The sequence below is a fragment of the Rhizobium sp. 768_B6_N1_8 genome (assembly GCF_051811225.1).
GTDB lineage: Bacteria > Pseudomonadota > Alphaproteobacteria > Rhizobiales > Rhizobiaceae > Rhizobium.
Genome location: NZ_JBPWPV010000001.1, coordinates 506,867 through 727,730, shown reverse-complemented (window position 1 = coordinate 727,730; position 220,864 = coordinate 506,867). Strand labels below are relative to the sequence as shown.

At 60.8% G+C, this 220,864-nt stretch carries 233 protein-coding genes and 2 tRNA genes (2 of these 235 cut by a window edge); 114 read left to right on the top strand and 121 right to left on the bottom strand.

The genetic code is table 11. From position 1 onward, the window contains the following. Positions 1-359 carry the end of a class I SAM-dependent methyltransferase gene (locus AB8B33_RS03625; RefSeq protein ID WP_439014392.1) on the top strand. 388 nt of this gene lie to the left of the window's left edge, so the window shows 359 of its 747 coding nt (coding positions 389-747); its start codon lies off the left edge, out of view; its stop codon occupies positions 357-359. 66 nt (positions 360-425) lie between these two features. Here AB8B33_RS03625 and AB8B33_RS03620 read toward each other — a convergent pair whose 3' ends face one another. The 5 genes from AB8B33_RS03620 to AB8B33_RS03600 all read right to left on the bottom strand — a co-directional run bounded on the left by AB8B33_RS03620 (position 426) and on the right by AB8B33_RS03600 (position 3,340). Continuing rightward, entirely contained in the window at positions 426-1,124 is a 699-nt protein-coding gene (locus AB8B33_RS03620; RefSeq protein ID WP_113322563.1) for a pentapeptide repeat-containing protein, read from the bottom strand. A 104-nt stretch (positions 1,125-1,228) separates the two neighbouring features. After that, positions 1,229-1,777 carry a GNAT family N-acetyltransferase gene (locus AB8B33_RS03615; RefSeq protein WP_439014391.1) on the bottom strand — a complete coding sequence of 183 codons (549 nt, stop codon included), beginning with the start codon at positions 1,775-1,777 and terminating at the stop codon, positions 1,229-1,231. A gap of 33 nt (positions 1,778-1,810) precedes the next feature. Further along, positions 1,811-2,479 (bottom strand): PAQR family membrane homeostasis protein TrhA, encoded by a 669-nt coding sequence (gene trhA / locus AB8B33_RS03610; protein ID WP_113322562.1) that lies wholly within the window; start codon positions 2,477-2,479, stop codon positions 1,811-1,813. A gap of 118 nt (positions 2,480-2,597) precedes the next feature. After that, entirely contained in the window at positions 2,598-2,918 is a 321-nt protein-coding gene (locus AB8B33_RS03605; RefSeq protein ID WP_113322561.1) for a TraR/DksA family transcriptional regulator, read from the bottom strand. 11 nt (positions 2,919-2,929) lie between these two features. Further along, a complete protein-coding gene (locus AB8B33_RS03600) occupies positions 2,930-3,340 on the bottom strand; it encodes a universal stress protein (RefSeq protein WP_007821491.1) in 411 nt (136 codons plus the stop codon). Between the two features lie 198 nt (positions 3,341-3,538). Here AB8B33_RS03600 and AB8B33_RS03595 point away from each other — a divergent pair, with 198 nt between their 5' ends. Both AB8B33_RS03595 and AB8B33_RS03590 read left to right on the top strand, forming a co-directional pair. Then, on the top strand, positions 3,539-4,495 hold the full coding sequence (locus tag AB8B33_RS03595; RefSeq protein WP_439014390.1) for a VOC family protein: 957 nt from the start codon (positions 3,539-3,541) through the stop codon (positions 4,493-4,495). 271 nt (positions 4,496-4,766) lie between these two features. Next, positions 4,767-7,586, top strand: a complete 2,820-nt coding sequence (locus AB8B33_RS03590; RefSeq protein ID WP_439014389.1) for a phospholipase D-like domain-containing protein — start codon at positions 4,767-4,769, stop codon at positions 7,584-7,586. Between the two features lie 111 nt (positions 7,587-7,697). Here AB8B33_RS03590 and AB8B33_RS03585 read toward each other — a convergent pair whose 3' ends face one another. Beyond that, a complete protein-coding gene (locus tag AB8B33_RS03585; RefSeq protein WP_439014388.1) occupies positions 7,698-8,771 on the bottom strand; it encodes an aldo/keto reductase in 1,074 nt (357 codons plus the stop codon). Between the two features lie 95 nt (positions 8,772-8,866). Here AB8B33_RS03585 and AB8B33_RS03580 point away from each other — a divergent pair, with 95 nt between their 5' ends. From AB8B33_RS03580 to AB8B33_RS03570, 3 genes are all read left to right on the top strand, one after another. Further along, the gene (locus tag AB8B33_RS03580; RefSeq protein ID WP_439014387.1) at positions 8,867-9,766 is read left to right on the top strand and encodes a LysR family transcriptional regulator; all 900 of its coding nucleotides are present in this window, start codon (positions 8,867-8,869) and stop codon (positions 9,764-9,766) included. Positions 9,767-9,847: 81 nt separating this feature from the next. Next, entirely contained in the window at positions 9,848-11,017 is a 1,170-nt protein-coding gene (locus tag AB8B33_RS03575; protein WP_439014386.1) for an AI-2E family transporter, read from the top strand. A 22-nt stretch (positions 11,018-11,039) separates the two neighbouring features. Further along, positions 11,040-12,332: an NAD(P)/FAD-dependent oxidoreductase gene (locus AB8B33_RS03570; protein ID WP_439014385.1), complete on the top strand. Its 1,293-nt coding sequence runs from the start codon at positions 11,040-11,042 to the stop codon at positions 12,330-12,332. Positions 12,333-12,459: 127 nt separating this feature from the next. On the opposite strand, the gene AB8B33_RS03565 is transcribed toward AB8B33_RS03570, so the two are convergent. Beyond that, positions 12,460-13,242 carry a polysaccharide deacetylase family protein gene (locus AB8B33_RS03565; protein WP_439014384.1) on the bottom strand — a complete coding sequence of 261 codons (783 nt, stop codon included), beginning with the start codon at positions 13,240-13,242 and terminating at the stop codon, positions 12,460-12,462. A gap of 161 nt (positions 13,243-13,403) precedes the next feature. Next, positions 13,404-13,796, bottom strand: coding sequence for a DUF930 domain-containing protein (locus tag AB8B33_RS03560; protein WP_113322554.1), 393 nt, complete (start codon positions 13,794-13,796; stop codon positions 13,404-13,406). A gap of 231 nt (positions 13,797-14,027) precedes the next feature. On the opposite strand from AB8B33_RS03560, the gene AB8B33_RS03555 reads away from it, so the two are divergent. Both AB8B33_RS03555 and AB8B33_RS03550 read left to right on the top strand, forming a co-directional pair. After that, positions 14,028-16,136, top strand: a complete 2,109-nt coding sequence (locus AB8B33_RS03555) for a S9 family peptidase (RefSeq protein ID WP_439014383.1) — start codon at positions 14,028-14,030, stop codon at positions 16,134-16,136. A 51-nt stretch (positions 16,137-16,187) separates the two neighbouring features. Next, the gene (locus AB8B33_RS03550) at positions 16,188-16,715 is read left to right on the top strand and encodes a DUF1697 domain-containing protein (RefSeq protein WP_439014382.1); all 528 of its coding nucleotides are present in this window, start codon (positions 16,188-16,190) and stop codon (positions 16,713-16,715) included. Here the strand turns inward: AB8B33_RS03550 and AB8B33_RS03545 are convergent. Next, positions 16,712-17,389: a TetR/AcrR family transcriptional regulator gene (locus AB8B33_RS03545; protein ID WP_113323227.1), complete on the bottom strand. Its 678-nt coding sequence runs from the start codon at positions 17,387-17,389 to the stop codon at positions 16,712-16,714. The genes AB8B33_RS03550 and AB8B33_RS03545 overlap by 4 nt on opposite strands. Before the next feature lie 219 nt (positions 17,390-17,608). Here AB8B33_RS03545 and AB8B33_RS03540 point away from each other — a divergent pair, with 219 nt between their 5' ends. Next, positions 17,609-18,556 carry a homocysteine S-methyltransferase family protein gene (locus AB8B33_RS03540; RefSeq protein ID WP_439014381.1) on the top strand — a complete coding sequence of 316 codons (948 nt, stop codon included), beginning with the start codon at positions 17,609-17,611 and terminating at the stop codon, positions 18,554-18,556. An 18-nt stretch (positions 18,557-18,574) separates the two neighbouring features. Further along, complete coding sequence (locus AB8B33_RS03535; protein WP_439014380.1) at positions 18,575-18,814, top strand: hypothetical protein; 240 nt, start codon at positions 18,575-18,577, stop codon at positions 18,812-18,814. Positions 18,815-18,830: 16 nt separating this feature from the next. Here the strand turns inward: AB8B33_RS03535 and AB8B33_RS03530 are convergent, their stop codons facing one another. Continuing rightward, on the bottom strand, positions 18,831-20,285 hold the full coding sequence (locus AB8B33_RS03530) for an MDR family MFS transporter (RefSeq protein WP_439014379.1): 1,455 nt from the start codon (positions 20,283-20,285) through the stop codon (positions 18,831-18,833). 261 nt (positions 20,286-20,546) lie between these two features. Here AB8B33_RS03530 and AB8B33_RS03525 point away from each other — a divergent pair, with 261 nt between their 5' ends. The 3 genes from AB8B33_RS03525 (at position 20,547) to AB8B33_RS03515 (ending at position 25,094) form a co-directional block, all read left to right on the top strand. Next, positions 20,547-22,049: a protein adenylyltransferase SelO gene (locus AB8B33_RS03525; RefSeq protein WP_439014378.1), complete on the top strand. Its 1,503-nt coding sequence runs from the start codon at positions 20,547-20,549 to the stop codon at positions 22,047-22,049. Positions 22,050-22,093: 44 nt separating this feature from the next. Then, positions 22,094-22,639: a glutathione peroxidase gene (locus AB8B33_RS03520; RefSeq protein WP_439014377.1), complete on the top strand. Its 546-nt coding sequence runs from the start codon at positions 22,094-22,096 to the stop codon at positions 22,637-22,639. Positions 22,640-22,754: 115 nt separating this feature from the next. Next, entirely contained in the window at positions 22,755-25,094 is a 2,340-nt protein-coding gene (locus AB8B33_RS03515; RefSeq protein ID WP_439014376.1) for a glucose/quinate/shikimate family membrane-bound PQQ-dependent dehydrogenase, read from the top strand. Positions 25,095-25,139: 45 nt separating this feature from the next. Here the strand turns inward: AB8B33_RS03515 and AB8B33_RS03510 are convergent, their stop codons facing one another. After that, on the bottom strand, positions 25,140-25,823 hold the full coding sequence (locus AB8B33_RS03510; RefSeq protein ID WP_439014375.1) for a type 1 glutamine amidotransferase domain-containing protein: 684 nt from the start codon (positions 25,821-25,823) through the stop codon (positions 25,140-25,142). 127 nt (positions 25,824-25,950) lie between these two features. Here AB8B33_RS03510 and AB8B33_RS03505 point away from each other — a divergent pair, with 127 nt between their 5' ends. Further along, a complete protein-coding gene (locus AB8B33_RS03505; RefSeq protein ID WP_310377985.1) occupies positions 25,951-26,841 on the top strand; it encodes a LysR family transcriptional regulator in 891 nt (296 codons plus the stop codon). A gap of 96 nt (positions 26,842-26,937) precedes the next feature. Continuing rightward, positions 26,938-27,426, top strand: a complete 489-nt coding sequence (locus AB8B33_RS03500; protein WP_439014374.1) for a hypothetical protein — start codon at positions 26,938-26,940, stop codon at positions 27,424-27,426. Between the two features lie 115 nt (positions 27,427-27,541). Here AB8B33_RS03500 and bla read toward each other — a convergent pair whose 3' ends face one another. From bla to dmeR, 3 genes are all read right to left on the bottom strand, one after another. Beyond that, a complete protein-coding gene (gene bla / locus AB8B33_RS03495; RefSeq protein WP_439014373.1) occupies positions 27,542-28,426 on the bottom strand; it encodes a class A beta-lactamase in 885 nt (294 codons plus the stop codon). A gap of 71 nt (positions 28,427-28,497) precedes the next feature. Continuing rightward, a complete protein-coding gene (dmeF, locus tag AB8B33_RS03490; RefSeq protein WP_439014372.1) occupies positions 28,498-29,457 on the bottom strand; it encodes a CDF family Co(II)/Ni(II) efflux transporter DmeF in 960 nt (319 codons plus the stop codon). Between the two features lie 23 nt (positions 29,458-29,480). Next, positions 29,481-29,753 carry a Ni(II)/Co(II)-sensing transcriptional repressor DmeR gene (gene dmeR / locus AB8B33_RS03485; RefSeq protein ID WP_007816163.1) on the bottom strand — a complete coding sequence of 91 codons (273 nt, stop codon included), beginning with the start codon at positions 29,751-29,753 and terminating at the stop codon, positions 29,481-29,483. Between the two features lie 114 nt (positions 29,754-29,867). Between dmeR and AB8B33_RS03480 the strand changes: the two genes are divergently transcribed. From AB8B33_RS03480 to AB8B33_RS03465, 4 genes are all read left to right on the top strand, one after another. Then, positions 29,868-30,509, top strand: a complete 642-nt coding sequence (locus AB8B33_RS03480; protein ID WP_439014371.1) for a MarR family winged helix-turn-helix transcriptional regulator — start codon at positions 29,868-29,870, stop codon at positions 30,507-30,509. A gap of 41 nt (positions 30,510-30,550) precedes the next feature. Next, positions 30,551-31,417: a hypothetical protein gene (locus AB8B33_RS03475; RefSeq protein ID WP_439014370.1), complete on the top strand. Its 867-nt coding sequence runs from the start codon at positions 30,551-30,553 to the stop codon at positions 31,415-31,417. A 205-nt stretch (positions 31,418-31,622) separates the two neighbouring features. Continuing rightward, on the top strand, positions 31,623-32,117 hold the full coding sequence (locus tag AB8B33_RS03470; protein ID WP_310378008.1) for a GNAT family N-acetyltransferase: 495 nt from the start codon (positions 31,623-31,625) through the stop codon (positions 32,115-32,117). A 40-nt stretch (positions 32,118-32,157) separates the two neighbouring features. Then, positions 32,158-32,736, top strand: a complete 579-nt coding sequence (locus tag AB8B33_RS03465) for a type 1 glutamine amidotransferase family protein (RefSeq protein WP_113323213.1) — start codon at positions 32,158-32,160, stop codon at positions 32,734-32,736. 19 nt (positions 32,737-32,755) lie between these two features. On the opposite strand, the gene AB8B33_RS03460 is transcribed toward AB8B33_RS03465, so the two are convergent. From AB8B33_RS03460 to AB8B33_RS03445, 4 genes are all read right to left on the bottom strand, one after another. Then, positions 32,756-33,034, bottom strand: a complete 279-nt coding sequence (locus tag AB8B33_RS03460) for a hypothetical protein (RefSeq protein WP_113323212.1) — start codon at positions 33,032-33,034, stop codon at positions 32,756-32,758. Between the two features lie 39 nt (positions 33,035-33,073). Next, on the bottom strand, positions 33,074-33,988 hold the full coding sequence (locus AB8B33_RS03455) for a cytochrome c (protein ID WP_113323211.1): 915 nt from the start codon (positions 33,986-33,988) through the stop codon (positions 33,074-33,076). Between the two features lie 143 nt (positions 33,989-34,131). Continuing rightward, on the bottom strand, positions 34,132-34,575 hold the full coding sequence (locus tag AB8B33_RS03450; RefSeq protein ID WP_439014369.1) for a c-type cytochrome: 444 nt from the start codon (positions 34,573-34,575) through the stop codon (positions 34,132-34,134). Between the two features lie 134 nt (positions 34,576-34,709). After that, positions 34,710-35,345 (bottom strand): LysE family translocator, encoded by a 636-nt coding sequence (locus AB8B33_RS03445; RefSeq protein ID WP_439014368.1) that lies wholly within the window; start codon positions 35,343-35,345, stop codon positions 34,710-34,712. 127 nt (positions 35,346-35,472) lie between these two features. Here AB8B33_RS03445 and AB8B33_RS03440 point away from each other — a divergent pair, with 127 nt between their 5' ends. Continuing rightward, entirely contained in the window at positions 35,473-36,174 is a 702-nt protein-coding gene (locus tag AB8B33_RS03440) for a helix-turn-helix transcriptional regulator (RefSeq protein ID WP_439014367.1), read from the top strand. A gap of 33 nt (positions 36,175-36,207) precedes the next feature. On the opposite strand, the gene AB8B33_RS03435 is transcribed toward AB8B33_RS03440, so the two are convergent. Further along, positions 36,208-36,978 carry an SDR family NAD(P)-dependent oxidoreductase gene (locus AB8B33_RS03435; RefSeq protein ID WP_439014366.1) on the bottom strand — a complete coding sequence of 257 codons (771 nt, stop codon included), beginning with the start codon at positions 36,976-36,978 and terminating at the stop codon, positions 36,208-36,210. Between the two features lie 159 nt (positions 36,979-37,137). Here AB8B33_RS03435 and AB8B33_RS03430 point away from each other — a divergent pair, with 159 nt between their 5' ends. Further along, complete coding sequence (locus AB8B33_RS03430; protein ID WP_439014365.1) at positions 37,138-38,052, top strand: AraC family transcriptional regulator N-terminal domain-containing protein; 915 nt, start codon at positions 37,138-37,140, stop codon at positions 38,050-38,052. Here AB8B33_RS03430 and AB8B33_RS03425 read toward each other — a convergent pair. Then, on the bottom strand, positions 38,049-38,894 hold the full coding sequence (locus AB8B33_RS03425; protein WP_439017181.1) for a metallophosphoesterase: 846 nt from the start codon (positions 38,892-38,894) through the stop codon (positions 38,049-38,051). The genes AB8B33_RS03430 and AB8B33_RS03425 overlap by 4 nt on opposite strands. 135 nt (positions 38,895-39,029) lie before the next feature. Here AB8B33_RS03425 and AB8B33_RS03420 point away from each other — a divergent pair, with 135 nt between their 5' ends. Further along, positions 39,030-39,467 carry an NUDIX domain-containing protein gene (locus tag AB8B33_RS03420; RefSeq protein WP_439014364.1) on the top strand — a complete coding sequence of 146 codons (438 nt, stop codon included), beginning with the start codon at positions 39,030-39,032 and terminating at the stop codon, positions 39,465-39,467. Positions 39,468-39,540: 73 nt separating this feature from the next. Here the strand turns inward: AB8B33_RS03420 and AB8B33_RS03415 are convergent, their stop codons facing one another. From AB8B33_RS03415 to AB8B33_RS03400, 4 genes are all read right to left on the bottom strand, one after another. After that, positions 39,541-39,762, bottom strand: a complete 222-nt coding sequence (locus tag AB8B33_RS03415; protein ID WP_310378027.1) for a hypothetical protein — start codon at positions 39,760-39,762, stop codon at positions 39,541-39,543. Between the two features lie 41 nt (positions 39,763-39,803). After that, a complete protein-coding gene (locus tag AB8B33_RS03410; protein ID WP_439014363.1) occupies positions 39,804-40,214 on the bottom strand; it encodes an SRPBCC family protein in 411 nt (136 codons plus the stop codon). Next, a complete protein-coding gene (locus AB8B33_RS03405; protein ID WP_310378030.1) occupies positions 40,211-40,534 on the bottom strand; it encodes an ArsR/SmtB family transcription factor in 324 nt (107 codons plus the stop codon). Before AB8B33_RS03405 ends, AB8B33_RS03410 begins: the two co-directional genes overlap by 4 nt. 159 nt (positions 40,535-40,693) lie before the next feature. Beyond that, a complete protein-coding gene (locus AB8B33_RS03400) occupies positions 40,694-41,296 on the bottom strand; it encodes a superoxide dismutase (RefSeq protein WP_007827154.1) in 603 nt (200 codons plus the stop codon). A gap of 503 nt (positions 41,297-41,799) precedes the next feature. Between AB8B33_RS03400 and AB8B33_RS03395 the strand changes: the two genes are divergently transcribed. The 3 genes from AB8B33_RS03395 to AB8B33_RS03385 all read left to right on the top strand — a co-directional run bounded on the left by AB8B33_RS03395 (position 41,800) and on the right by AB8B33_RS03385 (position 45,041). Further along, positions 41,800-43,341, top strand: a complete 1,542-nt coding sequence (locus tag AB8B33_RS03395; protein WP_439014362.1) for a hypothetical protein — start codon at positions 41,800-41,802, stop codon at positions 43,339-43,341. 135 nt (positions 43,342-43,476) lie between these two features. Continuing rightward, entirely contained in the window at positions 43,477-44,145 is a 669-nt protein-coding gene (locus AB8B33_RS03390; protein WP_439014361.1) for a class I SAM-dependent methyltransferase, read from the top strand. 164 nt (positions 44,146-44,309) lie between these two features. Beyond that, positions 44,310-45,041, top strand: coding sequence for a sulfite exporter TauE/SafE family protein (locus tag AB8B33_RS03385; protein ID WP_439014360.1), 732 nt, complete (start codon positions 44,310-44,312; stop codon positions 45,039-45,041). Here the strand turns inward: AB8B33_RS03385 and AB8B33_RS03380 are convergent. Further along, positions 45,038-45,385, bottom strand: coding sequence for a nuclear transport factor 2 family protein (locus AB8B33_RS03380; protein ID WP_439014359.1), 348 nt, complete (start codon positions 45,383-45,385; stop codon positions 45,038-45,040). The two genes, AB8B33_RS03385 and AB8B33_RS03380, sit on opposite strands and share 4 nt — an antisense overlap. Before the next feature lie 193 nt (positions 45,386-45,578). On the opposite strand from AB8B33_RS03380, the gene AB8B33_RS03375 reads away from it, so the two are divergent. Further along, a complete protein-coding gene (locus AB8B33_RS03375; protein ID WP_439014358.1) occupies positions 45,579-46,808 on the top strand; it encodes an MFS transporter in 1,230 nt (409 codons plus the stop codon). 3 nt (positions 46,809-46,811) lie between these two features. Here the strand turns inward: AB8B33_RS03375 and AB8B33_RS03370 are convergent, their stop codons facing one another. After that, positions 46,812-47,420 carry a TetR/AcrR family transcriptional regulator gene (locus AB8B33_RS03370; protein WP_439014357.1) on the bottom strand — a complete coding sequence of 203 codons (609 nt, stop codon included), beginning with the start codon at positions 47,418-47,420 and terminating at the stop codon, positions 46,812-46,814. Positions 47,421-47,530: 110 nt separating this feature from the next. Between AB8B33_RS03370 and AB8B33_RS03365 the strand changes: the two genes are divergently transcribed. Together AB8B33_RS03365 and AB8B33_RS03360 are read left to right on the top strand one after the other, a co-directional pair. Continuing rightward, the gene (locus AB8B33_RS03365; RefSeq protein WP_439014356.1) at positions 47,531-48,214 is read left to right on the top strand and encodes a glutathione binding-like protein; all 684 of its coding nucleotides are present in this window, start codon (positions 47,531-47,533) and stop codon (positions 48,212-48,214) included. A 153-nt stretch (positions 48,215-48,367) separates the two neighbouring features. Next, complete coding sequence (locus AB8B33_RS03360) at positions 48,368-49,333, top strand: NADP-dependent oxidoreductase (protein ID WP_439014355.1); 966 nt, start codon at positions 48,368-48,370, stop codon at positions 49,331-49,333. A 50-nt stretch (positions 49,334-49,383) separates the two neighbouring features. Here AB8B33_RS03360 and AB8B33_RS03355 read toward each other — a convergent pair whose 3' ends face one another. Then, the gene (locus AB8B33_RS03355; RefSeq protein WP_439014354.1) at positions 49,384-50,286 is read right to left on the bottom strand and encodes a LysR family transcriptional regulator; all 903 of its coding nucleotides are present in this window, start codon (positions 50,284-50,286) and stop codon (positions 49,384-49,386) included. A gap of 137 nt (positions 50,287-50,423) precedes the next feature. Here AB8B33_RS03355 and AB8B33_RS03350 point away from each other — a divergent pair, with 137 nt between their 5' ends. From AB8B33_RS03350 to AB8B33_RS03340, 3 genes are all read left to right on the top strand, one after another. Beyond that, a complete protein-coding gene (locus tag AB8B33_RS03350; RefSeq protein ID WP_439014353.1) occupies positions 50,424-51,641 on the top strand; it encodes an HlyD family secretion protein in 1,218 nt (405 codons plus the stop codon). Positions 51,642-51,718: 77 nt separating this feature from the next. Continuing rightward, on the top strand, positions 51,719-53,341 hold the full coding sequence (locus AB8B33_RS03345; RefSeq protein ID WP_439014352.1) for an MDR family MFS transporter: 1,623 nt from the start codon (positions 51,719-51,721) through the stop codon (positions 53,339-53,341). 47 nt (positions 53,342-53,388) lie between these two features. Next, positions 53,389-54,570: an adenylate/guanylate cyclase domain-containing protein gene (locus AB8B33_RS03340; protein WP_439017180.1), complete on the top strand. Its 1,182-nt coding sequence runs from the start codon at positions 53,389-53,391 to the stop codon at positions 54,568-54,570. A 12-nt stretch (positions 54,571-54,582) separates the two neighbouring features. Here AB8B33_RS03340 and AB8B33_RS03335 read toward each other — a convergent pair whose 3' ends face one another. After that, a complete protein-coding gene (locus tag AB8B33_RS03335; RefSeq protein WP_439014351.1) occupies positions 54,583-55,470 on the bottom strand; it encodes a branched-chain amino acid aminotransferase in 888 nt (295 codons plus the stop codon). Positions 55,471-55,720: 250 nt separating this feature from the next. Between AB8B33_RS03335 and AB8B33_RS03330 the strand changes: the two genes are divergently transcribed. Beyond that, on the top strand, positions 55,721-56,761 hold the full coding sequence (locus tag AB8B33_RS03330) for a zinc-dependent alcohol dehydrogenase family protein (RefSeq protein ID WP_439014350.1): 1,041 nt from the start codon (positions 55,721-55,723) through the stop codon (positions 56,759-56,761). 105 nt (positions 56,762-56,866) lie between these two features. Next, positions 56,867-57,781: an adenylate/guanylate cyclase domain-containing protein gene (locus tag AB8B33_RS03325; RefSeq protein ID WP_439014349.1), complete on the top strand. Its 915-nt coding sequence runs from the start codon at positions 56,867-56,869 to the stop codon at positions 57,779-57,781. Positions 57,782-57,784: 3 nt separating this feature from the next. Here the strand turns inward: AB8B33_RS03325 and tetR are convergent, their stop codons facing one another. Beyond that, complete coding sequence (tetR, locus tag AB8B33_RS03320) at positions 57,785-58,420, bottom strand: tetracycline resistance transcriptional repressor TetR (protein ID WP_439014348.1); 636 nt, start codon at positions 58,418-58,420, stop codon at positions 57,785-57,787. A gap of 53 nt (positions 58,421-58,473) precedes the next feature. Here tetR and tet point away from each other — a divergent pair, with 53 nt between their 5' ends. After that, positions 58,474-59,652, top strand: coding sequence for a Tet(A)/Tet(B)/Tet(C) family tetracycline efflux MFS transporter (tet, locus tag AB8B33_RS03315; protein ID WP_439014347.1), 1,179 nt, complete (start codon positions 58,474-58,476; stop codon positions 59,650-59,652). A gap of 55 nt (positions 59,653-59,707) precedes the next feature. Here tet and AB8B33_RS03310 read toward each other — a convergent pair whose 3' ends face one another. Further along, positions 59,708-60,526 (bottom strand): sugar phosphate isomerase/epimerase family protein, encoded by an 819-nt coding sequence (locus AB8B33_RS03310; RefSeq protein WP_439014346.1) that lies wholly within the window; start codon positions 60,524-60,526, stop codon positions 59,708-59,710. Positions 60,527-60,810: 284 nt separating this feature from the next. Between AB8B33_RS03310 and AB8B33_RS03305 the strand changes: the two genes are divergently transcribed. The 3 genes from AB8B33_RS03305 to AB8B33_RS03295 all read left to right on the top strand — a co-directional run bounded on the left by AB8B33_RS03305 (position 60,811) and on the right by AB8B33_RS03295 (position 63,252). Then, positions 60,811-61,275, top strand: a complete 465-nt coding sequence (locus tag AB8B33_RS03305; RefSeq protein ID WP_439014345.1) for a cupin domain-containing protein — start codon at positions 60,811-60,813, stop codon at positions 61,273-61,275. A 331-nt stretch (positions 61,276-61,606) separates the two neighbouring features. Beyond that, entirely contained in the window at positions 61,607-62,377 is a 771-nt protein-coding gene (tam, locus tag AB8B33_RS03300; protein ID WP_439014344.1) for a trans-aconitate 2-methyltransferase, read from the top strand. Positions 62,378-62,595: 218 nt separating this feature from the next. Continuing rightward, positions 62,596-63,252 (top strand): hypothetical protein, encoded by a 657-nt coding sequence (locus tag AB8B33_RS03295; RefSeq protein WP_439014343.1) that lies wholly within the window; start codon positions 62,596-62,598, stop codon positions 63,250-63,252. A gap of 13 nt (positions 63,253-63,265) precedes the next feature. On the opposite strand, the gene AB8B33_RS03290 is transcribed toward AB8B33_RS03295, so the two are convergent. Further along, on the bottom strand, positions 63,266-63,928 hold the full coding sequence (locus AB8B33_RS03290; RefSeq protein WP_439014342.1) for a LysE family translocator: 663 nt from the start codon (positions 63,926-63,928) through the stop codon (positions 63,266-63,268). Between the two features lie 149 nt (positions 63,929-64,077). Here AB8B33_RS03290 and zwf point away from each other — a divergent pair, with 149 nt between their 5' ends. Then, a complete protein-coding gene (zwf, locus tag AB8B33_RS03285) occupies positions 64,078-65,586 on the top strand; it encodes a glucose-6-phosphate dehydrogenase (RefSeq protein WP_439014341.1) in 1,509 nt (502 codons plus the stop codon). Between the two features lie 23 nt (positions 65,587-65,609). Here the strand turns inward: zwf and AB8B33_RS03280 are convergent, their stop codons facing one another. The 5 genes from AB8B33_RS03280 to AB8B33_RS03260 form a co-directional block, all read right to left on the bottom strand. Continuing rightward, positions 65,610-65,903, bottom strand: a complete 294-nt coding sequence (locus tag AB8B33_RS03280; protein ID WP_439014340.1) for a hypothetical protein — start codon at positions 65,901-65,903, stop codon at positions 65,610-65,612. A gap of 252 nt (positions 65,904-66,155) precedes the next feature. After that, the gene (locus tag AB8B33_RS03275; protein ID WP_439014339.1) at positions 66,156-68,324 is read right to left on the bottom strand and encodes a TonB-dependent receptor family protein; all 2,169 of its coding nucleotides are present in this window, start codon (positions 68,322-68,324) and stop codon (positions 66,156-66,158) included. A gap of 348 nt (positions 68,325-68,672) precedes the next feature. Beyond that, the gene (locus AB8B33_RS03270) at positions 68,673-69,551 is read right to left on the bottom strand and encodes a MurR/RpiR family transcriptional regulator (protein ID WP_113323184.1); all 879 of its coding nucleotides are present in this window, start codon (positions 69,549-69,551) and stop codon (positions 68,673-68,675) included. Between the two features lie 81 nt (positions 69,552-69,632). After that, positions 69,633-70,994: a metallophosphoesterase family protein gene (locus AB8B33_RS03265; RefSeq protein ID WP_439014338.1), complete on the bottom strand. Its 1,362-nt coding sequence runs from the start codon at positions 70,992-70,994 to the stop codon at positions 69,633-69,635. An 84-nt stretch (positions 70,995-71,078) separates the two neighbouring features. After that, a complete protein-coding gene (locus tag AB8B33_RS03260) occupies positions 71,079-71,474 on the bottom strand; it encodes a hypothetical protein (RefSeq protein ID WP_439014337.1) in 396 nt (131 codons plus the stop codon). Between the two features lie 228 nt (positions 71,475-71,702). Between AB8B33_RS03260 and AB8B33_RS03255 the strand changes: the two genes are divergently transcribed. Continuing rightward, positions 71,703-73,256: a helicase HerA-like C-terminal domain-containing protein gene (locus AB8B33_RS03255; protein ID WP_439014336.1), complete on the top strand. Its 1,554-nt coding sequence runs from the start codon at positions 71,703-71,705 to the stop codon at positions 73,254-73,256. A 104-nt stretch (positions 73,257-73,360) separates the two neighbouring features. Here the strand turns inward: AB8B33_RS03255 and AB8B33_RS03250 are convergent, their stop codons facing one another. From AB8B33_RS03250 to AB8B33_RS03240, 3 genes are all read right to left on the bottom strand, one after another. Then, positions 73,361-73,663, bottom strand: coding sequence for an alkylphosphonate utilization protein (locus AB8B33_RS03250; RefSeq protein WP_183735631.1), 303 nt, complete (start codon positions 73,661-73,663; stop codon positions 73,361-73,363). A gap of 173 nt (positions 73,664-73,836) precedes the next feature. Then, the gene (locus tag AB8B33_RS03245) at positions 73,837-74,337 is read right to left on the bottom strand and encodes a metal-dependent hydrolase (RefSeq protein ID WP_439014335.1); all 501 of its coding nucleotides are present in this window, start codon (positions 74,335-74,337) and stop codon (positions 73,837-73,839) included. A 141-nt stretch (positions 74,338-74,478) separates the two neighbouring features. Then, positions 74,479-74,892, bottom strand: coding sequence for a GNAT family N-acetyltransferase (locus AB8B33_RS03240; RefSeq protein WP_439014334.1), 414 nt, complete (start codon positions 74,890-74,892; stop codon positions 74,479-74,481). 381 nt (positions 74,893-75,273) lie between these two features. Here AB8B33_RS03240 and AB8B33_RS03235 point away from each other — a divergent pair, with 381 nt between their 5' ends. Further along, positions 75,274-76,791: an ABC-F family ATP-binding cassette domain-containing protein gene (locus AB8B33_RS03235; protein ID WP_439014333.1), complete on the top strand. Its 1,518-nt coding sequence runs from the start codon at positions 75,274-75,276 to the stop codon at positions 76,789-76,791. Between the two features lie 49 nt (positions 76,792-76,840). On the opposite strand, the gene AB8B33_RS03230 is transcribed toward AB8B33_RS03235, so the two are convergent. The 3 genes from AB8B33_RS03230 to AB8B33_RS03220 all read right to left on the bottom strand — a co-directional run bounded on the left by AB8B33_RS03230 (position 76,841) and on the right by AB8B33_RS03220 (position 78,971). Beyond that, on the bottom strand, positions 76,841-77,617 hold the full coding sequence (locus AB8B33_RS03230) for a VOC family protein (RefSeq protein WP_439014332.1): 777 nt from the start codon (positions 77,615-77,617) through the stop codon (positions 76,841-76,843). Between the two features lie 112 nt (positions 77,618-77,729). Then, a complete protein-coding gene (locus AB8B33_RS03225; RefSeq protein WP_439014331.1) occupies positions 77,730-78,194 on the bottom strand; it encodes a DUF1579 domain-containing protein in 465 nt (154 codons plus the stop codon). 33 nt (positions 78,195-78,227) lie between these two features. Continuing rightward, the gene (locus tag AB8B33_RS03220; RefSeq protein ID WP_439014330.1) at positions 78,228-78,971 is read right to left on the bottom strand and encodes a DUF899 domain-containing protein; all 744 of its coding nucleotides are present in this window, start codon (positions 78,969-78,971) and stop codon (positions 78,228-78,230) included. Between the two features lie 90 nt (positions 78,972-79,061). Between AB8B33_RS03220 and AB8B33_RS03215 the strand changes: the two genes are divergently transcribed. The 3 genes from AB8B33_RS03215 (at position 79,062) to AB8B33_RS03205 (ending at position 80,990) form a co-directional block, all read left to right on the top strand. After that, on the top strand, positions 79,062-79,508 hold the full coding sequence (locus tag AB8B33_RS03215) for a MarR family winged helix-turn-helix transcriptional regulator (RefSeq protein WP_439014329.1): 447 nt from the start codon (positions 79,062-79,064) through the stop codon (positions 79,506-79,508). A gap of 110 nt (positions 79,509-79,618) precedes the next feature. Beyond that, positions 79,619-80,026, top strand: a complete 408-nt coding sequence (locus tag AB8B33_RS03210; protein WP_007818807.1) for a MerR family transcriptional regulator — start codon at positions 79,619-79,621, stop codon at positions 80,024-80,026. Further along, the gene (locus tag AB8B33_RS03205) at positions 79,995-80,990 is read left to right on the top strand and encodes an aldo/keto reductase (RefSeq protein ID WP_439017179.1); all 996 of its coding nucleotides are present in this window, start codon (positions 79,995-79,997) and stop codon (positions 80,988-80,990) included. Before AB8B33_RS03210 ends, AB8B33_RS03205 begins: the two co-directional genes overlap by 32 nt. A gap of 63 nt (positions 80,991-81,053) precedes the next feature. Here AB8B33_RS03205 and AB8B33_RS03200 read toward each other — a convergent pair whose 3' ends face one another. Continuing rightward, positions 81,054-82,598 (bottom strand): acid phosphatase, encoded by a 1,545-nt coding sequence (locus AB8B33_RS03200; protein ID WP_439014328.1) that lies wholly within the window; start codon positions 82,596-82,598, stop codon positions 81,054-81,056. A gap of 211 nt (positions 82,599-82,809) precedes the next feature. Between AB8B33_RS03200 and AB8B33_RS03195 the strand changes: the two genes are divergently transcribed. Next, positions 82,810-84,108, top strand: coding sequence for a cytochrome-c peroxidase (locus AB8B33_RS03195; protein ID WP_439014327.1), 1,299 nt, complete (start codon positions 82,810-82,812; stop codon positions 84,106-84,108). A 57-nt stretch (positions 84,109-84,165) separates the two neighbouring features. Here the strand turns inward: AB8B33_RS03195 and AB8B33_RS03190 are convergent, their stop codons facing one another. Beyond that, positions 84,166-84,588, bottom strand: coding sequence for an organic hydroperoxide resistance protein (locus AB8B33_RS03190; RefSeq protein ID WP_007818814.1), 423 nt, complete (start codon positions 84,586-84,588; stop codon positions 84,166-84,168). Between the two features lie 128 nt (positions 84,589-84,716). On the opposite strand from AB8B33_RS03190, the gene AB8B33_RS03185 reads away from it, so the two are divergent. After that, positions 84,717-85,193, top strand: a complete 477-nt coding sequence (locus AB8B33_RS03185; protein ID WP_310378109.1) for a MarR family winged helix-turn-helix transcriptional regulator — start codon at positions 84,717-84,719, stop codon at positions 85,191-85,193. Between the two features lie 62 nt (positions 85,194-85,255). Here AB8B33_RS03185 and AB8B33_RS03180 read toward each other — a convergent pair whose 3' ends face one another. Then, on the bottom strand, positions 85,256-86,656 hold the full coding sequence (locus AB8B33_RS03180; protein WP_439014326.1) for an MFS transporter: 1,401 nt from the start codon (positions 86,654-86,656) through the stop codon (positions 85,256-85,258). A 123-nt stretch (positions 86,657-86,779) separates the two neighbouring features. On the opposite strand from AB8B33_RS03180, the gene AB8B33_RS03175 reads away from it, so the two are divergent. Next, positions 86,780-87,742: a LysR substrate-binding domain-containing protein gene (locus tag AB8B33_RS03175; protein ID WP_439014325.1), complete on the top strand. Its 963-nt coding sequence runs from the start codon at positions 86,780-86,782 to the stop codon at positions 87,740-87,742. Between the two features lie 143 nt (positions 87,743-87,885). Here AB8B33_RS03175 and AB8B33_RS03170 read toward each other — a convergent pair whose 3' ends face one another. The 5 genes from AB8B33_RS03170 to AB8B33_RS03150 form a co-directional block, all read right to left on the bottom strand. After that, positions 87,886-88,611 carry a L,D-transpeptidase gene (locus AB8B33_RS03170; protein ID WP_113323165.1) on the bottom strand — a complete coding sequence of 242 codons (726 nt, stop codon included), beginning with the start codon at positions 88,609-88,611 and terminating at the stop codon, positions 87,886-87,888. Between the two features lie 176 nt (positions 88,612-88,787). Then, a complete protein-coding gene (locus tag AB8B33_RS03165; protein WP_439014324.1) occupies positions 88,788-89,600 on the bottom strand; it encodes a L,D-transpeptidase in 813 nt (270 codons plus the stop codon). Positions 89,601-89,747: 147 nt separating this feature from the next. Continuing rightward, entirely contained in the window at positions 89,748-90,671 is a 924-nt protein-coding gene (locus tag AB8B33_RS03160; protein ID WP_439014323.1) for an alpha/beta hydrolase family protein, read from the bottom strand. Positions 90,672-90,786: 115 nt separating this feature from the next. Beyond that, complete coding sequence (locus tag AB8B33_RS03155) at positions 90,787-92,412, bottom strand: cisplatin damage response ATP-dependent DNA ligase (RefSeq protein ID WP_439014322.1); 1,626 nt, start codon at positions 92,410-92,412, stop codon at positions 90,787-90,789. Between the two features lie 3 nt (positions 92,413-92,415). Next, complete coding sequence (locus tag AB8B33_RS03150; protein ID WP_439014321.1) at positions 92,416-93,426, bottom strand: ligase-associated DNA damage response exonuclease; 1,011 nt, start codon at positions 93,424-93,426, stop codon at positions 92,416-92,418. 157 nt (positions 93,427-93,583) lie between these two features. Here AB8B33_RS03150 and AB8B33_RS03145 point away from each other — a divergent pair, with 157 nt between their 5' ends. Further along, positions 93,584-94,180: a DUF922 domain-containing Zn-dependent protease gene (locus tag AB8B33_RS03145; RefSeq protein ID WP_439014320.1), complete on the top strand. Its 597-nt coding sequence runs from the start codon at positions 93,584-93,586 to the stop codon at positions 94,178-94,180. A 5-nt stretch (positions 94,181-94,185) separates the two neighbouring features. On the opposite strand, the gene AB8B33_RS03140 is transcribed toward AB8B33_RS03145, so the two are convergent. After that, positions 94,186-94,782, bottom strand: a complete 597-nt coding sequence (locus tag AB8B33_RS03140) for a dienelactone hydrolase family protein (protein WP_439014319.1) — start codon at positions 94,780-94,782, stop codon at positions 94,186-94,188. A 110-nt stretch (positions 94,783-94,892) separates the two neighbouring features. Between AB8B33_RS03140 and AB8B33_RS03135 the strand changes: the two genes are divergently transcribed. After that, complete coding sequence (locus AB8B33_RS03135) at positions 94,893-95,864, top strand: glycerophosphodiester phosphodiesterase family protein (protein WP_439014318.1); 972 nt, start codon at positions 94,893-94,895, stop codon at positions 95,862-95,864. Here AB8B33_RS03135 and AB8B33_RS03130 read toward each other — a convergent pair whose 3' ends face one another. Further along, the gene (locus tag AB8B33_RS03130; RefSeq protein ID WP_439014317.1) at positions 95,865-98,162 is read right to left on the bottom strand and encodes a putative bifunctional diguanylate cyclase/phosphodiesterase; all 2,298 of its coding nucleotides are present in this window, start codon (positions 98,160-98,162) and stop codon (positions 95,865-95,867) included. It lies immediately after the preceding gene. A gap of 225 nt (positions 98,163-98,387) precedes the next feature. On the opposite strand from AB8B33_RS03130, the gene AB8B33_RS03125 reads away from it, so the two are divergent. Together AB8B33_RS03125 and AB8B33_RS03120 are read left to right on the top strand one after the other, a co-directional pair. Further along, positions 98,388-99,770, top strand: a complete 1,383-nt coding sequence (locus AB8B33_RS03125; protein WP_439014316.1) for a TIGR03808 family TAT-translocated repetitive protein — start codon at positions 98,388-98,390, stop codon at positions 99,768-99,770. 96 nt (positions 99,771-99,866) lie between these two features. Further along, the gene (locus tag AB8B33_RS03120; protein ID WP_439014315.1) at positions 99,867-100,532 is read left to right on the top strand and encodes a glutathione S-transferase family protein; all 666 of its coding nucleotides are present in this window, start codon (positions 99,867-99,869) and stop codon (positions 100,530-100,532) included. Between the two features lie 3 nt (positions 100,533-100,535). Here the strand turns inward: AB8B33_RS03120 and AB8B33_RS03115 are convergent, their stop codons facing one another. Next, positions 100,536-101,432: a LysR substrate-binding domain-containing protein gene (locus AB8B33_RS03115; protein ID WP_113323155.1), complete on the bottom strand. Its 897-nt coding sequence runs from the start codon at positions 101,430-101,432 to the stop codon at positions 100,536-100,538. Between the two features lie 171 nt (positions 101,433-101,603). Here AB8B33_RS03115 and AB8B33_RS03110 point away from each other — a divergent pair, with 171 nt between their 5' ends. Next, positions 101,604-101,798 carry a hypothetical protein gene (locus tag AB8B33_RS03110; RefSeq protein WP_113323154.1) on the top strand — a complete coding sequence of 65 codons (195 nt, stop codon included), beginning with the start codon at positions 101,604-101,606 and terminating at the stop codon, positions 101,796-101,798. Positions 101,799-101,840: 42 nt separating this feature from the next. Next, entirely contained in the window at positions 101,841-102,194 is a 354-nt protein-coding gene (locus AB8B33_RS03105; RefSeq protein WP_439014314.1) for an MmcQ/YjbR family DNA-binding protein, read from the top strand. Here AB8B33_RS03105 and AB8B33_RS03100 read toward each other — a convergent pair. After that, on the bottom strand, positions 102,191-102,811 hold the full coding sequence (locus tag AB8B33_RS03100; protein ID WP_439014313.1) for a glutathione S-transferase family protein: 621 nt from the start codon (positions 102,809-102,811) through the stop codon (positions 102,191-102,193). The genes AB8B33_RS03105 and AB8B33_RS03100 overlap by 4 nt on opposite strands. A 102-nt stretch (positions 102,812-102,913) precedes the next feature. Beyond that, positions 102,914-103,270, bottom strand: coding sequence for a DUF4406 domain-containing protein (locus AB8B33_RS03095; RefSeq protein WP_439014312.1), 357 nt, complete (start codon positions 103,268-103,270; stop codon positions 102,914-102,916). Between the two features lie 123 nt (positions 103,271-103,393). Here AB8B33_RS03095 and AB8B33_RS03090 point away from each other — a divergent pair, with 123 nt between their 5' ends. Further along, on the top strand, positions 103,394-104,149 hold the full coding sequence (locus tag AB8B33_RS03090; RefSeq protein WP_439014311.1) for a DeoR/GlpR family DNA-binding transcription regulator: 756 nt from the start codon (positions 103,394-103,396) through the stop codon (positions 104,147-104,149). Here the strand turns inward: AB8B33_RS03090 and AB8B33_RS03085 are convergent. Both AB8B33_RS03085 and AB8B33_RS03080 read right to left on the bottom strand, forming a co-directional pair. Next, positions 104,124-104,921 (bottom strand): hypothetical protein, encoded by a 798-nt coding sequence (locus AB8B33_RS03085; protein WP_439014310.1) that lies wholly within the window; start codon positions 104,919-104,921, stop codon positions 104,124-104,126. The genes AB8B33_RS03090 and AB8B33_RS03085 overlap by 26 nt on opposite strands. 91 nt (positions 104,922-105,012) lie before the next feature. After that, entirely contained in the window at positions 105,013-106,017 is a 1,005-nt protein-coding gene (locus AB8B33_RS03080) for an asparaginase (RefSeq protein WP_439014309.1), read from the bottom strand. 197 nt (positions 106,018-106,214) lie between these two features. Here AB8B33_RS03080 and AB8B33_RS03075 point away from each other — a divergent pair, with 197 nt between their 5' ends. After that, complete coding sequence (locus tag AB8B33_RS03075) at positions 106,215-107,441, top strand: MFS transporter (RefSeq protein ID WP_439014308.1); 1,227 nt, start codon at positions 106,215-106,217, stop codon at positions 107,439-107,441. On the opposite strand, the gene AB8B33_RS03070 is transcribed toward AB8B33_RS03075, so the two are convergent. Continuing rightward, positions 107,428-108,051, bottom strand: a complete 624-nt coding sequence (locus AB8B33_RS03070; protein WP_439017178.1) for a helix-turn-helix transcriptional regulator — start codon at positions 108,049-108,051, stop codon at positions 107,428-107,430. The genes AB8B33_RS03075 and AB8B33_RS03070 overlap by 14 nt on opposite strands. Positions 108,052-108,157: 106 nt before the next feature. Here AB8B33_RS03070 and AB8B33_RS03065 point away from each other — a divergent pair, with 106 nt between their 5' ends. Then, positions 108,158-109,615 (top strand): MFS transporter, encoded by a 1,458-nt coding sequence (locus tag AB8B33_RS03065; RefSeq protein ID WP_439014307.1) that lies wholly within the window; start codon positions 108,158-108,160, stop codon positions 109,613-109,615. A gap of 50 nt (positions 109,616-109,665) precedes the next feature. Here the strand turns inward: AB8B33_RS03065 and AB8B33_RS03060 are convergent, their stop codons facing one another. The 4 genes from AB8B33_RS03060 to AB8B33_RS03045 form a co-directional block, all read right to left on the bottom strand. After that, positions 109,666-110,664: an NAD(P)H-quinone oxidoreductase gene (locus AB8B33_RS03060; RefSeq protein ID WP_439014306.1), complete on the bottom strand. Its 999-nt coding sequence runs from the start codon at positions 110,662-110,664 to the stop codon at positions 109,666-109,668. 78 nt (positions 110,665-110,742) lie between these two features. Beyond that, complete coding sequence (locus AB8B33_RS03055) at positions 110,743-112,548, bottom strand: GGDEF domain-containing protein (protein WP_439014305.1); 1,806 nt, start codon at positions 112,546-112,548, stop codon at positions 110,743-110,745. Between the two features lie 153 nt (positions 112,549-112,701). Next, complete coding sequence (locus tag AB8B33_RS03050) at positions 112,702-112,944, bottom strand: ribbon-helix-helix domain-containing protein (protein WP_037105511.1); 243 nt, start codon at positions 112,942-112,944, stop codon at positions 112,702-112,704. A 211-nt stretch (positions 112,945-113,155) separates the two neighbouring features. Continuing rightward, positions 113,156-113,704, bottom strand: coding sequence for an HdeD family acid-resistance protein (locus tag AB8B33_RS03045; protein WP_113323144.1), 549 nt, complete (start codon positions 113,702-113,704; stop codon positions 113,156-113,158). 141 nt (positions 113,705-113,845) lie between these two features. Here AB8B33_RS03045 and betI point away from each other — a divergent pair, with 141 nt between their 5' ends. From betI to betA, 3 genes are read left to right on the top strand one after another with little or no spacing between them, the layout of a single operon-like run. After that, entirely contained in the window at positions 113,846-114,433 is a 588-nt protein-coding gene (betI, locus tag AB8B33_RS03040) for a transcriptional regulator BetI (RefSeq protein WP_113323230.1), read from the top strand. Positions 114,434-114,467: 34 nt separating this feature from the next. Continuing rightward, positions 114,468-115,931, top strand: coding sequence for a betaine-aldehyde dehydrogenase (gene betB / locus AB8B33_RS03035; RefSeq protein WP_439014304.1), 1,464 nt, complete (start codon positions 114,468-114,470; stop codon positions 115,929-115,931). 52 nt (positions 115,932-115,983) lie between these two features. Further along, positions 115,984-117,636: a choline dehydrogenase gene (betA, locus tag AB8B33_RS03030; RefSeq protein ID WP_439014303.1), complete on the top strand. Its 1,653-nt coding sequence runs from the start codon at positions 115,984-115,986 to the stop codon at positions 117,634-117,636. Here betA and AB8B33_RS03025 read toward each other — a convergent pair whose 3' ends face one another. Further along, positions 117,637-117,936 (bottom strand): type II toxin-antitoxin system RelE/ParE family toxin, encoded by a 300-nt coding sequence (locus AB8B33_RS03025; RefSeq protein ID WP_439014302.1) that lies wholly within the window; start codon positions 117,934-117,936, stop codon positions 117,637-117,639. Then, the gene (locus AB8B33_RS03020; protein ID WP_439017177.1) at positions 117,933-118,214 is read right to left on the bottom strand and encodes a YlcI/YnfO family protein; all 282 of its coding nucleotides are present in this window, start codon (positions 118,212-118,214) and stop codon (positions 117,933-117,935) included. Before AB8B33_RS03020 ends, AB8B33_RS03025 begins: the two co-directional genes overlap by 4 nt. Before the next feature lie 202 nt (positions 118,215-118,416). On the opposite strand from AB8B33_RS03020, the gene AB8B33_RS03015 reads away from it, so the two are divergent. Beyond that, complete coding sequence (locus AB8B33_RS03015) at positions 118,417-119,295, top strand: sigma-70 family RNA polymerase sigma factor (RefSeq protein ID WP_439014301.1); 879 nt, start codon at positions 118,417-118,419, stop codon at positions 119,293-119,295. 91 nt (positions 119,296-119,386) lie between these two features. Further along, a complete protein-coding gene (locus AB8B33_RS03010) occupies positions 119,387-119,974 on the top strand; it encodes a flavodoxin family protein (RefSeq protein WP_439014300.1) in 588 nt (195 codons plus the stop codon). A 23-nt stretch (positions 119,975-119,997) separates the two neighbouring features. On the opposite strand, the gene AB8B33_RS03005 is transcribed toward AB8B33_RS03010, so the two are convergent. The 3 genes from AB8B33_RS03005 to AB8B33_RS02995 all read right to left on the bottom strand — a co-directional run bounded on the left by AB8B33_RS03005 (position 119,998) and on the right by AB8B33_RS02995 (position 121,404). After that, complete coding sequence (locus AB8B33_RS03005) at positions 119,998-120,468, bottom strand: DUF6644 family protein (protein WP_439014299.1); 471 nt, start codon at positions 120,466-120,468, stop codon at positions 119,998-120,000. 9 nt (positions 120,469-120,477) lie between these two features. After that, a complete protein-coding gene (locus tag AB8B33_RS03000) occupies positions 120,478-120,864 on the bottom strand; it encodes a DUF6152 family protein (protein WP_113323136.1) in 387 nt (128 codons plus the stop codon). 93 nt (positions 120,865-120,957) lie between these two features. Then, complete coding sequence (locus AB8B33_RS02995; protein WP_007818882.1) at positions 120,958-121,404, bottom strand: RrF2 family transcriptional regulator; 447 nt, start codon at positions 121,402-121,404, stop codon at positions 120,958-120,960. A gap of 419 nt (positions 121,405-121,823) precedes the next feature. On the opposite strand from AB8B33_RS02995, the gene AB8B33_RS02990 reads away from it, so the two are divergent. From AB8B33_RS02990 to cysN, 3 genes are read left to right on the top strand one after another with little or no spacing between them, the layout of a single operon-like run. Then, positions 121,824-122,567, top strand: coding sequence for a phosphoadenylyl-sulfate reductase (locus AB8B33_RS02990; RefSeq protein WP_439014298.1), 744 nt, complete (start codon positions 121,824-121,826; stop codon positions 122,565-122,567). A 17-nt stretch (positions 122,568-122,584) separates the two neighbouring features. Then, positions 122,585-123,538, top strand: a complete 954-nt coding sequence (gene cysD / locus AB8B33_RS02985; protein WP_113323134.1) for a sulfate adenylyltransferase subunit CysD — start codon at positions 122,585-122,587, stop codon at positions 123,536-123,538. A 1-nt stretch (position 123,539) separates the two neighbouring features. Further along, positions 123,540-125,024: a sulfate adenylyltransferase subunit CysN gene (gene cysN, locus AB8B33_RS02980; protein ID WP_439014297.1), complete on the top strand. Its 1,485-nt coding sequence runs from the start codon at positions 123,540-123,542 to the stop codon at positions 125,022-125,024. Between the two features lie 26 nt (positions 125,025-125,050). Here the strand turns inward: cysN and AB8B33_RS02975 are convergent, their stop codons facing one another. Beyond that, positions 125,051-126,103 carry a LacI family DNA-binding transcriptional regulator gene (locus AB8B33_RS02975; protein WP_439014296.1) on the bottom strand — a complete coding sequence of 351 codons (1,053 nt, stop codon included), beginning with the start codon at positions 126,101-126,103 and terminating at the stop codon, positions 125,051-125,053. Positions 126,104-126,625: 522 nt separating this feature from the next. Between AB8B33_RS02975 and AB8B33_RS02970 the strand changes: the two genes are divergently transcribed. Beyond that, the gene (locus AB8B33_RS02970; protein ID WP_439014295.1) at positions 126,626-128,131 is read left to right on the top strand and encodes a DegQ family serine endoprotease; all 1,506 of its coding nucleotides are present in this window, start codon (positions 126,626-126,628) and stop codon (positions 128,129-128,131) included. A 51-nt stretch (positions 128,132-128,182) separates the two neighbouring features. Here AB8B33_RS02970 and AB8B33_RS02965 read toward each other — a convergent pair whose 3' ends face one another. After that, entirely contained in the window at positions 128,183-129,589 is a 1,407-nt protein-coding gene (locus tag AB8B33_RS02965; protein WP_439014294.1) for a PLP-dependent aminotransferase family protein, read from the bottom strand. 106 nt (positions 129,590-129,695) lie between these two features. On the opposite strand from AB8B33_RS02965, the gene AB8B33_RS02960 reads away from it, so the two are divergent. After that, positions 129,696-130,361: a GNAT family N-acetyltransferase gene (locus AB8B33_RS02960; RefSeq protein ID WP_113323131.1), complete on the top strand. Its 666-nt coding sequence runs from the start codon at positions 129,696-129,698 to the stop codon at positions 130,359-130,361. 243 nt (positions 130,362-130,604) lie between these two features. After that, entirely contained in the window at positions 130,605-131,483 is an 879-nt protein-coding gene (yghU, locus tag AB8B33_RS02955) for a glutathione-dependent disulfide-bond oxidoreductase (RefSeq protein ID WP_439014293.1), read from the top strand. A gap of 330 nt (positions 131,484-131,813) precedes the next feature. Here the strand turns inward: yghU and AB8B33_RS02950 are convergent, their stop codons facing one another. Further along, positions 131,814-131,999, bottom strand: coding sequence for a hypothetical protein (locus tag AB8B33_RS02950; RefSeq protein WP_310378195.1), 186 nt, complete (start codon positions 131,997-131,999; stop codon positions 131,814-131,816). 372 nt (positions 132,000-132,371) lie between these two features. Further along, positions 132,372-133,085: a class I SAM-dependent methyltransferase gene (locus AB8B33_RS02945; RefSeq protein WP_113323122.1), complete on the bottom strand. Its 714-nt coding sequence runs from the start codon at positions 133,083-133,085 to the stop codon at positions 132,372-132,374. 699 nt (positions 133,086-133,784) lie between these two features. On the opposite strand from AB8B33_RS02945, the gene AB8B33_RS02940 reads away from it, so the two are divergent. Next, complete coding sequence (locus AB8B33_RS02940; protein WP_439014292.1) at positions 133,785-134,168, top strand: hypothetical protein; 384 nt, start codon at positions 133,785-133,787, stop codon at positions 134,166-134,168. On the opposite strand, the gene AB8B33_RS02935 is transcribed toward AB8B33_RS02940, so the two are convergent. Next, positions 134,152-134,228: transfer RNA gene (locus AB8B33_RS02935), tRNA-Pro, on the bottom strand. The two genes, AB8B33_RS02940 and AB8B33_RS02935, sit on opposite strands and share 17 nt — an antisense overlap. A gap of 261 nt (positions 134,229-134,489) precedes the next feature. Between AB8B33_RS02935 and AB8B33_RS02930 the strand changes: the two genes are divergently transcribed. Further along, complete coding sequence (locus AB8B33_RS02930) at positions 134,490-134,900, top strand: hypothetical protein (protein ID WP_439014291.1); 411 nt, start codon at positions 134,490-134,492, stop codon at positions 134,898-134,900. Between the two features lie 95 nt (positions 134,901-134,995). Here AB8B33_RS02930 and AB8B33_RS02925 read toward each other — a convergent pair whose 3' ends face one another. The 3 genes from AB8B33_RS02925 to AB8B33_RS02915 all read right to left on the bottom strand — a co-directional run bounded on the left by AB8B33_RS02925 (position 134,996) and on the right by AB8B33_RS02915 (position 139,487). Next, complete coding sequence (locus tag AB8B33_RS02925; protein ID WP_439014290.1) at positions 134,996-138,391, bottom strand: acyl-[ACP]--phospholipid O-acyltransferase; 3,396 nt, start codon at positions 138,389-138,391, stop codon at positions 134,996-134,998. Between the two features lie 93 nt (positions 138,392-138,484). Then, positions 138,485-138,766 (bottom strand): YiaA/YiaB family inner membrane protein, encoded by a 282-nt coding sequence (locus AB8B33_RS02920; RefSeq protein ID WP_008529123.1) that lies wholly within the window; start codon positions 138,764-138,766, stop codon positions 138,485-138,487. A 34-nt stretch (positions 138,767-138,800) separates the two neighbouring features. After that, complete coding sequence (locus AB8B33_RS02915) at positions 138,801-139,487, bottom strand: PspA/IM30 family protein (RefSeq protein WP_439014289.1); 687 nt, start codon at positions 139,485-139,487, stop codon at positions 138,801-138,803. 111 nt (positions 139,488-139,598) lie between these two features. On the opposite strand from AB8B33_RS02915, the gene AB8B33_RS02910 reads away from it, so the two are divergent. Then, on the top strand, positions 139,599-140,201 hold the full coding sequence (locus tag AB8B33_RS02910) for a TetR/AcrR family transcriptional regulator (RefSeq protein ID WP_439014288.1): 603 nt from the start codon (positions 139,599-139,601) through the stop codon (positions 140,199-140,201). Between the two features lie 19 nt (positions 140,202-140,220). Here AB8B33_RS02910 and AB8B33_RS02905 read toward each other — a convergent pair. Then, positions 140,221-140,295 (bottom strand) — tRNA-Gln (locus AB8B33_RS02905). Between the two features lie 158 nt (positions 140,296-140,453). On the opposite strand from AB8B33_RS02905, the gene AB8B33_RS02900 reads away from it, so the two are divergent. The 3 genes from AB8B33_RS02900 to AB8B33_RS02890 are packed head-to-tail and all read left to right on the top strand — an operon-like array spanning position 140,454 to position 142,125. After that, positions 140,454-140,750: a cupin domain-containing protein gene (locus AB8B33_RS02900; protein ID WP_037105544.1), complete on the top strand. Its 297-nt coding sequence runs from the start codon at positions 140,454-140,456 to the stop codon at positions 140,748-140,750. Positions 140,751-140,752: 2 nt separating this feature from the next. Continuing rightward, positions 140,753-141,667 carry an MBL fold metallo-hydrolase gene (locus AB8B33_RS02895; protein WP_439014287.1) on the top strand — a complete coding sequence of 305 codons (915 nt, stop codon included), beginning with the start codon at positions 140,753-140,755 and terminating at the stop codon, positions 141,665-141,667. Between the two features lie 2 nt (positions 141,668-141,669). Continuing rightward, positions 141,670-142,125, top strand: a complete 456-nt coding sequence (locus tag AB8B33_RS02890; RefSeq protein WP_439014286.1) for a thiol-disulfide oxidoreductase DCC family protein — start codon at positions 141,670-141,672, stop codon at positions 142,123-142,125. 156 nt (positions 142,126-142,281) lie between these two features. On the opposite strand, the gene AB8B33_RS02885 is transcribed toward AB8B33_RS02890, so the two are convergent. Continuing rightward, a complete protein-coding gene (locus AB8B33_RS02885) occupies positions 142,282-143,187 on the bottom strand; it encodes a DUF1499 domain-containing protein (protein ID WP_439014285.1) in 906 nt (301 codons plus the stop codon). 226 nt (positions 143,188-143,413) lie between these two features. On the opposite strand from AB8B33_RS02885, the gene AB8B33_RS02880 reads away from it, so the two are divergent. After that, positions 143,414-143,803 carry a hypothetical protein gene (locus AB8B33_RS02880; protein ID WP_113323114.1) on the top strand — a complete coding sequence of 130 codons (390 nt, stop codon included), beginning with the start codon at positions 143,414-143,416 and terminating at the stop codon, positions 143,801-143,803. Positions 143,804-143,909: 106 nt separating this feature from the next. Here the strand turns inward: AB8B33_RS02880 and AB8B33_RS02875 are convergent, their stop codons facing one another. Further along, a complete protein-coding gene (locus AB8B33_RS02875; RefSeq protein ID WP_025669523.1) occupies positions 143,910-144,155 on the bottom strand; it encodes a hypothetical protein in 246 nt (81 codons plus the stop codon). 109 nt (positions 144,156-144,264) lie between these two features. Here AB8B33_RS02875 and AB8B33_RS02870 point away from each other — a divergent pair, with 109 nt between their 5' ends. Together AB8B33_RS02870 and AB8B33_RS02865 are read left to right on the top strand one after the other, a co-directional pair. Continuing rightward, the gene (locus AB8B33_RS02870; RefSeq protein WP_439014284.1) at positions 144,265-144,462 is read left to right on the top strand and encodes a hypothetical protein; all 198 of its coding nucleotides are present in this window, start codon (positions 144,265-144,267) and stop codon (positions 144,460-144,462) included. Between the two features lie 73 nt (positions 144,463-144,535). Next, the gene (locus AB8B33_RS02865) at positions 144,536-144,811 is read left to right on the top strand and encodes a hypothetical protein (RefSeq protein ID WP_037105558.1); all 276 of its coding nucleotides are present in this window, start codon (positions 144,536-144,538) and stop codon (positions 144,809-144,811) included. On the opposite strand, the gene ppdK is transcribed toward AB8B33_RS02865, so the two are convergent. The 6 genes from ppdK to AB8B33_RS02835 all read right to left on the bottom strand — a co-directional run bounded on the left by ppdK (position 144,805) and on the right by AB8B33_RS02835 (position 153,408). Next, positions 144,805-147,471 (bottom strand): pyruvate, phosphate dikinase, encoded by a 2,667-nt coding sequence (gene ppdK / locus AB8B33_RS02860; protein ID WP_113323112.1) that lies wholly within the window; start codon positions 147,469-147,471, stop codon positions 144,805-144,807. The two genes, AB8B33_RS02865 and ppdK, sit on opposite strands and share 7 nt — an antisense overlap. Before the next feature lie 441 nt (positions 147,472-147,912). Then, positions 147,913-151,371, bottom strand: a complete 3,459-nt coding sequence (locus AB8B33_RS02855) for a chromosome segregation SMC family protein (RefSeq protein WP_439014283.1) — start codon at positions 151,369-151,371, stop codon at positions 147,913-147,915. Positions 151,372-151,449: 78 nt separating this feature from the next. Next, positions 151,450-152,148, bottom strand: coding sequence for a DsbA family protein (locus tag AB8B33_RS02850; RefSeq protein ID WP_439014282.1), 699 nt, complete (start codon positions 152,146-152,148; stop codon positions 151,450-151,452). Positions 152,149-152,285: 137 nt separating this feature from the next. Then, positions 152,286-152,612 carry a type II toxin-antitoxin system RelE/ParE family toxin gene (locus AB8B33_RS02845; protein WP_439014281.1) on the bottom strand — a complete coding sequence of 109 codons (327 nt, stop codon included), beginning with the start codon at positions 152,610-152,612 and terminating at the stop codon, positions 152,286-152,288. After that, a complete protein-coding gene (locus AB8B33_RS02840; RefSeq protein WP_439014280.1) occupies positions 152,575-152,850 on the bottom strand; it encodes a type II toxin-antitoxin system ParD family antitoxin in 276 nt (91 codons plus the stop codon). Before AB8B33_RS02840 ends, AB8B33_RS02845 begins: the two co-directional genes overlap by 38 nt. 69 nt (positions 152,851-152,919) lie before the next feature. Next, entirely contained in the window at positions 152,920-153,408 is a 489-nt protein-coding gene (locus tag AB8B33_RS02835; RefSeq protein WP_007818063.1) for a DUF721 domain-containing protein, read from the bottom strand. A 97-nt stretch (positions 153,409-153,505) separates the two neighbouring features. Between AB8B33_RS02835 and mutY the strand changes: the two genes are divergently transcribed. The 3 genes from mutY to AB8B33_RS02820 are packed head-to-tail and all read left to right on the top strand — an operon-like array spanning position 153,506 to position 155,583. Beyond that, complete coding sequence (mutY, locus tag AB8B33_RS02830; RefSeq protein WP_439014279.1) at positions 153,506-154,597, top strand: A/G-specific adenine glycosylase; 1,092 nt, start codon at positions 153,506-153,508, stop codon at positions 154,595-154,597. A gap of 2 nt (positions 154,598-154,599) precedes the next feature. Beyond that, entirely contained in the window at positions 154,600-155,214 is a 615-nt protein-coding gene (locus AB8B33_RS02825) for an HAD family hydrolase (protein WP_439014278.1), read from the top strand. Positions 155,215-155,217: 3 nt separating this feature from the next. Then, the gene (locus AB8B33_RS02820) at positions 155,218-155,583 is read left to right on the top strand and encodes a nuclear transport factor 2 family protein (RefSeq protein ID WP_007818057.1); all 366 of its coding nucleotides are present in this window, start codon (positions 155,218-155,220) and stop codon (positions 155,581-155,583) included. Positions 155,584-155,707: 124 nt separating this feature from the next. Here AB8B33_RS02820 and AB8B33_RS02815 read toward each other — a convergent pair whose 3' ends face one another. The 3 genes from AB8B33_RS02815 to AB8B33_RS02805 all read right to left on the bottom strand — a co-directional run bounded on the left by AB8B33_RS02815 (position 155,708) and on the right by AB8B33_RS02805 (position 157,673). Beyond that, positions 155,708-156,838 carry a site-specific DNA-methyltransferase gene (locus tag AB8B33_RS02815; RefSeq protein WP_439014276.1) on the bottom strand — a complete coding sequence of 377 codons (1,131 nt, stop codon included), beginning with the start codon at positions 156,836-156,838 and terminating at the stop codon, positions 155,708-155,710. Positions 156,839-156,987: 149 nt separating this feature from the next. Beyond that, complete coding sequence (locus AB8B33_RS02810) at positions 156,988-157,347, bottom strand: antibiotic biosynthesis monooxygenase family protein (RefSeq protein WP_113323104.1); 360 nt, start codon at positions 157,345-157,347, stop codon at positions 156,988-156,990. Next, entirely contained in the window at positions 157,344-157,673 is a 330-nt protein-coding gene (locus tag AB8B33_RS02805) for an NIPSNAP family protein (RefSeq protein ID WP_113323103.1), read from the bottom strand. Before AB8B33_RS02805 ends, AB8B33_RS02810 begins: the two co-directional genes overlap by 4 nt. Before the next feature lie 72 nt (positions 157,674-157,745). On the opposite strand from AB8B33_RS02805, the gene AB8B33_RS02800 reads away from it, so the two are divergent. Next, entirely contained in the window at positions 157,746-158,432 is a 687-nt protein-coding gene (locus AB8B33_RS02800) for an ArsR/SmtB family transcription factor (protein WP_113323102.1), read from the top strand. Here AB8B33_RS02800 and AB8B33_RS02795 read toward each other — a convergent pair. From AB8B33_RS02795 to AB8B33_RS02785, 3 genes are all read right to left on the bottom strand, one after another. Beyond that, positions 158,429-158,854 carry a DUF1284 domain-containing protein gene (locus AB8B33_RS02795; RefSeq protein WP_439014275.1) on the bottom strand — a complete coding sequence of 142 codons (426 nt, stop codon included), beginning with the start codon at positions 158,852-158,854 and terminating at the stop codon, positions 158,429-158,431. The genes AB8B33_RS02800 and AB8B33_RS02795 overlap by 4 nt on opposite strands. Then, the gene (locus AB8B33_RS02790; RefSeq protein ID WP_439014274.1) at positions 158,851-159,441 is read right to left on the bottom strand and encodes a biotin transporter BioY; all 591 of its coding nucleotides are present in this window, start codon (positions 159,439-159,441) and stop codon (positions 158,851-158,853) included. Before AB8B33_RS02790 ends, AB8B33_RS02795 begins: the two co-directional genes overlap by 4 nt. A gap of 191 nt (positions 159,442-159,632) precedes the next feature. Next, on the bottom strand, positions 159,633-160,301 hold the full coding sequence (locus AB8B33_RS02785; RefSeq protein WP_113323099.1) for a GntR family transcriptional regulator: 669 nt from the start codon (positions 160,299-160,301) through the stop codon (positions 159,633-159,635). A 159-nt stretch (positions 160,302-160,460) separates the two neighbouring features. On the opposite strand from AB8B33_RS02785, the gene AB8B33_RS02780 reads away from it, so the two are divergent. Beyond that, entirely contained in the window at positions 160,461-161,150 is a 690-nt protein-coding gene (locus tag AB8B33_RS02780; protein WP_113323098.1) for an HAD-IA family hydrolase, read from the top strand. A 131-nt stretch (positions 161,151-161,281) separates the two neighbouring features. Here the strand turns inward: AB8B33_RS02780 and AB8B33_RS02775 are convergent, their stop codons facing one another. Continuing rightward, a complete protein-coding gene (locus AB8B33_RS02775; RefSeq protein ID WP_439017176.1) occupies positions 161,282-161,968 on the bottom strand; it encodes a hypothetical protein in 687 nt (228 codons plus the stop codon). A gap of 264 nt (positions 161,969-162,232) precedes the next feature. Between AB8B33_RS02775 and thrC the strand changes: the two genes are divergently transcribed. From thrC to AB8B33_RS02745, 6 genes are all read left to right on the top strand, one after another. Then, positions 162,233-163,633 carry a threonine synthase gene (thrC, locus tag AB8B33_RS02770; RefSeq protein ID WP_439014273.1) on the top strand — a complete coding sequence of 467 codons (1,401 nt, stop codon included), beginning with the start codon at positions 162,233-162,235 and terminating at the stop codon, positions 163,631-163,633. 27 nt (positions 163,634-163,660) lie between these two features. Further along, positions 163,661-164,959, top strand: coding sequence for a M16 family metallopeptidase (locus AB8B33_RS02765; protein ID WP_113323095.1), 1,299 nt, complete (start codon positions 163,661-163,663; stop codon positions 164,957-164,959). Between the two features lie 30 nt (positions 164,960-164,989). Further along, positions 164,990-165,604 (top strand): GNAT family N-acetyltransferase, encoded by a 615-nt coding sequence (locus AB8B33_RS02760; protein ID WP_113323094.1) that lies wholly within the window; start codon positions 164,990-164,992, stop codon positions 165,602-165,604. Continuing rightward, entirely contained in the window at positions 165,601-168,513 is a 2,913-nt protein-coding gene (locus AB8B33_RS02755) for an EAL domain-containing protein (protein WP_439014272.1), read from the top strand. The genes AB8B33_RS02760 and AB8B33_RS02755 overlap by 4 nt, the downstream gene beginning before the upstream one ends. A 134-nt stretch (positions 168,514-168,647) precedes the next feature. Next, positions 168,648-169,073 (top strand): hypothetical protein, encoded by a 426-nt coding sequence (locus AB8B33_RS02750; protein WP_113323092.1) that lies wholly within the window; start codon positions 168,648-168,650, stop codon positions 169,071-169,073. Between the two features lie 104 nt (positions 169,074-169,177). Continuing rightward, positions 169,178-169,486: a Dabb family protein gene (locus tag AB8B33_RS02745; protein WP_113323091.1), complete on the top strand. Its 309-nt coding sequence runs from the start codon at positions 169,178-169,180 to the stop codon at positions 169,484-169,486. A 12-nt stretch (positions 169,487-169,498) separates the two neighbouring features. Here the strand turns inward: AB8B33_RS02745 and AB8B33_RS02740 are convergent, their stop codons facing one another. The 6 genes from AB8B33_RS02740 to AB8B33_RS02715 form a co-directional block, all read right to left on the bottom strand. After that, positions 169,499-170,398: a metal ABC transporter solute-binding protein, Zn/Mn family gene (locus tag AB8B33_RS02740; RefSeq protein ID WP_439014271.1), complete on the bottom strand. Its 900-nt coding sequence runs from the start codon at positions 170,396-170,398 to the stop codon at positions 169,499-169,501. A gap of 15 nt (positions 170,399-170,413) precedes the next feature. After that, entirely contained in the window at positions 170,414-171,286 is an 873-nt protein-coding gene (locus AB8B33_RS02735; RefSeq protein ID WP_439014270.1) for a metal ABC transporter permease, read from the bottom strand. After that, positions 171,283-172,023: a metal ABC transporter ATP-binding protein gene (locus AB8B33_RS02730; RefSeq protein ID WP_439014269.1), complete on the bottom strand. Its 741-nt coding sequence runs from the start codon at positions 172,021-172,023 to the stop codon at positions 171,283-171,285. Before AB8B33_RS02730 ends, AB8B33_RS02735 begins: the two co-directional genes overlap by 4 nt. After that, the gene (locus AB8B33_RS02725) at positions 172,020-172,148 is read right to left on the bottom strand and encodes a hypothetical protein (RefSeq protein WP_439014268.1); all 129 of its coding nucleotides are present in this window, start codon (positions 172,146-172,148) and stop codon (positions 172,020-172,022) included. The genes AB8B33_RS02730 and AB8B33_RS02725 overlap by 4 nt, the downstream gene beginning before the upstream one ends. 181 nt (positions 172,149-172,329) lie before the next feature. Beyond that, complete coding sequence (locus tag AB8B33_RS02720) at positions 172,330-172,815, bottom strand: peroxiredoxin (protein WP_439014267.1); 486 nt, start codon at positions 172,813-172,815, stop codon at positions 172,330-172,332. Positions 172,816-172,885: 70 nt separating this feature from the next. Next, complete coding sequence (locus AB8B33_RS02715; RefSeq protein ID WP_439014266.1) at positions 172,886-173,725, bottom strand: protein-disulfide reductase DsbD domain-containing protein; 840 nt, start codon at positions 173,723-173,725, stop codon at positions 172,886-172,888. A gap of 141 nt (positions 173,726-173,866) precedes the next feature. On the opposite strand from AB8B33_RS02715, the gene AB8B33_RS02710 reads away from it, so the two are divergent. The 3 genes from AB8B33_RS02710 to AB8B33_RS02700 all read left to right on the top strand — a co-directional run bounded on the left by AB8B33_RS02710 (position 173,867) and on the right by AB8B33_RS02700 (position 175,916). Beyond that, positions 173,867-174,472: a YqgE/AlgH family protein gene (locus tag AB8B33_RS02710; RefSeq protein ID WP_007818010.1), complete on the top strand. Its 606-nt coding sequence runs from the start codon at positions 173,867-173,869 to the stop codon at positions 174,470-174,472. An 89-nt stretch (positions 174,473-174,561) separates the two neighbouring features. Beyond that, the gene (locus tag AB8B33_RS02705) at positions 174,562-174,753 is read left to right on the top strand and encodes a CsbD family protein (RefSeq protein ID WP_037105617.1); all 192 of its coding nucleotides are present in this window, start codon (positions 174,562-174,564) and stop codon (positions 174,751-174,753) included. A gap of 86 nt (positions 174,754-174,839) precedes the next feature. Continuing rightward, complete coding sequence (locus tag AB8B33_RS02700) at positions 174,840-175,916, top strand: zinc-binding metallopeptidase family protein (RefSeq protein WP_439014265.1); 1,077 nt, start codon at positions 174,840-174,842, stop codon at positions 175,914-175,916. Here the strand turns inward: AB8B33_RS02700 and rnhA are convergent, their stop codons facing one another. The 5 genes from rnhA to AB8B33_RS02675 form a co-directional block, all read right to left on the bottom strand. Then, positions 175,917-176,369: a ribonuclease HI gene (gene rnhA, locus AB8B33_RS02695; RefSeq protein ID WP_113323084.1), complete on the bottom strand. Its 453-nt coding sequence runs from the start codon at positions 176,367-176,369 to the stop codon at positions 175,917-175,919. It abuts the gene before it with no gap. Continuing rightward, a complete protein-coding gene (locus AB8B33_RS02690) occupies positions 176,366-177,331 on the bottom strand; it encodes a homoserine kinase (RefSeq protein WP_113323083.1) in 966 nt (321 codons plus the stop codon). The genes rnhA and AB8B33_RS02690 overlap by 4 nt, the downstream gene beginning before the upstream one ends. 64 nt (positions 177,332-177,395) lie before the next feature. Beyond that, entirely contained in the window at positions 177,396-178,400 is a 1,005-nt protein-coding gene (ispH, locus tag AB8B33_RS02685) for a 4-hydroxy-3-methylbut-2-enyl diphosphate reductase (RefSeq protein WP_113323082.1), read from the bottom strand. A gap of 61 nt (positions 178,401-178,461) precedes the next feature. Then, a complete protein-coding gene (locus AB8B33_RS02680) occupies positions 178,462-179,214 on the bottom strand; it encodes an SURF1 family protein (RefSeq protein WP_113323081.1) in 753 nt (250 codons plus the stop codon). After that, positions 179,207-179,587: a DUF983 domain-containing protein gene (locus AB8B33_RS02675; protein WP_007817996.1), complete on the bottom strand. Its 381-nt coding sequence runs from the start codon at positions 179,585-179,587 to the stop codon at positions 179,207-179,209. Before AB8B33_RS02675 ends, AB8B33_RS02680 begins: the two co-directional genes overlap by 8 nt. A gap of 126 nt (positions 179,588-179,713) precedes the next feature. Between AB8B33_RS02675 and AB8B33_RS02670 the strand changes: the two genes are divergently transcribed. Together AB8B33_RS02670 and AB8B33_RS02665 are read left to right on the top strand one after the other, a co-directional pair. Then, positions 179,714-180,355 carry a chloramphenicol phosphotransferase CPT family protein gene (locus AB8B33_RS02670; protein ID WP_439014264.1) on the top strand — a complete coding sequence of 214 codons (642 nt, stop codon included), beginning with the start codon at positions 179,714-179,716 and terminating at the stop codon, positions 180,353-180,355. A gap of 205 nt (positions 180,356-180,560) precedes the next feature. Then, positions 180,561-181,172, top strand: a complete 612-nt coding sequence (locus AB8B33_RS02665) for a GNAT family N-acetyltransferase (RefSeq protein WP_439014263.1) — start codon at positions 180,561-180,563, stop codon at positions 181,170-181,172. A 127-nt stretch (positions 181,173-181,299) separates the two neighbouring features. Here AB8B33_RS02665 and AB8B33_RS02660 read toward each other — a convergent pair whose 3' ends face one another. The 6 genes from AB8B33_RS02660 to coxB form a co-directional block, all read right to left on the bottom strand. Next, positions 181,300-182,178 (bottom strand): cytochrome c oxidase subunit 3, encoded by an 879-nt coding sequence (locus tag AB8B33_RS02660; RefSeq protein ID WP_113323078.1) that lies wholly within the window; start codon positions 182,176-182,178, stop codon positions 181,300-181,302. 57 nt (positions 182,179-182,235) lie between these two features. Next, complete coding sequence (locus tag AB8B33_RS02655) at positions 182,236-182,841, bottom strand: cytochrome c oxidase assembly protein (protein ID WP_113323077.1); 606 nt, start codon at positions 182,839-182,841, stop codon at positions 182,236-182,238. Positions 182,842-182,845: 4 nt separating this feature from the next. After that, positions 182,846-182,983, bottom strand: a complete 138-nt coding sequence (locus AB8B33_RS02650) for a hypothetical protein (protein WP_007817987.1) — start codon at positions 182,981-182,983, stop codon at positions 182,846-182,848. Continuing rightward, positions 182,983-183,939: a heme o synthase gene (locus AB8B33_RS02645; RefSeq protein WP_037105949.1), complete on the bottom strand. Its 957-nt coding sequence runs from the start codon at positions 183,937-183,939 to the stop codon at positions 182,983-182,985. The genes AB8B33_RS02650 and AB8B33_RS02645 overlap by 1 nt, the downstream gene beginning before the upstream one ends. A 65-nt stretch (positions 183,940-184,004) precedes the next feature. After that, positions 184,005-185,708, bottom strand: a complete 1,704-nt coding sequence (ctaD, locus tag AB8B33_RS02640; RefSeq protein ID WP_007817983.1) for a cytochrome c oxidase subunit I — start codon at positions 185,706-185,708, stop codon at positions 184,005-184,007. A gap of 16 nt (positions 185,709-185,724) precedes the next feature. Next, positions 185,725-186,618 carry a cytochrome c oxidase subunit II gene (gene coxB, locus AB8B33_RS02635; protein ID WP_113323075.1) on the bottom strand — a complete coding sequence of 298 codons (894 nt, stop codon included), beginning with the start codon at positions 186,616-186,618 and terminating at the stop codon, positions 185,725-185,727. A 314-nt stretch (positions 186,619-186,932) separates the two neighbouring features. Between coxB and AB8B33_RS02630 the strand changes: the two genes are divergently transcribed. From AB8B33_RS02630 to AB8B33_RS02615, 4 genes are all read left to right on the top strand, one after another. Continuing rightward, positions 186,933-187,595, top strand: a complete 663-nt coding sequence (locus AB8B33_RS02630; RefSeq protein ID WP_439014262.1) for an invasion associated locus B family protein — start codon at positions 186,933-186,935, stop codon at positions 187,593-187,595. Positions 187,596-187,676: 81 nt separating this feature from the next. Continuing rightward, positions 187,677-189,092, top strand: coding sequence for a metalloprotease TldD (gene tldD / locus AB8B33_RS02625; protein ID WP_439014261.1), 1,416 nt, complete (start codon positions 187,677-187,679; stop codon positions 189,090-189,092). A 12-nt stretch (positions 189,093-189,104) separates the two neighbouring features. Then, positions 189,105-189,593, top strand: a complete 489-nt coding sequence (locus AB8B33_RS02620; RefSeq protein ID WP_439014260.1) for a GNAT family N-acetyltransferase — start codon at positions 189,105-189,107, stop codon at positions 189,591-189,593. Between the two features lie 42 nt (positions 189,594-189,635). Beyond that, positions 189,636-190,262, top strand: a complete 627-nt coding sequence (locus AB8B33_RS02615; RefSeq protein ID WP_439014259.1) for a hypothetical protein — start codon at positions 189,636-189,638, stop codon at positions 190,260-190,262. On the opposite strand, the gene AB8B33_RS02610 is transcribed toward AB8B33_RS02615, so the two are convergent. Together AB8B33_RS02610 and AB8B33_RS02605 are read right to left on the bottom strand one after the other, a co-directional pair. Continuing rightward, positions 190,243-190,551 (bottom strand): pyrophosphatase, encoded by a 309-nt coding sequence (locus tag AB8B33_RS02610; protein WP_439014258.1) that lies wholly within the window; start codon positions 190,549-190,551, stop codon positions 190,243-190,245. The two genes, AB8B33_RS02615 and AB8B33_RS02610, sit on opposite strands and share 20 nt — an antisense overlap. A gap of 62 nt (positions 190,552-190,613) precedes the next feature. Continuing rightward, positions 190,614-191,900, bottom strand: coding sequence for a serine hydrolase (locus AB8B33_RS02605; RefSeq protein ID WP_439014257.1), 1,287 nt, complete (start codon positions 191,898-191,900; stop codon positions 190,614-190,616). Positions 191,901-192,132: 232 nt separating this feature from the next. On the opposite strand from AB8B33_RS02605, the gene AB8B33_RS02600 reads away from it, so the two are divergent. Next, positions 192,133-193,167 (top strand): polysaccharide deacetylase family protein, encoded by a 1,035-nt coding sequence (locus tag AB8B33_RS02600; RefSeq protein ID WP_439014256.1) that lies wholly within the window; start codon positions 192,133-192,135, stop codon positions 193,165-193,167. Positions 193,168-193,172: 5 nt separating this feature from the next. Here the strand turns inward: AB8B33_RS02600 and pdxH are convergent, their stop codons facing one another. Beyond that, positions 193,173-193,793 (bottom strand): pyridoxamine 5'-phosphate oxidase, encoded by a 621-nt coding sequence (gene pdxH / locus AB8B33_RS02595; RefSeq protein ID WP_113323067.1) that lies wholly within the window; start codon positions 193,791-193,793, stop codon positions 193,173-193,175. 64 nt (positions 193,794-193,857) lie between these two features. Here pdxH and AB8B33_RS02590 point away from each other — a divergent pair, with 64 nt between their 5' ends. From AB8B33_RS02590 to AB8B33_RS02575, 4 genes are all read left to right on the top strand, one after another. Then, the gene (locus AB8B33_RS02590; RefSeq protein ID WP_007817961.1) at positions 193,858-194,316 is read left to right on the top strand and encodes an RT0821/Lpp0805 family surface protein; all 459 of its coding nucleotides are present in this window, start codon (positions 193,858-193,860) and stop codon (positions 194,314-194,316) included. Between the two features lie 287 nt (positions 194,317-194,603). Continuing rightward, entirely contained in the window at positions 194,604-195,773 is a 1,170-nt protein-coding gene (locus AB8B33_RS02585; protein WP_439014255.1) for a DnaJ C-terminal domain-containing protein, read from the top strand. Between the two features lie 122 nt (positions 195,774-195,895). Next, on the top strand, positions 195,896-196,714 hold the full coding sequence (gene fabI, locus AB8B33_RS02580; protein ID WP_007817957.1) for an enoyl-ACP reductase FabI: 819 nt from the start codon (positions 195,896-195,898) through the stop codon (positions 196,712-196,714). 30 nt (positions 196,715-196,744) lie between these two features. Then, a complete protein-coding gene (locus AB8B33_RS02575; RefSeq protein ID WP_007817956.1) occupies positions 196,745-197,335 on the top strand; it encodes a histidine phosphatase family protein in 591 nt (196 codons plus the stop codon). A 16-nt stretch (positions 197,336-197,351) separates the two neighbouring features. Here AB8B33_RS02575 and AB8B33_RS02570 read toward each other — a convergent pair whose 3' ends face one another. Further along, on the bottom strand, positions 197,352-197,612 hold the full coding sequence (locus AB8B33_RS02570) for a DUF1344 domain-containing protein (RefSeq protein ID WP_439014254.1): 261 nt from the start codon (positions 197,610-197,612) through the stop codon (positions 197,352-197,354). 246 nt (positions 197,613-197,858) lie between these two features. Here AB8B33_RS02570 and AB8B33_RS02565 point away from each other — a divergent pair, with 246 nt between their 5' ends. The 3 genes from AB8B33_RS02565 (at position 197,859) to ribB (ending at position 203,420) form a co-directional block, all read left to right on the top strand. After that, on the top strand, positions 197,859-201,032 hold the full coding sequence (locus AB8B33_RS02565) for an EAL domain-containing protein (protein ID WP_439014253.1): 3,174 nt from the start codon (positions 197,859-197,861) through the stop codon (positions 201,030-201,032). A 175-nt stretch (positions 201,033-201,207) separates the two neighbouring features. After that, entirely contained in the window at positions 201,208-202,305 is a 1,098-nt protein-coding gene (aroC, locus tag AB8B33_RS02560; RefSeq protein WP_439014252.1) for a chorismate synthase, read from the top strand. Positions 202,306-202,316: 11 nt separating this feature from the next. Then, positions 202,317-203,420: a 3,4-dihydroxy-2-butanone-4-phosphate synthase gene (ribB, locus tag AB8B33_RS02555; RefSeq protein WP_439014251.1), complete on the top strand. Its 1,104-nt coding sequence runs from the start codon at positions 202,317-202,319 to the stop codon at positions 203,418-203,420. A 33-nt stretch (positions 203,421-203,453) separates the two neighbouring features. On the opposite strand, the gene AB8B33_RS02550 is transcribed toward ribB, so the two are convergent. Further along, positions 203,454-204,644, bottom strand: a complete 1,191-nt coding sequence (locus AB8B33_RS02550) for a winged helix-turn-helix domain-containing protein (RefSeq protein ID WP_439014250.1) — start codon at positions 204,642-204,644, stop codon at positions 203,454-203,456. A 125-nt stretch (positions 204,645-204,769) separates the two neighbouring features. On the opposite strand from AB8B33_RS02550, the gene AB8B33_RS02545 reads away from it, so the two are divergent. From AB8B33_RS02545 to AB8B33_RS02535, 3 genes are read left to right on the top strand one after another with little or no spacing between them, the layout of a single operon-like run. Then, the gene (locus tag AB8B33_RS02545) at positions 204,770-205,444 is read left to right on the top strand and encodes an energy-coupling factor ABC transporter ATP-binding protein (RefSeq protein ID WP_439014249.1); all 675 of its coding nucleotides are present in this window, start codon (positions 204,770-204,772) and stop codon (positions 205,442-205,444) included. Further along, entirely contained in the window at positions 205,444-206,052 is a 609-nt protein-coding gene (locus tag AB8B33_RS02540; RefSeq protein ID WP_439014248.1) for a CbiQ family ECF transporter T component, read from the top strand. The genes AB8B33_RS02545 and AB8B33_RS02540 overlap by 1 nt, the downstream gene beginning before the upstream one ends. A gap of 23 nt (positions 206,053-206,075) precedes the next feature. Next, positions 206,076-206,639 (top strand): biotin transporter BioY, encoded by a 564-nt coding sequence (locus AB8B33_RS02535; RefSeq protein WP_439014247.1) that lies wholly within the window; start codon positions 206,076-206,078, stop codon positions 206,637-206,639. On the opposite strand, the gene AB8B33_RS02530 is transcribed toward AB8B33_RS02535, so the two are convergent. Beyond that, positions 206,636-207,037, bottom strand: a complete 402-nt coding sequence (locus AB8B33_RS02530) for an acyl-CoA thioesterase (protein WP_113323057.1) — start codon at positions 207,035-207,037, stop codon at positions 206,636-206,638. The genes AB8B33_RS02535 and AB8B33_RS02530 overlap by 4 nt on opposite strands. A 186-nt stretch (positions 207,038-207,223) precedes the next feature. Here AB8B33_RS02530 and AB8B33_RS02525 point away from each other — a divergent pair, with 186 nt between their 5' ends. The 5 genes from AB8B33_RS02525 to dxs all read left to right on the top strand — a co-directional run bounded on the left by AB8B33_RS02525 (position 207,224) and on the right by dxs (position 212,302). Next, a complete protein-coding gene (locus AB8B33_RS02525) occupies positions 207,224-208,159 on the top strand; it encodes a histone deacetylase family protein (protein ID WP_439014246.1) in 936 nt (311 codons plus the stop codon). Between the two features lie 2 nt (positions 208,160-208,161). Continuing rightward, positions 208,162-208,413, top strand: coding sequence for an exodeoxyribonuclease VII small subunit (locus AB8B33_RS02520; protein WP_047613900.1), 252 nt, complete (start codon positions 208,162-208,164; stop codon positions 208,411-208,413). Between the two features lie 89 nt (positions 208,414-208,502). After that, a complete protein-coding gene (locus AB8B33_RS02515) occupies positions 208,503-209,270 on the top strand; it encodes an SDR family NAD(P)-dependent oxidoreductase (protein WP_439014245.1) in 768 nt (255 codons plus the stop codon). Positions 209,271-209,359: 89 nt separating this feature from the next. Then, on the top strand, positions 209,360-210,283 hold the full coding sequence (locus AB8B33_RS02510; RefSeq protein WP_439014244.1) for a pirin family protein: 924 nt from the start codon (positions 209,360-209,362) through the stop codon (positions 210,281-210,283). A gap of 102 nt (positions 210,284-210,385) precedes the next feature. Beyond that, a complete protein-coding gene (gene dxs / locus AB8B33_RS02505) occupies positions 210,386-212,302 on the top strand; it encodes a 1-deoxy-D-xylulose-5-phosphate synthase (protein WP_113323054.1) in 1,917 nt (638 codons plus the stop codon). A gap of 23 nt (positions 212,303-212,325) precedes the next feature. On the opposite strand, the gene AB8B33_RS02500 is transcribed toward dxs, so the two are convergent. Beyond that, positions 212,326-212,589, bottom strand: coding sequence for an Atu4866 domain-containing protein (locus AB8B33_RS02500; protein ID WP_405049676.1), 264 nt, complete (start codon positions 212,587-212,589; stop codon positions 212,326-212,328). Positions 212,590-212,666: 77 nt separating this feature from the next. Continuing rightward, positions 212,667-213,404 carry an SDR family oxidoreductase gene (locus AB8B33_RS02495; RefSeq protein ID WP_439014243.1) on the bottom strand — a complete coding sequence of 246 codons (738 nt, stop codon included), beginning with the start codon at positions 213,402-213,404 and terminating at the stop codon, positions 212,667-212,669. 175 nt (positions 213,405-213,579) lie between these two features. Between AB8B33_RS02495 and AB8B33_RS02490 the strand changes: the two genes are divergently transcribed. Further along, the gene (locus AB8B33_RS02490; protein ID WP_439014242.1) at positions 213,580-214,455 is read left to right on the top strand and encodes an AraC family transcriptional regulator N-terminal domain-containing protein; all 876 of its coding nucleotides are present in this window, start codon (positions 213,580-213,582) and stop codon (positions 214,453-214,455) included. A 63-nt stretch (positions 214,456-214,518) separates the two neighbouring features. Here the strand turns inward: AB8B33_RS02490 and AB8B33_RS02485 are convergent, their stop codons facing one another. Continuing rightward, a complete protein-coding gene (locus AB8B33_RS02485) occupies positions 214,519-216,465 on the bottom strand; it encodes a methyl-accepting chemotaxis protein (protein ID WP_439014241.1) in 1,947 nt (648 codons plus the stop codon). Positions 216,466-216,778: 313 nt separating this feature from the next. Between AB8B33_RS02485 and AB8B33_RS02480 the strand changes: the two genes are divergently transcribed. After that, positions 216,779-217,525, top strand: a complete 747-nt coding sequence (locus tag AB8B33_RS02480; protein ID WP_439014240.1) for a TlyA family RNA methyltransferase — start codon at positions 216,779-216,781, stop codon at positions 217,523-217,525. Beyond that, the gene (locus tag AB8B33_RS02475; protein ID WP_439014239.1) at positions 217,522-218,772 is read left to right on the top strand and encodes a class I SAM-dependent RNA methyltransferase; all 1,251 of its coding nucleotides are present in this window, start codon (positions 217,522-217,524) and stop codon (positions 218,770-218,772) included. Before AB8B33_RS02480 ends, AB8B33_RS02475 begins: the two co-directional genes overlap by 4 nt. A gap of 7 nt (positions 218,773-218,779) precedes the next feature. On the opposite strand, the gene AB8B33_RS02470 is transcribed toward AB8B33_RS02475, so the two are convergent. The 4 genes from AB8B33_RS02470 to AB8B33_RS02455 form a co-directional block, all read right to left on the bottom strand. After that, on the bottom strand, positions 218,780-219,253 hold the full coding sequence (locus AB8B33_RS02470; RefSeq protein WP_439014238.1) for an SRPBCC family protein: 474 nt from the start codon (positions 219,251-219,253) through the stop codon (positions 218,780-218,782). Positions 219,254-219,257: 4 nt separating this feature from the next. Next, a complete protein-coding gene (locus AB8B33_RS02465; protein ID WP_113323047.1) occupies positions 219,258-219,623 on the bottom strand; it encodes an ArsR/SmtB family transcription factor in 366 nt (121 codons plus the stop codon). Between the two features lie 292 nt (positions 219,624-219,915). Then, positions 219,916-220,668: a crotonase/enoyl-CoA hydratase family protein gene (locus AB8B33_RS02460; protein WP_439014237.1), complete on the bottom strand. Its 753-nt coding sequence runs from the start codon at positions 220,666-220,668 to the stop codon at positions 219,916-219,918. A 10-nt stretch (positions 220,669-220,678) separates the two neighbouring features. Next, positions 220,679-220,864, bottom strand: partial view of an acyl-CoA dehydrogenase gene (locus tag AB8B33_RS02455; RefSeq protein ID WP_439014236.1) — the final stretch only. 1,593 nt of this gene lie beyond the right edge of the window; 186 of the gene's 1,779 nt are visible here — the last part of the coding sequence; its start codon lies off the right edge, out of view — the gene reads right to left on this strand; the stop codon is at positions 220,679-220,681.

Below are 220,864 nucleotides of genomic sequence, written 5' to 3'. Positions count from 1 at the left end.
TCAGCCCTGCCGGCCGGTTCGTGTTCGATACGCGCAATCCCGGTTTTTACGGGGAGCGCGACGTACGCCATAGCAGCGTGCGCCAGCTCGAGCATGCGGAACTCGGTGCGATAGAGGCCTCGGACGAGTCTCATTACGATGAGACGACCGGCATTCTTTCCTATGAGAACGGCTATCGGGTGCTCTCGACCGGCGAGCACTTCGCCGGGCGCTCGCAAATCCTCTACACGCCGCGCGACAAGCTTGCGAGAATGATCAGCGACGCCGGGCTCACCATCGATGCCTGGTATGGCGACTGGGAAGGCAACCCCTTCCATGCGCGGTCGCGCGAGATCATTCCGGTTGGTCGTCTCGCCTGAACCAAAGGGCCCTGTTTCCACGCAATTCCGGACGCAAAGCCGCTGCAAACTTTTGCTGGAAAGGCGCTAGTCCTGCTCCTGCGGGCAGGGCCAGCCTGAGGGAACAGAAAGCCCCGAAGGCAGCTTCGTCGAGGAATCGCCGCAGGCGAGGTCGATCTGCGCCTGCTGCAGGCCAGTAGCGGCGGACAGATCCAGCCCCTCGATGCGGGTCAGAAACATGAAGGCTCGGTCGAAGGTGATCGGACCTTCAAAGCTTGCGCCCGTCAGATCGGCGCGGGAGAGATTGGCGAGTGCGAAGCTGACGCCTGTCAGCACCGCCTTGTCGAAATTGGCCCGACCCAGCTCGGCCTTCTCGAAGTTGGCCTTCGTCAGCTGCGCCCCGGTGAAATCGGCCCGCTGCAACTCCGCACCGGCAAAGCTTGCACCATCGGCGATGGCCCTGGCAAAAGTCGATCGATAGGCTTCGATTTTTCCGAAGTTCGCGCCCTGCACGGTAGCGCCTTCAAGCGAGGCGCGCACGAGGGTCGCCTTTTCGGCATTGGCGGATTTGAGGTTGGCGCCGCCGAGATCGGTCAGCGAAAAATCCGTGCCGGCCAGATTGGCGCCCTGGAGGTCACTGCCCTGAAGCATCAGATTCTTCTTGTTGCACTCCTGCCAGTCGAGCTCCGGCGAAGCCGTGCTGCCGCAACTGGCCGCCATTACCGGCAGCGAATAGGCTGCCATGGCCAGAAAAGCCGAAAGACCGAGCACCGAGCGTCCAAACATCAACCTCTCCTCCGCGAGTCGCGCCATCAGAGATTTCTACAAGGCGCAGACTACGATAAAAATATGGTTAGTCCCCGCCAGCAATCAATCTGGAGATGGCCCTGTCAGGCTTTCGGTATGCGCAATTCCATGCAGGTGAGATCCAGCCAGCGGCCGAATTTGATGCCAACTTCGGAAAATGTGCCGGCGATGCGAAAGCCAAGCTTCGCGTGCAATTTGATGGAGGCGGTATTTTCGGCCTCGATGCCGGCGATCATGACGTGGATATTGCCGGCGCTCGCACGTTCGATCAATGCGCGCATCAGCTTTTCGCCAATGCCGGCACCGCGGCAATCCTTGTCGACATAGACAGAATGTTCGACCGTGTGGCGGTAGCCATCGAAGGCGCGCCAATCGCCATAGGAGGCGTAGCCGGCGACCTTGCCGTCCATTTCGGCGACGATGACCGGAAAGCCCCTGCCCTTGCGCGCCTTGAACCATTCCAGCCGGTTGTCGAGATCGACGAGCGTTTCGTTCCAGATTGCCGTGGTGTGCTCGACAGCGTGATTGTAGATATCTCTGATAGCAGGAAGATCGGCTTCGGCGGCGTCTCGGATGAGAACGGTATCGGTCATTTGGCAGGCCCGGTTCGAAATGGTCTTCTGCCGGGGCATACGCCGGGCGCGGGCCGATGTAAACGCCAGATATCAGAAGGCGGGAACCGAGAGGCTGAAGCAGGTCAGCACGGCCGAATAATGCACGGCGGCGGCGGCCACCACGAAGCCATGCCAGATGGCGTTCTGGAAGCGCAGCCTCTCCCAGACATGGAAGATGACGCCCAGCGAATAGATGATACCGCCGATGACGATCAGCAGCATGGAAGCATAGGGAATGCGCGAGGCGACGGGCTCGGCCACCAAGACGCCGCTCCAGCCCATGGCGAGATAAAGCAGGATCGCCAGGCGGTCATATTTGCCCGGAAAGACACATTTGACGAAGATGCCGAAGGCGGCAATCAGCCAGATGACGACCAGCATGCCAGACAGCAGCGGATCGTCGGCGCCGCGCTCCAGAAAGGGTGTATAGGTGGCGGCGATCAGGATGAAGATCGCCGAATGATCAAGCCGGCGCAGATACCATTTGGTGCGCGAAACCGGCCAGATATTATAGGAAAAGGAAATGCCGAGGGTCAGCACCAGCCCGACGCCGTAAACCCAGGCGGCAACCAGCGCACCGGCGGGGCTCCAGAGGGTGGCGTAGAAGATCAGCACAGTCACGCCGATCAGGGCAAAGAACAGTCCGACGCCGTGGACGATGCCGTCGGCGATCAGCTCATATCTGTCGTAGGCCCAGCGAATGCCGTTAATTTCGCCCATGCGCGCACCCCTACTCAGCGGAGGGGATCGTCGCATTGAATTCGCAAAGGCGCAACCGGACGCCCGGTGGCGTCAGGTTAAATCTTTGTGACGAGCCATGCTCGTTTTGATGACGCGCTTACTTGCCTGCCGCGCAATCCTCGCAGAGCGGCGTCTGCGGCAGCACTGCAAGGCGGGCCTCGGAGATCGCAGCACCGCAGCGGGCGCAGGTGCCGTAGGTGCCCCTGGCGATACGTTCGAGGGCGGCGTCGATGGCGCGCAGCTCATCCTCTCCGGCCTGGCCGAGACCTTCCAGCACTTCGTCATTCTCGTTCTCGATGGCGCGGTCGTCGTCATCGGTCGCCTTGGTGCGGCCGAGGTCCGTGTCGATCTTGCGCAGGCGCGCTGTCAGTTCGTGCCAGCGGTCGCGCAGGATCTTTTCCTGAAGTTTCATATCCATAGCTTCACGTCCTACCGATCCACCAGCACCGAGCACTTGGCGTGGCGCACCACGCGGTCGGCGGTGGCACCGATGAAATAATTGTAGATATCAGGAATGTGAGAGGCGATCATGACGAGATCGGCACCATGGCTTTCCGCTGCGGCAAGAATGCCGTTGGCGGGCGGGCCATTGCGGACTTCGACGGTGGCCGGAATGCCGGTCTTGGCGACGAGTTCATTCAGCCGGTCGCGGCCTTCCTTCATGGCATCCTCGACGACATTTCCCGGCAATTCAATGGCGACATAGGTTGGAATATCCTCGACGACATTGAGGAGGATGATCTCACCGCCATTGTCGAGCAGCTTTGCCGCCTTGCGGAAAATCTTCTCGCCTTTTTCGATGCCGCCGATTTCAACTGGAACGATGATCTTCTTGTACATGCTATCCTCCTTGAGGTGTTGATCTTCGTCATCAACCTCCTCCCTGGATAGATAAAGCGCATTGACTGATATCAAGTGGGGCGCGAGCCATCGTCAACGTTTGCAGAACGCTTCATCGTCAAAAACGAGCCTTCTGTGAACAATGAGAATGCGCCATATTGGGATCAAGTACAGCAGCCGAGGGGAGCTTACAGGCGAATGGACCGGCGAAAATTCCTCGCGCTCGCTACGGGCGGCACATTTGCCGCCACCGCCGGTACGCCTTTCAATTCCAGGGCAGGAGATCATTCCATGACGGCATCAGAACCATCTTACGCGCTGACGCGCCCTGCCTATATCGACCAGTCGCATCTGGTCGTGAAAGACTTGGCCGCGGTCTCCGGTTTCTATCAGAAGATGCTTGGCCTTTCGGTGCTCGAAAAGACCGCAAGCGGCGAAGTTCTGGGGGTTGCCGGCCTGCCGCTGCTGACGCTGACAACGGATAGCAATGCGCGCGAGGCCCCCCGCAATGCCGCCGGCCTCTTCCACACCGCTTTCCTGATGCCAAACCGCACCGAACTTGTCCGCTGGCTGCGCCATGCCGCGGACAACAATGTCACCCTCGAGGGCGCGTCCGACCATCTGGTCAGCGAGGCGATTTACCTTTCCGATCCTGAAGGCAACGGCATCGAAATCTATGCAGACCGTCCGCATGAAAGCTGGAAGTTCCATCCGGACGGCATGGTAGAAATGGCCACGCTGCGGCTCGACCTGCAGGCGCTCTACAACAGTGCGCCTGAGAATGCCTGGACCGGCATGGCTGACGGCACCGCGATCGGTCACATCCATCTGCAGGTCGGCGACATTCCGCAGGCAGATGCCTTCTATCGCGACGTGCTTGGCCTGAAGGTAATGGCGCGTTATCCGAGCGCAAGCTTCTTTGCGAGCGGCGGCTATCACCACCATCTCGCCGCCAATATCTGGAACAGCCGCGGCGCTGGCACCCGCGCCGACCACATGACCGGCCTTTCCGACTACAAGATCCGTTTCAATGACAAGGAAACGCTAGACAAAGCCGTTTCCAAGCTCGACGAGCTTGAGATCAAGAGCGAGAAGCGCGACGGCGGCGTCTTCCTGAAAGACCCGTGGGGCATCGGGCTTACACTCTCGGCCTGAAGGAATATCTTTTAAGGCACTCGGAAAGGATCGTTTTGGTATTTCACCGAAACGGTCCTTTCTGTTTTCAAGGAACTCCCAAAACAGTCGCGGCATATTCTCGATATTTGCTTTCAGGACGACCGAACGGTCGCGCAGGCGCTGGGCTCGACGCCATCATGCGGCTGTAATAAACTGGACGTATCTTCCCAGTTTACAACCCTCAATAGATTTCGCAGCCAATCCCCATCGTACACCGACGAAATGTCCGCCATCGGACGGAGGAGGCAGAATGACAGTGGAGGATTCCCAGCGCGTCCGGCAGGTGGCGGAGCAGGTTGTGGCCGCCAGCTCGGCGGGTGTGCAGGAGGACATCAACGCGCTGATGAGCAGCGCGCAAAGACCTGGCTGGCTTGATGAAGCCGGCCGCGCGATGAACGTCCGTTACGGCGGCGTGCGCGCATTGATGAACCGAGATCAGCCCGTCGAAGAAGGGGTCGATATCGGCCCACCTCCGGTCGGCGACTTGGAGACGATCGTCTTTGCCGTGGGTACGCCGGTTTTCCTTGTCAGGAACAATGCCGTCGACATCGACAGCGCCCGAGAGGAAGCGAAGGCCTGGCGCCGCATCCTGACGGACAACGCTGCGAACGTGGACCGGGCGATGGTTTCGATCGGCCGCGTCGACGTCACCAATGCCGACCGCGACTATGCCGGAACGGCATGGGTGATCGATGACGGCCTTGTCATCACCAACCGCCATGTGGCCAACCTTTTTGCGGAAGCAAGCGGCACCGGCTTCAAGTTCAAGATCGGCTTTGACGCGCGCCGCGAGATCGGCGTCAATATCGACTTCCTGGAGGAATTCGGTAACGCCACCAGCGACGAGGTGAAGATCGAACGTGTCGTCTGGGTGGCGCCTGAAAACGGACCCGATGTTGCCTTCCTGAAGCTGGAACAGAAATCCTCGCCGGTCGGCCGTCTGAAGCTCGACCTTGCCTCCGAGGTGCCGGTGCGCAACCTGCCGGTTGCTGCAATCGGCTATCCCGCCAGCGATTCCCGCTTCTCCGATCAGAGACTTGCCGAAAAGATTTTTGGCGGCGTCTTCACCAAGAAGCGGCTTGCAGTTGGCAACCTGCTGGCCGCCGACGAGAACCGTGTCACCCATTCCTGCTCTACCCTCGGCGGCAATTCCGGCTCTCCGTTGCTCGACATCGGCACTGGCAGGGTGATGGGGCTTCACTACAGCGGAACCGAATTCATCGAGAATGACGCGGTGCCGGCAGCCGTTCTGCGGCGTTGCCTGCAGCGCGCCCGAGGACTGCTCCAGCCATTGAACGGGGAGGTCATTGTGAGCAATAATGAGGAAAGCGGCACGGGCAGCGGCGGCGGCGGCAAGGTGACATTCACGATACCGCTGAAGATTACCGTCGAACTGGACACTGCAGCGTTGCAATCTTCGCTCGCAGGCGGACCAGCGGGCTCTCCTTCGGGGCCGTCCATTGTGATGAGTGCGACCGGTTCCGGTCCCAATCCGCCGTCCCCCTCGCCGATCGCAATGCCGACCAAGGAGCAGGTACTTGCTGCGGTCCGCAGCGCGCGATCTCAGTTTGCCAACCGTGACGACGTCGTTGCCATCAAGCCGGGCTATCGCTTCGAGAATGGCGAGATCACCGATCAGCGCGCCGTCGTGATCGCGGTCAATCGCAAGCTCGAACTGGGCGCCCTGGAATCGCGCGGCCGCACGAAGCTGCCGGACTACATCGATGGCGTTCGCACTGACGTCACTGTCGCCTCGGCGCAGGATCTCTTCGGCATTGACATGGATGAAGCCGCGAAGCCGAGCTGGCATACGAATTACAAGAAGCGCGACGACCTGCCGCTGACCCGTCGCCCGGTCAATGGCAAATTCGTCATCCATACCGGACCTGACGCGAGCTGGCCGCAGCTCGGTCCATTCCTGGCGAAGACCCGCAAGTCGCTGGTCGTTGCCATGTACGATTTCGGCGCGACGAATGTCGCCAATGGCGTGCTCGATGCGGTCAAGGGCCAGGCCGAAACCATCTCCATGGTGCTGCAGATGGGCGGCAAGGTGCATGATGGCGATCTGACGGATGCCGAAGCGGTCGCGCAGATCCGCGATGCGAAGGGTAACAAGTTCGATTTCGCGCCGGCGAGCGTCGGCAGGGACGGCATCTTCGATTCCGCCTACCATATCAAGGTCGCCGTGCGCGACCACAATGCCATGTGGCTTTCGAGCGGCAACTGGCAGAGTTCCAACCAGCCCAACGTCGCGCCTTTGACAAACAAGGATGACGCTCCATCGGCTCTCCGGCTCTACAATCGCGAATGGCATGCCATCCTTGAAAACGCCGAGCTCAGCAAACTCTACGAGGATCATATTCTGCGCGATCTGGAAGAGGCCAAGACGGTAACGGAGGCCGGCATCGTGTCGGAACAACTGGTCTTCCTGCCCGCCAACGTCGCCATGGACACGCTCGAAGCGCCCGAGAAGCCGCACTATTTCCAGCCGCTGACCGGCGAGCGCACAATCGACGTGCAGCCGATCCTGACGCCCGACAACTATCTCGATGTGGTATTGCCGTTCATTCAATCGGCCAAGAGCCGGATCTATTTCCAGAACCAGAGCTTCAATACCAAGACGGTGGGCGACAACTATCGCCGTCTGCTGGATGCGCTGCTCGAAAAGCAGAAGGGCGGGCTCGACGTGCGCATCATCTTCCGCAGCTTCGGCTCCGAGGACCGCGACGTCATCAGCAATGCCAAGGATTACGGCTTCGATACCAGTAAGATCCGCAAGCAGAAGAACTGCCATACCAAGGGAATCATCATCGACAGCGAAGCCGTGCTGATGGGCAGCCACAACTGGACGACAGCCGGCACCGGCTTCAACCGGGATGCGAGCCTGATCTTCTATGATGCCGAGATCGCCAAATTCTACGAGGAGATCTTCCTCTACGACTGGAACCGCATCGGCCCGGCGAAAATAGATGAAAATCTGCCGCCGCCGGTACTCGCACCATCAGGAGGGGAGACAGCACCGCCGTCAGGCTACATTGCCGTCCCGCTTTCGATCGCGCTTGGGCGGTGACTTCGGAGCGGCACAAACGGCGATTGGAACGCGCGGGGGCTGCGCTTTCGGAACAAAACTTCCAGACGACAAATGGCGCCGTTTCCGGCGCCATTTTCAGGTTTGCATGTTTCAATGACGGGGCTCGATGGTCACCTCGCCGAACATGACGCCGCGCGTCAATGGTTTAGCGAGGAAATCATGCGGGAAGCCGAGAACGATGGCGCTTGCTTCGGCCAGCCGAGTGCGATGCTCATCCGACAGGACCACATCAAGCGCACCGAGATTGTCTTCGAGCTGCGCCATCGTCTTTACGCCCATGATCGGCGAAGTTACGGCCGGGTTGGTGAGCGTCCAGGCGATCGCCACCTGCGCCGGCGTCTTGCCGATCTCGGCAGCGATTGCCTTTACGACCTCTGCGATGCCGAGGCTGCGCTCGGTCAGCGAACCGTTGCCGGCAGCGACATTCTTGCGGGTGCCGACGGCACTTGCGGTGCCACCGCCGATATCGAGGTCGGCACGACTATATTTGCCGGTGAGGACACCCATGCCGAGCGGCGACCAGGGAATGACGCCGAGACCGAGTTCAGCGGCCATCGGGATCAGTTCGCGCTCCACCGTGCGTTCGATCAGGCTGTATTCGATCTGGAGAGCCACCAGCGGCGCCCAACCACGAAGGTCTGCCAGCGTCTGCATGCGCGCGACCTGCCAGGCCGGTGTATCGGAAATGCCCGCATAGACGATCTTGCCGGCACGGACGAGATCGTCCAGTCCGCGCATCACCTCCTCGACCGAGGTCGTGAAATCCCAGGCGTGCAGGTAGAAGAGATCGATGTAATCGGTGTTCAGCCGCTTCAGGCTGTCTTCCACCGAACGGACCATGCTGCGGCGGTGATTGCCGCCGGAGTTCGGATCCCTGGGGCGCGAAGTGATCGTGTATTTGGTGGCAATCACCAGTTCGTCGCGGCGGCCTTCGGCAAAGCGGCCGACGAGGGTTTCGGACGTGCCGCCCGTATATTGATTGGCGGTATCGATGAAATTGCCGCCGCGATCGACATAGGCGTCGAACATGCGGCGGGACTCCTGCTCATCTGCTCCCCAGCCCCAATCTGTTCCGAAGGTCATGGCGCCGAGCGACAGCGGCGAAACGCGCAGGCCGGAACGGCCGAGGAGACGGTAGCGGTCAAGGGACAATGTATCAGTCATGGATAATCTCCTGTGTTGCAGAAAGAGGATGCGCCTTGCCGATACTGACAACAATGCTACATTATCGGCATGACTTCTTTAGAAACGAGAGCATAATGCGCGGCAGCGACTATGCCGAACTCAGGGCTTTTGCTGCGGTCGCCGAGCACGGCAATTTTGCCCGTGCGGCCGCCCGGCTCGGCATATCGGCCTCCGCGCTCAGCCAGACGATCCGCACGCTCGAGGAACGGATGGGCATCCGGCTGCTCAACCGCACGACGCGCAGCGTGGCGCCGAGCGAGGCGGGCCAACGGCTGCTTTCAAGGCTGCTGCCGGCGCTTGCCGATCTCGACCAGGCGGTGGCGGATGTTTCGGCGCTGCGCGATACGCCGGCCGGGTTGTTGCGCATCAACGCGCCGCGGGTTGCGATCGCGCACGGGCTGGCGCCGCTGATTGCGCCCTTCCATGCTGCCTTTCCCGATATCGTCATGGACATTATCGTGGATGACAAACTCTCCGATATCGTCGCCGATCGTTTCGATGCCGGCATCCGGCTGGGCGAGATGGTGGAAAAAGACATGGTGAGCGTAAAACTCGGCGGCGAGATGCGGCTCGTCGTGGTCGCCTCGCCCGACTACATCGCGCGCCACGGCATGCCGGACACACCGCGCGACCTGCGCGACCACTCTTGCGTCGTCTCCCGCTGGCCGACGGATGGCAGCCTCTATCATTGGGAATTCGAGCGCGGCGACGAGAAGCTCGAAGTGGCCGTCTCGGGGCCACTCAGCACCACAGACAACGACCTGATGCTGCGGGCCGTGCTTGATGGCATAGGCATCGGCTATCTCTTCGACTATCACGTGGCGGAAGATCTTACCGCCGGCAGGCTGGTGAGCATGCTGGATGACTGGACACCGCCCTTCCCCGGTTTCCACCTCTATTATCCGAGCCGGCGCCAGATGCCGCCGCCGCTGCGCGCCTTCGTGGATTTCGTCGGGCGGCGGCGGACGGCCTAGACGCCTCGATACCAGGGGGGAACCTGTAGCAAGCCTGCGCGTTGATTGGCGGAGCAATGGGGCTTCGGGGACACATCGCACATGGGAATCGCCAACGGCATCCGGAAACAGGCAAACAAGATCCGCCTCGGCGAACGCCACACCAGCGCATGGGCACGAACGCTTCAGGAAGAAGCTGCTGAAGAACTTCCACCGGCACCGATGCGGCGCGTCGAGAAGGACGGGCTCGATGTCAGCATGGCCTGGGCCATCATCGGCATCTTCGGCATCCTTGGGCTTGCCGCAGTCTATATGATGTCGCTGATTCTGATCCCCATCACGCTCGCGGTGGTCGTCGGCATGATCCTCGGCATGGCGGCAGAAAAGCTTTCGAAGATGGGCGTGCCGCGGCTTGCCAATGCGGCGATCCTTTCCTCCGCTGTCGCGCTGGTCATCGTCCTGCTGGCCAATTCGCTTGCCGGTCCCTTGGCGATGCTTGCCAATGAAGCGCCTGATTTCATCGAGCGCACGACCCAGCGCGTCATGCCCTATCTGGAGCGGATCGAATGGCTGCACATCACGCCTGCGACCTTCCAGAGCGGGCCGATGTCCATCGATGCGCTGCTCGAAAACACCGGAAACGTGCTGCATGTCGTGACAACAAACCTGACGCCGGCGCTGGTGCAGGGGCTGATCTTCTTTGCGGCGTTGCTGCTCTTTCTGGCAAGCCGCGTGAGCCTGCGCAAGACGATCATCATGACCTTTCGCGAACGGGCGCAGCGGCTGGCAGCGATCCGCGTCATCAATGCTGTGGAACAGGCGCTTGGCTTCTATTTCGCCACGGCCTCGCTGATCTATGTGGCGCTCGGCGTCGTGATGACTGTTATCGCCTATGCGGGCGGGCTGTCCATGCCAGTGCTCTGGGGTTTCTTTGCTTTTCTTTCGAGCTTCATTCCCTATCTCGGCATCACGATGATGACCGTTGCGGTCGCCATTGCCGGCGTTATCGCCCATGACGGCATCATTATCGGTCTTATACCTGCTGCAGCCTTCTTCACTGTTCACCTTGTGATGGAAAACCTGATCTTCCCCGCTGTCATGGGCCGGCGGCTGGAGATCAACCCGTTCGTCATCTTCCTGGCGATCATCTTCTGGACATGGATGTGGGGCGCGGTCGGCGCGATGCTGGCACTGCCGCTCTCGCTCATCGCCATGACCATCATGGAGGAACTGGTGATCGAGGAAAGACCGCAGCCGCAGCTGCCGAAGTAACGACACCGACTGGAGGCAAGCCATGGCATCCGACCTGCATCTCAACGAAGCCAGCCACGCTGAACTCGTAGGCGGCTGCTCGCTCTGGGGCAGGAACGGCGTGCGGCCGGCCTATCAGCCGCTCGAACTGAGCTTCAAGACCGATATCGCCATCATCGGCGGGGGGATAACCGGTGCGCTTGCCGCCGAACATCTGACGGCGCGAGGCTTTTCGGTCGTCGTCATCGACCGCGAGCAGCCGGGGTTCGGCAGTACCGCGGCAAGCACGGCCATGCTGCAATGGGAGATCGACCGCACACTCGGTGAGCTGGAAACCCTTTACGGCTTCGAGCGGGCAGCCGGCATTTATCGCCGCAGTGCTGCCTGTGTCGCAGGGCTTGCCAAGCTGATTGCGGCCCACGGCATTACCTGCGGTTTCCAGCCACGCAACACGCTCTATCTCGCCAATAATCACGAGGGTGCGCGCGAACTGATGGAGGAACGGCAGCTTCGCCGCCGGGCGGGATTGCCGGGCCATTATCTCGAACATCCCGATCTCCTCACCCAATACGAGTTCGACCGTGATGCGGCGATCCTCTCGCCGGGTTCGGCGGAGGCCGACCCGCTGCTGCTCACCTGGGCCTTGCTGCAGACTGCCTTTTCGCGCGGTGCGCGGTTGATCAACGCCTCGGTGACCAGGCTTCACAGCGAAGGCGGACATGTGACGGCCGAGACGAACGGCGCCCATGTAATCGAGGCGCGGCATGTGGTACTTGCGACCGGCTATTCCATGCCCGGCCTCGACATGCCGAAGCTGCATCGCACCAGTTCCAGCTGGGCTCTCGCCACCGTGCCCCAGAAGCCGGAAGACCTCTGGCGCGACGGCATGCTGCTCTGGGAAGACAGCCATCCCTATCTCTATGTGCGCACCACTGATGACAATCGTATCATCGTCGGCGGCGAGGACGATGACACCACCGATCCCGAAGAGCGCGACCTCAAGCTGCCGGGGAAGGTCATAACGATCCGGGAAAAGCTGAAGCGGCTGTGGCCGAGGGCGGATACGCGGGTGGAGCATGCCTGGTGCGGCACATTCGGCGAGACGGTGGATGGCCTGCCGCTGATCGGCCCGGTGCCAGGGATGGCTGGCGTCTATGCCGCCTATGGGTACGGCGGCAACGGCATCACCTTCTCCTACCTCGCCGCGCAAATGATCGGCGCAATGTTCGCCGGCATGCATCGTGACTGGTTCGAGGATTTCGCTCTCGACAGGGATGCGCCGACTGTGCGGAGTTTCATGGCGGGTTCGATACGGACCGGAGACGAACTGAGGTAAGCTTCGTTCCAGAGCATTTCCGTTTTCTTCGAATCACGAAAATGCTCTATCTCTTTGTCTTCACGCAATTCGGGGTTTTCACGCAATTCCGGACGCAAAACCGCTGCACGCTTTTGCTGGAACTGCTCTACTCCGTCGTCTTGTCGTCGCCCGTATCGGCAACATCCTGCAGCCGGACGAACTCCGTACCCTTTGCCTTGAGATCGACGAGTGCCTTGGCGACACCCGCACCGGCCGCATGCGTCGGCTGGTTGATGTGGGAGATGACGACGTCGCCGTCCTTGGCCGAGGAAATGCGCTTTTCGGTGACCGCGGCACCGAGCAGCGAACCACCGTCGCCATTCACGGAATAACCGGCGATGCGGTAGCCCATGGCGCGGATCTGGCCGATGGCCGAGAGATCATACTTGGCGGTCGAGCCACGGAACCAGCGGGGCGCCGGAATGCCCGACGCGACCATCGCGGCGGCACCACCTTCCACTTCCTGCCTGACGGCATCGGGCGAGCCGGCAGATGCGATGCCATAGACCCGCACCGGCTTGTCGATTGCCGGGATATGCTTCTCGCCGTGATTTTCCAGTTCGAAGAGATCCGGGTTCTGCAGGAAGACGGCAACCGCCTTCGGATTGCGCTTCAGCCAGCGGGCGGTGACGAAGATCGTCGCCGGGATGCGCTCGTTGACCAGCGTCGAGACAATGCGCTCATCGGCCTCGCCCATGCAGGCATCGAAGGTCAGCGCAATGCGCGCGTGGCCTGATATGTTGGAACGGGCGATGTGCAGGTGCGGCTCTACCAGCTTGGGACCTGCCGCGACCGGCGGACGGGCAGGTGCGGCGGCGGGCGTTTCCGCGGCAAAAGCCGATGAGGCAGCGGCGAGCAGCAGTGCGTAGCCGAGAAGAAAGCGGTTCATGAACAATCAGATTCTGTTGATGTTTTAGCAGGGCTTAAAGCAAAACAGGGACCCGAGCCATGTGGCCTGATGCCGCCCGTCGAGGACGGCTCATGTCTCAATCTGCCCGCATTCCTGTGCCTGTCACGGGAATGCGGAAGAGCAAAGAAGAGGCCAAGGGCTCAATCATAGAGATAATATTTGGTCCACTTATCCTTCGGCACCTTGTCGCCGATCTTGTACTTCAGGTCGCGAACGTTGATGTGCTGCGGGCCGGTGATGCAGGTATAGGAGAGATGATACCAGTCGCCCTTACTGCGGAAGACGGCGCCCGGGGCTTCGAGGCGGTCATCGCTCGGGATCGGGTCCTTGAAGGTGTAGGCGATGACCTTGTCCGGCCGGAAGCCCGTGCCGTCACTGTTGATGCGGCTCATGGCTTCCGTATCGCAGCTCTGCTCAAGGCGGGTGGCCGGATCGAGCTTTTCGAGCTGCTTCTTGATGGCGGGATCGACCGCAAGGGCGGACGAGGCGGCAAGGCCCGCGAGCGACATAAACAGGACCAGACGTTTCGGCATTACGGGGAAACCTTTACTGTTATGTATTCGTCACGCTGCCGCCGACCGCTTGCCGGGACCCGACGCTGGTGCAATTTTCGCGCAATGCCAGCGGACATTCTTAAACAATGTGGTGACATCAAGGCGACGCGCCGGTCATCTTGTCTCAATAAGGTTCACCGGCTGACGCTTGATCCTGACCTGCAGCACCTCTATCTCTTGCCCACCGACACCGCCCTTACGGAGCTTTCCTTGACCGCTTTCAAGAACCTGCCTGTCCCGCCCGCCGCTGAAAAAAGACCCGTCTCCGACACGCGCCACGGCATCACGCGGACCGACGATTATGCCTGGCTGCGGGCCGACAACTGGCAGGCCATGTTCAAGGATCCCTCCATCCTCGACCCCGATATCCGCGCCCATCTGGAAGCCGAAAACGGCTACATGAATGCGGCCATGGAAGACACCAAGCCGCTGCAGAAGACGCTGTTTGCCGAGATGCGCGGCCGCATCAAGGAAGACGACAGCTCAGTACCGATGAAGGATGGGACCTATGCCTACGGCACCTCCTTTGTCACCGGCGGCGAGCAGCCGCGCTATTTCCGCATTCCGCGCGATGGCAACGTAAAGGACGAGACGATCCGCATCATCCTTCTCGACGGCGACAAGGAAGCCGCCGGCAAGGCTTATTTCCGGCTCGCCGGCCTCGACCATTGCACGGACCACAGCCGCGGCATCTGGGGCTATGACGACAAGGGCTCGGAATTCTTCACGCTGAGGGTTCGTGATCTGGCGACCGGCGAAGACCTGTCCGACGTGCTCGAGAATACCGGCGGCGGCGGGGTCTGGGCGCCTGACGGCAGGAGCTTCTTCTATTCGGCGCTTGACGAGAACCACCGCCCCTCGAAGGTTTTTCACCACATTCTCGGCACGCCGCAGAGCGACGACCGTCTGGTCTACGAGGAAGAGGACGCCGGCTTCTTCATGGGCGTCGGCGGTTCGCTGCTCGACGACTTCATCTATATCGATATCCACGACCATGAAACGAGCGAATACCGGCTGCTTTCGACCAAGGACCTGACGGCCGAGCCGAAGCTGGTGGCGGTGCGCGAGGAAGGCATCGAATATTCGCTGACAGAGGGCGGCGACGTCTTCTACATCCTCACCAATGACGGCGGCGCCAAGGATTTCAAGATCATGGAAGCGCCGGTTGAAAAGCCGGGCAAGGAAAACTGGCGCGAGGTCGTACCGCACAAGCCGGGCACGCTCATCATCAGCCACATGGCATATGCTCGCCATCTCCTGTGGCTCGAGCGCAAGGACGGCCTGCCGCAGATCATGATCCGCGACCGCCGCACCGGCGAAGAACATGCAATCGCCTTCGACGAGGAAGCCTATTCGCTCGGCCTTTCGGGTGCCGCCGAATACGACACCGACGTCATCCGCTTCTCGTATTCCTCGATGACGACGCCCTCGCAGCTTTATGACTACAACATGGTCACCCGCGAGCGCACGCTGCTCAAGACGCAGGAAGTACCATCGGGCCATAATCCTGACGACTACGTCACTCGCCGCGTCTTCGCGCCGGCATGGGATGGGGAGAAAGTGCCGGTCACCCTGCTCTATCGCAAGGATACGCCGCTCGATGGTTCCGCGCCCTGCCTGCTCTACGGATACGGCGCCTATGGCATCACCATTCCGGCCGGCTTCAACACCAATTGCCTGTCGCTTGCCGATCGCGGCTTCGTCTATGCCATCGCCCATATCCGCGGCGGCAAGGACAGGGGCTTTGCCTGGTACGAAGACGGCAAGATGGACAAGAAGACCAACACCTTCAAGGACTTCATCGCTGCCGCTGATTATCTGAATCAGGAGAAGTTCACGTCTTACGCGAACATCATCGCCGAGGGCGGATCGGCCGGCGGCATGCTGATGGGGGCGGTCGCCAACATGGCACCGGAGAAATTCGCCGGTCTCATCGCCGCCGTTCCCTTCGTCGACGTCCTGAACACCATGCTCGATGACACACTGCCGCTCACCCCGCCGGAATGGCCGGAATGGGGCAACCCGATCGAGAGCCGCGAAGAATACGAGCAGATCGCCGCCTATTCGCCCTATGACAATGTCGGCGCGAAACCCTACCCGCCGATCCTGGCGCTCGGTGGCCTGACCGACCCGCGCGTCACCTATTGGGAGCCGGCGAAGTGGGTCGCCAAGCTGCGCGACAAGACGACAGGCAATGCGCCCATCCTGCTGAAGACCAATATGGATGCCGGCCACGGCGGCGCCTCCGGGCGCTTCCAGCGGCTCGAAGAGATCGCGTTCGAATATGCGTTTGCGGTCAAGGTGGCAGGCAAGATGTAGGAGCCGAATGTGGCGTGCCCTGCGCACGCCACGCAGTCAAGGGAGGGAGAAATGGCCGTCTATATCGCGCTGCTGAGAGCCGTGAATGTCGGCGGCACGAGCTCCCTGCCGATGGCGGAGCTGAAGGCGATATGCGAGGGGCTCGGCTTTTCCGATGTGAAGACCTACATCCAGAGCGGCAACGTCCTGTTCCGCTCTGATGAGGCCGAAAAGGCAGTCGAGGAGAAGCTCGACAACGCGCTGGGCAAGAAATTGGGCAAGAGGCCGGGCGTGATGGTGCGCAGCCGCAAGGAACTTGACGGCATCATCGCCCACGCGCCCTTCCCCAAGGCCAAACCCAATTTTCTGCTGGTCTATTTCCTGCCGGAAGCAGCACCTAAAGATGCCTTGGACAAGATGGCGGCGCCCGATGGCGAGGAAGCAAAGCTGGCCGGGCGCGAGATCTATGTGCACTATCCCATCGGCTCCGGCCGATCGAAGCTGAAGCTGCCGGCGCTGAAGGCGGGTACCTCCCGCAATCTCAACACCGTGCGCAAGCTCGCCGACTTGGCAGCTGAGCTGGAAGACGGCAAAACCTAAAGTCCGCCACTCCTCACCGTGCCGTAGATCTGGTCGTGCCTGACGGCAACGAGCGGCGACTCGATGGCCGGCAGGAAGAGCATCCTTACGAAGATGCGCAGCATCAGCACCTGTTCGGCGAGCGTATTCGGCTCCTTCAGCGTCTTTGAGAGAACGATACCGCCTTCGAGCACCGAAGAGACCATATCGGCGAGCTGGTCGACATCCACGGGCTCGCGTGGCGTATAGACGGCCATGATCTCGCGGAACATGCGGCCGAAGCGGCGACGCCAGGCGAGTACGGCATTGCGGTTAGTCTCCTGGATCTCGCGGTCGAAGAGCCGCTCGTAGTAGCAGACAGTCGCCACCAGGCAGCCCGGATGGCCGTTCGGCAGGTCGGCCACCAGTTCGGAGAGCAGCTTCAAGCCAAGCAGAAAGGACTGCAGCGGATCATCCATCAGATCGCGCGCGCGGCTGAAGATCTCGTCATAGATGCGTTCGTCGTTCTCGATGTAGCGGTTGAGCAGCGCTTTCGCGAGCTCGTTCTTGTCCTTGAAGTGGTAAAAGAAGCCGCTCTTGGTGATGCCCGTCTCGACGATCAGTTCCTCAATGGACGTGCCGCCGAAACCCTTCTGCAAGACCGCTGCTTCTGCCACATCAAGGATGCGATTCCGCGTTTCCTCGCCCTTTCGCATGTTCCCCTCCTGTACCCGCGGTACAGTTTTCTGCGCAGCAAGATCGGGCCTGGCTCCGCCCCCGGCAGCATTGGCCCATGCAAGGGATTGATTTCAATCCGCAAAATTCGAAACCCGCAGTAGTATACCGCAAGTCGCCTAGTTTGGCATCAGATTAAGCGGCAGAACATCACCATCGACGGCAGCCATTACTGGCGCCGCGACAGGAGAGGTTTCACAATGGCAAAGTACAGGCATGGGCTGCCGCAGCTAAAGGGCGGCACCTTCATTAGCGATGGCGGCATGGAAACCACGATGATCTTCCACGACGGCATCGAGCTTCCGCATTTCGCCTCCTTCGTATTGCTGGCTTCTGAGGACGGACGGGAGCGCACGAAGAATTACTATCGCCGCTATCTGGATATCGCCCGGCGGCACGGAACGGGTTTCGTGCTCGACACCGCCACATGGCGTGCCAATCCCGACTGGGGCCAGAAGCTCAACTATACGACCGAGGCGCTGCAAGCGGCAAACGAGCAAGCCGTCGAGCTTCTCGTGGGCTTACGCCACGCCTATGAGCGGCCGGAGCAGCCAATCGTCATCAGCGGCGCTATCGGCCCGCGCGGCGACGGCTACAAGGCGGGCGTGATGAGCGCCGACGAGGCGGAGGACTACCACGCCTTCCAGATCGAGACCTTCGCCGGCACGGAGGCCGATATGGTCGCCGCCTTCACGCTGACCAACATCGACGAGGCAATCGGCATTGCGCGTGCAGCCAAAACGCTCGGCATGCCCTGCGCGATCTCCTTCACGCTGGAGACTGACGGCAGGCTGGTGACCGGCCGCAGCATTCAGGACGCGATCGAAACGACGGATGCGGCGACCGGCGGATCGCCGGCCTATTACATGATCAATTGCGCCCACCCGACGCATTTCGAAGGGGCGCTCGATCACGGCAGCGCCTGGGTGAAGCGCATTTCCGGCATCCGCGCCAATGCCTCGACCATGAGCCATGAGCAACTCGATAACAGCGAGGTGCTGGATGCGGGGGATCCTGCCGATCTCGGCCGACGCTACCGCGAACTCCTTCGCCGCATGCCGCAGGTGCGGGTGCTCGGCGGCTGCTGCGGCACCGACCACCGCCATGTTGCGGCGATCTGCGAGGCCTGCCTGCCGCAGGCGGCGTGACGGGGCGAGCGGAAGGGCATGATTGTGACGATGGTGGGGGCAATGACGCGCCAGCGCAGCTGGCGTGATCTGTGGTTTGCGATCACAGGGCGGCAGACGCAAGCCGAACCGGAGGCGGTTGTGGAGGTGGCATTGCAGGATATGGATCTTGCAGCTTTCGAGGACCTCGACAGCCGCATGGCCTACGGGCTTCAGGCGGACCAACGCAAGGGGCGTCCATCGTGGCGCCGGCGATTGCGGAAGCCTATCGGCCTCTAACGAAGAGGAAGGCGCCTCAGCTTCCGGCTGCGGCGCCTTTTGTCTGCTTGGCCTTATAGCCGCTGATCTCTTCGCCTGCGGTCGGTGAGAAGCGCAGGTTCCAGATGGTGGCGCTAATCGAAATGATCGCAACCACGATGAAGGCGGTGGAGAAATCACCAAGCTCGGGCGTTTCGACACCGTTGAAGGCCATGGAGGCATGCAGCGCCAGTGCACCGATGCAGATGCCGAGCGAGAGCATCAGCTGCTGGAAGGTAGTGTAGAAGCTCGTTGCCGAGCTCATCCGATCCTGGCTGATCTCATCATAGGCGATGGTGTTGTAGGCCGTGAACTGGAACGACATGAAGAAGGCGCTGAGCACCAGCGCGATGAAGATCAGCGGCATCGGCCAGTCCGGCCGGAAGGCGGCGCAGAGACCATAACCGATCGTGCCGAGAATGCCGTTGATAATAAGGCTTCGGCGGAAACCGACGCGGCGGAAGACGGCCTTTGCCAGAGGCTTCATGAACAACGCACCGAGTGCCGTGGAAATGACGATCTGGCCGGCGGCAGCTGCCGAAAGGCCGAAGCCGATCTGGAAGAGCAGCGGCAGCAGGAAGGGCTGTGCGCCCTGCGTGATGCGCGTCAGCGAACCGGCGATGACCGAGGTGCCGAAGCTTGGCACCTTCATCAGCGAGAAATCCATGATCGGGGCCGGATGCTTGCGAGCATGGCGCAGATAAGCAATGCCGAAGAGCAGGCCGATGGCGATGAGGAAGATCGAGAACGAGCCCTGCCCTTCATGGCTAGACAATTCGAAGCCGAAAAGCATCGAGCCGAGCGAGATACCAGAGAGGATGAAGCCGAGCGTATCGAAGGGGCCGGCCGCCTTGCCCTTCACTTCGTCGATATAAATCGACACGAAGATCATGCCGATGATGCCGATCGGCACGTTGATGTAGAAGATCCAGCGCCAATCGAGATAGGTGACGATGAAGCCACCGAGCGGCGGGCCGACGATCGGGCCGATCAGCGCCGGCACCAAAAGCCAGGACATGGCGCTGACCATATCCTTGCGGTCGACACTGCGCATCAGCACCAGACGGCCAACGGGCATCATCATGGCACCGCCAATGCCCTGCAGCAGGCGGGCGAGCACGAGGAACGGCAAGGTCGGCGCGAAGGCACAGAGGATGGAGCCGATCACGAAAACGGCGATCGCAGAGCGGAAGACGGTGCGCGAACCGAAACTGTCTGCCATGCGGCCGCTGGCGGGAATGAAGATCGCCAGACTGAGCAGATAGGAGGTCAGGGCGATCGACATGGCCGGGGCGTCGACGCCGAAATCGCGCGCCATCGTCGGCAGTGCGGTCGCCAGCACGGTTGCGTCGACATTTTCCATGAGCATGGCACTCGCGACAATCATCGCGATCACCCGGAAATTGGGTGCTGCGCGCCGAACCATCGGCGCATGATAAATCTGATCCGACATCGTCAGGGATCACTCGCAAAGGCGCAGCGGAGCACACGGGGCGACAGGGCCGCGGGGGATGACATGGCAAAACTGCCAAGAGGAGATGATTTTGCTATACGCCTGCAATCATGGCGGCGCTATGTCTTTTATGGCACATCTGCTTTGCCGAGAGGTAAAGGCAGATCACCATTCCTTGCACTTTTTTGCCCTTCGTGAAGGGAATGGTTTCGGGGCCAAAATCGGCTTGCGTGACCGCACCTGCGGCCCTACCTATTAGTCATGACCTCCGCCCTGCAGAAAAAACGGCCGGATACGGCCTTCAGCTTCGACAACAGCTATGTGCGGTTGCCGCAGCGCTTCTTCGCTACGCAAGTGCCGACACAGGTAGCGGAGCCCTGGCTGATCAAGCTCAACGAGCCGCTCGCGGAAGAACTGGGGCTCGATGTCGATATTTTGAAGCGCGATGGCGCTGCGATCTTTTCCGGCAATCTCGTGCCCGAAGGCGCCGAACCGCTGGCGATGGCCTATGCCGGCCACCAGTTCGGCCACTTCGTGCCGCTGCTCGGCGACGGGCGGGCGATCCTGCTCGGCGAAGTGATCGACCGTAGCGGCGAGCGCCGCGACATTCAGCTCAAGGGTGCGGGACAGACGCCCTTTTCCCGCCGTGGTGACGGGCGGGCGGCGCTTGGCCCAGTCTTGCGCGAATATATCATCAGCGAGGCGATGTTTGCGCTCGGCATTCCCGCCACGCGGGCGCTTGCTGCCGTGTTGACAGGCGAAGGCGTGCGGCGTGAGGAGATATTGCCGGGCGCCGTCTTTACGCGCGTCGCGGCAAGCCATATCCGCGTCGGCACCTTCCAGTATCTTGCCGCTGGTGGTGACGAGGATGGCATCAAGGCGCTCGCCGATCATGTCATCGAACGGCACTATCCCGAGCTGAAGGCGGCGGAGAATCCTTATCTCGCGCTCTACGAATCTGTCTGCGACCGGCAGGCGGCGCTGATCGCGCGCTGGCTGCAGGTCGGCTTCATCCATGGTGTGATGAATACCGACAATATGACGATCTCGGGCGAGACGATCGATTTCGGTCCCTGCGCCTTCATGGATATCTATGATCCGATGAAGGTCTTCTCGTCGATCGACCAGCACGGGCGCTACGCCTATGCCAATCAGCCGGGTATCGGGCAATGGAACCTGGCACGGCTCGGCGAAGCGCTGCTGCCGCTGATCGATGCCGACAAGGACAAGGCGATCGAGCATGCCAATGCCATCATCAAGGCCTATGGCGAGCGTTTCCACGCCTTCTGGCTGCAGTGCATGCGCGGCAAAATTGGCCTGAGCGCAGCTGAGGATGACGATCTGGAACTGATCCAGTCGTTACTGGCGCTGATGCAGGCTGAGAACGCGGATTTCACGTTGACCTTCCGGCGGCTTTCAATCCTGGCAGGCGATGAGACGGCGGAGGCTGTCTTCGCCTCGAGTTTCCGGGAGCCGACTGCCACTGCCGAATGGCTGACGCGCTGGCGCGAACGGCTTTCGCGCGATCCGCAGACGCCCAGTGATCGGGCTGCCGCGATGAAGCAGGTCAACCCGGCCTTCATTCCGCGCAACCATCGGGTCGAGCAGGCGATCGAGGCGGCCGTTCAGGACGGCGATTTCTCGCTGTTCGAGGCGCTGCTGACAGTTCTTTCGCACCCCTATGACGAGCAGCCAACATTTGCGGCCTATATGGACCCGCCGAAGCCCGAAGAGCGGGTGCTCCAGACCTTCTGCGGAACCTGATTTCCGACAAGTCGATATCAACTGGGTCATACTAAAGGGAGATAATGATGACTGATCTTCTCGATATTCCGGTCAAGACCGTTCAGGGGCGCGAGACGACGCTCAACGAATATCGCGGCCAGGTGCTGCTTATCGTCAACGTCGCCTCCAAATGCGGCCTGACGGTGCAGTATGAAGGGCTTGAAAAGCTCTATGCCGACAAGCGCGAGAGAGGCTTCGTCATCGCCGGCTTCCCGGCCAATAACTTCAAAGGCCAGGAACCGGGGACGGACGCGGAAATCCTCGATTTCTGCACCAGCACTTTCGGCGTCGATTTCCCGATGTACTCCAAGATTTCCGTCAAGGGGCCGGACAAACATCCGCTCTATAAGAACCTGACAAGCTCCACCGTGGAAACGACTGGGGAAGGACCGATGCGCGAACGGCTGAAGGGCGCCGGTCTCGCCTCCGACGACAACGAAATCCTCTGGAACTTCGAAAAATTCCTCGTCGGCCGCAACGGCAAGGTCGTTGCCCGTTTCGCCCCCGACGTGACGGCTGACGATAACCGCCTCGTCTCGGCGATCGACCGCGAGCTTGCAAAAGCCTGACACCGCGACCGCTGCCAATTGTGGCGGTTGAAAGGTAAGCCTCCCGCTCTATCTGTCTGATCGGCGTATATTTTTCGCCATTCTCCGATCCGGCTAACCAGCGGGAGACTGCCTTATGGCAATCGTCATTACCTCCATCCTCTTCATCATTTTTGGACTGGCGCTGGGCACCGGCGGGCTTTGGCTCGTCACGCTCGGCGGCAGCATCTTCTATCTCTTCGCGGGGCTGATGTTCCTGCTGACGGCAGGCCTGCTTCTCATGCGTAAGGCCGTGGCGCTCTGGGTCTATGCGGTGCTCGTGGTCGTTGCACTCGCCTGGGCGATCTGGGAGGTGGGGTTCGACTGGTGGCAGCTTGGTCCCCGCGGCGGCCTCATCATCCTCTTCGGGATCTGGCTGCTGACGCCCTGGATCCGCCGGCCGCTCGGCTTTCGCAGCCCGACCGGCACTTATTACGGCGCCAATCCCTGGCCGCTCGCCATTCCGGTCATCGCTGCCATCATCGTCGCTGCCTATTCGATAACGACGGATCCGCATGATCTCGCGGGCGATCTGCCGATACAGACGGTTGCCACAACGCCAGCCTTCGGCGGCAATGTGCCCGATAGCGAATGGCACCAATATGGCCGCACGCCCTATGGCCAGCGCTATTCGCCGCTCGACCAGATCACTGCACAGAATGTCTCCACCCTGAAAGAGGCCTGGCGCTACCAGACCGGCGACGTGAAGCGGCCTGACGATGTCGGGGAAACGACCTATCAGGTGACGCCACTGAAGGTGGGCGACACGCTCTATCTCTGCACGCCGCACAACTGGGCGATCGCGCTCGATGCCAAGACCGGCCAGCAGAAATGGAAATATGACGCCAATTCCGGCATGAACCCGGACCGGCAACACCAGACCTGCCGTGGCGTCACCTATTACAGCGATGAGGCCACGCCGGCCGGCCAGCCCTGCAAGGAGCGCGTCTACCTGCCGACTTCGGATGCACGGCTGATCGCGCTCGATGCGACCAACGGGCAGGTCTGCACCAGTTTTGCCGAACAGGGCGTGCTGCAGCTACAGGCCGGCATGCAGTATAATCCGGCCGGTTATTATTACTCCACCTCGCCGCCGGTCGCTGTTGCGGGCAAGATCATCATCGGCGGGGCGGTCAACGATAATTATTCGACGAAAGAACAGTCCGGCGTCATCCGCGCCTATGACATCAACAGCGGCGCGCTGATCTGGAACTGGGACTCCGGCAATCCGGACCAGACGACGCCGCTGCCCGAGGGGCAGCATTACACGACGAATTCGCCGAACAGCTGGTCGGTCTTCAGCGTCGATGACCAACTCGGCATGGTCTATATCCCGCTCGGCAATCAGGTGCCGGACCAGCTCGGCATGAACCGCAGCGCCGATGTCGAGAAATTCTCCTCTTCGGTCGTGGCGCTCGACATCAATACAGGCCAGCTGCGCTGGGTGCAGCAATTCGTCCACCACGATCTCTGGGACATGGACGTCCCTGCCCAACCGGTGCTGCTTGATCTGACGAAACAGGACGGAACGGCGGTGCCGGCGCTGGTGGCATCCACCAAGCAGGGCGATATCTACGTGCTCGACCGGCGCACCGGCCAGCCGATCATTCCCTTCAAGGAAATCCCGGCGCCTGGTGGCGCTATCCCGGAGGATCACACGGCGCCGACGCAGCCAATCTCCGATCTCACCTTCTCGCCGGAGCCACTGCAGGAAAAGGATATGTGGGGTGTCTCGCTGTTCGACCAGCTTGCCTGCCGCATCGAATTCCACCGCTACAAATATGAGGGCCGCTACACGCCGCCGTCGCTGCGGGGAACGATCGTCTATCCCGGCAATTTCGGCACCTTCAACTGGGGCTCCGTCGCTGTCGACCCCGAGCGGCAGGTTATGTTCGGCATGCCGACCTACCTCGCCTTCACCTCGCGCCTGGTGCCGGCCGCCGATATTCCGCCGCGCGGGCAGGATGAGAAGGGAAGCGAACAGGGCCTCAACCGCAATGACGGCGCGCCCTACGGTGTGTTCATGGGTCCGTTCCTCGGGCCGTTGCAGATCCCTTGCCAGGCGCCGCCATGGGGCTATGTCGCTGGCGTGGATCTGCGCACGGGCCGCATCGCCTATATGCACAAGAACGGGACGGTGCACGACATGACGCCGCTGCCTCTTCCCTTCAAGGTTGGCGTGCCCGGCATCGGCGGGCCGATGGTGACCAAGGGCGGCGTCGCCTTCCTGGGTGCTGCCGTCGACAACTATCTGCGCGCCTATGACGTGACGAACGGACGCCAGCTCTGGGAAGCACGTCTTCCGGCCGGCGGACAGGCAACGCCGATGACCTATACGACCGATGACAACAAGCAATATGTCGTCATGGTCGCCGGCGGGCATGGTTCTGTTGGCACCAAGCCGGGCGATTATGTGATCGCCTACACGCTACCATAACGACTGGACCGGCCCGCTGATATTGGGCCGGTGCTCTGGCAACTGTCAGGCGGTGAGCAGGTCGCGGATCGCCTCGCCGACACCGGTAGCAGATTGCGGGTTCTGGCCTGTAACGAGCCTGCCATCAACCACAACCTTGGCATTCCAATCCGGCGCCGGATGATGGCTGGCGCCGCGTTCGATGAGCGTGCTGGCGAGCAGGAACGGAACCGTCTTGTCGAGACCGACCGCCCGCTCCTCGGAATCCGTGAAGGCACTGACGTTGCGTCCGGAAACGAGATAGCTGCCGTCGCTGAGCTTGACGTTTACCAGCGCTGCCGGACCGTGGCAGACCGCCGCGACGATGCCGCCGGTTTCGAAGATCTTCTGCGTAACGTCAAGCACAGCAGGGCTTTCCGGCAGATCCCACATGGCGCCGTGGCCGCCAGCAAAGAAGATCGCCGAATAGTTGATAGGATCGATATCAACGAGCTTTGCCGTGCCGCGGATCGCATGGCGAAATGTCTCGTCGTTCCAGTAACGGGCATTCGTCGCATCCTCGAGATCGAGGCCATCGACCGGCGGTTCCCCGCCCTCGATCGAGGCAAACTCGACCTTGATGCCGGCCGCATCGAGGACAGCCAGCGGGTGTGTTACTTCACCGAGGTAGAAGCCGGTCGGCTGACCGCTGTCGCCTTTGACGCCATGGCTGGTCAGAACGAAGAGTACGGGCTTTGTTGCGGATGTCATCGCTTTCTCCTGATGTTTGATCGGCTTGCGAAAGCCGTGATGCATTCGATGACAAAGGTTTATTATCTCCTTCAGAGAGGATAAAGCAGCACCGGTGGAAATCATCTGTTCTTAAAAGGTTATAATCATGCGGCGTTTCGATCATCTCGGCGATGTGGAAGCCTTCGTCACCGTGGTGGAAAAAGGCTCGATCAGCGGTGGCGCGATCGCGCTTGCAACCACGCCTTCGGTGCTCAGTCGGGCGATCACGCGGCTGGAGACGCGGCTTGGTGCGCAGCTCATGCGGCGCACGACGCGGCGGCTCAGCCTCACCGAGGCCGGCCGCGCTTATCTGGAGCAGACGCGAGCGGCCTTCTCGCTGATCGAAGATGCCGAGCGCGCCATTCAGGGACAGGACGGAGCGCTTAGCGGCCGCGTTCGTCTCAGCGTTTCCACCACCTATGGCCATTTCCGGCTTCCGGAGAAACTGACGCGCTTCTGTGCTGCCCATCCGCATGTGCATGTCGAAGTCAGCATCACCAACCGAAATGTCGATCTGGTCGCCGAAGGCTACGATCTGGCAATCCGCCTCGGGCCGCTGCCGGACAGCGGGCTTGTCGGCCGCAAGCTGGAAGACGCGCCGCTGCGGCTCGTCGCTTCGCCTGATTATCTCAAGCGCACGGGCACGCCCCGGACGATCGAAGACCTGGCAGGCTACAGATGCCTGCCGTTTTTCATGCCGAGCACCGGCAGGCCGGCGCCATGGCTGTTTCGAATCGATGGCGCGGAGACGGACTGGACGCCGGAGGGGACGATCGAGATCCACGACGATGTGCTGGGCGTCGTATCACTGGCCGAAGCCGGCATGGGCATCTGCCAGAGCTACGACTTCATCGTTCGCGACAGGATCGATCGCGGCAGCCTGATCGAGATTCTCCCTGACATCAGCGGGCGCTCGCGCCCTTTTTCGCTGGTCTACGCGCCGCATCGCCGTCTCTCGGCCGCGACGAGGACGATGATCGATTTCCTGCTGGATTAAGCGGTGGCCAAAGATTTGCTCGCCCTCTGGTAGAGACGCAAGCCTCAGACAGGCTCCGGGGAGAATGGTGCAGCCGGTTTTTCAGGGGGATTTTTCATGGAAATCGGTAGCAACCTCTCAATTTACTCTGGCCTCGGCTCGCTCTTCGAGCAGGGCAAATCCAAGAACAAGCAGACCGAGGAATTTGGCGGCAGCACGCGCAACCAGTCCGGCGCCGGCCTGCAGCCGAGCACCACCCCGCCGTCCATCGCCAATACGATGTGGGCGGTGCAGGCCGGCAACGAGACCTATATCAACCAACCCTCTGATGCAGAAATGGAAGCCAAGGCAGCACATAAGAGCCTGGTCGACGAATTCTCCGACTGGAGCAGCATGACGCCGGAAGAATTCATCCGCGCCCGCTATCTGGCAGCCCATAATCTCACCGAAGACGATCTGAAGGCGATGCCTGCCGACGAGCGCGCGGCGATAGAGAAGGAAATCGCCGAGCAGATCAAGCGCGAGCTCGCCGGCATCGAAGGCGGTGGAGACGGCACCACTGATCCTGCGACTGCGCAGGCAAGCAATACGAAGTCCACCGACTAGGCCGAAAACGGCTGATAGTTGCCGATCGATCACCTAAATCTTTCGAAAGCCGCAGGCCGCGAACCGGGCTGCGGTTTTTTCGTTGAGTCCGACCGACCGCGACGCTGTTGGCGGCCTACACCATCTCAGTGATCATCTTGCCGATTTCGGCGAAGACGGGATTGAATTCGTCCATCTTGACCGTCGTTTCCGCCATATAGACGGCGGCGACGATGGGGCCGCGCTTCGGCGGCCAGATGATGGCGATATCACCGGCCGAACCGTTGTCGCCTGTTCCAGTCTTGTCGCCGATCTTCCAGTCGCTGGGCAGGCCTGCGCGCAGGCGCGCGCCGCCGGTCGTGTTTGCAATCATCCAGTCGACCAGCTGATTTGCAGAGGTTTCTGCCAGAACCGAGCCGAGAGCGATATTGCCGAGTGAATCGAGCATTGCATCCGGCGTCGTGGTGTCGCGCGGATCGCCTTTCGCGGCCTCGTTCAGTGCGGTTTCCATGCGGTCGAGTCTTGTCGTGCCGTCGCCGATCGAGCGCAGCCAGTCGGTAAGTGCAGCCGGGCCGCCGAAACTTTCCAGCATCAGATTACCGGCAGTGTTGTCGCTCAGTGTAATGCCGGCCTTGCAGATCTCGGCCATCGTCATGCCGTCGCCGCCCGCATGCTTTTCGGTCTCGGGGGAATAGGTGACAAGCTTTTCCTTGCCGTATTTGACGGGCCGGTCGAGGCTCTCATCGCCCTTGTCGACACGGGCAAGAACGAGGCCGGCGGCCAGAACCTTGAAGGTGCTGCACATGGCGAAGGGCTCGCTGCCGCGATAGCCGAAGGAAACATTCGTGTCGCTGTCGAGAACGGAGACCCCGAGACGCCCGCCAATGCGCGCTTCCAGTGCTGCAAGCCGCTTGTCGATATCGGCGTCCTGCTGCTCAGCGCGTGCGAGAGGGGCAAAGCCCAATGCAGGCAGCAGCAAGGCGGAGCCCATGAAGCTGCGGCGGGTGAGGCTGTGATTCATGAAGACCTCCGGGGAATCAGGATCACAGGCGTAAGGCCCGATTGCGGCGGCATCTCGGCTTTTTGGCGGGATCAGGCAGCGTGCGTGACCTCCACCGTCACATGCGACAACTCGTCCAGGCTCGCGAGCCTCTCCTTGTAGAAAGCGGTGTCGCGCAGCTGTGGTGTCATTACGGCGACGATCGCTGCATGGTGGCCGGGACCGACCTGCCAGACATGCAGATCGGTGATGCTGTCGCCGTCTCCTTCGATTGCGCCGCGGATCTCATCCGGCAGCGTCTCACCCTCGGAGAGCACATCAAGCAGCACAGCTCCGGACGATTTCATCAGACCCCAGGACCATTGCGCAATGATGAGAGCGCCGACAATGCCCATCAGAGGATCGAGCCAGAGCCAGCCATAAAGGCTACCGAAGGTGAGCGCGGCGATGGCGAGCACCGAGGTCAGCGCGTCGGCGATGACGTGCATATAGGCGGAGCGGATATTGTTATCCGCATGACCATGGTGATCATGGCCATGGGCATGATGATGATCGTGATGGTGATCATGCCCGTGACCGTGATGGTGGTGGTCGTGGCCGCCACCGCTGAGGAGCCAGGCACTGACGAGGTTGACGGCAAGGCCGATGACGGCGACGGCAATCGCCTGGCTGAAGCTGATCGGCACGGGCGATGTGATGCGCAGGAAACTTTCCCACCCCATCAGCAGCGCGATCATTGCCAGAATGATGGCACTCGCGAAACCGGCTAGATCGCCGAGCTTGCCGGTGCCGAACGTGAAGCGCGGGTTGCGGGCCTGCTTGCGGGCGAAGAGATAGGCGAGCGCAGAGATGAGCAGCGCACTGGCATGGGTGGACATATGCCAGCCATCGGCCACCAGGGCCATCGAGCCGTAAATGGTGCCGGCGCCGATTTCGACGACCATCATGACCGCCGTCAGCGCGATCACCAGCCAGATGCGGTGTTCGTTCCGGGCATGGTCCTGCCCCAGGAAGATATGCTCATGTCCATGGGTATTCGTTCCGGCACTCATCGCCAGCTCCTTATCGATCCGGTTCAGCGGATATAGGTTCGCAAGACTTCCGATATTTCTTCGACTGCCTCCGCCCTCGCCTTCTCGTCGGCGGCATGCAGCACATGTTCGTGCAAATGGTCGTCCAGCACCTCGCCCGTCAGCCCCGTCAGCGCGCCGCGCACGGAGGCGAGAAGCTGGAGGATCTCGCCACAGGGACGCTCGCCCTCCAGCGCGCGCTCGACCGCCTCGAGCTGGCCACGGATGCGACTGACACGGGCGATGAGTTTCTTCTTCTGATGGGTCGTATGGGACATGGCAGTCTCTAATGTAGGATAGGGGGGTACCCTATATTACCCTCCCGAAAAACGAAAGCGGCAATACAGCGCAATTGTCCTTGAAATTACATAGGACTCCTATATATTACGTGCATGGAAACGCCTAAAGACCCCACATCGATCGACAACCGCATCAGCGAAGGCCTGTCGCGCATCGCAATCGCAATGCGCAGCGACGAATGGTCGAAGGCCGAAAAGGCCGGGCTGAAGCCGACGCAGCTTGCGATCCTCGAATTTCTCGCCGGTCGCAATGGCGCACGGGTGAAGGAGATTGCGGCGCATCTCGGCGTCTCGCAGCCGACGGCGACGGATTCGATTGCGGCACTGGAGCGCAAGGGGCTCGTCGCCAAGGCGAGCGCTCCCGACGACAAGCGCGCCACCGCGATCCGCATCACGGTCGAGGGAACGGCAGCGCTCGGCTCCGTTTCGCCGATCGAAACGGCGGCGATGGAGGCCGCCCGTTCGCTCTCCGCGAGCGAACAGGAGAGCCTGCTGCTGTCACTCGTCAAGATGATCCGGCATCTGCAGGAGGCAAACGCCATACCGATCCAGCGGATGTGCACGAGCTGTCGCTACTTCCGCCCCTACCAGCATTCTGGTGCTGCCAAACCGCACCACTGCAATTTCGTGAACGCGGCCTTCGGCAGGAATGAACTGCGCATCGACTGCCGTGACCATGAAACCGCCGATCCGGCAACCCGGGCTGCCACCTGGGACGCCTTTGAAAAAGGATAGGCGCACTCTCCAGGCAACCTAGAAAGAGAAGGAAGTCCAAAATGTTAAGGCAGTTGATCACCGGCGCAGCCATCGCCGGAACGCTGTCGCTTTGGCTCGGCTCAGCCGTGGCCCATCCCGTCACGGCCGAGCCGTCGAAGAGCGTGAGGGCCTCGTTCGACATCATTGAAACGCAGATTGTCACCAAGGGCGACAAGGCGATTTTCACAACCCGCGTGCCCGGTCCGTCGACTGCCATCGCCGGACCGGCTCTTTCCTCTCTCCAGGCAAATAGAGAAAGAAAACGCCAGGCAGGATTATCCCATTGCGCCCCGGATGCAACTGATGATGCGAAGGGCTGCCCAACGACCAAGGATTTCGACATGTCCGATCTGACACTCGCACCGGAACTTTCCGTCAGCGAATGGTTCAACACGCCTCAACCGCTCTCCATCGCCGGATTGCGTGGCAAGGTGATTTACCTGCACAGCTTCCAGCTGCTCTGCCCCGGCTGCGTGGCCGAAAGCCTGCCGCAAGTGCGCCGCATCGAGCGCATCTTCGCCAACACGGATCTTCAAGTCATCGGCTTGCACACGGTCTTCGAGCATCACGAAGCGATGACACCAACCGTGCTCAGGGCTTTCATCCATGAATATCGGCTGACCGCGCCAATCGGTGTCGATCAGGCGGACGGGCGTTCCGACATACCGGTGACGATGCGCCGCTATGGTTTCAGGGGAACGCCCTCCTCGGTCCTGATCGGCCGCGATGGTGCTATCCTGCATCATGCCTTCGGGGTCGAAGACGATATCGCTCTCGGCACGCGCATCGGCATGGCGCTGGCGGCACCCATTCCAGCGGCGGCGCCCAGTGACAAGGCTGAAGGCTGCGCGGCAGGTGTCTGTGCCATACCCGCCAGTGCGGCCTGATTGGCCTGCATCTGCCATTGACAAACGGGCGGTTTCGGAGAATGTATGGCGCATGATCAAGAACGCGCACCATAACCGCTCGTATTTTTGGCTGTACCTGTAAAGGGCGGCCGAGACAGATCATAATGTCAACAAGCCGCCGTCAGGCGGCTTTGTTGTATCAGCAGCGTCCTGGCGGCATAAACTCAAAAAGGACGCGAAGACCATGCTTGAAATCGAAGACAGCGAAATATCGCTCATGCGACCGCCGGTCGTGACGATCCGCGCCGCCAAACCCCGCGACATATCCGAACTCCACCAAATGATCGGCCTGCTTGCCGCCCATCACGGCGACATCTCGGCTTCCACACCTGCACAGCTCGAACGCGATCTCTTCGGCCCGACGCCGTGGATTTCGGCCCTCGTCGCTGATGGTAGCGACGGGCTGATCGGCTACGCCATCCTCGTTCCACTCTACAGGGCGCAGGAGGGCAAGCGCGGCATGGATCTGCATCACCTCTTCGTACGCGATGGCCATCGCGGCCATGGCACAGGCCAGCTTCTCGTCGACCGCGCCCGCGAAACGGCACGTATTGCGGGCTGCGATTACCTCTCCGTCAGCGCTGCGACCGGCAATCTCAAGGCGCACCGATTCTACGAACAGATGGATTTCACCCCTCGCCCGGTCACCGGCATGCGCTATATGCAGGCTTTGTCGTAAGTGGCTACAGCCGCTCGGCCATCTTGCAAGGGAGGAAAGCATGACCCGACTGGCGGTGGTTCTGACCGAAGGCTTCGCGGACTGGGAAGTGGGGCAGCTTGCTGCCTCCGCCCGCACCCATTTCGGTTTCGATGTGGTGACGGCAAGTCCCGGCGGCGCGGAAGTGCGCTCCATGGGCGGCATGCGAGTGGCACCCGATGCGGTAGCCGAGAACCTGCATGGCGACGCCTTCGATGCGCTGGTCATCTGCGGCGGCACCATCTGGGAGACAGAAAAGACGCCCGACCTTTCGCCCGTGATCAACGACTTCATCGCACGCGGCAAGCTCACCGCTGCGATCTGCGGCGGGACGCTGGCGTTGGCGCGTGCCGGTGCTCTCGACCAGGTTGCCCATACCAGCAACGCCCCCGATCTCCTCGCCGGCGCCGAGGGCTATCATGGCCAAGCGCATTACCGTGAGGGACCGCAGGCAGTTCGCTCCGGCATGATCGTCACTGCGCCGGGTTCGGCGCCGATTACCTTTACGGCAGAGATCTACCGGGCACTCGGCTTCGGCAGCGAAGAGCTCGACACCTATGTGCAGATCTTTGGTGCGGAGCATCAGCCGAAGGCGGCCTGAGCGGCCCCAAGCATGCCAATCATTTGAGCCGTCGAGCCTCTTTCGGGAGGCTGTCTCCGGGCGCCACCTCATGCACCGGGCGGCTCGCCCATTGGTGAAGCGCCCTCTTTACAAACAAAAAGGCCGCAGCCCTTGCCTGCGCCAGATCGCCGGGATCATCGAGGCGGCTCGCGATTTTTGCTTCCATGACAGCAAGTGTGTCGGAAAACCAGCGCGCAAGAACGGCATTGCGCGCGGCAAGCCGGTCCTGCATGCGAGCAATCGCAGCGTCTGTTTCCTCAAGGGTCGGGTGCTTCATGGTGGCAGTGTGGCTTGCGGCGCTTGCCCCAGGCAGACGCTACTTGCTCGGCACGGCCTTCAAATAGGCTGCGATCGCTTCGATATCGGACTGCGGCAGATGGGCGATGTTCTGCTGCACGTCGACCATCTGGCCACCGGCGGAGTCGAAATCCGGGGTGAAGCCAGTCTGAAGGTAGTTGGTTATGTCGGCCTCGCTCCAGGAGCCGACGCTCTTCGAGCCCGGCGTGATATCGGGTATGCGGCCCTTGCCTTCCGGGTTCGGCGCGCCGGCGAGCCACTGATCGCGGACGAAGCCGCCGAGGAAATCGCGTGGGGTGTGGCATTCGCCGCAATGGCCGAGGCCCTCGACCAGATACTGGCCGCGCTTGAGCTTGTCGTCGGCATTGGCGAGCACGACGCGCGGCTGGTCGTTGAAATAGAGGAGTTTCCAGCCACCGAGCGCCAGGCGGATGTTGAACGGGAACGGCAGTTCATGTGGCGGTGCGACGTTGCTGCTCTTCGGCAGCGTTTTCAGATAGGCGAAGAGATCGTTGACGTCCTTGTCGCTCATGCGCGTATAGGAGCCGTAGGGGAAGGACGGGTAGAGATGCTGCCCATTGGGGCCGACGCCGCGCTTCATGGCATTGCCGAACTGGGCCAGCGTCCAGCGGCCGATCCCGGCCTGTTCATCCGGAGAAATGTTGGGCACATGGAAGGTGCCGAAGGGGCTCGTCAGGGCGAGACCGCCGGTCAGCGTCAGCTTCGCATCGTCTTTCGCACCGGGCGCGGCATGACAGCTGACGCAGCCGCCGGCCCAGAACACCTTCTCGCCATTCGCAACGTCGGGCGCGCCGAGATTGGCCCAATGGCTTTCCGGCAGCGGATCGGGCGCGGTGATAAAGTAGAAGGCTGCGCCGCCGATCACGACGATGCCGATGAGACAGAGCACAAAGCGGATGAACCTGCGGACCATGCGCCGCCTCTCCTTACTGTCGATATCAAGGGACATTCCCGGGTTTGCCGGCCCCGGCCCCGCTGCCGGGGAGAATAAGGCGATCCGCACCGGCGGCAAGGGCCGATGCGGATCGCGAGATCATACGGGAATAGCTCTATCGCCTAGTCCTTCTTGATGCGATAGAGCTGATGACAGCCACCGCAATTGCCGCCGAGCGTGTTCAGCGCAGCGCCGACGCCGGCGGCATCAGCCGGAAGCTGGGCGAGCACGGTTTCGGCGTCGGCAGACAGCTTCGCGGCGCGTGCCTTGAAGTCATCCATGTTTTCCCAGATCTTCGGGCTTGCTTCCTCGTCGCCCGTCTCGGTGCCCGGCTTGAACTGGTCCGGGAAGGCCTTCGCCGTGGTGGCGATCGTCGTCAGCGCCGTCTTCACGGCATCCGCATCATACGGCTTGGTGCCCTTGGCGATGGCGGACAGCGCGCCTGCTGCGCCACCGATCTGCTTCATCATTCCAATACGTGCGTCATGCGTGCCGTCGACGGCCATGGCCGAACCGAGGGCAATGCCGGCGAACGCAACAGCCGCCGCAACTGTTTTCCAATTCATGATTCTCTCTCCATTGTTCCACCGGCGAAGCCGGTCGAGGGCAATTTGCACCGGGATCATGACAAAATCCATGTGCTCGCATAGTCACGTTTAGCCGGATCCTCATAAAAACAATGTGATAAAAATAGGCAAGATCAGGCTGTCTTCCACCCTTGCCAGAGGCTGATCGCGGAGATGACGACCAGCAGCAGGCCGGCGAGACGGCCGATGACGGCAGTCGTCTTCGGGTTGGAAACCAGGAGATCGCGGCTGCGGCCGGCCGTCATCGCGAGCGTTCCGTAGACGGCGAGCTGCGTGAGCACGGTCATGATGCCCATTATCAACCCCTGCAGCCAGATCGGCCCATATTCCGGCTTTATGAATTGCGGATAGACGGCGAGCACGAAGATATAGGCCTTGGGATTGACGAGGCAGGTGACCGCGCCCTGCCGGAACGCCTTCCAGGTGGAACGCGCCGTGCCGGGGCCGACCGCCTCGACCTTGATCGAGCTGCGCATCAGCGAAATGCCAATCCAGATCATATAGGCGACGCCGGCAAAGAGCAGCACGTTGAAGGTCTGCGGCAGCATGGCGACGAGAATGCCGACGCCCGCCGCACCATAGGCCGAATGCACGGCCCCGCCGAGCATGATGCCGCTGGTGGCGGCCAGCCCGCGCTTGGTGCCGCCGGTCAGCGAGTTGGCGAGCACGAAGAGCATGTCCATGCCGGGCACGATGATGATGCCGAAGAGAAGGGTGAAGTAGAGCCAGAGGCTTTCGTGGTAATTCATGTCAGTTGTCCATCCTGTATTTTCGTGCGATTTTTCAGGAAATTCATCAATTTCAATCCGATAGATGGCTCTATACGGGAAGCCAACTGACAGTGTATTGTCAGGAGCGTTGGAGAAAGGGCGACAAATGCGCAAGGCCTCCAGGCTTTTCGAGATCATCCAGATATTGCGGCTGGCGAAGAAGCCGATGACCGCAGCCGTCATGGCCGAGAGGCTGGAGGTGACGGTGCGCTCGATCTACCGCGACATCGCTGCGCTACAGGCGATGCGCGTGCCGATCGAGGGCGGGCGCGGCATTGGCTATATCATGCGGCCGGGCTTCGATCTGCCGCCTTTGATGTTTTCGATCGAAGAGACGGAAGCGATCGTGCTGTCCCTGGCGCTCCTGGAGCGCACCGGCGACGAAGAGCTGAAGCTTGCCGCCCGGCGCGTCAACCAGAAGCTTGCCGGCGCAGTACCCGCACCGCTGCGCCAGGCGATGGAGAACAAGGCGCTGTTTGCCTGGGGCACGGTCGCCCAGGCGCCTGCAGGCGTCGACCTTGCCATTGTGCGCCGTGCGATCCGCGACGAACGCAAACTCACGCTCAACTATCGCGACGAAATGGGACGCACGACCGAGCGGATGATCCGCCCGATCGCGCTGATCTATTATTCCCAAACCGCCAATATCGTTGCCTGGTGCGAACTCAGGCAAGCGATCCGCAATTTCCGCGGCGACCGGGTGGAGGCCTGTGCCGAAGCCGACGTCTTCTTCAAGGGTGAAGGCGACGGTCTGCGCGCGCTGTGGACCGAGAGCTGGACGGAAAAGCCGCTGGCGGCCAATGCGTGAGCCAAGCCCGCCAACCCTCCATCCAGCAAGAACTCAGAGCGCCATGCCGCCGGAGACCTCGATGCGCTGGGCGTTGACCCAGCGGTTGGCTTCCGTCAGCAGCGAGGCGATCATGGGGCCGATATCATCGGGCACGCCGGCACGGCCAAGTGCCGTCATCGAAGCGACCCTGCGGTTGATTTCCGGATTATCGCGCACCATGCCGCCGCTGAAATCGGTGGCGATGGCGCCGGGTGCGACCGTGTTGACGGCGATGCCGCGGGCGCCGAGTTCGTTGGCCATGTAGCGCGTCAGCACCTCGACGGCGCCCTTGAGCGAGCCGTAGGCCGAGGAACCCGGCACGGCGACGCGGGCAAGGCCGCTGGAAAGATTGACGATGCGGCCGCCGTCGGCGATTACGGGCAGGAGCTTCTGGGTCAGGAAGAAGACGCCCTTGAAATGGATGTTGTAGAGCCTGTCCATTTCCTCTTCGGTCGTCTCCAGGATCGAGGCATGGTAGCTGGTTCCGGCATTGTTGACGAGAAAGTTGAAGTGCTCGCGGCCCCAGCCCTTCAGCACCGAGCGGACATTGTCCACGAAAGCATCGAAGGTGGCGACATTGCCGGTATCGAGCTGCAGGGCGGCGGCCTTGCGGCCGAGCGCTTCGATCTCGGCGACGACCTTGTCGGCCTCGGCGCGGTTGGAATTATAGGTGAAGATCACGTCGACGCCATCACGGACGAGGCTGACGACGGTGTTGCGGCCGAGGCCGCGGCTGCCGCCGGTGACGATTGCGATTTTCGAATTCGTGTTCTGATCGGTCATCTCAGTTACTCCTTGTTCGGATGACTGGAATCTAGGTCCTGACACCCCTTTTCTTGAATGCCGAAAGCCTCGAACTTCTTGCCTATTCCTCCAGATAGGTTGTCGCCTCCGGTCTACGGAGTAGGATAGCGGGCAAAGGCCGCTACCCGGAGAATGACGATGTCCAATGAAATCAAGACTGTACTCAACCAGTACATGGACAGCCACGGTGGCGGCGACGGGCTGTTTGCAACTGCCCTGCCCGGCTTCTACCTGATGCGTTCTTCCACGCTGACCATGCCAAAGCCTGCGATCTACCGGCCGGCGCTCTGCATCATCATCGATGGTGCCAAGCAGATCATGTTCGGAGAACGGCTCTATACCTATACAGCCATGCAGGCGCTGGTTATCAGCGTGGAAATGCCTGCCTTCGGCCAGGTGATCGAGGCAAGCGTGGAACGGCCGATGATCGCGCTGACGCTGGAACTCGATGTCACCATTCTGCGCGAGGTTCTGGAGGCGATGGAAACTCCGCCGAAGCCTTCGGGTGAGGGCGGTCCCGGCGTTTTCGTGCAGCATTTCGGGGCAGAGCTGCAGGATTGCATCCTGCGGCTGATGCGCATGCTCAACACACCGAAATCTATCCCGATCCTGCGACAGGCGATCCTGCGCGAGATCAGCTTCTGGCTGCTGTCCGGCGAGAATGGCAGCGAGGTCTGCAAGCTGGCGCTGCCCGGCAGCCAGACGCGGCGTGTGGCAGATGCCATTCACCTGCTGCGCGACAATTTCACGGCGCCGGTGCGCGTGGAGCAGCTGGCGGCGGCAGCAAGGATGAGCCCCTCCTCCTTTCACCAGCATTTCAAGATGCTGACCTCTATGAGCCCCCTGCAATATCAGAAACAGTTGCGGCTTTTGGAAGCGCGGCGGCTCATGGTGGCCGATGGCATTAATGCCGCCAATGCCGCCTATCAGGTGGGCTATGAAAGCGCCTCGCAGTTCAGCCGCGAATATTCGCGCATGTTCGGCACGCCGCCGAAGAAGGACGCGCAGGAGCACCGGGCACAGCCAGCGGCGATCGCAACGGAAGTGGCTTAGTAGTTGAGCGTGCGGCTATCCTCGCGGCCGAAACCGCGGATCTCCATCCGGTTCTCGTAGACATGGACGATGGCGAAGGTGTTTTCGCTCTCGGTATCGACCACGCCCTTGAAATTGACGAAGTGGCAGCCACCGACTTTGCCGTAATTGCCGACATGGTTATGGCCGTTGAGATAGGCGACGACGTTTTCCTGCGAGGACAGAAGCTCGACGATGCGCTGCCGGTCCCACATGTCATGCTCGCAGGGCGGATGGACGGGGAAGTGATTCATGACGATCACCTTCTCGCCCGCCGCTTTCGCTGCTTCGATCTCACCAGCCAGCCAGGCGAACTGTTCGTCGCTCAGCGATGCGTTCCACTCATGGGCGTTGTCGGCGCCGGCTGCCAGCAGAGCCGCCAGACGCTCGCGGCCAAGCGCACGGTGGGGATGGCCTTCCGGCGGCGCGAAGGTGCTGACCTCATTGCCGTTGAGTACGATGAAGCGGAAACCGTGGCGCTGGAAGCTGTAATAGGGCGCCGGCATGCCGACCCGTCCCGCGACCTTTTCCAGATGCTCAGAAGCCACGCCAAAATCGTGATTGCCGAGCAGGAAGAACGCTTCGTGATACAGCGTGTCATAGACCGGCAGGATATCGTCGAAGCTCTTGAAATCGCGGTCGATGATATCGCCGAGCGTCATGACGAAGCTCAGCTCCTCGCCATTGAAGGTCTCGATCGCGGCACCGACCTTGGCGAGGCTGTTGGCGTAATAGCGCCCCATCTCGACCTGCGGTTCGAATGCGGCATATTGCGGATCGGCGATGATGCCGAAGCGGAAAAGGGGAAGATCGGCGGAAGACATGCGGCGTGATGTAGAGGCGGCGGATGACAGCGATGTGACGGGCCAGCCGCGGTCTTGGGAGCCCCGCCAATACCGCTCTTGCATCGGTCGTCCGGCCCATACAACATGGGTCTTATCCTCTGAGGAGCATTCCAGATGACATCCTACATAAGGGAGCTTCGCGGCCTGATCGGAAACCGCTTGCTGATCCTGCCTTCGATTGCTGCTGTGATCCACGATCCCCGTGGCAATCTGCTCTTACAGGAAAAAGCTTCGGGAGAGGGATGGAGCTTGCCTGCCGGCGCAATTGAACCAGGGGAGACCCCGGAAGAAGCCGTCATTCGTGAGGTCATGGAAGAGACTGGCCTTGCAGTGACCCCTACCAACATCCTCGGCGTTTTTGGAGGTAGAGATTTTCGCTACACCTATCCAAACGGCGATCAGGTCGAATATGTCGTCACGCTATTTAAATGTCGGGTCATCGAAGATCGCGGCGGGTGGACAGATACTGAGACAAGATCACTCGAATATTTTGCACGAAACGAAATGCCCTCGCTTGCGCTGCCTTACCCTTTATCGACGCTGTTTTCGTAGGCATTTCGGCAACGCAAGATGAGGTATTTACGCAGGAATGGGGACAAACCCTTTTACGGGTAGCTGCGATTCCTTACCTTGCGGCCGACGCCTGTTCCCGGCGACCGGCAAAGTAGGGCAAGGCAAACATGTAGAGGCCGCTGAACAATAGCAGAAAGAGTGGTGGTAGCGGCGAGTAAACCACAAAGGCAGGCGGAGCGCCCACCGCCATGGTGGCGAAATTGGCAATGACAGTCACCGTGAAGATGATGGACAGCCAACGGTGAAGCTGGCGGATCGCCTTGTTCCAATTCATTATTCTTCCTCCTCAAACAATCAGACGCCGTGCGTCATGCTTCAGTCGGCGCGCGCCAGCACCTGTTCCAGATTTTCGAAGAAACGCTGCCAGCCGAACTTGGCGCCCTGGTAGGCCTGTTCCTGATCCGGACGGAAGCCGGCTTGTTCCATGCGCAGATGCGTGCCTGATTCGACAGGTGTCAGTGTCCAGGTAACGGTGCTTTCGAGACCGTAGGCATCCCAGGTATAGGCGAGCGTTCGGTTCGGCTCGATTTCCAGTACCCGGCAATCGACGGAGCCCCACTCGGCGGTCAGTTTGAAGCTGTGATCGCGCACGGGCTTGAAGTCGTTCTTCATCAGCCATTCCTGGATCAGATGCGGTTGGGTGAGCGCACGCCAGATCTTTTCCGGCGGGAACGCGATTTCCCGCTCGACGATGACGGAGCGGATTTCAGTTGCGGTGTCGTTCATTGGTCCATCCTTTTGAGCAAATCTTCCAAAGCGTCGAACCGGCTCTCCCAGAAGCCGGCCATCTCCGTCGTCCAGTCGGCGAGCGGAGCAAGCGCGCGGATTTCGGCGCTGTAATGCGTCTGACGACCTTCATGGCGGTCGCGCACGAGGCCGGCGTTTTTGAGCACCGCCAGATGTTTCGAAACAACCGGCTGAGACACACCCGCGTGAGTCGTCAGAGCGCCAACCGTCTTCTCGCCCTGACGGCACAGGCGCTCGAAGATGCCCCGACGGGTCGGATCGGAAAGCGCCCTGAACAGCGCATCTTGAGCATTCGACATTTGAATTCATACCCGATTGGCTATGGATCGATCTATAGCCAATCGGGTATGAATGAGTCAAGCCATCCTTGGCGGATAGATTGCAGGAGAATAGAAGCAGAAACGAAAACACCCGGCGCTTGCGGCGCCGGGTGCTGAAAATCAGATGCTCGGAAGTGCTTACTTCGTCGCCGCTTCGTAGCGCTCCAGGACGTAGTCCCAGTTGATCAGGCTGTCGATGAAGGCTTCGAGGTACTTCGGACGCAGGTTGCGGTAGTCGATGTAGTAGGAGTGTTCCCAGACGTCGACGCCGAGGATCGGGGTGGCGCCGTGAACGAGCGGGTTTTCGCCGTTCGGGGTCTTGGAAATTTCGAGCTTGCCGTTCTTGACGGAAACCCAGGCCCAGCCGGAGCCGAACTGGGTGGCGCCGGCAGCGGCGAAATCGGCCTTGAACTTGTCATAGCCGCCGAGGTCGGAATTGAAGGCAGCTTCGAGCTTGCCCGGCAGCTTGTTGCCGCCGCCGCCCTTCTTCATCCACTTCCAGAAATGGATGTGGTTGTAGTGCTGCGCAGCATTGTTGAACAGGCCGGCATTGGTGCCGAAGGACTTCTTGACGACCTCTTCCAGGGAGAGATCGGCAAGGCCGGCTTCCGCTGCGAGCTTGTTGCCGTTGTCGACGTATGCCTTGTGGTGCTTGTCGTGGTGGAACTCCAGCGTCTCCTTCGACATGAAGGGAGCAAGGGCTTCGTAGTCATAGGGAAGTTCAGGCAATTCGAAAGCCATATCAGATCTCCTCTTGGCAATAGATTGCGTCATCGGCAGGTGAGGCGGAACATAGGAGGGGAAGCATTGAGAGGCAACCGGCGAATTATCAAAAAACAACCGCTTCGAGGAAAAATTGCCTCTCGTCACGGGCTTTCTCCACACGCATAAATCACCCGGAGATGTCGCGCTTTCAGGGATATGAAGCAGCGTGACGACAAGACGGGAACTGCCATGCAAAGGAATAAAATCCCTCTCCTTGCGGCGCTCACATTCCCGTAATCGCCCCTGGAAGATGAGGCACGCTCGGGTCCGGCAGCCGCGCTTAGGGGCGGCGGCCGTTATTTCAATAAAAAACTGTTAATTTCTTTTGGGCGCTTTTGACAGGCGATGAATAGCGCGTCTTAGATGCAATCCAGGGCTATCAAAGAGCGTTAGCGCAACCTTTGATAGGAATAGCTTAATTAGCATTGCATAAATCATTTCAGGGACTTCTGACATCAACTTCGGGGCGTGTGATGGTCATGAGCTTTTTTCGTCGTAATGAAGAACCCGTCAAGCCGGGTTTGAGAGTATCCAGCCATCGCCAGATGTTGTCCGTCACCGAACAGACGGGTCTCGTGGACAAACCGCCGGTGCAGTACAGCGTTTCGGAAGTCGATGATTTCCAGGCTTTCGGCACGGCAATCGAGGAAAACAAGCAATCTTCCGAGGAGCTGCTCGTTAGCCTGACGTCGCTGCAGGAGCGGGTTTCCTCGCTGCTCGGTGCGCACAGTCACTCGCTCAACGAAACGGGCGCTCTGAGGGCCGAATGTTCGCGTTTGAGCTCGCTCCTCGACTATGAGAGCAATGCGCGGCGCAAGGCTGACCAGGAAAACCAGCGCCTGACGGCCGACAACAAGGAGCTGAAGCTCGACGGCAGCCAGCTTCGCGTCGAGGCCGGCACTTACCGCGAAGAACTGGTGAAGCTGCAGGGCGTGCATGAGCTGACGCGGGAAGAATTCACCGTCGTCGAGGCGCGGTTGATCGATGCCGAGCGCGAGATCCGCGACCGGGCGCTGCAATTCGACGAGGTTTCCTCACAGCTTCGCCGCACGCAGCAGGATCATGATGCGCGCAGCCGCGAACTGGCGAGCACCCGCGAGAAGCTGGAACTGGAAACCACGGCCCATCAGCTGCTCGTTGAAAGCTCGCGCCGCGAAAACAGCATCCAGCTTCGCGAAATCGCCCGTCTCAACGAAGAGCGCAGCCACCTCAAGACCAATCTTTCCGAGCATGAGGCGCTGACACGCGGCCTGCAGTCCTCCGTCGCCAACCTGAAGCAGGATCTGGTCGCTTCCGAGGAACGCTATCGCCGCCTGGAAACCGAATTCGAGACGCTGGAAACCTCCTCGACGCTCGAAATCGCAAACCTGCGCACCAGGCACGAGGCGATCGGTTCGAAGTCAGAGCTTGTCGAGAAGCTGCTGTCGACCGCCAACGGCCGCAACAAGATGACGGACGAGGAACTGCAGTCGACCCGTGCGGAACTGAAGCGTACGAAGGGCGAACTCGCCACGGCGCTGGCACGCCTGGAGCGGATGACCGACGAGCTCAACCGCGTTCGTCTCAACGGCACGGAAAGCGAAGCCGCCCGCCGCGAGCTCGCTGCCCACAGCAACGATCTGGTGATGAAGCTGCGCGAGGCCGAAGGCCAGCGCAGCAAGCGCGACCGCGAGATCGAAGCTTTCAAGCACGATCTCGACACGCGCCTCGATACCGACCGCTATGAAATCAGCCAGCTGCGGACGAGCCTTGAAATCGCCAAGTCGGAAATCCGCCAGCTCCGCGCCGAACGCGCGATCCTCAGCGGCCAGCTCGAAGTGGCGCGCGGCGATCGGCCGAGCCTCGCAGACGCCCTGCCCGTCGAAGAGCCCGTGAAGGAAGATGTCCGCATGCCGACCGCTACCTTCGCGCCGATGATCGACATTTCCAACAAGTCGCTGCGCGGCAATGGCGTGGTCGCCGGCTCGGTCAGTGACGAACTCGCGGCCATCGAAACCAATCTGCGCACGCCGGCGGAATGATCGAAGCGCTCTTCGGCGGGAAGAAAATTTTCCGCCGAAGGCGAAAGCAGCACATCTGACAACTCCTCTGTCGTGTCGCCGGAACCGGAGCCTGCCTTTACGAGTTTGAAGGCAGGGTCTGGAGGAGGCGCTCTCATGGGACAAGTTCAAAATCGGGGACAAGTTCAAAATCAGGCGGAAGACCAGCAGAAGATCTATCAGCGCTGGGCACCGGTCTATGATCAGGTCTATCGCGGTCTCCTGCGCGACGGGCATCGCACGCTGGCGCGGCTTGCCGCTGACGCCGGTACGGACATTCTGGAAATAGGCGTCGGCACCGGGCTGGTGCTCTCCCACTACCCTCGGCGATCCCGGGTGACGGGCATCGACATTTCCGAGCATATGATCGCCAGGGCGCGGGAAAAGGTCGTAAGACAGAAGCTCTTCCATATCCGGCAATTGCAGGTGATGGACGCGCACGCGCTGACCTTCGAAGACCAGTCTTTCGATGCTGTCTGCCTGCCTTTCGTCATCACGCTCATCCCCGAGCCGGAACGGGCGCTCGATGAATGCGCCCGTGTTCTGCGGCCAGGTGGCGAAATCATTCTGGCCAGCAAGCTCGGCGACGGCGCCGGCCTGCAGGGCGCGATCGAGGAGGCCGTGGCGCCGCTTGCCCGGCGCATCGGCTGGAGCTCCTCCTTCCGGATCAGCCGGATCATCGACTGGGCGCGAGCGAGCGGTTTCGATGCCATTGAAATATTGCCGGTTTTCCCGAAGGGCTTCTTCAAGGTCATCCGCCTCAAACGGAGCGCTCTTGACGCTTGAAACGGAACTTTTTTCACCCTCAAAGCGTGTCGCGATCTTTCAGATTCGCTGCCACGCTTTAGGTCTTTGTTCTCTGCATGTCGTAATCGCAAAGCCGCTGCACAGCTTTGCGCGACATGCGTTAGGCGTGTTTTCAGTCGAGCTTTTGCTCACCAGGGATCTTCATGACCACGGATTTCTTCCTATTCATCATCGTCGGTTTCTGCGCTCAGATCGTCGATGGCGCGCTCGGCATGGCCTTCGGCGTGCTCTCGACGACCAGCCTGCTGGCGCTCGGCGTGCCGGTCGCCAATGCCAGCGCGATGACGCATGTGACGGAGATGTTCACGACGGCCGCATCGGGCATTTCCCATGCCTGGCACCGCAATGTCGACTGGAAGCTCGTGGCGCGGCTCGCACCCGCCGGCATGATCGGCGGGGCGGCCGGCGCCTTTCTGCTTGCCAATGTCGATGGCAAGGTCATTGAGCCCTTCGTTTCGGCCTATCTGATCGCCATCGGTCTCGTGATCCTCTGGAAAGCCTTCCACCCGATGCCGAAGCGCGATGTCCGCGACTGGATGGTGCCGCCCGTCGGACTTTGCGGCGGCGTGCTGGATGCGATCGGCGGCGGCGGATGGGGACCGATCGTCACCAGCTCGCTTGTCGGCCGCGGCCACGATCCGAAGCGGGTGATCGGCTCGACCAATTTCACCGAATTCGCGGTGACGCTGATCATCTCGATTACCTTCGTGCTGACGCTTGGCTGGTCGGAACTCGGCTCAGCGGTTGGCCTTATCATCGGCGGCGTGATCGCCGCGCCCTTCGGAGCGATCCTCGTCAAGCGGCTACCGGTGAAACCGCTGATGATTGCGGTTTCGATCATCATCATCACGACATCGGCGATACGGTTTTTCTAAGCGGTGTTGCGGCCGAAATAGACATCGACGGATGCTATGCGGTCGCGATCGAAGCGGAAGCTTTCGATATTGCGGAAGGCTTTGCCATCAGTCATTTCGGCCCGGTAGCGGACGACGGCCTCATCGCCACGGACCGCCAGGAACTCGATATCGAAGGCGTTCAGCTGCGGCTCGTTCGGCCAACAGCGCGCGAAATAAGTTGCGCGGTCGATATGATTATCCTGCGGGCTGGAAAAGGTGAAGTTCTCCGTCAGCATAGCGCCGACGATATCCTTCCGGCGATCCAGATAGGCTGCATAGAGCGCGCGCAGCATCTGCGCACGGCTTTCGTCCCTGTGATCCATGATTGTTCCTCCCTTGTAATTCTGATTGCATATTGCAATCAGTTAGAGGCAAAATCGTGGCTTTCGGTGCGTTTTTCCTGATGACGGCAGGTCGGATCGGCCGGAATCCGTCCTTGGCAGCCCTCAGGGCGGTGCGTAAAGTGAGGATCGCTTCATCTTGGCCACGGCCAGACTGTACCGAAGAAGATCCGCAATGACCGACACTCAATGGGACGCCGCAAAGGTGGCGCCTGGCTCCGCCTACTGGAAACGCAATCTTGTCATCTCGCTGCTTGGCTCGTTCACGACCATCGTGGCGATGACGCTGCTGCTTCCTTTCCTTCCGCTTTACGTGGAGGAGCTTGGCGTGAGTGATCATGCGGCGATCGTACAGTGGTCGGGCATTGCCTATGGCGCGACCTTCTTTGCCGCCGCCTGCGTGGCGCCGCTCTGGGGCCGGCTGGGCGACATCTACGGTCGCAAGCTGATGCTGGTGCGCGCCAGCCTCGGCATGACCATCGCCATCTCGCTGATGGGCATGGCCGGCAGCGTCTGGCAGCTGGTGGCGCTGCGCCTCTTCGTCGGCCTGGCGGGCGGTTACGCCTCCGGCTCGATGGTGCTGGTGGCGACACAGACGCCAAAGGACCGCTCCGCCTGGGCGCTCGGCGTGCTCTCATCCGGCATCATGGCCGGCAATCTCGTCGGCCCGCTGATCGGTGGGGCGCTGCCGCCCATCATCGGCATCCGCGGCACGTTTCTCGCAGCCGGCGGCATGATCTTCTTCGCCTTCCTCGCCACCACCTTCCTCATCAAGGAGGAGAAATCGGCGGCCCGCAAACAGGCGGCCAAGGCATCCGGCGGCTGGAAATCCATTCCCGACAAGGGGCCGGTGGTCGCCATGCTTGCGACCGGGCTGCTGCTGATGCTCGCCAATATGTCGATCGAGCCGATCATCACCGTCTATGTGGCGCAACTGGTGCCCGATCAGGGTCAGGTGACGATGGTGGCCGGCATCGTCATGTCGGCGGCGGCGCTCGGCAGCATTCTGTCGGCCTCGCGGCTCGGCAAGCTTGCCGACCGGATCGGCCACTGGCCGGTCATTGCCGGCGCGCTCGCGGTTGCCGGACTGCTGCTCATTCCGCAGGCCTTCGTCACCGGCTCCTGGCAGCTGATTGCTCTGCGTTTCCTGATGGGCCTGGCGCTTGGCGGGCTCCTGCCCTGCATTACTGCCGTCATCCGGCATAGTGTGCCCGATAGTGCTGCCGGCAGCATTCTCGGCCTGTCCATCTCCTCGCAATATGTGGGCCAGGTCGCCGGGCCCGTTCTCGGCGGCTTCGTCGGCGGGCATATCGGCATGCCGGCGGTCTTTCTCGGTACCAGCGTCCTCCTGCTCGCGGGCGCGGCCTTCACATGGCTAGTGCGCACCAAGGAAGAGCAGGCCTGAGCCTCAGGCTTTGCCGCAGATCATGTCCACTCCGGACTGTGCCAGGGCCTCGAGCGTTTCGCGGCTATCGCCGGCCCGCGCACGGACTGCAAGCGAATGCATGACGGCGGAAGCGAGCCTTGCAAGCGTGTGAGGATCGCTTCGGTCGGGCAATTCGCCCCGTTCTATCGCGAGCTTCATGCGTTTTTCGATCTCCCCGTCGAAATCGTCGAGGCTGCGGCTCAATATTTCCCGGACCCGCTCATGCTGGATCGCCTCGGCTGTTGCTGTGCCGATGAGGAAGCAGCCACGTGCGGCGGTTTCCCCGTGTAGATAGATGGCCAGCGCACGTTGATAGACACGCGCGAGGTTTTGACGCAGGGGCAGCGATGGGTCGAGCGCATCTGCCAGCACGTCCATGCTTTCGGCGCGGTAGCCCTCAAGGGTATCGAGATAGAGATCTTCCTTATCGCCGAAGGCACCATAGAGGCTCGGGCGGTTGAGCTGGGTAGCGGCGCTCAGTGTGTCCAGCGACGTGCCGGCAAAACCGCGATCCCAGAACACCTCCCTCGCCTTTTCCAATGTCACCTTCGCATCGAAGGCCCTCGGGCGGCCGCGCTTCTTCTCGTTCATTTTGTACCATTTCGCATAAAATAATTGACCACAGGAATTTTATGCGAAATAGTACAAATGTCCAACGAATTGATGCAGGCGGTTTCACGCTGCCGCAGAAGGAGGAACCTATGAAACTCTATATGCACGCGGCCGCCTGTTCGCTTTCGCCGCATATCGTCTGCCGGGAACTGGATATCGATATCGAGCTCATCACGGTCGATCGAAAGACGCATCGCACCAGCAACGGCGAGGACTATCTCGCCATCAACGGCAACGGCTATGTGCCGGCGCTGATGCTCGACGATGGCAAGGTGCTGATGGAGGGGCCGGCGATCGTGCAGCTTCTTGCCGATAGCGCGCCTGAGGGCAGAAGGATGCTGCCCGAGATCGGCGACTTTGGCCGCAATCAGGTGCAATCCCTGCTGAATTTCATCACGTCGGAACTGCACAAGCCGATGGCAATGCTCTTCAATGCCGATTACGCCACCGCACATGAGGCGATGCGCACGGTCGTGAACAAACGCCTCGACTGGATCAATGGACGCCTTGCCGGTCCCTATCTCACCGGCGAGAATTTCACGGTCGCGGATGCCTATCTCTTCGTCTGCCTCAACTGGTCGCCTTGGATCGAAATCGATCTCGATCGTTTTCCCGCCCTTCCTGCCTTCATGAAGCGTGTCGCAGCCCGCCCGGCCGTGCGGGCGGCGTTGAGCGAGGAAGGGCTGATGGCCTTCAATGCCCGCGGCAACTTCTTTGCGCCCATCGCCTATATCCAGTCTGCCGGATATGTCGGCTCGCCGGTCCGGCCGTGATAAAATGTCGGTCCGGCAGAACGCGCGGCCGGACCGGATTATCCTCTGATGCTTGATAATCGTTCCCGAACAGCAGGGATTATCGAAAGTCTTCGATGGCGGCATCTTCACTCCATCGAAACCGGAGAGCCGGTTCACACGAAGGAGCAGAAGATGACCACGATTACCGAGAGCGAGACAAAGACGACCATGAAAGCCTACAGGGTTCATGCATTCGGACCGCCGGAAGCCATCATTGCCGAGGATGTCGAGATCCCCGCGCCCGGCAAGGATGAGGTTCTGATCAAGGTGCATGCGGCCGGGGTCGGTCCCTGGGATGGCTGGATCCGTTCGGGCAACAGCGCCCTGCCCCAGCCGCTACCGCTGACGCTCGGCTCTGATCTCTCGGGCACGGTGGAAGCGGTCGGCGAAGGTGTCACCCATGTAGCCCGCGGCGATGCGGTCTACGGTGTCACCAATCCGCGCTTCATCGGCGCCTATGCCGAATATGCGATTGCCGCAGCCGGCATGATTGGCGTGAAGCCGGCAAGCATCGGCCATGTCGAAGCCGCCTCGATCCCCGTCATCGCGGTGACCGCAAAGCAGGCGCTGTTCGACCACGCTAGGCTGACGGCTGGACAGACGGTGCTCATTCATGGCGCGGCGGGCAATGTCGGCGCCTATGCGGTGCAGTTCGCCCACAAGGCCGGGCTGAAGGTGATCGCCACGGCAAGCGGAAGCGATATCGAGACCGTCAAGCGACTCGGCGCCGATGTCGCCGTCGACTTCCGCAGCCAGCGTTTCGAGGACTTTGCCCATGAGGTCGATGCCGTCATCGATCTTGCCGGCGGGGAGACGCAGACACGCTCCTTTGCTGTGCTGAAGCGCGGCGGCAAGCTTGTTTCCGCCGTTTCGCAGCCGGATCAGGACCTAGCTAAAACGCAGGGCATCGAAGCTTTCTTCTTCCTCGTCAATGTCACGACCAAGGAGCTCCGCGAAATCACCGCGATGGTCGATGCCGGTCAGCTCGAAACCAATGTCGGCGATATGCTGCCGCTCGATGCGGCGATCGCGGCGCATGAGATGCTGGAAGGCAAACGCCCGCATAGCAAGGGCAAGATCGTGCTGAAAGTCATCTGACAAGGACCGTAAGGGCGCCCGGTGAGATAAACAGTCCCGCCGGACGCTTTTCATGCCATCCATTTTCGGTGTTCGGCGAAACGGTCCACCAGCATGTCGAGGAACAGCCGCACCTTAGTCGGCAAGTGGCTGCGGTTCGGATAAACGGCGTTGATATGGATCTCGACGCCGCGATAATCCGGCATCATTCGCACCAGGCGGCCGGCCTCCAGATCCTCGAAGACGACGAAGCTTGGTGCGAGGAAGATGCCCTGCCCGTTCAGCACCAGATAACGCAGGGTCTCGGCGCTGTTGGAGATGATGCTGCCGCCCACCTTGACGCTTTCCGGCTGTCCCTCGGTACCCTCGAAACGCCATTCCTCGCCAAAGGGATAGTAGGCATACTGCAGGCAATTGTGCCCGGCGACCTCCGCCGGTGTCGTCGGCATGGCGTGGGTCTTCAGATAGTCCGGCGAGCAGACGAGGAAATGCCGCCAGGGCGTCAGCTTGCGCGCAACGAGGCTCGAATCCGGTGATGGCGTCGTGCGGATCACCAGATCATACCCGTCTTCGATCATATCCACCGATCGCTCGCCGATGTTGAAATCGATCTGAACCGCCGGATAGAGCGTCATGAACTCATTGATGACCGGCAGCAGGAAGCGGACGATGGCGCTGCTCGTATAGAATCTCAGCGTGCCGCGCGGCGTCGAACTCAAGGCCCCGGCAGCCCGGTCCGCCTCTTCCAGATCGGCCAGGATCTGCGACGAGCGCTCATAATAATATTTGCCGGTTTCGGTCAGGCTGACCTTGCGCGTGGTGCGGTTCAATAGCCGTACGCCGAGGCGATCTTCCAATGATTGCACATGGTTGCCCACCATGGTGACGGACATGTTGAGGCGCCGCGCGGCAGCGGAAAAACCGCCGCATTCCACCACCCGACCGAAGACTGTGAGGCTGGTCAGCCGATCCATATTATTCCTCGATTATCCGCTGAGAGTTGATGATCCTTCCCGAAAACAGCAGATTATCAGAAAGCATGTCCGGGTCCATCTTCCGCTCATCGAACAGGGCTTCGCACTGATGAAGCCGAGACGAATGGAGAAGGACAATGGTCGAACTGCCCCGCAACGAAGTTTTCAAGAACGTCCAGCAGGCCGGAACCGCCCCCACCGCAGAAGCTGCAGCACCGGCTGCAGAAGCGATGGCTGCAGCCGCCGCCGCGGTCGTAGAGACCCCTGGGAAGACCGGCCGCAAGCTCATCAAGCGCGCCGTCATCGCCGCAGCGCTGCTTGCTGGTGTCGCCTTCGCCGGCGATTTCGGCTACCGCTACTGGACAGTCGGCCGCTTCATCGAATCCACCGATGATGCCTATGTGAAGGCAGATTATACGACCGTTGCCCCGAAGGTCGCCGGCTATATCAGGCAGGTCCTCGTCAATGACAATGACACCGTCAAGGCCGGGCAGGTTCTCGCCCGCATCGACGACCGCGATTTCCAGGCCGCCCTCTCACAGGCCAAGGCCGATGTGAAGGCTGCTGAGGCCGCCGTCACCAATCTCGATGCGCAGATCTCGCTGCAGCAGTCGATCATTGCGCAGGCCCGCGCAACGCTCGATGCATCGCAGGCCTCGCTGACCTTCGCCCAGTCCGATGCCAACCGCGCCAGCCGGCTGATCACCAACGGCGCCGGCACGCAATCCCGTGCAGAACAGAGCCAGTCGCTGAAGGATCAGGCCGCCGCTGCTGTCGAGCGCGATAAGGCGGCACTCGTTGCCGCCGAGAACAAGGTGCCGGTGCTGCAGACGCAGCGCGAGCAACTGCTCGCCCAGCGCGACCGCGCTGCTGCCGCCGCCGGCCAGGCCGAACTGAACCTCTCCTATACGGATATAGTCGCTGCCGTTGACGGCACGGTCGGCGCCCGCTCGATCCGCGTCGGCCAGTATGTCACCTCAGGCACCCAGCTGATGGCGGTCGTGCCGCTGCATGCGGTCTATGTCGTCGCCAACTTCAAGGAAACGCAGCTGACCTTCGTTCGCCCCGGCCAGACGGTGGAGATCAAGGTCGACAGCTTCCCGGATGTTGCCATCAAGGGCCATGTCGATAGCGTCTCGCCGGCCAGCGGTCTCGAATTCTCGCTGTTGCCGCCCGACAATGCCACCGGCAACTTCACCAAGATCGTCCAACGCATCCCGGTCAAGATCGTCATCGATGACGAACGCCTTGCGGGCCTGCTGCGCTCGGGCATGTCTGTTATCCCCGATATCGATACCAAGGCCGCTCAGACCTCCGCGGCCGCGGAGGAAGGATTATCCACTCCTGCTGGATGATCCTTCCATCCCTTTCTCAATTATCACCCGAAAAGCGTCATGAGACAGTTTTCCGCAGAGCCGGAAGGAGATAAGTCATGGCTACGCTTCAGATCGCCGCAAACAGCAATTCGGTCGCGCGCCCCGCCGCAGCGACGGTCCCCGCTGTCAAACCCGCCATGAGCCCGCTTCGCATGTGGACCGCCGTCGTCGGCTCCACACTCGGCGCCTTCATGGCGATCCTCAACATCCAGATCGTCAATGCTTCGCTGGCCGACATTCAGGGCGCCATCGGCGCCGGCACCGACGATGGCGGCTGGATCTCGACCTCGTATCTCATCGCCGAGATCGTCGTCATTCCGCTCAGCGCATGGCTTGCCCGGGTCTTCTCTGTGCGCAACTACCTGCTGGTCAACGCAGTGCTCTTCCTGGTCTTCTCGGTCGCCTGCGCCTTTGCGGTCAACCTGCAGCAGATGATCATTCTGCGGGCCATCCAGGGCTTTTCCGGTGGCGTGCTGATCCCGATGGCCTTCACCATCATCATCACGCTTCTGCCCAAGCCCAAGCAGCCGATCGGTCTTGCGCTCTTTGCCCTTTCGGCCACCTTCGCGCCGGCGATCGGCCCGACCATCGGCGGCTATTTCACCGAAAACTGGGGCTGGGAATATATCTTCTATATCAACCTCGTGCCCGGCGCGCTGATGGTCGGCATGCTCTGGGCTTCGCTCGATCGTGCACCGATGAATCTCGGCCTGCTCGCCAAGGGCGACTGGCCCGGCATCATCACCATGGCGATCGGTCTTGCCGCACTTCAGACCGTGCTGGAAGAAGGCAATAAGGAAGACTGGTTCGGCTCGGATTTCATCGTCCGCCTCACGATCATTGCCGCCGTCTCGCTAACGCTCTTCCTCATCATCGAGCTGAAAGTCGCCCATCCGCTCTTGAACCTGCGCCTGTTTGCTCGCCGCAACTTCGGCTTCGGCATCCTTGCGAACTTCCTGCTGGGTATCGCGCTCTATGGCTCCGTCTTCGTACTGCCGATCTACCTAACCCGTATCCAGGGCTATAATTCCGAGCAGATCGGCTTGGTGCTTGCCTGGACCGGCATCCCGCAGCTTCTGCTGATCCCGCTGGTGCCGCGCCTGATGAAGCACTTCGATATCCGCCTGCTGATCGTCGTCGGCTTCGTTCTCTTCGCCGCCTCAAACTTCATGAACGTTCATATGACGGGCGACTATGCGAGCGATCAGCTCTTCTGGCCGAATGTCGTGCGTGCCGTCGGTCAGGCCCTCGTCTTCACGCCGCTGTCGGCGATCGCCACCGCAGGTATCGAGCCGGAGAATGCCGGTTCGGCTTCCGCCCTCTTCAACATGATGCGCAATCTCGGCGGCGCCGTCGGTATCGCCTCGCTGCAGACCTTCCTGTCGAAGCGCGAGCAGTTCCACTCGAATATCCTGACCAATTCGGTCTCCGTCTTCGAGGAAGCCACCCGCGATCGCGTCGCAAAGCTCACGGGCTATTTCATGAGCCACGGCGTCAGCGACCAGGCCATTGCCACGCACAAGGCGGTCGTCGCCATCGCACTGAAGCTGCGCAAGCAGGCCAATATCATGGCCTTCAGCGACACTTTCTTCCTGCTCGGCGTCGCCCTCGTCATCGCTCTGCTCGCCTCCCTGCTTCTGAAAAAAACCGGCCAGGTCTCCGGCGGCGGCGCTCACTGAGCGCACCGTCCCAGCGAAGGAGAACACTCGTGAATAACCTGCTCGACATCGACTACGCCGTTGAAACCAGGGCACCGGCCAATAGCCTCAACACGACTGCGGTGCTCGGCCTCATCGAATGGCTGACCGGCGACGAATGTCATGCTCTCGACGAGGTCGGCCTCGTCTCCGGCCTCGGGCGCCGCCTTCGGGCGCTCGGTGTTCCAGTCGATCGGCTGACGCTGCATCTGATGACGTTGCACCCGGAATATATCGGCCGCACCATCGCCTGGGCGCCGGGCGAACCGGTGGAAATCCATGACCGCGAGCATGGCACACGGCTCGCCATTGCCAATACGCCACTGCAAAAGGTTTTCGAAAGCCGTGAAATGCTCGTCGTCGGCCCTGGCCAGAGCCCGCATGGCCGCTGGCAGCATATCGACGTCTTCGCCGGGCGTGGCCTCGTGCAGCTGATGATCGCGCCGCTCTGCAATGCCGACGGTCCAGTCAGTGCCGCCATCTTCGGCACCAAACGGCCGGGCGGCTTCACCGCTTCGGAGATGCAGGTGATCGAACGTATCGTGCCGGCGCTGCGCAATACCAGCGAACTCCGCATTCTGCGCCAGGTCGAGCTCAGCCTGCTCGACACCTATATCGGGCCGCTGACGGCAAGCCGTATCCTTTCCGGCCGCATCCGCCAGGGCGAGATCGAATCCATGCAGGCAGCCCTGCTGCTCTGCGACCTGCGCGGCTTTACCGAACTCTCCAACCGCTTGCCGGGCGAAACCGTGCTCGGGTTGCTGAACGCTTATTTCGACCACGTCATTCCGGCGATCACGCGAGAAGGCGGCGAAGTGCTGAAGTTCATGGGCGATGCGGTGCTCGCCTTCTTCCCCGGCTATGATGCGACCCGAACCTGCAATGCAGCGCTTTCGGCTGCCCGGGCGATTCTCGAGGCGCTGGATGGTTTCAACTATGACGGGATCGGCGCGAAGGCCGGCATCGCGCTGCATCACGGCGAGGTCAGCTACGGCAATATCGGCTCCGGCCGGCGACTGGATTTCACGCTGATCGGCGGGGATGTGAATCTCGTCAGCCGCATTCAGGGCGTGTGCAGTGAGCTTGGGGAGGCCTTGCTGATGTCTCAGGACTTTTTCAATGAGGTGCGCCCTGAGGATGCCGTGTCAGTGGGAAGCCACAGATTAAAAGGCTTCACGGATGGCGTAGAGCTTTATGCGGTGAGACGCTAGGCAGCGGCCACACTACTCCTCATTCCCCCCGCGCCCATAAGCCCAGTTCATGTAGAGCTCCAGCGCCTTGCGGGTAATCGGACCTTCCTGGAAATTGCGGCCGTCGAGCCTGTTGACGCCGACGACCTTCGAATAGTTGCCCGACGTGAAAATCTCGTCGGCGCCCATGAAATCCTCGACAGAAAGTGTCGCCTCGCGCACGTCGAAGCCGGCCTTGCGCAGCAAGCCGATGACGCGCAGCCGCGTGATGCCGGCGAGGAAGGTACGGTTGGCAATCGGTGTGAAGACGACGCCGTCCTTGACCATGAAGACGTTCGAGGAAGCTGTTTCGACCACATTACCGTTCATATCGCGCATCAGCGCATTGTCGAAGCCGCGGCCTCTCGCTTCGGCAATCGCACGGCCGCTGTTCGGATAGAGCGCGCCTGCCTTGGCATCGGTCATTGCGGTTTCCGGCGTGGGGCGGCGGTAGGGCGAGACGGTCAGCGAAGAGCCGCCATGGCCGCCCATCGCGGCTTCGAACAGGCAGAGCGCGAAGCGGGTGGATTCGCCATCAACGGCCACGACACTGCCCGGCGAACCATGCTCGCCCCAATACATCGGCTTGATGTAGATCGGAGTCTTGCCGTCGAATTTCTTCACGCCTTCCCAGGCAAGCGCCTCGATCTCTTCAGCAGTCTTCACCGGCTTCAGGCCCATGGCGACAGCGGAACGGTTGATACGCTGGCAATGCAGGTCGAGATCGGGCGCGATGCCATCGAACCAGCGGGCGCCGTCAAAGACGGTGGAGCCCAGCCACATGGCATGGGAGGTCGGCCCGATCAGCGGCGGGTTGCCGGCAATCCACTCTCCGTCGACATAGGTCCAGGTGGTCGTGCGGGGTGACGTATCGACGGGCATTTGCGGCTCTCCTCATGAAGTCGGCAAAGCAAAATCCTCCCTGTCGGGGGCGGTCAAGCGCAAATTGACGGTTGAAACATCGAAGCAATAAAATGCCCGATAGTGCGCTAGGATTGAAATATTGATGCGTGTGCCATGGTTCTAAAACGATGGGTCCATAAAGGAAAATGATGGAAAGGCGACTGGATGAAAACCCTCGCCGCATGCCATCATGGATGAAGACACGCATATCCCGCCCAGGAGAAGACAGATGAAAGCCATGTATTACGAAGCTTTCGAACAGGCGCCTGATATCCGCACCGTGCCGGACCCGACGCCGACGGAAGACGGTGTGGTCATCAAAGTCGGCGCAACCGGGCTTTGCCGCAGCGACTGGCACGGCTGGATGGGCCATGATCCGGATATCCACCTGCCGCATGTGCCGGGCCACGAGCTTGCCGGCAAGATCGTCGCGACCGGCAGAGGTGTCGTGCGCTTCAAGGTCGGCGACCGTGTGACGGTGCCCTTCGTTTCCGGCTGCGGCCATTGCAGTGAATGCCATTCGGGCAACCAGCAGGTTTGCCCCAACCAGTTCCAGCCGGGCTTCACCCATTGGGGTTCCTTCGCGGAATATGTCGGCATCGACTATGCCGATACCAATCTGGTGCACCTGCCCGAGAGCGTTGATGATGCCACGGCAGCGAGCCTCGGCTGCCGCTTCGCCACCTCCTTCCGCGCGGTTGCCGATCAGGCGCGCACCGGCCCCGGCGAATGGATTGCCGTACATGGCTGCGGCGGCGTCGGGCTTTCGGCGATCATGATCGCGACTGCGCTGGGCGCGAATGCTATTGCCGTCGATATATCCGAGCAGAAGCTTGCCTTTGCACGCGAATGCGGGGCCGTCGCCACGATCAATGCCTCCACGGTCGCCGATGTGGCCGAAGCGGTGCGTGAAATCACCAAGGGTGGCGCGCATGTCTCCATCGACGCACTCGGCCACCCCGTCACCTGCTTCAACTCGATCAAGAACCTGCGCCGGCGCGGCCGGCATGTGCAGGTAGGGCTGATGCTCGGCGAGCATTCCACGCCGCAGATCCCGATGGCGCAGGTGATCGGCCATGAGCTGGAAATCTACGGCAGCCACGGCATGCAGGCTTGGCGCTACGATGCCATGCTTTCGATGCTCGCCGCCGGCAAGATCGCGCCGCAGAAACTGATCGGCCGGCGCATCAGCCTGGCAGAGGCAGTGCCGGCGCTGATGACGCTCGACAAGGCCGAAGGCACGGGCATCAGCGTTATTACGCAATTCTAGGAATGTGGGATGGTAGCCCGCGCTGGAGCGGACTACCGAAACAAGACTGCGATCCCACTTATAGAATAACGAAGCCAGTTCCGGCCGGCGGCGATGGGGGATTTCATGAGCGAGACACAACGCAAGCTGACGACGATCTTTGCAGCCGACGTGCAGGATTATACTCGCTTGATGGGCGCGGATGAGGAAGGCACGCTCGCCATGCTCAAGCATTATCGCGATGCCATGTCCCGCCTCATCGCCTCGCATGGCGGACGCGTAGTCAATACCTGGGGCGACGGATTGCTGGCCGATTTCCCGAGCGTTGTCGAAGCGGTGCGGGCGGCGATCGACGTGCAGAACGAGCTAGCAGGCAAGAATGCAGCGCGGCCCACGGATGGGCGCATGCTCTTCCGCATCGGCATCAATCTCGGCGATGTCATCGTCGAAGGCGAGGATATCTACGGCGATGGCGTCAATATCGCTGCCCGCCTGCAAGCGTCCGCGCCGGCCGGAGGGATCGTGATCTCGAACACGGTCTATGACCAGGTGCGAAACAAGGTGGCTGTCGGGTTCGACTTTCTGGGGGCATTGGAGATGAAGAACGTTGCCGATGCCGTGCCTAGCTATGCCGTGCGCATCGGCGATATCAGCGCGGAGCCGCGGAAGCCGGCAGCCGCTCCCGAACGGCCCGTCGAAATGCCAGCGCCAAGACCGGCCCCGGCGCTGCGCCCGCGCGGCAGGCTGCGCAAGCTCGGCGGCATTCTCGCTCTTATCGGCGCCGTGCTCGTCTTCATCAACATTGCCACTTGGGAAGGCGAGTTCTGGGCCGTCTGGCCGATGCTTGCCTTCGCCTTCGTGACGGCAATGATATGGGTGCGGAGGCAGGATCGGTTCGATCAGCGCGTCGCCGCGTTTGCCGTCATCGGGGTCGGCATCGTCGCCATCAACATGCTGACATGGCAGGGGACATTCTGGGCAATATGGCCGCTGCTGGGGCTTTCGGTCGCCGCCGGCATTCGCTGGGCGATGCGCGACTGAGACTTAGGCGTCCTGCGACAACCGAAGGGCGGCGCCGTCGATCATCATCCTGAGGCCGGCCTCGAAGAAAGCCTCGTGGCCGCGATTGCGATAATGCGTGATCGCCCGGCGCGTCAGCGGGAAATCGGCTGCGGCCGCATCGAGCTTTTCCTGTTCCGGCGGCGGTTCGGCCTGTTCCTCGATGACGCAGCCGACAGTGTAGCGGGCGATGGCGACGAGCAGTTCCATAGCGAATTCCGCTTCCATGCCCGCTTCGACGAGAACGGCGATATGGGCTTCGACATTGGGAAGATCCTGCGGACTGGTTTCCGTGCCGGCATGCACGCGGCCGCCATCGCGATAACTCAAGAGCGTGCGACGGAAATCACGGGCGTTTTCGAGCATGAAATCCCGCCAATTATCAGGCACGACCGGCCAGTCGTGGGTGTGGCCGCGCGCCATGATCTCCTCGGCCATGGCTTCTATAAGCGCCCGCTTGCTCTTGAAATGCCAATAAAGCGCAGGCTGGCGCACATTCAGCCGATCGGCCAACAGCCGCGTGGAAAGCGCGTCGATGCCTACCTCGTTCAAGAGCTTCAGCGCTTCGTTGACGATCTGCGCCCGGTCCACCTTCATCCTGTTTCCATTCGCTGTTGCCATTTCAATTTATCAGCGATAAGGAACTTATCAGTGATAAATTTTCAGATGATCCCATGAAAAAAGCACTTACCGTCATCTATGCCACCGTGATCCTCGATGCCGCCGGGATTGGGCTCACCCTGCCGATCTTTCCGCGGCTGCTTCAGGATGTCGGCCATACCGATAATCTCGGCTGGCGATTCGGTGCCTTCCTGGCACTCTATGCGTTGATGCAGTTCATCTTCTCGCCGGTGCTCGGTTCGTTGTCGGACCGCTTCGGCCGCAAGCCGGTGCTGATGCTGTCGCTTGCCGGCGCGGCGGTCGACTATGTTTTCATGGCTCTTGCCCCGTCGCTCTGGCTGCTCTTCATCGGTCGGGCGATCGCTGGTATCACCGGCGCCAGCAATGCAGTGGCCGCCGCCTGCGTGACCGACATTACCGAAGATGCCGAGCGCACGCGCCGCTTCGGCCAGCTCAGCGCCTGCTTCGGCATCGGCTTCATTGCCGGGCCGGCGATCGGCGGCGTGCTCGGCGAATTTTCCGTGCGGCTGCCCTTCATCGCCGCCGCCGTGCTCAATGCGGCTAACCTGCTGATGGCGCTGTTCCTGCTGCCTGAGACGCGCAAGACCGGCGCGGAGGCCGAGAGCCAAGAGTTTTCACCACTCGCGCATTTCCGCTGGCTACTAGGCTACCGTCTGCTTTTGCCGCTTGCGGGCGCCTATTTCGTCCTGGCACTCGTCGGCGAAGTCGGCGGCACGATCTGGGTTCTCTATGGGCAGGACAAGTTTTCCTGGTCGCCGATGATGGTCGGAATCTCGCTTGCGGCCTTCGGCTTCTTCCACGCCGTCGTGCAGGCCTTCATTGCCGGGCCGATCAGCGAGCGATGGGGCGAGCATCGGGCGCTGCTGATCGGCATCATTGCCGACAGCGCGGCCTATATCATCATCGCGCTTTTGACGGAGGGGTGGATGGCCTTCCTGCTGATGCCACTTTTCTGCCTCGGCGGCATCGGTGCGCCCGCCCTGCAGTCTCTGGTGACGGGGCGCGTCGATAACGATCATCAGGGGCGTGCACAGGGGATGCTCGCGAGCATGACGAGCCTTGCCTCGATCATCGGGCCGCTGGCGATCAGCACCATCTACTTCGCCTCGCGCGATGTCTTTCCGGGGCTTGTCTGGGTGCTTGGCGCGGCTTTCTATGTGCTCTGCCTGCCGCTTGCCTTCACGCGCCGGCCGAAGGATGCAACGGCCTGAAAGTTAAGGGCGGCGAGATGATCATCACGCCGCCTGTTCCGATTACTTGACGCTGTTATTGGGCAAGGCCGAGCGAAGCCAGGTATTCGGCCGAAGCGATGATCTTCGACTTGTCCTTGATCTCGATGATCAGGCGCGGATTGCTTTCGACCTTAGCAAGTGCTGCGAAAACCGCACGCCAGTTGACGGTGCCTTCACCAAGCGCCCAGTGGCGGTCGGCATAACCGTCGGCATCCTGCAGATGAATGTGGCCGAGGCGGTTGCCGGCGGCATGAACGTAATAATCGACCGGCGGAGCGCCGGTATAGCCGTGGGCGTAATGCGCGTGGCCGGTGTCGATGGAGACGGATACGGCCGGCGAGTTGAAGCTTTCAGCCAAGGCTACTCGGATATGCGGATCCTTGTCTTCAATGTTCTCGATAACGAGGGTGCAGCCGATTTCATCGGCGCGCTTCACCGCTTCGCGCATCGTCTGATGGCAGTATTCAACGATCTTTTCGCGTTCGCCCTCGTTGTTGTCGAGGTTGTTGTAGCTCCAGGTCGTGTAGGGGCTATGGATGACCATATGCGTGCCGCCGATCGCAGCGCAGACATCGAGGCCCTGCAGCATACGGCGGGAGACGACGGCGCGGATATCCGGATCCTGCGAGGCGATGATGAAGCCCCAGAACGGGCCATGGATGCCGACGCGGCCCTTGTAGCCGTCGAGCAGCTTCCTGGCGCGATCGGCACGCGGCGTCCAGTCACCGTTCAGCACCTCGGCGTTGACGAAGCTCTGCAGCTCGAGATCGCGGGACTTTTCGAAGAGCCAGTCACGATGGGTTTCGAGTTCGTCGATCGTCATGGCTGCGCCGACGACGGGAAGTGAAGACATGGGGTTGCTCCGCTGATGGTATGCCTGATTGGCGGGGAAGGATCGGCGCGTTCTATGCGCCTCTTCTGTGTCGCCGATATTACAGGCCGGTATCATGGAAACAGCGGCTGCCAACCTGTCGCACTTGCGAAGCGGAGAAGCCATACCAATATGATCGTCGTCGGTTTCAGGGCCCGAGAGCGCGCAAAAGCCATCTCCGCTCACCCTCCCCTGATTTTGTGGCGGTTGCCAAAACGGCCGCAAAGGTCTATCGGACCGCCCCGCAAGAGCAAGAAAGAGACATCATGTCCAACTCATTTGTGAAAACAGATGCCCGGACGGAGGCAAAAAGCTTCTTCGTGCTGGGCGACAAGGTCGAGCGACGGGCTCGCCTCACAGGCAACTGGCTCAACATCTTCGACGTGACCGTTGAGCCCGGCGGCAAGACGCCGCGCCACGCCCATGCAAGCCCGGAAGTCTTCCGGATCATCGAGGGCACGCTGACGATCTGGCGACTTACCGATACCGGGCCGGAAGAGATCGAGGCGAGCGAAGGCGACATCGTCACCATCGCGCCTTTCATGGTGCACGGCTATTCCAACAATGGAACCGTCCCCGCGGTCTTTTCTGCCATCGTCGATCGCGACATGGCCGAATTCATCGAGACCGAGGGTGTTACCGAACAGCCGCAAGGCAGCCCGTCACAGGAAACGGTGGCGCGTATGCGGGCAGCGGCAAATGCCCATGGAATCACGATCCTGGCGGCGTAAGCGCCGTCAGTTTCTTCTGATGCCACGCAACGGCTAGCGAAGAGATCGTCATTGCCCAGTGACTGAACGACGACGCCAACAAATGTTTCATCGAGTTCTTCTACATCGACGGCAATAAGTGGAAGCCCATCAGCAAGACTGCGATCGGCGACACTGAAGTCTGTTAAAAACTGATATAGGAAAACCTTTGTTGAACCCGCTGAATCATGTCGAGGACCGGATATTTTCAAGCGTTGGCGCTGCGATCCTGGCTGCCTGAACCGGTCGGCCCGTATCGACAAAGTTCGCATCTGCTGCGTCGAGGACGTGGCCTGACTTCAGGAGAAAGACGATGGCATGGTCAGCCAGCCAGTATGTGAAATTCGAGGATGAACGCACCCGCCCGGCGCGCGACCTGCTGGCGCAGGTGCCCCTGACGGAGCTGCGCCACGCGGTCGATCTCGGCTGCGGTCCGGGCAATTCGACCGAACTGATCATCGAGCGCTATGGTGCGCAAAATGTATCGGGTCTCGACAGCGACCCGAACATGCTGGAGGCGGCCCGCAAGCGCCTGCCGGGCACGGCTTTCGTAGAGGCCAACCTTTCGACCTGGCAACCCTCGGAGCCGGCGGACCTGCTTTTTGCCAATGCCGTGTTCCAATGGCTGCCCAACCATCTCGACATCTTCGACAGGCTGATGGACGGGCTGGCGCCGGGCGGAGTGCTCGCCGTGCAGATGCCCGACAATCTCGGCGAGCCGAGCCATCTGATGATGGAGGAAACGGCGCATGCCGGCCCGTGGAAGACGGCTTTCGAGAAGAAGAGCGTGCGCCGCAATGTGCTTCCGCCGCCTTTGACCTATTACAGCCGGCTGATCGCCAAATCCTCCCGCGTCGACATCTGGCATACGATCTACAATCATCCGATGGACAATGCAGCCGCGATCGTCGAGTGGGTCAAGGGAACTGGCCTTCGCCCCTATCTCGACCATGCCGGCGAAGAGCATCGCGAGGCGTTTCTGGCCGACTATCTCGAACGTATCGACAGGGTCTATCCGAAGGCCGCCGACGGCAAGGTGCTGCTCAAGTTCCCGCGCTTGTTCATGGTGGCGGTGAAGGCCTGACCGGAAATTCTGAGTTCTATGACGCCGGCAGCAGTCCGCTTGATCGCTGCCGGCGAAACTTTGTCAGCCATCCGCAAGCCACACGCAAAGTTTGAAGTGTAGCGGTTCGCCCTGGGATTTCTCAATCCAGACGTGCTTTAGCGACGCCGCCAGCGTCGATCGCTATCCTTTAAACGCCTTTGCGCCACCAGTGCGAGGCCCGACAAAGAGATTTTCAGATGGTTTCTTCCGTTTCCACCATGAGGCTTATGACGGCGCAGATAGCGTTGCAGACGATCAAGGGCGGCTCCTCGGAGAGCAGCTCCAGCAGCACGACCGATCACGACTATTCCAGCCTTCCCTCGCAGACGCGCTCGGCGCTATCGGTCATGCTCGACAAGATCAATGCCGGCAAGGCAGGATCGACTGATACCTCCGGCAACACCACCGCCAGCACCGATATCACCACCGCCTCCTTCATGGCGCTGCTGCGCCAGAACATGACGGCTGCGGCAGACGCCAAGGGCGCCGGCAGCCAGGAAGCTGCCATGCTTGCCGCTTTCAAGAAAGGCCAGCTGACGGTTACCGATCCGACCAAGGGCGTTTCGATCAAGGCCTGGGACGTGACCGACCCCAAGGAAGCCGATGTCGACCAAAAGAAGGGCACGGCGATCAAGACGGACGACTGGAACGACTTCCTGCGCGACCATCTGCAGCGCGATTCGCACGGGCGCCTGGTCAGAAGCGAAAACGGCAGCTTCATCGAAAAGGGCACCGGCAACGAAGTCTATTTCGGCCAGGTCGGCACGCAGAATTACTACATCACCTGGCCGGTGAAGACCGACACGAAGCCGGCCACCGATACGACAACGGACAAGTCCGCCTCCAAGGCGTAAGTTATCCATCATCTTAAAACGGCCATTGCGGAAAGACCTTCAGCAATGGCCATATCGTTTCAGGCGCCGACAAGCTCGACCAGCGACAGTACCGCAGTCGCGAGAATGACGAGGCCAAGCAGATGTTGAGCGCTCGCTCGCTCGATGGCTCCAGCTTCACCTTGCCCAAAACAACGCCCAGCCACAGCCAGAAAATATCGACCACGATCATGACGAGGACGCAGAGCGCCCATTTGGCCTGCATGTCCAGCGCGCCATCCTGCGAAAGCCGGTAAGCGGCAAAGAGCGAGGCGAACGCGATATAGGCCTTGGGATTGGTGAGGCCTAGAACGACACCGCCGGCGATGGTTGGCGAGGCTTGCCGCCGTGCGGCGGAGAGATCTGCACCGACAGGCGCCGATGCGATCTTCCAGGACAGCCAGACGAGGTAGACGGTGGCAGCGACTGTCATCACCATCATCGCCAGCGGGATTGCCTCGATCAACGACAGAAGGCCGGCTGCCGCCGCGGCGGCTGCAATTGCCAAGCCGATCTGCAGCCCGACATGAAAACGCAGGCCGGTCGCCATACCATGGAGGCGGCCGATTGCCAGGAGCGCAGCGATGGCGGGACCGGGCGAACCGAGAAGGGCAAGAGCCGCCATGAGGAAGAAGCTGGCGCTGACAAGATCGATCATGGATCACCCAATGACATAACGATATCTTTATGTCTTTATGTATTTCTAGCACTGTGTCAAACGCTTGTTATTCTTGGGCTGCAAGGTGCTTGCGGCAGAACCGGAGCGCTTTATATTCGGCCGGGAGAATTAAGCTGGAGATGACACGCATGGACGCTCACCCCACCCCGCCCGTCACTCTCGTCATCTTCGGCGCCACCGGCGATCTGACACGGCGATTGCTGGTTCCGGCCATCATCAATCTCACCCGCAGCCATCTCGTCGGCGGGGACCTGAACATCCTCGGCGTCGGCATCGAGCCTGGTGACGATGAATTCCTGCGCCAGCGGCTGGACGCTTTCCTCACCCATCTCGATGGCGAGGAAGCAACTGGCAAGGACAAAGCCTGGGAGAGCCTGCGATCGCGCATCTCCTATCTGCAGGGCGATTTCACCAAGGATGATATCTTCCTCGAAATCGGCAAGCGCCTCGGCACGACCTGCAATGCAGCCTTCTATCTCGCAGTGCCGCCAAGCTTCTTCGGGCCGATCGTCGAGAAACTTGCGGATCTCGGACTGATGGACGAAAGCGGCGGTTGCTTCCGTCGTATTGCGATCGAGAAGCCCTTCGGCACCGATCTCGCCTCAGCCCGCGCTTTGAATGCGCGCATCCTCGCCCGCGTGGAGGAAAGCCAAGTCTACCGGCTCGACCATTTCCTCGGCAAGGAAACGGTGCAGAACCTGATGACGGCGCGTTTCGCCAACATGATGATCGAGTCGCTGTGGAACAATCGCTATATCGACCACGTGCAGATCACCGCCTCGGAGATCGTCGATGTCGGTACGCGCGGGAAGTTCTACGACGCGACCGGCGCGTTGCGCGACATGATCCCCAACCATCTCTTCCAGCTTCTGGCAATGATCGCCATGGAGCCGCCGAACAGTTTCGACGCCGAGGCGATCCGTAACGAGAAGAGCAAGGTGCTGAAGGCTCTGCGCATCTACACGCCGGAGGAAGCAAAGGCGAATGGCGTACGCGGGGCTTATACCGCCGGTCCGCTCAACGGTACCGACTTGCCCGCTTATCGCGATACGAAGGATATTTCGCCCGCCAGCAAGACAGAGACCTATGTGGCGCTGAAGCTCTATGCCGATACCTGGCGCTGGGCTGGCGTGCCCTTCTATCTGCGCACCGGCAAGGCGATGACGGCACGCGACACGGAAATCGTCATCACCTTCCAGCCCGTTCCTTTCGCGCAGTTTCGCGAAACGGAGGTCAACCGCCGTCTGCCGCCGAACAGGCTCGTCATCCAGGTGCAGCCCGATGAGGGCATGAGCATGGAGATTTCCATCAAGTCGCCGGGACAATCCGTCGACACCGTGCCGGTTTCGCTGGATTTCCGCTATGCCGACAAATTCGATATCGGCAAGACGACAGGTTATGAATCGCTACTCTACGACCTCTTCATCGGCGACCAGACGCTATTTCAGCGCGCCGACGGCATCGAGGCCGGCTGGGCGGCGGTACAGCCCTTCCTGGATGAGTGGGCGAAAGATCAGAGCGTGCCGGACCCTTACGCACCCGGCAGCATGGGACCGGCCTGCGCCGACGAGCTTATCCAGCGAGACGGGCGTGAGTGGCATGAGCTTGGCGTGATCCTGCACAAGAACGGCAAATAGCCGTTCCTGCACTGGAATTTAACTTACCGTCGGCGGCAGGCGGTAGCCAGCGTGCCGTCACGCTCGGCCGTGCGATAGGCGCTCGTACCAAGCCGCGGACAAGCCGTCCGGTCGGACGGAATGACGACGGTGATATTGTCGCTCTCGACGGGATCGAGCGGAATCGAAAAAGCATTACTTGATTCCGCGTCCGGCACCGTGCCGGGCGGCATGCCGCCGAAGCGTCCGGAATAGTCCATATCACCGAGGGCCTGGGAGAAGGCCGGAGCGGCGAACCCGAGGAGAATGATCGAGGCTGCTGCAATGACCGTACGCATGACCATATTCCTTCTTATCTGGCCGATATGAAACGGGATTTGGGTATCCATCGTTCCAGCCGATCCGGCCGTCGGTGAAAAATCCCGCACCTCTTAATCTAGGAAAGGTCAGTGCGAATTTCCATCCGACGGATGGATTGATCAGGCCCTTAAAGCGTGTCGCGATCTTTCAGATTCGCTTGCCACGCTTTAGGCTCTTGTTTTCGCATGGCGTTGCAGCAAAACCGCTGCACACTTTTGCGCGACATGCTTTTAAAAGGCGATCGATGCGTTGACGAAGAATGTGCGCGGCTGGCCCACGAACTTGCCGCCATTATTGTCCGTCGAGCGGGTGAAATACTCCTTGTCGAACAGGTTCTTCACGCCGAAGGCAAATTGCGGGGCATTCTTCTTGTCTTCCGGCTGATAGGCGACGCGCAGGTTGACGGTGCCGTAGCCTGGAATATCGCCGAGGCGGCCTGTCGCATCCTCTTCCGTCACATAGGTCGCGCCGGCATCGGCAGATCCCGGCGAATGCTGCTTTGACTGGGCCTGCAGGTCGGCATTGAAGATCCAGTCGTTGTAGCGGTAGCGCGCCCCGAGCGAGGCGACCTGACGCGAATAGAACGGCAGGTCGCGGCCTTCGAAGGCGCCGGCTTCATAGGTCGCCTCGGTGTAGGTGTAGCTTGCCGACAGCGACAGGCCGTCGAGTGCGGGCACGACATCGCCGATATCGTAGTTGATGGCGGATTCGATGCCGCGGTGGCGCGTGGCGCCGAGATCGGTCCAGATGCCCTCGCCGACGATGGTGCGGCCGAGATAGAGTTCCTTGTCGAAGTCGATATTGAAGGCAGTCAGCTCAGCGTTCCAGTTATCGCCCTCATAATGCAGGCCGATTTCGTAGGTCGTCGCCTTCTCGGGATGCAGGCCATCCGTGGTGGATGCGAGTTGGCTGTATTGCTGCGGGCCGAAGGAGACGCCGACATTGCCGAAGACGGTCAACTCATTGGTGAGCCGGTAGGAAGCCGACAATGTCGGCAGGGCTTCGTTCGCCTCGACCGAGGGAGAGAGCGAGCTGGTGACCGCACCACTGGTGCCGAAATTCACGACATCGTTGTGCGTGCTGATCATCTCGTAGCGAATGCCCGGTGTGATGGTCCAGTCGCCGATCTCGATCTTGTCGTCGATGTAGAAAGCATGGGCAATCGTGCCGCCATCGCTCGTCTGGTAGGTGGGCGAGCTACGCGTGGTCGGATCGATGCCCGAGGCTCTGCTGTAGAAAGCCGTGCGGGACGCGACTTCCGAGCTTTCTTCCCAGAGATACCGATAGCCGACGGTCACCTCCTGGGTAATGCCGCCGAGCTCGATCAGGCGGGAATAGCGCGGCTCGATGCCGAAATAGCTGTAGCTGCGCGGAGCAGACGTCAGGCGATAGAGGCCGGCGCTGGCGCCTGTGCCCTGCTGCTCCACATGGCTGCCGCGGAAGGAATCCACGTAGTAGGTCAGCACTTCGAAATTGTTGTCGCCATCGTCATGCTGGTAGCGCAGCGAGATATCATTGCGGCGACCGCTGAAATCGTCGTAGCGGCGTGTCGACTGGTAGGGATCGGCTTCATATTCGGCGCTCGTCAGGCCGCCGGGCATCTTGCCCTCGCCCTCATAGTGATGGAACTGGATGCCGAGCTTGTCCGTATCCGAAAACTCGTAAGCGCCCTTGGCAATGATATCGTCGATATCGGTGCGGTCGTTGGCGTCACGATAGCCTTCGCCGTGGATTCCGGAATAGAGGATGGCCGCACCAAGGCCGTCAACATTGGTACCGCCGATCAGGAAATTCGGCGTCGCCTTGACGTGGCCGTTGTTGCCGGCGATCTCCGCGCCCGAGGAGAAGCGAGCGGTGAAATCCTCCGGGATCGGACGGGTGACGAAGTTGATAATGCCGCCGACATTCTGCGGTCCGTAGCGTACGGAGCCGGCGCCGCGCACGACGTCGATCGTTTCGACATTTCCGAGCGTCAGCGGAAAGAGCGAAAGCTGCGGCTGGCCATAGGGCGCATAAGCCAGCGGGATGCCGTCCATCAATACGGTGGAGCGTGGCGACAGGCGCGAGGTCAGACCGCGCACGCCGAGATTCAGCGACACATCGCTGCCGCCGGTACCATTGGCTTCCTGCACCTGGACGCCGGGGATCTGGTTCAACGCATCGCGGATATCCTGCGCGCCGCGCTCTTCGAACTGTTCGCGATCGAGGATCGTGCGGGCGCCCGGATGTTTCAGCACCTTCTCCTCGTTCGGCTCTTCCAGCCAGTTGCCGGTGATCTTGATCGTTTCGAGCTGAGTGACGGTGCCGTTGGCTGCTTCCTGTGCGAGTGCCGATGTGGCGGATGCCAGAAGGGCGACGGTGAGAGCGAGCTGCTTTCCTTGGAGTTTGGGGGCAATCATGGGAGTTTTCCGTGGGCGTTCGAGAAATTCGGGCAACAGGGGACCTTGCCGAAAATGCCTAGGCATTCCGGTGCAAGAGACTGTTTTTGTTGAATGATTATGTGGTGGTGTCAGCCGTTACGCCGGTATCGGCGTCTGGACACAGTCTTATGGGAGAAGGGACGGACTTCAGCCGTCTTGCTGCGATGAAACAGGCGCGTCATGCAATAACCCCGACAGTCAACGCCGCTGCTGCACGGCGTCATGTCGTGTTGACTACAATATTGTAGTTCGCATTTCAATAAACATAACTTAATTTCTCATGTTTATTTTCATGCGGATGAAATTGCAAAGATATTGCCGTGGAGGTCAGTCGTTGCGCAGCGCCTGGTCGCGCAGGTCGGCGAGACGCTTCTTGGCATCCGTCGCCTGCTGCTGGTTACGGACCGCTACACCATAGGCGAGGAGATCGGCCACAACGATGGCGCCGATGCTCCAGCTTGCCAGCTTCGAGGGCGAACCGATGCAGGTCAAAATGGCCGAGACCTTATCGACATAATTGGCGCGCAGCTGCACACCGCAAACCAGAATGACCTTGCAACCGATATCCCGGAGCTGGCGAACAATGAGCTTGAATTCCGCCGTTTCGCGCACAGCATGGAACATGACGATGACATCGGCGGGACGCAGATCGATCAGCTCATTGGCAAGCGTAAAACCCGAGGCGCCGGAACAGCGGGTGCGCACGCCGGCGCGACTAAGCGCAATCGAACAATGGCGCGCCTCGACCTCGGCTGTGCCCATGCCGATGCACCAGACGGTATCGGCCTCTTCGACGAGCGAGATGGCGGCGGCGAGCATTGCGCCATCCATCTGCTCCTCGGTGGAGGTCAGCACCTCACGGGCGGTCGCAAACATCTGCGTCGCAACCTTTTCCAGATCATCGCCGGTGGCGCGGAAACGCTGTTCCAGACGCTCGCTGGTGGAAATGGTGCGCGCCATGACGCGGCCCGATACCCGCTTCAGCTCCGGCAGGCCGGAAAAGCCGAGGCGCTTGGCCGTCCGGATAACGGTCGCATCGCTGGTGCCGGTTTCGGCGGCGATCTCCTCGGCGCTGCGGAAAATCAGCACATCGATCGGCATCTTCACCAGATGCTCTGCTACTGCCAGTTCCGACCGGCTGAGCTTGGTTCTGTGCTCTTCGAAATGCTCTCTGAGCACCGATGACGATCGATCGCTTCCGTTCATCCGCCCTTCCCTAGATGATATTCAGAAGGCCGAATAACCGACTTTGGTGCATAGCGAAACAAGAAACCGATCAGGCGTTTTTCAACCTGCAATACTCAGGCTCAGGCTCCCGCCCATGAACGGCCGGTCGCCATCGCCTTTCTGGCCATGACCCACACTCCAGCGGGCGGGCCAGACAAGGCGTTGAAGCCCTGTCGAGGCGATCGCTTCGAAGGAGGACCATGCCCTGCTACCCTCCGTGCGCCAGAGCACGCCGCCTGGGCCCATGCAGGCATGGAGAAGGATGTGGATATCGAATTCCTTGCCCGGCGGCAGGTCCGGACCGAAGAAATAATAGGGGCTGCGACCAGGATCGCGACCGAGGATGAGCGTCAACTGCTGCTGCTTGCCGCGCAGGCCAAGCCACAGAAGCGCCAACCCTTCATCGCTGAAAGCCGAGAAGATGGTCTGCTGGGACGCGCAGGCGTCCGAAGCCATCCGACCGCTCAGACGGAGTTCGACGATCCGGTCCGTGTCCATCGGACCCGACCAGAGAGCGTCACTCACGCCATGGGCGGCAAGGTCGTGCCATTGATCCTCGCGTGCAAGAACGGGCGGCCATTGCAGGCGCTCGCGCTCAATGCCTTCGGTATCGAGGACCTGATAGCGCAGGCCGTCCTCATCGAGGGCTGCCTGGATGCAATGGAGATATTCGACACCCTCGGGCATTCTGTGCGCGGTTCCCGCCCCCGCCGTGCATATCTGCAGCACGCCGCGATGGGCCTGCACATCGAAAGCCAGGATATGGCTGCAGCAATAGGCGAAGACATCGGCCTCCACGAGAATATCCCAGAAGCGCTCGGCATATTCGCGGCCTATCTCACGCTGATAGGCGCCCGCATAGCCATTGATCGGAAAGACCGGGTGATGGCCGAGCACCAGCTTGTAGCGGGCATCGGCATGGGCCTTCAGGGTCGCCTCCAGCCACTCGGTCTCGACATGGCCTTCGCCGCCGAGACCTGTCCAGAGCGTATGGACAAAGACCATGAGCAGATCGCCCCGGCGCACCCAATAGGCCAGCCCTTCCTGCCCCGCCGGCCCGTTTGCCGGAAGGCCAAGCGTGTCGCGGAACACCGCCTCGCTCATCTCGTCATAGGTCGTGTGATTGCCGGTCGTGTGCCACATTGGAATGTTCGTTCGGTCGAGCCAGGCCATCTCGACATCGAACCAGTGCCGCCACTGGGCGCGCAGCGATGCTTCATCCGCCGTCAGGCCGATGATCTCGTCACCCGGAAAGAGGACGAACTGCGGCTGGGGCTCAAGCCGGCGCAGGACAGCGTTCACGGATGCGAAGGTACGCTCGTGCAGGGCGCCGGCAACGCCCGAGCAGGAATCGCCGTAGAGCACGAATTGATGGCCGCCTGACTTGGGCAGCAATGCTTTGATCGGGGACTTATCGGGCATGGAACACACACAAAGAAAAGAGAAAATGCTTAAAAAACAAAGCCCCCGGACAGTGCCGGGGGCTTGTGGAAATGATGGGTCGCCTTAGACGAACTGGCTGAGGCCGGGTACAGAGGCGACGACCTGATCGACCACCTCTTCGCCGGCATGTTCCTTGGCGATGGCGATGGTTTCCTTGGCGAGCGAGGTGATTTCGCTCATGCCGAGGCCTTCGCTCATCAGCTGCTGGCCGAGGCCCATGATGCCACCACCACCGAGTGCACTCATGAGGCCGCCGAGCAGACCGCCGCCGCTGCTGGATCCTTCGCCGTTGAACTGGGCGACGAGTTCGGTGGCGCCGGGGATCTTTTCGATCATCTCGGCGACCGGGCCGTCGGCTGCTTCGCGCTGCAGGAAGCCGAGCATCATGCCGAGCGCCTTTTCAGCCAAATCAGGCGCAATGCCCACACGATTGGCGATTTCAGTCACAATCTCATTCATCGTCTGCCTCCTGTTTTTGACGTTGACGTCAACGTAATCGAATCGAGGCGGCAACTCAAGCGGCGCTTTGTGAGGCGCCTCTTTCCTGCTTTCCCTTTTAACGCAGACAGTTGTCCGTCTCCCGTCGGCTGCTTATAACAGAGAAACGATATTTGCATGACTGTGCGGAAAGAGCATCCCGCATATTCGAGAATTGAGCGGCGGCATCGACCGAGGGAGACATTCTACATGCTCGAGGACGGCAAGATTTTCATCGGCGCAAGCCGCAATCCTGACGACAGCATCAACAAGGGCGAATATCTCGACCTCAAATTCGGCAACCGCCATGGACTCGTGACCGGCGCGACCGGTACCGGCAAGACGGTGACCCTGCAGGTGCTGGCCGAGGGCTTTGCGAGAGCCGGCGTGCCAGTTTTCGCCGCCGACATCAAGGGCGACCTCTCGGGCATCGCCGCCAAGGGCGAAGCAAAAGACTTCCTCACCAAGCGCGCCGAACAGATCGGCTTTACCGATTACGAATTCGAGCAGTTCCCGGTCATCTTCTGGGATCTCTTCGGTGAGAAGGGCCACCGGGTGCGCACGACCATCGCCGAGATGGGACCGCTGCTGCTGGCACGGCTGATGGATGCTTCCGAGCCGCAGGAAGGCGTCATCAACATCGCCTTCAAGATCGCCGACAAGGCCGGCCTGCCACTGCTCGACCTCAAGGATTTTACCTCGCTGCTCAACTATATGGGCGAAAACGCCACCGAGCTTTCCAGCCAGTTCGGCCTCATCTCCAAGGCCTCGGTCGGCTCCATCCAGCGCGCGCTACTGGTGCTGGAACAGCAGGGCGCGGAACATTTCTTCGGCGAGCCGGCACTGAAGATTACCGACATCATGCGCACGTCGAACAATGGCTACGGGCAGATTTCCGTGCTTGCCGCCGACAAACTGATGATGAACCCGCGCCTTTACGCCACCTTCCTGCTGTGGCTGCTCTCCGAGCTCTTCGAGGAGCTGCCCGAAGTCGGCGATCCCGACAAGCCGAAGCTCGTCTTCTTCTTCGATGAGGCTCATCTGCTCTTCAACGACGCGCCGAAGGTGTTGACCGAGCGCGTCGAGCAAGTGGTGCGCCTCATCCGCTCCAAGGGCGTCGGCGTCTATTTCGTGACGCAGAACCCGCTCGACGTGCCGGAAACGGTACTCGCCCAGCTCGGTAACCGGTTGCAGCATGCATTGCGCGCCTATTCGCCACGCGAGCAGAAGGCGGTGAAGACGGCGGCCGATACCTTCCGTCCCAACCCCGCCTTCGATTGCGCCACCGTCATCACCACTCTCGGCACCGGCGAGGCGCTGGTTTCGACGCTGGAAGCCAAGGGCGCGCCATCGATCGTCGAGCGAACGCTGATCCGCCCGCCATCCGGCCGCGTCGGACCGGTGAGCGATGTCGAGCGCCAGCAAATCATGGACCGCAGCCCGGTTCTCGGCGTCTATGACGAGGACGTGGACCGCGAATCTGCTTTCGAGATGCTGGCGGCGCGCGCCAAGAAGGCTGCCGATTCCGACGCTGCCAAGCGGGCGCAGGAAGAGGCGCCGGCGCCACAGGAGGGCAGCACCACGTCAGGCTGGACCCTACCTGGCTTTGGCGGCGGCGATGACGACAAGGCGCAGCCTCGCGGCCGCTCCGGTTATCAGCGCGAAACGGTGGTGGAAGCGGCGATGAAGAGCGTGGCGCGCACGGTGGCGACGCAGGTCGGCCGGGCGCTGGTACGCGGCATATTGGGAAGCTTGAAGCGGTAAGTCTAAGCGGAGCGCGATCTTTCAGATTCGCGCCACGCTGACCTTTGTCTTTGCGCATGTCGTTATCGCAAAACCGCTCCGCACTCTTGCGAGACATGCTTTAGTCACCGCTTACGGACAAATTCCGTGCGCAGGACGAGACCTTTGATCGTATCGTGACGGCAGTCGATTTCTTCGGGATTGTCCGTCAGACGGATCGAGCGGATGACCGTGCCCTGTTTCAGGGTCTGGTTGGCGCCCTTTACCTTCAGGTCCTTGATAAGCGTGACGGAATCGCCGTCCTTCAACACGTTTCCGGAGGCGTCGCGAACCTCGGACGCAGCCTGTGCGGCTGCAGCCATCTCGGAGGCAGGGCGCCATTCGCCTGTCGCCTCGTCATAAACATATTCGTCGTCACCGCCTGCCATCACTTCGCCCTCGATCAGGAATTTCCTCAGTCCATCGACGGCCGCTTATAACGATCGCACGGTGCTGTGCAACTAGAGTGGCAAACAGGCAGGCAGGCGAAATGTGTCCGGCCACGATCAGGGCGTTCCAGCCTTTGCGATAACCGCTGACCTGCGCGCCATCCTCCCTGTGGTCAGGCCGCAGATCGACCAGGTTCGGCGCGTCGGCGGCGCATCAGGAAGAGTGCCAGGGCCGAAAGGCAGATCGAGATTTCCAGCAGGAATGTCCAGTGAAGCAGGAAGCTCATGATCCAGCTGGCATGGGTTGCGGGAACTCGAACCAGCTCGAATTCATGAAAGGAAAAAGGTGCCAACCAAAAGAGCGGTGCCGCGATCGTGTCCATGACCATATGCAGCATGGCGGCGGCGAAGAAGACGCAACCTGCAGCGAGCCAGGCCGAACGAAACCATTTGAGGAGCGGCAGGATCAGGATCGCCGAGACCAGCCAGAAGAGCGGCCAATGCGTTACATAGGCATGGTGATGAACCCGGCCGCCGGAGGCGTAGAAATAGATCATGTCAAAATCCGGCATGACGCTGCCGATCAGCGCTGCCGCCATGACCGCAATGGACGAAGCCCTGCGTCGCGCGGCAGTTCCGAGAATATAGCCTGCCGGCAGATGAGCGATGAGCATGCCGTGCCTCCCTGTGACATCCGACATCGCTAAGAAGCGATTGTGTCGGGATCAAAGCGGCCGCGACATGAAGACTTCGGTGTGGCTGATTTCAGCCGGCACGCTGTGAAAAGGCGGGCAATGGGTAAAGCCGAAGGCTTCCTAGAGGGAAAGCGCGCTCTTCAGATAGGCGGCGGTATTGACGAGCATGGTGGGGCGGCCGCTCTTTTTTGCTTCCTCGAACACCCGCCGCATCAGCACATTGGCGATGCCCCGACCGCGAAAGGCGGGATCCACATAGAGTTTATGGATCTCCATCGCAGCAGTCTCAAATGGTGCGAGCGCGATGCAGCCTGCCGGTGCTCCCTCCCATCTGGCCAGGAACATCATCGCTTCGTCGGAGCTATATTTCCGGGCGAGGCTTTCATGATTTTCGCTGTGGAAGAGCGTCATGACGATCTCGGCGGGGATACCATGATCACGCCCGAGTTCCACATCCAGGGCGCCGAGTGCTTCGCAGAAGCCGGCGGCGATGACGAAATCCTCTGTGCTGCCTGCCCTTGCGATGGAAATCATCCCGCGTCCCCCGATCCCGGATGATGAAGGCCTTTCATACCATCTGAGCGTGTTTACTGCCATCATGATCCCTTGTTTCCAACCGCGAGCAATGGTATTTCCCTCTTGCAACCGAGAAAGAAGGAGGGCTGCGCGTGAATATGTATTTCCGGCATCATCGCCAGCGTGGCCCAGTCAACGCCCTGCAGATGCGTTTGCAGGGCTGACCAGAGACCGTTTCTCGCAAATCTCTTCCTGGTCTGCCCCTAGTGGCACTGCTGCACCTGAATGCCCGTCGTTCAAGCTGCAAGCATTTCATAATCCGCCAAGCATAACGCGCTTTCCGTTGATGGCTGGACGCCCCGGATATGCGCGATCGCTTGGCAAGACCAGGATACGATCATGACCCTCATCAATATCCGCAATCTCGGCATCGTGCTGTCCGCGCCGCTGTTTTCGAAGCTCAATCTCGTCGTCAACGCCGGCGACCGGATCGGCCTCGTGGCGGCGAACGGACGCGGCAAATCCACCCTGCTCAACCTCATGACGGGCAAGCTGGAACCGACCGAAGGCGAAATCACCAGGGCGCGCGGGCTCACCATCGGCCATATGGAGCAGAATGTGCCGCCGGCACTTCTCGATGCCAGTTTCCGTGATGCCGTGCTTCTCGCCCTTCCTCCTGACCAGGCAGACGGCGAAAGCTGGCGTGCGGATGTCGTGCTGGAATCGCTCGAAGTGCCCGAGGAGTTGCGCGAGCGGCCGCTCCGACAGCTCAGCGGCGGCTGGCAGCGGCTGGCACTGATTGCCCGCACCTCAGTGAATGAACCCGACGTGCTGCTGCTCGACGAACCGACCAACCATCTCGACCTCGAAAAGATCGCGCAGGTGGAAAGCTGGCTGAACGCACTGCCGCGCGATACGCCTGTGATCATCTCAAGCCACGACCGCGCCTTCCTCGATGCGACGACCAACCGGACGCTCTTCCTGCGGCCGGAGCAATCGCCGGTCATCTCCCTGCCCTATAGCCGGGCGAGAGCGGTACTCGACGAGGCGGATGCCTCCGATGCGCGGCGCTACGAGAAGGATATGAAGACGGTCGAACAGTTGCGCAAGCAGGCGGCAAAACTCAACAATATCGGCATCAATTCCGGCAGCGACCTGCTGGTCGTCAAAACGAAGCAGTTGAAGCAACGCGCCGAAAAGCTGGAGGAAACCGCAAAGCCTGCCCATCTGGAGCGTTCGGCAGGCGCGATCCGCCTCGCCAATCGCGGCACGCATGCCAAGGTTCTGGTGACGCTCGAGGATGCCGAGGTCACGACGCCTGACGGCACGCTGCTCTTCCGCACGGGAAAGCAGTTCATCTGCCAGGGCGACCGCATCGTGCTACTCGGCCTCAATGGCGCCGGCAAGTCGCGGCTCGTCTCCATGCTGCGCGCGGCGGTCGCCGAGCCGGAAACAGCAAAGGCCGGCATCAAGGCCACGCCCTCGCTCGTGCTCGGCTATGGCGACCAGCTGCTTGCCGATCTCAGCGATGCCGACACACCGCTGCAGACGATCATCCGCCGCTTCGATGTCGGCGACCAGCGGGCGCGCTCGCTGCTTGCCGGCGCCGGCATGACGATCGAGATGCAGGGCAAGCCGGTGAAGCTGCTCTCCGGCGGCCAGAAGGCGCGGCTCGGGATGCTGGTGCTGCGGCTGACGCAGCCGAATTTCTACCTGCTGGACGAACCCACCAACCATCTCGACATCGAGGGGCAGGAGGCGCTGGAAAGCGAGCTGATGGCACATGAGGCGAGCTGCCTGCTCGTCTCCCACGACCGCAGCTTCGTGCGGGCCGTCGGCAACCGCTTCTGGCTGATCGAGCGGAAGAAACTGGTGGAAGTGGAAAGCCCGGAAGGGTTCTTTGCGAGTGTGGGGTAGAAAAACAAAGGGGCGCAAACGACGGTGTTTGCGACCCTTGTCATCGGTGCTACCGCACACCCGCCGAGAGGCAGAAGAACGCTCCCTGCGGGTCTATCGCCTGACAGATCCAGGCCCCTGGGACTTCCACGGGTCCGTGGACCACCTTGCCGCCGCCGGCGTTGATGCGGTCAATGGCGGCATTGAGCGCCGGCACTGTGAAATAGTAGGACCAGAAGGACATGCCGACCTCAGGCGGGCGGGTCATCATGCCGCCGGTCTGTTTTCCGTGCTCGGCGAAGATGTGGTAGACGCCCATCGGACCCATGTCGAAGTCCTGATCCTTCGTCCAGCCGAAGAGCTTGGAATAGAAGTCGAAGGCCTTGGCGCCATCATTGGCGTAGAGTTCGCGCCAGCCGACATGGCCGGGCGTGTCGAAGGGCAGTTCCGGTGGCGGATTTTCCATCGGCAGTGGCGTCATGATGCAGAGCACCGCTCCGTCAGGATCGGCTACCACGGCAAAGCGGCCTATGCCTGGAATATCCGCCGGCTGGCGACGGATAGTGCCACCGTTCGCAGCAAAGTCGCGTGCCGACTGATCGACATTGTCGACGGCGACATAACCGGTCCAGTTCGGCGGAATGCCCTGCCCTTCCAGCTCTGCGGGAAAGGGCATCATGCCGGCGACCCTGACGCCGTTTGCCTCGAAGATGGTGTATTCCGGCTGGTCCGCCGCCGGCATTTTGCTCGACGTCCAGCCGACGACCGAGCCATAGAATCTCGCCGCCGCTTCGGGGTCCGGCGTCATCAGTTCGCACCATATGAACTTGCCATGCGTATTGGACATCGTGTTCTCCTCGGTCCACGCTTGAGTTCTATCTCTTTGTTTTCATGCAATTCCGGACGCAAAACTGCTCTCGCACTTTTGTTGGAATTGCTCTTGATGTGCCCCGGCGATTTCAGCCCTTGCGGGTATATTTGACTTCCATGAACTGCTTCCAGGTGCCGTCAGCTTCCTTGACGCTCGATGTGAAGGTTCTGACGCTGTCATCGAGAAAGGCGATCTGCTCGCGATAGTCGGCAAGGCCACCGCCTTCGAAAGCCGGCCCCCTGGTGTAGAGCGACAGCACATTACCCGAGGGTTCGATCTCACCCTCATAGATCCACATGTAGTCCATCATCGAGCCGATCCAGCTGCCGACATATTTGCCTTTGCTTGGGTCGTAGCCGAGGGTCAGGATCGTCGTCGCCTGCTTGCCGTCGCTCATTTCACCGGCGCCTTCGGCAACGAACCAGATGCCTTGCAGGGAGCGCACGGTCTCATCCCAAGGCTTGTCGCCGGTCATGTCCGAAGCGGCGACGGTCCAGTGACCGACCATTCTCTCCAGGAAAGCATGCTCCTTCAGCACTTCTGCAGTCTTCATCGTCCTTCTCCTCCGGATGATGGATGGCTGGGTCTAGTGGCAGCTGGATGAGGCTTGGGGGGCTTCCTCATATTCATCGTGACGCTTCACGAAATCCATGGTCGAATCTTCGTTGCGGCCCTTGGGCGCGTGATCCAGGATCATCAGCGTACCGAGGATTTCCTCCGCGCCTCGGGCATAGCTTGAATAGGTATGGAACACTTCGCCCTTCTCATTCCGGTAAAAGGCCGAAAGTCCAGGCAGTTCGTCATTGGCGTCAGAGGGCGCTATCGGAGAGAAATTATAAAAGACCTTGTCTTTGGCAAGGTCCTCAGGCGTGAAAGATACGTGATAATCGAAGTTGAAATCGCTGCCGAAGGACGAGACCCACGGGAATTTCCAGCCCATGCGCTGCTTGTAGGCGTCGATCTTGGCAAGCGGTGTGCGGGCGACGGCGACAAGTGTGACGTCGTGGTGATTCAAGTGCGGCAGCGTGCCGTCGAGATGATCGGCGAGGAACGAGCAGCCGGGGCAACCGGCCTCCCATTCGGGGCCGAACATGAAGTGATAGACCATAAGCTGGCTGCGGCCATCGAAAAGGTCGGCGAGCGATTTCGGCCCCTGAGGCGTTTCGAACGTGTAGTTCTTGTCTACTTTCACCCAAGGCAAAGCCATGCGCTCGGCATTCACCTTGTCTCTGAGATGGGTCGCCTCTTTCTCTCTCAAGAGCAAAGCTCGGCGGGCTTCAAGCCATTCCTCGCGGGAAACGGCGGGATTTTGGGTAACCTTGTTCAGCATGATCTACGCCCTCCTCCGGCGCGGCCGGCATTTTCCGGCAGATAGTCTCCTCTTCTTGACTAAATACATTGATATCAATAGAAATAGATCATGTCAAACTCGATCGCGATTCCTTTTTCTACGACGCTTCTGGTGCGGGACACGTGCCTGTGCCTGCATGTGCAGCGCGCCGCCCGTGCGCTCGCAAGGCTGTTCGACGATGCCCTGCGGCCCGTCGGCCTCACCAACGGCCAGTTCTCCCTGCTGATGTCCCTGAACAGGCCGGAGCCGCCGCCTATGGGACCGGTCGCACGCCTGCTCGCCATGGACCAGACGACGCTAACGGCGGCGCTGAAGCCGCTACAGCGCAAGGGTTTGGTCGATGTTGTGCCGGACCCGAGAGACCGGCGCGCCCGCCTGCTCCGCTTAACGGATGACGGGCGGGCAGTCCTGCAACAGGCGCTGCCGATCTGGGAAAGCACGCATGCGGCACTCGAGACGAAATTGCCTGAGGGCAACGGCGATCACCTGAGACGCGACCTGCAATACCTAACGTGACCCTGCAGAGTCCGCATGGGTGGTCGCGAAATTAGCCACAAAAAGCCTATTGACTTAGAGTGCACTCGAAGCCGTAGCTTCCTTGGCGTCGTGACGAAAACAGGTGTTTCATGAAGATCAGTGACCTCGCGAAACGGTCCGGTTTGTCGGCTCATACGCTGCGTTATTACGAGCGTATCGGCCTGCTTCCCTATGCCGATCGCGACCGATCCGGACAACGCGACTACGACGCTTCCATCCTTTCCTGGATCGAGTTTGTCGGCCGTCTGAAGACGACCGGCATGCCGATCCGCGACATGCTCCATTATGCGAAGCTTGCCGATAACGGGAAAGCCACTTTCAGTGAGCGTCGAGAGATGCTTAGGGAGCATCGTGAGCGTGTCCGGGCCCATGTGGCCGATCTCGAAACCTGCCTTCGCGTCCTCGACGGCAAAATCGCCTCCTATGAAGAGGCGGAAGAAAGGATGAGAGATGATAGACTCAACAATGCGGACACGCCGGCTCGGGCAAGGACTTGAGGTCGGATCGATCGGCCTCGGCTGCATGGGCATGAGCTGGGCCTATGGCGCGACCGCCGCCGACAGGGGCGAGGCGATCGCCACGATCCACCATGCGCTTGATCGTGGCGTAACCCTGCTCGATACGGCCGATAGCTATGGCCCGCACACCAACGAAGAACTCGTGGCGGAGGCGATCAAGGGCCGGCGTGATCAAGTCGTACTGGCAACCAAGTTCGGCATCGTGCGCGCAGCTGGGGCGATACCAGGCGTCAGCGCCCAGACAGCAAACGGGCGGCCCGAATATGCAAAGGCATCCTGCGAAGGGTCTCTACGGCGGCTCGGCGTCGACCATATCGATCTCTACTATCTCCACCGTGTCGATCCCGATACGCCGATTGAAGAGACCGTGGGCGCGATGAAGGAACTCGTCGAAGCCGGCAAGGTCAGACATATCGGTCTGTCGGAAGCCCGCGCTGACACAATCCGCCGGGCACATGCCGTGCATCCCATTACCGCCGTTCAAAGCGAATATTCGCCCTGGTCACGCGATCCGGAAGGCGGCGTGTTGCAGACGCTTCGTGAACTCGGGATTGGGCTCGTGGCCTATTCGCCGCTCGGACGCGGCTTCCTGTCCGGCGCGATCAAGTCCGTCGATGAACTCACGCCCGATGACTACAGGCGGACCTCGCCGTGGTTCATGGGTGAAAATTTCAAGCGCAATCTCGAGCTCGTCGCCCTGTTCGAAGAGATTGCGCGCCGCAAGGGCGCAACACCGGCGCAACTGGCTCTCGCCTGGGTGATGGTTCAGGGCGAAAATATCGTGCCCATTCCCGGCACCCGCCGCCGCGCGCGACTGGACGAGAATCTTGGAGCGGCTGGCGTTGATCTTACACCACAGGATCTCGAGGAAATCGCCAGGGCCCTGCCCCGCGCCGTCGGAGATCGCTACGGCGAAATCGGCATGCGGGCGCTCAACGGATAAACATCCGGAAGTCGAAGTCTTCTCCCCAACCTGTGGGGAGAAGACATAGCGTTGTCGCGACGATCAGCGCGACAGATCAAGCGCTGCCGTCAGGTTGCCCATCGGCGCCTCGCTGTTCAGCGCCAACGCCTTATCGCGGGCGAGCAGGCCCGGCAGCACCGGCAGGTCGTAACGGGCGGTGATCAGGCGCAGGATCGAAGTCGTATCATACTGGGTGTGATCGACCATGCCGCCCTTGGCGTAGGGCGAGATGATGAAGGCCGGTATGCGGTTGCCCGGGCCCCAGCGGTCGGCCTTCGGCGGAGCGACGTGATCCCAGAAACCGCCGTTTTCGTCATAGGTGACGATGACCAGCATGTGCTCCCATTGCGGGCTCTTTTCGAGATGCGAGACCAGATCGGCGAGGTGCTGGTCGCCGCTCGAAACATCGGCGTAACCGCCATGTTCGTTGAGGTTGCCCTGCGGCTTGTAGAAGGAAACGGCCGGCAGCTTGCCGTCGTCGATATCCTTGATAAAGGCTTCGCCGCCTAGGCCGCCGTCCTTCAGGTGCTCGGCGCGGGCGGCCGTGCCCGGCGCATAGTTGGCGAAGTAGTTGAAGGGCTGGTGGTGGAACTGGAAGTTGGGCACCGGCGTGGCATTCTTGCCATCGAGTGCTGCCTGCCAAGCGCCGCTATACCATGCCCAGGTGACGCCCTTCAGCGACAGCAGGTCGCCGATGGTAATCTCGTGCTGCGGTGGCAGGGTGTTCGGCTGCGAGGGATCGGCATAGGCTGCATCGCCGTCCTTGGCCGGGGCGTTGGCGCTCGGCTGATAAGGCGGCTGCATGGTGTTGACCGCGTAGAAATCCGGTGTGAGGTTGCCGTCGGAGACGAATTTCGGAGCACCTTCGAGGGCGGATTTCGGTCCGTTGTCGGCAACGGTCAGCGAAATGCCGTCGGCATCGACCTTGGCGATCGTCGGCTTGGCCGGGCTCTTGTCGGCATCCGTATAATAGGGCGCGCAGGCGCAGATCAGCTGGAAGTGGTTGAAGAAAGAGCCGCCGAAACCGCCCTGGAAGAAATTGTCGGCAAGGACGTATTTCTTGGCGACCTGCCACATGGGCAGGATCGAGCCGTCATAATGGCCCATGACGAGGCCACCGGAATCGGCCCAGGCGACGAACTTATCGTTCTTGCCGCCGTCGATCTGCATCTGCTCCTGATAAAAACGATGCCAGAGGTCGCGGGTGATGACGTTTGTCGTCTGGGCAAAACCCTTGGGATCGTCGATCGAGAAGACGGCGTTGGCGAGGTGAGCGGACTGGGCCTCGGTGATGGCGGGCGTGACACCCTTGGCGGTCAGGCCGCCCCAGGAAGGCGGCAGTTCGGCGAGCGGCGCGCCGTCGCGATCAAGCTGCCGTGCCTGGCTTTCGCTTGCATTGGCAAGGCCGTTGGCGCCCGGAAAGCTGCCATAGAGGTTATCGAAACTGCGGTTTTCAGCGTAGATGACGACGATATTCTGGATCTTGTCCATACCGGCGGGTGCTGCATAGGCGGCCGCGGCTGATACCAGCGGCAGCATGGCCGAGCCGGCCAGCGAAAGATTGCGGAGGAGATTCAGTCTGGTCATGGCGGGATACCTCATGGCTAAGGGGGCGTGGCTAGAGGGGCGCCGGGCGGACGTGGAATGGCCAAGCGCAGGCGAGACGCTATTCCCGCCATCTATCAACTTTGTGACATCGGACGGGTTGCGGCTGCGGCCGGTACGCGCGCGTCATCAATCTGTTGCAGTCAGGTTCGATCATGAGGGCCCACAATGTTAACCCATTGGAATCCCTGACATGGCGACGAAGATTATCTGGCTCCTCCGGTCTGGCTTGGCGCTCGGTTTGGCAGCGACAGCGCTCGATTTTGCCATTCTGCCCCTGCGGCAAAGCAGCGCGGCCGTTGCCGGCGGTGTGCATCCCGGCCCCATGTCACGGGCGCAAGCCTATGTCCGCGCCGAAGCGCTGACGGAACTCGGCCGCAAGATGTTCTCCGACACGTCGCTTTCCGCCTCCGGCGTGCAGGCCTGCGCCTCCTGCCACGATCCGCATCACGGCTTCGCCCCGTCTTCCGCGACGCCGATCGAAATGGGCGGGCCGGATATGGACCAGCCGGGACTGCGCGCCGTGCCAACCTTGCGCTACCTGCAGGCGATACCCTCGTTCACAGAGCATTTCTACGATTCCGAAGACGAAGGCGACGAGAGCGTCGACAACGGGCCAACAGGTGGCCTGACCTGGGACGGGCGCGTGGACCACGGTTACGATCAGGCGAAGATCCCCCTGCTTTCGCCTTTCGAAATGGGCAACAAGGATGAGGCCCAGGTCGTCGCCTCGCTCGGCAAGGCGGTCTATGCGGAGGATTTCCGGGAGATTTTCGGCCAGGACATATTCGGTAATGCCAAGGATGCTTTCCAGGGTGCGGTCGAGGCTCTCAGCACCTTCGAGCAGAGCGGCGCGGATTTCTACCCCTACACCAGCCGCTATGACGCCTTCCTTGCCGGCAAGGGGACACTGACTGCGCAGGAGATGCATGGGCGTGAACTCTTCGAGGATCCGGCCAAGGGAAACTGTTCGAGCTGTCATTTGAGCGAGCCCGCCAACGACGGCGAGCCGCCGCAATTTTCCGACTTCGGCTTCCTCGGGCTGGCGGTGCCGCGCAACATGGCGATCCCCGCCAACAGCGACCCTGATTATCACGATCTCGGCCTCTGCGGCCCTCAGCGTGCCGACTTCAGGAACCGGCCGGACTATTGCGGCTTGTTCCGCACGCCGACGTTGCGCAATGTGGCGCTGAAGAAGAGCTTCTTCCACAATGGCTACTTCCATTCGCTGCGTGACGTCGTCTCCTTCTACGCTACGCGCGACAGCGATCCCGGCCGCTGGTATCCGAAGAATGCCGATGGCACGATCCGCAAATATGACGATGTTCCGCAGGTCTATTGGGACAATCTCAATCAGGACCCGCCCTTCGGCCGCAAGCCCGGCGACCCGCCGGCGCTGACGGAATCGGAAATCGACGACATCGTCGCCTTCTTGGGCACGCTGACAGATGCGGACCAACTGCCCGGCCCGACGCAGCAGGCGGCGCATTAATTCAAAAGAAAAGGCCGGAGCAATGCCCCGGCCTTTATTCATTGGTGCTGCAAGTAATCAGGCAACCGTGACCGGAACTTCGGTCGAGGTACGCATGGCGTGGCTGTAAGGGCAGACGATGTGGGCCGCCGCAGCGAGCTTTTCAGCGGTTTCGCGGTCGACGCCCGGGATGTTGACGGTCAGGGCTACTTCGATACCGAAGCCGCCGCCATCCTCACGCGGGCCGATGCCGACGGTTGCGGAGACAGTGGTTTCCTCGGGAATCTTGACCTTTTCCTTGCCGGCCACAAATTTCAAAGCACCGAGGAAGCAGGCCGAATAACCGGCCGCAAAGAGCTGTTCGGGATTGGTGCCCGTTGCGCCGTCGCCGCCGAGTTCCTTCGGCACGGTCAGCGTGACGTCGAGAACACCGTTTTCGGAAACGGCTCGGCCTGCGCGGCCACCGGTGGCGGAAGCTTTGGTCGTATAGAGAATAGGCATAACAATCTCCTGTGGTTGGCCCCGTTCGTTCGGGTTGAGTTTTTAATAACGCCCAATTAAATTGTACGCAAGTGAATTTTGCAAATTGCATTCGGAATTTGAAAAGAGGACAATGAAGACCTCTAGGGATGGCAGAGATGAAAGCGAGACCTGCGAAAGTGATGGAAATACCGGAAGAGGAAAAGCGGCTGGAGAAGCAGCTCTGTTTCGCGGTCTACGCGACAGCGCATGCCTTTACCCGCGCCTATAAGCCCATACTCGACAAGGTGGGCCTCACCTATCCGCAATATCTCGTCATGCTAGTGCTATGGGAAAAGGCCGAACTGCCAGTCAAGACGATCGGCGAGCAGCTCGATCTCGATTCCGGCACGCTCTCCCCTCTCCTCAAACGGCTGGAACAGAACGGCCTCATCAAGCGCACCCGCGATTCCCGCGACGAGCGGCAGGTTATCGTGTCGCTGACGCCGAAGGGTCAGGCGATGAGGGGCGAGGTCAATACGATCATGTCTTCGATCGGCGAGGCGATCGGCTGCACGCTGGAGGAAATGGCGGTCATGCGCGACATGCTGACCCGGCTCAGGGGAAATCTCAACGCAAGCATATAAGCCGGGACTTGATCATCGGCTGAAAGAAGATGCCCGCGCCACCCCGGCGCGGGCAATTTGCATTATTCTGCTGCCTGATAGGCTTGAGGGCGAAGCGTGGAGGTCTTCGGGCCGACAGCGGCAAGCAGGGTGATCAGGATCGCCAGCAGCGCCACGAAGACGATACCGCCGACATAGGGATCCCAGCCGAAGTGCGGGGCTGCGGCGAAGATTGCGGAGGCCGCCGCAAGCACAATGCCGCCGCCGATCTGGAAGGAGGCAAAGAGCAGGCCGGAGGCAAGGCCGGACTTGTCCTCTTCGACATCAGACAATGCGGCAACCTGGATCGCCGGATAGGTCATGGCATAACCGACGCCGAGCGGGATCTGGTTCAAGGCAACCAGGATGATCGGATCGATGTGGCCGACCAGCGCTACCCAGAGGATGTAGCTCGTCGCCTGCAGGCCGACGCCGACAGCCATCAGGCCCGTCGTGCCGCGGTTCTGCGCCACAGTGGCAAAACGCGGCGCCAGGAACATGACGCAGACGCCGCCGAAGGCGAAGCAGAAGCCGGTGGCAAAGGCCGACCAGCCGATGACATCCTGATAGTAAAGCGTCGCGATGAACTGGAAGCCGACATAGGCGCCCTGGAACAAAGCGGCGATGGCATTGGCATGGCTGAGTTTTGCCCTGCGGAAGATATGCAGCGGCACCATGGGATCGGCATGGCGCGATTCGACGATCAGGAAGAGTGCGATCAGCACCACGGAGGCAACGAGCGAACCCCAGGTGAAGAAGTCATTCCAGCCGGCTGCGGCAGCATTGGTGATGCCGAAGACGAAGAGCAGCAGGCCGGGGGTGATCGTCAAGGCGCCCGCCCAGTCGAAATGCTTGCGTCCCTCGCCGCGCCGCGCATCCGGAGGCAGGACAAAGGGAGCGATCGCCAGCGTGAGGATTGCGACCGGAGCGCCCATGACGAGCGTTGCCCGCCAGCTCACGAGGGTGGCGGCACCGCCGAGCACCATGCCGAGCACGAAGCCGGTGGCGCCCGTGGAGGCGAAGACGCCGAGCGCCTTGGCCCGCTTCTCGCCCTCGCCGAAGACGGAGAGCAGCAGGGCAAGTGCTGCCGGGGCGGTAAAGGCTGCGGCGATGCCCTTCACAAGGCGGGCAGCGATCAGCGTCGGCCCGCTATCCACGAAGCCGCCGGCAATGCTGGCGGCCGCGAAGATGCCGAGCGACCAGAGGAAAACGCGGCGGTGGCCGAAGAGGTCGGCGACACGGCCACCGAGCAACAGGAATCCGCCATAACCCAGCACATAGGCGCTGACGGCCCATTGAAGCGAGGTTGCCGGCATACCAAGTTCGGTCTGGATGGCAGGCAGGGCGACCCCGATGGTGGACACATCCATGGCGTCAAGGAAATTCGCAGCGCAGAGCAGCAGCAACGCCAGGCCGGCTCCGCGTGGAGATGGGGAATTGGTCATCGATCTCAGTTCCTTCTTTGCTGCCGCTCTTGCCGGGAGGCTGGCCGGCGGCAGGGAACGAGAAAATGTACAGCTTCCGACCCTATTGCAAATTGATAGTACCCATGTCAGGTATTACTGGTAATGATGAATGACGTTATCCTTCGCAAAATCGACCTGAACCTCCTGCTCGCCTTCTCGGTGTTGATGCAGGAGCGCAACGTCAGCCGCGCTGCCGAAAGGCTGCTGCTTGGCCAGCCCGGACTTTCGGCCGCTCTCAAGCGGCTGCGCGAGGCGCTTGATGATGAGCTGTTCGTGCGCGTCGGCCGCGGCCTGCAGCCGACGGCGCGGGCGCTCGCCATCGCTCCAGCAATCGAGGATGCGCTCTCCGGCATCGAACGAGCCATCCGCCCGCCCACAGGCTTCGATCCATCAACCTGGCAGGGCGAATTTCGTGTCGGCATGTGCGACAACCTGGAAACCGCCTTCTTCGGCCCTCTGGTCGCGCGGCTGCGCCAGCTTGCTCCGGGCGCACGGCTCGTCGGGGTTGCAGCCGACAAGCGCGATGCGGCGCAGATGCTCGATGACGGCGCGTATGAATTCAGCATCTCCGTTCATGGCGAACCGGCCTCCTGGCATATCCGCATGCCGTTGTTCGAGCAGTGCTCGATCGCCATCTACGATCCGCAGCAGTTGAAGCTGAAGCCGCCGATCAGCGTCGAGGATTTCATCGCCGCGCCGCATATCGCCATCTCCTTTTTCGGCAGCGCGACGACGGCGGTCGATGCCGCGCTCGACAAGGTGGGCCTGAGCCGCAACGTGGTGGCGACCGTTCCCCGCTATTCGGCCGTGCCGCCGGCGCTGAGAGCCATGCCGTCGATCGCCGTCGTGCCGGAATCGCTGGGGCGCTGCATGGCGCAGCTTCATAATCTCGAGGTGTCGATGCCGCCGATCGAGCTGCCGGCCGATCCGGTGTCGATGCTGTATCGGCGGGTGGATAGGGCGGACGAGCGGGCGTCGTGGTTTCGGCGATTGTTTGTCGAGGTGGCGGATAAGGCACTGCTTGCTTCGGGGTGCAGAGCTGGGATTTGCGCTGAGGCGGCGTAACTATCAAGTCAAAAGAAAACCGCCCGTGTTGGGCGGTTTTTTGTTTTGGGCGAGGCACCCTCCGGCCCTGCGCTTGCGCTTTGGGCGTTCGTCACTGCAATCGATTCACTGTATCGATTGCTCGGGCTTCGCCCGACCGTTCCTCACTGCCAAACAACGATCGGGGTTTTGTTGGGAACGCGATCGTAGAGGTCAATGATGTCCTGGTTGAGCAGGCGCACGCAGCCCGACGAGACCGCCTTGCCGATGGAGCGCCATTCCGGGTTGCCGTGCAGGCGGTAGAGCGTATCTTCGTTATTCGAGAAGATGTAGAGCGCACGCGCACCGAGCGGGTTCAGGAGGCCGGGCTCCATGCCGCCGCGGTCGATCGAGTATTTCGCAAGCTCCGGCTGGCGGGCAACCATCTCATTCGGCGGCTTCCAACGCGGCCATTTCTGCTTCCACTGGATCACGCCATTACCCGACCAGGCGAAGCCTTCGCGGCCGATGCCGACACCGTAGCGCATAGCCATGCCGCCGGGCTGGACGAGATAGAGGAAGCGCGAGGGCGTATCGACGACGATGGTGCCGGGCGGCTGGCCCGTCGGATCCACGACCTGCTGGCGATAGTAGCGCGGATCGATCTGCTGATAGGGAACGGCGGGGATGAGGAAACCGCCGTCTTCGATTGGGCCGTACATGACGGCAAGTTCTGCTTCGCCGGGCACGCTCGTCGTCTGGAACGCGCGGAAGGGCGAACGGTAGCTGATCGACATGCCGCCATTTTCGACCGTATTCGAAGTGGAGGCACAGCCTGCCAGCGCGGAAGCCGCTGTCAAAGCCGAAAAGGAAAGAAAGCTACGACGGGAGAGGGGTTTATCGAGGCTCATGACGCGGGACTGATTTCCTTCGTGATACGGGGCTTGCCATAAACGCAGCTCGCCCCTGATTCGTCCAATGCCGAAATCGACAAGGAAAAAATCTATCGGCTTATACTAAATAAACCATAGCATCACGCAGACGTGTCCAGCTCCAGGCAGACGATCTCGCCTGCCCTGTTGCAGCCCTACATCACAACGATCTCGGACTTGGCCGGTACGCGGTCGTAGAGATCGACCACATCCTGATTGAGCATGCGCACGCAGCCGGAGGAAACCGCCTTGCCGATCGACTGCCAGTCGGGCGTGCCGTGAATGCGATAGAGCGTGTCCTGGCCGTTCTTGAAAATATACATGGCGCGAGCGCCGAGGGGATTTGCAAGGCCCGGATTCATGCCGCCATTTTCCGCAGAGAAGGGACGAACTTCCGGCTGGCGGGAGACCATTTCGACCGGCGGCGTCCAGCGCGGCCACTTCTGCTTCCACTGGATCACGCCACGGCCCTTCCAGGCGAAGCCTTCGCGGCCGAGACCGACACCGTAACGCATCGCCCTGCCATTGGGTTCGACCAAATAGAGGAAGCGGTCCTTGGTATCGACGACGATCGTGCCGGGGCGCTCGTTGGTCTGGTAATCGACCTCCTGGCGCAGATATTCCGGATGGATGCGAGTGGCGGGGATGGCAGGCAGCGTGAAGTCGCCGTCCCTCAACTGGCCATACATGCCCATGTCGAGGTTCAGCGGGTTGCTGACTGGCAGACCGTAAGTCTGGTGGAACTGCGTCTTGTAGAGTTCGCGCGTCTGCGGCACCGGCTGATCGGGGATCGGCTTGACGCGGCGCGGATCGACGCCTGGGGGCTCGTAGAAGACCGGCGAGATTTCCTGCACAAAGCGCGCAGGCGAATCGGCTGCGACATCGGGCACGAGAATATTGCAGCCGCTGAGCGTCATTGCGGCAGCCGCGAGCCCGGCAAAGGGGAAAGCCCGGCGCAGAAAATTCATGAAACCACCCTCATCAGCGACAACAGAGATAGCATTATCTGCTCGCAAGATGGCATTCGCGGCTGGCGCGAGGCTGGTGGCCGAAGCTAAAATCAGCTGAAAAAGACTGATGATGCAGGTCCTTGCCGGACCCGCATCGGGCGGCTATCAGGCCGCCACACCGTGGAAGAATTGGATGCTCTGTTCGATCTCGGCCGGCAGCGCCGAGGTATGGTTGCCGGCGACCGTATCGGCTTCAATATGCGTGCCTGCCGCACGGGCGCGCGAGACAAGCAGATCGGCGCGATCGTTGAAGTGAGACTCTTCCGTGCCGTGCAGTACGCGCACCGGGCATTTGAAGCTGTGTGCGTAGCAAAGTGCCGTGCGTACCTCGAATTCATGCGTGTTGGAATCGTCGAAACGGATGTCTTCAGGATAACGGTTGAAGAAACGGAAGGCATCCGCGTTACCTGAAATCGGCACGGCCGCCCGAAAATGATGCGTACTCATCGCCGTCAGCATGGTCAGCGTGCCGCCGACGCTGTGGCCGGCAATGAAGAGGCGCTCGGGATCGACGCCCGGCAGATGGCGCAGGCGCTCGGTCGCGGCGAGCACGTCGTCCACCTCGTCATAGAAGCCTGAGAAATTGCCCATCTGGCCGTTTTCGCCGCGCATGGACGGCATCATCACCACATAACCGGCATCGATGTAGGGCTTCATGAGCTGCCAGTGGCCCATGCCCATGGCATTGCCGCCGTGAAGGAAGAGGATACCGGGCTTTGGCTTGCTCTCGCGCTTGTATTTGGACACCCAGGCCGTCAGTTCCAGCTCGCCGCCATAGCCGGAGCGGTAGAAGATCCGGTCGGCATCGGGGGGTGCTGTCAGCGGCTCATATTTGTCCGGCGCCGGCCCCTTCTGCAGCAGCTTGGTGCGGAAGCGATGGCGGACACTGGCATAGTCATGCTTGGCGAGCCTCGGAACATCGGGAACATCGAAGGCATTCGCAAGCCGAGGCAGCAAAAGAGAGCCAGCCATGCCTGCAAGCAGGCCGCGGCGTTGACGGAAAAAGGCATTTCGTTCTTGCGAGCTCATACGCGGCACCCATCATTTCCCCGGCTCAAAAAATCTGCACCGGAAGAGCGTTGCCGCCAATACACATGCTGTTGAAAACGGGGGGCCTGCGTCATTTTTGCGCAGGCAGATATCGTCAACCCGCCTTGGCGTCGATCATAGCAATGAGCGTGCGCAGGCGATCGGCCTCGTAGGAGGGCTTGTCGGGGCGCAATCTCGCAATGCGAGGGAAGCGCATGGCGACGCCCGACTTGTGGCGAGTGGAGCGATTGATTCCCTCGAAGGCGACCTCCACCACGAAGCCGAACTCCTTATCCGCCCGCACTGCCCTTACCGGACCGAAGCGCTCGGTCGTGTTGTTACGCACAAACTTGTCCAGCACTTCGAGCTCGGCATCGGTGAAGCCGAAATAGGCCTTGCCGACGGGGACGAGCTGTTCACCATCCTCGTCATCCGCCCAGACGCCGAAGGTGAAATCCGAATAATAGCTGGAGCGCTTGCCGTGGCCGCGCTGGGCGTACATCAGCACCGCATCGACATTGTAGGGATTGCGCTTCCATTTGAACCACGGCCCCTTCATACGGCCGGCCTGATAGATGCTGTCGCGACGCTTGATCATCACGCCTTCGATAACGGGATCGGGCGGGGCGGCGCGCAGATCGTCCAGCTCCTCCCAGGTGGAGAAAGGCACTAGAGGAGAGAGGTCGAAGCGGTCATGCGGAGCGCGGTCGATGATTTCCGAGAGCCGATCGCGACGCTCGACATAGCTCTTGCCGCGCACGTCCTGCTCGCCGTCGAAAAGCATGTCGTAAGCGCGGATGAAAGCCGGATATTCCTCCAGCATTCTTGCCGTCACCGTCTTGCGGTTCAGCCGCTGCTGCAGGTCGGAGAAGGTGCGGGTCGGATTATTCGAACGCGCCGTTCCGCCGACCAGAAGCTCGCCGTCGATGACGCCGGAAAGGCTGATCGCTTCAAGAATATCAGGAAAGGCGCCGGAGATATCATCGCCGGAGCGGGAATAGATCCTGCGCGTCTCGCCGGAGCGGGACAGCTGCACGCGGATGCCATCCCATTTCCACTCGGCGGCATAATTGGTGGGGTCGAGACTATCAAGATCACCCTCCTCCACCGGATTGGCAAGCATGACGGAATGGAAGATGGCAGGCGTTGCAAGCACCGGCTTTTCCTCACCGCCCTCCAGCCATTTGAAGAGCGATTCATAAGGCGGCTGCAGGCCGTGCCAGAGGGTTTCGATCTCGGTGACGTCCTTGCCGCCGAGATCGGCGAGCGCCTGCTTGGCAAGTCGCGCGGACACGCCGATACGCAGCGCCCCGGTCGCGAGCTTGATGAAGGCGAAACGGCCGGAAGAATCCAAGCGGTCGAGCAGGTCGCGCACGAAGCTGCGCACCTCGGTGCGGCCGAGCGAATTCATCCTGACGACGACTTCGCCAAGACGCGGCTGGGCGAGTGCGGAGCGGTCGATATCGCGCTCATTGTCCCAGACCAGCGAGATGGTTTCGGCGAGGTCGCCGACATAGTCGTAGGAATAACGGAACAGCACTTCGTCCATGCGCTCCAGCACCAGCTCGCGCAGCATGGCGGGCTTGACGTTGCGCACCTCCAGCGTGCCGGCAATGGCGGCAAGGCCATAGCCGCGGTCGGGGTCCGGTGTGTCGCGGAAATAGTCGGTCAGGAGCTTCAGCTTGCCGTTGCGGCTGGGGGTGAGAACCAGGCGGTCCAGGAGGTCGGCGAAGGCTTTCATGCTTCAATCCCCCTCATCCTCATAGCCCACCAGATGGAGCGGCTTGGCCTTGATGCCCTGCAGCTCGCACCAGCGCACCAGCGCCTCCTCGCGGCCATGGGTGACCCAGACCTCCTGCGGGGCAAGCTCGGTGATCGTCTCGGTCAGTTCCGGCCAGTCGCAATGGTCGGAGATGACGAGCGGCAGTTCGACACCGAGCTGTTTGGCGCGCTGGCGCACCATCATCCAGCCGGAGGCGAAGGACGGCAGCGGATCGTTGAAGCGGCGGGCCCAGCGGTCGGCAAAGGCAGAGGACGGGCCGACGACGACGGCGCCCTTGAAAATGGACTTGTCGCGGCTTTCGATCGTGGCCGGCAGCAGTTCGCCAAGATCGATGCCCTGGCTGATATAATAATCGCAGAGCCGTTCCATGGCGCCGTGGATATAGATCGGCTCGCCATAACCTGTATCGCGCAACAGGCGGATGACGCGCTGCGCCTTGCCGAGCGCATAGGCACCGACCAGGTGCGTGCGTTCGGGGAACTGGCGCAGCGAGGCGAGAAGCTTGCCGGTCTCGTCGATCGGATCGGGATGGTGGAAGACCGGCAGGCCGAAGGTCGCCTCGGTGATGAAGACATCGCAGGGCACCGGCACATAGGCATCGCAGGTCGGGTCCGGGCGGCGCTTGTAATCGCCCGATACGACGATGCGTGTGCCATTCCTCTCGATGGCGATCTGAGCCGAACCGAGCACATGGCCGGCGGGATGGAAGCTCACCTTCACGCCGTTGACGACGAGTTCCTCCCCGAAGGCGACCGGCTGTTCGCTGGCTGAGCAGCGGTCACCGTAGCGGATGCGCATGATGTCGAGCGTCTGGCGGGTGGCGAGCACATTCACGTGGCCTGGACGCGCGTGATCTGAATGGCCGTGGGTAATCAGCGCCCGCTCCACCGGCCGCACCGGATCGACATAGAAGCCGCCTTCCGGGCAATAGAGCCCCTCGGGGGCGGGATAGAGCAGCGCGTCTGGTCTCATGACAGCAAAGATAGTGGGAAATGTGTTTTGCGCCAGAGGGATACACAGCGCCAAATTTAGCAGTGAAGGCGGGCTATGCGGGCCTCCCGTCCATTGCATCCGCCCACAAGCCTCGTTAGCTTCCCCGCGCTGCAGCAGGGAGGCGAATGAGAGGCGCATGCGGACTGTTATCGGATATGGACTACTGGCGCTCGGGCTGATGCTGCCTGCCGCGGCCTCGGCAACCGACTGGCAGCCGAGCGAGGAAGTAAAGGCTTATGCAATCACCGGCCGCACCGGCATGGAACTTTACCGGTCCATTGGCGGACGCGGGCCGCAGGCTGGGCTGGGTCGGGTGATCGCACATACGACTTTCAAGCTGACCTGGACGCGCAAATATGAACAGCAGGGCAGTGCCTGCACGCTGACTTTCGCAAAACCGAAGCTCACCATCATCTACACGCTGCCGAAAGCGCCAATCGACCTTCCGGCGGCGACCAAGGCAAGCTGGGACAGCTTCATCGCCGGCGTGCGCACCCATGAGCGCTGGCATGGCGAGACGATCATCGAGATGGTCAAGGAGATCGAGACGCTGAGCAATGGCTTCTCAGTGCCCGATGACCCCGGCTGCAAAAAGATCAGGCCTGAACTGACGGTACGGCTCGGGGAGCTCTCCAACAAGCAACGCCAGCGCGGCCGGGATTTCGACCGCGTGGAAATGAGCGAGGGTGGCAACATCCAGCAGCTCATCCTGAAGCTGGTGAACGGTCCCTGACCGGTTCAGAGCGCGGCGAGGAAAGCGTCGACGCGGCTCCAGGTGGCCTCCGCCGCCTTTGCATCGTAGTCAGGCAGCGACTGATCGGTATAGAGATGACCGACGCCGGGATAGAGGAAGACCTCCGGGCTGATATTTGCTCTCGCAGCATGCGCACGCCACGCCGCCATCTCGTCCGCCGGCGCGAACTCGTCGGGCTCTGCCAGATGGACCTGCAGAGGAATGCCTTCGCGCGCATTGGCCGGAATGTCTGCGATACCGTGCAGCAAGAGAATGCCGGTCGCTTGCGGTCGGCCCGGCCAGAGGCTTGCGGCGATGCCTGCGCCCATGGAGAAGCCGCCGAGGACGGCGGATGCCGGCAAGTCGGCGACCGCCTTTTCGGCGCGCCTGCAAAGTTCGGCCCAGCCAATCTCCTTGCGAATGGAGAACCCTTCCTCAAGCGTCTGCCCTACCCTGCCTCCGTAGAGATCGGGCGTTACGACCTGATGGCCCGCTGCGCGCAGAAGTTCCGCGGCACTTCGTTCAAGAGACCGAAATCCATAGACCGAATGAAAAAGTGCAATCGCCGCCATCGCTACCTCCCTGTTTTGCGGGGTCAACATAGGGTTTCTGCAACGTGAAGGCGAGCCTTTACCCATAAAAGCCGCAAATGAGCCAAAGAACCACCGGAATCGCTTTCTAGCCATTTGCCGAGGCACGACCGGAGGGGATGATGGGACGGAAGCTCACATATGCAGGCGTGGCGGTTCTCACCTTTGCCGCCGCAATTTATCTCAACAATACCAGCTTTTTAGCCGAACATCGCGAGGGCAAGCCACTGCTTCTGGCGCATCGCGGCGTCGCCCAGCGATTCGACGAGACGGATCTGAAGAACGATACTTGCACGGCCACGCGCATGCTGCCGCCGAAGCATGATTTTCTCGAGAACACGATTCGCTCCATGCGGGCGGGATTCGATGCCGGTGCCGACGTGGTGGAGATCGACGTGCATCCGACAACCGACGGGCAGTTCGCCGTCTTCCACGACTGGACGCTCGATTGCCGCACGGATGGGCATGGCGTCACGCGCCAACACTCGATGGCCGAGATGAAGACACTCGACATCGGTTACGGCTATACCGCCGATGGCGGCAAGAGTTTCCCCTTCCGTGGCAAAGGCATCGGTCAGATGCCGACCCTAGATGAGGTGTTTTCCACCTTCCCGGACAAACATCTGCTCATCAATGTCAAAAGCCGCGACCCCTCCGAAGGCGAAAAGCTGGCGGCCGTGCTGAATGGCCTGCCGGCTGAACGGCGCGCCAAGATCATCGTCTATGGAGGCGACGAACCAATCGATCGCATCAGGCAGCTGGCGCCCGATATCCGCACGGCTTCACGCGCCAGCCTGATGGGCTGCCTCACCGGCTATATCGGCTACGGTTGGACGGGCATTCTGCCTGATGATTGCAAGAATGTGATGATGCTGGTTCCGATCAATTATGCGCCATGGCTGTGGGGCTGGCCGGACAGGTTCCTCAAGCGCATGCAGGACGCAAATACGCAGGTCTTCGTCATCGGCCCCTATCACGGCGGCGGCTTCTCGACCGGTATCGACAATGCCGAACGCTTCGCACAACTGCCCGCCAATTATTCCGGCGGCATATGGACGAACGAGATCGAGACGATCGCCGATCTGGTTAAGTGATCAGGCGCCTCGCGCCAGCAGCATGACGACGATCTCTTCCGGCGCGACAGGCCTCGAGAAGCGATAGCCCTGCGCCTCCTCGCATCTGGCATGGCGCAGGAATTCCAGCTGCGCATCGGTTTCCACCCCTTCGGCGAGCACCGAGAGCTTCAAAGTCTGGGCGAGCGAAATGACGGCGGACGCAATGGCGACGGCGGTCTTATCCGCAGGCAATGCCTCGACCAATGAGCGGTCCATCTTCAACCTGTCGAAAGGAAAGGTTTTCAGTGCGGCAAGCGAGGAATAGCCGGAACCGAAATCATCGATCGACAGGCGGAGGCCGAGCGCACGCAGCGACAGCATGATGGCGAGCGCACGGGCGGCATCATGCATGATGACGCTTTCGGTCACCTCCAGCTCTAGCCAGCGCGCATCGAGCCTATGGCTATCGATCGCTTCGGCGACGTGGGAGGCGAAATCCGGATCGGCAAACTGCTTGGGCGAGACATTGACGGCAATGGTCAGTGGCGTCAGCCCCATGTCCTGCCAGGCGCGGGCCTGGCGACAGGCCTCATTCAGCACCCAGAGGCCGAGTGGCACGATGAGACCGGTTTCTTCCGCAAGCGGAATGAAATTGACGGGCGGTATCACGCCCTTCGTCGGGTGGTTCCAGCGCACCAGGGCTTCGAGGCCGGTGATGCGACCGGTAGCGACATCCACCTGCGGCTGGTAGAGCAGGAAAAGCTGATTGGCGATGATCGCCTGGCGCAGTTCCTCCTGTTCGCTGAGCGGCAGGTCGACGGAACTGCTGACGACGCCGTCGTGATATTGCAGCGTGTTCCGGCCGAGCTGCTTGGCACGGTACATGGCTCGGTCGGCATTGGCGAGCAACTCTTCAGGCGTCGCACCATCCCACGGGAAGGCTGCAATGCCGATGCTCGAGGTGACGGCGATCTCAGTAACCCCGGAGCGCACTGGCTTGGAAATCGCCTTCTGCAGGTCGCGCAGGCGCCGCGTGATGCCGGCATCGTGGCCGGACTGGTGGACGAGCACGACCAGGAATTCGTCGCCGCCGAGCCGCACGACCATATCAGAGGCGCGCACGCAGTTCGCCATGCGGGCAGCGGTCTCCTTGAGCACCTCGTCACCGGCGGCGTGGCCGCTCGTATCGTTGATCTCCTTGAAATTATCGAGATCGATATAGGCGACCGTGACCTTGCGGTTATTGCGCCGGGCCTGATCGAGAATCTTCGCCATGCGCTCCTTCAGGAAGGCGCGGTTCGGCAGGCCCGTAAGATCGTCGTGATGGGCCATGAAATGGATGCGGTCATCGACGCGTTTACGCTCGATGGCGATGCCGGCGATATGGGTGGCGAGCGCCACCAGCTTCATCTCGTGTTCAGTCGGGCGTCGCGTCTCCTTAGAATAAAGCGCGAAGGTGCCGAGCACATTCTTCTGCGAGGTGCAGATCGGCGTAGACCAGCAGGAGCGGAAGCCGAACTGGCTGACCATCGCCCGGAAATCCTCCCAGAGCGGATCGGCCATGACGTCCTCGACGATGATGGTTTCACCACGCCAGGCTGCCGTGCCACAGGAGCCCACCTTCGGGCCGATGGCAACACCGTCGATCATGCGGCTATAGGCGCCGGGCAAATTGGGAGCCGCGCCGTGGTAAAGCCGGGTGCCCTCGCTGTCGAGCAGCAGCACGGAACCGGAAATGCCGGTCATCTGGCGCTCGATCATCAGCACCAGCGCCTCCAGGATCATCGGCAGCGGTTCGTTGCGGGCGATCATTTCCAGCAGGTTCGCCTGGCCGCGATAGAGCTCCTCCTGCCGCTTGCGCTCGGTAATATCGCGGGACACACCGATGAGGCCGACAACCTCGCCGCGATCGTTGCGCAGCGGTATCTTGGAGGTCAGGCGACACATGATGCCGCCATCCGGCAGCGGCACGAGCTCTTCCATGTCGATGCGGGGCTCGCCGCTCGACATGATCTCCTGCTCGACATCGAAATACCGGCGGGCCGTCTCAAAATCGAACAGGTCGAAGTCGCGCTTGCCGGCGACCTCGGCAGCGTTCTCCAGCCCGTGGCTGCGCGCCATGACAGCGTTGGCGAAGACGAAGCGGCCGTCGCGGTCCTTGACGTAAAGAAAATCAGGAAGCTCGTGGACAATCGCCTTGAGGCGGAGGTTCTCTATGCCTTCGGAAAGATGATGGGCAGTCGCCGCCATCATTGCCTCCGTGGCGGCTACGATACGTTGTGTCTCGGCACTGAAGTTATCACCAGATTCCCAACGTCGGGCACCCATTCCATTCATGACGCTGTTCTCTCCCGGTAACCGCAGGCTTTTCCACAATAGTCATAATTGAAACCGCTTTCTAAAATAGCGAGCATTTCCTTCGGGGTGTTTAAATGGAAAGGTGAACAAGACGACAATATTAGGGAGGTTGCGTTTGCTACTCGACCGATGGTTCTTCTTTTTCTGCGGGTATGTGTCGAAAAGAAACATTTCTGCTGGCATGAATCCTGCGTGGACACCGCTATGAAGAAGGATTTCAGCAAAGTCTCCCGACGGGATATACTTGGCGTGCTGGCGGCCTCTGCAGCGGCCATGGCGGCGCCGCGCGCGTTTGCAGCTCCGCTCAGTGCGGAGCAGCCCGACATGCGCGGCTCGATCGATGCGGTGCAGTACCGCGCCATTCCCGAAAGCGGCGACAAGAAAAACCGCAACCTGCAGCAGATGATCGAGAAAGCGGCGCGTGAGAATGTGCCGGTCTTTCTGCCGCCTGGCACCTATCGCATCTCCAACCTGACGTTGCCGGACAATACGCGCATATCAGGCGTGCCCGGTGCGACGCGGATCGTCTATAGCGGGGAAGGCCACCTCTTTGCAGCTGACAATGTCGGCCGTATCGAGCTTTCCAACCTCGTGATCGACGGATCAAACCGTTGGCTTGCGGACTACGCCGGCGCCCTCGTCCAGTTCACCGGTGTCGGTGAGGCGCTGATTGACAATTGTGAGATCGTCGGCAGCCGCAAGCACGCGCTGCAGCTCGAGCGCTGCGGCGGGCGGATCGAGCGCAGCAAGATCTCCGGCGCAGGGCAGTCCGGCATTTATGCCGTGGAATCTGCGGGGCTTTCGATATCAGGCAACACGGTTTCGGACTGCGGCAATGGCGGCATTCTGGTGCATCGCTGGAAGAAGGCGGACGATGGCACGGTCGTTTCGGGGAACCGTGTTTTCAATATCCGTGCCAATGACGGCGGCACCGGTGAAAACGGCAACGGCATCAATATCTTCCGCGCCGATGGCGTGACGGTGACCGATAACCAGATCTCCGACTGCGCCTTTACCGCAGTTCGCGTCAATTCCGGCTCCAACATCCTGATCAGCAACAACCAGTGCCGCCGCTCCGGCGAGACGGCAATCTATGTGGAGTTCGAATTCGTCGGCGCGGTCGTGTCAGGCAACGTGATCGACGGGGCGGCAAACGGCATATCGATTGCCAATTTCGACCAGGGCGGCAGGCTGGCAAGTGTGACGGGCAACATCATCCGCAACCTGACGCTCAAAGGGCCCTACAAACACGAGGTCGGCTTCGGTATCGGCATTGCGGCGGAGGCCGATACGCTGGTGTCAGGCAATGTCATCGAGGATGCGCCGCGCTGGGGGCTGCAGATCGGATGGGGTCCTTATCTGCGCAATGTCGTCGTCAACGGCAATGTCGTGCGCAAGTCCCCGGTCGGCTGCGCGGTCTCGGTTGCCGAAGGTGCAGGTTCAGCCGTCATCACCGACAACATCTTCCAGGAGATGGGCAAGGGCGCAGTGCTAGGCTTCGAGTGGGAGAAACAGGTCTCGGATGAACTTGCGGACGATAGCTCCCGCTACGGACAACTGACCGTCGGCCGGAACCGGATTTCCTGAGCGCTATCAAAAGCTTTCATCAACATATCATCCGCAGGTGCTTTCTTCACGCCTGAGCTGGCTTTAGGGTCGGCGCGAAACGGAAGGGGACATGCCATGCTGACAATCTACGGGGTTTATCGCTCGCGTGCCGCACGCGTTTACTGGATGGCCGAGGAGCTGGGGATCGAATTCCAGTCGGTGCCGGTGCTGCAGGCCAAGCGGCTTGACAACCCCCTCTCGCCGGACGCGCCTGTCAACACGCTCTCGCCGGAATTCCTTGCGCTCAATCCGATGGCGCTGATCCCGGCCATAAAGGATGGCGATCTCGTGCTGAACGAGTCTCTGGCGATCAACCTCTACCTTGCACGCAAGTATGGTGGCGACCTCGGCGGCAACACCGTCGAAGAAGACGGTTTGATGACGATGTGGACGATCTGGGCGGTTTCCGAGCTCGACGGCAACACCGGCAAGATCGTTTCGACCTATGATGACGGCAAGGAAAACACCGAAGCGGGGCGCGCGGTGATCGATGTCGCCTGCCGTACCATGAAGCGTCCGCTTTCGGTTCTCGAAAAGCATCTTGACGGCAAGGACTGGATCGTCGGCGGGCGCTTCACGGTCGTCGACCTCAACATCGCGGAAGTGCTGCGTTACGCCCAGAGCGAAGCCTCGCTCTTCGAGGCACATCCGAATATTGATGCCTGGATCAAGCGTTGCCAGGCGCGGCCGGCCTATCTGGAGATGCAGCGCAAGCGCTCGCTGGAGCCGATCGAGATTTGAGGATCAGCCGAATATCGCGGCCGTTTCAGCCATTTCCTCGCGGATCCAGGCCTTGAAGTCGCGTACCTTCTTCGGCTCGCGGCCGCCTTCGGCACTCACGAAATAATAGCCGTCGCCTGTATTGGCGCGGATGCCGAAGGGTGCGACCAGCCGGCCTTCCTGCAACGAAAAGCCCGCAAGCGTCTGCCAGGCAAGCATCACGCCCTGACCGGCAATCGCCGCATCGAGGCAAAGCGAGGCATCGTTGAAGCTGTGGCGTATGGCAGGCGGAGCGCCTGAAAGCCCCGCTGCCTGCATCCAGACATCCCATGTGAACATGGCATGGGCATCGATGACAGCCGGGAGTTTCAGGATATCGGCCGGCTTCTTCAGTTTCGCGGCCATCTCGGGAGAGCAGACGGGAAACACCAGCTGATCCAGGAGATGCTCGACCTTCACGCCCGGCCAATGGCCCTTTCCGACGCGGATGGCGACATCGATATCGGAGGCGGCCAGATTGACGAGCTTGGTGGTCGCGTCGAGGCGCAGGTTGATTTCCGGGTGGCGCTCCATGAAACGGTCCAGCCGGCAGACCAGCCAGCGGGCGGCGAGAACCGGGGCCACCGAAATGGTCAGGATACATTCGTCCTTGCGCTGCGCCATCGAGACGGCTTCCGCAAGACGGAGGAAACCTTCGTTCAGGGCGGCAAGAACGGGAGCACCTGCTTCCGTCACCAACATGCCCTTCGGCGTGCGTTCAAACAGCAGCCGACCAAGCTGGGCTTCGGCCTTGATGACCTGCTGACTGACGGCGCCGACGGAAACGCCAAGCTCATCCGCCGCCGCCTGAAGCGATCCGAGCCGGCCGACGGCTTCCAGCGCGCGAAGGCCGTTGAGATGCACGGAGTTGAGATTTCTCATATAGTTTTCCTACAGTAGGAAACCGGTAATCTCAATTGAAAAGCAGGCGCTCGCCGCCGATATTGGCATCATAAGACGATAATCTTCACAGCACAGCAAGATGCAAAGCGCCGGCGCAATCGAAATCCCTTGTGCCGAAAGCTGAGCCGAGCCTCAGAAAGCGAGAGCAAGATGTCATTGCTGAAGTTTTTCTTAAGCCAATCGGACCCTGCCGCCAGAGTTTCGCAAAGCGAATATGATGGAGATGAAGATCTTCTCGATCATCCCGACATCGCCTCCATGTCGCAGCGGGAGCTTGCGGACCTGCCTCTGCCGATACCCGCGCCCAAACGCCCTCTGCAACGACAACTAGAGAAATGCACTTGAATATATGATAGGTTTCCGCCGGGAACATTCAGGGCGGACAAGATGACCGAGAGCGTGAACAGCATTCTGGCGCGGTTAAAGCGGCTGGCAAAGGAGGCGGGCCTCCCCGGCATTGAGGAAAGTACGTCCTATGGCAACCTGGCGCTGAAGGTCGGGGGCAAAAGTTTCGTCGCGGTCAAGAACGACGAAACGGTGGTCATCTCGATCCCGATCGACCACAAGGAGCACCTGTTGACGATGGCGCCCGACATCTACTTTCAGACGAACCATTATGTCGGCTGGCCGCATCTGCCGGTCCGCATCGCAGCTATCGGCGACGATGAACTCAAGCAGCGGCTGATCGACGCCTGGACCTACCGGGCGTCGAAGAAGCTGATTTCAGCCTATCGCGCTTAGGCTTTTTCGCGCGCCAGCGCACGCTGAACAGCAGGACGCTCCAGCATGCGGGCGTGATGCTCGCTGATCTTGGGGAAGCGCGCGGGATCGACGCCATCGGATGGCAGCCAGCCGGTCATGACGAAGAGATAGGGATCGGCGACCGTATAGCTGTCACCCATCACCCATGGCCCCTTGAACATGGTTGCCTCGATCAGCTCGAAGCTTTCGCCCATGGTCTGCGGCACCTTGGCCTTCATGGATTCCAGCGCGGCTTCATCATCGGCCCAGCGGGAGCCGCGCGGGCGGTGGGCGTGGTTCACATGCACGGTGGAAGAGATATATCCGTTGAAAGCCTGCAGCCGGGCAAACTCGAACGGGTCGTCCAGCGGGGCGAGCTTGGCGGCGGGCGCCATCTGGGCGATATAGGCGAGGATCGCCGTCGACTCTGTCAGCACGCCGCGATCGGTGGCGAGCGCGGGAACGCGGCCCTTCGGATTGATCTTCAGATAGGCTTCCGAGCGCTGCTCGTTCTCCCGCGTATTGATCTTCCTCGTATCAAAGGAAAGGCCGGATTCCTCCAGCGTAATCAGGCTTGCAAGCGCGCAGGTTCCCGGTGCGAAATAGAGTGTGAGCATGGTGAGACTCCCCTTTCGGGGAGCCTTATAGCGCGAGTTTCAGGGCCAGCGAAAGACACCGCGATGTGTTCCTTCTCCGCGCCGGAAAGAATGGGCAACGCCTCAAGCGCAACCCGGAACGTCCTCCAGCCGGTACCAGACGGGAATGCCACGCTCGGTGGCGATGCGCACGTCATTATCGGCACCCTTGGAGTCGCCCGGCAGGCGCAGCACGCCTTCGCAAAGCTGCAGCAGGCGGCCGGCGACAGGATGAAATATCTCCTCGTAGAGATCGTCACCCACCGACTTGCCGCCGGCGGCATGCCAGACCGGCAAGGCCACCCATTCGCCGATCATCGGCACATGGCCAGCTTTGAAGAGCGCGTGCGACGGCGCCTCGAGGCGCTTGAGATTGGCAGCCATCTTTGCCGGGTCATCGCCCGTTCCGGACCTGTAGGGCCCGGCAATCAAAATCAACATGATCTACTCCATCAACTCCCGGCCTCATGCACGGGATTTCGCGAAAATGCACGATATTTCTTGAATGTCGAGTCAATTCGTGCATATTCACGATGTTTCGTAAATTATCGTGCAGGAGCATTCATGCTGACCAGCCAACGCAAGGCCCTCATCCTCGACATCCTGCGCCGCGACGGGCAGGTCATCGCCAAGCGCGTGGCGGAGGATTTCGAGCTCTCGGAGGATACGATCCGCCGCGATCTGCGGGAGATGGCTGCGGAAGGGCTGCTGAAGCGCGTGCATGGCGGGGCCTTGCCCATTGCCCCTGAGCTGCCCGACTTCACGGCCCGCCGCGACGTCGCTTCCGACATCAAGGCGCGGCTCGGCGCGAGGGCGGCGCAGATGGTGAAGGCCGGGCAGATGGTATTTCTCGACGGCGGCACGACCACGGCAGAAATTGCCCGTCACCTGCCGCGCGACATTGCCTTCACGATCGCCACCCACAGCCCGACGATCGCCGCCGAGCTGGAACATCACCCGACGGCCGAGGTGATCCTCTGCGGCGGCAGGCTCTACAAGCATTCCATGGTGGCGACAGGCGCGGTCGCGATGGCGACGATCTCCGCTCTGCGGCCGGATATCTTCTTCCTCGGGGTGACGGCCGCTCATCCTGTGCACGGATTTTCGACCGGGGATTTCGAGGAGGCGGCAATCAAACGGCATATCGCCCGATGTTCGGCGGAAACGCACGTGCTGCTGACAGCGGAAAAATTCGATCTCGTTTCGCCCTGCACGGTGCTTGCCGCAGGCGAAGTGGCGGGGCTGATCGTGCCCCCAGAAATGCCGGCGGAACGGCTTCAGCCCTATGCGGATCTCAATGTCGCAATTGCCGCAGCTTGACCCGCTTGCGGCGGAGCGGAGGAACAACTCCCGGCGGCAGGAGGCTGAGGAGCAGCGCGGCGATAAAAACCACAAGCACGAAAATACCGGTCAGGACATTGCCTAGCCCAAGCGTCAGCGCCTCCTGCAGGCGTGGCTGGGCATTCGCAATGATGGCCGCGAGCGCCGGCATGCCTAGAAACTTAGCCACCATCGATGAGAGCCAATTCATTTCAGAGGCGGCGGCGAGAGCGCCATAGAGGGCAGCGGCATAAACAATCCCGCGCAGGATAGCGGAGGCGCCGAAGGGCCTGGTGTCATCGACCTCGAAGGGAATGGCAAGATAGGCAAGCAGGGAGGCGAGAAACAGGAAAGCAAGCGGAAGTGCTCCAGATATCGCGGCCCATTGCAGGCGTTCGCCGGTTGCGATGAACAGCAGGAAGGGCGTGGAGGCCATAAACCACAGGGCTGCCGGCAGCCCCCAAAGCCGCAGAAGCGAGAGGTAGCTCAGCCGCAGCATCGCAGCGCCAAACAGAATGCCGATCGCGGTCCAGACGCCTGCAGTTTTCAGCGTACCGGCCATGAATTGCACCACCGGCATGCAGGAGCCGGCCATCTCCACACAATTGGAGAGCTGCACCGCAAGCCAGGTGAAGTAATCGAAGCAGATCGTAAGGAACATCAGGAGGGTGATGCCTGTCATCATCCACCACAAATAGCGGCCTGCGAACATGTTCTGCCCTCGCAGCTTCGGAGGAACCGTATTCACACGCTCCGTCACGGCGAGAGACATGACCGATCGCCGGACGCGCCTCCATTTATATTAGGCAATTCTTATTTTTTTATAACTTATATATCTAACAATGCAGCGATCGGGGCAGCGATCAGGCAAAGGCGCCTGTCACCCTGACATCGCCGACATGGATGCCGTTCCAGTTGTGCATCGATTTATTTGCCAGAGCGGTCAGCGCAGCATGTTCCTTGCCGCCCTTCTCGAAGTAGCGGGCAAGTGTCGCCGCAACCATGGCTTCGGCAGCGCGGGTGGTGCCGTCATCACACTTCAATGCGATCGCAATGCCCTGTTCCGGGATGGCAGCGCAGAAGACGCCTTCCGCGCCCGTCTTGCAAAAGATCCGGCCGGGGGCGATCTGCATCAGTATCGTGCAGGCGCGGCCGGTGCCGGCCACATAGAAGGGCTCGGCCATGCAGGCTTCGATCAGGCGGCGGGATGCCTTGGCGCGCAGAGGCTCCAGGCCGTTGCCGGTCGCCATCTTCGCAAAGCCATGAGCGAGCGCCTTAAGCGGCACGGCGTAAGTCGGAATGGAGCAGCCGTCGGTGCCGCAGACGTCATGACCGAGTGCGGCGCCCGTGAGGTTTTCCATGGCGTCACGGATCTGCTGCTGCAGCTGATGGTCGTAGCCGACATAACCCTTGCTATCGATGCCCTGATGGCAGCAGACGCAAACGAAGCCGGAATGTTTGCCGGAGCAATTGTTGTGAAGCGCGGTGGGCTTCTGCAGCGTGCGCGCTTGGTGGATCAACGTCTTCTGGTCCGAGGACCAGTGCGCGCCACATTCCAGCGCCTCCACGTCACGGCCGGCACGCGAGAGCATGGAGGCGGCAAGCGCCACATGCTCATCCTCGCCGCTATGCGAGGAGCAGGCGAGCGCCAACTCCTTGTTGCCGAAGCCGTAGGCATCCGCCGCACCGCTTTCGACCAGCGGCAGGGCCTGCATGGCCTTGCAGGCCGAGCGCGGGAAGACATTTGCCGCGATATCGCCGAGCGAAAAGGCGACACGGCCATCGCCATCCACGACCGCAACCGAACCGCTGTGGCGGCTTTCGACAAGCGAGCCCCTGGTGACTTCGACGAGGATGGGATTGGACATGGGCAAGAATCCAGATTGTGGGCAAGGAGACTGCAGGCATAGCCTCTCACTCTCTGAAAGCCAATGGAATTTGCGCCATATGCCGGCCGATCACAGCATCTAAACAGCCATCACACGAAGTGACTGTTGGTGCGGCAAACTATCGTTTTCCGTGCAGGCGCGATGGGGCTAAAGGTTGTGTGTCAGGACTCATACTCATGCCATCCTCATTTTCTTCCATCATCCGCGACAGCCGCATCCGCATTCCAACCGTCACGCTGGTGGCGCTCGCCTTCACCTACGCCTCCACGGTTCCCTACCAGTCGATTATCGGCATCAGCGAACTTGGAATGAGTGACGGCGCCTATTCGGCGCTGGTCTTCTTTGCTGCCGTCGTCAATGTCGCGATCAGCCTGACGCTCGGCATATGGTCGGACAGGCTGACGGAAAGACGGCCACTGGTGCTTGCGCTTTCCATTGCCGGTATCATCGGCTTCGGATCGATCGCGGTCATCCACAGTCCCGCGATCTTCATCTTCTCGGTGCTGTTCCTGGTGCCGATGAGCAATTCCACCTATTCGTTGCTCTTTGCCAGCGTGCGGGCGCGCACCAATCAGCTGGCCCGTAGTGAAGCGGTCGCCATCACCTCGACGGTGCGCGCGCTCTATTCCGGTTCCTGGGCGGTGGCGCCGGGGCTGGTCGGGCTTGCTCTGGTCACTTCGCCCTCGATGAGGCCGGCTTATGGGGTGGCGGCGGTGGCAAGCCTCATCTGCTTCTGCCTCTATTTCTTCTTCGCGCCCGGCAACGGCCCGGTGCGCGAGACGATCCCCAACCAGCCGGGCTTCTTCGCCTCACTGAAGCGAGTCTTTGCGCCCGATGTTTTCATCCGCGTCTTCGTCATGTCTCTGCTGCTCGGCCTGCAGCGGCTGAACGGCATGGTTTCGCCGCTCATCGTCGTGCACTCGATCGGCGGCAGCGTCGTTGACGTCGGCTTTCTCTCGGGCCTGACGGCCTTTCTCGAAATGCCCTTCATGATGATGTGGGGCCTGGTACAGCGGCGCTTCCATACCGTGCATGTATTGGCATTAGGCACGGTGCTCTACTGTCTCTATCTGGTGCTGCTAGGCTTTGCGACCGCGCCCTGGCAGCTCTATGCGCTGCTCGGTCTCAACGCCTGCGGGGCGGCTGCCATCCTCAGCCTGCCGATCACCTATCTGCAAGACCTTATCGCCGATCGCCCGGGCCTCGGCAGCTCACTGATCTCGCTCAACACCTTCATCGGCATCGGCGTCGCCGCAGGTGTTTTTGCCCTTGGAACAGCGGTGACGGACTATTCCGGCACGGCTTTCGTCGGCGCCGCTGTCGGCATCGTCGCCATTGTGATCCTGCTTTATCTGGAAAGCGGCAGCCGCATGCGCCAGCCGGCCCAAATTACCTTGGAGTAATGCGATAAGCGCAGCGGCGCGCGCCGAGCAGGATATGCTCGCTACGCTCGACATTGGCCGAGAGCACGCTGCGGAAAGTTTCGAGTTCGGAACGGCAGAAGCCGGCGCAGACCGTCGCCGCAGCGCAGATCGGACAATGGTTTTCGACCAGCATCAATGATCCATCGTCCTCCTGCCAGCTATCGGCCATATAGCCCTCACGGCTGCGGATGGCGGCCAACCCCTCGACGCGGGCGGCCAGATCCGACCTGTCTGAGAGTTCGGCGCGATAGCGCTGCAGCGTTTCGTTTTCGCGGGCGGCGATGACGGTATCCAGCGCGGCGGGGCCGAGTTGCGCGACAACAGTCGTCAGCAGGGTCGCCGTCAGTTCTGCATGGCCATCCGGGAAATGGCTGTTACCCTCAGCCGTCAGGTGCCAGAGCTGCCTCGGACGTCCCCTGCCCTTGGGGGCGACCGTTGCGGGTTCCACAAGTCCCTCTTCCGCCATTTTGGCAAGCTGCTGACGGGCGGCCTCACCTGATATGCTGAGCGCATCGCCGACCGCAGCGGCAAGCTGCGGCCCTTCGGTCTTCAACAGGATCAGGATGCGGTTGACAGGAGACTGGCGCATAATTTTCCAAGCTACCTCTTGTTTTAATCCGATGCTCATGCAATTTTCCAATTCATAACTTGGAAAATAAAATAATAACGGGCCAGGAAAAACGCAAGGATTCATCATGTCCGAGACCGCCTTGGAGCCATCAGGCTCTTCAACTTCTGTCTTCCAGTTGTTTTCCCCTGCGCTGCTGCCGGCGACATTGATGCTTGGCGGCGGCATGACGATCTCTGCCGTCGAAAGCTACATCACGGCGACGATCGCGCCGAGCATCGTGCGCGATGTCGGCGGGCTGGAACTTTTCTCACTGGTGACGACGCTTTATATCGCCGCGACCATACTGGGTTCGATCTTCATGGCGATGCGGCCGAGGAATATCGGGCTGCGCAGAGTCTACGTGATCGCGGCAGTGATCTTCGGCGTCGGCAGCCTGCTTTGCGCTGCAGCCCCCTCGATGCCTGTCGTGCTGATCGGTCGAACGGTGCAGGGTTTCGGCACCGGTGCGCTCGCCGCCCTCTGTTACGCCTTCATTCGCTTCGTCTATCCCGAACCGCTCTGGCCGAAGGCGTCAACGCTCTATGCGGCGATCTGGGGGGTGTCGACCGTCATTGGCCCGACGCTTGGCGGCTTCTTCGCGCATGACGGCGCCTGGCGCTACGCCTTTGCCGTGCTCGTCCCGCTCAGTGTGTTGATGGCAGTGCTGGCGCCGCGGCTTTTGCCGCAGGCCGAGGACGACCGCGAACAGGCAAAGATGCCTGTCGCGCAGATCTGCCTGCTGCTCGGGGCAGTGCTGCTGGTCAGCACCGCAGGGACGACCGAGATGACGACAGCCAAGATCGGGCTGATCGCCGTTTCGGTCGTGGCCGTCGGCGTCATGCTCGTTTTGGAACGCAAGGGAAACTACCGGCTGCTGCCGTTAGGCGCGGTGACGCTGAGCCAGCCGATATCACGGGTCTATCTGACAATGATCGGCCTCAACTTCGTTCTCGTCAGCGATATCTTCATTCCCTATTTCCTGCAGGTTCTGCACGGGATAACGCCGCTGATTTCAGGCTATCTGGTGGCTCTCGTCGCCCTCGGCTGGACGGTGGCCGCCTTCTTCAGCGGCTCCTTCTCCGGCAGGAAAGCCAACGCCGCGATCGTTGCGGGCTGTGCAACCGAAGCCGCAGCGACAGCCGTGCTTGCCGTCTTCCTTGCCCGCGAGAACCCTGAAGCGCAGCTTATCATCCTTGGACCGGCAGCAGTCGCCATGTTCATGATGGGTTTTGGTGTCGGCCTCGGCTGGGCGCATCTCGTCGCCAAGGTGCTGAAGCTGGTAGCCGACAGCGAGCAGGACAAGGCTTCGGCAGCCATTCCGACGATGAGCTCGCTCGGTAGCGCCTTCGGAGCGGCCTTTGCCGGCGTCATCGCCAACGGCGCGGGACTGGTCGACCCGGGCGGCATTGCGGGCGCGCTTTCGGCGGCGAGCTGGCTCTATGTGATCATGGCCTTGCCGGGACTGATCGCCGTCGGCGCGGCGCTGTCGCTTACAGCATCGGCCCGAAAATCGGAATCGATTTTCGGAAAGCCTGATGCGTAAATTCAAAGAGTTAGAGCGTGTTTTGTGCGTCCGAACGGACGTACGGCGCTTTAGCCGAGTTTCAGCATGATCTTGCCGATGTGGTTGCTGCTTTCCATCAGCCGATGAGCAGCTACCACGTCTTCAAAGGCAAAGGTCTCATAGATGACGGGCGCGACCGTTCCGGCTTCCAGAAGCGGCCAGACCTCGGACAGGAGATCGTCACGGATCGCCCGCTTCTCCTCCGCCGTGCGCGGGCGCATGGTGGAGCCCGTCACCGTCAGGCGCTTGACCATGATCGGGGTAAGGTTGACCTTTTCGGCGACCGCGCCCTGCAGAAAGGCGATGATGGAGAGGCAGCCATCTTTCGCCAGCGAGGCGATGTTCTTCTCGAAATAGGCCGCACCGATCATGTCGAGGACGATATCGACGCCGTGGCCGGTCTCTTCCTTGATGATGGCTGCGAAATCCTCTTGCCGGTAGTTGATGGCGCGCTTGGCGCCTAGCTTCTCGCAGGCCTCGCATTTTTCCTTCGAGCCGGCGGTCGCATAGACCTCCGCGCCGAAAGCCTTGGCGAGCTGGATAGCGGTCGTGCCGATGCCGCTGGAGCCGCCATGGATCAGCACTTTCTCGCCTTCCGTCAGGCCTGCCATCTGGAAGAGGTTCGCCCAGACGGTGAAAAAGGTCTCCGGAAGAGCTGCAGCCTTCACTGCATCATAACCCCTGGGGAAAGGCAGCACCTGACCGGCCGGCAGAAGGCAATATTCGGCATAGGCGCCGCCATTGGCGAGGCCACAGACCTTGCCGCCCAGCGAATAGCCGGTCACGCCGGGGCCGATCGCGACGACCTCGCCCGCGAGTTCCAGGCCGAGAATGGGGCTCGCATCCTTCGGCGGCGGATAGCTGCCCTGGCGCTGGGAAATATCGGGGCGGTTGACGCCGACCGCTTCGGTACGGACGAGGATCTGACCTTCGCCGGGCATCGGCACCGGTCCATTTGCAATGACCATCGCCTCCGGCCCGCCAAAAGACGGCAGATCCACAAAACGCATATGCGACGGCAACGACATGGCCCGGCTCTCCCTATTCCGAAGCATTGGAGATAATTCAGGGTCTGGGGCTTGGGAAGGCCGGAAGTGCCAGAGGCGTCAATTCGCCTCGCCTAACGCATGGAATATGAGGCCTTCGTCGCTCTCCTTGGCGCTCGACTTCACCTGGGCGATCTCGGCGCTGACGCGATTGATATCGTCGATGACGAGACCTTCCGGCAGTTCGAGAACACCGATCGAGCAGCGCATCAGCGGGAAGAAGGCTTCCGCGCCGGCGCGATCGTGACCGTGGATACGGCCGGCAGCACGGTCCTCGTCCGAATAGAGATCGAGCACGTCATCGTGGAAATCGCTGATGAGACGATCGAGGATTTCCGTCAGTTCCTCCTTCGTCCAGCCGACGACACCGACGAAGAAATCGTCGCCGCCGACATGGCCGAGGAAGTGACGCTCGGCAAAGAAGTAACGGCGCATCAGCGCGGCGAAGAGCGAGATCGCATGGTCGCCGAGATGAAAGCCGTAGGCATCGTTGAAGGGCTTGAAATTATCGAAGTCGCAATAGCAGAAGTGGCGCACTTCATCGCCGTCGCGTCCGGAATGGCGCATGAAATCCCGGATGGCACGGTTGCCTGGCAAGCCAGTCAGCGGATTCTGGTCCTGTGCCGTCTTCAGCTGCTTCTCATTGATGACCTTGATCAGCGAGGCGGCGGAGACGACGCCGGCGTAGCGCATGTTGTCGGTGAGGATCAGGCAGTTGCTGCCTTCCATATTGGCGAAGATCACCATGAGCTGATCAGCATCGCTGTCGAGGCCGACGATCGGCGCGCGCTCGACGAAATGCGAGATGGTGCGCTCATAGTCCTTGTTCTTCAGAAGGTCGCGGCCAAAGGGCTGATAGATATATTCCTTGAGGTGATGCTCGTGAATGATGCCGCGCGGCTCGCCATTGGCATTGAGAACCGGGAAATAGGCCTGGCGCGGATTGCGGCGGAACAGTTCAAAGACCGTATCAATACCATCGCTCTCATAGACGGTCGGCAGCATTTCGATCTGCTTGCGGATGAGGATTTCGTCGAGCGACTGGCTGTTACCCTTGTTCTTGCCGAGTTCCTGCAGGTGCGGGAAGGCAGGCACGAGTTCGGAGAGATGCGTCGACGGGCGCGAGATGAACCAACCCTGCACGAGGTCCACGCCATAATCGCGGCAGACGATGAATTCGGCTTCCGTCTCGATGCCCTCGGCGATCACACGGGTGCCGAGCACGTGGGCCATGTTGACGATGCTCTTCAGCAGGTGGCGCTTGCGCGGGCTGCGGTCGATATCGGCAACGAAATGGCGGTCGATCTTCAGGTAATCGACGGAATAGTCGCAGAGCAGCTTCATTTCGCCATGACCGACGCCGAAATCGTCGATCGCCAGCTTGAAGCCGGCCTTGCGCAGGCGCGACACGAGATCGGCGAATTCGGGTACGCTGGTATTGTCGAAGCGCTCGGAAAACTCGAAACAGACGGAGGACGGCGGGATATTCGCCGTTTTCAGCTGCAACAGCAGGCTCTCGACAAGACGATTGCCATGCGGGATGAGGCGAACGTCGAGATTGAGGAAAAGCGTGGCCGTCGCGAAGTTCGAGAGCGTCGAGAATTTGGCGAGCGCGCGGTTCGCGACCATCTGCTCAAGCTGCAGGAGCTGGCCGGTCTCATGGGCTTCGTCGAGGATTTCGATCGGCGTTTCGAAGCCGATACGCTCCTGCCCGCGCATGAGGGATTCATAACCGAAGACCGTGCCGGTACCGGCTTCGACAATCGGCTGAAACGCGTTTTCAACGACAAGTTTGGCGAGGGTAACGATCTGATCGCTGGCATAACGACGCACGACACCCGGTTCGACGCTGGCAGCCAAAGACATGCCAATCTCCACTGTGACCTTTTCTTTTTCGGCCGGACAATGGAGCAGAAGGGTCAACGAACCCTTTCCTCAGTATGAAACTTTCATGAACGCGCAACCGCTCATGCACGCCAAGCGCTTATTAGATTTTCGAGTTTACAATCAACGGCTTATTCAGGCCGAACGGCGATGCTCGGCTTCATGATCGGCGAACATATCGGCGACGCATCTGCCGCCGCTGGGTGCGCTTTCATCGGCCAGGACTTCGCTGCGATATTCGCCCAATTTACGGGCGGCATCCCACAGGCGCAGTGCCTCGCGCACGACTTCGCTGCTCGATGCATATCCGCCTTGATCGACAGCATCGCGGATGCCGGCTGCCTGGAGCGGTGAGATGGAAACGGTGACCATCGGCATGGAATTCTCCTCCCATTCTATTCGGCAGAGACTGCCTCGGGGGTCTATTTTCGGCTTCTGGGGCGACAAGCGCCAATGCCGAAGTGCCTTAGCACAGGAGGCGGCTCTTCTGCGGAGCCGGCCTTCAATCGCAGAATTTTAGTACCCCGTCATGTTCTTGTCAAAAAAGAAACGGCCGAAACGGACCATCCGGCGGCCTCTCTCCACAGTTTCAAGAACGGATACCTAGGCCGAAGGCGAGCATTGTCCAGCCCTGAACGACAAGATCGATCGCCAGGAAGAGGCCGAGGATCCAGAGGCTGTTGACCGGCCAACCGAGTGCAATCACGAAGCCTGCGAGAGCTGTGATGAGGCCGCTCGCAACAATCCATCCCCAGCCCTTGAGCGGCCGCATGCGCATGCCGACGAAAAGGCGGAAGACACCGGCAATGAGCAGCGCTATGGCCAGAAACAGGGTCAAGGCGGCGGACGTAAGGATGGGGTTGATGAAGGCGCAGACGCCAGCGAGCACATAAAGGACGCCACTCAACGCCCAGAAGAGCACATGATCCCAGCCGCGCACCTGGAAGGCGTGGATGAGATAGATAACACCGCCTGCCAGCATCAGCATGCCGACATAAAAGACCGAAGCGACGGTCGCCATCAGCAGGTTGCTGAGAGCGATGAGGCCGCAAATGAGAAGCAGCACGCCGAGACCGACGAACCACACCCATTTCGACCGCAACGGGGATTCGGGCATTCCGTCGTAAATATTGGCCATTGGCACACCTCCTGATTGCTGGAGATATGCTGCAGCAATTTCTCGCGAAAAGAGGTGATCCGGATCAATCCGGCGAAAGATTTTTGTTGATTGATCAGTCAATCAAAAATACGCTTACATGCATTCTCGGGAGAAATGAGCTTGCCGAAGGTCGGAATGGAACCGGTGCGCCGCAAGGCGCTTGTGGATGCAGCGCTGCGGGTGATCGGCGATCACGGCTCGCTGACCGTCACCATGTCCGATATCGCCCGGCGGGCGGGGGTGTCGCCTGCCCTTGCCCACCACTATTTCGGCAGCAAGGAACAGCTGCTGATCGAGACAATCCGTTCCCTCCTACGCCAGCTGCGCGACGACGCGGTGACGGCACTGGGACAGGCGGCAACGCCACGGCAGCGGATCTCGGCCATTATCCGCGTCAGCTTTAACGCCGACCAGTTCGCGCCGCAGACGATTGCCGCCTGGCTTGCCTTCTATGCCGAGGCGCAGCGATCCGAAGAGACACGGCGTTTCCTCGTCATCTATGCGCGGCGCCTGCGCTCCAACCTGCTTGCGGCCCTCAAGGCGCTTTGCCCAGACGATGCCGCAGAACGCATCGCAGAGGGCGCGGCCGCGATGATCGACGGGCTCTATATCCGGCAAAGTCTGAAATCGGCGCCGATCGGCATTACAGCCTCGATCGCGCTGACGGAGGATTATGTAACGATGCAGCTCGACCGCATCGGCAAATGAACAACCTCATGCCAACCAGCCAGGGAACAGCGACATGAAAGCCCAGCCGAAAGCATCGCACTTCATCGACGGGGAATATGTCGAGGATGACAGCGGCACCCTCATCGAAAGCATCTATCCGGCAACCGGTGAAGTGATCGCCCGGCTTTATGCCGCAACGCCCGCGATTGTCGAGAAGGCGATCGCGGCTGCCAAACGCGCGCAGCCGGAATGGGCGGCCTTGAGCCCGATGGCGCGCGGGCGCATCCTGAAGCGCGCGGCCGAGATCATGCGCGAGCGCAACCGCGAACTTTCAGAGCTGGAAACGCTCGATACCGGCAAGCCGATCCAGGAAACTGTTGTCGCCGACCCTACCTCGGGCGCCGACGCCTTCGAGTTCTTCGGCGGCGTAGCACCGGCGGGACTGAACGGCTCGCATATCCCGCTCGGCCAGGACTTTGCCTATACGAAGCGCGTGCCGCTCGGTGTGTGCGTCGGCATCGGCGCCTGGAACTATCCGCAGCAGATCGCCTGCTGGAAGGGTGCGCCGGCGCTGGTTGCCGGCAATGCCATGGTCTTCAAGCCCTCGGAAACCACGCCGCTCGGCGCGCTGAAGATTGCCGAAATCCTGCACGAGGCCGGCCTGCCGAAGGGGCTCTACAATGTCATCCAGGGCGACCGGGATACCGGGCCGCTGCTCGTCAACCACCCCGACGTCGCCAAGGTTTCGCTGACCGGCTCGGTCCCGACCGGGCGCAAGGTGGCTGCTGCGGCTGCAGGCCAGCTCAAGCACGTGACGATGGAGCTTGGCGGCAAGTCGCCGCTGATCGTCTTCGACGACGCCGATCTCGACAGCGCCGTCGGCGGCGCGATGCTCGGCAATTTCTATGCTACGGGCCAGGTCTGCTCCAACGGCACGCGCGTCTTCGTGCAGAAGAAGATCAAGGGTGAATTCCTGAAACGGCTGAAGACGCGAACCGAAGCGATCCTCATCGGCGACCCGATGGATGAAGCCACGCAGCTCGGCCCGATGGTCTCCTGGGCACAGCGCGAGAAGGTGCTTGCCTATATCGAGAAGGGCAAGGCCGAGGGTGCGGCACTGGTGACCGGCGGCGGTATCCCGAACCATGTGACGGGCGAAGGCTATTATGTGCAGCCGACCGTCTTTGCCGATGTGACCGACGGGATGACGATCGCGCGCGAAGAGATCTTCGGCCCGGTCATGTGCGTGCTCGATTTCGACGATGAAGCCGAGGTGATCAAGCGCGCCAATGGGACGGAGTTCGGCCTCTCCGGCGGCGTCTTCACCGCCGATCTGACACGCGCTCACCGCGTCGTCGACCAGCTGGAGGCCGGCACGCTCTGGATCAATACCTACAATCTCTGCCCGGTGGAAATACCCTTCGGGGGATCGAAGCAATCGGGCTTCGGACGGGAGAATTCGCTGGCAGCGCTTGAGCACTATAGCGAGCTGAAGACGGTTTATGTCGGCATGGGGCCGGTCGCCTCGCCGTACTGAGCCCATCCAAAATCGACGCATCCGTTGCACACGACAATCCAAAGGGAACAGCATGCAACAGGCAGATTTCGTCATCGTCGGCTCCGGCTCGGCAGGGTCGGCGCTGGCCTACCGGCTTTCGGAAGACGGCAAGAACACGGTCATTGTCATCGAGGCGGGCGGCTCGGATTTCGGGCCGTTCATCCAGATGCCGGCGGCCCTTGCTTGGCCAATGAGCATGAAGCGCTATAACTGGGGTTATCTTTCCGAGCCCGAGGCCAACCTCAACAACCGGCGCATCACCGCGCCGCGCGGCAAGGTGATCGGCGGTTCCTCCTCCATCAACGGCATGGTCTATGTGCGCGGCCATGCGGAAGACTACAATCGATGGGAAGAGCTCGGCGCGAATGGCTGGGCCTATGCGGACGTGCTGCCCTATTTCAAGCGCATGGAGAATTCGCACGGCGGCGAGGAAGGCTGGCGCGGCACGGACGGCCCGCTGCATGTGCAGCGCGGCGTGGTGAAGAACCCGCTGTTTCACGCCTTCATCGATGCCGGAAAACAAGCGGGCTTCGAGACGACCGAGGATTATAACGGCTCGAAGCAGGAAGGCTTCGGGCTGATGGAACAGACCATCCATCGCGGACGGCGCTGGTCGGCGGCAAGCGCTTATCTGAAGCCGGCGCTGAAGCGGCCGAACGTTGAGCTCGTCAAAGGCTTTGCGCGCAGGATCATCATCGAGAACGGCCGCGCGACAGGCGTGGAAATCGAGCGCGCCGGCGCGACCGAGATCGTCAAAGCTAATCGCGAGGTGATCGTCTCGGCCTCCTCCTTCAACTCTCCGAAACTCTTGATGCTCTCCGGCATTGGCCCCGGCGGGCATCTGCAGGACATGGGCATCGAGGTAAAGGTCGACCGGCAGGGCGTCGGCGCCAATCTGCAGGACCATATGGAATTCTATTTCCAGCAGATCTCAACCAAGCCGGTGTCGCTCTATTCCTGGCTGCCATGGTTCTGGCAGGGTGTCGCTGGTGCACAATGGCTGCTTTCCAAGGGCGGCCTCGGCGCTTCCAACCAGTTCGAAGCCTGCGCCTTCCTGCGTTCCGCGCCGGGGCTGAAGCAGCCTGATATCCAATATCATTTCCTGCCGGTCGCCATCAGCTATGACGGCAAGGCGGCGGCCAATACGCACGGCTTCCAGGTGCATGTCGGCTACAATCTATCGAAATCACGGGGCAACGTTACGCTGCGCTCCGCCGATCCGAAGGCTGATCCGGTGTTGCGTTTCAATTATATGAGCCATGCCGAAGACTGGGAGAAGTTCCGTCATTGCGTGCGCCTCACCCGCGAGATTTTCGGCCAAAAGGCCTTCGACCACTATCGCGGCCCGGAAATCCAGCCAGGCGAGAAGGTTCAGACGGACGAACAGATCGATGCGTTCCTGCGCGAACATCTGGAAAGCGCTTACCACCCCTGCGGCACATGCCGGATGGGCGCGAAGGACGATCCGATGGCGGTGGTCGATCCCGACACACGGGTGATCGGCGTGGACGGCCTGCGGGTCGCAGACAGCTCGATCTTCCCGCATGTCACCTATGGCAATCTGAATGGTCCGTCGATCATGACAGGCGAGAAGGCCGCAGACCACATTCTCGGCAAACAGCTGATGGCACGATCCAATCAGGAGCCGTGGATCAATCCGCGCGCGGCGGTGAGCGACCGGTAGTCAGTGGTAGTCTTCTTCGCGCTGGTGACGGATGGCGAGGACAATGACGGTCGCCTCATCGATTATCTTGAAAAGGATGACATATCCGGCCGAGCCGAATGGTACGACGAGTTCGCGCAGCAAGGGATCATCCGCAGACGCGCGTCTGGCCATCAGCGGGAAATCCTGCAGTATCATCAGAGCTTTTTGGATGGCGCCGATGGCACGTTCCGCCAAATCTGGATCACGGTCGATCAGAAAGTCAGCGAGCCGGTCCAGGTCTTCATAGAAGGTTTGGGTGTACTTCAGCTCGAAGGTCATTTCTGTTGCGCGGCTTTGCGCGCTTTCGCCTTTTCAAGCTTCTTGCGTATCAACTCCATGACGTCGTCCGTCGTGGGATAGACACCCGTCCGTTCCGCTTCCGCCAAGCCGGCCAGCCCCCGTGCTATGAACTCCGCCTGGGTCTTTCTGTAATCGATCTGACGACGCAGAGAATCCTCGATCAGCGCCGACAAGCTCTCGCCTTCCTTCAGAACGCTTTCGGCCGCAGCGCGCAGTTCCGGATCCACGCGAAGAGAGGGAAGCGATGCGGTTTTCATGATCCACCTCATGCATTGCAATTGCGATGCAATATGGCGGATCACGGTGTCACATTCAACGCCCTCTCCCAGGCACCCCCGCCAGAAGGCAAAAAAACTGGACAGCGTGTCACAAATGACCACCTCATCTCGTCCAGCCTTCTCGAACGGACGAGGTGAAGGAGATGGCGGTGGTGAAGCTGGAAAAAAGAGAGGCTGAGTGATGACGGCGGCAGAGGGAGCAGATGCCATTGCCGCCTTCAATCCGCTGCGCCCGCGGTTGACACGGGTTGCCTATCGCATGCTGGGCTCAGTAGCAGAGGCCGAAGATATCGTGCAGGAGGCTTTCCTGCGCTGGCTCGATGCCAATCGCGATGAGGTTCGCGAGCCCGCCGCCTTCTTGCACCGGATCGTGACGCGACTTTGCCTCGATCAATTGAAATCGGCGCGGCGCCGGCGCGAGACCTATATAGGACCGTGGCTGCCGGAGCCGATCGTGGTCGCGCCGGAAGATGAAGTCGACGATGTCGCGCTGCCGCTGATGCTGGCGCTGGAACGGCTTTCGCCGCTCGAACGAGCGGTGTTCGTGCTGCATGACGTCTTCGGCGTCGGCTTCGAAGAGATCGCCGCCACCATCGGACGCAAACCTGCGGCCTGCCGTCAGCTTGCCAGCCGGGCACGGGCCAATGTCCGGAGCGCGCGGCCACGCTATGCCTTGCCGCCGGAACACGGCCTGCAGATCGCCTCCGCCTTCTTCATGGCGTCGCGCAGCGGCGATATCGAGGCATTGCGGGCGCTGCTGGCTGAGGATGCAACCGTCTATACGGACGGTGGCGCGAAGGCGGTGGCGCCAAGGCGGCCGATCATCGGTCGCGACAAGGTGACAAAGCTCTTTGCGGCACTGGCGCCGATCTTCACCGCGCATATGTCGCGACTGCTGCACTACGGCTTGATCAACGGATTGCCGGGCTTTGTCAGCATCGAGGAAGACAGCTGGCTACGGACCACGGCTCTTCAGATCGAAGATGACAGGATCACCGCGGTCTATGTGACGCGCAATCCCGAAAAGCTCGCGCATCTGGAACAGAACTCCCTGCACTAGGGCGCATCACACTCACAACCCGCCCGTTTCACTATCCGCAGCCCCATTGCGGAGGCGGGCATCTGTATTTCAAATCAGAGGAGATCGACCCATGACAGAGATACGTATCGCTATCGTCTACCACAGCGGATACGGCCATACGGCGCGGCAGGCAGAAGCAGTGAAAGCCGGTATTGACCGGGTCGCCGCCGTCAGCTGTCTGCTGCTGACGGCGGAGGAAGCGCCGGACCGTTGGGACGATCTCGCCGCGGCGGAGGCGATCATCTTCGGCGCGCCGACCTATGTCGCCGGACCGTCTGCCGCCTTCAAGGCCTTTCAGGAGGCGAGCTCACATGCGGTCATGGCGAGAGGTTATCGCTGGAAGGACAAGATCGCTGCCGGCTTCACCAATTCGGGCTCCCAGGCGGGCGATAAGCTCGCCACCCTGATGCAGATCGCCCTCTTTGCCGCCCAGCACGGCATGCACTGGATCAATCTCGACCTGCCGCCGGCCAACAATTCCTCCTTGGGCTCGAAGGAAGAGCTCAACCGGCTGGGCTTCTGGCTCGGTGCGGCCGCGCAATCGAATGTCGACGAGGGCCCTGACCTCGCGCCGCCTGAAGCAGACCTCGCGACTGCCCGCCACCTCGGCCAGCGGGTCGCCGAAGCAACGCTGCAATTCGTGCGCGGGCGCGGCTGAGCGACATCTGGCGGAGGATCACGTCAGAGAAAACCGATCCACCTGCCGGCCACGACGGCCGCGATCCATATCATCGCAGAAAGAGCTGCGGAGAACCGCATGGCGGGACGGACGATGCCGATCGTGATTGCGGTTCGCCATCCCTGCCCTGCATGAACCAGGAGCACATTGAGGATGCCGAAAGCGATCAGTCCGAGCTTGGCGAGGAAGGCGGGATTGGCCGCATACTCGCCGGGGCGGACGCTGAAGAGGCAGAAGCCTGTCAGCAAAGCCAGGGCGAGGCCGACGCCGGCCGAACGGGACAGGAATGGCGCGACGACCTCCACCGGCACCTTACCAAAAAAACCGGCGAGCCTGAGATCAAGCGGCAGGATGGCGCCGACCAGAAGGCCAATCGCCAGGATATGGCCGGCATTGACGAACATGTAGAGCGTCGCGGAGCGCCGCAGCTCGACCGCAAGCGTCGTGGCAGCCAGCCATTCGAGAAGCTCCATGACGAGGCGTCAGTTCGTCTGGATGCGTTCCGGATAAATATCGTAGCGCTTTTCACCAATCGTGATGCGCACCGCCTTCAGCCGCTTCTCTGTGCGGTCCTGCGACCGGTTTCCGAGTGCTATGACCTGATCGCCAGGCTTTGCGACACCTTCCACGAAACCCGCGCGTTCCGTCTGGCGCGGATTGCCGAGTTCGACGCGCCAGACACCGTCATCGACGGTTGCGACATCGAGCGTCGGATGCGGCCCGCCCATCGATATTTGCTGGATGATGCCGCGAAGCTCTATCTGGTCGGCTTCCGCCCATGACCAACCGTGATGGGCCGCAGCACTGGTTGCGACTGTCGCCGACAGCAGGACAGCTGCCAGCGCTCTCTTTCCCGAAAGTGCAAACATGATGTTTCTCCCTACCCGAATGCATGGGCAGGTGGAGCATGTCAGGCAGATGGAAAGGTCACTCACCGAATCTTGAAGGCCGGCGAGAGGGGATCAGGCAAGCAGACGGGTGACTTCCGCGCCACGCTTGGTGCCGACGGCATCGGCAATCGTCGTGGAGAACAGGACCTTGCGGGTGGCGTCCGCTACCTTGGCGAAGACGTGGCGAATTTGACAAGTCTGCTCGCCGTCGCAATCATCGCACTTGCGGTAGGCGGTGATCGACAGGCAGGGTAGTGGTGCGATCGGGCCATCGATGATGCGCAGGATCTCGCCGAAGGTGATGCTGTGGGCCGGCTTCAGCAGCAGGTAGCCACCCTGCTTGCCGCGGCGGCTGACGACGATGCCGTGATGTTTGAGGTCGAGCAGGATCTGTTCCAGAAACTTCTTCGGGATCTTTTGCTGCACGGCAATGTCGGAAATCATGACGGGCTCGTCGGCCGCAGCTTCCGCCAGAACCGTCAGCGCCCGCAGCGCATATTTTGCCTTTTGCGTAATCATCTCGGACCGTCGACATACACAGAGCGGTGTCGAATCCCGACATCGCCAAAAAAGCTAATTGCCTCTATTGCACGGCCAGCATGAACGGAATTTGAACAAGCCGGAAAAGCCTTGAGAGCCAAGTATTTTGGCCCTGTTTTTCACCCTCGGCCAACAGCTGATAATCTATGTCAAAAGAGGACAATTTTCATCATCGCCGCCATCAATTCAGATTTCCAATTGACAGGCGCCGTGTAACACTACTATTTCTATAGACATTAAGTTCGAGGCGCCATTTCTGCGCCTGCGGCTGCTTTTCTGCATTGCGGCAGGATGGGAGAGATATTTGCTCCGCTAAGCAGTCCTTTCGAAATCCCTTTTTCTGTCCGATCCGTCCTTCAGCTGTAATACTCCGGCCAATATCAAGGACAGGATCCCCCATGACTGTTATCAATCCGATCGAAGAAGCCGAGGCTTTGGCTGACAAGCTTTCGGGTCTCGACCTCGCCGGCCGGCTTTCGTTCGTCGCCGGCCTTGGCGGGCGTGTGGTCTTCACCACCTCGCTCGGCATCGAGGACCAGGTCATCACCGCCGAGATCGGCACGCATCGCCTGCCGATCGACGTTGTCACGCTGCAGACAGGGCGGCTTTTCCCCGAAACGCTCGCGCTGATCGACGAGACCGAGAGCCAGTACGACATTCACATCACCCGCTATGAACCGGAGCAGGCCGATATCGACGCTTACGCGGCGAAATACGGCATAAACGGTTTCTATGAGAGCGTCGAAGCCAGACATGCCTGTTGTGGCGTGCGCAAGCTGAAGCCGCTTGCGCGGGCGCTGGCAGGCGCAACAATCTGGATCACCGGCCTGCGCCGCGGCCAGTCGGCCAACCGCGCCGAAACGCCCTTTGCCGAATATGACGCCGAACGCCACCTTCTGAAGGTCAACCCGCTCGCAGACTGGGATATCGAGAAGACCAAGGCCTTTGTCGCCGACAATGGCGTGCCGGTGAACCCGATGCATGCACGTGGCTATCCCTCGATCGGCTGCGAGCCCTGCACGCGCGCCATCAAGCCCGGCGAGCCAGAACGCGCCGGCCGTTGGTGGTGGGAACAGGATGAGAAGCGCGAATGCGGTCTGCATGTCGCCGAAGAGGCGACCGCGATCGCCGTGCAGCAATAAGAAGTCTGGAGTACGAAATGCCCGATACCCGTCAGGATACGGAACTGAACAATCCGCAGAGTGCCAAGCCGCCACTCGACCCGCATCTGAAAGCCCTGGAAAACGAAGCGATCCACATCTTCCGCGAAGTTGCCGCCGAATTCGAGCGTCCGGTGATGCTCTATTCGATCGGCAAGGATTCCTCCGTCCTGCTGCATCTTGCCCGCAAGGCCTTCTATCCCGGCCGCGTGCCCTTCCCGCTGCTGCATGTGAATACCGGCTGGAAGTTCGCGGAGATGATCACCTTCCGCGACGAGATCGTGAAGAAGTACGATCTCGATCTGATCGAGCACATCAATCCGCGCGGTGCAGCTGAAAACATCACGCCCTTCACCTATGGATCGGCCCGCTATACCGATATCATGAAGACGGAAGCGCTGCGCAATGCGCTGGATGCCGGCCAGTACGACGCCGCCTTCGGCGGCGCACGGCGCGACGAGGAAGCCTCCCGTGCCAAGGAACGCATCTATTCCTTCCGCACGCCCGACCATCGCTGGGACCCGCGCAACCAGCGCCCGGAGCTCTGGAACGTCTATAACGGCCAGATCCGCAAGGGTGAAAGCGTTCGCGTCTTCCCGCTCTCGAACTGGACCGAGGTCGACATCTGGCGCTATATCCAAGCCGAGGATATTCCGATCGTGCCGCTCTATTTCGCGGCCAAGCGCCCCTATGTCGAGCGTGACGGCATGATGATTGCGGCCTCCGATCCGCGCCTGGAACTGCTGCCCGGCGAAACGAAGCAGGAAGACTTCATCCGCTTCCGCACGCTCGGCTGCTTCCCGCTGACGGGCGCGATCCGCTCTACCGCCACCACCCTTGAAGAGATTATCGCGGAACTGGAGATCGCCACGGTTTCCGAGCGCCAGGGCCGCGCCATCGACCGTGACCAGTCCGGTTCCATGGAAAAGAAGAAGCGTGAAGGATATTTCTGAGATGACTGCAGCAGTTCCCGCAAACGCCGTCGCCGTGCCCGCCGCCGAGCCCCTGAAGGCCGTGCGCGACTCGCGCCCGTTGCGCCTCATCACCTGCGGCAGCGTCGATGATGGCAAGTCAACCCTGATCGGCCGCCTGCTCTGGGACACCAAGGCAGTGAAGGAAGACCAGGCGGCAACGCTTCGCCGCGATTCTACCGGCAAGCAGAACGATCTCGGCCTGCCCGATTTCGCGCTGCTGCTCGATGGGCTGCAGGCCGAGCGTGAACAGGGCATCACGATCGATGTCGCCTATCGCTATTTCTCGACCGACAAGCGCTCCTTCATCGTTGCCGACACGCCCGGCCACGAGCAGTATACCCGCAACATGGCGACTGGCGCATCCACGGCCGATCTCGCCGTGCTGCTGGTCGATGCCCGCGCCGGCATTCTCGAGCAGACGCGCCGCCACGCGACGATCGCATCGCTGCTCGGCATCAAACAGTTCGTGCTTGCCGTCAACAAGATCGACCTGACGAATTACGACCGCGCCGGCTTCGACAAGATCACCCACGAGTTCAAGGAATTCGCACTTTCGCTCGGCGTCAAGCAGATCACCGCGATCCCGATGTCGGCGCTGAAGGGCGAAAACGTCGTCTATTCCGGCCAGGCAGCAATGCCCTGGTATAGCGGCCCGACGCTGGTCGAAACGCTGGAACATGCAACCGTGCGCTCCGGCCAGACGACCGGTTTCCGCCTTTCGGTTCAGCGTGTTTCGCGTCCGGGCGAAAGCTTCCGCGGCTATCAGGGCACGGTTGCCGGCGGCAATGTGAAGCCAGGCGACAGCGTCATGATCCTGCCCTCGGGCATGGTTGCAAATGTCACAAAGATCGTCACCTTCGATCTGGTGCGTAATGCGGCAGTTGCCGGTGATGCGATCACGCTCGTTCTCGACCGTCAGGTGGACGTCGCACGCGGCGACATGATCGTTTCGATCGACTCGCAGCCGCAGACCGGCCTTTCCTTCGATGCACAGGTCGTTGCGCTGCAGCCTGAGGGCATCGAGGCCGGCAAGCGCTACTGGCTGAAGAGCGGCTCGCGCCGCCAGCGTGTTCAGGTCGAGCCCGTCAGCCAGCTGGAGCTCAAGACCGGCACATGGAATTCCGCCCAGCGGCTTTACATGAACGCCATCGGCAAGGTGCGTCTCGTTTTCGACGAAGCGGCAATCTTCGATCCCTACGAGCAGAACCGCGCCACCGGCTCCTTCATCCTGATTGACCCCGAGACCAACAACACCATCGCCGGCGGCATGGTGACCGGCAAGCGCGCCGATGTCAGCGGCTTGCATGGCAATGATGCCCGCGTGATCCTGTCGCTTCCGGCCGACCTTGCCGAGCAGATCATGGCAAGCGAGTTGTTCGCCAAGCGTAGCCACGAAGCGGAGGTGCGCCGCATGACGGCATCGGAAGCGGCCGAGCTCTGGTCGAGCGCCGCCAGCGATATCTAAGAAAAAAGGGGCCGGTCGGCCCCTTTTTATTGCTTCAGCATCGAGCGCGTCGACCCGCGCTCGATGATCGAAAAGCCGAGATCGACCCTGTGCTCCTCCGCCGGCTCTTCGCGGATGGCGCGTAGCAGCATATCGGCAACCCGGCGGCCAAGATCATAACGCGGAACATGCACCGTCGTCAGAGATGGCGAGGTGAACTGCGCGAATTCCAGATCGTTGAAGCCGCAGATACCGAAATCATCGGGCACGCTGATACCGCGTTCATTGCATTCGATCAGCGCGCCGAGGGCGAGATCATCATTTTGCGCAAGGATCGCATCGAGATCCGGCACCCGCTCCAGCAGCTCGCTGAACAGGTGCCGTCCGAGACCAATGCTGGTGGAACCGTCTTCGCCGTGTGTCAGCGAAGGATTGTCGAGACCGGCCTGGCGCATGGCCTCCTCATATCCCGCACGACTGCGGCGCGAGCGGATATCGCTGAGCCCGCCAATGAAACCAATCCGCTTGTACCCTTTCGACAGAAGGAACCGGGTGGCGGCGGCGGCGGCGACATGATGCGACATGCCGACAAGCAGCGTTTCCGGCGGCTGGCTGAGATCGGCAACGTGGGCGACCGGAAAGGCGGCCGCATCCATCAGCGTCGCAAGGCCGTCGTAATATTCCGCGTTGACGAGGATGATCCCGGCCGGCTTCTGCGCCAGGAAGGATTTAAACTGGTTGATCTCCTGATCGACGTCGTTGAGCGTGTTGGCATATTGCACCCGCAGATCCGTAGCGCGCAACCGCTCCTCGATGCCCATCATCACACCGGTGAAGCAGGGATGATGAAGCGACGGCGTGATGACGCCGACGATGCCGCTGTGGCGGCCGGCAAGAGCGCGGGCGGCAAGATTGGGGATGTAGCCCATCTCGTCGACTGTGCGCAGGATGACCTCTCGCAGCTCTTCAGAGACGATTTCGGGATTGCGAAGCGCACGCGAGATTGTGATCGGACTGACCCCTACCCTCTTTGCAACATCACTCAGCTTTACATGGGAACCGCGCTTCTTTTCCCGCCCCGGCTTCACTGAATCCCTCATCGCTTCCCGCATGCCGCCGCGAGCCCGGCCCTTCGCCGATTCGCAGTTTTCTCTTTCTGAAGAAAAATTAATTTAGAGTCTACTAACATTTTAACGTTCCGCCTCAACCAAACCGCGAAAAAACATGAACAACCGTTGCGAATGGTTCGATTTAATACGCGCTGGCACGCCGGCGGATCACGGGAAAGTGGGATATATTTTACTATTCTGGCGCCCCGCGGCGCGGGCAACAGCAGACGCCGGGAGAATTGCGGCAATGCTTGGTCATCCAAGATTAAATTATAGTAATGTCTTACGATACTGTAATACAAACATGATCAATGTTTAATTTGTAAATCCCGGGGAACGGGTCATATAGGTATCAAGCGCCAGTTCTTCCTGAACATAGTATTCGCCACATCATACAGGCGAAATCCAGGTAATATACGGCAAAAACTGACGCCAATACTTATCGACGCCAAGGTCCATGGCACGGAACCAAGACGCCATTCAATGCCAACGCTCTCGCAAGGGACTTCCACCATGTCAAACATTCTTCGCAAGCATCGGGCCGCAGCACTTGTCGGAGCGGCCATCGTTCTCGGCGCGGCCTCCCTGCCCTTCGCCATCTCCTCTTCCTCGGCGGCTCTTGCTGCACCGGCCGAGACCGGCGGCATTCTTGCCTCCAACGGCTCGTTTGCTTCCATCGTCGATGCCGACAAGCCGGCCGTGGTAACCATCACCACCACGATGAAGGCGACCGACGCCAGCGCCGACAGTTCACCGATGGACGAGCAGTTCCGCCAGTTCTTCGAACAGCAGGGTATTCCTCTACCGCACCAGGCACCACAGCAGCAGCAACCGCAGCAGCATGCCATGGCGCTCGGCTCCGGCTTCGTCATCAGCCCCGACGGCGTGATCGTCACCAACAACCACGTCATCGACAATGCCATCGACATCAAGGTCACACTCGATGACGGCACCGAACTGCCGGCCAAGCTGCTTGGCGCCGATGCCAAGTCCGACCTCGCGGTTCTGAAGGTTCAGGCTCCGCATCCGCTTGCAACGGTCGCCTGGGGCGATTCCGACAAGCTGAAGCTCGGCGACCAGATCCTTGCCATCGGCAACCCGTTCGGCATCGGCACGACGGTGACGGCCGGCATCGTCTCGGCCCGCGGCCGTGACCTGCACAGCGGCCCCTATGACGACTTCATCCAGATCGATGCACCGATCAACCACGGCAATTCCGGCGGCCCGCTGGTCGATCGTGACGGTAATGTCGTCGGCATCAATACCGCCATCTACTCGCCGAACGGCGGCAGTGTCGGCGTCGGCTTCGCCATTCCTTCGTCTGAAGCAAAGACGATCGTTACCAAGCTGCAGAAGGACGGTTCGATCGATCACGGCTATCTCGGCTTGCAGATCCAGCCGGTCACGCAGGATGTCGCCGATGCTGTCGGCCTCTCCAAGGCTGAAGGCGCACTGGTTGCCGCCGTTACCAACGGAACGCCTGCTGCCCATGCCGGCATCAAGACGGGTGACATCGTAACCGCCGTCGGCAGCGAAAATGTCAAGACGCCGAAGGACCTGTCGCGCCTGGTTGCCGACCTGTCGCCGGGTGCGAAGGAAACGCTCGCCGTTTGGCGTGACGGCAAGACGGTGGATCTCAACGTCACCGTCGGCGGCAATGAAGACACCCAGAAGCAGGCTGCCGTCGAAAGCAGCGACGACCAGGGCCAGGCTGCCGGCCAGCCGAGCCTCGGCATCGGCCTTGCCGACCTGACGCCCGATGTCCGCCAGCAGCTTAATCTGCCTCACAGCGTTGCCGGCGCAGTCGTTGCCAACGTCAACCCGGACAAGTCGGCCGCAGCGGCCGGCATCCAGCCCGGCGACGTGATCGTCTCGGTCAACGACAAGCCGGTGCATGATGCCCGCGACGTCAAGACCGCCGTCGCCGATGCCGGCAAGTCCGGCCGCAAGTCGGTGCTGCTCCTGATCGAACGCGGCGGCAACAAGACCTTCGTGGCCGTGCCCTTCGCCGCCGCTTGAAGGGCATCCACGCGAGCGCTGCGCCCGGACCAGGTCCGGGCGCAGTTGTTTCTAACCAAGCATCAACTTCAGATCGGCCGCCAGTCTTTGAACGGCAGCCGCTTCCGCTTGCGAGATACCGAAGAGAACGCCGGGGGCAGATTTGCCGATAAAGAAACCCGACATCGGCATCAGACCATAGCCAGATGCATTCACCTTCGCGACGACCGCCCGGTCATCCACCGTCTCATCGCGAAACCAGGTCGCGAGCTGCAGTCCGCCATTGCCGCCCGAAATGACAAGCCTTCCGCCAAAATGGCTCTCCAGCATTCCGATCGTCCGGGCCATGCGCTCGGCATATTGCTGGTTCATGCGCCTCAAATAGGCGCGCAGACGGCCCTCGTTAATGAAATCGGCAAGTGCTGCCTGAATATGGGTGGAGACGGCGACGCCCCTGCGATGCAGCGCCTCCGAAGCCTCTGATACCAGCCAGCGCGGCACGATGGCATAGGCGACACGCAGGCCGGGTGCCAGTACCTTCGAGAAGGTCCCGACATAGGCCACGACCTCCGCCCTGTCGATGCCCTGCAAGGCGGCGATCGGCCGCGAGCCATATTGAAAATCGCTGTCGTAATCATCCTCGACGATAAGGCTCTCGTGACGGCGCGCCGCTTCCAGCAGCGCCAGCCGGCGCGGCAGGCTGAGCGTGGCGCCGGTCGGATATTGATGGGATGGCGTCACATAGATCAGCGCCGGCTGCGGCCCTTCCGCCTTCGATACGTCGATGCCCTGCTCATCGCAGGGAACGGGCACGATGTCGGCGCCGGCATCGCCGAGCAGCAAGCGCGCGGCAGCGTAGCCAGGATCCTCCATCCATGCAGTCTGGCGCCCGCTCCTTCTCAGCATGGTTCTCGCCAGCATGTCGATCGCCGCGCGTGTGGAGGGCATGATCATGACCTGCTCCGGCTCGGCGACCACGCCGCGCGTCGCAGAAATATGCCCAAGAATGGCTTCGCGCAGCTCGCGGATACCAGTCGGGTTCTCATAGCCGAGATGATGGATGCGCAGCGAGCGGCTGCGTGCGGCGAGATGACGGCTCCAGGCGGCATGCGGGAAATCCGATACATCGGGCACACCGGGCCGGAACAGGCCACGATAGGAAGGCTGGTCCGATCTTTTTTCCTCAACAGGAGCGCGGTCGTCCCTTTGGTGCTCGGGTCGCATGCGTTCAAGCGCGGCAACCCGGGTCGCAGCACCGGCAGACGCCTCGATATAACCTTCGGATCTCAGGCGATCATAGGCCTCTACCGCCGTGGAGCGTGCAACACCGAGCGAAGCCGCAAAGGCACGGGTCGATGGCAGCTTATGGCCGGCCGGAAGCTGGCCGAGCAGGATACGATCGCGCAGGCTTCGATAGATCTGTCCGGTCAGGTCACCGCCGTTTCGATCGAGGCTCAGCCATGTGGGTGCCGATGTCATGCGTCAACTGGTCTGCCAGAAAGTTCAAAACTGGACTTTTACTCCAGTCCATTTGCAAGGCAAGAGCAGTCGGAGTTCAATGCATAAGCTCAATGGAATGACGGATATGACAAAAGATCTTGCCGACTGGAAGGGTGTTGCCCGCCCCGCCCGCGCCCCGATTGAAGGCCGCTACACCCGTCTGGAACCGCTGGACGCCGCAAAGCACGGCGCCGATCTGCTCCGCTCGGCGCAGCAACCGGGCGCGGAGGACCGCTTCCGCTATCTCTTCGAAGCAGCACCGGCTGATATGGCAGCCTTCACGCCCTGGCTGGAAAGGTCCGTCGCAAGCGAAGACCCTTTGTTCTTTGCCGTCATCGACAAGGCAACGGGACGCGCCGAGGGCCGGCAGGGACTGATGCGCATCGATACCGCCAATGGCGTGATCGAGATCGGCAACATCCTCTGGGGACCTGATATCGCCCGCAAGCGCGTGGCGACCGAAGCGCTCTATCTCTGCGCCGATTATGTCTTCGACACGCTCGGCTACCGACGCTTCGAATGGAAGTGCAACAATCTCAACGAACCGTCCAAGCGCGCGGCACAACGCTTCGGCTTCGCCTTCGAAGGCATTTTCCGTCAGCACATGGTGCAGAAGGGCCGCAACCGCGATACCGCCTGGTTTGCCATGACGGACGGCGATTGGCCGAAGCTGAAGGCCGGCTATGAGGCATGGCTGGCGCCCGAAAACTTCGATGCCGAGGGACAGCAAAAAAGCAAGCTCAGCTTCTAACGCGATCTAAAGCGTGCCGCGATCTTTCAGATGCGCTTGTCACGCTTTAGACTTTTGTTTTCGCATGTCGTTACCGCAAAACCGCTGCACACTTTTGCGCGACATGCTTTGAGCGGCAACAATTAAAAAGCCGCCGCCCCGATGACAATAACTTCATTGCTACCAATATGTTCATGGGTCCCAATTGAGGTTAAGGGTTGGGCCTTTCACGCAAAGCACGAAGTTATTCTGTCAGGAGCTCATATGACCAGTTCGTCCGAGTACACGCCCCCCAAGATCTGGACCTGGGACAAGGAAAGCGGCGGCCAATTCGCCAGCATCAACCGCCCGATTGCCGGGCCGACCCGTGAAAAAGAGTTGCCGATCGGCCGTCACCCGCTGCAGCTTTATTCACTTGGAACACCAAATGGCGTGAAAGTGACGATCATGCTGGAGGAGTTGCTGGCGCTTGGCCATAGCGGCGCGGAATATGATGCCTGGCTGATCAGGATCGGCGATGGCGACCAGTTCGGCAGCGGGTTCGTCGAGGTCAACCCAAACTCCAAGATCCCGGCGCTAATGGACCGCAGCGGCGAAAAGCCGGTGCGCATCTTCGAATCCGGCGCGATCCTCACCTATCTCGCGGAAAAATTCGGCGCCTTCCTGCCGACCGACCCGGCCAAGCGCGCCGAATGCTTCTCCTGGCTGTTCTGGCAGGTCGGCAGCGCGCCCTATCTCGGCGGCGGCTTCGGCCATTTCTACGCCTATGCGCCGACCAAGATCGAATATGCGATCAACCGTTTCGCCATGGAAACCAAGCGCCAGCTCGACGTGCTCGACCGGCAACTTGCGGAGCGCGAATATATTGCTGGCGACGAGTTCACTATCGCCGACATGGCGATCTGGCCCTGGTATGGCGGCCTCGTGAAGGGCTGGATGTATGGTGATTCCGCCGAATTCCTGCAGGTGCAGGAATACAAGAACATGAAGCGCTGGGCTGACCTGATCGGCGAACGCCCGGCCGTCAAGCGCGGCCGCATGGTCAACCGCGTCAGCGGCGAGCTCTCCAGCCAGCTCCACGAACGCCATGACGCCAGCGACTTCGACACGAAGACGCAGGACAAGCTGCTGGCAGTCGGCTGACGACATCAGAAAGGCAGGCGCGCCGTTACGACGGCGTGCCTGCCCTTGCCAAAAAACGGCGCCAGGCCGAAATCGCAAATTTTCCCACTAAAAATTATGGGTTTTTAAGCGAACTGTACCGAATCCGGCAAAAGTGCCCTCGCCTCATTCTTCCAGTCTTGCTGAAATGCCCAAGCTCTCCTGCCACCTTTCGGAGAGCTTTCCCCATCTACCCCGCCGAAAGCCACCGGCGGGGCTTTTTATTTCGAGCATCTGGGAAATCTCTTGGCCGTGTCAGAGCGGGCTGACGCCAACAATCACATTCATAGCTCAGGTGAAAAAGCTTTCGCTCTAACGCCACTTCGGCTGAGGCGTGGAAGCGTTCGCCTGGATCTCGTGGAGTGGCGCCCGATGGCCCAGGAGCTTCTTCAGCTTCTTCTCCTCGGCCGGGCCTATCCCGAATTTTCGGCAATGCTCCGTGATATCCTGATCTTTCGGGCCGGGGATTCGAACTTGTCGATTGTTCATCTTCTTCATTGACGCTTCCTCCTCCGAAGGAAACCAGCTTAGCGCCAATTTGTTCGTTAGCAACATCTAAAATTTAACGTTTTGGCTATTTCAAATCGGTGGGCGGAGGAGGAAACAGAGCCTGTCGGGCTACGGTGAATACCGGCGCCAGTGAGGTCGGCCTTGCTGATCCTGATGCCGGTGACCCTTAGGTTGGGCGATTTTGGACAATGGCGTAAAGCCGGCCGCGGACAGCTGGGGCTACCGCGGATCGGTGGTGACCGACATGAACAGCCGTGTCGTTAGCTGGGCCACCAGCAATCTGAACTTGGCCGTTCAGACCGTCGGCTATTGGGATCGCGCCGGAAGGACGATTGAGGCGGCGGGCTTCGACCCGCTCTATCAATCAGCTTTGCAAAGTGCTCCCGCCATATAGACCATATTCCTCGTGGCAAACTTCGGAGCGATTCTCAGGAGTTTTTGGCGAATTTGGTACTTTAGCCATCCCTTTGCCCGTCCAGCCAAGTACTGTTCGTATTGAATGTCGTGGGCAAAAACCATTAGACGCTCGACCTTAAGGCCACACGTCTTCAGCAAGTTCTCGAAGGAGCCTGGCGTATAAAAGTTGATATGGCCGTAGGGGCCGGATTCTCGGATAGACTTCGAAAGATCGTTGGTAAGTTCAAGCGGCACCTCGACATAGAGGTTTCGACTGACACGTTTGGCCTCCCGCAGAAACATCCGTTCATGCTCGACATGTTCGAGAACGTGGATTGCCAGACCCAAGTCGAATGTCTTGTCTGGATGTGGGATTGAATAGCCGTCGAATTGGTCGACTGCTGCCAGAGCTTCGATCTGGCGTGCCCGTATGGCCTCTATACCTGATCGAGATAGCTCCACTGCCGCGAAACGATTGGCAAAGCCATTGTCCGCAAGTTCCGAAAGAACCGCGCCCTCGCCTGCGCCGATATCGATGATTGATTGGAAGCTCTGATCTGCTGCAACTTGCTTGATGTGTCCAACGGACTGCTTCGCGGCGATTGCGCGTTTCTCAGCGACTTCGCCGTCAGTATAATAGTCCGAATACATTTCGATTATTTCAGCGCTGCTGATCATCCCCGTTCCTCCCCAAGGGGATTATGCGCACCCAACACGCATTAGCAAGTTAGAATTTTCTAAATACACACCAAAGTTGCGTCGACTATCGCGCAAGCGATCGTCATTTCTTGATACGCGGGGCAGATCCGTGCCGGCAAAGGGGTGGCGTTCGGGTTGCCTATTCCCGCCAGAGCATCCTGTGGATGGCAACCCAGAGCGAAAAAGTACCTTGGGCGATATCGTAATACTCAGCGGCTTCCTTGCGACCAAAGAGGCGTGGCTCAGTAGTCATCTAAAATCTCTCATCAAAACACGTTGAGGCTTTTGCCGCCGGCGCGAACGCCGAAAGCATATTTTCCCATGTCTCCTCAGTGTGGTGATGTGCGAGTTGGTGACCCGGTGTTAGAAGTTATTGAAGCGAAATGGAGCGGTCAAGTGTTCGTGATGGCTCTCGCATCCGTCTAAGGGAGCGACATTTTGCGTTCAGGCGCTTTGCCACGGGAAGGTGACCATGATGAGCAGATTTCGGACACTGATAATAGGCGTTGCGTTGATCTGGCTGACCACTCTAGCCTCAGCGTGCACGACGCACCAAACTTCAAATCGTGCCGATTTCCAGTATCAGCCCAGGACTTCCGTGAATCCCGCATGTAGCCAGGGCTTCAGGCCGACCAACGCGCTGTCCTGCAGCTATTGAAGATGGAGCGGTCAAGCCGGGTGGCGAAGTCGAACGCCGGGGCCGTTGCCGTTCAAGTCGATGAAGACAATGCCGGCAGCTTCGAGGGCGGACTGGGCGATGATGCGAAAGGCATTGTCAGGCATACGCTGCGACACACGGCGGCCATCTGGCTAATGCAAGCCGCGGCCGATAAGTGGGAAGCTTCCGGCTACTTAGGCATGACCCTTAGACGCTCGAGAAAACCTACGGCCATCAGCATCCCGATCATCAAGCAAATATCGGTGCAGCATTCACCACTGGCCGCGCAGGAAGAAGAAGTGACCATTCATTGCCGCAATCGTTGCCGCGAATTTTCATGCAGCAAAGCCGGAAAAGAAAAAAGCCCGCAGAAGCGGGCTTTTCGGCTGGTCGGAGTGGAGTGATTCGAACACTCGACCCCCACGTCCCGAACGTGGTGCGCTACCAGACTGCGCTACACTCCGTGACCAGCGGCGCCTCTATAGACCGGCCTATCATGTTGCGCAAGCGCCAAAATTCAAAAAGTCGTCTGAATTTTTGACAGGCTAATGACAGCACCTTCCGGCCGGCCATGCAGCAAAAAGCCACACCTCCGGCAAATTGTTCACAAGCGCCGAACAGGCAATTTTCTTTTGCCGGGTTACGCGCTAAAGGGCTTGGCGGGACAGGCGAAACCGCCGTGAAGGCGGCTTCGCAGCCACTGGCTAGATATCAGGGACGACACGATGAAATTCCGCACCATGACCGGGGCCGCCGCGCTTGCGATTGCGCTTGCCGGATGCACCACGATACCCACTCCCGGCGATCCGATCGAAGCACGCTGGGTCGGCCAGTCGGCCGGCAAGTTCTTTGCCGCCTACGGCCCGCCGCTCAGCGACCGCGACGAAGGCTCGTCGACGATCTACAGCTGGAAGGGCGGATACAAGACGGTGCGCGTTCCCGCGAAATATGCCGAAGGCGCCGATGGCAAGCGCGGCAAGCAGATTGCGAGCGCCCGCACGCTCTACCTGCGCTGCCAGGCCGAAATCACCACCAATTCCGACTACACGATCCGCGACATCCGTACCGTGAACGATATTCCGGGCGTGAACGGCCCTTCCTATTGCGCAGAACTCCTGGCGCCGGAACAGAAGTAACGCGGTCTGTCAGAGATACAGATACAGGCGGCCATAAGCCGCCTGTTTCATTTTCAGAGATCATCGCTGGGCCGTTCAACCGGCGAAGACTGGCTTTATGCCGCCTGCTCCGGCTGCGCCGCGGTTTCGGCCATTTTGCGCGCCGTCACAAAATCCACCTTGCCCGATCCGAGCACCGGCACCGCGCCGATGTTAACCTCGGCCGGCACCATCATATCCATGGCACCCTTCGATTTGGCGAAAGCGAGGAACTCGGCGCGGGTGGCAGTCGGCGCATCGGTCAAAAGAACCAGCCGCTCGCCCTTCTTTGCGTCCGGGATCGAGGAGACGACCGAAAGTGCGCCCGGCCATAATTCCGCAGCAAGGGTCTCGACGGCAGCAAGCGATATCATCTCGCCGCCGATCTTTGCAAAGCGCTTGGCGCGGCCACGGATCTTGACGAAACCGTCCTCATCAATGGTGACGATGTCGCCAGTATCGTGCCAGCCATCGACGAGCGGTTCGAGCACACCGGGATTTTCGGCGCGCAGATAACCAGCCATGACATTGGCGCCGCGAACGACGAGCCGGCCGCCCTCATCGATGCCAGGGACCGGTTCGAGCTTCCATTCCATGCCCGGCAGGATTTTGCCGACCGTGCCCGACTTGTTGTACATCGGCGTGTTGATCGAAATGACCGGCGCGGTCTCGGTGACGCCGTAACCTTCGAGAATGCGCAGGCCGAATTTCTCCATATAGGTGGTGCGGGTCGAGGCCTTCACCGGCTCGGCGCCGGAGAAAATATAGCGGATAGAGCGGAAATCATAAGGGTGCGCTGTCCGGCTGTAGCCGTTGAGGAAGGTGTCGGTGCCGAAGATGATCGTGGCGTTCGAGACATAGATCAGTTCCGGCACGATGCGATAATGCAGCGGCGAAGGATAGAAATAGACCGGCACGCCCGAGATCAGCGGCAGAACAGTGCCGGCCGTCAGGCCGAAGGAATGGAAGACGGGCAGGATGTTGAACACCTTGTCGCCGCTATGAAAATCGATGCGAGCGGCGGCCTGGGCGGCGTTCGACAGGATGTTGCGATGGGTCAGCACCACGCCCTTGGGCGTGCCCTCCGAACCAGAGGTGAAAAGGATGACGGCCGGATCATCCGGCTGGCGTTTCACCAGCGGCCTTGCCTTGTGCAGATAGCCTCTGATCTTGCTGACCAGACCAATTTCGGCACGCAGATCATCAAGCCAGACGATCTTCACCTGCTTTTCCATCTCCTCGATGACAGGGCCGAGCTTGGCCTGCGTTACGAAGGCGCGGGATGTGAGGACATGCTTCACTTCCGCCGCCTTACACGCGGACAGGATATTGGCCGCACCGGCGGTGAAATTCAGCATGGCCGGCACCTTGCCTGCCGTCATTACACCGAGAAGGGTGGCCGCGGCACCATTGGCGTTCGGCAACATGACGCCGAGATTGCGTTCCGGGAATAGGGTGCGGAACTTCGCGCCGAGCACGGCAGCACCCGTCAGCAGCTTGCCGTAGGTGAGCTTGCCGGTGACCGGATCCTCGACGGCGAGCTTGCTCATGCCGAATTCGTGGCTTGCCTCAATGATGCGATCAAGGACGGTCGAGGACGTATCGGCGGTCCTGAACATCAGGTTCGACATGACCTGATAGAGGGCAGCGCCCGCCGCCGTGCGGCGCCTGCGACCCTTGAGTTCAGGCGGGACTTCCAGCTTCACCGGTTCGAGAATGGTGACCTTGACCTTGGGAAACAGCCGGCGGCGGATCTTGCCGTTATCAAGATAGGAGAGATAGCTCTTCTCCAGGCCGTCGATCCGCACAGGCACGACCATCGATCCCGTCTTGTCCGCGACCATGGCGGCACCGTCATAGACCTTCATCAGCGTGCCGGTCACCGTCAGGCGTCCCTCGGGAAAGATGCCGATCGGGCTGCCGTCCTGTACCACCTTGATCAGCGAACGCGTCGCCATCGGCTTGGTCGGATCGAGCGGCAGGAATTTGCACATCTTCAGGAAAGGTCTGACCCACCACGCCTGGGCGATCTTGTAGTCGACCGCAAAGACCGGTTCCTCCTCGGTGATGGCGAGTGCCAGCGCGCCATCGAGCAGGCTGACGTGATTGAGCGCGATGATCGGTGCGCGACCTGCCTTCTTGATATTTTCGAGCCCTTCGACCTCCAGCCGCATGAAGGCGCGGAAGAGGATCGATACGAAATCGCGGAAGGGATTGGTCGGCAGCGTCTTCAGCATCAGCCAGGCAACGGCGAAATTGATGATGCCGAGGCCGATCAGGATCTCAGGAATGGAGGCGCCCAGGGCCTGGACGGCGGCAACGACACCGAGGCCGACCGTGATGAAGAGAGCCGACAGGACATTGGCAGCGCCGATAACGCGGGCGCGGTGGTCTTCATGCGCCCAGGTCTGCAATGCAGCGAATGTCGGTACGGCAATGAAGGCGCCTGAGATCGCCATCCCGGCGAGATCGATTGCGACGCGAATGGTGTTCTGGCCCGCGAAGAAGGTGAGGATGGTCGTCGCATGGCTGGTCGATTGCAGACCCCAAAGGTTCCAGGCGAGATCGAGGCTGAAGATGGCAAGTAGGGCCGTGCCGATCGGCGCCGGCAACAACACGATGCGACCCGACGACATCCAGGCAGCGATTGCCGAACCGATCGCGACGGCGACGGCAAAGACCGTCAGATAGGCCGGCACGACGATTTCCGAACCACCAAGCAACTCGGTGACCATGGTCGGCAGGATGGACAGGACGAAGGCGCCAACCAGCCAGAACCAGCAATTCATCAGCGCCGAACGCCAGAGGCGCTTGTCGCTGCGGATTTCCATGACGAGATTGTAGCTGGAGCGGATGACGTTGGTGTCGATCTTGAGATCGGGAGCCTTGGAGCCGGTTGCCGGGATCATCCGGCTGACAAGCCAGCAGATCACCGAAAGCCCTATCATCATCGTGCCGAAGACGAGGACATTGTCGCCGCCGGAAAAGGCGAACGCGGCAACGATCGTGCCGGCAAGGATAGCAATGAAGGTGCCGCCTTCGATCCAGGCATTGGCCTTCGGCAGGTCGCGGCGCTCCAGATGGTCGGGCAGGATGCCATATTTGATCGGTCCGAAAAGCGCAGAGACGACGCCAAAGCCAAACAGCGCCGCCATCAGTATCCAGATGGACGAGAATGCAAGACCGACGACGGCAAGAGCGGCGACCGCGATCTCGCATCGTTTCAGAAGTTCGGCGATCCGTGCCTTGTCGTGCTTGTCGGCGAGTTCGCCGCCGATGGCCGAAAGCAGCAGAAACGGTATGATGAGGATGACGCCGGCGAGCGTGACGAGTGCCGCGCCTTCATTGGCCGACATCTGGAACAGGATCAGGAACACAAGGGTGTTCTTGAGAAAGTTGTCATTGAAGGCGGTCAGGAATTGCGTCCAGAACAACGGCGCGAATTTCCTCGAAGTCATCAGGCTGCGTTGCATGGGCTGGCTCCTTGTGCGATCCACAGACAAGGCCATAGAGTTGTTACGCAAAAGTTGAGCGCGATAACAACTCTATGGTGTAGTTAAAGAAGATCAATCTTCACCGTTACGATTGAACTTGACGAGCAGCTTCTCCGTGCGAGCGTCTTCGACCTTGCGGATCAGCTTTTCGGATTCGGCATTGTCGCGCAGTGTCTTGGTGATATTCACCGTCGTCTGGACCAGCATCAGAATGCCCATCGCCAGATAGCCTTTGCCCCAGAGATCGAGCGGCATCATATAGAGGCCGAGAGCCAGCATGAAGGCTGCTGCACCGAAAGAGATGTAGGAGAAGCTGACCCAGCTGGCGGAATGTTTCTGGAAACTATCGTTCATTGTCGTGATTCCCTCAGGTTTGATGATGTGAAGTTTAAGCGGCGGGGTTGATGCGGCTGCGCAGGCGAGCGAGCACGTCATCGGCGGAGGAGCGCAGCGGCGCGCCGCATCCGGCATTGGCAAGCTTCTCGATGATGCCGGCGGGAGCAGTTGATGTCTCCATCGCCTTCAGGGCCGAGGCCGTCATCTCATTCTGGTTCTGGCGGATGCGAAGGCGCGCAAGGGTCTCCTCCGCATCGTCAAGCGTCGCAAGACCTGGACCGGCCACGGTGACATCGAGCTTCTGCGCCTCTTCGGTGGCGCGGGCCAGGCGCTCGCCACGCTGGAGTTCCTGCAGCCGCGTTTCTGAGACGCGGACAATTCCCTTCAGTTTGTCGATTGCAGTGGTGAACTGGGCCTGGGCCTTTTCGGATTGATCGCGCTCGGCTTCAAGATAGGCGATCGCTTCGGCGGCCTGCCGGGCCAGTCCTTCATTACCCTTGGCAAGTGCAGCGGAGGCGCGGGTTTCGAGATCGTCGATCCGGGAGATGATCGTTGCGTGCTGGATCCGCTCCTGCTCGTTTTGGGCAATGGCGATCGCCACACTGCGACGGGCCGACTGGATCGATTGTGCGGCATCGCGAATCTGCTGGGCGAGCAGAGGCACGGCATTGCGGTCCGCGAGGGCCTGTTCGGCATCGTGAGCCCTGCCCCGCAGCAAAGTCGAAATCAGTTTGAACATTTCCTTCCTCCGGTTTATGAACGTTGTTCAAGAGTTGGGTTATGGCAGAATCGTGAACGGTGTTCAAGAATAATTTTGAACACCGTTCACAAAATCGAAGCGAGATAGTTAATGGCCGGCAAAAGAGAAGAAAAACGCGAGGATCTGAAGGCACGGCTGATCGATGCGGCGCGAAATCGGATTGCCCAGGAAGGGCTCACCAATCTCAGGGCGCGCGACATCACGCAGGATGCCGGGTGTGCGCTCGGTGGGCTCTATACGGTCTTCGCCGATCTCTCCGAACTCGTCATCCACGTGAACTCCACAACGCTAAAGGCGCTCGAGGCAAGGCTGACACTACCCGAAACCAGGGACAGGACGCCGACAGACCGGCTGCGTAAGCTGGCGCAGGGATATTTAAGTTTCGCGGTCGAAAACCGAAATCTCTGGAAGGCGCTGTTCGACCACCTTCCGCCTGAAACCAGCCCGACGCCGCAATGGCATCTCGACGAGCATCTCTTCCTGATGGACGTGATCGCCGACCCGCTTGCCGAACTGCAACCCGATATGCCGGCCGAAGACAGGGCCATCCGCGCCCGCACCCTGTTCGGCGCCGTTCACGGCGTCGTCAGCATCAGTCTCGAAGGCCGCTTCGTCGGCCTGCCCCCCGAGCGTCTTGCGCGCGAGGTAGATGAGCTTGTGCTGACTATTGCCGCAGGGGCAGCGAACAGGTGAACGGGTTGTCCGAGAGATGTGGCTGGGGCGCCTGGATTCGAACCAGGGGATGGCGGTACCAAAAACCGCTGCCTTACCGCTTGGCTACGCCCCACCAGAGCTGAAGCGAATGCCGCTTCGCCAAAACGTGGCCTGATTAGCAAAGGACTGTCTGCGCCACAATCACTAAGTTCACTGCGACGTCATATTTGTATGCGCTGTGACGTCGGCATGGTAGGACTTCAAGCATCGACACAGCCAATGGAGATACCGTTGAGCCAATATCGCGCCCGTCCGCCGGCGCTTGCGACGCTGATCCTCGATGATGCCGTCGTGCGCATCACGCAGTGGGATTTCGAGCCGGGTGCCGATACCGGCGTTCATACACATGGGTTCGGCTACGTGGTCGTGCCGATGACCGACTGCCAGTTCCTGATCGAGGATGCCGAGGGAAGCCGGCGGGTGGATATCGCCAAGGGCGCTGCCTATCGCCGCGAGGCCGGCACCGAGCACAATGTCGTCAATGCGGGCGACCAGCCCATGTCCTTCATCGAGATCGAATATAAATAGACATGTCCGGCGCGAACTTCGATCTTTTCTTCGATCCGGCTTACGGCCGGGCGGTTCCGGTCACAGCTGACATCCAGCGCCTGACGGCGAATAATCCGAGCCCTTTCACCTTCCGCGGCACGAACAGCTATATCGTCGGCGGCACATCGGTTGCCGTTATCGATCCGGGGCCGGAGGATGAGGTGCATTTCGAAGCGTTGATGGCAGCACTTTCCGGCCGGCAGGTGACGCATATTTTCGTCAGCCACACCCATCGGGACCACTCGCCGCTCGCAAAACGGCTGAAGGAAAAAACGGGAGCGCTGACGGTCGGCGAAGGACCCCACCGTCCGTCGCGGCCGCTGCGCGAGGGCGAGATCAACCCCTTTGCGGAAAGTTCCGATATGGATTTCGTGCCCGACATCGCCATCGGCGACAGAGAGACGATTTCGGGCGATGGCTGGGCGCTGACGGGGGTGCTGACGCCCGGCCACACTGCCAATCATGCGGCCTTCGCGCTTGAGGGCAGTGGCATCCTGTTTTCGGCCGACCATGTGATGGCCTGGGCAACGACGATCGTGGCCCCGCCGGATGGCTCCATGGCCGACTATATGGCCTCGCTCGACAAGCTGATCGCCCGTGAGGACAGCCTGCTGCTGCCCGGCCACGGAGGGCCGGTGACGTCGCCTGCGCCTTTCCTGCGCGCGCTGAAGACGCATCGGCGCCTGCGGGAGCGCTCTATCATCGAGCGCATCCGGGCGGGGGACAGCACCATCCCTAGGATGGTCGAGGTGATATACCGCGATACCGATAAGCGGCTGCATGGTGCGGCAGCCCTTTCGGTGCTGGCACATATCGAGGACCTGATGGAGCGCGGCGAGGTAACAGCCGACAGGCCGCCTTCCCTCGTTGCGCATTATCGATTGGCAGGAGGCTGAGGATGGCGGCGCATTCGGATTACAGCTATCGCGGCGACCCTTCCGTACCCGCTTTCGCGGACGACAGGCCGCTGATCCTCTTCGATGGCGAATGTGTCTTCTGCTCCGGCTGGGTGCAGTTCCTGCTGAAGCGGGATAGGGAAAAACGCTACCGCTTCATCGTGGCCCAGACACCGCTCGGCGAAGCGCTCTACCGGCATTACGGGCTGGAGACGCGGGACTACGAGACCAACCTACTGCTCGACAGGGGTCGCGCCTATTACAAATCCGATGCCACGATCCGTATGCTGGAGGGGCTCGGCATGCCTTGGGCTCTGGCAGGAATGTTGCGGATCGTGCCGCGGCGAATTGCGGATGTCGCCTATGGCTTAGTTGCGCGGAACAGGCTGAGGATAGCGGGGCGGCGGGAGAGTTGCATGGTGCCGACGGCTGAGGTGCGGGAGCGGTTTCTGGGGTAGATTTGGCGGTTACGGCTCTTCGTATTTTATCGGATAGTTTTGCGATAAGGGCGTTTTACTGTGCCTCACCGTATCCCGGCCCTGCGCATGGCTCCGGGCGTTCGGTCTTGCAATCGATTCACTGGATCGATTGCTGCTGCTCCGCAGCACCAGACCTCACCCACCCGCAATACCCAGAAGTTCTGAATCGAGGGCACCAAGATATTGCTCGGCCTCTTCGGCGCTGAAGCCGAGGTCGTGCTGGCCATAGCGGGAGGCAACGCGCACGTCGACGAAGGTGGTTTCGGCCTCTTCGCGCAGACGGATGATGAAGTCGAAACGCAGACCGAGGATGAAGGTACGCGTCGTGCCCTGCAGGATCACGCCATTGGCGCCGCGGATCAGCTTCGCCACATCGTCCTCATAGGGGCGCGGCGTCGGCACGGGGATGATATCGGGCGAATCGGCGACACCGCTTTCGGGCTGCGCCGGAACGGGCCTATTTTCCAGTTCGCGGCCGGGCGTCGTGTCGCCTTCGCTTTTGGTGATGGTGATGCCGTTTTGCTTGGCGACCTTCTTGACGGCTTCGAGAACACGGTCGAGCGCGCCGTCGTAGCGGCGGCCCGTGAGTTCCGGATAGGCGACAAGCTGCCTTTCGCGGTCGGCGGATGTGAGGACGGGATCACGCGGCAGCCAGATCTGGTCTGCCTGCGGCGTCGACAGCCAGTCGGGTGCGGTGGCCGTATCCGTGGTCACGTCATAGATTGCCGGCAGAGTGAAATAGCGCTCCGCTGCAAAGGCACCGATGCCGAGCGGAAAGGCAGCGTAAATGAGTGCCGCCAGCGCATTCAACCCGCCTTCGGCACCGGTCATCCAAAGGCTGCGAAGGCCGATAGCAGCCAACAGGGTCGCGAGAATCGCGCAGCCGACGGAAACGAGCAGCACCAGAATGAGATAGGGTGTCGCCAGCCCACCGAAGCGGTGGGCGATCAGCACCGCCACCGAAAGCACAAGCGCAAACGCCCCGAAGTGCCGCGAAAAGCGGGCAGCGCTGGAAACGGGACGATCGAAACGGATGGCCATCAAACTTACCAGTTGGTCGGCAGCGATGCATCGAATGCACCTACTGCCAACGACTTTTCTAGTGCAAGATTCGTTTAAATTGAAACTCTTGTCTGAGCATTGCCGAAGCAATCCACTTCAAAGGCCAAATCAAAGAGCATACGATCTCCATAAGCTATTGCTGATATGCCGTAAAAAGGCCATTCTACCGGAGTCTCATGCACTTCCCACGAAACAGGAGAGACAGATGATCTCATCCGAGACGATGGAAAGGCCGCGAGCTTCCTCGCTTGGCGGCATCGACCGCGCCGAGCCGCTGTTGCCACTGGAACTGCTCGAACTCGAACTTTCGCTGGAAGGCTACGCCGATGGCGAAGCCGGCTTCTGCGAGGTGGTGCGCAAGGCGGCTACCGAAAGCCGTGGCGAATTTCTCTTCGACCTGCCGGCAGCGGGGCTCGTGGAGGATTGCCGGCGAATCGCGGTTCTGCGCATCCCAACATCGGACAAGAAGATGCGGGTGGTTCTGGCTCTGCTCGACCAGAACGGCACGGAAATCCGCATGCAGGCGCCCGATGAGGATACCGAACATCTGGTGCGTTTCGCCGATGCCTTCATCGAGGTTCTCGAGCGGATCTGAATTCTAAAGCGCGCCGCGGTCGCTAGGATTCGCTCGCCACGCCTTAGCTCTTTGTTTTGCGCATGTCGTTGTCGCAAAACCGCCGCACACTTTTGCGCGACATGCTTTAATCGCGGCCTGCTGCAGCTTCCGCCAACGAGCGGAAAGGAAATTTGCGGCCGCATTCGCATTTCAGCATGAATGTTTCCTGATGGACCGACGAGCGCTGCACGAAGAAGCCGCGTGGCAGCTGATCCACCTTGAAGTCGGGATTCTTGCGCTTGGCGTCGTCGATCTCGGAGGCTTCGGCAAAACCGCTATTGCCACATTGCGGACAGGTGAGTTTCTTCGAGAATCGATCGCGGATCGCCATGGTGCTCTTTCCAGTGCTGCTGTCTTTGCTCTTACATAGGAACGCATGGCAACGAAAGTGGAACCAAGCATGCATCCTGCCGTTCCTTCCTCAGTGAAGGAGGCGAATCATGCCGAAAAGAGATCCGATTCAGACGCCCGGCGCAAAGGCGCCGCTTGGCCCGCAACCGACCCCTGATATTCCTGACCGCATTCAGGAAAAACCGCCGCTGGCGCCGGCACAGGACCCGAGCGACACGAAGAAGCCGGAAGGCCGGCCGCTTGACCCGGCGCTGCTGCCGATTGGCGATCCAGCGGGCGCGGCTTGATATCACAGTCAGGTTGACGGCGCCTGGCAGATGGATTTTCTTGGTCGGACATTCATGCTCAAGGAATAGACCGATGCGCCCATATGTTCTGCCGCTTCTTGCCGTTCTGGCCGCCGGGCTTGCCGCCTGCCAGACCCTGACGCCCGAGGAGCGCCGGGCACGTGACGAACAGACCTGCCTCGGCTACGGCTTCAAGCGCGGAACGGACGGCTTTGCCAACTGCCTGCAGCGCATCGATCTCGACCGCCGCGCCCAGGCCCGCTACGACAGCGACTGGGTTATGGCCGACATGGCCTATAATCTGAACGGTCCCTACGTTTATCCGCGCTACTATCGCTACCGTCACTGAGCGCCTGAAATCACCGCCTGCGCGGCTGCAAGCCGCGCAATCGGCACGCGAAAGGGCGAGCAGGAGACGTAGTCGAGGCCGATCGTTTCACAAAAATGGATAGAGGCGGGATCGCCGCCATGTTCACCGCAAATGCCGAGCTTCATGTCGTTTCGCGTGCGCCGGCCGCGCTCGGCAGCGATACGGATCAGCTCCCCTACTCCATCGAAATCCAAGGATATGAAGGGATCATGCTCGATGATGCCTTTGCGCTGGTAGGTCGGAATGAAGGCCGAGGCATCGTCGCGCGAAATGCCGAAGGTGGTCTGCGTCAGGTCGTTAGTGCCGAAGGAAAAGAATTCGGCTGCCTCGGCAATGACATGGGCGCGCAAAGCGGCACGCGGCAGCTCGATCATCGTGCCAACCAGATAGTCGATGCGCATCCTGGCTTCCGACATGACATCCAGTGCCACGGCATCGATCTTCGCCTTCACGTAATCGAGCTCCGAGCGCAGACCGACGAGCGGCACCATGATTTCGGGAACGACGGCCGCCCCCGTTTCCTGCGCTGCGGCAATCGCAGCCTCGAAGATGGCACGCGCCTGCATCTCGACGATTTCAGGATAGGAGATGGCAAGGCGGCAGCCGCGATGGCCAAGCATGGGATTGAATTCGTGCAGTGCGTCGACACGCTGGCGCAGGGCCGAAGGCTCCATGCCCATGGCATAGGCGACCTCGGCGATCTCCTCATCACTCTTCGGCAGGAATTCGTGCAGCGGCGGATCGAGCAGACGGATCGTTACCGGCAGGCCGTGCATGACGGTGAAGAGGCCGGTGAAATCACCCCGCTGCATGGGAAGGAGCTTGTCGAGCGCGCTGCGTCTGCCCTTCTCGTCTTCCGCCAGGATCATCTCGCGCATGACATGGATGCGCTCGCCCTCGAAGAACATATGCTCGGTGCGGCAAAGCCCAATGCCTTCGGCACCGAAGGAGCGGGCGGCACGGGCATCGGCCGGCGTGTCGGCGTTGGTGCGCACGGTCATGCGGCGGGCGCGGTCTGCCCAACCCATGATGCGGCCGAAATCGCCCGACAGTTCCGGCTGGATCATCGGCACTTCACCCTTCAGCACCTGACCGGCGGAACCGTCGATGGTGATGATATCGCCCCTCTTCAGCGTCACACCAATGCCTATCAACCGTTCATTGCGGGCGTCGATACGCATGGTGCCGGCGCCGACGACGCAGGGGATGCCCATGCCGCGAGCAACGACGGCGGCGTGGCTGGTCATGCCGCCGCGCGTGGTGAGAATACCTTCTGCGGCATGCATGCCGTGAATGTCTTCCGGGCTCGTCTCGACGCGCAGCAGGATCACTTTGCGACCTTCCGACTCTGCCTCAACGGCCTCTTCCGACGTGAAGACAATCTCGCCGGTGGCCGCCCCCGGCGAGGCCGGCAAGCCGGAGCCGATCACCTGGCGGGTGACGCGCGGATCGATGGTCGGATGCAGGAGCTGGTCGAGTGACGATGGCTCGATGCGCAGGACGGCTTCGTCCTCGGTGATGACACCTTCGTCCACCATGTCGACGGCGATCTTCATGGCTGCCCGTGTCGAGCGCTTGCCGGAGCGTGTCTGCAGCATCCAGAGCTTGCCGCGCTCGATTGTGAATTCGATGTCCTGCATATCGCGGTAATGAGCTTCGAGCTCGTTGCAGATGCGGCCGAACTCGGCAAAGGCTTCCGGCATCAGCTTTTCCATCGAGGGCTTTTCGGAACCTGAGGCTATACGCCCCTCCTCGGTGATGCTCTGCGGCGTGCGGATACCGGCGACGACGTCTTCACCCTGTGCATTAACGAGGAACTCGCCGTAAAGCAGCTTCTGCCCAGTCGAGGGATTGCGCGTGAAAGCGACACCCGTGGCAGACGCATTGCCGAGATTGCCGAAAACCATCGCCTGGATGTTGACCGCCGTGCCCCAGGCTTCCGGAATATTGTGAAGCTGGCGGTATGTAACGGCGCGTGCGCTCATCCAGCTGGAAAACACCGCGCCGACAGCGCCCCAGAGTTGTATCGCGGGATCCTGCGGGAAAGCCTCATCCAGCTCTTCCTCGATCAGCGCCTTGTAGAGCGAAACGACATGCTGCCATTCGGAAGCGTTGAGTTCGGTATCGAACTCGTGGCCGAGGCGCCCCTTCTCATCCTCGAGGATTTCCTCGAAAAGGTCATTGCCGAGCCCCATGACGACATCGGCATACATCTGGATGAAGCGGCGATAGCTGTCCCAGGCGAAGCGCGCATCGCCGGCATCATGGCCGAGCGCCTGCACCGTCTCATCATTCAGGCCGAGGTTGAGCACCGTATCCATCATGCCCGGCATGGAAACACGGGCGCCTGAGCGAACGGAGAGCAAAAGAGGCTGGTTGCCCGCACCGAAACGGCGGCCGGTGATCTCCTCGATACCCGCAATGCCCGCGAGCACCTGCTCCTTCAGTGCCCGATCAATCTTGCGGCCGTTCTTGTAATAGGTGCTGCAGGCTTCGCTGACGATGGTGAGGCCAGGAGGAACCGGGAGGCCGAGGCTGCACATTTCGGCAAGATTGGCGCCCTTGCCGCCAAGGATCTCCTTGTCTCGCGCCCGGCCTTCAGCCTGCCCGTTGCCGAACGTATAGACCCACTTGGTCATCTTCCCCCCAACACCATTTCGGAGACCAGCTTAATCCCTTGGTGTTGAAATGAAAATCGACAAATGCGGCGAAATGTTGCGCCGCACAATAAATCCCTAACAGGATGCAAGATCAAACGATTGAAACTGATGAGGCGCAGCGAAGGCGCACAAAAAAAGCTTTGCGGGACTGCAACAACGGTCCCGCAAAGCCTTGTTTCCGTCCGGCCAGGAAAACCGGACGGGGGGTCCACTTATGCCTTGTGATCTTCGGGGCCGATCCCCAACCCGAAGACAGCATTGCAAATTCAACAGATCACAACGACCGATTGCTACTTATCCGTAACGGCGCGGTTGCGATAAAACAACTTCTAATGCAATGCGCGCAAAAGAGCATCACCCAAATGGGGTACGTACCCGATGTCAGGGTGACCTTTTTTGGTCTTTAATTAAAATGCGGCCTCAAGCCGTCTCACGGAGACGCTCTGCGGTCTGCAGATCGACCGAGACAAGTTGAGAAACACCCTGCTCCGCCATCGTGACACCAAAGAGGCGATTCATGCGGGCCATGGTGATGGGGTTGTGGGTAATGATGACGAATCGGGTCTCGGTGGAGGCCGCCATCTCGTCCATCAGATTGCAGTAGCGCTCGACATTGTGGTCGTCGAGCGGTGCATCCACCTCGTCCAGCACGCAGATCGGCGCAGGATTGGTGAGGAAGACGGCGAAGATCAAAGCCATTGCCGTCAGCGCCTGTTCGCCGCCCGAGAGCAGCGTCATGGTCTGTGGCTTCTTGCCGGGCGGGCGGGCAAGAATTTCGAGACCAGCTTCCAGCGGATCGTCGGATTCGATCAGTTGCAATTCCGCTGTGCCACCGCCGAAGAGATGGGTGAAGAGGCGCTGGAATTGGGCGTTGACGACATCGAAGGCGGCGATCAGGCGCTCACGGCCTTCGCGGTTCAGGCTCTGGATCGCGCCGCGCAGCTTGCGGATGGCATCTATGACGTCGTCACGTTCCTTGATAAGCGCTTCCAGCTTCTCGCTGAGTTCCTTCTGCTCCTCGTCGGCGCGCAGGTTGACGGCGCCCAAACGTTCGCGCTCGATCCGCAGCCGCTCCACCTCGCGTTCGACCTCGCGCGGATCCGGCAGCGTCTGCAGTCCCGGCCGGTCGGCAAGGCGCATCGCCTCATGGGGCTGCACATTCAGCGTTTCACGAATGCGCTGTTCGCTCTCCTGCCGTTTCTCGCGTGCGGAGACGAGGCGCTCCTCAGCGCGGCCGCGGCGTTCGCGGCTTTCGGCAAGTTCGGAGAGCGCCATCGCCGCCTTGTGGTCGACATCGCGCTGCAGAAGCTCGGCCTGCGCCAGGAGATCGGCAGCGCCGCGACGGGCTTCCTCGGCTTTCTGCAGCTCCGTCAGCAAGGCGCGACGCTTGTCGTCAAATTCATCAGGCGCCATTTCGAGTTCGGCTGCTTCCTCGCGGGCCTCCTCCTCGCGCTCACGCAGCGTGGCGATGTGATCCTCAGCACTTGCAGCGCGCTGGCGCCAGGTTTCGCGCTCCTGGCCGATGGCGAAGATGCGGCGCTGGCGGGCGTCGTTCTCGCGATTCAGGCTCTCGTGGCGGGCGCGGGCTTCAGCAAGGGCACCGCGGTCCGTCGCGACCTCGGCCTGCTGAAAGCGCAGCCGTTCGTCGAGCGCGGTCAAGTCCGGCGCATCCTCCAGTTCGATACGGGCATTTTCTTCCTGAACGGCAACATCCTCGAGCTGCGCCTGCAACTGGCTGACGGCTTCGGCAATGACATCGCGGCGGCGGATGAGATCACCGGAGGCGCGCTCGGCAGCGGCAAGCGCATCTCGCGCCTCGGCCAGATGGCGGGCGGACAAGCGGCTCATATCGCGGGCTCCGGTGAGCCTGCGCTCCTCCTCGCGAATGGTATCGGCGGCGGCGGCAAGACGCTCCTCAGCCTCGGCCAGAACATCGCGGGCAAGCTCCGCCTCGCCTTCCAGCTCGGCAAGGCGGTTCTTCTGGGCAAGGCGCAAGGCTGCAGCACTCGGCGCGTCCGCGCCGGCGACATGGCCATCCCAGCGATAGACGGCGCCGTCCTTGGTCACCAGGCGCTGGCCGGCTTTGAGTTCCCTCACCAGACGCGGCGCGTCGGCATCAGCCACCAGACCGATCTGGCGCAGGCGGCGGATCAGCGCGGCAGGTGCGCGGACATGGTTCAGCAGGGGCTCAGCGCCAGCGGGAAGCGCTGGATCACCAGAGCCATCGCCGTTTTCCGACCAGTGGGCAGGCGCATTCGGATCGAGCGGGGATTCGAGATCGTCTCCGAGTGCGGCACCGAGCGCCGTCTCGAAACCGCGATCGACCTTCAGCTCTTCGGCAACCGGCGGAAATTCGCCTGCCGCAGCACCTGCCAGCATGCGCTGGATGGTACGGGCTTCCGTTTCCAGCGCGTTGAGCTTGCTGCGTGCCTGCTCAACGGGAGTACGGGAAAGCGCTTCGGTCTCGCGCGCCCTGGCAAGCGCCTGCTCGACGGACTGGATTGTCGTCTCGGCCTCGGCCAGGGCGACTTCGCCTGCCTCGACCACGGCCCGCTTCTCGTCCGGGTCGGGCAGCGTCGCCATCTTCTGCTCGATGCCGGCGAGTTCGCGATTAGCATCGTCCATCTGGCGTTCGAGCCGCAGCTTGCGATCAGCGAGGTCGCGAATGGCGCGTTCCAACTGATTGCGTCCGGCAGCAGCTTCAGCGCGCTCTGCAGTCAGGGTGGTGAAGATACGCTCACTGTCGGCGAGTTTGGCGGCGGCCTCTTCGAAAGCCTGCTGCGTCTCTTCGGCATAACGGCCGGAATCGGCCAGAATTTCAGCAATATCGGCCTCTTCGGCGTCGAGTCTTGCCAGGATCGTGGCGTTGTCGGCGACAAGCCGCTCCTCGCGCCTGATGTCTTCGGCAAGTTGCGCCAGGCGGCGAGTGAGTTCATCGCGGCGCCGCAGGATGCGGTTGGCATCCTCTTCGAGCTGGCTGCGGGCGATCTGCAGGCGCTGGAGTGCGGCAGCCGCTCTCGCCTCGCCTTCGCGCAGTTCGGGCAGCTTCAGGGCGGCGATGCCCTGGTTCTTTGCCGCATCCATCTGGATCTGCGCCTTCCCGGCGACAGCGACGGTTGCCTGGTTGAGCGCGCTGTCGGCCTCGGCTTCGGCCTCTTTCGCCTGCACCCAGCGGATATGCAAGAGCATTGCCTCGCGGGCGCGGATATCGGCAGAGAGCGTCTTGAAGCGGTTTGCCTGGCGGGCCTGGCGCTTCAGGCTCTCGATTTGGCTTTCAAGCTGCGAGGTGACGTCGTCCAGCCGCTCCAGATTGCTTTCGGCGGCACGCAGGCGAAGCTCGGCCTCGTGGCGGCGGGAGTGCAGGCCGGAAATGCCGGCGGCTTCTTCCAGCAACTGGCGGCGGGCCTGCGGTTTTGCGGCGATCAGCTCGCCGATGCGCCCCTGCCCGACCATGGAAGGAGAGCGGGCGCCGGTGGAGGCATCGGCAAAGAGCAGTTGCACATCCTTGGCCCGGCTTTCCTTGCCGTTGATGCGATAGATCGATCCCTGCTCGCGCTCGATGCGGCGGGTGACCTGGATTTCATCGCTGTCGTTGAAGGCGGCCGGCGCCGTGCGCTCGCCATTGTCGAGATAGAGCGCGACTTCGGCAGTGTTCCGCGCCGGGCGGTTTCCCGAGCCGGAAAAGATCACGTCGTCCATGCCGGACGCGCGCATATTCTTGTAGGAATTCTCGCCCATGACCCAGCGCAGGGCTTCCACGAGATTGGACTTGCCGCAACCGTTCGGCCCGACCACGCCCGTCAGCCCGCGCTCGATGAAGAATTCGGTCGGTTCGACGAAGGATTTGAAGCCGACAAGGCGGAGCTTGTTGAACTTCATGCCCCAGCCTCACGCTGCACATATGAAAAAACGGGCGCACGGCTTTCGCCGTCGCCCGCCTTTGCAAAACGGTACGGATCAGAGGAGGCTGTCGATGAGGGCCGACATGGTGTCAACCGGCATGTCTCCAGAGTAGCGCTTGCCATTGATGAGGAACGTCGGCGTGGCATTGACGCCGAAGTCCTTGGAACCGCGTTCCCGCGTGGCATTCACTTCATCCAGCAGTTTCTGGTTCGTCAAGCACTTCGTGAAGCTATCCTCAGTAAATCCGGCAAGCTTCGACATTTGCAGCAGCGCTGCGCGGCCGTCATCGGCGGCAGCCCAGACCTGCTGCTGCTTGAAGAGCATGGCGACCATCGGGAAATACTGCTCGGGCGTTGCGAGCTCTTCAGGCTTCTGCGGGTTGCAGCGGGCGAGCATGAAGGCGGCGGCAGCGCGCGGATCGAAGGGGAATTCGCGCAGGACGAACTCGACCTTGCCGGTGTCGACGTATTTCTGCTTGATCGTATCGAAGGTGGTGTTGTGGAAGTGGGCACAGTGCGGGCAGGTCATCGACATATATTCGACGATCTTGACCGGGGCATCGGTCTTGCCGAGCGCCATTTCCGGCAGCGTGCCAGGGGTCATGACCTTGGCCATGTCGACATCGCCATCCGGCTTCGGGATTTCGACGGCTGCCTGCGCCTGCGCCGTACCGTATACCGCCATGGATGCGGTTGCGGCGGCGACACCGCCCAGAAGCTGGCGTTTCGTCAGTTGCATTTCAGAGATGCGCATGGGTTCCCCATAAACAAGTGTGGCAGCTAATTGTGCGATATAACGGCCAGAAGCCGCGAACAAGGCACGCTTCGCCAACTTTCTTCAAAGAATTGTGACCTGCGCGAGACGAAACCGCAGATCAATGAACAAATCAATCATTCCCGGAATGCAGAAGGAGTGTTTCGCCCCGCATAAAAGAGACGGATTATCTGTATCTCACCGTTCCGCAAACGGTAGGCGATCGTAACGCGCTGTTCAAAGACCAGAATTCTGACGCCGGGCGCGAAATCATCGCGTAGCGCGCCACGCTCAGGCATTGTTTCCAGTGAGACGCAGAGGCTTCTCAGCCTGCGGACAAATTCGATAGCCCGGACCGGGCTGTCGCGGGCGATGAATTCGTATATGGCAAGAAGATCATCCTCCGCCTTTGGCCGAAAGAAGACCCTAATCGCCACTGCCGCCCACACCACCGCGTTCGGCATGGAGTTGTTCTATACGATCGAAAACCGTTTCTGCGTCGATATCCGGACGTGGATCATCGAGCGCTTCGCGAATTTTCTGCCTCATGATCTCGTTAATCGCGTCATCTTCGCGATCAAGAGCCCGCAGAGCGGCGCGCAGAACCTCGCTGGCGGAGCTGTAAGCCCCCGATTCCAGACGGCTATCGAGACTTTTCTGCTGGCTGCCGAGTGTGACCGTGATGGGCTTGCTGGTGCGCATGGCTTGACCTCGCTTCGATCTATTACAGTGTAATACACGGCGCGGATGCTGCCAACAGAATGGCGAAGGTTATTTCGGCTTTTTACCCAATACTGCCGTACCCAGACGAGCGATCGCCTGGCGCAATTTGTCGTCCTCTATGCCCTGCATCATGCCTTCCAGCTTGCGAGCGGCTTCGCCCTTCAGCGGCGGGGGCGTGCGAGAGCGTTTGACCGGCTGGTAGACCGGTTTCTGGACGATGCGGAGCTGGTGGACGGCGGCGAAGCCGAAGAAGCTGTTGATGCGCTGGATGAGTTCGCCTTGCGCGTGGGTCAGAAAAAGCGCGCGCGCACCTTCGCAGGCAACGGTCAGCACGCCGGGGCGGAAACTGCCGTCATCGCCGCCGCGGGCCCAGGCGATCTTTTCCGGCCGGGTGCAATCGGCAAAGTCCTCGCCGGCGATTTCGTCCCAGGAGCCGAGAAGCGCGCTATTGATGCCGGCACGGCGAGCCAGAACGGGATCGATGATGCCGTTCGTCAGCTCGGAAATCTGCTTCCCATCTTTGCGTGGATAACTCATCGAAACCTTGATAAGCGATAGCCATTCGAGGCCATCGGCTTGATTACGCCGCATTGCTTCGTCAAGTATAGAGCACTTCCCCCGATCGCGGCAAATAATGACGATACGCACACCGGACGCGCCGACCGCCCTCCCTCTCCTCGAATGGTACGACCGTCATCATCGCGACCTGCCCTGGCGGGTTTCGCCGCCGATGGCTGGGCGCGGCGTCAAGGCCGATCCCTATCACGTGTGGCTGTCCGAGGTGATGCTGCAGCAGACGACGGTGCAGGCGGTAAAACCCTACTTCGCCAATTTCCTGGCGAAATGGCCGTCGGTGACGGATCTCGCCGATGCGCCTGTTGAAGCGGTGATGGCCGCCTGGGCGGGGCTCGGTTATTATGCTCGGGCGCGTAATCTGAAGAAATGTGCCGAAGCCGTTGCTACCGAACATGGCGGCATCTTTCCCGACACCGAAGAGGGCCTGAAAGCCCTGCCCGGGATAGGCGACTATACGGCGGCTGCGGTTGCGGCAATTGCCTTCAACCGGCAGGCGGCCGTGATGGACGGCAATGTGGAGCGGGTGATCTCGCGGCTCTATGCCATCGCCACGCCGCTTCCAGCCGGCAAGCCGCTGATGCGCCAGAAGGTGGCGCTGCTGACGCCGGCCGATCGGCCCGGCGATTTCGCCCAGGCGATGATGGATCTCGGCGCCACCATCTGCACGCCGAAGCGACCGGCCTGTTCGCTCTGTCCCTTCAATGTATCGTGCGAGGCGCTCAGGCTGCATGATCCCGAGCAGTTTCCAGTCAAGGCCGCCAAGAAGGAAAAGCCGGTCCGGCGCGGCGCCGCCTTCGTGGCAGTCACCTCCGATGGCGATATCCTGCTTCGGCGGCGGATCGAAAGCGGCCTGCTCGGCGGCATGACGGAAATTCCGACGACAGCATGGACCGCGCGGCAGGACGGCGAGACGTCAGCCGAAGCGGCACCCTTCAAGGCTGACTGGGAGAGCGCCGGCAGCGTCACCCACGTCTTCACCCATTTCGAGCTCAGGCTTTCGATCTTCCGCGTCGCGATTGCCAATCGCCTTCAAATCGATGACGGCTGGTGGGAGCCGGTTATAAATCTTGAAGCTCAGGCGCTGCCGACTATCATGAAAAAGGCGATCGCAGCGGCTATTCCTCTCGCGTTCAAAACAGCCAAGGGATGATTATGGCAAACGACATCAAGCATATCGTTTTCGATATTGGCAAAGTTCTTATTCATTACGATCCGCATATTCCCTTCAGCCGCCTCATTCCCGATGAGGCCGAGCGCAAATGGTTTTTCGCCAACGTCTGCACGCACGACTGGAACATCGAACAGGACCGCGGTCGCACCTGGGCCGATGCCGAGGCATTGCTGATCGAGCAGCACCCGGCCCGCGAAGAGCATATCCGCGCCTTCCGCAAGAACTGGCACGAAATGGTGCCGCATGCCTATGAGGACAGCGTCGCGATCATGGAAGGCTTCATCAACGAGGGCCGGGATGTGACGATGCTGACGAACTTCGCCTCCGACACGTTCCGCGAGGCGCAGGAGCGCTTCGCCTTCCTCAAGAAGCCGCGCGGCGTGACCGTTTCCGGCGATGTCGGCCTCATCAAGCCGGATATCGCGATCTACGAAACGCATACCAAGAGCTTCGGCCTCGATCCGGCCGCGACGATCTTCATCGACGACGCGCCTGTCAATATCGAGGGTGCGAAGGCTGCCGGCTGGAATGCCGTGCTCTTTACCGGCGCCGACAAGTTGCGCGCCGATCTCGCCACCTATGGACTGAAGGCCTGAGCCATGAGCTTCGACCCTGCAGCAGCCATCGACCGTTTCCACACCGCGATCAACGATCTCGATTTTCCTGAAATCGAGAACTGGTTCGCCGAGGATGCGACTTATGTCTCCAACGGCGTCGGCAGCCTTGCCGGCCGCGCCGAGATCATGGCCGCATTCCGCCGCTACTTCGACGACTACCCGGACCAGACGGCGGAGAATTCTGTGGTCGAGACGCTGACGCCGCTCTCCGGCCGTGCCGTGTGGTCTGTTCGCGCGACCCATAGCAAGACCGGCAAGCCGCTGATCCGCGAAGGCGAGGAAACGATCACTTTCAACGAGGACGGCAAGGTTACGCGCGTCGATGTAACCGATTACCAGGAATTCTGACGCAGATCTTAGCTTTAATAGTAAGAAGCCCGGGGCCTTTCGGTCCCGGGCTTTCTTTATGCGTCTTCCGTAACTGGAGGTACAAACCGGAAGAGGCCTGGTCCTGTCCTTGCAAGGATGTTGCTCAACCCACCTTTGCAAGGTCACTGCGGATGACGGACCGCAATTCGTCGATCGCGCGCAGGGATTGCCCGTCGTCGAAGTGCCAGAAGGTCCATCCGTTGCATGCATCAAGGCCCTGCACTTTTGCGCCAAGGCGATGAATGGAGCCGGCCTCGCCGCCCGAGGCGACCGTGCCGTCGGCGCGCACCACGGCGCTGTAGCGCCGCTTGGCATCCGTCAGCACCTGGCCAGGCCTGATAAGGCCGCTTTCGACCAGCACATTGAAGGCCACGCGCACTTCGGCCTTCTTGCCGGTCATGACGGTCAGTTCCGCCTTGCCGAGCGGCTCGACGGCGGCGATGCGGGCAGAGGCCGCATCGATATAGTCCTGCTCGCGCTCGATGCCGACGAAGTGGCGGCCGAGGCGCTTGGCGACGGCGCCGGTCGTTCCCGAACCGAAGAAAGGATCGAGGATGATATCGCCAGGCTTGGACGAGGCCATGATGACGCGGGCGAGCAGCGCTTCCGGCTTCTGCGTCGGATGGGCTTTCTTGCCGTCCTCGCCCTTCAGGCGTTCGTTGCCGCTGCAAATCGGGAAGAGCCAATCGGAGCGCATCTGCACGTCGTCATTGGCGGCCTTCATGGCATCATAGTTGAAGGTATAGCCCTTGGCCTTGGCGTTCGGGCTTGCCCAGATCATTGTCTCATGGGCGTTCTGGAAACGGCGGCCCTTGAAATTCGGCATCGGGTTGGTCTTGCGCCAGACGATGTCGTTGAGGATCCAGAAGTTCAGATCCTGCAGCGTGGCGCCGACGCGGAAGATGTTGTGATAGGAGCCGATGACCCAGATCGTGCCTGATGGTTTCAGCACGCGGCGGCAGGCAAGCAGCCAGGCACGGGTGAAGGCGTCATAGGCCTCGAAGGAGGCGAACTGGTCCCACTCGTCATCGACGGCGTCGACCAGCGACTGGTCCGGCCGGTGCAGCGTGCCGCCGAGCTGGAGATTGTAGGGCGGATCCGCGAAGATGACGTCAACGGACTGGCTCGGAAGAGCCTCAAGGGCTGCAACGCAATCACCCTTGATGATCGTGTCGACCCAAGAACCCGGCTTTACGGAAGTCTTGAGGTCGGCAAGCGGAAATACAGACGCCATGTGGATACTCACTCATACGCTTTACGCTTAACTGTCCGTTATGGTTACGCAAGTTGGTTACCAAAGCCTGAAGCACCGACCCGTTTCGGGAAAATATTCCGGTTTACCTACAAGAAAAAGGCGGACACCTGGCTGCGCCCGCCCCGATTTCACTCCGCTGCCGAGGGCATGTGGACCTGCCTGCTGTCCTCAGGCGCCTCGGCGCGCTCGACCATTCCATAGTCCCTGACGACGTGGCCGATGCGCAGCCGATAATCGGCGAAAATGCCGTTGCGGCCGGCCTTTTGCGCAGCCCGATGGACTTCGAGATTGCGCCACTCACGCACCGCCTCCTCATCCCGGAAGAAGGACAGCGAGAGGATTTTGCCCCGCATCGTCAGGCTCTCGAAACGCTCGATGGAAATGAAACCGTCGATTTTTTCGAGCTCGGATCTGAGCTCACCGGCAAGGTCCAGATATCGATGGCGCTCGCCGACATAAGGGATAACTTCGAAGATGACGGCGATCATGGCAGCACCAGCTTCGCATGAGGCGCCGAAACATTCTTCAAGAAGATGCGGTCTTCCTTCAGGATGAAGCGTTCGCGACGCGCCAATTCGTAGTTTTCCCGGCCGAGCGGATCTGCAGTAAGCCGCGCGCGATAGGCCTCGTAGGCTGCGAGGCTTTCGATGTTGTAGACACCGTAAGCCGTCGTTGCCGAGCCCTCATGCGGGCCGTAATAGCCGATCAGGTCCGCGCCGTTTCTCGGGATCGCTTGTCCCCAGTTGCGGGCATATTCGGCAAAGGCATCCTTGCGGAAGGGGTCGATCTCGTAGCGGATGAAGCAGGTGATCATCGGTTTTCTCCTTTCGTGTGAGAGGAGTTTTCGCACATTGCCGTACGAGAATGCTTCGGTTACGATCGAAGTATGAAAGAAGGACCCGACATTGCGCAGATCGGCGCACTCATCGGCGATCCGGCGCGCGCCAACATGCTGGCGGCGCTGACCGGCGGTCGTGCGCTGACGGCAACCGAGCTTGCGGCGGCCGGCGGCATCACGCTGCAGACGGCCAGCACTCATCTTTCGAAGCTCGAAACCGGCGGGCTGCTGGCTCAGCGAAAACAGGGGCGGCATCGCTATTTTACACTCGCCGACGAGGCGGTGGCCCGGCTGATCGAAAGCATGATGGGTCTTGCGGCAAGCCGCGGGCATCTGCGCCACCAGCCCGGCCCGAAGGATCCGGCACTGCGCAAGGCGCGCATCTGCTATGACCATCTCGCCGGCGATTTTGGCGTGCGCATGCTGGACAGTCTGGTGGCATCGGGATCGATCGATGCCATCGGCGACGGGCTCGCAGTGACGGCCAAGGGCGAGAGCGATCTGCAATGCATCGGCATTGATGTCAGCAGCCTCAAATCCTCGCGCCGACCGCTCTGCCGCTCCTGTCTCGACTGGAGTGAACGTCGCGCCCATCTCGCCGGAAGCCTTGGCAAGGCGCTGCTTGCAAATTTCATGGAAAAGGGTTGGGCGCGGCGAATACCGGAAAGCCGCTCGGTGATCTTTTCACCCGAAGGCGAGCGGCAATTCCTGAAACTCTTTCCGCTGGAAGCCTAGCAAGGTGCCACCAGCGTATTCCTGAAATGATTATGGGCAACCGTGCTACAGAGTTCACTCCATTCGCAATCCGTGCAGGCATTGCGGATGAGGTCGGCAGCGAAGGCCCGGCGTAGTCTTTTTAGCAGGGCTTTGTCAGGAATGAGACGGGCGCCCTGCTCTACCCGCACGCCCAGGAGCCTGCCAACTGCTTCGGCGGCAGCTTCGTCCCTGGCCTTCGGACTCGGCAGGAGGCAATGCGCTGAAGCCTCGGACAGCAGGGGAGCGCAGATATCGTCGGGGCCGGAGACGATTTCGATCTCCTCTCCGGCCGAGAGACGCTCAGCGATGCGGCGGTAATTGGCGGTGAAGGCCGGCGTATAGCCCTCACCGACGAAAGTCAGCATGCAGAGCAGATGGTGGGCGCGCAGCCTGACGGTCAATGCAGCTCTGCCCGGCCGCCATAGATGCGGATGCCCTTGAGCACGGCCGCAGCGAGTGCGGACTTCAGCACGCCGCCGAGGATGAAGGGCGCGACGCCGAGCAGCCAGCCTTTTTCCGCTCCAATCAGCGAGGCGAGATAGATGCCACCAAGGGCGAGGCAGAAGATGTTTGCAGCAAGGTGAGCGGTGAAGCTTCTGATAATATTATCGCCGGTCCAGCCGCGCTCGGCGAGCCAGCCGACCATCAGCGCCATCAGCGGAAAGGCGACGAGATAACCAGCCGTCGGCCCGGCAAAGGGCGCAAGACCGCCTGAACCGTTTGCCAGTACCGGTGCGCCGAGCATGGCCTCGCCGAGCCAGGCAAGAACGGTGAGCGTGCCGAGGCGCCAGCCATAGAGCGCGCCGATCATGGTGACGGCGAATGTCTGCATGGTGATCGGCACCGGCACCATCGGCACCGAGATCTGCGAGGCAAGGGCAAGCACCAGCGTACCGGCGAGAACGAAGAGATATTTGACCGCAATCGACCGTGCGGAAAGGCGCAGCGGATCGAAAGCGATATGACGGGACTGGTCAGCGAGGGACATGAAATTCTCCTTTTCAAAATTATAGATAATTTTTGATTCCCATCTATTTGATGGCGGAGATTCTTGCGCAGCGCAAGAGCATGCGTATGGGATTCGAATGCGCTTGATCCACAAGCGGGCGCAAGCACACGCCAAAACGCCCGAAAATCAGGAAATTTCGCACGTTCTGAAATTATCTATAATTTTGGAATTTAGCCGACGATAGCAAAGGCTTCCCGCTCGCCGCCCTTCTGGGCGGGCTGCGGAGCGCGTCCGATCCACTGCACATGCTTCTGCAGAATGGCGGCAGCCTCTTCCGCCTTGCCTTGGCGAAGTGCGGCAAGAATGGCGCGATGGTCGTGATCCGTGCGCTTTTCCCAACCCGAACGCCAGGCCGAAAACAGGAAGCGGGCGCTCGCCGCATGCAGGTCGTCGATTGAGGCGAGCAGGCGCGGCATGGCGCAAGGGGTGAGGATGAGGCGATGGAAGCGGCGGTTTGCCTCCTCCCAGGCATGCACATCGGCAGCGGCATCGCCCTCGCGCGTCGCCTCTTCCGCGGCATCGAGGATGGCGGGCGTCAGGTGGCGGGTGGCGTGCTTCAGGGCGAGCACTTCGAGGGCGGCGCGCATTTCCGCCACTTCGCGCACTTCGGCAAGATCGAAGGAGGCGACACGGACACCACGGCGCGGCTCGCTGATTGCCAGCCCCTGCGCTTCGAGCCGGCGAAAGGCCTCGCGCACGGGCACATGGCTGGTCTCGAATTCTTCGGCGATATGGTCCTGCCGAAGACGGGCGCCGGGCGCGAGTTCGCCATGCACGATGCGCTCTGCAAGCACGCGGGCAATCCGCGCGGCGATGGTGTCTTCGGGTTCCCTACTCATTGTCGTTCAGTAACGAGCCCTGCAGGGCTTGTCGAGGTCATATGACAGCCGTTACGGCAAAGCCGCCCGCATGGCGCAATCCAGCCATGCCCGGTCATCGGTTGAGCTTTCGGCGGCCATCGTGTAAAGCCCCATCATCCCCAAACAAGGCATGAGTATATGGACGGCTTCGACCTCATCATCTTCGACTGCGACGGCGTTCTGGTCGATTCCGAAATCATCGCAGCGGATGTTGAATCCAAGCTGCTGACGGAAGCAGGCTATCCGATCAGCGTCGAGGAAATGAACGAGCGCTTCGCCGGTCTCACCTGGCGCGATATCCTCTTCCAAATCGAACGGGAAGCCAGCATTCCGATTTCGGCATCGCTGCTCGATCAGTCGCAGAAGCTTCTGGACATCAGGCTCGAACAGGAAGTGCAGGCCATTCCCGGCGTCGAATTCGCCGTCAGCCGCCTGTCGATGAAGCGTTGCATCTGCTCGAACTCGTCGAGCCAGCGGCTTGACATGATGCTGGGCAAGGTCGGACTGAAGAAGCTCTTCGCCCCCAATATCTTCTCCGCCAAGGATCTCGGTCCCGACCGTGCCAAGCCGAAGCCCGATATCTTCCTTCACGGCGCAAGCCAGATGGGCGTTTCGCCCTCCAGGACCGTTGTCGTCGAAGATTCCACGCATGGTGTTCATGCTGCACGCGCTGCCGGCATGCGGGTGATCGGCTTCACCGGCGGTTCGCACACCTATGCCTCGCATGCTGATAAACTGACGGATGCGGGCGCGGAGACGGTAATTTCCCGCATGAACGATCTGCCAGGCGTTGTCGCCGCATTGGCAGAGTGGGAAGGCGTGCTCTAAGGGCAGCGCCTTCGCTGCCCTAGTGCCTCCAAGAAACGGCGGCTCTTATTCACGCAACGGGTTTTTGTTTGCAGAGGCGCGCCCGCCTTCGCGAAGCCATCAGGGCTCAGCGATTGTCAGCAGCCGGCGCCTCAGCTGCTTTTCTTCTTGGAGTTTTTGACGTTCTTGGCGGGCTGATTGTCGAAGCCGACATTGACTCGGACCAGCGCGCCGGAGCCGACCGGCATCTTGATGCCCTCGTGGCGGAAGATGACCTGCGTGGCCGGCGCGCCAGCCGGGATCTGCGTCGGGAAATTGACGACTTCGGACGACAGGACGTCCTGTCCATCCAGCACCGAGATGCGGATCGGCAGCGTGACCGGGCCTGGCGTCCCGCCTGGGCCGGCAACAAGACGAAGCTGCGCCACGACGGTCATGGAGAGCGCCGTGTCGTTGAGCATGCACTGGCGGCTATAGTCGCCGAAAGATGCCTGGAAGACGACCTGCTGCGGATCACCGGTCTTCGCACCTTTCGCATAGGTGCGGTAGATCGCGTCCTGGTCACGCATGAAGATCTGCGGGCATGCACCCTGCACAACGGGCGCGACCGTTCCTTGCGCGGTAACGCCGGTGCCGATCGGAGCCTGGCTCGACGAAGGACTGGTCGGCGCGACCGGCATGATCTGGGCATTGCCGTTCGGCTGAAGCGGAGCGGGACCGCTGCTCGCACTTGCAGCTTCAGGCTTGCTATCGCCGCCGAGGCCGAGCGAATTGCAGCCGGCAAGAGCCGCAAGAAGGGATGCGGAAACGATGAGACGAGAGACCTTGCCGAGCACGATATTCCACCCCTTGCAAACGCTTTTCTTCTAGGTGCTTGCGACTTTCGCGCAAGGCCTTTCATGACAGTTGGCGATGGTCTATATCAGCGGCGCAAAGAAAAATCGATTGGGTAAGCACCGTTTTGATGCACTTTTCGGCGCCGGATGCGGGCAAGTTCAATAGGATACCTGCGGCACTGCCCCGACAGGCCGTTAAGCCCCCTCTTTTCGGCCGAACGGCAGCGTCCCGTTTGCGCGCCGAATTTCTCCAGCCATAGATCAAGGATGACGAACGTGGACTATATCTCGACCCGCGGCGAGGCCCCTTCCCTCGGCTTTTGCGACGCCCTTCTGGCGGGGCTGGCGCGCGATGGCGGGCTCTACGTTCCTCGCAAATGGCCGAGCTTTTCCAAGAAGGAAATCCGCGCGCTGCGCGGCAAGACCTATCAGGAGATCGCCTTCACCATCCTCTCGCCCTTCACCAATGGCGAAATCCCCGATGAGACCTTCCGGGCCATGATCGACGAAGCCTATGGCACCTTCCGCCATCCGGCGATCGCGCCGCTGGTACAGACCGGCCCGAACAGTTTCGTGATGGAACTTTTCCACGGCACGACGCTCGCCTTCAAGGATGTGGCGATGCAGCTTCTTGCCCGCCTGATGGATTACGCCCTGGAAAAGCGCGGCGAGCGGGCGACCATCGTCGGCGCCACCTCGGGCGACACCGGTGGCGCTGCGATCGACGCCTTTGCCGGCCGTGAGCGCACCGACATCTTCATCCTCTTCCCACATGGCAAGGTCTCGCCGGTACAGCAGCGGCAGATGACGACGTCGACATCAGGCAATGTGCATGCGCTTGCCGTCGAAGGCAATTTCGACGATTGCCAGAACCTCGTCAAAGCCATGTTCAACGACGCGGCCTTCCGCGACAAGGTGAAGCTCTCGGGCGTCAACTCGATCAACTGGGCGCGCATCATGGCCCAGATCGTCTATTATTTCACGACAGCGATCGCACTCGGCGGACCGGACCGGAAGATCTCGTTCACGGTACCGACTGGGAATTTCGGCGATATCTTCGCCGGCTATTGTGCCAAGCGCATGGGCCTGCCGATCGACAAGCTCGTCATCGCCACCAATGAGAACGATATCCTAGCGCGGACGCTGAAGACCGGCCGTTATGACATGAAAGCGGTGAAGGCCACGAGTTCGCCTTCCATGGATATCCAGATATCCTCCAACTTCGAGCGACTGCTGTTCGAGGCCTATGACCGCGACGCCTCCAAGGTTCGCGCCGCCATGGAAAGCCTCAAGCAATCCAACGGCTTCGAGATCTCGCCCGAAGCGCTGAAATTCATCAAGAAGGATTTCCGTGCCGGCCGCGCGAGCGAACGCCAGGTGGCGGAAACGATCCGCAAGACCTATGCGGAAACCGGCTATCTGCTCGATCCGCATTCGGCGATCGGCGTCTTCGTCGCCGCCAAGCGCGAAAAGCCGAATACGCCGATGGTGACGCTTGCCACCGCCCATCCGGCGAAATTCCCGGCTGCCGTAAAATCCGCCTCCGGTATTGACCCGGCGCTTCCGACGTGGCTTGCTGATGTGATGCACAGGGAGGAGCGCTTCCAGATCATCGAGCCCGAGCTCAAAGCGGTTGAAACTTTTATCGGCAAGCATGCCCGCAGCTAGATGACGGCAGGCGCAGAAAGATAGCACATGACAGTTGAGTGCACCCGGCTCAAATCCGGGCTGACAGTAGTCACACAGACCATGCCGCACCTTGAAAGCGCTGCGCTCGGAGTCTGGATCAAATCAGGTTCGCGCAACGAGACGGAAGACGAACACGGCATTGCCCACCTGCTCGAACACATGGCCTTCAAGGGAACGGCACGACGTACCGCCCGTGAGATCGCCGAGGAAATCGAGGATGTCGGCGGCGAAGTGAACGCCGCGACCTCCACCGAGACGACCTCTTATTATGCCCGCGTTCTGAAGGATCACGTGCCGCTCGCCGTCGATATCCTCGCCGATATTCTGACAGAATCCGCCTTCGAGGAAGAAGAGCTGGAGCGCGAGAAGCAGGTCATCCTGCAGGAGATCAACGCGGCCAACGACACGCCCGACGATGTCGTCTTCGACCGCTTCTCCGAGGTCGCCTATCGTGGCCAGACGCTCGGCCGGCCGATCCTCGGCACGCCGGAGACCGTCGTTTCGTTCACGCCGCAGCAGATCCGCACCTATCTCGGCCGTAACTACACGACCGACCGGATGTTCGTGGTCGCAACCGGCGCCGTCGAGCATGACGAGTTCGTGCGCATGGTCGAGGACCGCTTCGCCAGCCTGCCGACCACGCCCAACGCGCCGCCAGTCATGGAGGCTGCACGCTATATCGGCGGCAATGTGCGCGAGCCGCGCGACCTCATGGACGCGCAGATACTGCTCGGCTTCGAGGGCAAGGCCTATCATGCCCGCGATTTCTACTGCTCACAGATCCTCGCCAATATCCTCGGCGGCGGCATGTCCTCCCGCCTCTTCCAGGAAGTACGCGAGTTTCGCGGCCTCTGTTACTCCGTCTACGCTTTCCACTGGGGCTTTTCCGACACCGGCATCTTCGGCATCCATGCCGCAACCGGTGGCGAGAATCTGCCGGAGCTGGTGCCGGTCATCATCGACGAGTTGCACAAGTCGGCGGACAATATCGACCAGAAGGAAATCGAGCGCGCCCGGGCGCAGATCCGCGCCCAGCTTCTCATGGGCCAGGAAAGCCCCGCCGCCCGCGCCGGCCAGATTGCCCGGCAGATGATGCTTTATGGCCGTCCGATCTCCAATCCGGAAATGATGGAGCGGCTAGAGGGTATCACCGTCGAGCGCCTGACCGATCTTGCCGGTCGCCTTTTCTACGATACCGTCCCGACGCTTTCGGCGATCGGTCCGCTCGAGCAGCTTGCCCCGATGGAAGACATCACCGCCTCGCTTTCGGTTCCGGCACCGAAGACGAAGCAGGCAAGCCGCTGACCGACACATACGTTGCGCCGGGGGTTATCGATGCCAAAATCGGTTTTTCGGTTCCTTTCGCGACAGCCTGAAGCGGTCGAACTCGAGAACGATAAATATGTCCTGCGCCTGCCGCGCTACCAGGATTTCAACCAGTGGCACCGGCTTCGCGCCGACAGCCGCCGCTTTCTGGAACCCTGGGAGCCGACCTGGCGGCGCGACGAGCTGACCGAAGGCTCGTTTCGCGCCCGCGTCATCCGCGGCAAGCAGGAATATGCCTCCGGGCAGGCGATCCCGCTCTTCATTTTTCTGAGAAAGGATATGACGCTCGTCGGCGGCATCACCATCGGCTATATCCGCCGGGGGGCCGCCCAAAGCTGCATGATCGGCTACTGGATGGGCGAGCGTTATGCCGGCCAGGGACATATGTTCGCCGCACTTCAATTGGTTATTCCCTATATCTTCACAGGGCTTGAGTTGCACCGTATCGAAGCAGCCTGTATTCCAGACAACGCACGGAGCATTCGCCTGCTTGAGAAAGCCGGGTTCCAGCGGGAAGGCTACCTGCGCGGATATTTGAAGATCAACGGTCAGTGGCATGATCACGTGATGTTTTCACGCTTAGCCACCGACGCGGATACAGGCAGGAAACCCAACAGCCGATGAACAAAGACCGCATGCTGCTGACGTCACCGTCCGGACGAGTGATCGCGGTGATCGCAGCCCTTCTCCTGTCGGTGTTCGCCCTTGCGGCGGGAACCGTGCAGGCGGCCGAACCGGTTAAGATTTCCCGCGACGATACTGCGCTGGACCTGACTGCCACGACTGAAATCTACGCCAACCAGGGCGAGGCCTTCCAGGTTTCCACCGCGGCCGGCGCCGATGGTATCCGCCGGCGTATCGAAGTGCGCGCAAGTTCGGAAAACCATCAGGGCGACTGGGCAGTCTTTGCGCTCGCCAATGTTTCGGAAGAACAGCTTGAGCGCGTCATCGTCGCGCCGCACTTCCGTCTCGTCAATTCCAAGCTGTTCTGGCCCGATCTCGGCTCGCAGCGCATTATTGCGATCACGCCGAGCGAAGGTTTTGCGCTCGACCGCCAGCCGAGCGACGAGGCCGATGTCTTTCGCATCACGCTGAACCCTGGCGCCGTCATCACCTTCGTCGCCGAGCTTGCCACACCCGACCTGCCGCAGATCTATCTGTGGGAGCCGGATGCCTACAAGGACACGATCAACGCCTTCACGCTCTATCGCGGCATCGTGCTCGGCATCGCCGGCCTGCTCGCGGTCTTCCTGACGATCCTTTTCGTCGTCAAGGGAACCTCGATGCTGCCGGCGACGGCGGCGCTTGCCTGGGCAGTGCTCGGCTATATCTGCGTCGACTTCGGCTTTCTCGGAAAGCTGATCAGCGTCGCCTCTGCGGATCAACGAATATGGCGCGCCTGTGCGGAGGTGTCGCTCGCCTCCAGTTTCGTGATCTTCCTGTTTACCTATCTCAATCTCAACCGATGGCATGTGCATCTCGGCTATGCCACGCTTGCCTGGGTTCTTGGCCTCGCGCTGCTGTTTGGCGTCGCAATCTACGATCCATCGATTGCGGCTGGCATTGCTCGGCTGTCCTTCGCTCTGACGGCGGCGACCGGTCTGCTGCTGATCATCTATCTCGGCTTCAACCGCTATGACCGCGCCATCCTGCTCGTGCCGGCATGGGCGCTGACGCTCGTCTGGCTGTTCGGCGCATGGATGACGATCACCGGCCGGCTCGACAATGACATCATCCAGCCAGCACTCGGCGGTGGCCTCGTCCTCATCGTGCTGCTGATCGGCTTTACCGTCATGCAGCACGCCTTTGCGGGCGGCGCGTTCCAGCAGGGGCTGTTCTCCGATCTCGAGCGCCAGTCGCTGGCGCTGACGGGCTCGGGCGATATGGTCTGGGACTGGGATGTGGCGCGCGATCGCGTCGTTACTATTCCCGATGTTTCCGTGAAGCTCGGGCTTTCACCGGGCACGATGCATGGTGCGGCGCGCAACTGGCTGCCGCGGCTGCATCCTGACGATCGCGACCGTTTCCGGGCGACGCTGGACGTGCTGCTGGAACATCGCCGCGGGCGGCTGAACCATGAGTTCCGCATCCGCGCCGAAGACGGTCACTTCCACTGGCTCTTGATCCGCGCCCGGCCGGTACTCGGCTCGAATGGCGAGATCATCCGCTGCGTGGGCACGATCGTCGACGTGACAGAGCAGAAGAATTCCGTCGAACGGCTGCTGCACGATGCGCTTCACGACAACCTGACGGGCCTGCCGAACCGGCAGGTGTTCATCGACCGCCTGCAGTCGGTGCTGACGCTGGCACCGGGCGGCGAGACGCTGCGCCCGACCGTCATGGTGATCGATATCGACCGCTACAAGCTGGTCAATGATTCCCTCGGTGTCGCCGCCGGTGACAATATCCTGATCGCGCTTACCCGCCGCCTGCGCCGCCTTCTGAAGCCGCAGGATACACTGGCGCGCCTTTCCGGCGACCAGTTCGGCCTCATTCTCGTTTCCGAGCATGATCCGGCCAAGGTTGCCGATTTCGCCGATGCGATGAGCAAGGCGATCATGGTGCCGATCAACTTCTCCAACCGCGAGATCATCCTGACGGCCTCCATCGGTCTCACCTCCTGGGTGGACCAGCAGGAGAGTGCGTCGGGTCTGCTCAGCGACGCCGAGCTTGCCATGTACCGGGCCAAACGCGCCGGCGGCAATCGAGTGGAACCCTTCCAGCCGGCTTTCCGTGATTTCGGCACCGATCGCCTGCAGCTCGAATCGGATCTGCGCCGCGCCATCGAGCGCAAGGAGCTTTCGATGGTTTACCAGCCGATTGCGCGGCTGGAGGACGTCGAGATCGCCGGCTTCGAGGCGCTGATGCGCTGGGAACATCCCAAGCGCGGCAATATCCCGCCGTCCGAATTCATCCCGATCGCCGAATCTTCCGACATTATCGGCGCGCTCGGCATCTTCGCGCTGGAGCAGGCGACCAACGACCTGATGGGGTGGCAGAACCAGACCGGCGAGCTGCCGATCTTCGTCTCCATCAATCTGTCGAGCGTGCAGCTTCTCAACAACGATCTTTACGACGATGTCCGTTCGGTACTGGCGAAGACCCATTGCGATCCTTCGCGGCTGAAGCTGGAACTGACGGAATCCATGGTGATGGAGAACCCGGAACAGGCTCGCCTCGTACTGCAAAAGCTGAAAGAGGCCGGCCTCGGTCTGGCGCTCGACGATTTCGGCACCGGCTATTCCTCACTCGCCTACCTGACCCGCTTCCCCTTCGACACGATCAAGCTCGACAAGGCGCTGGTGCGCGACAACAGCGACAAGAAGGCGACGATCTTGAAATCGGTGATTGCCATGGCGCGCGAGCTGGACATGAAGGTGGTGGCCGAAGGCATCGAGTCCAACGAGGATGCGATCGAACTTGCCAAGATGGGCTGCAGCTACGGCCAGAGCTATCTCTTCGGCCCGCCGATGCCGTCGGAATCGGTGCTGCGGCTGCTGAGGGAACGGTTTCCGCTGACGAAGCGGGCCTGATCCCAGAGCCTGTTTCATCGGATTTGCCGAGGAATTGGCACCTCTTGGATCGATACGGCTTTCCTTGCCTGCGGCGGCCATTGACCATTGGCCGCCGATATGCGCCTCTGCCTCAGCGCAACAAGGAAAATCCGATGCTCAAGCTTCTGCTCGCCCTCTCGATGGGCGCCTTTTGCGTCTCTCCGGTATACGCCGCCGAAATTCACCCGCCCTCGCTGAGCTGCCTGGCGGCAGCAGCGCCGGCGCGCTGCGAAAAATTGAAGGAGGATTTCACCGCCGCCTATGCGCTTGCCCACAAGGGCGATCATGGCGCGCAGGTGACTGTAGCCTTCTGCCTCTCCACTGGTTGCCGAGGTGCTGTGATCATCGACAAGGTCGCCGCTTGCAGCTGGCATATCGTCATCGCCAATTCCGGGGCAGCAACCGTCATAGACGGCTCCAATCTCAAGGATACCTGCCGGCCGATGACGGAAGAGCAGAAGGCGGCTGCACGTGCCTTGTCCCATGATCTCGTCCGCAAGATCTATAACCGTCCGGTGGCGGTGGCGGACCAGATGTAGGCTGGGTTGGCCTTCGACAGGTCTGGCGGCTGCGGGCGCGAAATATCGTTGCCCTTGTCGTTTTCGTCGCTATTCTGCCCGAAAACATAATCGGGAGGTACCTTATGATCCTGCACTGCGTATTCATGCGTCTGAAGAGCGCCATGACACCTGACGATAAGCAGGCGCTGTTCGACGCCATCGTGGCGCTGAAGCAGGTGATCCCGGGAATTCTTGACATTAAATACGGGCCGAATGTCTCGCCCGAGGGGCTGCATGGCGGTTTCGTCGACGGCTTTGCCGTGACCTTCGAAAGCCCCGAGGCTCGTGATACCTATCTCGTGCATCCCGAGCATGTGACCGTCGGCGAGCGCATCGTCTCGTCGACGGATGGAGGCCTGGCGGGCCTCCTGGTTTTCGATTTCGTTCTCTAAGATCCCGTCAGCTCAGCTCGATTTCGCCATGGCGGCGGAGAGCTGGTCGACATTGTAGCGGAACATCCTCTCGTAGGTCGGGGCCGGGCCTTTCGAGTCCGAGAGAGATTCGACGTAAAGCTCACCGCCCGGCTCGGCGCCTGTCGCAGTGGCAACCTGCTTGACGAGGCGCGGATCGTTGGAGTTTTCGAAGAAATAGGTTTTCACGTGCTCCTGCTTGATCTGCTCGATCAGCTTGGCAACGTCGGCGGCCGATGCTTCGCTTTCGGTGGAGAGGCCGAGGGGCGCCAGGAAGCTGACATTATATTCGCGGCCGAAATAACCGAAGGCATCGTGGCTGGTCAGCACGTTGCGGCGATCGTTGGCAATCTTGTCGAACTTGGAATGCGCATAGGCGTCCAGCTCGTCAAGCGTCTTCGTATATTTCTCGGCATTGGCCTTGAAGGCATCGGCATCAGCCGGATCGGCTGCGGAAAGCGCCTTCTCGATATTGGCGACCCAGACCTTCACATTGACAGGGCTGTTCCAGACATGCGGATCGGTGACGGTTTTACCATCCTCTTCCATCGTGCGGGTGTTGATGCCTTCGGACACTGTGACCGGATTTCCCTTGTAGCCGGAGGCGGTGATGAGACGGTCCATCCAGCCTTCCAGCCCCTCACCGCTGACGAAGGTAACTTTTGCAGCATTCAGCGCCTTGGCATCGGCCGGCGACGGCTCGAATTCATGGGGGTCTCCGTTCGGACCGACGAGGCTCGTGACCTTGACGTGATCGCCGCCGACCTGTCGGACGACATCAGCAAGCACGGTGAAGGACGCAACGACCTTCAGCGTTTCGGCCGAAGCCGGCACGGCCGAAAGCGTCATCAGCACGGGCAAGGCGGCGGAGAGAAGCAGTCTGCTAGGTAACATCGATGTCTCCTGTAATCAGCCCTTCAGATGCGGGCGGGGGAAGAAGCGTCGGGCAAGGCCCGACGGCGCGAAGAAGATGGAGAGGCCGTAGAGCAGCGCCGCCGTCATGATGATCGTCGGGCCAGAGGCAAGTTCGAGATGATAGGAGGCGATAAGGCCGAGATAGCCGGATGCCGCAGCACTTGCCGCCGCTGTCATCATCATGGCCGGCAGATTGCGGGACCAGAGCTGGGCGATCGCCGCCGGCAGCATCATCAGGCCGACGGCCATCAGCGTGCCAAGCGCCTGGAAGCTCGCGACAAGGTTCAGCACCACAAGCAACAGAAAGAGGAAATGATAGACCGGCCCGCACCCGCCGACGGCGCGCAGGAAGCCCGGATCAAAACATTCCGCGACCAGCGGGCGGTAGACGATCGCGAGCGCCAGCAATGTAACCGACGTGATGGCACCGATCTGCGTCAGCGCCGGCGCGTCGATGGCAAGGATCGTGCCGAAAAGCACATGCAGCAGATCGATGTTCGAACCGCGCAAAGAGACGATGAGGACACCCAGGGCCAGTGACGCCAGATAGAAGCTTGCGAAACTCGCATCCTCCTGCAGCACGGTCATACGGCTGACGACACCTGACAGTAGCGCAACGGAAAGACCTGCTACGAGACCACCAATACCCATTGCCGTCAGCGACAGCGAGCCGGCAACGAGATAGCCGACCGCAGCACCAGGCAGCACGGCATGGCTCATTGCGTCCCCCATGAGGCTCATGCGGCGAAGCATCAGGAAAACACCGATGGGGCCGGAGCCGAGACCCAGGCACAGGCAGGCGACAAGCGCCCGGCGCATGAAGCCATAATCGGCGAAAGGGGCGAAGAAGATATCGTAGGCCGTCATGCCGCCGGCTCGCAGGCTTCGGCATCCTCATCCCAGCGTTCGGCCATGGCGCGGGCCTGCAGAAGATTGGCAGATGACATGACCTCCTGCGTCGGCCCCCAGCCGATCAGCCTGCGGGCGAGCAGCAGGGTTTCCGGGAAATGTGCCCTCACCTGCTCGAAATCATGAAGCACCGCAATCACCGTCCGCCCGTCGCCATGCCAGCGGACGACAATGTCGAGCAGATCCCTCGTCGTGCGGGCATCGATGGCGGTAAAGGGTTCGTCAAGCAGGATGATACGCGCATTCTGCAGCAGCAGGCGGGCGAAGAGCACGCGCTGGAACTGGCCGGCCGAAAGCGAGCCGACATGGCGCTTTTCAAACCCTTCCAGACCGACGGTGGCGAGTGCGTCGCGGGCACATGCGGCTTCTTGTTTTGCGATGCGGCCAAAGGCACCGGCCGAACGCCAGCTTCCGAGCAGCACCGTATCCAGCACCGAGATCGGGAAACGCCTGTTGATCTCCGCCGCCTGCGGAAGATAGCCGAAATCAGTGCGTTGCAGCCGATGCTCCACCCGCCCTTCGGCAGGACGCAGCTCCCCCATGATCGCCTTCAGCAACGTGGATTTTCCCGCTCCATTCGGCCCGGCGATTGCTGTCAGGCTGCCGGGCTGGAACGTGCCGGAGAGATGATGGACAGCAGGATGACGATCATAGGAGACCGTCAGATTGTCGAGGCGAATGACTGGCGCGCTCATGGCAGGAGGATCGCCCAATGGATCGCGAGCCAGAGAAGTGCGACGATGGCGACCGCACCGCAGGCGCGCAGAAGTGCCGATTGCCCGAGGAGACTGACGGCGAAACGTTCCTGATCGGGCGGCATTCTCAATCCTTATATGTAATAACATTACCGTTATGTTATAACAATTATGGCAAGAATGAGGCGAAGCCGCTCTTGATGCAAAACGGCGGATGCCCAGCGCGACATTGACGCTTACTTCAGCGATCAAAATTAAAAAGGGCGCCAGAAGGCGCCCTTGCGTAACAACGGGAGATTTTCCGGCTTAGAGCTGTTCGAGTATCGCGGCAGCACCGGAAACCGTTGCCTGGCCGGGCGATTCCTCGACGTTGAGCGATTTCACCACCCCATCTTCGACCAGCATGGAATAGCGCTTGGAGCGGACACCAAGGCCACCGCCGGAGAGATCGGCATCGAGGCCGACTGCCTTGGTGAACCCGGCATCCCAGTCGGCGAGGAAATGAATCTTGCCGAGGCCGCCCGAAGACTGCGCCCAAGCGCCCATGACATGCCAGTCGTTGACGGCGAGAACGGCGATGTCGTCAACGCCCTTGGCGAGGATGGCATCGCGGTTTTCCAGATAGCCCGGCAGATGGTTCAGCGAACAGGTGGGCGTGAAAGCGCCGGGTACGGCGAAGAGCACGACGCGCTTGCCGGCAAAGAGCTGCTCGGTGGTGGTTTCGACCGGGCCGTCTGTGGTCTTTTCCTTGAAGGTGGCGGCAGGAAGCTTGTCGCCGATCGCGATGGTCATGGATTTTCTCCTCGGTTCTGGCTGGTTGCGGCAAGACCGCATAGGGATTGAGAGGGACTATAAGATGCGGTCAATCAAAGGCAAGCGTGGTTTCCATGGCGCGGACGCCGTCAACGATCAGTACCCCCCACTGCTTGCCCTTGATATCGTAGTTTTTCGGTAGCTTTCCGATGGCAATATCGGCGGAATAGGCCTTGCCGCTGCGCCCCACATTCATCTGCTTGGTGAAGGCGTAACCGCTCGGGCCGGTGACGATGATTTCGGGCGTTCCATTCCCTGCTTCCGGCAGAGTAACCTTCAGCGAGAGTTGCTTCAGGTCGGGTGACATCCCGTGTGCCACGACCTCGAAATCGGCAGACGGCGCTTCGGGAAGGCGGCCAGCGGCGCTCTGAAGGATCATTTCCTCCTGCGGGCGCGACTGGGCGACAGTACCAAATTTCAATGAAAGCTGCGCCTGGAACGGAATGCAGATATCCTTGCAGATGCCGATGAAAGCGGTGGCCTCGAGAACGACCGGTCCCACTTTCGAAGCCGTCAGCGATAATGGCAGGGTCACCGGTGTCTCATAGCCGATATCCTCGACCTTGCCGCTGGAGATATGTTTCGGAACGGGATAGGAAATGGCGTCCAGCGTTACACCGCTTTGCGGTGCGATGGTGATCTGCGGCGGGATGCCATTATTGCCCGGTTCACGCCAATAGGTGATCCAGCCAGGCTTCGGCTCAATCTGCAGGCCTGCCCTTATATGGCCATCAGCGTCCGGCGGCAGCGCCACGAGACGCATGCGGCCACCCTCGTTCTCCGCCCAGTCACTCATTTCCGCATGCGCCTGACGCAGCAATCCGAGCATGGACGCAGCCGAAATGACTGCAATTAATGGCGCGCGCGCGAGCAATGAAATAACTCTCATGGAACAAGGGTTTACCGAAACTTGCCAATTGCCGCCAGAAGTCCCGCCCATATAAATCTTCATTTTCAGTTGATTGATTTGTGACATTGCCCCATGTTTCTCTTGTCGGAGCCTTTGTGCGGTCTGGCGGCAGGAGGAACCATGTCCCTAGCAACGCTGAAGAACAGACGGGAACGCGGATTTTTCGACGGTCAGTTCCTGATCGCCATGCCCGGCATGGAGGATCGCAACTTCGCACGCACAGTGATTTATATCTGCGCCCATTCGGACGCAGGCGCCATGGGCTTTGTCATCAATCGCCCGCAGAGCCTGACCTTCACCGATGTCCTGCTGCATCTCGACATGATCAAGCAGGAAGATTCCATCGTGCTGCCGAAAGATGCGCGGGAGTTTCCGATCCAGACTGGTGGGCCGGTCGAGAGCGGTCGTGGTTTCGTGTTGCATTCCGACGATTATGTCAGCGATTCCTCCATCCCCGTCAGCGACGATATCTGCCTGACGGCAACGCTCGATATCGTGCGCGCCATCTCCAAGGGCGGCGGTCCCAAGCGGGCCACCATGCTGCTCGGCTATTCCTCCTGGGGTGCGGGCCAGCTCGAAAACGAGGTGGCCTCCAATGGCTGGCTCAATTGCGCGGCCAATGAGGAGTTGATCTTCGATCGCTGCCTCGATGACAAGTATGAGCGGGCGCTTGCCAGCATGGGTATCACGCCTGCCATGCTTTCGGCCGAAGCCGGCCACGCCTGACTGCATCATTCCGGAACGAAACTCGTTCACTGGCGTTTCCTGTCGGCAAACACGGATACTCCGTCCGTGATCCGAGAGGAGACATACACATGGGTAGCACTGGCGACAAGATTTCCGGCAAGGTCAACGAGATGGCCGGCAAGGCGAAGAAGACGGCCGGCAAGGCCACCGGCAACCGCGAAATGCAGGCCAAAGGCGGCATGCAGGAAGCCAAGGGCAAGGCCCAGGTCGCGAGCGGCAAGGTCAAGGACAAGCTGAAGGGCGCTGTCGACCGGCTCTAACGCCCCATCTTATTCATAGGTGCAATGCCTGTCGCATCAGTGTGCGGCGGGCATTTTCCATCATATCCTGCCTGTAGGGGGCTGCCATGAGGCTGTTTGCCTGCGACAATTGCGATCAGGTCATCCATTTCGACAACAGGCAGTGCGTGCGCTGCAACCATCGCCTCGGCTTCTTCGCGCGCGATCTTTCCATGCATGCGCTGGAATCGCGCGACGAGACGAACTGGCAGCTCGTCTCCGATCCGAACCGGCTTGTGCAGTTCTGTGCCAATGCGGGCCTCGACATCTGCAACTGGCTGGTCGATGACAACAATGATTTTTGCATCGCCTGCCGACATAACCGGCTGGTGCCGAATACCGACACGCAAGATGGGATCGACCGCTGGCGCCGCATCAGCCAGGCGCAGCGCCACCTCTTCTATTCGCTACTGCGCTGGAACTTGCCGCATCCCAACCGGCGGGAAGACCCGCAAGGCGGCCTCGTTTTCGATTTTCTCGAAGACACCGTGCAGAATGACGGCAATGTCGTACCGGCCATCACCGGCCATGAGGACGGGCTGATCGCGATCCGCGCAGCGGAAGCAGACGATGTGACCCGCGAGCAGGCGCGCATGGCGATGGATGAACCCTATCGCACGCTGCTCGGCCATTTCCGCCACGAGACCGGGCACTTCGTCTGGAACAAGCTGGTCCGCGATCGCAATGGATTCGACGAGTTCCGCGCAGTCTTCGGCGATGAGCGGCAGGACTATGGCGCCGCATTACAGGATCGCTATGCCAATGGGCCAGTTGCAGGCTGGCAGGAGACCTTCATCAGCGCCTATGCCTCCGTTCACCCTTGGGAAGACTTCGCAGAATGCTTCGCGCACTACCTGCACATCGTCGATACGCTGGAAACGGCGCGTGGCTTCGGCATCGCGATCGATCCGCGCGGGCATGAAGAGATCGCTGGTGAAGTGGATTTCAATCCCTATCGGGCACAGAGCGTCGAACAGCTCGTCGGCGCCTGGGTGCCACTCAGCCTTGCGATCAACGCGATCCAGCGCAGCATGGGACAGCCGGATTCCTATCCCTTCGTGCTGTCACCGCCTGTCGTGACAAAGCTCGAATATATGCACCGGCTGATACGGAATGCTACGGCAGAGCAGCGGCAGGCGGCCTGATCAGCCTGCCTTCTTGCTCTTCTTGAAAGGCTCCATACCCTTGCGGGCGAGCTCATCAGCACGCTCGTTTTCGGGGTGGCCGGCGTGGCCTTTGACCCAATGGAGCGTCACCTTGTGCCGGTTGCGGGCCTCTTCCAGCGCCTGCCAGAGTTCGGCATTCTTCACCGGCTTATTGTCCGATGTCCTCCAGCCGTTCTTTTTCCAGCCGAAGATCCATTTGGAAATGCCGTCTTTCACATAGGCGCTGTCGGTATAGAGATCGACCTCGCAGGGCTCCTTCAGGGCAGTCAGTGCGGAAATGGCAGCCAGGAGCTCCATGCGATTGTTGGTGGTTTCAGCCTCGCCACCGGAGAGTTCCCTCTCGACCTCGCCGTAGCGCAGCACAGCGCCCCACCCGCCGGGGCCGGGGTTACCGGAGCATGCCCCGTCGGTGAAGATATCGATGTGCTTCATAGGCTCAGTCCATATTCGGCGGGCGAGGAAATCTGGCGGTGGAAGCGCAGCTTGCGCAGATATTCCAGCGGATCCTTCTTGGTGACCATCGCGCCCTCGGGCGTTGTCAGCCAGTCGTAGAGTCGGGTCAGGAAGAAGCGCAGCGCCGAGCCACGGGAGAGAACCGGCAGAGCTTTAATCTCCGCCTCGCTCAGCGGCCGCACGCTCTGGTACCCTTCCAGCATCTGCATGCCCTTGGTGATGTTGTAGGCGCCGTCCTTCTCGAAGCACCAGGCATTGAGGCAGATCGAAACGTCATAGGCGAGCAGATCGTTGCAGGCGAAATAGAAATCGATGAGGCCCGAGAGCTCGTCGCCGAGGAAGAAGACGTTGTCAGGGAAAAGATCGGCGTGGATGACACCAGCCGGCAAATCCTTCGGCCAATAGGCCCGCAGGAAATTGAGATCACTGCGGATCTCGTTCTGCAGTCCGGGCTCGACCTCGTCGGCGCGTGCCTCGGATTTGTCCCAGAGCGTCTGCCAGCCTTCCAGCGACAAGGCATTTGGCCGCGTCAGTGCAAAACCTTCACCAGCAACATGCATCTGCGCCAGCGCCTTGCCGACTTCGCGGCAGTGTTTGGCTTCCGGCTTTCTGAGCCACATGCCTTCAAGGAAGGAGATGAGTGCGGCGGGACGGCCCGACAGAGTGCCGAGCAGCGCGCCGTCCTTGCGCGGCAGCGGCAGTGGGCAGGACAGGCCGCCGGCAGACAGATGCTGCATCAGGCCGAGGAAGAAGGGCAGATCGCTCTTTTCCACCCGCTTCTCGTAAAGCGTCAGGATGAGCGGCGCCTTGGATGTGTGCAGCAGGAAATTGGAATTCTCCACGCCTTCCGCGATGCCCTTGTAAGAGAGCAGCGTACCGGCATCATATTCGGTGAGAAACCATTTCAGATCGTCTTCGGCGATATCGGTATAAACTGCCAAGGTGGGTATCTCACTGTAGAAGCGGTGTCATCAGGTAGGCAGGACGGAGGGTGGGCCCCTCACCTCATTCCCCGTTCACGAATGCCATGTCAGCCGTCGTCAATTCAAGGCTGCGCAGTTCGCGATTGACGAGGAAGTGCTCGTTTTCCTGCACGGTTTCGGCAAGCTCGACGCGGGCATCGAAGCGTGTGCGGAAGGCCTCGATGATCTCGTTGACGATCACTTCCGGGGCGGAAGCACCGGCGGACAGGCCGAGCGTGGCAATCGGGCCGATCTCATCCCAGTCGAGCTCTGAAGCACGCTGCACGAGGATCGACTTCTTCGCGCCTGCCCGGAGTGCCACTTCGACGAGCCGCTTGGAATTGGACGAATTCGGCGCGCCGACAATGATGAACAGATCGCAGCCGGGGGCTGCTTCCTTCACCACTTCCTGGCGGTTGGTCGTGGCATAGCAGATGGAATCAGCGGCCGGAGCCTGTAGCTTGGGGAAGCGCTCTTCCAGCCGTTTGATGACGCCGGCGGTGTCGTCGACCGAAAGCGTCGTCTGCGTGACATAGCCGAGATTATCGGGATCGACCGGCTGATAAACGTCCGCATCCTCGACAGTTTCGATGAGCGAAACAGTGCCTTCGGGCAACTGACCCATGGTGCCGATCACTTCGGGATGGCCGGCGTGGCCGATCAGGACGACATGGCGGCCGAGGCGATTATGGCGCATCGCCTGCTTGTGGACCTTGGAGACCAGCGGACAGGTTGCGTCGAGATAGAACAGGTTGCGGGCATTCGCATCCTCGGGCACGGATTTCGGCACGCCATGAGCGGAAAAGACGACCGGCTGGGCACGATGTTCCGCCGGGATCTCGTCAAGCTCCTCGACGAAGACCGCTCCCTTGGCTTCCAACCCTTCCACGACATAGCGGTTATGGACGATCTCGTGGCGGACATATACAGGCGCGCCGTAAGCCTTCAGCGCCAGCACGACGATCTGGATCGCCCGATCGACGCCGGCGCAGAAGCCGCGCGGACCGCAGAGCCTGATCGTCAACGGAGGTTTTGCCGCAATGTTCATAACATACCCAGGTTAAGCTTCAGGGACCTCTAACCCAATATGGGTCGGAATTGAAGCGATACTATTGCGCTGCACCCTTGCGGGGACGGAACCAGGAGATGGCGACGACAACGAGCAGCACCGCAGCCAGCCCGTACCAGGTGAAAGCATATTGCAGATGGTCGTTCGGCAGATCGACCTGCGTGACGCCGCCGATCGGAAAGCCCGCCGGGTTGGGCGTGGAATCGGCATCGAGGAAGAAGGGTAAGACATCAGCCTTGTCGAGGTCGACGCTCGACGCCATCACATCAAGATCTTTCCAGTAGAAGATATTCTTCGCCACGTCGTTGTCAGGCACGAGCGAGGAGGGTTTGCCGGGGAGTTTGGCACGCGCGAGGCCGGTTACCGTCTGCTGGTCCGTCAACTGGCCCTGCATCCGCATTTCCGGCTCCTTGTTCTCATAGGGAACGAAGCCTCTGTTGACGAAGAGGTAGCGCCCATCCGCGAGCTGCAGCGGCGTATAGATGTAATAGCCGGTCTGGCCACGCCAGGTGGCGAAGAAATGGCGCTCCTTGTTGTTGATGTAGCGGCCGGTGGCCGTGACCGTGCGATACTCGATGTCGCCGCCCTGAGCGGCCATGGCCTCGATATCGGCAAGCGGAACCGGGGCTGCGGCTCGGCGCTCGGCTATATCGGCGAGCAGGCCTTCCTTCCAGTGAAGACGCTCCACCTGCCAGGTGCCGAGCGAGATCAGGATGGCGAGCGCAATGAGAACGGTTATGCCGGTAAACACCGGCAGCTTGCGGCGCGGGGCCGGACTCTCGATGTCAGTCACTCAGGCGTCCCTCGCGGGCATTATGGCGATATTGCATGGCGATGAGGATGCCCTTGCACCAGCGCAACGCCAGCAGGGAGAGTATGATTGTGAGCGGAGCAAAGAGCAGAATGTGAACCCAGATCGGTGGCGCATAATTGACCTGCAGCCAGAGCACCGAACCGATGATGATGAAGCCGACGATGAGGATAACGAAGACGGCGGGACCATCGCCTGCATCGGCGAAGGAATAATCCAGCCCGCAGGCGGCGCAGTTCGGTTTCAGGCCGAGCACGCCATCGAAGAGCTGCCCATGACCGCAGCGCGGGCAGCATCCCTTGATGCCGGTCTTGACCGGATCGACCGGTGGAAATTGTGCGCTATCTTCGTTCATGCCGATCTCCATGCAGGCGGCTTTTCGTCGTCTGCCTTAACTCTCCCATAAAGTATTCGCATCCCGAATGGAAATACCTGCGCGATTTCGCCTCAGCGATTCGCGCCAAACAGAAGAAGAAGACTGATGACCAACGACAGCCATGCCGGACAGATCATTATCCTGAACGGCGCGCCGCGAAGCGGCAAATCCAGCATTGCACGCGCAATCCAGGAAGAATTCGAGGGGCCGTGGATCAACCTCGGCGTCGATACCTATAATTCCATGACGCCAAAGCGCTACCTGCCCGGTATCGGATTGAGGCCCGGCGGCGAGCGGCCGGATCTCGAAGAACTCGTGCCGTTCCTCTATGCAGCGCTTTATGAATCGATCGCCATCCATGCCGGATTGGGGCTCAACGTCGTCGCCGACCTCGGCCACCACGACAGCTACTCGCAGCCACTCGGCATCCTCGGCGACTGCGCCAGACGACTGGACGGTTTTCCCGTGCTGTTCGTCGGCGTCAGATGTCCGATCGAGACGATCATGCAGCGGCGGGAAATCGCGGAGGAAGGGCGTGAGACCCTCTACCTGCGCGCCACCGGGGAGGCACCCGTGCCGGAACCAGTACAGCGCTGGCAGGACGAGGTGCATCGCCCCGGCCTCTACGACATGGAGGTTGATACATCCGTGCTGACGGCGCTCGAATGCGCCGAGGCGATCCGCCATCAGCTGGACCTCGGCATTCCCGAGCCTTCGGCCTTCGAGAGGCTGGCTGGCCAACGGTAAGACGAAGAGCAGCAGTTAAGACAAAGAGGCTTGGGATTAAATGACAGCCTGCCCCTACTGACAGACTGTCGTCAGCAAGGGTATAGCTTTGCTGAATTCATGACGGGATGAAGATGTCGGGATCCGCGATATTACATCGATCCCGACAGCAATAAACTTCAGGCTGTCTGCTACGCGACCGACTGAGATACCTTTGAGAGGCGGAATGCCTGATACGTTTGATATCCACCCACTGACGGCCGATCGTTGGGCCGATCTTGAAGACCTTTTTGGTCCATTGCGCGGAGCCAATTCGGGATGCTGGTGCATGTGGCCTCGCATCAAGGGCGCTGACTACAAGGCAATGGAGAGAACTGGCCGGAAAGATGCTTTCCGGGCGATAGTGGAGGCTGGGCCGCCACCGGGGCTGATTGCATATCATCGCGGGACAGCGGTCGGTTGGTGTGCGATCGGCCCTCGGCCTGGCTTCTCACGCTTTCAAGAGGCAAAAACTTCACGGCCGCTGGAAGATGTGAGTGAGCCTGATGCTTCGAGTGTCTATGCCATCACGTGCTTTTTCATTCGCACAGGCTACCGCCGGCAAGGCCTTATGCGGCATCTTGCCAGTGCCGCCGTTGAATTCGCGATAGCCAATAATGCGGTTGCAGTTGACGCCTGCGCCATCGATCCCGAAAAACCTCTGACGTGGGGGGAGGGTTTTGTCGGTATCGCCTCGGTATTTACGAAGCTTGGATTCTCGGAGATCGCGCGCCGATCTCCGAGACGACCGTTGATGCGGCTCAAACTTTCCGAGCGTGAATGCTCCGAAGTTCGCTAGATTAAACTCCTGTCGCAAAAACCGCAAAAGTCGGAGTTTCGCGCCGATACTTGCGACAAGGAGTATTCCACTTTCGGTTAGGCGGGTCAGTGAGCACCCGCCTTTTTTGATTTCTATCCGGTCTCGATCAGCCTGCCGCAACCGGTGCGCCCCAGCCGCCCCAGACGTAGATGCAGAAGAACAGGAACAGCCAGACGACGTCGACGAAGTGCCAGTACCAGGCGGCCGCCTCGAAGCCGAAGTGCTGCTTCGGCGTAAAGTCACCGCGCAACGCACGAAGGAGGCAGACCAGCAGGAAGATGGTGCCGACCAGAACGTGGAAGCCGTGGAAACCGGTGGCCATGAAGAAGGTCGCGCCGTAGATCGAGTTGCGGAACTCGAACGGAGCATGGGCATATTCATAGGCCTGGACGGAGGAGAAGAGCACGCCGAGCAGGACCGTCAGCGTCAGGCCCTGGATAAGGCCCTTGCGGTCGTTGTGCAGCAGAGCGTGGTGAGCCCAGGTGACCGTCGTGCCCGAGAGCAGCAGGATGACGGTGTTGTAGATCGGCAGGTGCCAGGGATCGAGAACCTCGATGCCCTTCGGCGGCCAGACACCGCCGGTATAGGCAAGGCGCGAAGCCTGGATGGCCTCGTGCGGAAAGAGGCTGGCGTCGAAATAGGCCCAGAACCAAGCGACGAAGAACATCACTTCCGAAGCGATGAACATGATCATGCCATAGCGCAGGTGCAGCGACACGACGCGTGTATGGGCGCCCTCATGGGCTTCCTTCACGGTGTCAGACCACCAGCCGTACATGACGTAGAAAACGACAGCCAGCCCGATGAAGAAGAGCCACGGATGCGCCCATTCGATACCGAAAACATGCAGCGAGCCGCCGTTCAGGTAGCGCATGTAGCCGACGCCGCCAAAGGCCATCAGGAATGCGCCGAGCGAGGCCAGTATCGGCCACGGGCTCGGAGCTATGATGTGATAGTCGTGATTCTTCTGATGAGCATCGGCCATGTCAGATCCCCGGTGTCTTCCTTCTCCGCTTCCGGCACGGCCGGAAACACTCCTCAATCAAAGTTTCTTTTCAGCCTGTCCCGTTCCATCCTCATTCGAAGCCACCGGCTTCGGACCCTCTTTAGGATAGAACGTGTATGACAGCGTGACCGTGTGAATGCTTTTCGATTCAGCGGCCTTGGTAATCTCCGGATCGATGTAGAACACGACCGGCATTTCAAGCTTCTCGCCCGGCTTCAGGTCCGTTTCATTAAAGCAGAAACATTGCACCTTGTTGAAATAGGCGCCCGCCTCGCCCGGCGTCACGTTGAAGATCGCCTGGCCGCGCTGGGTTTCGTTGGAACGGTTTTCGGCGATGAAATTGACCTGGATGGTCTCGCCGATCTTCGGATTGACCTCGCGCTCGACCGGCTTGAATTCCCATTGCAGGCCGGGAGCGACGTTGGCGTCGAAGGTGACACGCATCGTACGGTCGAGAATGACGCTGGAAACCTGATCAACACGCTGTGTCGTGCCGTTATAGCCGGTCACCTGGCAGAAGAGCCGATAGAGCGGCACGGCGGCATAGCTTGCCGCGCCCATACCGACGACGAAGCTCAGGCACATGAAGACGACGGCAGCGTTGTTGCGCGGCTTCTTCGGTGTGTTGACGGCGTCGCTCATCTCATCAGCCTCCATGTCCGAGGAACTTGACGATGGTGATGACGTAAAAAAGGATTACCAGACCGGCGAGCACGACGCCGAGCGCAATGTTGCGATTGCGGCGCGACTTGCGTTGCGCTTCAGTAAGCTTGACCAATTCCATCAGAACGAGCCTCCTGCATACGAGGCCAGCATGGCGACCAGCCGGTCGAGCATCAGCGCGGAGAACACGGCGAAGAGATAGAAGATCGAGAAGCCGAACAGCTTCTTCGCCGGGATCATCTTGAGATCGCCGTCGGGCATGCGCCAGACGGCGATGGAACAGTATATGAAGACCGCACCGAGTGCCGCGGCCACCACGCCATAACCGACACTGGCAAAGCCGAGGAAGGTCGGCAGCACCGCGCATATGGCCGTCAGCACGGCATAGGCAACGATCTGGTGCTTGGTGGTGCGCTCACCGGACACGTTCGGCAGCATCGGCACGCCAACAGCTTCGTAATCTCGCATCTTGAAGAGGGCAAGCGCCCAGAAATGCGCCGGCGTCCACAGGAAGATGATGAGGAAGAGGACGGTGCTTTCGATCGTGACGGAATTCGTCACGCAGGCCCAGCCGATCATCGGCGGAAAGGCGCCGGCCGCGCCACCGATGACGATGTTCTGCGGCGTCGAGCGCTTCAGCCACATCGTGTAGATGACGGCATAGAAGAAGATGGTGAAGGCAAGGATCGAGGCCGACAGCCAATTGACCGCGAGGCCCAGGATCGTCACCGAGAAGCAGGAGAGCACGAGGCCGAAGGCCAGGGCTTCCTTGGGCTTGATGCGGCCGGCCGGGATCGGGCGCTTGGCGGTGCGGCTCATGACGGCGTCGATGTCGGCGTCATACCACATGTTCAGTGCACCCGATGCGCCTGCACCGACGGCAATGCAGAGAATGGCGATCAGGCCGAGAACGGGGTTGATGTGGTCCGGCGCCAGCACCAGGCCGGCAAAGGCCGTGAAGACCACGAGCGACATGACCCGCGGCTTCAGAAGCTCGAAATAATCGCGTGCACTGGCTTCCGACAGGCGAAAATCGCCGTCTTCAGCAAGAGCCTCGTGATTGTCGATTACCGTCATCATTCCGTCCTGAATTCCTCAATCGCCAGACGCCGCAGAGGCCTGCGGCGTCTGGATCCGGCATCTTACTTGATGCGCGGAAGCTGTTCCCACTGATGGTAGGGCGGCGGCGAAGGCAGCTGCCACTCGAGGGTCGTTGCGCCCTCACCCCACGGATTGTCACCGGCAACGCGCTTCTTGGCGAAGGCTTCCCAGACACCGACGAGGAAGATGATCACGCCGACGAAGGAGATGTAGGAGCCGATCGACGAGACATAATTCCAGCCGGCAAATGCATCCGGATAGTCGATGTAGCGGCGCGGCATGCCGGCGAGGCCGAGGAAATGCTGCGGGAAGAACACCAGGTTCACGCCGATGAACATGACCCAGAAGTGCAGCTTGCCAAGGAACTCGCTATACATGTAGCCGGTCATCTTCGGGAACCAGTAATACCAGGCAGCGAAGATGGCGAAGACGGCGCCGAGCGACAGAACGTAGTGGAAGTGAGCCACGACGTAGTAGGTGTCATGCAGCGAACGGTCGAGGCCGGCGTTTGCGAGCTGGACGCCCGTCACGCCACCGACGGTGAAGAGGAAAATGAAGCCGATCGCCCAGATCATCGGCGTGCGGAAGGTGATCGAGCCACCCCACATCGTTGCGATCCAGGAGAAGATCTTCACGCCGGTCGGAACGGCGATGACCATCGTTGCGAAGACGAAGTAGCGCTGTGCGTCGAGCGACAGGCCGACCGTGTACATGTGGTGAGCCCAGACGACGAAGCCGACGGCGCCGATCGCGACCATGGCGTAGGCCATGCCGAGGTAACCAAAGACTGGCTTCTTCGAGAAGGTCGATACGATGTGGCTGACGATGCCGAAGCCCGGCAGGATCAGGATGTAGACTTCCGGATGACCGAAGAACCAGAACAGGTGCTGGTAGAGGATCGGGTCACCGCCGCCTTCCGGCGCGAAGAAGGCTGTGCCGAAGTTACGGTCGGTCAGCACCATGGTGATGGCGCCAGCCAGAACCGGCAGCGAGAGCAGCAGCAGGAAGGCGGTGATCAGCACGGCCCAGGCAAAGAGCGGCATCTTGTGCAGCGTCATGCCGGGAGCGCGCATGTTGAGGATTGTGGTGATGAAGTTGATCGCACCGAGGATCGACGAGGCACCGGCAATGTGCAGCGAGAAGATCGCAAGGTCGACTGCCGGACCCGGCTGACCGCCGACTGCGAGCGGCGGATACATGGTCCAGCCACCGCCTGCACCGTATGCGCCGGCCGGGCCTTCGACGAACATCGAAATGACCAGCAGCAGGAAGGCCGGAACGATCAGCCAGAAGGAGATGTTGTTCAGACGCGGGAAGGCCATATCAGGCGCGCCAATCATGATCGGCACCATCCAGTTGGCAAAACCGCCGATCATCGCCGGCATGACCATGAAGAAGATCATGATCAGCGCGTGAGCGGTGGTGAAGACGTTGAACATGTGCTTGGCGCCATCGATGGCAGCATCGCCTTCGAAGCCGTAGACCATGGAGGCCAGGCCGTGGAAGATCTGGATGCCCGGCTCCTGCAGCTCCATGCGCATGGCAACGGAGAGAAGGCCGCCGACGATACCGGCGAAGATCGCGAAGATCAGGTAGAGCGTGCCGATATCCTTGTGGTTCGTGGAGAAGAACCAGCGATCGGCAAAGCTCGGCGTATGAGAGTGATCGTGATGGTCGTCATGCGCGTGAGCGTCATGAGCGTGGTGATCATGAGAATGATCGTCGTGAGCGGAAGGTCCAGCCATTGTCCCGATCCCTATCTTACTTTGCGACGTTTTCAGCGACATCAACGGTCTTTGCAGGACCATCGGCGGCGGCGATCAGTGTCTTGTAGGCGCCGGGCAAGTCACTGGCGGCCGAAGCCAGCCACTGCTTGTACTTGTCCTCGGAGACGACGCGGATGGCGATCGGCATGAACGCATGGTCCTTGCCGCAAAGCTCGGAACACTGGCCGTAGAAGAGGCCTTCGCGCTCGGCGCGGAACCAGGTTTCGTTCAGGCGGCCCGGAACGGCGTCGATCTTGACACCGAAGGACGGCATGGCGAAAGCGTGGATAACGTCGGTCGGCGCGGCGGTGACGAGAACGCGAACGGTCTTGTTGACTGGCAGCACGAGTTCGTTGTCGACGGCGAGCAGGCGCGGATAGACGGAAAGATCGGTCTTGCCCGCAGCGGCACGATCCGGCTCCTTCAGAAGATAGGAGTCGAAGGCGACAGGCGTTTCGCCCGAACCTTCATATTCATAGTTCCACTGCCACTGGGTTGCGGTCGCCTTGATTGTCACATCAGGGTTTTCCGGCAGGGTGAGCTGCGCGGTCAGCAGGGTAAAGGAAGGAATGGCGAGGAAGAGAAGTACCAAGACCGGCCCCACGGTCCAGATGACTTCGATCACCGTATTGTGGCTCGTCTTGGAGGGAACCGGGTTTGCCGAAGCACGGAACTTGAAACAGACGACCAGAAGGAGAACGAGAACAAACAGCGTGATCGGAACGATGAACCACAGCGTGTATTGTTCGAACCAGTGGATCTCCCGCATGATCGGCGTCGCTGCCGGCTGCAGGGTAGCCTGCCACGGCATCGGCTGATCGGCATATGTGCCGGAAGCAAAAAGCAGACAGACCAGCGCGGTCAGAGCTGCAAAAGCCTTCTTAATCACCTTGTAATCTCCCTCGAGCGCTGATCTGCATCAAATCGGACGCAGAATCCTTGCCATCTTCTGCGCTTCAAACCACAGTTTGGCATCCGCCGCAACAGGCAGAAGCAATTGTCTATGCGGCATATTTGCTCAAAGACTGCCTCCTCAGTCACGGCAAAACATTGCAAGCTTTTCATCAGCATACGAAAAACGCGCTTCAGGGCCAATCCGCGGGCTGCACATTCTTTTGGCGAGGTCCTATTTCTGCCGCAGTCCCCCGGTTTTCACGGGGTGGGGCTTTTCATTTTCTGTGGGCAGCTTCACAAATAGCGGCAATGATTCGATATCCAGAGGTTTTCATGGGTTTCCGTTCCCTCGCGCGGTCTTTTGTACTGACCGCGGGCATCGCGACCGCCGCGACGAGCCCCGTTTTCGCTCAGCAGACGCCGGCGCCCGCGCAGTCGCGTCCCGCCGCGCCTGCTCCGAAGCCCGCCCCGACACAGCAGCCCGCGCCGTCAACGACGCCGAACGTCGAGCAGGTGACGCCTAGCCAGGCGCAGCCACCGGCACCCGGCACGGTCCGTTCCAACCATGGCGCATGGTCCGTCGTCTGCGACAAGCCGGCGGGTGCCTCGACCGAGCAGTGTGCGCTGATGCAGAATGTCATCGCCGAAGACCGTCCGGAAGTTGGCCTGTCCGTCGTCGTCCTGAAGACGGCTGACCGCAAGTCGAAGATCCTACGCGTGCTCGCACCGCTCGGCGTGCTGCTGCCGAACGGCCTCGGCCTCAATGTCGACGGCAAGGATATCGGCCGCGCCTATTTCGTGCGCTGCTTCGCCGACGGCTGCTATGCCGAAGTCGTTCTCGAGGACGAACTGCTCAAGACCTTCCGCAGCGGTGCGCAGGCGACCTTCATTGTCTTCCAGACGCCGGAAGAAGGCATCGGCATCCCCGTAGACCTCAAGGGGTTCGCGGAAGGCTACGACGCTCTGCCCTGATTTGGCGGGGCTTGCTCGCGCAGCACAACAGACCTACATCGGCTATTGAGCATTCCCGCTCTTCTTGCGGAGCAAAAGACCATGACCACCGATCTCCTGACGCTTTTTGATGCCGACGAAGCCGCCATGCGCAAGCATGTCGCCGAGGCGCTTTCCGGCGCCGATGACGGCGAGCTCTTCATCGAGCACGCGCAGGCGGAATCGCTGACCTTCGATAACGGTCGCCTCAAGGGCGGCAGCTTCAACACTGAACAGGGTTTTGGCCTGCGCGCAGTGGCAGGTGAAGCTGTCGGCTACGCGCATGCGGGCGATCTCTCCGTCTCAGCGCTGAAACGAGCAGCCGATGCGGTCAGCGCCGTCACGCGCGGCTATTCCGGCTCTTACGCGGCAGCGCCCCAGCGCACCAACCGCAAGCTCTACACCGACGAGAACCCGATCGGTTCACCGACCTTCGAGGAGAAGGTGAAGGTGTTGGCCGATATCGATGCCTATCTGCGCGGCAAGAACGACAAGGTGCGGCAGGTCACGGCTTCGGTTGCGGCAAGCTGGCAGGTGGTCGATATCCTGCGCGCCGATGGCCATCGCGTACACGACATCCGGCCGATGACGCGTATCAACATCTCCGTCATGGTCGGCGAAGGCGACCGGCAGGAAAGCGGCTCTTATGGCCAGGGCGGGCGCATCGGTTTCGGCGATTTCATCGCGACCGGAAGCTGGCAGCACGGCGCCGACGAAGCGCTTCGGCAGGCACTCGTCAATCTCGAAGCGATCGATGCGCCGGCAGGCACGATGGATGTCGTGCTCGGCTCCGGCTGGCCTGGCGTCATGCTGCACGAGGCCGTAGGCCATGGCCTCGAAGGTGACTTCAACCGCAAGAAGACATCTGCTTTTGCGGGTCTCTTGGGCCAGATGGTGGCGGCACCGGGCGTGACCGTCGTCGACGACGGCACAATCGACAGCCGCCGCGGCTCTATCACCATCGACGACGAAGGCACGCCGTCCGCCTACAACGTGCTGATCGAAAACGGCAAGCTCGTCGGCTACATGCAGGACCGGCAGAACGCCCGGCTGATGGGCATGACGCCGACCGGCAACGGCCGTCGCCAAGGCTATGCGCATGTGCCGATGCCGCGCATGACCAACACCTATATGCTCGGCGGCGACAAGACGCCGGAAGAAATCATCTCTTCGGTCAAGAAGGGCGTCTATGCCGTCTCCTTCGGTGGCGGTCAGGTGGATATCACATCGGGCAAATTCGTCTTCGGCTGCACCGAGGCCTATCTCATCGAAAACGGCAAGATTGGCGCGCCGATCAAGGGCGCCATGCTGATCGGCAACGGCCCGGATGCGATGAAGCGTGTTTCCATGATCGGTAACGACATGAAGCTCGATACCGGCATCGGCAATTGCGGCAAGGCGGGCCAGTGGGTGCCTGTCGGCGTCGGCCAGCCGCATCTGCGCATGGATCAGGTGACCGTCGGCGGTACTCAGGCCTGAGGCGGTACTGTCATGGTCGAAATCGAGATCAGAACCTTCGCTCCTGACGATGCCGACGGCGTGATCTCGGTCATCCTACCGATCCAGCGCGAAGAATTCGACATTCATATCACTGCTGACGCGCAGCCGGACCTGCGCGTCATTCCGGACTTTTATCAGTCCGGCAAGGGCCAGTTCTGGGTCGCGGTGAAGGACGGCGCCATCGTCGGCACGCTCGGCCTCAAGGATATCGGCAATAACCAGGCGGCACTGCGCAAGATGTTCGTTGCCTCCGAGGTGCGCGGGCGCGAACACGGCGTTGCCGCCCGGCTGCTAGAAGCGCTCTTTGCCCACGCCGGCGAGGTCGGCGTGACCGACATCTTCCTCGGCACGGCGGACAAGTTTGTAGCCGCGCACCGGTTCTATGAAAAGAACGGTTTCTCCGAGATCGCCAGCAAGGACCTACCGCGAGCATTCCCGCGGATGGCCGTCGACAGCAAGTTCTATCGGCGGACAATTTAGGCTAGCCTCAAGCAATAGAACATCGAGCCGATGGGGCGTTGCTTGGCGACGGAGACATTTCTGCTGAAATTCCTGTCACCCGAGACGGGTTGCTCGGCGCATGAGATGCGCTTCGAGGCCCCGATGGAGGCAGTTGCGGCCATTCTCAACGTAGAAATGTCCGAACTGGCAGAGCATCTCTTCTACCTCGAGAAAAACGAACTGGACGGGCTGTCCTCGATGCTGGCCCTCCCCTTTCCCGAACCGTATGGTGAGGTTGTACTCACCCGGCCGCAATGGATCGATAGCGTGCCCTATCTGGTCCATACCAACTTCGAGCTCGCTCTCATGCTGGATGGCTGCAAGCCATTCAGCATGTTTTCGGACGAAGAAAGCTCGGGGATCCTGAAGGAGATCCGAGCCTACTTTCAGCCCTACGTCGATAGAGGTGTAATCATCGAACGGGTCGAGCCATTCCTTGAGGGCAAGTTTCGCCTGGTTCGCATTCTCTACGCGTTGCCGAAAGAAGAATGGCGGTTCGACGCCTATACCGAGCTGATGAGCGAAAGGCGTTGGACGGACGAAAGCGAGTATCGCCTGGGGCGTCTGCTCGGTTATACAGAAGAACAATGCCAATGGTGGATCGCGCAAGGACGTGAAGCAGGAAACGCTACTGCACCGAAGGCCTGAATTTCCATTTCCGCTCGATCGCAGCGGAGAGATCGATGTCATGGCGACGGGCGAAAAGCAGCAGGTGGCCGAGGATATCGGCGGTTTCGTCTGCGAGCTCGCGCGCCATCTCCTCAGGTGAGCGGCCTTTGGCACGGCCGCGACCGGTCAAGCGGTTCCAGGCCTGGGTCAACTCGCCCATCTCCTCCTGCAGTTTCAGCAGAAACCAGTCGGCATCACGCTCAATGTCGTTGGCGGCGGCGTAAGCGGAGGATGATGTTTCGAACTGGTCGGCGAGGCGCTGCAGCATGACGTTCTCCTTTTGTTTATGAGGAGAGCGCCGATTCCCGGAAATTGTCCAGAGTAGCCAGCTCAGCCCTGGTTCGGCAGAAGCATGCAGTCGTATGAGCGCTTCTTCAGGGCATCGCAGGCGGAGGTCGCATCTTCCTTGCTTTGGAAGCCGACGAAACGGGCGCGGTAAATCGTACCAGGCCCCTTCCCCACAGCTTCGGTGTAGGGCGAGGCGGAAACGAGCGGCGCACCTGCCTCGGACTGGGCCTGCGCAAGAAGCGCGCGGGCAGCATCGGCGCTCGGAGCAGCCGAGATCTGGATTTGCCAGCCACCTGCCTTGCCGACTGGCGCTTTAGGCGCCTTGCCGGCATTCATGATCTCGTCCATTGCCGCCGGGCGCTCCAACGGGATAACGCCGTTATCGGCATAACCGAGCGCCTTCGGTGCGGGTGCTGCTGCCTCGCCCGCAACGCGCGGCGCGATCGCCGGCGCGGGAACATCGGCCTCATCCGCGGCCGAGGCGACTTCGACCTGCTGTTTTGCATTGATGCTGGCGGTCAGCTTGGCGCTGCCCGAGGAGGCACGTCCCATATAGCGGTCGAACAATCCGGCCATCTTGGCGTCGCGACTGCGGGCCGTACGGCCGCCGAGAACCACGCCGACCACGCGGCGATTGCCGTCCTTCACGGCGCTGACGATGTTGAAGCCGGACGCATTGGTATAACCGGTTTTGATGCCGTCCATGCCCTGGTAGCGATACATGAGATTATTGTGGCCACGGATGGTCTGGCCACGGAAATTGAAGCTTGCAATGGAGAAGAGACGATATTCGCTGGGATAATTCTTCAGCAGCGCCACAGCGAGCGTGGACATGTCGCGCGCAGTCGTGATCTGACGCGCGTCCGGCAGGCCAGATGCATTGACAAAGACCGTGCGGCTCATGCCGAGCTGGCGGGCCTTCTGGGTCATAAGCCGGGCGAAATTGCTTTCCGAACCGCCGAGCTTTTCACCGATGGCTGCAGCAGCATCGTTGGCCGACTTGACGATCATGCCATAGACCGCCTCGCGCACAGTGATCGTACCGCCCGCTTTCACCCCGAGCTTCGTCGGCGGACGGGAGGCAGCATATTTCGACATGGTGATCGGTGTATCCCAGGTGATCTTGCCGCGATTGAGCGCCTCGAAGGTGAGATAGAGCGTCATCATCTTCGTGAGCGAGGCCGGATGGTTCAGCGTATCACCGTTTTCGGACGCAAGGACCTTGCCGGTGCGGGCATCGAGCACGAGGGAAGCGCTTCCGGCAAAGGCCGCAACGGGTGCAGTAATTGCCAGCGTCGCGGTCAAAATGGCAGCCAAAAGCCTTCTCATGCACTTCCCCTCATTATATCCGGCGAGTCGCTACAACCGAAATTATGTCCCGTATTGTGATAGATGCCCACAATCTGGCGCGACTTTGAGGCAACGCCCAAGTTTTTTCCAAGCTTTTGTTTCGCTTGGTTAAAGGCCGGTAAATAAACCGCTTTCCAATCGGATTCAGCAAGGTTTAACGGCGGCATTGATAGTCTGTGTGACACGATTACAAAGCGGGGTCACGGAAAAAATGGGGCAGTGGAAGCGGCGTCTGAAGCGCATCGCGATCGGCGGCGGGCTGGAAGCGGCCTGGCTGGCGAATGCCGCCGGGCTCATGAAAGAGGCCTGCGGACGCGTCGTCATCTTCACACTCCATCATGTACGTCCGCATATCGCCCAACCGTTCGAGCCAAACCAACATCTTGAAATCACGCCGGAATTTCTAGACGCGGCGCTTCGGCGGCTGAAGCGGAGCGGCTATCGTTTCGTGCCGCTCGATGCGGTGCCCTCCCTCTTGTCGGACGCGCAGGACGATCGCCTGTTCGCCGCCTTCACGCTGGATGATGGGTATCGCAACAATTTCGTCCATGCCCTGCCCGTTTTCGAACGGCATGGCGCACCCTTTACGGTTTTCATTGCGCAAGGCTTTGCCGAAGGCTCGCACAGCATCTGGTGGGAGACGCTGGCGCTGCTGCTCGGCAGGGAGAACAGCATCGAGTTCAATTTCGGCCTAGGCAGAGAGAGGCTGGCGCTCGATACGCCCGTCCGGAAATGGGACGCCTTCGACCGGCTTGCCGAGTTTATCCACAGGCAAGACGAGAGCCGCGCCATCTCGGAGGTGGATGCGCTGGCGCGGCGCCACGGTATAGAGCCGGTCGATATCACGCGGGAACTGGTCATGGAGCCACAGGAATTGCGCGAGCTCGCGGCAAGCCCGCTCGCCAGTCTCGGCGCCCATACGATCAGCCATCGGGCGCTTGCCCGCCTGCCGCATGCGGAAGCTCGGATCGAGATGGAAATCTCGGTCGATTATGTCGAGTCGATCACCGGCACCCGCCCCCGGACGATCGCTTTTCCCTACGGCACGCCCGAGGCAGCAACGGGCCGCGAAGCGGACCTTGCGGCAAAGCTCGGATTTGCCGTCGCGGTAACAACGCAGCCAGGCTTTCCGACCGCAAGCTTGCCCACCTATATGCCGCGCATCTCGCTCAACGGCTTTTACCAAAAGCCACGCTATGTTTCGGCGCTGGCATCAGGCATTCCATTGAAACTGCTCGGGAAATAAGCCCTTTACGGATACATTCGCACCTTGTCCCAGGCCCCCTCAGGCGTCGGTCGGCGAAACTCGACGCGGTCGTGCAGTCGGAACTTCTGGTCTTTCCAGAACTCGATCGAGGTCGGGCGGATCCGGAAGCCGGACCAGTAAGACGGGCGCGGGATGTCGCCGATGGCGTAACGCGCCGTATATTCGGCAACGGCCTTTTCCAGCGCGAAGCGGCTTTCGAGCGGGCGCGACTGCTTGGAAGCCCAGGCGCCGATACGGCTGCCGCGGGCGCGGGTCGCAAAATAAGCGTCGGCCTCGGCATCGGTGACCAATTCGACAGGGCCGCGAATGCGCACCTGGCGGCGCAGCGTTTTCCAGTGGAAACACATGGCGGCTTTCTTCTGCCCCAAGATTTCGCGACCTTTCCGGCTCTCGAAATTCGTGTAGAAGACGAATCCGTCGGTATCGAAACCCTTCAGGAGAACCATGCGGACATTGGGCAGCCCATCTTCATCGACCGTCGCGAGCGCGACAGCATTGGGGTCGTTGACTTCGGAAGCCTCCGCCTCCTTCAGCCATTCCCCAAAGAGCTTGAAGGGCTCTTCACTTTCGGTAAAGTCACCACCTGTTAACCCGTTTTCCGACATATTAATTCAAATCCCGCGGTTTATGAAAACTGACCCAGCTTTCGAAGCTGGGGAAGGATACAGGGTGGAAGTCATAGCAAAGACACATCGCCATACAAAGGGTTCGCTGCGCCGCAGCTTCAGGCTCTCCATCGTCGGTATCGCGATTCTGTCACTTTCCGGCTGCGTGGCCGGAGGGTTCGATTTCCTGAGTTCGTCAAAGGTGGACCGTTCGGTTGCGACCGGCACGGTGCCGCAGCCAGCGCCCAGCACCGATACGCTTTCCGACGAGATGACGGTGCGCAACGCCGTGACGTCTGCCGATATCCAGAAGCTCGAAGGACAGCCGCTTCCCTGGGCCAATGCGTCCACCGGCAGCGCCGGCATCATCGACACGATCGTGGAGAATAATGACGCCGGCCAGGTTTGCCGCCAGTTCCGCACGACGCGGCATTCCTATGTCGGCATCGCCAAATTCTACGGCAAGACCTGCCTTGTCGGTGGCGGCAACTGGCAGCTTCTGAGCTTCCAGCCGGAAAGCTGATCCCACTGTCCACCTGTTCCGGCACGATGCGCCCCTGACACGTCAGGGTTAATGTGCCGTGCCGATTCGCCTCAATGTTTAGTGAAAGGCTAACCATTCGCGGCAAAACACCCCATATCCAACTTCGGAAATAAGAAGTGATTAGCAACTCTACCGCACGATCGCCCAACGAGCGGGCTTTCCTGTCGCGAGAGCGAACCGGACGGCGCGTCATGAGTTGAGATTCGGTTTCCGGGAACGGCCACGAGGAACATGCCTCCCGGATTGCGACAGCGGTGGTGCGAACAATGCGTGATCCATACAAGGTGCTGGGCGTCAAGCGCGACGCAGGAGCAGACGAAATCAAGACTGCCTGGCGCAACATGGCCAAGGCCGTGCATCCTGATCACAATCAGGGCGACCCGACGGCGACCGCACGTTTCGCCGAGATCGGCCGCGCCTATGAAACGTTGAAAGATCCGAGAAAGCGTAATCTCTTCGACAGCGCCGTGCGCATGGCAGAAGCCAAGAAGCAGGAACAGACGATCATGCAGCAGCGCCAGGCTGCCCGTGAGGCCGCCGTCCGCGCCAGGGCCGCGCAGGCCAATGCCGAGCGCGTGATGGAAGAGCTTGCGCGCGCCAATGCCAATGCGCAGAAGGCCGCAGCAGCAGGTGCCAAACCGCAGCAGGCAGGCACAACCGAAGCCGCAGAAGAGATGGTCGAACGCATTTTTGGCGCACAGGCGCAATCTCACGCCCAGCAGGCACATTCTCAGCAAGCACAAGCCAGGCCGCATGCAGCCGAGGCGGCCAAGCAGCCGGAACAGGAAACAGCGGAATCCGAAACCGCCAGGGCGGAGGACGAGCAGACCGAGTCCACCACCGGCACTGGCGCCAACATGTCGCTACCGCTCAGCCTGCTGACCTCGCTCGTGCGCCGCTTCACCGGCGCCGGCCAGCCAGGCCTTGAGAAGGCGCCGGATGAGGTGGCGACCGCAACCGTGACGATCGAAGACATCATGAAGGGAAGCTGGACGACAGTTTCCCTTCCGGAGGGCCGCGAAGTCGGCTTCGCCCTTCCGGCCGGCACGACTGAAGGCCATCAGGTCCGGCTCAAAGGGCAAGGATTCAAGCTGCCGGGCATGCAACGCGGCGACGCCGTCATCAATATCCACATCGCGCCCGATCCGCGCTTTACCGTCGATGGCTTCGACGTGCATGCCGTGCTGCCGCTCAACATCGAAAACGCAGTGCTTGGCACCGAGGCGCGCGTTGACGGTCCGCAGGGACCGCTCAATGTGACAGTCCCTGCCTGGTCCGGCTCCGACAAGACTATCCGCATTCCCGACCAAGGTCTGCCTAACGACAGCGGCGGAAAAGGCGATCTCGTCGTCGAATTGCGTATTATGTTGTGGGAAAAACCCGACGCTAAAGTCACTGATCTCATGCGGAGCATGCGTGAAGGGCTGTTTTTATGAAATTTCGGTGACAATCGCACCCTTTGTTACGATCCCTAACAGTTGATGATCTTGGGCCTGCTTGAACCGATTAACGGCCTATGCCATAGGCAGGATCATCAGAATTCCTAGGGAAGCGAAATATGGCTCAAGCATCCGGCCTCATGGCAGGCAAACGCGGCGTCATCATGGGTGTCGCCAACAATCGTTCGATTGCGTGGGGTATTGCCAAGGCCATTCATGCGCAGGGCGGAGAAGTTGCCTTCACTTACCAGGGCGATGCCTTGAAGAAGCGCGTGGAGCCGCTGGCTGCCGAAATCGGCGCCGTCATGGTCGGCCATTGCGATGTCAGCGATGAATCCACGATCGATGCCGTTTTCGAAAACGTCGAGAAGCTGTGGGGCAAGATCGATTTCATCGTGCACGCGATCGGCTTTTCCGACAAGGACGAGCTGACGGGCCGTTACGTCGATACGTCGGCCGACAACTTCGCAAAGACCATGCAGATCTCCGTCTACTCCTTCACCTCGGTCGCTCGCCGCGCCGAGAAGCTGATGACGGAAGGCGGTTCGATGCTCACCCTCACATATTACGGTGCTGAAAAGGTGATGCCGAACTACAATGTCATGGGCGTCGCCAAGGCGGCTCTTGAAGCCAGCGTGAAGTATCTCGCCGTCGACCTCGGACCGAAGAACATCCGCGTCAACGCTGTTTCGGCAGGCCCGATCAAGACGCTTGCTGCCTCCGGCATCGGCGATTTCCGCTACATCCTCAAATGGAACGAGTATAATGCGCCGTTGCGCCGTACCGTGACCATCGAGGAAGTGGGCGATGTCGGCCTCTACCTTCTCTCGGACCTGTCCCGTTCGGTGACGGGTGAAGTACATCATGCCGACAGCGGCTATCATGTCATCGGCATGAAGGCTGTGGACGCGCCTGATATTTCTGTCATCAAGGACTGAGGCGTCCTCCCCCAAGCGGAGCCGATCCCCGTGCTCATCTATGTGATCAGACACGGCCAGACCGACTGGAACGCGGAACGCCGTCTGCAGGGGCAGAAGGATATTCCGATCAATGCGATCGGCCGCGAACAGGCAAAACAGAACGGGATCGCCCTTGCGGCGGTCCTGAAGGGCGAAGATACGGAATTCGATTTCGTCGCAAGCCCGCTCGGGCGCACGCGCGAGACCATGGAGATCATGCGATCGGCCATGGGGCTCCCGCCCAAGGATTACCGAACCGACGAACGTCTGGTCGAAGTCTCCTTTGGCGACTGGGAAGGCTATACGCTAAAGCAGCTCAGGGCCTCGCAGGCCGAGAGAGTGACGGAACGCAACATCAACAAGTGGGATTTCATTCCGCCGGGCGAAGATGCGGAAAGCTACGAGATCATGTCGTGGCGGACCGGCGCATGGCTGAATTCAGTCGACCGGCCGACCGTCTGCGTCACCCATGGCGGCGTCATCAGAAGCTTGTTCAAGATAATCTCCAACCTGCCGAAGGACGTCGCCTCTGAGGGCGAAATCCCGCAGGACCGGATTTTGAAAATCGAGACGTCGCAGAGCCTGATCGGCTGGATCTAGCCCAAATGCGGCTTGCCTACTTGACGATGTCGAGATCGTTGATGACGCGCTTGCCGTCGACTTCTGTATAGAAAATCACCACCTTGACGCCGACCTTCAGGCCTTCGAAATCGAATTCCTCGGGCGCCTGATAGGTCTTGCCATCATCGAGCGTCAGGACAAGATTGGCCGTATCGACCTTCTTGATCGTCGCCTCGACATCGGCGCTCTCGGCAAAACTGCTCATGGGTGAAAGAAAATTTGCCGTGGCCAGAAGCGTAGCAATAACGAAACGCATGTCGGCAATCCCTTTGAAACGCTGCCATTGATATCGAGTGGCCACAGATAAACTCCTGAATATGGCGAAAATTGCCCGGAAGAATGGCTTTCGGCGCCCAATTGATGAATAGGATTTTACGGATAATCAAGAGGCTCGATTAACCGTCATTTTCTCTCTGTTTACGCGATTTAGCGGCCGCGAATGCGCGCAATCGTAAATTAACTCCTGCCCCCTAAAGTCGGCCCGAATGTAGGGGTATGTGATTTGCAATTCCGGCTGAGCAACGGCAACCAGCTGCGGCGTGTTCTGAAGAATACGCGTGTCTCGCTGCTGGTTTCAGCCCTCGTGGCCATTGTCGTAATTGCCGTCGGCTTTGCACTCGACAGAGCAAATACTGCCGCCCATCTGCGCGAGCTGCAAATCCGTACTGAAAACGAGACGAACCTGATCCGTGCCCGCATGATGGCGCAGATCAATATGGACATTACCGCCGTCCGCGACCTTTCCAACCTGATCTCACTCGGCACGCAGGCCAACGAGGTCGAGATGGAGCGGCAGATCAACTGGCTGCTGATCCAGAACCCACATTTCATCCATATTGCGGTCGCGCCCGATTTCATCGTCAAGTCGGTCTATCCGGCGCAATCCGGTCGAGACAGGATCGGCAAGGATGTGCGCGAGCGGCTGATGGAGCGCATGTCGATCAGCCGCAATACCGGCGACCAGTCGGCGCGCTTCTACGGTCCCTTCAAGACGGCGGATGCAGAAAACGCCTTCGCGATCTTCTTCCCGGTTTTCGTCAAGCAGAACGGCCAGCGTCGCATCTGGGGCGCGGTCGAGGTGGTCATCGACCAGAACATGTTCTACGAGGCGACCGGCCTGAAGCCCGCGCGCAACAGCGAAAACCAGGAGCGCTATCCGCATCTCGACCATTTGTCGATCGCGGTGCGTGACATCGGCATTCCGGACGAAACGGCCGCGCCCTTCTTCGGCCCTTCCAATATCTACGAGAACGATCCGCTTCGCCGCAAAATCAACTTCGCGGGCGGGCGATGGGAACTGGCGGCAGTGCCGAACTCCGGCTGGCATGCGGTTCCCAATAATCAGCGTGAACTGCGATTGATCATCGTCGCCGCAGGCTGCGTGATCATCATCCCGATCTTTTTCGCCACGTTGCTGCTTGGCGAACGCAACCGCAACATCACGCAGCTCGAGGCCCGGGAAGCCAAACTTATGGAACTGTCGCAGCGCCTCAACCTGGCGCTGGAATCTTCCCGGATCGGCATATGGGAGCTGCAGGAAAACGCCACCAACCTTGCCTGGGATGCACGCGCATCCACCCTTCACGGCCTCAAAGCGATCGAAGGCAGCCGGCCACTGGAAGTGTGGCTTTCGACTATCGTGCCGGAAGACCGCGAAATCGCCGAGGTTCATTTCTTCGGTTGCAGCATCGCTGGAGAAGCCTGCACCGCGCAATACAGGGTGATGCGGGACGATGGCCGCATCCGCCATCTGCGTTCCATCGGCGCCTTCTATACGGATGCCGGCGGCACAGGAAAGACGATCGGCATCGTCTGGGACGTGACAGCCGATGCGGAAGTCACCAACACGCTTCGCCTTGCCAAGGAAACGAGCGAGCTCAAGAATGCCGAGCTGGAACTCGCGCTGGAAGAACTTTCAAGCCGCGAGGCGGAGCTCTCCGAACTCTCCGGCAAGCTCGATCTGGCCCTCGATTCCTATCAATGCGGCATCTGGGAGGCAATTCTCGGCAAGAGCGGCTCGATCTGGGACGAGCGCATGCACGAGCTCTACGGGTTGAAGCAGAGCAATGCCTTCGTGACCGAGGACGCATGGCTCTCCTGCATTCACCCCGATGACCGCGGGCTGGCGCTCGAAAGCGCCGGGCATTTCAGGCAGCTCGGAGACACGCATACGCTGGTCTGCCGCGTGCCGGACGAAAATGGCGGCGTGCGCTACGTGCGTTCCGTCGGAAAGGTGCACCGCACGCCGACCGGCGAGATGAAGATCATCGGCATCGCCTTCGATTCGACCGAGGATGCATTGATGACGCTGCGCCTCAAGGCCGCGAAGGATGAGGCGATCACCAAGAACATCGAGCTGGAACTCGCAAAGAACAGGATCGAGCACAATTCCCTGCACGACCCGCTGACCTCGCTTGCCAACCGTCGCAAGCTCGATATCGCGCTGGAAAACCTGACGGATGCCGGCCATAGCGACCGGCAGAAATTTGCGATCCTGCATATCGACCTCGACCGCTTCAAGGAAATCAACGACACGCTGGGACATGCAGCCGGCGATGCGATGCTGGTCCATGCTTCACGCGTGCTTTCCAGAAATCTGCGTGACAGCGATGTCGTTGCGCGTATCGGCGGCGACGAGTTCGTCATCCTCTCCTTCGACGTGGGCGACAAGGAGATGGCGGAGCTTGCAGGCCGCGTCATCGAGGAAATGCGCCAGCCCGTCGATTTCCAGGGGTTTCCCTGCCGTTGCGGCGTGTCGATCGGCATTGCACTGGCGAACGGCATTCATGTCGATGCCCGCAAAGTGTTGATCAATGCCGACATCGCGCTCTATCGCGCCAAGAGCCTCGGCCGCAACCGCTTCGAATTCTTCAACCACAATCTGCAGGCCGACATCATTAACAATAAACGCACGGCCGATGAAATCCTTGCCGGCATCGACAATGGCGAGTTCACGGCCTGGTACCAGCCGCAATTCTGCGCGCGGACGATGAAGCTGACGGGCGTCGAGGCGCTGGTGCGCTGGCGCCATCCCTCCAAGGGCTTGCTCACCCCGGACAAATTCCTGCGCATTGCCGATGAGATCAACGTCGTGCAGACGCTCGACCGCATCGTCCTGGAAACCGCGCTGCGCGACAAGATGCGCTGGGCTGCGCAGGGCATCTATATACCGAAAGTCTCCGTCAACGTTTCGGCGCGGCGCCTGCATGATGGCAGCCTCCTGGAATCGCTTGGTGACCTGCAGATCCGCCCCGGCGAGATTTCCTTCGAACTGGTGGAATCCATCTTTCTCGACGAAAGCGAGGACGTGGTTTCGCAAAACCTCGAACGGATCAAGGCGCTCGGCATCGATATCGAGATCGACGATTTCGGCACCGGCCACACCTCGATCGTGTCGCTGCTGAAGCTCAAGCCGAAACGGCTGAAGATCGACCGGCAGCTTGTCCAGCCGATCGTCGCATCCTCACAGGAGCGCACGCTCGTCAGTTCCATCATCGAAATCGCCCGTTCGCTCGGTGTGGAGACCGTGGCGGAGGGTGTCGAGACGCTGGCACATGCCGAACTGCTGCGCGATCTCGGCTGCGATCTGCTGCAGGGTTACGCCTTCGCACGTCCCCTTTCCTTCGATGACTTCGCCATTGAGGCGCGCGGCACGGCCTGGCTGCTGGCATCCTAGCGCTGAAGCCGCGGCGGCTATCGGTCGCAAATACGGGAAATACCATTTCCCTGATCGCACCATCAGGCGCAAAGAAAGGCTTTTGCCTGAACGGTTTTTTGGCCTATGAGTGTCGCGCCTTTTCGAGTAATGGCGCGGCCGGTGACGACTGGTTCCGCGCATCCGGCGGGAACACATGTCGCACAATACATTCGGTCATCTCTTCCGTGTAACTACCTGGGGCGAAAGCCATGGGCCGGCGCTCGGCGCCGTCGTCGACGGCTGCCCTCCGGGGCTGCGCTTCAAGCTCGAGGACCTGCAGGTCTGGCTCGACAAGCGTAAGCCCGGCCAGAGCCGTTTCGTCACCCAGCGGCGCGAAGACGACCTGGTGAAAGTTCTCTCGGGCGTGATGATGGACGCCGACGGCGAGACGATGATTTCGACTGGCACACCGATTTCCATGCTGATCGAGAATACCGACCAGCGTTCCAAGGACTATGGCGAGATCGCCCGGCAGTACCGCCCCGGCCATGCCGATTATACCTATGATACCAAATACGGCATCCGCGACTATCGCGGCGGTGGCCGTTCGTCTGCCCGCGAGACTGCTGCCCGCGTGGCGGCCGGCGGCATCGCCCGGCTCGTCGTGCCCGGTGCCACCATCCGCGGGGCGCTAGTGCAGATCGGCAAGCACAAGATCAACCGTGCCAACTGGGACTGGGATCAGGTCGGGCAGAACCCGTTCTTCTCGCCGGACGCCGAGATCGTGCCGGTCTGGGAAGAGTATCTCGACGGCATCCGCAAGGCCGGCTCCTCTATCGGCGCCGTCATCGAAGTGATCGCCGAAGGTGTACCCGCCGGTCTCGGCGCCCCGATCTACGGCAAGCTCGACCAGGATATCGCCTCGCTGCTGATGTCGATCAACGCCGTCAAGGGCGTCGAGATCGGCAACGGCTTTGCCGCCGCAGAGACGAGCGGCGAGGACAATGCCGATGAGATGCGCATGGGCAATGACGGCAAGCCGATCTTCCTGTCCAACAATGCCGGCGGCATCCTCGGGGGCATTTCGACCGGCCAGCCGGTCGTCGCCCGCTTTGCCGTCAAGCCGACCTCTTCCATTCTCACCGAACGGCAGTCGATCGATGCCGACGGCAAGAATGTCGATATCCGCACCAAGGGCCGTCATGACCCCTGCGTTGGCATCCGCGCCGTGCCGATCGGCGAGGCGATGATCGCCTGCGCCATTGCCGACCATTATCTTCGCGACCGCGGCCAAACCGGCCGGCTGAAATAGGAATTTGTCCCATGCCTTATGATCAGAAGCGCGTTGTTGATGCCATCAGGGCTTTCGAAGCCGGCGAAATCGTCGTCGTCATGGATGACAATGATCGTGAAAACGAGGGTGACCTGATCGTTGCCGCAGTGCATGCGACGCCCGAAAAGATGGCCTTCATCGTGCGCCACACGTCAGGCATCGTCTGCGCGCCCATGCCGAAGGAAGAGGCTAAGCGGCTGAACCTCAACGCCATGGTGGCGGAAAACGATTCCGCCCATACGACCGCCTTCACCGTTTCCGTCGACTTCAAGCACGGTACGACAACGGGCATTTCCGCCGACGACCGCACGCTGACGGTACGCAACCTTGCCAACCCGAATGTGGGCGCGTCAGATTTCGTCCGTCCCGGCCACATCTTTCCGCTGGTCTCCCGCGAAGGCGGTGTGCTGATGCGCTCTGGCCATACGGAAGCGGCCGTGGATCTCTGCAAGCTTGCCGGCCTGCCGCCGATCGGCGTCATCTCCGAACTCGTCAATGACGACGGCACGGTGACGCGCGGCCCGCAGGTCGTGGATTTTGCCGAACAGCACGGACTGAAGCTTCTCTCGGTCGCCGACCTCATCGCCTATCGCCAGCGCAAGGAAACGCTGATCGAACTCGGCTCGAGCTTCGATATCGAGACGCCGTTCGGCAAGGCCAAGGCGCATACCTACGCCCTGCCTTGGGATCCGATGCAGCATCTCGCCGTCGTCTTCGGCGATATCAGGGACGGTGTCGATATCCCGGTGCGCCTGCATCCGGAAAACGTCGCCGACGACCTGTTCGGCAAGCGCAAACCGGTCGACTTCTACATGCAGAAAATCGCTGAAGAGGGCCGCGGTATCATCGTCTACCTGCGTGAAGGCTCGGTCGGAGTCGGCCATTACGACAATGGACGCAAGGCGCGCGGCCAGGGCCGCGAGGCCCATGCCGAAGCGCAGACGCGCGACAGCGAATGGCTGGAAATTGGCCTCGGCGCACAGATCCTCAGGGATCTCGGCGTCAGCTCGATCAAGCTGATGACCAGCCGCGAGCGGCATTATGTCGGCCTGGAAGGATTTGGGATCAAGATTTCCAAGACGGAAATCTGCTGACTAGCTATCCCTTCTCCCGTCGGGGAGAAGGGATTACCCTTTCCAGCGGTCGTGATAGACGACGTTCTCCACGCCGGCGAAGCGCGCTAAGCGATCCAACTCGGCTTCCAGCTTTTCCAGCCGCCCTGCGGATGCTTTCACGCGTGGCTCAAGCCATAGGCGCTTGACATCCAGTGTGCCCTTCTTCCTGTCCGCCTTCATATCGATACGGCCGATGAGCCTGTCGCCTTCCAGGAGCGGGAAAACGTAATAGCCGTATTCCCGCTTCGGCTCCGGCACGAAGATCTCGATACGATAGAAGAAGCCGAAAAGACGCTCTGTCCGGTTTCTGTCCCGGATCATCGGATCAAACGGGCTGAGCACCCGGATTCGCGGTGGCGCTTCCGGATAAGCGTCTGTCGTTCCAAGGAAATCGGCAAAGGCCCATGAGGCCCGTGGCTTACCGCCGAGAGCCGGTTCGATCATCACTTCGATCAGCTCATCCCTGTTTTCGGCAACCCAGGCCTTGGCTTCATCAGGCGAGAGCAGATCCCAGAAGGCGGCGATTTCGCCGTGTGTGGCAAAGCCCAGACGGGTAAGCGCGCTGCGGCAGGCCCAGTCCACGAAATCCCCACGGCTGACCTCAGGCTTATGGAATTCGGCGGGAATGACCCGCTCGACGAGATCATAGATCTTCTGGAAGTTGGAGCGGCCGGCGATGGCGAATTTGCCGGTGCGCCAGAAATATTCGAGCGCCGTCTTGTTGGGGTGCCAGTTCCACCAGCCGCCGGAGACGTGGCCGTCCGCCTTCATGTCGCGCGCCAGGATCGCCCCATCCTTGACCACCCGATCATAGGTCTCCTCGAAGGAAGCTTCGAAGCCCTCGCCGCGCCATCTACGCCAGCGCTCGACGAGCGCCAGTTCCTCGTCGCGGAATTTGTGTTTCCAGTATTTGAAGAAGGCGCTCGGCAGGATGGAGGCATCATGCGTCCAGTGTTCGAAGAGCGCACCATCCTTCTCCAGGAGCGCGGTCAGGTGTTCGCGCCGGTATGTCTGATTGCGGGAAAAGAGGATCTGATGATGGGCGCGTTCCACCGTCTGAATGCTATCCACCTGCACAAAGCCGAGGTCGTGAATGAGGTCCAGCAGGCCGGCCTTGGTCAATGCACGGTTCGGAGGCGCGCTCAGCCCCTGCTTGGCGAGAAAGACACGGCGGGCATCGGAATTGGAGAGCAGATTCGTCATGCCGGCATCATAGCGCGGAAAATCTTCCTAGCTACCCGATACGATATTCGAGCCGATTTGATTTTGATCCTTTATCGCGTCGTCACCGCCTTATAGAAGCAGGAGTTCAAACAAGGGGACCAGAGTTGGATATTCGTTTCGAGAGCGCGGGCGCCAGTTTCGGAGCAAGGATCGCGGTCGAGCCGCTGACACTGTCTCTCACCGAAAACCGTCTCGGCGTCATCGGGCTCAACGGTTCGGGCAAAACGACCTTCGCGCGGATGATCAACGGGCTCATGAAACCCACCACGGGCAAAGTCACCGTCAACGGGCGCGATACACTTGAGAAGAAGACGGCGCTTGCCGATGTTGGCTTCATCTTCCAGTCGCCGCAGAACCAGATCATCCTGCCGATCGTCAAGGACGACATCGCTTTCGGACTGAAGGGCCGCGGTTTTAGCAAGGCGGAGATCGATCGAAAGGTTGAGCTGGTGCTGGCACGCTTCAACGCCGAGGAACTCGCCACGCGCCGTGCCCATGAGCTTTCCGGCGGCGAGTTGCAGATCGCGGCGCTCTGCTCGGTGCTGGCAACCGGTCCCCATATCCTGATCCTCGACGAGCCGACCAATCAGCTTGACCTGCGCAACCGCGCGCTCGTGCAGAAGACCATCGATGGGCTCGAAGAAAATGTCGTCGTCATCACCCATGATCTCGAGCTGATATCAGGCTTCGAGCGGGTGTTACTGTTTCATGAGGGCAGGCTGGAGGCCGATGCGCCGGCAGCCGAAGCGATTGCCCGCTACAGGGAGCTCGCCATCTGATGCAGTCGCTTTATGTCGAAGGCAACAGCGCGCTGCACCGGCTTTCGCCGCGGGTAAAGATCTTTTCCCTCTTCCTGCTCGGCGTCGTGTTGTTCCTCGGCGACAATCTTCCGCTGCTTGCCATCGTCACGCTGCTGACGGCGCTGACCTATCGCAGCATCGGCTTGTCGCTGAACGAATCGGCCGTCCGGCTGCGGCCAATCTTGCTGACGATCGTGATCGTGGCACTCTTCACCCTCATCGTCAGTCCGTGGCACGTGGCGCTTGCGACGCTGCTCCGGCTGACAGCGCTGATGCTGTTTGCTGCCGCCGTGACCGCAACGACGACAATCACACAATTCATGGATGAGATAACGGCGCTTGCACGACCGCTGGAACGGATCGGCTGGGTGAAGGCCGACGACATTGGGCTGGCGGTCGGTCTCGTGCTGCGCTTCGTGCCAGAAATCATCGCCCGCTACCATGCGATCAGCGAAGCGCATGCGGCGCGTGGACTGAAGGTGCGACCGGCGACGATCCTTACCCCGCTCATCATTTTAACGCTCAGGGATGCGGATAACATTGCCGCGGCGATTGACGCGCGCGGCATTCGGCGGCATGTCAGTTAACGATTTATGAATTGGAGATCACGATGAGCACGCGCGACCTCGTTCTTGCCGCTCTTTTCGCCGCGATTATCGTGGCTCTCGGCCTGCTGCCGCCCATCTATCTCGGCTTCATCCCGGTGCCGATCACCGCGCAATCGCTCGGCGTCATGATGGCAGGCGTCGTGCTTGGCGCAAGACGCGCCGCGATTGCCGTGCTGATCGTCCTGGTGCTCGTAGCCATCGGGCTGCCGGTGCTTTCGGGTGGCCGCGGTGGATTTGCCGCTTTCGTGGCCCCAACCTCCGGCTTCCTGTTCGGTTGGGTCTTTGCCGCTTTTGTGACGGGCTTCCTCAGTGAACGGCTGGTTCACGGCGATCAGTCCGGCCTCGTCCAGACGGTAAGCTTCTTCCTTGCCGCCATGATCGGCGGCATCGTCGTGCTTTACGCCTTCGGGATCGCCTATCTGGCCCTTGCAGCAAATATCGGCCTGAAGCAGGCCTTTGTGGGCAGCATGGCATTCATCCCAGGTGACGTCATAAAGGCCTTCGTCGCAGCGCTCGTCGGTCGGGCCGTCATGGCCGGTTATCCACTCTTGCGGATTCGCGCTTAATCCAGGAAGCCATAGAGCCAGTCGCGCGTCTCTTCGGGAAGCGAGACTGGCGAGCCGTCGTCGCGGCTGCGCGCCTGCCAGGTGATTTCGACCTCGGCAGCACGCTCGTCGTCAATCTCGGCGGCGATGAGAAAGCCGATGGAGCGCACACCGATCTTGTCGACGCCGGCGGTGAAGGTCACTGCTTCGTGATAGTGCAATGGCCGGTGAAGGATGCAGGACACCTTGGCGGGAGTATAGACAGGCTCGTCCTCCACATCAGGTCTCAATGACCAGAAACCCGCAAGTACGGATTCGGCATAGGAAATATAGGAGGCCAGAAACATCTGGCCGTTCATATCCACATCACGAAACGGTATGCGCAATTCCACCACGTCCGGGCGGTTCGTCTTACTCATTTACAGGTCTGCCTTGCAGGTTATCACTAGGACCCTAGCATGGGGTCCGTCGATGTAAACGAAACAATTAAAATAGCGTAAACGGAGGATGCGGAGCGTTAACCGCGACGATGCAGCGTGTTGAAATCGACACGCTGCGCTCCATCTGCTGTGGATCATGACATTTGCGATCGATAGAGTGCCGGCATGAGCACCCGTCTTTACGAACATCCCATCTTTCTCGAGCACGTGACGCCGTCAGGCCATCCCGAGCGCTCCGACCGCATCCGCGCGCTCAATGTCGCGCTGGAGCATCCGAATTTCGAGCGGCTGGACCGAAAGGAAGCGCCGCAGGCGAATGAAGACGCCGTGCTGCTTGCCCATCCGGAAGAACATCTGATCGCTGTCATGCGGCAGATCCCGGAAGAGGAAGACAAGATCAACCAGCTCGAAGCCGATACCTATGCCAGCCAGAAGAGCCTGCAGGCGGCGCTGACTGGCATAGGCGGGGCGATGGCCGCCGTCGACGACGTGTTCCGCGGCAAGGCCGACAATGTGTTCGTCGCGGCGCGCCCGCCGGGTCACCATGCCGAGAGGATGACGGCGATGGGCTTCTGCTTCTTCAACAATGCGGCGATCGCTGCCCGCCATGCGCAGAAGGCTCACGGCGCCGAACGCGTCGCCATCGTCGATTGGGACGTCCACCACGGCAATGGCACGCAGGATATTTTCTGGGACGATCCCTCCGTGCTTTTCTGCTCCACCCATCAGATGCCGCTTTATCCCGGCACCGGGGCCAAGGATGAAAACGGCGCGCACGGCACGATCGTCAATGCGCCGCTTTCGCCCAATGTCGGCAGCGATCATTTCCGCGAGGCGTTCAAATCGCGCGTGCTGCCGGCGCTCAATGACTTCCGGCCTGATATCATCATTATCTCTGCCGGATTTGACGCCCATCACCGCGATCCGCTGGCGCAGATCAACCTGACCGGCGAGGATTTCGACTGGGCGACGGGACGTCTTCTTGAGGTTGCCGATCGTAGCGCCAATAACCGGGTCGTCAGCCTGCTGGAAGGCGGGTATGATCTGGAGGGACTCGCCGAGTCGGCGGGCATGCATATCCTCAGAATGATGAAGGGTTGAGAATGACTGACAGCGCCAAGCCGGAGGTTTCCGGTCTTTCCTTCGAAAAGGCGGTTGCCGAACTCGAAAGCATCGTTGCCCGGCTGGAACGCGGTGACGTGGCGCTGGATGAATCCATCGAGATCTACGAGCGCGGCGAAGCGCTGAAGAAGCATTGCGAAACGCTGCTTTCGGCCGCCGAAAACCGTATCGAGAAGATCCGTCTTGACCGCGCCGGCAAGCCGCAGGCCGTCGAGCCGCTCGACGGCGCTTAAAGGCGTACCGAAACTCCCTTTCAAGACGCTTGGCGACCAGCTTCCGACCGATCTATGATCCCCTTTCAAAGCAAGAAGGGGACTGACTGATGACGGACAGATTGAAGGGCAAGGTCGCTATCATATCGGGCGGCGCGACCGGCATGGGCGGCGCGGCCTCGAAGCTCTTTGCGGCCGAGGGTGCGCGTGTCGCCATCATCGACCGTAATGGCGAGGCTGCGGCGGAAACCGTCACCGAGATCCGCGCCGCCGGCGGCGAGGCCGATTACTGGACGGCCGATGTTTCGGAGGAAGCAGCCGTCAATGCCGCGGTGGCCGGCGTCGAGGAGCGCTACGGACCGGTCACTGTCCTTTTCAATCACGCGGGTACGATCGTCATCAAGCCGTTCCTGGAGACCACGCTGCAGGAATGGGATTGGCTGCATGCGGTCAACGTCCGCTCCATGTTTCTGATGACGAAGGCGGTGCTGCCCAAGATGATCGAAGCCGGCGGCGGATCGATCGTCTGCACCTCGTCAATCTCGGCGGTCGCGGCGACGCCGATGGAAGTGCTCTACGACACGACCAAGGGCGCGGTGCATATGTTTGCGCGCGCCATCGCCGTCGAATTCCGTGACCGCAACATCCGCTGCAATGCCGTCTGCCCCGGCTTCATCCGCACGCCGCATGGCCTGCGCGAAGTGAAGGAACTGCAGGCGCATGGCGTCGATGTTTCGGACGCAGCGATTGCCGCACAGCAGGGCCGGATCGGCGAGCCCGAGGATGTCGCTCGCGCCGCACTCTATCTCGCGAGCGATGAATCGGTGTTCGTCAATGGCGCCCATCTTTTCGTCGACAATGGTTTTACGGCAATCTGACGGCTTCCCGACGATCTCGCAAACTGGCCCTTTCGCGCCGGACCCGCAGGCGCTATCTGTGGCGGAAGCCTTTGTGATTGGAGTGCGCCATGTCCTTCTTCCCCGGTAAAGATCCCCTGCCCGGTGATGCTTTCGCCTGTGATGCGATCGAGAATCTGATCATTCCGCGCACCAGCGATATCGGCGGCTTCCAGGTGCGCCGCGCCCTGCCAACGCGCCAGCGCCGGCTTGTCGGACCGTTCATCTTCTTCGACCGCATGGGACCGGCGATCCTAAAGCCGGACGAGGCGCTGGATGTGAAGCCGCATCCGCATATCGGGCTTTCGACGGTCACCTATCTCTTCGATGGCGAGATCCGTCATCTCGACAGTCTCGGAACGGAAAAGGTCATCCGCCCCGGCGATATCAACCTGATGACGGCCGGCCGCGGCATCGTGCATTCGGAGCGCACGCCGGACAATCTGCGCGGCCATCCGCTTCTGATGTCCGGACTGCAAACGTGGCTGGCGTTGCCTGACGACAAGGAGGAAATCGACCCCTCCTTCGCCCATACCGAAAAGGGAGAGATGCCTCTGATCGAGACCAACGGCGTGCGTGGACGCGTCGTCATCGGCTCGTTCGAGGGTCTCGCCTCGCCGGTGAAGGTGTTCACAGATACGCTTTATGTCGATCTCGACTTACAGCCGGGCGCGAAATTTCCCTTCGGCGCGGCTCACGAGGAACGCGCCGTGTATGTGCTGTCAGGCGAGGTCGTCATTGCCGGCGACAGGTTTGCGGCAGACCAGCTTCTCGTCTTCCGGCCCGGCGATGCGATCACGCTCGAAGCCGGCACTGAGGGCTGTCATCTGATGCTGTTCGGCGGTGCCGCGCTGAATTCCAAACGCTACATATGGTGGAATTTCGTGTCCTCCTCGAAGGAGCGGATCGAGAAGGCCAAGGAGGAATGGCGCACCGGCCGCTTCGATATCGTTCCCGGCGATGAAGAGGAATTCGTGCCTTTGCCGGAGGGCTGAAGTGCTCTAAGGTGAAAAACTTGCGGTTATGCAAATGTAGTTGTTTTGCCGCAATTCAATCGAATAAAGCAAAGCCGATCAGTCAAAGAAGAGCGCCCGCCCGTGACACAATCCCCGAAGACCCCGCTGCTCGATCAGGTCACCTATCCTGCCGACCTGCGCAAGCTCGAGGATCGCGATCTGCCGCAGCTTGCACGCGAAGTCAGGGACGAAATGATCGACGCCGTCTCCCGCACCGGCGGGCATCTCGGCGCAGGTCTCGGCGTGGTGGAGCTGACGATCGCCATCCACAACGTCTTCAACACGCCTGACGACCGGCTGATCTTCGATGTCGGCCATCAATGTTATCCGCACAAGATCCTGACCGGGCGCCGCGACCGCATTCGCACGCTGCGCCAGGAAAACGGTCTCTCGGGCTTCACGCGCCGGGCCGAAAGCGAATACGACCCCTTTGGTGCTGCGCACTCCTCAACCTCGATTTCCGCCGGCCTCGGCATGGCTGTTGCTGCCGATATCGACAGGACGGACCGCCGCGTCATCGCCGTCATCGGCGATGGGGCACTGTCAGCCGGCATGGCCTATGAGGCGCTGAACAATGCCGGCGCGCTCGATGCCCGCCTGATCGTCATTCTCAACGACAACGACATGTCGATCGCCCCGCCGACCGGGGCGATGAGCGCCTATCTCGCCCGCCTTGCCTCCGGCCGCACCTATATGGGCTTCCGCGACTTCGGCAAGAAACTGACGGCCTATCTCGGCAAAAACATCGACCGGGCGATCACCCGCGCCGTCGAGCATGCCCGCGGCTACGTGACTGGCGGGACGATGTTCGAAGAGATGGGCTTCTACCATATCGGCCCGATCGACGGTCATTCCTTCGACCACCTTCTGCCCGTGCTGCGCAACGTGCGCGACAATGCCAATGGCCCGGTGCTGATCCATGTCGTGACCCAGAAGGGCAAGGGCTATGCGCCGGCGGAAGCTGCAGCCGACAAGTATCACGGCGTCAACAAGTTCGATGTCATCACCGGCACGCAGGCGAAGGTGAAGCCGAATGCACCGAGCTATACCAATGTCTTCGCTGAGACGCTGGTCCAGGAAGCAACACTCGACGACCGCGTCGTCGGCATCACTGCCGCCATGCCGACCGGCACCGGCCTCGACAAGTTCGCCGAGATTTTCCCGTCACGCTGTTTCGACGTCGGCATTGCCGAACAGCATGCCGTGACCTTCGCCGCCGGCCTTGCCGCCGAAGGTTTCAAGCCTTTCGCGGCGCTCTATTCCACTTTCCTGCAGCGCGCCTACGACCAGGTCGTGCATGACGTGGCGATCCAGGGCCTGCCCGTGCGCTTCCCGATCGACCGCGCCGGTTTCGTCGGTGCCGATGGTCCGACACATGCCGGTTCCTTCGATACGGCCTTCCTTGCCACCCTGCCCGGCTTCGTCGTCATGGCGGCCGCGGACGAGGCGGAGCTCAAGCATATGGTGCGCACGGCCGTCGCATATGATGCCGGCCCGATCTCGTTCCGCTATCCGCGTGGCGAAGGTGTCGGCGTCGACATGCCGGAGCGCGGCCAGATCCTTGAGATCGGCAAGGGCCGCATCGTCAAGGAAGGCACGAAGGTTGCGCTTCTTTCCTTCGGGACGCGGCTTGCCGACTGTCTGCTGGCGGCCGAAGACCTAGATGCCGCTGGCCTTTCGACGACGGTTGCCGATGCGCGCTTTGCAAAGCCGCTCGACCACGCGCTGATCCGCCAGCTTGCGCGCCACCACGAAATCCTCATCACGGTGGAAGAAGGCTCCGTCGGCGGCTTCGGCAGCCAGGTCATGCAGTTCATGGCGATGGATGGCCTTCTCGACCGTGGTCTGAAGGTGCGCTCGCTGGTTATGCCCGATATCTGGATGGAACAGGCTAAGCCGGAAGCGATGATCGCCCATGCCGGTCTCGACCGTGCCGGCATCGTCTCGACTGTGTTCAACGCGCTCGGACGTGGTGTTGCCGTCGGCGTGGCCGGTTAAGGCAGCACGCCGACGGGCTTTTCTCACTCAGGCTTTTTTCCATCACGGTAGAAGATCATTCCGCCGTGATGCAGCACGCCGTCGATGAAATCACCATCGGCGGTAAAACCGGTATCGTCCCAATATTCGATATGATCGCCGGTCACTTCATAGCGGCCCTGGTAGGCACTCTTTCGCGTACCCCTCGCCTCGTCATAACGGCCGTTGGACAGCAGTTCCTGCTGGATGTGGCCGTCACCGGTGATCCACATTCCGAGATAGGGGCCGAGATAGGGACGGTTCTGCATTTTCGTTTCCTCTGAAAGAGCGGATGAGGCGGCAAGCGAAAGCACCACCCCGCCGAGAGCCCCGCGGATCCGCATGGTCACAGTCCCACGCTCGCCGTCGGGCGGACGGTGATGTCGTTGACATCAACATCCTCGGGCTGCTCGATGGCGAAACGGATCGCCCGGGCAATGGCATCGGGCTTCAGGGCGATCTCGCGGAAGGCGACCATGGCTTCGGCCGAAAAAGGTTCGGTGATCGTCTCGGCGAGTTCGGATTCGACAACGCCGGGATAGATGCAGGTCACACGCAGCTTCTTGTTTTCCTGGCGCAGACCATCGGAAATCGCCCGCACTGCATATTTCGTGGCGCAGTAGACGGCAGCCGTTGGCACAACCGCCAAGCCGCCGACCGAGGAGACGTTGATGATCTGGCCGCGCTCCTGCGTGTTCATGATCGGCAGTACGGCGGCGACGCCGTAGAGTACGCCCTTGATATTGACATCGATCATGCGGTCCCATTCCTCGACCTTGAGCGAGGACATCAGCGACAGCGGCATGACGCCGGCATTGTTGACCAGAACATCGACGCCGCCGAAAGCCTCGACCGCGGCCTTGGCGAAGGCCTCGGTATCGGCCCGGTCGGTAACGTCGAGCGCGCGGAATTCCACCGTGCCGCCACCGGCGCGGATTTCCTTTGCCAGCTCTTCCAGCCGGTCGGTACGGCGTGCGCCGATCATCAGCTTGGCGCCGGCAGCACTCAGTTCGCGTGCGGTGCCGGCGCCGATGCCACTGCTCGCGCCAGTGATGAGAACTGTCTTGCCTTTTATACCCGTCATGTTCTTTTCCTCATGCTTCAATCGGGACCGCAGCCGAATGCTGCCGATCCATGCGCATAAGATTGGGCTTGGCCAGGCAGCGACCGATAGCAAGCTTTTCCGGATTTCTTGCACGATCTTCCGAAAGCCGCTTCAGGCGCTTGGCATTTGCAGCAGTAGGGTTCATGCTGCTTCCATGGAAAAGATTGCCGAACTTGCAGACTTGATCGATCGTCATACCGAGACGGATGGTAATTTCGACACGGTGCTGCCGCGGGTCGGTATCATACGATCCTCCGCCCGCACCGAACCGATCCATACGCTCTATGAACCTTCGCTCTGCATCGTGGCGCAGGGGCGCAAGCGCGCCGTGATCGGCGAGATCGCGCATGTCTATGATGCCGCGCATTATCTCGTGGTCGGTGTCGACCTGCCGGTGATCGGCGCCGTTGTCGAGGCGAGCGCCAACCGGCCATACCTGTGCCTTCGGCTACAGCTCGACCGCAGCACGCTTGCCGAAATGCTGCCTGCCGTAGAGGGGCGTCTGCCGGAAAGCCCTGCGGCCGGTGTCAGTGCCACGACGCCTGAACTCATCGACGCGGTCGTGCGCCTGTTGCGCCTGCTCGACACACCCGAGGATGCGGAGGTTCTGGCGCCGCTGATCGAGCGGGAGATCCTCTACAGGCTGATCCGCGGGCCGCAGAGCGCGCTGTTGCGGCAGATCGCCAATGGCGAAAGCAGGCTCAACCAGATCGGCCGGGCGATCGATTTCGTGCGGAAGAATTTCAGCGAGCCCTTCGCCATCGAGCATCTGGCTTCGGTGGCTGGCATGAGCGCTTCATCCTTCTACGAGCATTTCAAGACCGTGATGGCGATGAGCCCGCTGCAGTTCCGGACCCAGCTTCGTCTGCAGGAGGCACGGCGGCTGATGGTGACCGAGGGGCTGAGCGCTGCCGAGGCTGGTTTCCGTGTCGGTTACGACAGCCCTTCGCAGTTCAGCCGCGATTATGTCCGCATGCATAGCATCCCGCCGCGGCGGGATATCGAGCGGCTGCGCGCCTCCGCCGGGTAAACCCAAAAAGAAAGGGCGGCACTCAATGCCGCCCTTTCTTTTTCATTTCCGAAGAGATCGCTCTCAGAACTCGGTCCAGTCTTCCTGGACGACGGCAGCAGCCGCGGTTGCCTGCTTGCCGCCGAAGGCCCTAGTGACCTTGCTAGCGAGCGCGCGGGCCGGAGAGGCGACCGGTCGGGACGCGGTGGTTGCTGCAGTGGTTCTCTGGACCGGAGCGGCAGCCTGAGCGCCGAGCTTGAACTGGCGCAGCAGGTCGTCAAGAGCGGATGCTTCCTGGGCAAGCGCGTGGCTCGCAGCAGTCTGCTCTTCAACCATGGCGGCGTTCTGCTGAGTGCCCTGGTCCATGTTGTTGACAGCGGTGTTGATCTCCTGCAGGCCGATCGACTGTTCGCGGGTCGCGGTGACGATTGCGCCGACATGACGATTGATTTCCTGAACCTCGGCGACGATCGCTTCCAGCGCCTTGCCGGTTTCGCCGACAAGGCCGACGCCGGAGTTGACCTGTTCGCTCGACGTGTTGATCAGCGCCTTGATTTCCTTGGCGGCATTTGCGGAACGCTGGGCGAGTTCACGCACTTCCTGTGCGACGACGGCAAAACCCTTGCCGGCTTCACCGGCACGTGCTGCTTCGACGCCGGCGTTCAGCGCCAGAAGGTTGGTCTGAAAGGCGATGTCGTCGATGACGCCGATGATGTTGGAGATCTCGCCCGAAGACTTTTCGATCTGCTGCATGGCCGAAACCGCCCTGCGGACGACTTCGCCGGACTTTTCAGCGCCGAGGCGGGTGCGCTCGACGAGGTTGCCGACGTCTTCGGCGCGCTTGGCAGAGTCGCGCACTGTGGTCGTGACTTCTTCGAGAGCAGCTGCGGTCTCTTCGACGGCAGCGGCCTGCTGTTCGGTGCGGTGGGCGAGATCGTCCGCGGCAGAGCGAATTTCACCGGCGCCGGCATTGATGGCCGAAGCGTTGCGGCCAACGGACTGCAGGGCAGCCTGCAGCTTTTCGACGGCATTGTTGAAGTCGTTGCGCAGGCTGTCGTACTGCGGCGCAAACGGCGTATGGATGCGGGATGCGACATCGCCAATGGCAAGGCCGGCAAGGCCGCCGGCCAGAGCATCGACGGCGAAGCGGATTTCGCCTTCTTCGCGGGCCTTCTGCTCGTCGCTCATCTGTCGTTGGCGCTCGGCTTCGCCGCGCATGCGGTCGGTTTCGCCGGCAAGCTGCTGCTTTTCGATCGCAGCATCCTTGAAGACCAGAACGGACTGGGCCATGCGGCCGACTTCGTCCTGACGGCCGGTTGCCGGAACTTCGATATTGTGGTCGCCGCCGGCCAAACGGTCCATGGCGGCCGTCATGCCGACGATCGGGCGGACGATGGTGCGCGACAGGGCCCAGGCGAGTGCAGCGGCGGCAAGAGCTGCGGCAATGCCGCCGACCAGAAGCGTCGTCTTGAGATCGCTACTGGCGTCCGCCTGAGCAGCGGCGAGTGCAATGGACTTGTCGCGGGCGAGAGACTTGATCTTGGCGGAAGCGGCGCGGAAGCCGTCGAGCTGGCCCTTGGTGGCGTTGACACCGATCTTGACGACCTCTGCGATCGGCATTTCTGTTTCCTTGCGGGCCTTGGCTTGCGGCTCGGCGAGCTCGTGGAAATACAGGTCTGCAGCCTTCTGCATGTCGTCGATCATCGAGACGAGCTCAGGCTGGGAAGCGGCGGTCTGCTTTGCAGCGGCGATCGCCTTCAGCATGCGCTCGCGGTTGGCAAAAATATCGCCATAGGTGCTGTCGCTGCGGAAGAGGATGAAGCCGCGCAGGTTGACGGCCTGCTCAAGCATGGCCTGCAGCGCGTCATCGATCTGGTTGACGAGAAGCTCGGATTTTTCCTGTTCGGCGGAAGAGCTCGCCGACGTCGTTGCCTTGGAATAAACGAACGCGGAAACTGATACGAAAATAAGGATGAGTGCTGCGAAAGTGGCCGCAAGCTTACCATTCAAGGATATGTTTCGAGCGAACATCGGTCAATTTCTCCTGGCGACATCAGGCGCGACAAGGGGCGACTACGCAAATGCGCAGCCACAAGACTTCTTGATGAGGGACATGATCGGCGGGGAGGACGCGGGAGCCTTCATGGCACGAAGCGATTCAAAAGCGAGCCGCTGCAATCAAAACGAACCTATGCGGGCAGGATTTAAAATTGTTTAAATTTGGTGCGTCGCAGCACAGGTCGATTTAGTTTATTGCGGTTCCGGCGATGTGAGCCTGCACTGGCGTGCCCGCGATGCCAACAAAACGCTTGCAACCGGCGGCTTTGACGGTCATTCACAGCCGATGTCAGATCAAAACAGCCAGCGCCTCGACCAGCTTCTCGTCACCCTCGGCCTCTTTGCGAGCCGCTCGCGGGCGCGAGACGCCGTGGCACGCGGCACGGTGAAGGTCGCCGGCAAGGTGGTGACGAAGGCCGGCGCCGTCTTCGGCGACGATGCGACAATCGAAATCGACGACCCGGCGCAGGACTATGTTTCGCGCGCAGCATTGAAGCTGGTGGCCGCACTCGACCACTTCGGGCTCGATCCGGCAGGACGGCACTGTCTCGATGTCGGCGCTTCCACCGGCGGCTTTACGGAAGTGCTGCTGGAGCGGGGTGCCGCACATGTGACGGCTGTTGATGTCGGCCACGGGCAAATGCATCCGCGCATATCGGGCAATCCGCGCGTGACAAATGTCGAGGGACTCAATGCCCGCAATCTGAGGGCTGAGGATATCGGCCAGCCCCTGGAGTTCATCGTCTCCGACGTCTCGTTCATCTCGCTCAAACTGGCGCTTGCTCCGGCGCTCGATATTGCGGAGCCGGGAGCGCTTGCCGCGATCCTCGTCAAGCCGCAATTCGAGGCGGGGCGCGAGGCGATCGGCAAGGGCGGGCTGCTCAAGGATCCGACTTCCGGGCCTGCCGTGGCGGCAGAACTTGAGCGATGGTTCACTGAAGACATGGGCTGGAAGAGTTTCGGGCTCATCCCCTCGCCCATTTCGGGCGGAGACGGCAATCAGGAATTTCTATTGGCAGGGACAAAAGCGTGAGCACGGAAACAATCACCATCGACAGGCTCGGCGCACAGGGCGACGGCATTGCCAACGGCAAGGACGGACCTGTCTATGTGCCCTTCACGCTGCCGGGAGAGACGGTGGCGATCGCCCGCGTCAAGAGCCAGGGCACGGTCATGTCGATCGCCTCGGCCTCCGCCGACCGGCAGGAGCCGCCCTGTCGGCATTTCGGGCCAGACGGCGTCAACGGCACCTGCGGCGGCTGCACGCTGCAGCATATGGCAGATATACCCTACCGCACCTTCAAGCGGCAGCTCGTCATCGATGCGCTGAAGTCCAAAGGGCTGACGCCTGAGGTCGGCGAGATCGTCGCGGCCCATCCCGGCGAGCGACGGCGAGTGGTCTTTGCTGCACGCAAGACCGAGAAGGATATGCTTGTTGGTTTCAACCAGGCCGAAAGCCATCACATCGTCGCCATCGAGGAATGTCCCATCTCGTCGGCGGGGATCATTTCCCGGCTGCCGGCAATCAAGGCTGTCGGGGCGGCAGTCGCGACCAATGCGGATGCCTTCCGCATCGCGGTTCTCGAAACGCTCTCCGGCCTCGACCTTGCGGTCGAAGGCATAAGGAAGCTGTCCGACCAGCAGCGTCGCAAGGCGGTCGAGGTCATACTCGGCCTTCGCGGCATTGCCCGCGTTTCGCTTGATGGTGAAATCCTGATCGAGCCGGCCAAACCTGTCGTCGAGTTCGGCGGTATCCAGGTCTATCCGCCTGCCGGCGGCTTCACACAGGCGACGAAGCCTGCAGAAGAAGCAATGGCAAAGCTGGTGCTTGCGCATGTCGGCAAGGCCAAGCGGATCGCAGATCTCTTTGCCGGCGCCGGCACCTTTTCGCTGCAGCTTGCCCGTCTCGGCCGCGTGCATGCCGTTGAAGGCGACGGCAAGGCGATTGCGGCACTCGACTACGCGGCGCGCAATACGCAGGGCCTGAAGCCGGTGACCGTCGAAAAGCGCGATCTCTTCCGCCGCCCGCTGATGACCTCGGAGCTCAAAGTCTTCGACGCCGTCGTCTTCGATCCACCACGTGCGGGCGCGGAGTTCCAGTGCAAGGAACTGGCGCGCTCGATCGTCAAGAAGGTCGTGGCGGTGAGCTGCAATCCGCTGACGCTCGCCCGCGACCTCGCCATCCTCGTCGAGGGCGGCTACCGAATTACATCGGTCACGCCCATCGACCAGTTCCTCTGGACCTCGCATGTTGAGATCGTGGCGACGTTGGAGAAATAAGCAGCCGTCAGCCGACCTTTTCGCCGGCGAGATAATGGCCCAACTGGTCGAGTTGTCCGGCGATGCCCGCCTGGCGATATTCCACCTTATCGCCGCCGTCGAGAATGGTGATCTGCTCGGTGACGACGACATGCGTGCCTTCGGCAACCGACGTCAGGCTGATGGTCGTCAGTGACGAGGAGATGCGCCGCTCATTGTGCGACATCGTATAGGCGTAGACGATGCGGCGATCCCTGACGATGTCTTCGTAACGCGCATCGGCGACATATTCGTCACTCTTGCCGAAGTTGAACCGGCTGATATCGCGGCCACCGACGCGGAAATCATTTTCGGTATAGGTGGTGGTGAAATCCTCGCCGATCGCCTCCCACTGCAGGCGCGCCTTCGGATCGGACCAGGCGGCAAAGACGCGCGGAGCCGGCACGTCATAGGTGCGCTCGATGGAGAAGGTGGAATGAAGGGTGCTATACTCTTCCTGCATGGTCTTACTCCTTTTCGTTCTGCTTCTCAGGTTTGTCCGGCATTTCCGGATTGGCTTCGAGATATGCGCCCAGTTTGTCGAGGCGATGCTCCCAGAGGGTGCGACGCTCGTTGATCCAGGCTTCGGCTGAGCGGAGCGCCCGCGGCTCGATCCGGCAGGTGCGCACGCGGCCGTTCTTTTCCGATCGCACAAGGCCGCTCGATTCCAGCATCTGCAGATGCTGGAGAACAGAAGGCAGCGCCATGGACAGCGGCTCCGCAAGCTCCTTCACCGAGGCGGGGCCCTTGCAGAGCCGATCCACCATGCTGCGCCGGGCGGGGTCTGCCAGCGCCTGAAACATCAAATCGAGCGCATGTGATTGGTTAGGCATGTACCTAACTATAGATATGAGATGGCGAGAGTCAATAAATAGTTCGGCAAATACCTAACTATTCCACGGGGGGCGCGCGGCTGGGATGCACGTCGCCCAATAGTTTCGCAGCGCGGGGGTTAAGCGCGCTGCGAACGGGCGATAGACGTTGGATGAATTCGGACAAGGGGGGTCGTACGAAACACATCACGCGCCCGGACAGTTCGGGGGAACCATCCTCCATTCATTAGTTAGACTATGCTTAAGAGAGGCTTTAAATTCGCGTCTGACAATAACCACTGATTTCTAGGGCTCAGCGGCGCATGAAAGCCTCGAAGGCAGCGCGCGCCTCATCACTTCTCATGCGGGCGGCGAAGTGACGGGCCTCTTCATCGATACGCGCGATGATCTCCTCCCGCGGGCCGCGAACGAGATCGCGAGCGATCTTCAACGCTTCCGGCGGTTTGGCTGCAAGCTTTGCGGCCGCAGCGATCGTCTGGCTTTCCACATCTTCCGGCGTCGTCACCTTCCAGATCAGGCCGGCTTGCTTCGCATCCTCAGCCGTAAAGGCCTCTCCGGCAACGAGCATGGCGAAGGCGCGCTGATGACCCGTAATGCGCGGGACGATCAGGCTCGAGCCCGCCTCCGGCACCAGCGCCAGATCGACAAAAGGCGTGCGGAAATGGCTGCGGTCGGAAGCAACAGTCAGGTCACAATGCAGGTTGAGCGTCGTGCCGATGCCGATCGCCAGACCATCGACGCCCGAGACGAGCGGTTTTTCGGCATTGACGAGTGCATAGAGAAAATCAATCAGTTCCTGGCCCATGCTGCCGCCCATGGCCACGGCGAGAAAATCGCTGATATCATTGCCGGCCGAGAAGCAGCCTTCGGTGCCGAGAAAGACCGTCACCCGGATATCGGCATCGGCATTGGCGGCATTCAGCGCGTCGGTCATGGTACGGTACATGGCGCGAGTGAAGGCATTCTTCTTTTCCGGCCGGTTGAAACGGATGAGCTGGACGGACGGATGTTCCGCGGATCGCTCGATGATGATGGGATCGCTCATATCAGTCTCCTCAGGCAAGGACGGTGCGGGCAGCTGCAAGGCTATTGGCACCGTTGACGACACGGTCTTTCAGCGCCGCCGTTTCGGACAGAAGGTTTTCGGCTGCGAAACGGCAGAGCGCGATACGGCCCTCGCCTGCCCCATCCGCGGTGCGGGCAAGGCCGCCCTTGGCGAGATAGCAGCCTGTGAGCGCAAG

Coding starts and splice junctions, on each gene's coding strand:
- AB8B33_RS03620 (WP_113322563.1), bottom strand. CDS start 1,124: ATGTTTGGACGCTCGGTGCTCGGTCTTTCGGCTTTTCTGGCCATGGCA.
- AB8B33_RS03615 (WP_439014391.1), bottom strand. CDS start 1,777: ATGCCCCGGCAGAAGACCATTTCGAACCGGGCCTGCCAAATGACCGAT.
- trhA (WP_113322562.1), bottom strand. CDS start 2,479: ATGGGCGAAATTAACGGCATTCGCTGGGCCTACGACAGATATGAGCTG.
- AB8B33_RS03605 (WP_113322561.1), bottom strand. CDS start 2,918: ATGGATATGAAACTTCAGGAAAAGATCCTGCGCGACCGCTGGCACGAA.
- AB8B33_RS03600 (WP_007821491.1), bottom strand. CDS start 3,340: ATGTACAAGAAGATCATCGTTCCAGTTGAAATCGGCGGCATCGAAAAA.
- AB8B33_RS03595 (WP_439014390.1), top strand. CDS start 3,539: ATGGACCGGCGAAAATTCCTCGCGCTCGCTACGGGCGGCACATTTGCC.
- AB8B33_RS03590 (WP_439014389.1), top strand. CDS start 4,767: ATGACAGTGGAGGATTCCCAGCGCGTCCGGCAGGTGGCGGAGCAGGTT.
- AB8B33_RS03585 (WP_439014388.1), bottom strand. CDS start 8,771: ATGACTGATACATTGTCCCTTGACCGCTACCGTCTCCTCGGCCGTTCC.
- AB8B33_RS03580 (WP_439014387.1), top strand. CDS start 8,867: ATGCGCGGCAGCGACTATGCCGAACTCAGGGCTTTTGCTGCGGTCGCC.
- AB8B33_RS03575 (WP_439014386.1), top strand. CDS start 9,848: ATGGGAATCGCCAACGGCATCCGGAAACAGGCAAACAAGATCCGCCTC.
- AB8B33_RS03570 (WP_439014385.1), top strand. CDS start 11,040: ATGGCATCCGACCTGCATCTCAACGAAGCCAGCCACGCTGAACTCGTA.
- AB8B33_RS03565 (WP_439014384.1), bottom strand. CDS start 13,242: ATGAACCGCTTTCTTCTCGGCTACGCACTGCTGCTCGCCGCTGCCTCA.
- AB8B33_RS03560 (WP_113322554.1), bottom strand. CDS start 13,796: ATGCCGAAACGTCTGGTCCTGTTTATGTCGCTCGCGGGCCTTGCCGCC.
- AB8B33_RS03550 (WP_439014382.1), top strand. CDS start 16,188: ATGGCCGTCTATATCGCGCTGCTGAGAGCCGTGAATGTCGGCGGCACG.
- AB8B33_RS03545 (WP_113323227.1), bottom strand. CDS start 17,389: ATGCGAAAGGGCGAGGAAACGCGGAATCGCATCCTTGATGTGGCAGAA.
- AB8B33_RS03540 (WP_439014381.1), top strand. CDS start 17,609: ATGGCAAAGTACAGGCATGGGCTGCCGCAGCTAAAGGGCGGCACCTTC.
- AB8B33_RS03535 (WP_439014380.1), top strand. CDS start 18,575: ATGATTGTGACGATGGTGGGGGCAATGACGCGCCAGCGCAGCTGGCGT.
- AB8B33_RS03530 (WP_439014379.1), bottom strand. CDS start 20,285: ATGTCGGATCAGATTTATCATGCGCCGATGGTTCGGCGCGCAGCACCC.
- AB8B33_RS03525 (WP_439014378.1), top strand. CDS start 20,547: ATGACCTCCGCCCTGCAGAAAAAACGGCCGGATACGGCCTTCAGCTTC.
- AB8B33_RS03520 (WP_439014377.1), top strand. CDS start 22,094: ATGATGACTGATCTTCTCGATATTCCGGTCAAGACCGTTCAGGGGCGC.
- AB8B33_RS03515 (WP_439014376.1), top strand. CDS start 22,755: ATGGCAATCGTCATTACCTCCATCCTCTTCATCATTTTTGGACTGGCG.
- AB8B33_RS03510 (WP_439014375.1), bottom strand. CDS start 25,823: ATGACATCCGCAACAAAGCCCGTACTCTTCGTTCTGACCAGCCATGGC.
- AB8B33_RS03505 (WP_310377985.1), top strand. CDS start 25,951: ATGCGGCGTTTCGATCATCTCGGCGATGTGGAAGCCTTCGTCACCGTG.
- AB8B33_RS03500 (WP_439014374.1), top strand. CDS start 26,938: ATGGAAATCGGTAGCAACCTCTCAATTTACTCTGGCCTCGGCTCGCTC.
- bla (WP_439014373.1), bottom strand. CDS start 28,426: ATGAATCACAGCCTCACCCGCCGCAGCTTCATGGGCTCCGCCTTGCTG.
- dmeF (WP_439014372.1), bottom strand. CDS start 29,457: ATGAGTGCCGGAACGAATACCCATGGACATGAGCATATCTTCCTGGGG.
- dmeR (WP_007816163.1), bottom strand. CDS start 29,753: ATGTCCCATACGACCCATCAGAAGAAGAAACTCATCGCCCGTGTCAGT.
- AB8B33_RS03480 (WP_439014371.1), top strand. CDS start 29,868: ATGGAAACGCCTAAAGACCCCACATCGATCGACAACCGCATCAGCGAA.
- AB8B33_RS03475 (WP_439014370.1), top strand. CDS start 30,551: ATGTTAAGGCAGTTGATCACCGGCGCAGCCATCGCCGGAACGCTGTCG.
- AB8B33_RS03470 (WP_310378008.1), top strand. CDS start 31,623: ATGCTTGAAATCGAAGACAGCGAAATATCGCTCATGCGACCGCCGGTC.
- AB8B33_RS03465 (WP_113323213.1), top strand. CDS start 32,158: ATGACCCGACTGGCGGTGGTTCTGACCGAAGGCTTCGCGGACTGGGAA.
- AB8B33_RS03460 (WP_113323212.1), bottom strand. CDS start 33,034: ATGAAGCACCCGACCCTTGAGGAAACAGACGCTGCGATTGCTCGCATG.
- AB8B33_RS03455 (WP_113323211.1), bottom strand. CDS start 33,988: ATGGTCCGCAGGTTCATCCGCTTTGTGCTCTGTCTCATCGGCATCGTC.
- AB8B33_RS03450 (WP_439014369.1), bottom strand. CDS start 34,575: ATGAATTGGAAAACAGTTGCGGCGGCTGTTGCGTTCGCCGGCATTGCC.
- AB8B33_RS03445 (WP_439014368.1), bottom strand. CDS start 35,345: ATGAATTACCACGAAAGCCTCTGGCTCTACTTCACCCTTCTCTTCGGC.
- AB8B33_RS03440 (WP_439014367.1), top strand. CDS start 35,473: ATGCGCAAGGCCTCCAGGCTTTTCGAGATCATCCAGATATTGCGGCTG.
- AB8B33_RS03435 (WP_439014366.1), bottom strand. CDS start 36,978: ATGACCGATCAGAACACGAATTCGAAAATCGCAATCGTCACCGGCGGC.
- AB8B33_RS03430 (WP_439014365.1), top strand. CDS start 37,138: ATGTCCAATGAAATCAAGACTGTACTCAACCAGTACATGGACAGCCAC.
- AB8B33_RS03425 (WP_439017181.1), bottom strand. CDS start 38,894: ATGTCTTCCGCCGATCTTCCCCTTTTCCGCTTCGGCATCATCGCCGAT.
- AB8B33_RS03420 (WP_439014364.1), top strand. CDS start 39,030: ATGACATCCTACATAAGGGAGCTTCGCGGCCTGATCGGAAACCGCTTG.
- AB8B33_RS03415 (WP_310378027.1), bottom strand. CDS start 39,762: ATGAATTGGAACAAGGCGATCCGCCAGCTTCACCGTTGGCTGTCCATC.
- AB8B33_RS03410 (WP_439014363.1), bottom strand. CDS start 40,214: ATGAACGACACCGCAACTGAAATCCGCTCCGTCATCGTCGAGCGGGAA.
- AB8B33_RS03405 (WP_310378030.1), bottom strand. CDS start 40,534: ATGTCGAATGCTCAAGATGCGCTGTTCAGGGCGCTTTCCGATCCGACC.
- AB8B33_RS03400 (WP_007827154.1), bottom strand. CDS start 41,296: ATGGCTTTCGAATTGCCTGAACTTCCCTATGACTACGAAGCCCTTGCT.
- AB8B33_RS03395 (WP_439014362.1), top strand. CDS start 41,800: ATGAGCTTTTTTCGTCGTAATGAAGAACCCGTCAAGCCGGGTTTGAGA.
- AB8B33_RS03390 (WP_439014361.1), top strand. CDS start 43,477: ATGGGACAAGTTCAAAATCGGGGACAAGTTCAAAATCAGGCGGAAGAC.
- AB8B33_RS03385 (WP_439014360.1), top strand. CDS start 44,310: ATGACCACGGATTTCTTCCTATTCATCATCGTCGGTTTCTGCGCTCAG.
- AB8B33_RS03380 (WP_439014359.1), bottom strand. CDS start 45,385: ATGGATCACAGGGACGAAAGCCGTGCGCAGATGCTGCGCGCGCTCTAT.
- AB8B33_RS03375 (WP_439014358.1), top strand. CDS start 45,579: ATGACCGACACTCAATGGGACGCCGCAAAGGTGGCGCCTGGCTCCGCC.
- AB8B33_RS03370 (WP_439014357.1), bottom strand. CDS start 47,420: ATGAACGAGAAGAAGCGCGGCCGCCCGAGGGCCTTCGATGCGAAGGTG.
- AB8B33_RS03365 (WP_439014356.1), top strand. CDS start 47,531: ATGAAACTCTATATGCACGCGGCCGCCTGTTCGCTTTCGCCGCATATC.
- AB8B33_RS03360 (WP_439014355.1), top strand. CDS start 48,368: ATGACCACGATTACCGAGAGCGAGACAAAGACGACCATGAAAGCCTAC.
- AB8B33_RS03355 (WP_439014354.1), bottom strand. CDS start 50,286: ATGGATCGGCTGACCAGCCTCACAGTCTTCGGTCGGGTGGTGGAATGC.
- AB8B33_RS03350 (WP_439014353.1), top strand. CDS start 50,424: ATGGTCGAACTGCCCCGCAACGAAGTTTTCAAGAACGTCCAGCAGGCC.
- AB8B33_RS03345 (WP_439014352.1), top strand. CDS start 51,719: ATGGCTACGCTTCAGATCGCCGCAAACAGCAATTCGGTCGCGCGCCCC.
- AB8B33_RS03335 (WP_439014351.1), bottom strand. CDS start 55,470: ATGCCCGTCGATACGTCACCCCGCACGACCACCTGGACCTATGTCGAC.
- AB8B33_RS03330 (WP_439014350.1), top strand. CDS start 55,721: ATGAAAGCCATGTATTACGAAGCTTTCGAACAGGCGCCTGATATCCGC.
- AB8B33_RS03325 (WP_439014349.1), top strand. CDS start 56,867: ATGAGCGAGACACAACGCAAGCTGACGACGATCTTTGCAGCCGACGTG.
- tetR (WP_439014348.1), bottom strand. CDS start 58,420: ATGGCAACAGCGAATGGAAACAGGATGAAGGTGGACCGGGCGCAGATC.
- tet (WP_439014347.1), top strand. CDS start 58,474: ATGAAAAAAGCACTTACCGTCATCTATGCCACCGTGATCCTCGATGCC.
- AB8B33_RS03310 (WP_439014346.1), bottom strand. CDS start 60,526: ATGTCTTCACTTCCCGTCGTCGGCGCAGCCATGACGATCGACGAACTC.
- AB8B33_RS03305 (WP_439014345.1), top strand. CDS start 60,811: ATGTCCAACTCATTTGTGAAAACAGATGCCCGGACGGAGGCAAAAAGC.
- tam (WP_439014344.1), top strand. CDS start 61,607: ATGGCATGGTCAGCCAGCCAGTATGTGAAATTCGAGGATGAACGCACC.
- AB8B33_RS03295 (WP_439014343.1), top strand. CDS start 62,596: ATGGTTTCTTCCGTTTCCACCATGAGGCTTATGACGGCGCAGATAGCG.
- AB8B33_RS03290 (WP_439014342.1), bottom strand. CDS start 63,928: ATGATCGATCTTGTCAGCGCCAGCTTCTTCCTCATGGCGGCTCTTGCC.
- zwf (WP_439014341.1), top strand. CDS start 64,078: ATGGACGCTCACCCCACCCCGCCCGTCACTCTCGTCATCTTCGGCGCC.
- AB8B33_RS03280 (WP_439014340.1), bottom strand. CDS start 65,903: ATGCGTACGGTCATTGCAGCAGCCTCGATCATTCTCCTCGGGTTCGCC.
- AB8B33_RS03275 (WP_439014339.1), bottom strand. CDS start 68,324: ATGATTGCCCCCAAACTCCAAGGAAAGCAGCTCGCTCTCACCGTCGCC.
- AB8B33_RS03270 (WP_113323184.1), bottom strand. CDS start 69,551: ATGAACGGAAGCGATCGATCGTCATCGGTGCTCAGAGAGCATTTCGAA.
- AB8B33_RS03265 (WP_439014338.1), bottom strand. CDS start 70,994: ATGCCCGATAAGTCCCCGATCAAAGCATTGCTGCCCAAGTCAGGCGGC.
- AB8B33_RS03260 (WP_439014337.1), bottom strand. CDS start 71,474: ATGAATGAGATTGTGACTGAAATCGCCAATCGTGTGGGCATTGCGCCT.
- AB8B33_RS03255 (WP_439014336.1), top strand. CDS start 71,703: ATGCTCGAGGACGGCAAGATTTTCATCGGCGCAAGCCGCAATCCTGAC.
- AB8B33_RS03250 (WP_183735631.1), bottom strand. CDS start 73,663: ATGGCAGGCGGTGACGACGAATATGTTTATGACGAGGCGACAGGCGAA.
- AB8B33_RS03245 (WP_439014335.1), bottom strand. CDS start 74,337: ATGCTCATCGCTCATCTGCCGGCAGGCTATATTCTCGGAACTGCCGCG.
- AB8B33_RS03240 (WP_439014334.1), bottom strand. CDS start 74,892: ATGATTTCCATCGCAAGGGCAGGCAGCACAGAGGATTTCGTCATCGCC.
- AB8B33_RS03235 (WP_439014333.1), top strand. CDS start 75,274: ATGACCCTCATCAATATCCGCAATCTCGGCATCGTGCTGTCCGCGCCG.
- AB8B33_RS03230 (WP_439014332.1), bottom strand. CDS start 77,617: ATGTCCAATACGCATGGCAAGTTCATATGGTGCGAACTGATGACGCCG.
- AB8B33_RS03225 (WP_439014331.1), bottom strand. CDS start 78,194: ATGAAGACTGCAGAAGTGCTGAAGGAGCATGCTTTCCTGGAGAGAATG.
- AB8B33_RS03220 (WP_439014330.1), bottom strand. CDS start 78,971: ATGCTGAACAAGGTTACCCAAAATCCCGCCGTTTCCCGCGAGGAATGG.
- AB8B33_RS03215 (WP_439014329.1), top strand. CDS start 79,062: ATGTCAAACTCGATCGCGATTCCTTTTTCTACGACGCTTCTGGTGCGG.
- AB8B33_RS03210 (WP_007818807.1), top strand. CDS start 79,619: ATGAAGATCAGTGACCTCGCGAAACGGTCCGGTTTGTCGGCTCATACG.
- AB8B33_RS03205 (WP_439017179.1), top strand. CDS start 79,995: ATGCGGACACGCCGGCTCGGGCAAGGACTTGAGGTCGGATCGATCGGC.
- AB8B33_RS03200 (WP_439014328.1), bottom strand. CDS start 82,598: ATGACCAGACTGAATCTCCTCCGCAATCTTTCGCTGGCCGGCTCGGCC.
- AB8B33_RS03195 (WP_439014327.1), top strand. CDS start 82,810: ATGGCGACGAAGATTATCTGGCTCCTCCGGTCTGGCTTGGCGCTCGGT.
- AB8B33_RS03190 (WP_007818814.1), bottom strand. CDS start 84,588: ATGCCTATTCTCTATACGACCAAAGCTTCCGCCACCGGTGGCCGCGCA.
- AB8B33_RS03185 (WP_310378109.1), top strand. CDS start 84,717: ATGGCAGAGATGAAAGCGAGACCTGCGAAAGTGATGGAAATACCGGAA.
- AB8B33_RS03180 (WP_439014326.1), bottom strand. CDS start 86,656: ATGACCAATTCCCCATCTCCACGCGGAGCCGGCCTGGCGTTGCTGCTG.
- AB8B33_RS03175 (WP_439014325.1), top strand. CDS start 86,780: ATGATGAATGACGTTATCCTTCGCAAAATCGACCTGAACCTCCTGCTC.
- AB8B33_RS03170 (WP_113323165.1), bottom strand. CDS start 88,611: ATGAGCCTCGATAAACCCCTCTCCCGTCGTAGCTTTCTTTCCTTTTCG.
- AB8B33_RS03165 (WP_439014324.1), bottom strand. CDS start 89,600: ATGAATTTTCTGCGCCGGGCTTTCCCCTTTGCCGGGCTCGCGGCTGCC.
- AB8B33_RS03160 (WP_439014323.1), bottom strand. CDS start 90,671: ATGAGCTCGCAAGAACGAAATGCCTTTTTCCGTCAACGCCGCGGCCTG.
- AB8B33_RS03155 (WP_439014322.1), bottom strand. CDS start 92,412: ATGAAAGCCTTCGCCGACCTCCTGGACCGCCTGGTTCTCACCCCCAGC.
- AB8B33_RS03150 (WP_439014321.1), bottom strand. CDS start 93,426: ATGAGACCAGACGCGCTGCTCTATCCCGCCCCCGAGGGGCTCTATTGC.
- AB8B33_RS03145 (WP_439014320.1), top strand. CDS start 93,584: ATGCGGACTGTTATCGGATATGGACTACTGGCGCTCGGGCTGATGCTG.
- AB8B33_RS03140 (WP_439014319.1), bottom strand. CDS start 94,782: ATGTTGACCCCGCAAAACAGGGAGGTAGCGATGGCGGCGATTGCACTT.
- AB8B33_RS03135 (WP_439014318.1), top strand. CDS start 94,893: ATGGGACGGAAGCTCACATATGCAGGCGTGGCGGTTCTCACCTTTGCC.
- AB8B33_RS03130 (WP_439014317.1), bottom strand. CDS start 98,162: ATGAATGGAATGGGTGCCCGACGTTGGGAATCTGGTGATAACTTCAGT.
- AB8B33_RS03125 (WP_439014316.1), top strand. CDS start 98,388: ATGAAGAAGGATTTCAGCAAAGTCTCCCGACGGGATATACTTGGCGTG.
- AB8B33_RS03120 (WP_439014315.1), top strand. CDS start 99,867: ATGCTGACAATCTACGGGGTTTATCGCTCGCGTGCCGCACGCGTTTAC.
- AB8B33_RS03115 (WP_113323155.1), bottom strand. CDS start 101,432: ATGAGAAATCTCAACTCCGTGCATCTCAACGGCCTTCGCGCGCTGGAA.
- AB8B33_RS03110 (WP_113323154.1), top strand. CDS start 101,604: ATGTCATTGCTGAAGTTTTTCTTAAGCCAATCGGACCCTGCCGCCAGA.
- AB8B33_RS03105 (WP_439014314.1), top strand. CDS start 101,841: ATGACCGAGAGCGTGAACAGCATTCTGGCGCGGTTAAAGCGGCTGGCA.
- AB8B33_RS03100 (WP_439014313.1), bottom strand. CDS start 102,811: ATGCTCACACTCTATTTCGCACCGGGAACCTGCGCGCTTGCAAGCCTG.
- AB8B33_RS03095 (WP_439014312.1), bottom strand. CDS start 103,270: ATGTTGATTTTGATTGCCGGGCCCTACAGGTCCGGAACGGGCGATGAC.
- AB8B33_RS03090 (WP_439014311.1), top strand. CDS start 103,394: ATGCTGACCAGCCAACGCAAGGCCCTCATCCTCGACATCCTGCGCCGC.
- AB8B33_RS03085 (WP_439014310.1), bottom strand. CDS start 104,921: ATGTCTCTCGCCGTGACGGAGCGTGTGAATACGGTTCCTCCGAAGCTG.
- AB8B33_RS03080 (WP_439014309.1), bottom strand. CDS start 106,017: ATGTCCAATCCCATCCTCGTCGAAGTCACCAGGGGCTCGCTTGTCGAA.
- AB8B33_RS03075 (WP_439014308.1), top strand. CDS start 106,215: ATGCCATCCTCATTTTCTTCCATCATCCGCGACAGCCGCATCCGCATT.
- AB8B33_RS03070 (WP_439017178.1), bottom strand. CDS start 108,051: ATGCGCCAGTCTCCTGTCAACCGCATCCTGATCCTGTTGAAGACCGAA.
- AB8B33_RS03065 (WP_439014307.1), top strand. CDS start 108,158: ATGTCCGAGACCGCCTTGGAGCCATCAGGCTCTTCAACTTCTGTCTTC.
- AB8B33_RS03060 (WP_439014306.1), bottom strand. CDS start 110,664: ATGTCGTTGCCGTCGCATATGCGTTTTGTGGATCTGCCGTCTTTTGGC.
- AB8B33_RS03055 (WP_439014305.1), bottom strand. CDS start 112,548: ATGTCTTTGGCTGCCAGCGTCGAACCGGGTGTCGTGCGTCGTTATGCC.
- AB8B33_RS03050 (WP_037105511.1), bottom strand. CDS start 112,944: ATGCCGATGGTCACCGTTTCCATCTCACCGCTCCAGGCAGCCGGCATC.
- AB8B33_RS03045 (WP_113323144.1), bottom strand. CDS start 113,704: ATGGCCAATATTTACGACGGAATGCCCGAATCCCCGTTGCGGTCGAAA.
- betB (WP_439014304.1), top strand. CDS start 114,468: ATGAAAGCCCAGCCGAAAGCATCGCACTTCATCGACGGGGAATATGTC.
- betA (WP_439014303.1), top strand. CDS start 115,984: ATGCAACAGGCAGATTTCGTCATCGTCGGCTCCGGCTCGGCAGGGTCG.
- AB8B33_RS03025 (WP_439014302.1), bottom strand. CDS start 117,936: ATGACCTTCGAGCTGAAGTACACCCAAACCTTCTATGAAGACCTGGAC.
- AB8B33_RS03020 (WP_439017177.1), bottom strand. CDS start 118,214: ATGAAAACCGCATCGCTTCCCTCTCTTCGCGTGGATCCGGAACTGCGC.
- AB8B33_RS03015 (WP_439014301.1), top strand. CDS start 118,417: ATGACGGCGGCAGAGGGAGCAGATGCCATTGCCGCCTTCAATCCGCTG.
- AB8B33_RS03010 (WP_439014300.1), top strand. CDS start 119,387: ATGACAGAGATACGTATCGCTATCGTCTACCACAGCGGATACGGCCAT.
- AB8B33_RS03005 (WP_439014299.1), bottom strand. CDS start 120,468: ATGGAGCTTCTCGAATGGCTGGCTGCCACGACGCTTGCGGTCGAGCTG.
- AB8B33_RS03000 (WP_113323136.1), bottom strand. CDS start 120,864: ATGTTTGCACTTTCGGGAAAGAGAGCGCTGGCAGCTGTCCTGCTGTCG.
- AB8B33_RS02995 (WP_007818882.1), bottom strand. CDS start 121,404: ATGATTACGCAAAAGGCAAAATATGCGCTGCGGGCGCTGACGGTTCTG.
- AB8B33_RS02990 (WP_439014298.1), top strand. CDS start 121,824: ATGACTGTTATCAATCCGATCGAAGAAGCCGAGGCTTTGGCTGACAAG.
- cysD (WP_113323134.1), top strand. CDS start 122,585: ATGCCCGATACCCGTCAGGATACGGAACTGAACAATCCGCAGAGTGCC.
- cysN (WP_439014297.1), top strand. CDS start 123,540: ATGACTGCAGCAGTTCCCGCAAACGCCGTCGCCGTGCCCGCCGCCGAG.
- AB8B33_RS02975 (WP_439014296.1), bottom strand. CDS start 126,103: ATGAGGGATTCAGTGAAGCCGGGGCGGGAAAAGAAGCGCGGTTCCCAT.
- AB8B33_RS02970 (WP_439014295.1), top strand. CDS start 126,626: ATGTCAAACATTCTTCGCAAGCATCGGGCCGCAGCACTTGTCGGAGCG.
- AB8B33_RS02965 (WP_439014294.1), bottom strand. CDS start 129,589: ATGACATCGGCACCCACATGGCTGAGCCTCGATCGAAACGGCGGTGAC.
- AB8B33_RS02960 (WP_113323131.1), top strand. CDS start 129,696: ATGACAAAAGATCTTGCCGACTGGAAGGGTGTTGCCCGCCCCGCCCGC.
- yghU (WP_439014293.1), top strand. CDS start 130,605: ATGACCAGTTCGTCCGAGTACACGCCCCCCAAGATCTGGACCTGGGAC.
- AB8B33_RS02950 (WP_310378195.1), bottom strand. CDS start 131,999: ATGAAGAAGATGAACAATCGACAAGTTCGAATCCCCGGCCCGAAAGAT.
- AB8B33_RS02945 (WP_113323122.1), bottom strand. CDS start 133,085: ATGATCAGCAGCGCTGAAATAATCGAAATGTATTCGGACTATTATACT.
- AB8B33_RS02930 (WP_439014291.1), top strand. CDS start 134,490: ATGAAATTCCGCACCATGACCGGGGCCGCCGCGCTTGCGATTGCGCTT.
- AB8B33_RS02925 (WP_439014290.1), bottom strand. CDS start 138,391: ATGCAACGCAGCCTGATGACTTCGAGGAAATTCGCGCCGTTGTTCTGG.
- AB8B33_RS02920 (WP_008529123.1), bottom strand. CDS start 138,766: ATGAACGATAGTTTCCAGAAACATTCCGCCAGCTGGGTCAGCTTCTCC.
- AB8B33_RS02915 (WP_439014289.1), bottom strand. CDS start 139,487: ATGTTCAAACTGATTTCGACTTTGCTGCGGGGCAGGGCTCACGATGCC.
- AB8B33_RS02910 (WP_439014288.1), top strand. CDS start 139,599: ATGGCCGGCAAAAGAGAAGAAAAACGCGAGGATCTGAAGGCACGGCTG.
- AB8B33_RS02895 (WP_439014287.1), top strand. CDS start 140,753: ATGTCCGGCGCGAACTTCGATCTTTTCTTCGATCCGGCTTACGGCCGG.
- AB8B33_RS02890 (WP_439014286.1), top strand. CDS start 141,670: ATGGCGGCGCATTCGGATTACAGCTATCGCGGCGACCCTTCCGTACCC.
- AB8B33_RS02885 (WP_439014285.1), bottom strand. CDS start 143,187: ATGGCCATCCGTTTCGATCGTCCCGTTTCCAGCGCTGCCCGCTTTTCG.
- AB8B33_RS02880 (WP_113323114.1), top strand. CDS start 143,414: ATGATCTCATCCGAGACGATGGAAAGGCCGCGAGCTTCCTCGCTTGGC.
- AB8B33_RS02875 (WP_025669523.1), bottom strand. CDS start 144,155: ATGGCGATCCGCGATCGATTCTCGAAGAAACTCACCTGTCCGCAATGT.
- AB8B33_RS02870 (WP_439014284.1), top strand. CDS start 144,265: ATGCCGAAAAGAGATCCGATTCAGACGCCCGGCGCAAAGGCGCCGCTT.
- AB8B33_RS02865 (WP_037105558.1), top strand. CDS start 144,536: ATGCGCCCATATGTTCTGCCGCTTCTTGCCGTTCTGGCCGCCGGGCTT.
- ppdK (WP_113323112.1), bottom strand. CDS start 147,471: ATGACCAAGTGGGTCTATACGTTCGGCAACGGGCAGGCTGAAGGCCGG.
- AB8B33_RS02855 (WP_439014283.1), bottom strand. CDS start 151,371: ATGAAGTTCAACAAGCTCCGCCTTGTCGGCTTCAAATCCTTCGTCGAA.
- AB8B33_RS02850 (WP_439014282.1), bottom strand. CDS start 152,148: ATGCGCATCTCTGAAATGCAACTGACGAAACGCCAGCTTCTGGGCGGT.
- AB8B33_RS02845 (WP_439014281.1), bottom strand. CDS start 152,612: ATGCCGAACGCGGTGGTGTGGGCGGCAGTGGCGATTAGGGTCTTCTTT.
- AB8B33_RS02840 (WP_439014280.1), bottom strand. CDS start 152,850: ATGCGCACCAGCAAGCCCATCACGGTCACACTCGGCAGCCAGCAGAAA.
- AB8B33_RS02835 (WP_007818063.1), bottom strand. CDS start 153,408: ATGAGTTATCCACGCAAAGATGGGAAGCAGATTTCCGAGCTGACGAAC.
- mutY (WP_439014279.1), top strand. CDS start 153,506: ATGACGATACGCACACCGGACGCGCCGACCGCCCTCCCTCTCCTCGAA.
- AB8B33_RS02825 (WP_439014278.1), top strand. CDS start 154,600: ATGGCAAACGACATCAAGCATATCGTTTTCGATATTGGCAAAGTTCTT.
- AB8B33_RS02820 (WP_007818057.1), top strand. CDS start 155,218: ATGAGCTTCGACCCTGCAGCAGCCATCGACCGTTTCCACACCGCGATC.
- AB8B33_RS02815 (WP_439014276.1), bottom strand. CDS start 156,838: ATGGCGTCTGTATTTCCGCTTGCCGACCTCAAGACTTCCGTAAAGCCG.
- AB8B33_RS02810 (WP_113323104.1), bottom strand. CDS start 157,347: ATGATCGCCGTCATCTTCGAAGTTATCCCTTATGTCGGCGAGCGCCAT.
- AB8B33_RS02805 (WP_113323103.1), bottom strand. CDS start 157,673: ATGATCACCTGCTTCATCCGCTACGAGATCGACCCCTTCCGCAAGGAT.
- AB8B33_RS02800 (WP_113323102.1), top strand. CDS start 157,746: ATGAAAGAAGGACCCGACATTGCGCAGATCGGCGCACTCATCGGCGAT.
- AB8B33_RS02790 (WP_439014274.1), bottom strand. CDS start 159,441: ATGTCCCTCGCTGACCAGTCCCGTCATATCGCTTTCGATCCGCTGCGC.
- AB8B33_RS02785 (WP_113323099.1), bottom strand. CDS start 160,301: ATGAGTAGGGAACCCGAAGACACCATCGCCGCGCGGATTGCCCGCGTG.
- AB8B33_RS02780 (WP_113323098.1), top strand. CDS start 160,461: ATGGACGGCTTCGACCTCATCATCTTCGACTGCGACGGCGTTCTGGTC.
- thrC (WP_439014273.1), top strand. CDS start 162,233: ATGACGAACGTGGACTATATCTCGACCCGCGGCGAGGCCCCTTCCCTC.
- AB8B33_RS02765 (WP_113323095.1), top strand. CDS start 163,661: ATGACAGTTGAGTGCACCCGGCTCAAATCCGGGCTGACAGTAGTCACA.
- AB8B33_RS02760 (WP_113323094.1), top strand. CDS start 164,990: ATGCCAAAATCGGTTTTTCGGTTCCTTTCGCGACAGCCTGAAGCGGTC.
- AB8B33_RS02755 (WP_439014272.1), top strand. CDS start 165,601: ATGAACAAAGACCGCATGCTGCTGACGTCACCGTCCGGACGAGTGATC.
- AB8B33_RS02750 (WP_113323092.1), top strand. CDS start 168,648: ATGCTCAAGCTTCTGCTCGCCCTCTCGATGGGCGCCTTTTGCGTCTCT.
- AB8B33_RS02745 (WP_113323091.1), top strand. CDS start 169,178: ATGATCCTGCACTGCGTATTCATGCGTCTGAAGAGCGCCATGACACCT.
- AB8B33_RS02740 (WP_439014271.1), bottom strand. CDS start 170,398: ATGTTACCTAGCAGACTGCTTCTCTCCGCCGCCTTGCCCGTGCTGATG.
- AB8B33_RS02735 (WP_439014270.1), bottom strand. CDS start 171,286: ATGACGGCCTACGATATCTTCTTCGCCCCTTTCGCCGATTATGGCTTC.
- AB8B33_RS02730 (WP_439014269.1), bottom strand. CDS start 172,023: ATGAGCGCGCCAGTCATTCGCCTCGACAATCTGACGGTCTCCTATGAT.
- AB8B33_RS02725 (WP_439014268.1), bottom strand. CDS start 172,148: ATGCCGCCCGATCAGGAACGTTTCGCCGTCAGTCTCCTCGGGCAATCG.
- AB8B33_RS02720 (WP_439014267.1), bottom strand. CDS start 172,815: ATGACCATCGCGATCGGCGACAAGCTTCCTGCCGCCACCTTCAAGGAA.
- AB8B33_RS02715 (WP_439014266.1), bottom strand. CDS start 173,725: ATGAGAGTTATTTCATTGCTCGCGCGCGCGCCATTAATTGCAGTCATT.
- AB8B33_RS02710 (WP_007818010.1), top strand. CDS start 173,867: ATGTCCCTAGCAACGCTGAAGAACAGACGGGAACGCGGATTTTTCGAC.
- AB8B33_RS02705 (WP_037105617.1), top strand. CDS start 174,562: ATGGGTAGCACTGGCGACAAGATTTCCGGCAAGGTCAACGAGATGGCC.
- AB8B33_RS02700 (WP_439014265.1), top strand. CDS start 174,840: ATGAGGCTGTTTGCCTGCGACAATTGCGATCAGGTCATCCATTTCGAC.
- rnhA (WP_113323084.1), bottom strand. CDS start 176,369: ATGAAGCACATCGATATCTTCACCGACGGGGCATGCTCCGGTAACCCC.
- ispH (WP_113323082.1), bottom strand. CDS start 178,400: ATGAACATTGCGGCAAAACCTCCGTTGACGATCAGGCTCTGCGGTCCG.
- AB8B33_RS02675 (WP_007817996.1), bottom strand. CDS start 179,587: ATGAACGAAGATAGCGCACAATTTCCACCGGTCGATCCGGTCAAGACC.
- AB8B33_RS02670 (WP_439014264.1), top strand. CDS start 179,714: ATGACCAACGACAGCCATGCCGGACAGATCATTATCCTGAACGGCGCG.
- AB8B33_RS02665 (WP_439014263.1), top strand. CDS start 180,561: ATGCCTGATACGTTTGATATCCACCCACTGACGGCCGATCGTTGGGCC.
- AB8B33_RS02660 (WP_113323078.1), bottom strand. CDS start 182,178: ATGGCCGATGCTCATCAGAAGAATCACGACTATCACATCATAGCTCCG.
- AB8B33_RS02655 (WP_113323077.1), bottom strand. CDS start 182,841: ATGAGCGACGCCGTCAACACACCGAAGAAGCCGCGCAACAACGCTGCC.
- AB8B33_RS02650 (WP_007817987.1), bottom strand. CDS start 182,983: ATGGAATTGGTCAAGCTTACTGAAGCGCAACGCAAGTCGCGCCGCAAT.
- AB8B33_RS02645 (WP_037105949.1), bottom strand. CDS start 183,939: ATGACGGTAATCGACAATCACGAGGCTCTTGCTGAAGACGGCGATTTT.
- ctaD (WP_007817983.1), bottom strand. CDS start 185,708: ATGGCTGGACCTTCCGCTCACGACGATCATTCTCATGATCACCACGCT.
- AB8B33_RS02630 (WP_439014262.1), top strand. CDS start 186,933: ATGATTCGATATCCAGAGGTTTTCATGGGTTTCCGTTCCCTCGCGCGG.
- tldD (WP_439014261.1), top strand. CDS start 187,677: ATGACCACCGATCTCCTGACGCTTTTTGATGCCGACGAAGCCGCCATG.
- AB8B33_RS02620 (WP_439014260.1), top strand. CDS start 189,105: ATGGTCGAAATCGAGATCAGAACCTTCGCTCCTGACGATGCCGACGGC.
- AB8B33_RS02610 (WP_439014258.1), bottom strand. CDS start 190,551: ATGCTGCAGCGCCTCGCCGACCAGTTCGAAACATCATCCTCCGCTTAC.
- AB8B33_RS02605 (WP_439014257.1), bottom strand. CDS start 191,900: ATGAGAAGGCTTTTGGCTGCCATTTTGACCGCGACGCTGGCAATTACT.
- AB8B33_RS02600 (WP_439014256.1), top strand. CDS start 192,133: ATGGGGCAGTGGAAGCGGCGTCTGAAGCGCATCGCGATCGGCGGCGGG.
- pdxH (WP_113323067.1), bottom strand. CDS start 193,793: ATGTCGGAAAACGGGTTAACAGGTGGTGACTTTACCGAAAGTGAAGAG.
- AB8B33_RS02585 (WP_439014255.1), top strand. CDS start 194,604: ATGCGTGATCCATACAAGGTGCTGGGCGTCAAGCGCGACGCAGGAGCA.
- fabI (WP_007817957.1), top strand. CDS start 195,896: ATGGCTCAAGCATCCGGCCTCATGGCAGGCAAACGCGGCGTCATCATG.
- AB8B33_RS02570 (WP_439014254.1), bottom strand. CDS start 197,612: ATGCGTTTCGTTATTGCTACGCTTCTGGCCACGGCAAATTTTCTTTCA.
- aroC (WP_439014252.1), top strand. CDS start 201,208: ATGTCGCACAATACATTCGGTCATCTCTTCCGTGTAACTACCTGGGGC.
- ribB (WP_439014251.1), top strand. CDS start 202,317: ATGCCTTATGATCAGAAGCGCGTTGTTGATGCCATCAGGGCTTTCGAA.
- AB8B33_RS02550 (WP_439014250.1), bottom strand. CDS start 204,644: ATGACGAATCTGCTCTCCAATTCCGATGCCCGCCGTGTCTTTCTCGCC.
- AB8B33_RS02540 (WP_439014248.1), top strand. CDS start 205,444: ATGCAGTCGCTTTATGTCGAAGGCAACAGCGCGCTGCACCGGCTTTCG.
- AB8B33_RS02535 (WP_439014247.1), top strand. CDS start 206,076: ATGAGCACGCGCGACCTCGTTCTTGCCGCTCTTTTCGCCGCGATTATC.
- AB8B33_RS02530 (WP_113323057.1), bottom strand. CDS start 207,037: ATGAGTAAGACGAACCGCCCGGACGTGGTGGAATTGCGCATACCGTTT.
- AB8B33_RS02525 (WP_439014246.1), top strand. CDS start 207,224: ATGAGCACCCGTCTTTACGAACATCCCATCTTTCTCGAGCACGTGACG.
- AB8B33_RS02520 (WP_047613900.1), top strand. CDS start 208,162: ATGACTGACAGCGCCAAGCCGGAGGTTTCCGGTCTTTCCTTCGAAAAG.
- AB8B33_RS02515 (WP_439014245.1), top strand. CDS start 208,503: ATGACGGACAGATTGAAGGGCAAGGTCGCTATCATATCGGGCGGCGCG.
- AB8B33_RS02510 (WP_439014244.1), top strand. CDS start 209,360: ATGTCCTTCTTCCCCGGTAAAGATCCCCTGCCCGGTGATGCTTTCGCC.
- AB8B33_RS02500 (WP_405049676.1), bottom strand. CDS start 212,589: ATGCAGAACCGTCCCTATCTCGGCCCCTATCTCGGAATGTGGATCACC.
- AB8B33_RS02495 (WP_439014243.1), bottom strand. CDS start 213,404: ATGACGGGTATAAAAGGCAAGACAGTTCTCATCACTGGCGCGAGCAGT.
- AB8B33_RS02490 (WP_439014242.1), top strand. CDS start 213,580: ATGGAAAAGATTGCCGAACTTGCAGACTTGATCGATCGTCATACCGAG.
- AB8B33_RS02485 (WP_439014241.1), bottom strand. CDS start 216,465: ATGTTCGCTCGAAACATATCCTTGAATGGTAAGCTTGCGGCCACTTTC.
- AB8B33_RS02480 (WP_439014240.1), top strand. CDS start 216,779: ATGTCAGATCAAAACAGCCAGCGCCTCGACCAGCTTCTCGTCACCCTC.
- AB8B33_RS02470 (WP_439014238.1), bottom strand. CDS start 219,253: ATGCAGGAAGAGTATAGCACCCTTCATTCCACCTTCTCCATCGAGCGC.
- AB8B33_RS02465 (WP_113323047.1), bottom strand. CDS start 219,623: ATGCCTAACCAATCACATGCGCTCGATTTGATGTTTCAGGCGCTGGCA.
- AB8B33_RS02460 (WP_439014237.1), bottom strand. CDS start 220,668: ATGAGCGATCCCATCATCATCGAGCGATCCGCGGAACATCCGTCCGTC.